Origin of the sequence: Pseudomonas caspiana (assembly GCF_040224095.2) — a bacterium.
GTDB lineage: Bacteria > Pseudomonadota > Gammaproteobacteria > Pseudomonadales > Pseudomonadaceae > Aquipseudomonas > Aquipseudomonas caspiana.
The window spans coordinates 3,563,512-3,790,837 of sequence record NZ_CP167995.1 but is presented as its reverse complement, the minus strand read 5'-3'; the positions used below and the strand labels follow the sequence as shown (position 1 = coordinate 3,790,837).

Here is a 227,326-nt window from a genome sequence, read left to right as displayed (position 1 = left end):
GAAACAGCCGGATGCACTCGTCTGCGGTGAATTGCGACGGCGTCCAGATGCGATCCGCGACTTTTAATGAGTGGGCAATGGACAGGCGATCGGTGATGCCGTAAATCCGCGCCTTGAGTTGCGAGCCGTGGCTGTTTTTCAGCGTCAGTTGAAACAGGTCCTGCAATTGCAACACGTAACGCATGCCCTCGGGTTTGCGGCCCAATGGCAGGCCCATGTTCATGTTGCAGATGTATACCTGTACTTCAGCGTCGCGCAGGGCTTTGGGCAAAAATAAACCTTCAAAACGCAAGCGTTCAGGCAGCCGATGGATGCCATTGAGGGGCGTAGACCAGCGCGGACAGTAGGCAAGGCGGCGGATCGGATGATCGAAAGGGGCCACGCTGAACAACTGCACCTGGGTGTTGGGGTTGGCGCGCGCAGCATCTTCGAGAGCAATGTTCTGTCGACCGATGCCGCTGTTGGGGTAGCCGGTCGCCGGACGGTAATCGAGTCCTATACGCATGGGCGCGGCTCCTGTTTGGCGTTTGCGGGTGTCAGTCGAGTGTAAATCCGCTCCAACTGAGCGGCAGAGACTGACCAGTCGTGATGGGTCTGCACGTACTTGCGTCCGGCTTCGCCGATTTGCGCCAGGCGTGCCGGCTGTTCAATGACTTCAGTGATGATCCGTGCCAGCTCCTGCGGGTCTTCGCTGCCCAGATAGTGCTCGCCGTTGACCACTGCAAGCCCCGAGCTGCCCTGTTCGGTGGTAACGACCGGCAAACCGGCGGCCATGGCTTCCAGTACTTTGAGCTTGGAACCGCCGCCCTGACGCAGCGGGGCGAAAAATATTGCGGTGTTGTTCTGCAATGCGCGCAGATCCGGGACGAAACCCTGAAACTCGATGCGTGGATCGGGCCAGCGTTCGCGCCACGAGGCGGGCAAGGCGAAACCGCAGATCACGAAGCGCAGGGTAGGCGCGTGTTGCCAGACTTTCGGCAAAATTTCGTTGAGTGCCCATTCGATCGCATCGACGTTGGGGCCGTATTCGTAGTTGCCGATGAACAGCAGACGGTTACTGTACGGATCAGGCTGAACCTGGGCGTAGTAGCCGCAATCGACGCTGTTGACGACCACGGCCGTAGCTTTGCCGCTGAGTCGGGAAATTTCCTTGGCATCGTCTTCCGTTACGGCGATCAACTGATCGGCCTGGCGGAACACCCGGCTTTCCCAATGACGATAGCGCCAGCGGTCGTAGCTCGCAAACAGGCCTGCCCAGCGTGGCAAACGGTCGTAGCTGGTGGCGCCCATCGCTGATTCAACGTTGTGTTCGGTCATCACAAACGGTTTGCCCGATTCCTTCAATGGCTTCTCGAACGGCTCAAAACCGTAGGTGTGCTGAAGCTGGATCACGTCCCATGTCTCTTCAAGCAGCCCCTCGAACACCTCGCTCAGGCGCGGCGCATAGCCGTTGATACAGGCCAGCATGGGCGCGGGAGCCACGGCGATAGCCATGAGCGTTTTGGCACTTTTGAGTGGGCGGCGCGGCAGCACGATCAAGCGTTCCAGCCAGGGTTCCAGCGCGTCCCGAGTGCTTTGATCCACGTCCGTTTTGGATTGCACCAGCAACGTGATCTGGTGGCCACGGGCGGCAAGGTTGCGCAACAGGTGGTATTCCCGGGTTTTGCCGCCACTGGTGGTGGGCCAGGGCAGGTAGGGTAGTGTCCAGAGAATTCGCATCGCTCAGGGTTTCCATTCCAGAATTTGCAGGGTCGGCTTGAGGGCCAGGCTGACGCCTTGGGCATTGCTCAGTTCAGTGCGGGTGCCGCTCAAGGGATCGTGAAGTACCGCTGATTTGATCGCGGGGAAATTCAGCGTAGTGCCCGTGGCACTCCAGAACATCAGCAAGCGTTTGCCGTCGCTGCGGGTCCAGGGCACGGCGAATAGATCGCTGGGTACCGCGCTGACGCCAGGCGGGTCCGCTGGTTCAAGGCGCGGACCGGTGATGCTCAGAAAGTTTTTCAGGGCGGTATAGACCGGCTTCGGATTACCCTGCAGATCAAGCAAGCCGTAAGCCTGATCGCGGGCACTGGCGCGCTCGTCGAGATCACTCAGGTTGAACAGAAAAATCCGTTGGTAATCCAGCGCACTCATCAGTGCCAGGCGGCGCAGGGTGTAATCGGCCTGACCTTGCTGGCCAATGATGGCTTGCATTTCTACCGGGCCGTTGTAGCTGGACCAGCCCCATTCAGTCGCCCAGACTTGCTTCACGCCGTTGCTGCGCAGCAGCTTATTCATGGCGTTGGCTTTGACCAGGAAATCCCGGTCTGGCGGTGAGTCGCCTTCCGGGTATTCGGAATACGGGTGATACGCGGCGACGATGTCGCGCGTGCCCAAACCGCGGTCCAGCAGGGTTTGCAGCATGTAACCGGGGGTGCTGTGCATCTGGCTGTAATAGGCCATGCCCGCAGTGACGATGGTCTTGTCTGGCTCGGCATCGCGGATCGCCTTGGCGGTGGTCGTCAACAGGGTGTCGTAAGCAGCCGGGTCTTCCTTGGGAAGCCAGACAATGTTCGGCTCGTTCCAGACTTGCCAGTTATTGACTTGTGGATAGCGCTTGGCGAGGGCGGCCATGCGTGCGGCAAAAACGTTGAAATCCCGGGGTGGGTACTGATCGCGGCTGGCTACGCCCTCCGGAGCGCTGCTGGCATAAGGTGCTGAACCGACCATATACGCAAGAATGTTGTAGTGGTGGGCGTTCATGGTCGCCATTGCGCCATCCAGATCAGCCAGGTCGAACTGGTTCTGCTCGGGCTCGATGATCGGCCAGTGAATGGTCAGGCGCACCCAATTCAGGCCCAGCGCGTCTAGCTGATCCATCTGCTGCTGGTACATGGCCGGTGAAAAATACTGGAACTGCGCGTTGACCCCCAGGAAGTCCTGCCAGACCACTGCACGCGGCGCGCGCAGGACGGTTGCAGCCTGTACCTCAGGGATCAGATCAGACACCAGCGCTGAACAGGCCAGAACTCCGGCCAACCACAAACCCGCTGCAGATTTCATCTCAGTTGGCCTCGCATGCCTGTTGGAAGAGCTGACGGAAGCGCTCGGCGGTCTGGCTCCAGACTCGCTGTTGGCCGAGCACACTGGCCTGCGCAGCCCATTGCTTAGCCCGTTCCGGCACCGCGCAGACTTCATTCAATGCGGTGCTCAGGGCCTCGACATTGCCCTGAGGAAAAATCATGCCGTTGCCGTGGGAAACCTCTTCCGCGAAAGAGCGCGCATCGGAAGTGATCACGCCACGCCCGCAGGCCACCGCCCAGGACAACGCACCGCTGGTGCCGCGCAACTTGCCGAGTAGTTTCAGCTTGCTGGACTCGCGGTAAGGCAGAACCATGACGTGATGGGCCTGAATGACTTCGGCAATCGCGTTGGCCGGCAGGTCCAGATCCCAATCGATCAGATCGGTCAGCCCGAGTTGCTGAATGCGCAGCCGCAGTTGGTCCAGATAACTGCCGGAAGGACCGAAGGCCATTTCCGGCTCACTGCCGCCCGCCAGCGTCAGGCGCACCCGTGAGCGCAGTTGCGGTTGACGGGTGAACAGGGCAGCCAGCGCATCCAGCAGGTCCTCAATACCTTTACCGCGATAAATAAAGCCGAAGTACAGTAAGCGCATCGGTTGCAATGGCGGTAGCGGCGCGGGCGGGATCGGCAGGTTGCCATGGGCAATCACCGCCATTTGCTCCTCACGCAAACCCATGCGCTGGCGCAAAGCAACGCCACCTGCCTGGGTCAGCGTTATCAACCGGGTCATGCTGCGTGCCAGTTGCCGCTCTTCGTACAGGCACAACGGGTCGGCAACCACGGTAGCGATTTCCGGCAGAGGCGAGGGCAGCGAACTGGCCATGGACAGCGGCCATGGCAGCCTGGCCCGTCGCCATACCAGACGCTCCGGATCATGCACTGTCGCCGTCAACGGTAACTGCGCGAAGCGCTGACGCAAGGCGCGCAGGGCATGAAACTCCGCGAGTCGTCCGCCACCGATTTCGGCGTGCACCAGGTCAATGCCTTGCCAATCGGTTTCAGCCACGCGCTGGACGGCGCGCACCTGGTCGTTGCCGACGCCCGCCAGCGGTGTGCTGACCTGTACGCCGAGCTGCTCCAGCGCCTGCTTGAGGTGCCCGGCGTAGTCGGCGATACCGTTCTGCTCGGGCGGGAGTGGCGCGAGTAGGGCAATGTGCATGTCAGCCTCGGTTCTGGAAGCGCTTGAGGTAATCCATCACGCGTTTCGGCACTTTGTAACGGCGACGGTTGATGATGATGCCGTCAACTTTCTTGAACGCGGTGTGTAGCGTTGCCAGCACGTTTTCCAGCATCGGCACTGTGGTTTCTTCGGCTTTGACGATCAGCAGGATCAGGTCGGAATCACGCAGTAAGGCAAACGCATCCTGGTTGCTGAAAATGCTTGAAGCATCAATCAGCACGATTTCACCCGGCGCTGCGGGACCGGGGCCAGCGGTGCGCACTGTGTAGCCGTGTTCTTTTAGCAGGCTGGCAAGGTGGCCAATGACAAAGCTGACACCTTCGCCTTCGTGAGATGAGGTGAAGCCCAGCGCCAGTCCTTTTTCTGCGACCTGACGCAATGGCAGTGTCCCGTACAACCTGTGCAGGCTGGCCGTGAACGCTGTATTGCGCGTGTCCTGGGCGTTGCCCAGCTCTTGAAGACTGGTCCAGACCGGCACCCCGAAACGGTTTTCGATCTTGTCGCCGTCGTGAATCCTTTGATCCAGCAGGTAGAAGAAGTACAGGGCAACCAGACCGACGCCGACACTGAGCGGAAACGCCAGAATCAGCATCAGCAAGCTTTTCGGAAAGACCCGGCTGGGGTTGTAAGTAGCCTGCTCAATGATGGCAATGTTGCTGATCTGACTGCGATCCAGTTCACGGTCGATACGGGCTTTTTCAAGGCTGCTGCTGTACAAGGCGAAGCTTTTCTCGGCGGCGTCCAGTTCACCTTGCAGGCGGGACATCTCCGGTTCCAGATTCAACGCCAGTTGGCGGCTTTTTTCCCACTGCGCCAATTGCAGGTTTTGTTGGGTCAGTTGCGATTGCAGACGCGCGTAGCTGGCTTGTTGGTCGGCCAGCACGTTTTGCATGCGGTTGTAGATCGGGTTGGGCGTGATGCTTTCTGAGCGTTGAATGGTTGCATCCTGCTGGTTCAGGATTTTTTTCAGGTTGTTTATTTCTTCATTGAGTGCACGAACCGGTGGTGCCGACTCCTTGAATGAGCGCAGCAGTTCCTGGCGCTCGACTTCCTTGCCGTTGATGCGGTTTTGCAAATCCTGGCGGTTGGGGTTGAGGCTCAGTTCGCGACCGGCACTGACCGTTTTCGATTGTTGCCTGAGCTGCTCCTGCAACTTGTCGAGACCGGCCTTGGTTGAGGCAATCGAACGCATGGTGTTATTGCGTTCGGTGGTCAGGTCATTAAGGCCTTGGGAGGTGTCTGCCAGGCGTTGGGCAATGCTCACTGCACCCAGCTGATTGAGGTAGGTCTGGATTTGCTTCTTGTAACTGAGAATCCGCGACTGTGTGTCTTTGACTTCGGTTTCGTAGAATTGATAAAGACTGACGCGGCCGAGTACACGGGTACGTTGCTGCTCGTATTCGGAAATCCAGGTTTCCAGGACTTCCTTGGCCACCTGCGGGTCATTCCAGGAAAAGGTCAGTTCCATCACTGCCGAGCCAGGGTCATGGCTGACTTTGAAGTTTTTCGACAAGTCTTCAGCCAGTCGCTCCTCCGGGGAGCGCTTCTCGACCAGCCCAATGAGTTGCAATGCACCACGAAACACGCCGATGACTGAATTCACGGTGTCTTTGAGCAGGTTTTTCACCGAGGCCAGAAAACCTTGCTCCTGCTCGGCTTTGGAGATCTCGGCCAGGTATTTTTCGGCAACCGTGCGCATGATGGGCCGCCCCGTGAGCATGCGTTCTTCATCGAGGATCGGGTCGCGCTGGGCACTGGGAATCACGATGGCCTGACGATCAGCAAACTCGATCGGCACGGTGCTGCTGTCGCGGCCAGGTTTGACCAGCAACAGGGCGGTGGATTCGTAGCGATTGGGCAGCAGAAAGGCACCGAGCACGATGATGATGAAAGTCACCATGACGGTCAGTCGAACTTCATGTTTGAAAATGAAGAACAGGCGCAACAAGTCGCGCAATGAACGAATATTGATCATGTCTTTTCCCTGACTTTAGTTTTCGCTGCGCAGGTTGTAATTCACGCCGAAACCCAGTGACTTGGCAAAAGGGATCAGTTGGTTGAAATACAGATTTACGCCGTCGGCCTTGTCACCCGCTGATGACTTGGGCACGAACACCACATCGCCGCGCTGTAACAGCACCGGGCCACGTGGCCCCGAACTGTCTGCCCAGAGCAGCTTGCTGAAGTCGAAAAAGTAGGTCTTGTAGAGGCCGTTGTCTTCCTGACGAAGCAGGGCGACCATCGTCGCGTCGCCGTCATTGGCAACGCCACCGGCACCGACAATCGCCTGAACCAGCGTGGTGGCGACTGTGGCGGGAAGGGCCGTCGAATTGCGTACCGCGCCGCCGACGAACACGGTGTTGCCCGGCGATTGGGAGATGTTGATGGTCATCGCGGTTTCACGATAGACGTCCTGCAGCTTGCCTTGCAGGTGTTCGGTCAACTGCGGCAATGTCATGCCGGCAGCCTTTACGGAGCCAATGTATGGATAACTGAACGTGCCGTCGTTGAGCACCTGAAACAGGGTCAGCTCGTAGATGGAGTTTGCTGTAAAAGCCGAAATGGACGGTGCTTCCCCGGTATTGCGCACGATGCGCAACGTATCACCAGGCCGCACACGTTGCGGTGGCAATGGTTGACCGGCAAGCGCGCGGCCGGCGGCCTTGCCGGCTTCGATCTGTGCTTCGTCGTCTGGCAGACCTACGCGTGCCGGGGTGCTGCAGGCGCTGACCACCAACAGGCTCAGCACCAGCAACGTGTTTCTGACCACCCCCAAACTCCTGTCTTGCATGAAGTACTACTCCCGTATCGGGTAAATCAATCATGTAGGCGGTTTACCGCTGTCATCCGTGTTGCAAAGTGCATACCGCACAAGCAGGTTTATCGTGGTCGCTGTTGTTCACTGCGAGTCAGGGTGTCGGGAGCGGTGCCGCGACCCGACCATAAACATCGGTGAAGCGCACGATGTCGTCTTCTCCCAGGTACTCGCCGCTCTGCACTTCAATCATCACCAGATCGATCACGCCAGGATTGACCAGCCGATGAGTGTGTCCCGGCTTGATGAACGTCGATTCGTTGGTGTCGAGCATGAATTCGCGTTCGCCATTGGTCACTCTGGCCATGCCGCTGACGACAATCCAGTGCTCGCTTCGGTGGTGGTGCATTTGCAGCGACAGCGAGGCTTGCGGGCGAACGACGATGCGTTTGATCTTGAAGCGCTTGCCTTCTTCAAGCACGGTGTAGGTGCCCCACGGACGGGTGACCGTACGGTGCAAGCGGTAGGCATCGTGACCTTGACGCTTGAGTTCTTGAGCGATGTATTTCACGTCCTGAGTGCGTTTGCCGTCTGCGATCAGCAGTGCGTCCGGGGTGTCGATGATGATCAGGTCATCCAGACCCACGCCACCGACCATTCGCTTGGAATCGATATAGCAGTTGCTCACGTCGTGCAGTACGGTCGGGCCGTTGCACTGGTTGCCGTGTGCATCGGCGGGGACCAGTTCGCGTACCGCCTGCCATGAACCGATATCGTTCCAGCCCAGTTCGCAAGGCACCACCGCGACCTTTTGCGAGCGCTCCATCAAAGCGTAGTCAACGGAAATATCCGGGGCTTTGGCGAATGACTCACTGTCCAGTTCAATCTGCAGCTCGTTATTGCCTTCCTTGCTGGCGCTCACCTCCAGGCAGGCCTTGACCGTTGCCAGAACCTGCGGTGCATGTTCGGCGAACTGTTTGATGAGGCTGTCGGCGCGCATGCAGAACATACCCGCGTTCCACAGGTGCAGACCGCCATCCAGGTAAGCCTGGGCAGTGGCGGCATCCGGTTTTTCGACAAAGCGTGCTACCTGATAGCCGTCGCTGTTGAGTGACGGACCTTTTTCGATATATCCGAAACCGGTTTCCGGCTTGCTCGGCAGAATGCCGAACGTCACCAGCCAGCCGTCATCGGCCAATATTCTGGCGGCCTGAACCGCCTGTGAGAAAGCGGCCACGTCAGCAATCAAATGATCGGCGGGCAGCACCAGTAACTGCGCATCTTCGCCATACAGCCGGGAGACATGCAGCGCGGCCGCCGCGAGCGCTGGCGCTGTATTGCGGCCGAAAGGTTCGAGTATGAAATCCAGTTTCACTTTGGTTTTGTTGAGCTGGCGATAGTCGTCCACCGTGCGGAAATACACTTCCCGGTTGGTGACCGTCAGCAGGCGTCCGACATCCGGCAGGCCAACAGCCCGGTTGAATGTTTTCTGCAGCAGGCTTTCGCCGTCACGAAGGCGCATGAAAGGCTTGGGCATGGCTTCGCGCGAGACCGGCCACAGCCGGGTGCCGGCACCGCCGGCGATAATGCAGGGGATGAGGATGCTCATCAATAAGCCTCACGAGTGAATAGCACTGCTGGAACAGTGCGAAGAAGGATGTAAATGTCGAACCAGACGGACCAGTTTTCGATGTACTCCAGATCGAATTCCACGCGTTTTTCGATCTTTTCCACGGTGTCTGTCTCACCACGATAGCCATTGATCTGCGCCAGACCGGTAATGCCCGGCTTGACCCGATGGCGTGACGTGTACTCCTTCACCGCTTGCTCGAAAAGAATCCCGGCCGCTTTGGTGGCCGTTGCATGGGGGCGCGGTCCTACCATGGACATGCTGCCTGCAATCACATTGAACAGCTGAGGCAATTCATCCAGGCTGGTCTTGCGGATGAAACGTCCGACCCGGGTAACTCTGGCATCCCCCCGGGTGGTTTGTTGCGCTGCGGTCGCGTCGCTCTGATGGTGATACATAGAGCGAAACTTGCAGACCTTGATCATGCGGTTGTTATAGCCATAGCGGTTTTGCCAGAAGAACACCGGGCCGCGGGAGTCCAGCTTGATGGCGATGGCGGTTGCCAGCATCACGGGTGACAACAGCACCAGGGCGAGGCTCGATAGCACCAGGTCCTCAACCCGCTTGAATAGCGGCGACCAGCCGGAAAGCGGCACGTCTGATGCGTTGAACATCGGCAAGTTGGCGACTTCTGTGATCCGGTTGTGGGCGTGACGGAAGGCGACCATATCCGGGACCAGCAGCACATTGACCGGCAGGCGACGCAGCTCGCGAATGATGTAATCCATGCGGTTTTCCGCTGACCAGGGCAGCGCCACCAGCACCTGTGTAACCTTTTCTTCGCGAATCAGCCGCTCCAGATCGTCACTGTTACCCAGCAGTGGCAGGCCGGCCATAGTCTTGGGCAGGCGCCCGATCCGGTCATCGATGAAGCCGCTGACGCCAGAGCGGATATCCTGATTTTCCAGCAGATACTCGGCCAGCCGCTGGCCGTTTTCAGTGGCCCCCAGGATGATCGCGTTTTGCAGGAACACACCCTTTTGCATCAGGTGCTTGAAGAGCATCAGTTTGCACAGCCGTTCAATGCAGAACAGCGCCAGGCTGGAGACGTACCAGATCACCAGATGATCATTGGTAATGTAGTCAAAGAACGCCAGAGTCTGATGCATGAACAGCAGCAGGCAGAACGCGGCCGACCACGCGACGATGATCAGCCGGAAGCGGAACGCGTTACTGAACATGGCTTCGGAGTAAATACCCAAGGCTTGAAAGATCAGGACGCTGAGCAGCCCGAAGAGCAGTTGCACGGCGAAATAGCTTTGCGGGACCTCGGAAAGGCCGTCTTTGGAAAAGATCAGAATCAACAGGCCTGGGAGGATGCAGGCGATCCCGTGGGCCAGGCGAATAGCGAAAAGAAAATACACAATCAAACTGTTTCTGGTTTGCAGGAGGCTGTTAACAGGCTGCAATCGCATAACACTTCCTCACTTCATCGGTCCGTGACTACTTATCCGCGATCCAGATACGAAGCGCTTTCAAGTGGAAGTCAATAAAATGTCCTTTTCTGACTTGCTAGGTGAATATAGCCATTTATTTGGCATTCGCACGTCAGGTACTGCTAATTCTCATCATTTCTTAAGAATGGAAACAGGCCTAATACTTTAGTGATGTAGGACTCATCGGTGCGTTAGGTAGGTTTTACCCTCAAATGAGTGCATAAACGGAGTAAAGCTCAAGACTTGCATAAAGCCATCGCATCGAATTGATTTCCTTTCAAAACTCCCTGAAATGGCACCTTTTCATGCCGCGTGTGATGAAGGGTGTCACCCGCGCGAGCCAATGTTTTCGGGGGGACAGCAGGACAGTCTCGGTGAGTTGAAAAATTATCTGATCAGAACGGGTTTTTTTCCGTCCGTTGAGGTCAACATCTTGCGCATCGACTCAGGGGAGCAAGTAGCAATGACACGGCGGGCATTTTTGATTTTGCATGGCAAACAGGCACTCAACGAAGAAGTTCGCGAGGCTGTTACCCGAAAGCGCAATGAAGGCTGGGACCTCGACGTTCGCCTGACGTGGGAGGGCGGTGATGCTCAGCGTCTGGTGAGTGAAGCGCTGGCGGCCGGGCATTCGCAAATCATTGCCGGGGGTGGTGACGGTACGTTGCGGGATATCGCTGAAGCCATCGCGAATGCCGATACCGACGCTGAACTGACCATCATGCCGTTGGGTACCGCCAATGATTTTGCCCGTGCTGCAGGCGTTCCGCTTGAACCGGATGCCGCGCTGGATTTGCTTGACGTGCCCGCCCGCCCTGTGGATTTGGGCGAGGTCAATGGCAAGGTATTCCTGAACATGGCAACGGGTGGCTTTGGCAGCCAGGTTACTGCCAATACCTCTGAGGACCTTAAAAAGGTGTTGGGGGGCGCAGCGTATCTCTTTACCGGCCTGACACGTTTCAGTGAGCTGAGCGCGGCCTACGGCGAATTGAGCGGACCTGACTTCCACTGGAGTGGGGACTTGCTGGCCCTGGGGATTGGTAATGGTCGTCAGGCCGGTGGCGGGCATGTGCTGTGCCCGTCAGCGTTGGTGGATGATGGCCTGCTGGATATCAGTATCCTGCCCGCACCTCAGGAAGTGGTCGGAACACTTAGAGGGTTACTGGAGGGCGGGCTGGGCATCGACAATATGTTCATTCGCGCACGGCTTCCGTGGGTAGAACTCAAGTCGGCGCAGGGGCTGGATATCAATCTGGATGGCGAGCCGCTGTCCGGGGAGAATCTGCGATTCTCGGCGCGTCATGCAGCCTTGAAGGTGCACTTGCCGGTGGGCTCTGAGTTGTTCGGGGAAACACCGCAGCTCAATCGTCCAGACTGATAATGCCTTCACGCACACAAAACAGGACCAGCCCGGCCACGTCATGAATTTGCAGGCGTTTCATGACCTGGGCGCGGTGGGTTTCCACGGTCTTGATGCTCAGGCCAAGGCCGCTGGCAATTTCCCGGGTGGATTTGCCGCGTACGATAAGCCGCAGGATCTCCAACTGGCGGGCCGTGAGGTTATGGTTCTGCGGTTTTTCGATTTTGCTGGCCTGAACGCTGATCAACGCCTGGCTGATGACCGTATGGGCGATTGCCGGGCTCAGGTAACGTTCGCCATTGCTCAAGGCTTGCAGCGCCTGTTCCAGTTCGGTGGCCGCGGCGTCTTTCAGCAAGTAACCGTGAGCGCCAGCCTCCAGAGCCTGCATGATCCGGGTCGGGTCGCTGTGCATCGAGAGGATCAACACTTTGCTATCGGGCAGGACGCTGTTCAGCTGTTTGAGTGCTTCCAGCCCGTCCACATCCTTCATCGAGATATCCAGCAGGATGATGTCGGGGTTCAACTCCGTGGCCAGAGCGCTCAGTTGCGAACCATCGCAGGCTTCGCCAATGACTGAATAGCCGGGAATGTCGCCCACCAGGGCGCGAACTCCGGCCCTGATCAGAGAGTGATCGTCAATCAACAGCAATGTGCAGGTCATCTAGCCTTCTTGTTCAGATTTGCTCGTTCATGAGTACGGGGTGTCCAGGGCAGCAGCACATCGATGCGCGTTCCAGCGCCGGGCTCACTGTTTATCGTCCACGTGCCGTTCAGGAGGGCTGCGCGTTCAGTCATGCCAGCCATGCCGCGCTGCCCCTCAAGGGCAGGGTCAACTGCAGGTGTAAACCCCAGGCCGTCGTCGCTGATATGCAGCTCCAGCCCCAGCGGCGAACGCCGTACGCGCACCAGCAGGTTTTTTGCCTGGGCGTGGCGCAGGACATTGGTGACGGCTTCCTGGGTAATGCGAAATGCCGCGACGCTCATTTCTTCCGGTATACCCGCCAATTGCTGCTTGCACTCCAGGCTCCAGCGCACCTGGCTGTCAGCCAGGGTTCGGAGCAGATGCCCGCGCAGGCTTGCTTCAAGTCCCAGGCTGGTGAGTTGGCGCGGATGGAGGATGGCGGAAACATCGCGGACCTTGGCCAGGGTTTCGTCGAGCGTCTCGTTGAGCTGTCTGCTGTGCTCCAGCAGCTCCGAAGGCAGGCGACGTCTTAGCCATTCGGATTGAAGCTTCGCTGCGGTGAGCATCTGGCCAATGTCGTCATGCAGTTCGCGGCTCAGGCGATGCCGTTCGGTTTCCTGAACCTGAAGCATGTGGTCAGCCAGTTCTTGAGGCTGGAAGCGAATCGACTGGCCATAGCGCAACTGCGCTTGCCAGACGCTGGCAAAGGTCGCGAGATTGAGCAGTAGCAGGGCAACGGGGAATTCGTCAGAAGTCAGGTACAGCGCAACATTGCCAACTGCTGCCCCAATGCATAGAACGGCATTCAGCCAGAGAGCGTTCCTGGTACTTAGCGGCCGAAATCTGAAAACATTGGTACGGGCATGCATAGCGATGGAGCCATCGGGTGGTCACTGCGAACAACCTGCCATCAGGATGCCAGGTCAATATCGGGCGAATCATTGAGACTGCGCGCCTTTACTTCTCTTACCGGTTTTTCGGGTATTTCATCAACCATTCTGCGCGATCATCAGCATGTCAATAATGCTGCGGGTCGTGATATTACATCAATGTTTAAAGATTGAACGAGTCGCCCTGGCTCGGCGCAGGCTTTTCGATAACTTCTGGCAGACAGTCAATGCGCCCAGTACCGCGAGGGTGGGGCAAAGCAGCCCCTGGCACGTTTGGTTTATAGAGGAGCCGCAGGGGCTGGTTTGGGATCTGTGTGCTGTTTTTTCGCTTTGTGCTGACGCCGTTATGGGCAGTCAGCGGTCTGCTAATCCGTGCTGCCCTTCGGATTGAAGCCGGGGTGGTTCCTGAGCGAACTCGGGCATTTCCAGGCCACAGGTGTAAGCGAGCTTGTCCAGCAGTTCTTTTTGCTCGGTGTCATCCAGTGGCAGTTGCCCCGTCTGTGGGTCAATCAGCTCAAGTTGCCATGCCAACAGGGTGACGCAGTGTTCCAGCGTCTGCAGCGCATCATCGCTGAGGCGGACACCAGGACACGCAGCATTCAGCATGCTCCGCAACTGGCGCGCGAAATCGGCAGTGGAGGGGATCAGAGCGTTGTCGGCGGCTTCCGATAATTTGAACAGGGTACCCAGCAGGCACTCGACGGCGTCCTGGTCATTACTGATCATTTCCAGGTGCGCGAGGCATTCCTGACAGGTGCTCAGCAGTAACTGTGACTCATCAAAAAAATCGGGGTGGATCTGCTGCCACTCTTTGTCGTTCAGCATGGGGTATCTCCATGGGTCATGGATCGCTCCAGTGTAGTACCCGGTGCGTATTGCAGAACGTTAATGTGGAAGTGAAACGGAAGTCTGTAGGGCGCTTCCGAATGTTTCGAAAAAGAAGGGCGTTTGATCAATGTTGCGACTGGACGCTGATGGCTTCGAACCGAGCTGAAATTCACAATTGCGGCGGGCACGAAAAAGCGTTCGCCGCTTGCGGCAAATCGAGACGGCAATATTGTTCGGGATGCCGACAACGCAAACACGACTTTGACTCCATTCAATAATGAGAATGGTGTCACAATAATGGCTAACGCTTGGCGCGAAAATCAGGTTAGCCCTGAGGCGGGTCTAGGGGTTGCCCTTAGGTATAGAACGCACGGCCCATGCAGGCTGTTATCGGCGGTGGTTACTGGTCGGAATGAGCACAGGTCATTCGCCTATGAGTAAATCATGATGTTAAAGTGATATCAACGTTTGTTTTTAAACGTTCATTACTATTAAGGTCCCGCTGTTTTCAGCCGATAACAACTTCGCAGACTCACTGTGACCCACGCTTCAGGAGCAATAAATGGCTGGCATTCTCGACTCGGTAGATCAACGCACACAACTGGTGGGCGAGAACCGCCTTGAAATCCTCATGTTTCGCCTGGCGGGCCGACAGCTGTTTGCAATCAACGTGTTCAAGGTTCAGGAAGTTCTGCAACTGCCTAAACTGACGCTGATGCCGCAGCGTCATTCGTTTGTGTGCGGTGTGGTGAACCTGCGTGGCCAGACCCTGCCGGTCATCGACTTGTCCCAGGCCATTGGGATGAAGCCGCTGGTACCGGGGCCGAACAGCACCATTATCGTCACCGAGTACAACCGCTCGGTACAGGCTTTCCTGGTGGGTGGCGTTGATCGCATCGTCAACATGAACTGGGATGCAATCATGCCTCCGCCAGCCAGCGCAGGCCGTCAGCATTATCTGACGGCAATCAGCAAGGTTGACGACCAGTTGGTTGAAGTCATCGACGTTGAAAAAGTCCTTGCCGAGATCGTGCCGTACAACGCCAAAGTGTCCAGCGAGAAGCTCGAGGATCCTGTACTCGCCGGTGCAGTGGGTCGTGAAATCCTGTTGGTGGATGACTCCAAAGTCGCCCTTAGCCAATTGCGCGATACGTTGTCTCAGTTGGGTCTGAAGCTGCACGTGGCCAGTGATGGTCTCAAAGCGCTGAACATGCTCAAGACCTGGGCTGACAGCGGTGAGGTCATGACCGAGAAGCTGTTGATGGTCTTTACCGACGCGGAAATGCCGGAGATGGACGGCTACCGTCTGACTACCGAAATCCGTAACGACCCACGTCTGCGTGAACTGTACGTGGTGCTGCATACCTCGCTGTCCGGCAGCTTCAACGAATCCATGGTGAAGAAAGTCGGCTGTGACAACTTCCTCTCCAAGTTCCAGCCGGACAAACTGGTCGACGTGGTCCGTGAACGTCTGATCATGGTTCAGGGCTGACCGAACCTCCAGGGCCGATGGGCCTGGGCAAGCGAGCCAGGCGCAGCGTTTGATCTGCGCCCTGGCTCGCATTGCCATGCCTGACACCGATCAAGTTCGTATAAGCTTGTGGCCTTCATGATTACGGCGATTCAAGCCGAACAAGGACCAGGCCATGATGCATCTCAGTGCGCTCTATCGTTTCCCCCTCAAATCCTGCAAGGCTGAAGTCTTGCAGCAGGCGTCGTTTGACGAGTTGGGGATGACCGGGGATCGACGCTGGATGTTGGTGGACGAGGCCAGTGGCCGGTTTCTCACTCAGCGTGCTTTGCCGCACATGTCGCAATTGTCAGTGCTGTTGAGCGCCGACGGTGGCGTGACCCTTCAGGCGCCAGGCTTCGCGGCGCTGGATATCCCTGTCCCGCAAAATATCGAACAGTCTCTGCGCGGCGTTACGGTGTGGCGTGACACGTTGCGTGTTCCGGATGCCGGTGACGAGGCCGCTCGTTGGGTCAGCGATTTTATTGGTAAACCGACCCGCATGGTGCATGTACCGGCTGACCGCGCGCGCATGTTGCCCGGCGGTCTTGGTGTGGACGATAAGCGGGTCGGGTTTGCCGACGGCTTCCCCTTGTTGCTGATCGGTCAGGCCTCTCTCGATGACCTTTCGGCGAAGATCGGCCGTCCTCAGGAGATGCTGCGTTTTCGGCCGAACCTGGTGGTGGAGGGGGCCGAAGCATTCGCCGAGGATGGCTGGAAGCGCATTCGTATCGGTGACATCGAGTTCCGTCTGCTCAAGGGATGCACGCGCTGCATCCTCACCACTATCGATCCCGCCACTGGCGAACGCAATGCGGACCGCGAACCGCTGACGACCTTGAAGACTTATCGTGAACGTGAGGGCGACGTCTGGTTCGGGCAGAACATGGTCAACGACGGGCCGGGCATCATCGAAGTCGGCATGCCGGTGACAGTGTTGGAGTGAAGCCTCGACTCAGGTACTGTCCCTTTTTTCATGGTTTGCGGAGCCCTGCATGACAACCACAGTTTTGGTGCTGGTCGAGAGCGTTAATGAATATCTGCCCATTCTTGAAGACAGCGGCTACCGACTGATACTGGCACCGACCCCCGCAGCGCGTGCTGAAGCCATCGCCACCCGCAGCGACGAAATTACTGCGGTTTTGACCCGCGGACCGCTCGGGTTGTATGCCGAGGAGATTGCGGCGCTGCCACATCTGCAGATCATTTGCGTGCTGGGCGCCGGGTATGAACACGTCGACCTCGCTGCCGCCCAGGCGCGGGGTATTACGGTCACTAACGGCGCAGGCGTGAACGCCCCCACAGTGGCCGATCATGCGATGTCGTTGTTGCTGTCTATCGTGCGTGATATTCCTCAGGCGGACGCTTCGGTGCGCCGCGGCGAGTGGCGCAAGGAGACGCGTCCTTCGTTAGAGGGCAAGCGTCTTGGTATTCTCGGGCTTGGCGCGGTCGGCCTGGCAATCGCACGGCGAGCGGCGGGCTTTGGCGTCGTGGTGAGCTATCACAATCGCAAGCCCCGTACCGATGTGGACTACGACTACCGCGCAACGCCTCTTGAGTTGGCCAGCGCTTCGGACTTTCTCGTCATCGCCACACCGGGTGGCGGCGGGACTCAACACCTTATCGACAGTCAGGTCCTTGATGCTCTGGGGCCGCAAGGGTTCGTGGTCAACATCGCACGGGCCAGTGTGATTGATACCGCTGCGCTGGTTGATGCCCTGCAGCAGCGGCGAATTGCCGGTGCGGCGCTGGATGTCTTTGACGATGAGCCGCGCGTTCCGGATGCACTAAAGGTCCTCGACAACGTGGTCCTGACCCCGCATGTAGGCGGCTTGTCGCCGGAAGCATCAGAAGCGACGGTGCAAATGGTGGCCGATAACTTGCTGGCGTTCTTTGCAGGCAAGCCGGTGTTGACGCCGGTGCATGGTTGATCGGGATGTAGCTGCGAGCGAGACCTCGGCGTCCTTATCGCGGGCGAGCCTCGCTCCCACAGGTTCCGCGCAAATCCGCAAGACCTACGGGAAACTTGCCCGCGACAGGGGTGCCACAAATGTCAGGCAGGAACGATGAGTTAAACGCGACAACACAGGAGGGATCAGAATGCTGAGTCGTCTGTTGGGGCGCGTGTTACGCGGGCGTGGTGCGACCGAGAACAAGCTGATCTGGAATCACAAAGCCGTGGCGTTTTCGCCGGTGGTCATTGACGTGCGCAGCCCGGCGTTCGCCTCCATGGCGCAGATTCCCCAGTCCCATGTCGGATCGGCCAAGGGCGGTAATCTCTCGCCGCCATTGGAGTGGCAGGGGCTGCCAACCGGCACAAAAGAGCTGGTACTGATCGTTGAAGACGCCGATGCGCCGATACCCTTTGCGTTTGTCCATGCAATTGCCGTCGGTATTTCGCCGCAGCTCAACGGGCTACCTGTCGGGGCGTTAAGCACTGCGTCACGCGGCTTGCTGACCTTGGGGCGCAACACATTTGGCGGCGCGACCTATATCGGGCCGCAGCCTCTGATTGGCCATGGTCCGCATCGATACAGCTTTCAGTTACTGGCGCTGGATCGACAGCTGGATTTCGACAGTCCTCCCAATCGCAATCAGTTGCTCAAAGCCATTGACGGCTCAGTCATCGGTCGTGGGCGGCTGGACGGGATTCATGAGCGCGCCTGATGCATTGCACGTGTCGGTCGTGGTTGTCGCTTCACACGGGGATGTGCCAGCCTTGGCCACTTGCCGTTCCTTGATTGACGTATTTGCGCAGGCACCTATATGAGCCAGAGTCCGACGCCAGTCGCTGTGTTGCAGATTCCCGACAGCTTGCGCATTGCCCCGCGAGTGCTGTGCCATGCAACCAGTCTGCGCAAGGCGACCCGGCGTATTTCGCAGTTGTACGACTCGGTTCTGGCACCCTGCGGTCTGCGTTCGACACAGCGTTCGATCCTGATTCAGGTAGCACGCAATCAGGCACCGGCAGTGACTGAGTTGGCGGCGATTCTGGTCATTGATCGCTCGGCGCTGGCACAAAACCTCAAACCACTGGAGCGTAAGGGGCTGATCTCGGTAGAGGTCGACCCGCAGGACAAGCGCAGCCGCCGAGTGCGATTGACGCAGGCCGGGCTCGACAAGCTGGTGGAGTCGCAGGCGCTGTGGGAACAGGCTCAACAATGCTTTGAAAAGTCGCTGGGTCAGCAGCAGGCCTGTGAACTGCGCGAGCTGCTGGCCAAAGTCGCCGCGCTGGATTATGGCGACGATTGTTCAGCCTGAGCCATGATGCGGCAAAAACAAGAACTGTAGGAGCTGCCGAAGGCTGCGATAGCGGTCTGTCAGGATGAGATGCTTCGCAGCCTTCGGCAGCTCCTACAGAAAAAGCTCTTCAATTGGAGGGGCACATTTTTAGTACTACGGGTGCATCGGCGGTATGTACGCCAGGGTCGAGCCCAGAATCCACAGCAGGAACAACACCAGCGGTGTATGAACCAGCAATTGCACGAACGAGAAGCCGATCAAGTCCCGGGCCTTCAGACCCAGCACGCCCAGCAGTGGCAACATGTAGAACGGGTTGATCAGGTTTGGCAGCGCTTCTGCAGCGTTGTAGATCTGTACGGCCCAGCCCAGGTGATATTCGAGGTCATTGGCGACCTGCATTACATACGGCGCTTCGATGATCCACTTGCCACCGCCCGACGGAATGAAGAAGCCCAGTACTGCCGAGTACACGCCCATCAGCAGCGCATAAGTATCATGGGAGGCGATGCTGGTGAAGAACGTCGAGATGTGATGCGCCAGGGTTTGCGCATCGGAGCCTTTGACGGTGGTCATCAGTGCCGCGATGGAGCCATACAGCGGGAACTGGATCAGCACGCCCGTGGTGGTCGGCACCGCTCGCGTCACTGCATCAAGAAAGCTGCGCGGACGCCAGTGCAGCAGCGCGCCGACCATGATGAACAGGAAGTTGTAAGTGTTCAGGCCGGAAATCGCGGTGATCGCAGGCTTTGTCGAAAACTCGTTGAAGATCCAGCCGGACGCCAACAGCACCATCAGAATGATCAGCAGCGGACTGTATTCCAGCCATTCGCCCGGGCGAGTACGCGCAGGCAGCTCAGGCATGCTGAACGACGGATCGACGCCGCAGGCCTGGGCATCCTTGGCGCTGTTCGGGCCCGGCGCTGTGGCGTAAGCGACCACCAGAGAAACCACCACTAAAGCGGCGAGTAATACGCCGGACTGCCAGAGGAAAATGGTTTCGGTGAACGGGATAACGCCAGTAATGGCGAGGATCGACGGCGGCAGGCTGCCGGGGTTGGCTTGCAACTGCGCGGCCGAGGATGAAAGCCCCAACGCCCACACGGCTCCCAGCCCCAGATAAGCTGCGGCACCTGCTGCACGATAGTCCATGCGCAGGTCGGTACGGCGGGCGAGGGCGCGGACCAGCAAACCACCGAATACCAGCGACAAGCCCCAGTTGAGCAGCGAGGCGACCATGGAAATCAGCGCAACCCACGCCACTGCCGAACGACCGTTTTTCGGGATGCGTGCCAGCCGGTCAATGAGCTTTACGGCCGGGGGCGAGCTGGCGACCACGTAACCGCCGATAACCACGAAGGCCATTTGCATGGTGAAGGGAATCAAGCTCCAGAACCCGTCACCGAAGGCTTTGGCGGCGTCGGCAGGCCTGGCGCCCATGGCCAGGGTCGCCACCGTGACGATAACCACTGCCAGTGCAGCGAACACCCATGAATCGGGAAACCAGCGTTCCGCCCATTTGGCGCAACGCAGGGCAAAGCGGGCTGAGCGGCTATCTTCGATATCGGCGGCCACAGGGGTTGTCCTCTTGTATTTATTATTGGGGGTTGAATCTTTATTGCCACACCCACCGTAGGAGCTGCCGAAGGCTGCGATGCGGTGTGTCAGTCACTCCGCGATCGCAGCCTTCGGCAGCTCCTGCAAGGGTCTATTGATGCCAATCAGAAACTCATCTCGACCACATCATCCGGCACGATCAGCTTACCGGCGGTCTTGGCGATGATCTCTTCAACGCTGACTCCAGGTGCACGCTCACGCAGGATGAAAGCGCCGTTTTCGATTTCCAGATACGCCAGGTCAGTCAGCACCTTGCGAATGCAGCCAGCGCCGGTCAGTGGCAGGCTGCAACGGGAGAGCAATTTGGATTCGCCGTCTTTGGAAGCATGGGTCATGGTGACGATGATGTTGTCGGCACCGGCCACCAGGTCCATGGCACCGCCCATGCCTTTGACCAGTTTGCCGGGGATCATCCATGACGCGATATTGCCTTCCACGTCGACTTCAAAAGCACCCAGCACGGTGAGGTCCACATGGCCGCCACGGATCATTGCAAAGGACTGCGAGGAGTCGAAAATCGATGCGCCGACGCGGGCGGTCACGGTTTGCTTGCCCGCGTTGATCATGTCGGCATCGATGGTTTCTTCGGTGGGAAATTCGCCCATGCCCAACAGGCCGTTTTCCGACTGGAGCATCACGTCGATGTCATTCGGGACATAGTTGGCCACCAGTGTCGGAATGCCGATCCCGAGGTTCACGTAGTAGCCATCTTTGAGTTCGCGTGCAACGCGTTGAGCCATTTGTTCGCGGGACAGTGCCATGGTCTGAAGTCTCTTTGTTGTTTTTGTGCCGCTTCCTGTTCAAGGAAGCACCCGGAAACCGAGATTCCCGTCAGGCTTTTTTGACGGTGCGCTGTTCGATACGCTTCTCGAAGGTGCCGAGGATGACTCGGTCAACATAGATGCCTGGCGTATGGATCTGCGAAGGCAACAACACGCCGGGTTCAACAATTTCTTCGACTTCGACCACCGTGATTTTGCCCGCCGTGGCCACCACCGGGTTGAAGTTCTGTGCGGTATGACGATAGATCACATTGCCGAAGTGGTCGGCTTTCCAGCCTTTAACGATGGCGAAGTCGCCAGTAATGGCTTCTTCGAGGATGACGTTGCGGCCATTGAACTGACGTGTTTCCTTGCCTTCGGCCACCGGCGTGCCGTAGCCGGTAGCGGTGTAGAAGGCTGGAATACCGGCACCGCCTGCGCGCATTTTTTCCGCGAGTGTGCCTTGGGGAGTGAGTTCGACTTCCAGTTCGCCGCTGAGCAACTGACGTTCAAACAGGACGTTCTCACCGACGTAGGAGGAGACCATCTTACGAATCTGGCGGTCTTCGAGCAGGATACCCAGACCAAAGCCATCGACGCCGCAGTTGTTGGAAACAACAGTCAGACCCTTGACGCCCATGCGTTTGATTTCAGCAATAAGGTTTTCGGGTATGCCACACAGGCCGAAGCCACCGCATAGCACCGTCATGTTGTCGGTCAGCCCGGCAAGGGCTTCCTGATAAGTCGCAACTCGCTTGTCGAGTCCAGCCATGATGATCCGCCTTTTATAGTTGTTACCAACAGTCGGCCTGTCGGAGGAGCGTTGCGCCATCTTCTCTCGGGCGCAGTGATTTGTTAATTTTGTTTTTCTGATGGATTAATAAAGAAAACAAATATATGAACGTGAAGCAGCTGCGGGCATTTCTAGCTGTAGCACAGCACTTGAGCTTTGCTCAGGCCGGTGAGCGCCTGCATTTGTCGCAGCCTGCGCTGAGCTTGACCATCAAGAGTCTGGAAGACGATCTGGGTGGCCAGTTGCTCAGTCGTACCACGCGCACCGTCAGCCTCACCCCCGAGGGCGAAACCCTGCTGCCGCTGGCCCGGCAACTGCTGGCTGACTGGGACAACGCTGAAGAACTGCTGCGCCAGCGCTTCACCTTGCAGTTGGGCAAAGTGTCGGTGGCTGCCATGCCGTCGTTTGCCGGAAACCTGTTGCCCGGCGCGCTCAAGGTATTCCGCAGTCGTTATCCACGAGTAAATGTCGCGGTTCACGACCTGATCAACGAAGAAGTGCTGGAGATGGTTCGCCATCGACGGGTTGAGCTGGGTATTGGTTTCGAACCGGAGTCCAGTAACTCACTGGTGTTTACGCCTTTCTATACCGATCGATTTGTGGCCGTGGTGCCGCTGGATTCGCCGTTGGCGCAACGTGATGAAGTGACGTGGCAAGAGTTGCTACAAGAGGATTTCATTGCTTTGCAGCGCCCATCGGCCGTGCGTTTACTGCTTGAGCATCATCTGCAAGCGCAGCATGGCAAGTTGTCTGTTGCGTTCGAAAGCCATCAGTTGTCGACCATTGGCCGCATGGTTGCCAGCGGTCTGGGCGTCAGTGCCGTGCCTTCGTTGTGTATTCAGCAGATGCATGAGCTAGGCGCGCATTGCATTGCGCTGGTGGGGCCGACGATTGAACGCCCGATTGGTCTGATGATGCTCGCCGATCACAAGTTATCGGCCGCTGCTCAGGCATTGCGCGAGGTGTTGATCGAGTATGCGCAATCTCAGGTGCCGGGGTTGCCGAGCGTCTAGATCAAGGGCTTGCCGCAAGAGGGGCGGCGAAACTGTCACAAACTTCACATTTGCGCGTCGGCTGTTCCGGTATCGTGTTGGGTAATTACAACTAAATGTTTCTGCTGGCTCGCGGCTGCAGAAACCAACGATAAGGAAGAGCGCCTTGGATGTATCTTCTGCTGCCTGGCTGGTGCACGACACTCGCCTGATTATCTGCTGCCTGATCGCGATTGCCACAATCATTGTCTTGATCAGCGCCACAAAACTTCCGCCTTTTCTCTCTATTCTGATCGGCACTTTCATCGCAGGAATCGGTGCTGGCCTGCCTGCCGAGGAGGTCGCCAAGGCTTTCAGCAAGGGCGCGGGCGGGATTCTGGGGGAGGCCGGGTTGATTATCGCCCTGGGTGCAATGCTTGGTGCTTTGATGGCCGAGTCAGGGGCCGCCGACCGAATCGCTACTACATTGCTGGGATTTGGCAAAGGCCGGTCATTGCCTTGGGTGATGGCGCTGGTGGCCATGGTCATCGGCCTGCCGCTGTTTTTCGAAGTCGGTCTGGTGCTGATGGTGCCAATCATCTTTGTCATGGCCCGGCGTTCCGACCAGCCTTTACTGAAAATCGCGATTCCGGCGCTCGCAGGCATGACCACTTTGCACGCGTTGATGCCGCCGCATCCGGGGCCATTGATTGCGGTGAGTGCACTGCATGCCGATCTTGGGCTGACCATGCTGCTGGGCTTGTGCATTGCCGTTCCGGCGGTAATTCTTGCCGGTCCGCTTTACGGCAACTGGTTGTCCAGGCGCATGGACATCAAGGAACCGGCTGAGCTGGGCGAGCTGTTTTCGGCCAAGCCTGACGTCACGCGCCAACCGGGATTTGGCATTTCGCTGCTGATTATTCTGCTGCCGGTGATCCTGATGCTGGGCAGCACGCTGGCCAAGGTCTTGATGGACCCGCATAGCTCGCTGGCGCTGACCCTGAAGTTCCTTGGCGAACCATTGGTGGCGTTGAGTATTGCGGTAATAGCAGCGGTCATTTGCCTGGGCTGGGCCAATGGGCTGACTCGCGAGCATGTGAACGGTACGCTGCGCAAAAGTCTGGCCCCGATTGCGGTCCTGCTGCTGACCATCGGCGCAGGCGGCGGTCTCAAGCAGACCTTGCTGGATGCCGGTGTGAGCCAGACCATCAGCAAGGTCGCAGAGGGCGCGCATATCCCGTATCTGCTACTGGCCTGGCTGATTGCCGTGGCCTTACGTCAGGCCACCGGTTCGGCGACTGTTGCGACGACGACTACGGCAGGGATTCTTGCGCCGATGATGGCGGGGCTGGCGGCTACGCAAAGTTCACTGGTTGCCTTGGCGATCGGTGCGGGTTCGGTATTCTTCTGCCACGTCAACGACGCGGGATTCTGGATGGTCCGCGAGTACTTCGGCCTTCAACTGAAACAGACGATCTGGGTCTGGTCAGTGCTGCAGACCATTGTGTCGGTGGTGGGGCTGGTGGGTACGCTGCTGTTGTGGTGGTGGCTGACTTAATTCATCTGCATCACATTCTCGTGTCGAACATCAACATCCTGCAGGTGCTGCCGAAGGCTGCGATTGGCGGTGTATCAGAACGAATGCTTTCGCAGCCTTCGGCAACTCCTGCAGGCATACACTCTGTTCAGGAATTCAATCGTTGCCAGAGGCTGAGGTAACCCCATGCCAGATCGCGAAATCATTGTTCCATCTTCCATGCGCAATATCGTTGAGCGTGCCGGATACGTTCCGGCGGTGAAGGTTCAAGGCACGCTTTACTGTGCGGGCCAGATTGGCCGCACGCCGGAACTTGAGGTCATTGACGACCCTGAGCAGCAGTTCATTGCCTGCTGGGAGAACCTGCGCACTGTGCTTGCCGAAGGCGGTTGCAGCTTTGAGGACGTCGTGGAGATGACCACTTATCACGTGTCGATGAGCGAGCATATGGCCGTTTTTCGTGACGTCAAAGAGCGTCTGTTTCCTCGCGGGTTATGTGCCTGGACGGCCATTGGCGTATCTGAACTGGCTGTTCCGGGGCTGCTGCTCGAGATCAAGTGCATCGCGGTTCAGCGCGGCTGAGCCCCATCAGCTCAGGACCAATCATCCAATAAACCGAACTCGTGAGAGGCTCTCGTTTCCAAATCGGGTCATTCATTAAAAGACCTTGCGAGGAACATCATGAGTACAAACCCTGTAGACAGCCAGGCCGCCCAGACTCCGGGACCCAATCCCAACCCGAGTGAGTCGGATGGCAGGTCCACTTCCGACAATGATGTGCGTGAGGCCGAGATCAATGAGGTCGAGCCCGATGATCCCGATGTAGCGGGGGATGACGCTTCTGATAAGCCAAGCTGACGCGTATCGTGGCGAGCAAAGTCATCACGGCCCATGACCTGGCGATCGACTTGAAGAGCGGTGGTGAAGTGGCCCTGTTCAAATGGTTTGTCGCCAGCTTCCTGATGGGCAAGCGCATTCAGGCTGATATCGCGGCGCAGGCTTATCGGGTGATTGTCGAGCAGCATGGTTGTGATTCGCCGCGCAAACTGGCCAATCAGTCCCATCGACAGTTGGTCGCGATGCTTGGTGAGGCGCACTACGTGCGTTATGACGAGACTACGGCGACACGTTTGACGGCACTGAGCAAAAAGCTTATCGGGGAATATGCCGGCAAGATGGGCCAGATCCATGCCCTCAGTGGCAGCCGCGCCGGATTCGAAAAACGCTTGGGTGAGTTCGACGGAGTAGGGCCAAAGACCGTCGAAATATTCATGCGCGAAGCGGGTGAGGTGTTGTATTGATTCAGGTCGGCTGCGCTGGCTGGAGCTTGCCTCGCGTGCACTGGTCCGAATTTGGCGCAGAGGGCACGCACTTGCAGCGCTACGCCACATCGCTCTCTGCGGTCGAGATCAACAGCTCTTTTTACCGTCCGCACCTGCCGAAAACCTGGCAGCGCTGGGGTGAAAGTGTGCCTGCTGACTTTCGGTTTTCAGTAAAAATGCCCAAATCCATTACCCACGAGCATCGTCTTCAGGGCTATGAGCATCTGCTTGATCAGTTCCTGACTCAGTGCCTGCATTTGAAAGAGAAACTGGGTTGTATCCTCGTGCAATTGCCGCCCTCGCTGACTTATGAGTCGACAACCGCAACGGCCTTCTTCGCGGCCTTACGTAAGGGGTATGAAGGCAGCCTTGTGATAGAGCCGCGCCATGCGAGTTGGCAGGATGCTGGATTGTTGCTTCGGGATTTTCATGTCGGGCAAGTCGCGGCAGACCCTTCACCCATTGCCGGTGCAGATGCACCGGGAGGCTGGCCGGGTGTTCAGTATTGGCGACTCCACGGTTCGCCACGTATTTATCACAGCGCCTATGAGCCGGCCTGTTTGCAGAAACTGGCGGTGAAATTAAAGACCGCTGCCGACGCTGGCATAGAAACCTGGTGCATTTTCGACAACACCGCCAGCGGGCACGCCGTTCACGATGCGTTACTGCTGCGCAAATTGCTGGCTTGAGCTGGCGGCTGTTCCTTCAACGTGGTGCTTTGCGGCGTTGCTGCATTCTCAGGGGCAATACTGGATTTGAGTAATGCCTGAATCGCCTGGCTGTATGCCTGTCGGCCTACCCGCATGCTGTTGTTATGCGTACCTCCTGGCACCAGCAATAGCTTTTTCGGTTCCTGCGCGGCGGCAAACAACTCCTCGCTGAAGCGAGGCGGTACATAGCGGTCGTCCATGCCGTGCACGATCAACACGGGCATGTGGATGTCGGCGATCTTGTCCACGGAGTCGAATTTCTGTGACAGCAACCAGCGCACGGGCAGTGAGGTGTAGTCAGTGGCTACTGCGGTAGCGACGTCGGCGAGGGTCGTGAAGGTCGATTCGATGATCAGCCCGCGCGCCTGCGCCGGTTGCGCGCCGTCCTGTGTATCGCGACCGAGTTCGGCAGCCAGATCCACCGCCACTGCGCCGCCTAGAGAATGGCCGTAAATCAGGCGACGACTGGCGTCCGGTTGCAGCAGCTTGAGGCGCTCCCAAGCGATGCGTGCATCTTCGTAGACGGTGCTTTCTGACGGCAGCGGCCCACGACTTTCGCCAAAACCACGGTAGTCGATGGCCAGCACCGAAAAACCAAGGGCGTGCAGCTCTTCTATGCGAAACAGTTGGCCGGTCAGGTTCCAGCGTGATCCGTGCAAATAAAGGACAGCAGGGGCATCCTTGCGATTGGCAGGCCACCACCAGCCGTGGATGCTCTGTGACAGGCCGAATTGCGGAGCTTTGAGTTCCAGCTCCTGCACATTGGCCGGTAGTCCGCTGTACCAGCTGGCGGTGCCGGGTTCAATGCGGAACACTAATTCGCGTTCGGTATGTTGCAGAACCGAGCAGCCCACAGGCAGACCAATGATGAACATCAGCATGCAGGTCCAGGTAAGCCAGCGCGCCCGGATACGAGCCAGAGAAAACATGGCCATGGATTACTTCCCCCGACTTTTCAAGCGAAAGGCTGACTGTAACGACGTTGTCATGATACCGATTGATTGATCGGTTACAGGATATTGCAGGTGTATCCGGTCAGATTTCATGGGCGAAAGTGATCAGCGATCAGGCCAATCATTATTTCGCAGGCATCGCTGGGGACTCCGGGGGCCTTGACCAGTTGCAGCTCATGGAGCGGAAGCGGCGGAACGCCGTCATCCAGACCGAGAACTCGCATCTGTGGACTGACTCGTCCGCGGTCAATAATGCCGATTGCCATCCCGGCACAAATAGTCGTCTCCAGAGCACTGGAGCTGGCCGACATCACCACCGTGCGCCAGGCTCTGCCGATTTCATTCAGGGCATCGACAGCGACGCTGCGGTACGGGCAGCCTTCGCCATGCAGGGCCAGCGGCACCGGTTTGTCAGGCGCCAGTTGATAGCCCGGCGAGGCCACCCAGACGGGTTCGGTGGTGCCAAAGGTGTGCAAGGGTCGATCAGCGCCAAGGGTATCGGCCGGCACCACCAGCAAAGCCAGATCCAGTTGGCCGCGCTGCAATTGCTCATTGAGCCGACCGCTGGAGGCGGTTTCGACTTCCAGTTCTATCTGTGGATAGCTGCTGGTCAATGGTCCTAGCGTGCTATGCAACAGAGTCGCTGCATATTCCTCGGAAATCCCCAGCCGCACCCGACCGCTGATGGTCGGCGTAGCGAAACCGGCCAGCAGCCGATCATGCACCTGCAGCAGCTCGGCGCTTTGCAAGGCGAAGCGACGGCCCAGAGAAGTCAGAGTAACGTTCTGGTTGTCCCGCTCGAGCAAACGGCCACCGGCAATTTCTTCCAGACGTCGAATATGCAGGCTCACCGCTGACGGGCTGCGATTGAGAAAAGTCGCAGCGGCGAGGAATTGCTCGAAGCGCACCACCGCTTGAAAGGTGCGCAGAAGATCAATATCCAGCGTGCTTTGCATGATTTATAAATCCTGCATCAGTGATGCCGATCATTTCGTTTGATTGAAGTACTCGCCCATTCTTAACATCAAGCTCATTCAATGCAATAGGGGATGCGCGATGAATGGGCAGACGGCCGAAACTGTTGATGCGACGAGCCCGTCACCAGCGCTGCCGGTTTCCGGCTCCGGATGGGTAAGCGGTGTGCTGTTGGGCGCTATGGTACTGAGCTGGAGTTCGGGCTTCATCGGCTATCGCTATGCCTCGGAGCACAGCGGGGTGATGTTGGTGACCTTCTGGCGCTTCGTGCTGGCGGCGCTGTTGCTGTTTCCGTGGGTGTCAGGCTCGCTGCGGCATCTGAGTTGGGGCATTGTCCGACAGCAGATGTTGGTAGGGCTTTTGGCAATTGCCGGTTTCATTGCTGCGATCGCCTTGTCTATCGAACTGGGCGTAGCGCCCGGCACCAGTTCGTTGATCGCCAACCTGTTGCCGTTAGGCATTGTGCTGTCTGCCGGTTTCATTCCCGGTCAGCGTACGCGCGGATGGCAGTGGTTTGGTGTGGCGCTGTGCATCGCGGGGATGCTGGTTGCCAGTGCTGCGAGCGTCGAGATTTCCGACGCGCCAATTTGGGCTTATGGGTTGCCCGCGCTGGCGGTCATTTCGCTGACCGCCGCGACGATATATCAGAAGAAGTCCGCACCCGTTAGCGTGCCAGCAATGACTTCGCTATTTATCCAGATTTGCGCTGCCTTGCCCGTATTCGCTGTGCTTTCGATGCTGGAAGGCAGCACTGCGCCGGTGTTGACCACTGGCTTTGGCGCCGCCGTCTTATGGCTGGTGGTCTGCTCAACGCTGGGTGGCTACGGCTTCTATTGGCTGTGCTTGCGACGGTTCAATGTGCAAAGCGTCAGCGGCGCGTTGTTTCTGACGCCTCCTGCGACGATGATCTGGGCCTATGTGCAATTTGGCGATCCATTGAGTGGCGGGGCGATGGTCGGAGTGGCCCTTACCTTGGTCGGGCTGCCATTTCTGCGCAAACGCTGAATGACGCGCAAAAAAAAGCCGCCTGCCCGTGAGGGGAGGCGGCCTGGACCCGATCCGTTACATCAGGATCGCAATCAGGATGATGACCGGGATTGGAACACCGAGTAACCACAGCAGGATGGAAGGCATAGTCGTTCTCCTTGGCTTAAAGAGCCGTTGTTGTAGTGGTGGTGTATGGACGTTCTTCGAGGTAAGTCACCGCATCGCGACGACGACCGCCATAAATGGCAGCGAAGCTGGCGAAGAAGGCACCACACAGCAGCGAGACGAAGGTCCACAGAGCAGTCATCGCGGCTACTTTCGCGGCGGTATCAGCAGCTTCTTTAGCTGCAACTTTGGCGTCTTCCAGTGCTTTGCGAGCCTGACCATAAACCTGATCAACGCGACGCTCGGCATCTGCCTGGCTGAGGTTCGTACGTTGGGCAATCATCTGCGCCAGGTAAGTACGATCCTCAGGGCTCATTTGGCCGTCGTTACTCAGCGTGCGGGTGAAGATGCGCAGTACGACGCCGTGGGCAGCGTCATCACTGACAGCAGCGGGACGATCATCACGGAACAGGCTATCGATGTAGTAGCCGTAGTCCTGGCTGCTGGCGTTGCTATTGCTCGCCGCGCTGCCTGCTACTTGAGTCACTGCACCTGCAGCACCGGAAGCTACACTCGCGCCAGCCTGAACGCCGCCGCCAACAATGCTGCTCACCGAACTGGCGATCAGTGTTGCAGCGACGAGCGTCGCGACAGCCCATGACAGGAAACCATGAGCAGTGTCTCGGAAATACACTTCATCGCCATGCAGGTTTGCCCACTTCACGCGAAGTCGACCAGCTATATAGCCACCCAGACCGGAAGCGATGATCTGGGTAAATGCCAGCCAGACAACCGTTGAGATGCCCAACCCTTTGGCGCTGATGCCTTCGTTGGCCCACGGCGACACCGCCGAGAAACCCAAGCCGAAGCCCAGCAGGATGAGAATGAGAGAAAGCGCAGCGGCACCGGCGGCACCAGCAAAGATTGCCCCCCAGGAAACACCTGAGTGGCTGGATGAATCTTGCGCGGCAGAGTGGAAAGCGTCAGGGGATGAAATCATTATTTTTCTGCTCCGTGAAGGATTTTGTTACAGCGTCCCTTAAAGTGTTGCAGTGGTTATGCCAATAAGCATTGTTAATTAAATTTCATATAATTCAAAGGGTTGAGTTATTTAAGGATTTTAGAATCATGCATTCTGCAAGGATGCGCTATTTATTACAGGCGTTCTGCATGAGTCGGCATTTGGAGGCACATCAAAGAGTTGCGTAACGTTTTTGAAGTACGGCAATCAGTGGCTGTTGCTGATTAATACTTTATATATAAAAGCTCTTCCTGGTCTCCTGTGATGTTCCGCAGCAAACCAATGGTCTGTAGGGCTGCCGGAGGCTGCGATGTCAGTGTGTCGGAGTAAATGCTTCGCAGCCTTCGGCAGCTGCTACGGAATATTCAAATGCACATCTTTTATTAGCCGGGCAACGGTTGGAAAGGTCAGGCCGGACCGAGCAGTGCCGGATTTTTGTCAGGGGCAGACGTGCACACCGCGATAGTTCGCATATAGTGTTCACACGCTTGTTATTTCCACTCTTCAAGAGGTCACCGCCCAATGTTCTTGAATCGCCCCCTGGAAGAAAAAGACATTCCCTTCGTGTGCGCTCTGCCACAAAATGTCGATGAGCTGTTTTACATGTTTCCCCGTGCTACCTGGCCGCTGACTCCGCCCCAATTGCTGGACGCCTTGCATAACCATTCTGACTCGACCGTAATCGAGATGAACGGTGAGGTTGTCGGCTATGCCAATTTCTCCCGCAGTGACTTTCGCGGACGTTGCTCACTGGGCAACGTGATTATTTCTCCGAAGGCCCGTTCTCGTGGGGTAGGGCGCTATCTGATCGGTTGCATGATGGATCTGGCTTTCGATAAGCATGAGGCTAGCGAAATGACAGCATCGTGCTACAACCATAATGTGCCTGGGTTGTTGTTTTATCCGAAGCTGGGATTTCGGCCCTATGCCATTGACGAGCGTCGGGATAAACAGGGCGGACGAGTGGCATTGATTCACTTTCGGTTGCCACGCAACGACGGGTGATGACTGACGCTGACCGTCGGTCATCACAGGCGACTGACGGTCGGTATTAGAGAGTTAGCAGTTTATTGATACATGTCATGTAAACAGATGTTCGATGTTGCTAAGTGAAACGTTTCTTCTGGTTGTTTATATAAACGAGTGTTTTTTCAAGCTTTAAACGGGCGCGGAAATCTTCATTGCTTCAATTCGGGGCGAGGCGTATAAAGAGATAGGCCCTCAATTAAATGACGGCATTTGTCTGGCGACAATGAAAACAAAACTGGCATCGTTATCGGTAAGTCCGTCGTGGCAGGATTTAGCCACGTACGAAGCGAATAAGGAGAAGGATATGATCGCGTACAGGCTTTCCACGCTCGAACTACGAAGTATCGTCGAGAGTGCTTTTTTACCCATGCGCTGCACCTGCAGCGTGTCACAGGATTCGTGCATGACGGTGCAGATAGTCGATCCTCATTCTGATCGCGTTGAGCTACTGGTTACGGGCATTTCACTCGACCGCCTGAATACCCCGCGGGAAATATCCGAGCTGGTAGCTGAGTTGCGCTACGACCTTGCGCATACTCGTCATCATCACGGCAAGGGTCGCATTGCCGTCTGAGCATGCTGAATACTGCACGCGGATGAGCCGCCTTTCATGACTTTTACTGAGGCATGGAGGGCGGCTTTCGTTTGAGCGGAGCAATGTGTTTCTGGTCTTGCTTGCGTAAGAAGTAAAAATTTACGCGACGTTGTTCCAGCCAATGTTTTTCAAGATGTTTACGAAGTTGCACTGATGGTTATATCGATATGCGTCCTGGCTACAAGCATGCCTGTCTTGAAGTTGTACGATAACTTAGTGGATGGAACGGCGATGTTCGTTTTCGAATAATAATTTGAAAGGTTCTTCGCTATCGCTATTCATATCGGTGTGGTCACGTATCGGGCCCGCTTCAATTCTCCCCTCAAGTGCGACTCGAATAGCTGTCGATTTGAGCAGATAGTCCGGCACCTCACCCAGAATCGTTAACTCTCTCAAGGTCTGGCCGTTCTGGTTGACGGTAGTCAATCTGACCCGACAGGTCGCTTGCATCGGAACAGGGCCAAACAAGGTGTCGCGGGAATAGTCGATCTCGGCAATGCCCGAGCGATTGTTTTTATCAACGTTCATGTCTACGACCTCAGCATCCATTGGCTTTTGCGTGTCTCTTAGCCCATTGATACCCGATCAGAAAGATTAGTTCGGCGCAGGGAGATAAACGGTTCTATCCGTTCATCGGGTATCGCTGATCTCTGGCCTCGCTTTGACCCGCTTGCAAACCCTGCCGTCGTCAAGATGACGGCGGTGGCCTTACGACCATTGCATTGGGGGCGATTGATATTTAGTTCAGAGTAATTACTCATCGCTTACCGCAAGACTGGCTGTTTAATGCCGTCAAAAAATAATTAGCTTATTAATCAGTGATTTATTTTTTCTCATGGTTATTCTGTAGATGTGTTCATAAAATTGACACTCAGTCTGATGTTTGAAACTATTCCTCCCACCTCTACGGCGCTCGTTCGAGCACTCATCTCACGTGTTGGTTTGCAGCTCACTGTCGCAAGTGACTCTCTGCGGTAGCGTTGCCTTTCATTGAATCACCTGTCTCGCCGCTCTCAGGCGCTGACCTGTTCCCACTAAAAAAACGACTGATCCTGGCTATTAGCCAAGGGCCTGCATTGTTGCGCCGCCAGGAATCGGCTCAGCGCGCATTGGCCGTGCCCGCCGCTTTCAACTGACTGCCCATGCCCATTTTTCATTTAGCGCGTTCACGCATCGATTCATTAAAGGAGCCTCATCATGCTTGGAGACCATCTGGAAACTACCTGCGGTTGCGTTGTAGCGGGGGCGGGCCCTGCCGGTATGGGGCTGTTGTTCAATGCTTTGAAGAGCGGCACGCTGCCGGATCTGGCGCGGGACGGGTTGATCGTTGTCGATTCCAGCGCCAACCCCGGCACCGGCAGCCTGGGTGACTACCGAATCACGGCCAATTCGGTGGGGGATGTGTTTCTCGATTGCCTGCGTGACCCCGCGTTGCGTGACGTATTTGCGCCGCTGGAGCATTCACCCACCTATTGGCGGATTCGACGCCAGGCTCATAACGCACCGCAGTTGTCAGACGTCGGCGAGCTGTTGGCAGAAGCCTCCCGCTTGATGCTGGATTTCATCGTCCAGCGTTATGGCGTCAGGCTCTGGCACAGCACCACGGTCACTGAAGTGGTCAAAGACGGCGATGAGTTTGTGGTCTGGGTCGAGCATCAAGGGCGTACGCGCCGTATCCGGAGCCGGACCCTCGTGTTGAATTTCGGTGGGCGCCAGAACCCCGATTACTTGCGCGAAGGGCTGGCTGAAGAGGGGCTATTGGTGCCTGGTTCTGCCACTATCATGAGTTCCGACCGATTACTGCGCATGAACGCGGTGCAATTGCGTGAAGTATTTGCCAAGGCGCTGGCCGGTTCACAAAGAATTACTGTGGTGGGTGGGTCTCACAGTGCGTTTTCCATGCTGGAAAATCTCGCCGATGCTCTTGAGTTCGCCGGTCTTAAAGAGGTCACGCTGATACATCGCTCTCCCATCCGGTTGTTCTTCGAAAGTGCCGAGCTTGCCTTGGCTGCCGGCTACGCTTTCCACCCGGTGCGTGATGTTTGTCCGGTATCAGGGCGTGTCAATCGCTCCAGCGGGTTGCGGTATCGGGCCCTCGATGTGGGGCGCGAGGTGCTGGCTCGCGGCTGGATAGGTAAAACCGGGGTTCGGGCCCGGGTCTTTCAGATTAAAGGAGCGACGCAGGGTGATCATGAGCAGGCGGCTCAGGCGCTGATGGAGTCGGGCATCGTGGTGCAGTGCACAGGGTACCAGCCACTCTTGCCGGCTCTCAGTTACCCGGACGGCACTGAAATCAACTTGCGTCAGGTAAAGGGCGGAATTGATTCGGACTTGTCAGGCTGTCCTCTGGATGCGTCTGGCCAGCGTCTTCACGGCCTGCATCTGTTCGGGATCGGCGCAGGGCTTGCCGCCGACGAGCGCCTGGGCAGCGAGCCTTCGTTTGACGGGCGGATTTATGGGGTCTGGCAGTTTCATAATGATGCTTCCCGGGCGGTAATCGAGGCGCTCATGGCCCGCCTTCAGGTCCCGACAGAATTGGCCGTCGACAACCGCAGCCTGACCCAGCGTCTGGGGCAGGGCATGCCGTTTCTGTTCCCCGGTCTGGTTGGCGTGGAAGGCTGAACACGCAGCGGTTACCTGTAAAAACCTACCACTTGTAACTCACCGAGCTGACCACACTGCGTTCGTCCCCGTAGCGGCACGAGTTGGCGCAGTAGATATAGCGCTCGTTACTGAGGTTCTGTGCCCGGACGCTAACTAGCCAGTTGGCGTCGACTTCGTAGCTGACCCTGGCGTCAAACAGGGTATAGGCCGGGATTTTTCGGTCGCTGACGCTGGGCGTGGTGTGCGTCGTGCCGTTGTAGCGGGCTCCGGAACCGACGCTGACTTTGGGCAGGCCGAGCGCGGCAAGCCGGTAGTCGAGCCAGAGTGCAGCGCTGTGATACGGCGTGCCTTCGATGCGCGAGCCTTCAAGACTTTTGTCGTTATCGGCGATGATGTGAGCGTCGGTGTAGGCATAGGATGCGTTCAGCGCCAGCATCGGGGTCAGTTGCGCCTTGGCTTCAAGCTCAAAGCCTTTGCTGCGTTCCTTGCCGGTTTGCTCGTCGAAGTCAGAGCCGGGAATAGAAGTGATGACGTTTTTTTGCGTCAACTGATAAACCGCTGCGCTGATCATCATTTCGCGTCCGGGCGGCTGGTAGCGAATGCCTATTTCATATTGCTCGCCTTCAGTGGGCAGGAAGGCCTTGCCGTCGCTGTCGGTTCCAGCCGAAGGTAAAAAGGACTGGCTGTAGCTGATGTAAGGTGCCAGCCCGTTATCGGCCAGGTAGACGAAGCCGATACGGCCTGTGGTTTTGTTGTCACGAACCTTGGCTCGGGAGTCGTCGCTGTAGTTGCGAGTATTGTTTTCGGCCCAATCCTGACGGAGTCCGAACAGCGCAACCCAATGCTCGTCGAACTTGGCCTGTTCTTGCAGGTAGATGCCGAATTGTTCGCTGTGCAGATCCGAACCTCGATCCGTAGCGGTGTTGACCTGTGGCAGGTTGCCGTAAACCGGATTGGCCAGATTCAACGCTGGTGCAGCACCACTGAAGCGATGGCTGTCGTAGGTTTTGCGGTATAAATCCACGCCGCCCAAAAGCGTGTGCTGCCAGCGACCGCTGTCGATATTCCACTGCACGCTGGTGTCACTGGTCCAGCCGGTGGATACGTCTTCGCGCGAGTTATAGGTGCGCGACAGGCTCGACAGATTCGGCCCGGTAATGCGGCTGCTGTTGAGGGTGATGTAGTCGTAATCGGCGCGGGATTCGTAATAGCGCAGGGCATGGCGCAATTGCAGGTCGTCGCTCAGCCGCCGCTCGAACAGATAGCCAAAGGTTTGCAAGGTGCCGTCGTAATCATCGTAGTCGGGCTCGCCCGGGAACAGGTCGTACGGCACCTTGTAGCCCGGCGTGGCGCTGAAGGTAGTCAGGTTGTACTGGATTGGCGGCGTTAGAGTCGTTTGCGTGCGCTGATGCGTGGCGAGCAGTGTCAGCCGAGTGTCGTCATCCAGTTGCCAGGTCAACGCCGGGGCGATGTATTGCTTGTCGTCGTCAATCTCGTCGAACTGGGTGCCGCTGTCTCGCCACAGTCCGGTCAGGCGGTAGCTGAAACGACCTTCGTCATCGAGCTTGCCGCTGTGATCGGTTGAGATCTGCTTGCGATTGTTGTTGCCATATTCGACGTTTATTTCGTGCAACGGCTCCAGCGTCGGTCGTTTGCTGGTGGTGTTCACCATGCCGCCAGGTGCCAGCTGGCCATACAGTACCGACGAGGCTCCCTTGAGGACTTCTACGCGCTCCAGCCCGTAAGGTTCCTGGCCGCCTTCGAACTGAGTGCTTTGCATCTTCATGCCATCGCGCAGCACGCCACCGGTGCGGGGACCAATGTCGAAGCCGCGCAAACGATAGTCATCGGCCACCCGGCTGTAGCCGTTGGGCTGGCTGACCAGACCTGCGGTGTAGTTGAGCACGTCGGCCAGACTGTCGTGCTGACGCGACGTCAGTTCTTCGCGCGTGATGACCGAGATGGATTGAGGCGTTTCTCGCAACGATGTGTCGGTCTTGCTCGCCGTGGCGCTGTGGGTTGCCACTTTGCTATGAGCCGGACCCCATGCGTCCTGGCCGTAACCCTGACCATTGATGTCGATGTCCGCCAGTTCCACTGCCTGACTGGCAACTACCGGCTCGATGCTGAAGGTGCCGCTGGCGGTGGTGTGCAGCCGCAATGGTAAACCTTGCAGGACCTGGCTCAGTGCTTGTTCAGCACTTAAGCGGCCGTTGAGTGCGGGTGCGCGCAGGTCGCGAGTCAGTTGGGCACTGAACGCGATGCCGCGCCCGCTCTGTCGGGCGATCGCCGTCAAACTGGCATCCAGCGGGCCAGCAGGCACGGCGAAATCAATCAGTTGCTGTTGTGCTGCCGGGTTTTGCGCAGGTGCAGCCACACTGTGCAAGGCTGTCAGGCTCAGGGCTAGCGTCAAAGGCGTCAGGGTCAAGCGAAGTGGGCGGTGCATGACAGCAATTTCCCTCAGGGATAGTCGATGTCAGCTATGTGACGCGAGCAGGGCCGATATTAAGGGGGCGCACAAAATATTTTTCAGCGCAGACTTAATTGCGTCCACCAGTTGAAGTGGGTCTCGACCTTGATCGGCAAGACTTCTTGCAGCGAGCGCAACGCCTGATCGGTGTCGTCCAGCGGGAACACACCGCTGACCCGCAATACACGAGCCTGAGGGCTGATGCGCAAAATGCCGCGACGGTAGGGGCGCAACGCTTCGACGATGTCGCCAAGGGACTGATCACGAACTTCCAGCAGTCCGTCTTCCCAGACGCCTTCGCCTGCCTGCCGAGGATCGAGCGGCCGTAGCCCTGACTCGCCAAGTTGCGCGCCCTGACCCGAGGTCAGCTCCAGGCGCGCACCTGCGGGGTCGGTGAGTTGTACGCGCGATTCCTGAACCCATACCTGCACGCCCTGTTCGCGAAGCGTGACCGTGAAGCGGGTACCCAGTGCCCGGATTTCTCCAAATCGGGTCTGTACTATCAGCGGGCGCAAAGGGTCGGCGGCCACCTGAATGCTCAATGCGCCTTCACGCAGGATCAGCCTGCGCTCGCGGACGCTCATGGCCAGGTCGACGCGGCTTTGAGCGTTAAGCACCACGCGGCTACCGTCCTCCAGCACGAACGGACGGCGCTCGGCAAAGCCGCTCTGCAGATCGCTGCTTATAGCGGGCAGCAGTCCGGCGCGTTGCAGCCACCAGCCACCCAGCCCTACACCTACTACACCCAGAGCGCCGCGTAACAAGTGTCGGCGACTGCTGCCAGCATTGCTCAGCACCTGATGGGATACTTGCGGCAGATCGTTGAGTAGTGAGCCCAATCGCTGCGCCAGCTTTTGCCAGGCGTCACGGTTTTCCTCACTGCTGCGTAACCATTCCTCAAAGTGTTGCTGATCTGCCGTGCTCATCTGTCCCGAGCGTTGCAGTGCGAGCCATTCAATGGCCTGTTTTACTGCGGGCGGCAAGTGGCTGCTGGTCATCGACTTTCCAGCGCCAGGTAACAGAGGCTCAGCGCTTTGACGATGTATTGATGAACCCGTGGTGCCGAAATACCCAGGCGCTGGCCGATTTCGGCGTAGGTCAGGTTGTCCAGCTGGCTATACAAAAAAGCGCTGCGCCCGATCGGCGACAGGCCATCCAGAATCCGGTCAAGTGCGCTGAGCGCTTGCAGCGCCTGAGCCTGTTCTTCGGCGGACGGCTCATGAGCCAATGGTTGCTGAGCCAGAACTTCCAGATAGGCGCGCTCCAGATCCCGGCGGCGCCAACTGGCAAAAATCAGCCGCTTGGCAATCGTCGTCAGAAGGGCCCGCGGCTCGTTGATGCCCGATGGGTTGGGGAGTGCCACAACCTGCGCGAAGGTTTCCGACGCCATATCATCCGCGTCATGGCGACAGCCCAGGCGTGCGTGCAAGCGGGTTAACAGCCAACTGTGATGATCACCGAACAATTGGCGCAGGACACGGTTGCGCGCGGTCAATTGCTGAGCATTAAGGGGAGTTGAAGACATGATCTGATAGTGCTAATGACAATTATTATCAAATAATGACGATTAGCTAATCCTAATGCAACCACGCGCGTTTCTCTGCATCCTGCTCAGCATGTTGAGGGTCGCCGTAACATCTTCTACGCTCACTGTTTAACCGCGCTTTGAGTGCGTTGGAACGGGCAGATTCTCTGCGTGCCATAGCGTCTCGGGAGGTCGATATCAATGCGTATCTTGATCGTTGGAGCGGGGGCCATCGGCGGGTATTTTGGTGGACGATTGCTGGAGGCGGGGCGCGATGTGTCCTTTTTGGTACGGCCAGCCCGGGCCGACGAACTGGAACGTGATGGCCTGATTATCCGCAGTCCTCAAGGCAACATCTTGTACCCGTCGCCGCCCTGCGTGCTGAGTAACATGCTCGACGGTCCCTATGATTTGATCATCCTGAGCTGTAAAGCCTATGACCTGGACTCGGCCATGGACGCGTTTGCGCCGGCGGTCGGCCCCGACACGGCCATTCTGCCGTTGCTTAACGGCATGGCCCATTTGGCGCGTCTTACGGAGCGGTTCGACAGCGTCAATGTGTTGGGCGGTCAGTGCCTGATTTCTGTGGATCGCAGTACCCTGGGCACTATCTTGCATCTCAATGACAGGCATCAGTTGTCGTTTGGCGAGCTTGATGGTGCATCGTCTCCGCGCATCCTGCGGGTTGCCGAGGCCCTGGCAGAGGCGGGCTTCGAGGCCAATCTCAGTCAGCACATTGTTCAGGACATGTGGGACAAGTGGTGTTTCATCGCGACCCTTGCCGGGATCACGGGGGCCATGCGCGCCAGCCTGGGGGATGTTCTGGAGGCGCAAGGCCTGCCACTGGTGGTGAAACTGTTCGCAGAGTGTTGCGCCATCGCTGACGCGCAGGGCCATCCGTTGCAGGAAACGGTTCGTCAGCGTTACCTGAGCATGCTGACGGCTTCAGGATCGAAGCTGAGCGCGTCGATGTTGCGCGACATGGAGCGCGGCGCATCGATAGAAGTGGAGCATGTTTTGGGTGATTTACTGGTACGTCGGGAGGCCCAAGGCCTGGAGCTGTCGTTATCTGTTCTGGGTTTTGCCTATACGCATTTGAAGGCTTACGAGGTACGCCGTCTGCGTGAGCAGGCATAGCGGTTGAACTGGAAGTGGCGAATCTTCGCCAATGAGTCTTTGCAGTCAGAGAGGTGTTCCATGCCGGTCAAGCACGATTTGTACGCAGATCTGAAGCTCACTCGGGAGCAAGTCGCCGAGCGCCGTAATACGGATAAAAAGCTCAATCACTTGCTCGACGATTACGCTCGGATTGATAGCGAGGTTCTGGACGCAGAATCTGGTCCAGCGGGGGGAATTGGTGATTATCAGTTAAAGAAACTGAAGGAGAAGAGGTTGCTGATCAAGGACAGCATTGTTCAGCGTGTAGAGTCCCCAGAGTGAGAACGAGTCGCCTGTATCGTCCGGATGTGGTCTGGGCCGCATCCGGACGGTACAGGCGATGCAAATCTCGACTAACCCAGCCCGGAAGACATGTCCACCGTTGAACCCTGCTGAGCTGTGCCGGCAGGCTGCGCCGACTTCACCTCATCGACTACGCCCTTCGCTTCTTGCGCTACTTTTTCATAACCTTCGCTCGCGGTCTGTTTGACTTTCTCGGTCAAGGTATCGCTGGCCTGGCCCATTATCTGGTTCTCCCGCTCGGTCGCTGGCAATGCCGCACCCAGGGCCGCGCCTAATGCAATGCCGATTGCCGCCAGTGCCAATGGCTGCTCGCGCAGCATATAGGTCAGGCTGGATTGCACGTTTCGGGTTTGCTCATGCAGAGAATCACCAGCGTCATGGCTGCCCTTGTTCAAGCGCTCTCCCGTGACCGAGAGTTTTTCACTGACCTCGTCTGACACCTTCCCGGCTTTTTCCTTCATGCGATGCGCAGTCTCTTCGATTCTGGATTTGGCACTGTCGAAGGTGTCCGTCACGCTGTGGGCCATGTCACCGATGCGCTCACCCAGATTGCCGAGGCTGGATGGCCCGTTGGGGGAGGCGCTGCGGTTCTGTCCCATCATCAGCCATAACAGCCCGACCGAAGTAAGCACTGTTGGCAGAGGATTGGTTTTAACCGTATTGCCTAGATTGCTGAAAAACTCGCCGCCGGTGCCTTTGCCATAGCTCAGTGCCTGGTCAAGCAACTGTCCTGGGGAAAACTTGCCTTCCAGTGCGTCAACGATATTACCGATGCTCGAACGTTGCGCGTCGATCTCCCGCTCAAGCGTTTCCGGGCTTTTGTGCGAATCACTGTCAAAGCTTTCCGGGGTGTCGAATGTGCTGTCGATACTCATGAGACTTTCCTCTGGATGGCGTCCTTGTCTTTTTGCAGGGAGCTGACGGTGCGCTCAGGTGTCAGATTTGACGCGTCGAATTGCTTCTTGCCGGACTGGATCATGATGAAGCCGATGGCCATGGCGACGACCCCGACGATCAACGCGGCAAGCCATGGCTGCATGAGGTTGGCCAAGGCGTAAACCGCCGCCAGCAGCACAATGACCAGCCCGGCCAGCATGACCACTGCGCCACCGCTGACGGCCGCAACGCCCGCTTTTGCGGCGTTGATCGACTCTCTGGCTTCCGCTTTGGCTAACGCCAGCTCTTTGCTGAGCAGGGCCGGAACTTCATGTGCCAACTGGCGGATCAAACCCAGCGCCGAGGTATCGCCTTCCGGCGGTGTATTGGGAGAAGTGGTCATTGCACACCTCCTCGTGACAGCCCTTCTTTATTCCGGGCAGCCTCGGTCAGATCGTCATCGGACATACCTCCATTCGGCCCGTCCGGAATGGCGGCCCCTGACGCAGCATCAGGCGTAGCGCTTCGGTCGACAACGCCGGGCCTGCCACTGTGATAAACATCGCCCATGTGGGCATGGGCAACGGGAGGCACATGATCTGCTTCGACAATCGGGCTCGACTCTGTCTGATAATCGCTGCCCAATTCATCGTTTGGCCTTACGGGCCTTGTGTCGGGCGGCTCTGTGGGGGACGCCTCGGTAGGGGACTGGCCCGAATTGGAAGCCTTGAGAAAGCGCGACAAACCAAAGCCTAATGCCACGCTGCCGGTGACAAACAGCGCCGGATTATCCCGAGCCAGTTTGCCTGCCTGTTGCAGCAGTTCATCGATGCTTTTACCGCGCAGATTACCGGCCAGCGTAGTCATGTTCTGAGCAAGGTCGGTCACGTAGTGAGAAAGCCCCAACGTGTCACCATCCTGCATCTGCTCGGCGGCAGACTGAGCGGAGTGGGCCAGGTTTTCGATCTGATCGACGGCCGTGTCGCGATATTGCTCAAACTGAGCTGAGCCATGCTCCTTGGCGCTGTTGATCGCTGTGACTGCGTCTTCTTGCAAATGGTGCAGGTGATCCTGCGGCGGGTCATTATTCTGGTTTGTGGTGCCGGTCGGGTTTTGCGACGTTGTGTCCATTGTTATTCACCGTTTTGCTGTTCATGAAAATGAAGAGCGTGCTTGGCTCACAACTGACTACGGGCTTTGCATCGATCCTTGTGTTCATGGGGTTGAGTGAGGATTTTCAGCAGGAGTTCTAGGTGGCGGACAAGTGGTCGTAAGCGGCGAATAGCCACATATTGAGCGCCGCGGAGGCTTGTGAGGACTGGAGGCTATAAACGTAGGGGAATAAAAAACGGCGTCCGAAGACGCCGTGGCCGACCTGCCTGATATGAAGCAACCCGGTTTGAATAGGGGGAACGATCAGGTCATTGTGGGTCTTGGTTCGGGGCAAGTTCTGCCTGGATGCGTTTGTAGATTTCTTCACGATGCACAGAAACATTTTTTGGTGCGTTGATGCCCAGGCGTACCTGAAGGCCCTGAACGCCCAGAATCGTGACGGTAATCTCGTCACCAATGTTTATGCTTTCGCCTACTTTGCGGGTGAGTATCAACATAATCGTTTCCTTGATGGCCTCTCAGCAGGAGGCTGGCGTTTGCCTTTGCGTGGTAATAGTTGCCGAGTACATCCAAATGCGTCCATCAATATGACGTTACAGGTGTGAATTTAATTCCCTCGGTACATTTTTCTGTCATCAAGGCCGGTTACCGACCCGATGAGCGCGCCAATTCTGCCTGTTTTTGTTAGCAAAAGCCCGTATTTAGCTGCGCGGCTGGACACCTTTCTGTTCAGAGCGTGAAGCGTGTACCTGAGCGGCAGCATTTTCCCGCAACACATCAAGGTATACGACTGCATATCTCCGATTGAATATCAGCGTAGGCGTAACTTCAGAGATACGCTGGAATCTTCGGAAAGTATTGATGGAAATCGCTACAGGGTGCGTAGGAATACGGTGTTGGTGGGGTCAGATAGGTATGAACTTGCGCGGAGATTTGCGTCGGGCGACACGGTTGAGCTTTACGAGAGTAAACGTGGGTCAAGCGGGGAAGGGGCGTTGCGGCAGTTCAAGAGGTTTGGCGTGTACGCCGTAGGACCGATTGTTGAAGGCCGGCGAAGTGAGCCGGCCCACAACAGAAGTGCTAGATCAAATCACCATCGACAACAACATGATGAAGATCAAACCGACCACTGACAGAATGGTTTCCATCACCGTCCAGGTCTTGAACGTCTCGGCCACAGTCATATTGAAATACTGCTTCACCAGCCAGAAACCGGCATCGTTCACGTGGGACAGAATCAACGACCCGGCACCCGTGGCCAACACCAGCAACTCACGGTTAACGCCCGGGATCAGACCAATCACTGGTGCCACAATGCCCGCACCGGTAATGGTAGCCACCGTCGCCGAGCCCGTCGCAATACGAATCACCGCAGCTACCAGCCAGGCCAGCATGATCGGGTTGATCTGCGCCTGCACCGCCATGTGGCCGATCAAGTCGCCCACACCGCTTGCGACCAGCATTTGCTTGAAGCCACCGCCTGCACCCACGATCAGTACGATAGCGGCCACTGGTGTCAGGCTCTGATCCAGCAATTTCATGATTTTCGTGCGATCAAAACCACGAGCGGTACCGAAGGTGTAAAACGCCAACAGCAAAGCCGCGAGCAGGGCAGTGATCGGGTGACCGATGAAGTCCATCCAGATGCGGAAAGTATTGCCTTCAGGCAGTACGACATCAGCGAAGGTCTTGAGCAGCATCAGGAACACCGGCAGCAGAATAGTCACCAGCGTGATGCCAAAACTTGGCAGGTTGGTCGCGGTCGACTCTTTGCCAATCTGCTCCATCAACTCTTGCGAAGGGGTGCCCGGTACGTATTTGGAAATCCATTTGCCGTAGATAGGGCCCGCAATAATTGCAGTAGGCAGCGCAACCAACAGACCGTAGAAAATAGTCTTGCCGATGTCAGCACCAAAGATCCCGATGGCCAGCAGTGGGCCCGGGTGTGGCGGGACCAGGCCGTGGACGGCGGACAGACCGGCCAGCAGCGGGATGCCGATCTTGACGATGGACACGCCGGTACGACGAGCAACGATGTAGACCAACGGAATCAGCAGCACGAAGCCGATTTCGAAGAACAATGGGATGCCTACCAGAAAGGCGGCAAACATCATTGCCCAATGCACACGCTGTTTGCCGAACGAGCGGATCAGCGTTTGTGCGATCTGATCGGCACCACCGGAGTCCGCCATCAGTTTGCCGAGCATGGTGCCCAGGCCGAGGATAATGCCGACGAAGCCCAGCACGCCGCCGAAGCCGTCCTGAAATGCTTTCATGACCTTGTCCACCGGCATGCCGGACGTCAGACCAAGGAAGCCTGCGGCAATCGTCAACGCGACGAAGGGGTGAACCTTGAATTTGGTGATCAGCAGGATCAGGCCGATGATCGTAACCACCGCGTCGACCAACAGGTACGTCTCGTGTGTCATACCGAACATGGATGTCTCTCCGGTTATCTTTATTGTTTATGGAGCTACGGCTAAACGCTGTCGTTCCACTATTTTCAGCACATTTCTATGCAAGACAGCGCTGTCTTTCGCGCTCACGCCTTTAGCTGGCTATGGACGCTTTCCACCAGTTCGCCGCTTGAGTGCTGATGTCGTCGACTGACTGGCCAGCATCAACCACAAGCGTTTTGTCCTCGCCATACGGCGGCTCGAGCGTTGCGAACTGACTGTCGACCAGACTGGCTGGCATGAAGTGACCCGGGCGGTGGGAGCAACGTTCTACTGCCATCTCCTTGGTCAACTCCAGAAATACAAAGCCTAGACCAGGCACAGCTTTACGCAGGCGTTCGCGATAAATGAGTTTGAGGGAGGAGCAGGTCAGGACCGGACGTTCGCCATTGCTCAGAGCTTTGGCCATCTCCTGGCCCAGCGTTTCCAGCCAGCCAGCACGGTCCTCGTCGTTGAGAGGGTGGCCGTCGCTCATCTTCTTGATGTTTGCGGGAGGGTGGAAGGCGTCGCCTTCGATCAAGCGGCCTCCGCTTTTGCCAGCGATTTCAGCACCTACGACACTTTTGCCGCAGCCCGAAACGCCCATGATCACCAAAGCGGAAATAGCAGAGTTCGCAGTTGTCACAGTAGGCCACCTTAGCTGGAGACAGCGCTGTCTTTGTCGGCTAGGACATAAAAACAGCAAGAGCTGGGTCCAGTTCTTGTCATTGTTTTGAATGCATCGGTCATCATCGGACGTTACTCCAAGTCAATAAAATGACTGAAAGCATTGGCAGGGTCGATGAGACAGCGCTACCTTAGAGCCCATTAGATGCCTTTGGCAACCCCTTGCAGAAAGCGTGATAACTACTGCGCTCGACAACCCAATGTTAAAAACAGTCGAAAAATGCTCATTTAGAACACCTGGACTCCGCTTTTTCGACTGTTATTGCCTTGTCTTGTCATCGCTCGCTACGTTCTCACGCGGTCTGCCTGCTCATCCTTATGTAGTTGGCAACGCATGACACGCATTGGTTCCCGCTCTACTGGCCGTCCAACCCTCAACGAAGTTGCACGCCAGGCTGGCGTTTCGCCCATTACCGCTTCCCGCGCGTTGCGCGGAGTCAGTACCGTTGCCCCCGAGTCCGTAGAAAGAGTTCGCGCCGCGGCGCTTGCACTGGGCTATGTCGCCAATCCGGCAGCGCGGGCTCTGGCGTCTTCGCAAAGCCAGACCGTCGTGGTGCTGGTGCCGTCGCTGTCGAATCAGTTGTTTATCGAAACGCTGGAAGCGATTCAGAACGTCCTGCGCCCACGAGGCCTGGACGTCGTGATCGGCAATTACCATTACTCTCCGGAAGAAGAAGAAAACCTGCTGCGCAACCACTTGGTAAACAGGCCGCGAGGGCTGCTGCTCACCGGCTTTGATCACACGCCGGCTTTGCGTCAGCTGCTGGTCGCGAGCGGTGTGCCCTGTGTGCACATGATGGAGCTGGATCCCCTGCGCGCGGCTTACTGTGTAGGTTTTTCGCAGGCCCTGGCGGGCGCGGAGGCGGCACGGCATCTGTTGGGGCGCGGCCGTAAACGACTGGCGTACATCGCAGCCCAACTCGACCCGCGTGTCATGCAGCGTGGCGAGGGGTTTCGTCAGGTCCTGGAGGAGCAAGGCCTCTACGATCCGACCTTGCAGGTAATGACGCCGCAGCCTTCGTCAATCGCGCTGGGTGCCGAGTTGTTCATGCAGTTGATGACGAAGCACCCGGATGTAGACGGGGTGTTTTTCTGCAACGATGACCTTGCGCAAGGCGCAGCGCTGGAGGCCTTGCGTCGCGGTATCAGTATTCCGCAGCAAGTGTCTCTGGTGGGTTTCAATGATCTGCCCGGATCGGCGCACATGGTGCCGCGTCTGACCTCTATCGCTACGCCGCGGCAGGAGGTCGGGCAGCGCGCCGCGCAACTGTTGTTGGGCCTGATCGATGGTGTCGCGCAGAAACCCCAGGTGGACCTGGGGTTTGAGCTGGTGGTGCGCGAAAGCTCTTGAGTAGGAGCTGTGTGGCTTATCAGTAGCCGTTGCGCTTGAGGATGTTTTCCATGCTTTCTTTGGCTGGGCGACCGTAGAACTTCAACAATTCCGAAGTGCGATTGGTGAAGAAACCATCGACGCCGTCCTGGCTGATTTGTTTGAAGTCAACTTCGTCATCTACGGTGTAGGGATGCACAACCATGCCTTTCTCATGAGTTACGTTGTTCATCCACGGCTTGACCAGGTCCATGTAGCTCTGATCGCCACCATTAGTGAGCTTCGCTGAAGGACCGGTACCGATTGCGCCGTGCGCCTTGGCCCAATCAACCCAGGCGACGAACTCTTCCTGGGTTTTCGGCTTCTGAGCGCCATAGTAAGTGGCTTTGTCTTTAGCGCCTGAGTCTGCGAAGGTGACATCGGATTCGGGTTCGATAGAGCCTTTGCCAATCCAAAGCAACAGCACCTTCGGCACCTGCGGCATTTCTTTCTGCAACAGCACCAGGCTTGGTTTCTCGAAGGTTTGCAGAACCACACGACCGGGCATTTGCGCAACGTTTACGTAACCTGGGGCAGCGGCGGGGCGGGTGTTGAGCCAGCCGCGTTTGGCGAGCACTTTTTTGAGGTCCGCTTCGATACCGGGAAACTGGCTCGGCGCTTTGGTTTCGATGTACAGGCCTGGCTTGTTCTTGCCGCCTTCAGCGATATCGATCACTTCTTCCAGCGTCAGAATCTGCAGGCCTGCGTAGGCTTCCCGCGCGCGGTCCGGGTGAGCCTTGTTGAACCAGCTGCCCGCATCCAGCTGCTTTACTTCATCCAGAGTGAAGGTGTTCAGCGGGTCTTTGACTCGCTTGGGAAAGACTTGCGCGATGTTGGTCGTGCGCTCCAGGGTGTCATCGTGCAGGGCGATCAATACACCATCCTTGGTGCGCTGAATATCCATTTCCAGATAGTCCGCGCCCAGGTCCCGAGCCACTGTGTACGCAGGGATGGTTTCTTCCGGGGCGTCATAGGAAGCGCCGCGATGGGCAATCACTGCGGGCCACGGCAAGCCGATTTTTGCGCTCAGCGCTTTGCCCGGCGCTTCGGCCGAGATTGCTGGTGCTGAGGCTATCATCAAGCCCGCCAGCATGCTGCCGGTCAGAAGGCTGCTCAAGGGCGTCTTGAGGAGCAGCGTTTTTGAAATTCCTTTCAGCATGGTCTCGATAATCCTTCTTTTTGTGATCATTGGTGATCCGGTCGATCATTGCCTGCAAAACCTGATACAGAGCTTTAACAGCCTCTGATTCACCCGGCAAGTGCGGCGTCGTTCTGTGACTGTTGATGTCGTTACCGGAAGGTAGCTGAATGCCGTTATTTCTGTAGGAGCTGACGAGCAACGCGAGGCCGCGAAAGCGTCCTGTCTGATCCACCGCCATCGCGGCCTCGCGCTGCTCGTCAGCTCCTACAGGTTCGGTGCGGGTTCTGGATATGCAGGAAGCTGGCGAGCCAGAAAACAATCCCCAGTTGATCAGCCTTTTGTTGCAGCGCAATGAAGTCCGGCGCTGCAAACAAAAATGCCAGTCAGGGTGAGCTGACTGGCATCGGGCATTGCGTCGGTTACTTACAAATCATCAAAGAACCGTTCATGCCAGTCCACCAGCGGCTGTGGCGAGTTGAGCTTCTGGCCGTAGATCACCGAGTAGGACAGGACGTTCTGCACGTACTGACGGGTTTCGTCGAACGGAATGCTTTCTACCCAAACGTCAAAGGCCAGGTGATTGGCACCTTTGAGCCACTGCCTGACGCGCCCGGGGCCTGCGTTATAAGCAGCGGAAGCGAGCACCCGATTGCCATTGAACTGGGCGTGGACCTGGCTCAGATAGGCTGCGCCAAGCTGGATATTCTTATCCGGGTCCAGCACTTGCTGCGGTGAAGCCAGCGGGATGCTGAACTTACGCGCAGTTTCCTTGGCGGTGGCAGGCATCAGTTGCATCAGGCCGCTGGCGCCGACACCCGAGCGGGCATCGTCCATGAAGGCACTTTCCTGCCGTGTGATCGCAAACACCCAGCTGGAGTGCAGGCCGCGAACCTTGGCTTCACGGACCAGCGTATCGCGGTGTGCCATTGGGAAGCGGATATCCAGATCGTCCCAGTACTGCGCCTGGCTGATGGTGCGGATGGCCGGGAAGTACCATTTCAAGTCGTAGGCCAGCTTGGCCTGGGCAACCATTTCATCACGATTGAAGTGGCGGCTGACGTGGTACCACTCGCGGCGGCCGTCGACGATCTGCCCGCGAGCATGGAACTCCAGCGCCCGACGTACACCCGGTGTGTTGCGAACCTTGTTGATCAGCGCCTGGCTGAGCACCAACGGTTTGTTGTTGATCTGATAAGAACTCTGCGTCCGGTCTGCTGCCAGGAAGCCATAGAAGTCACGCTCCTTGGCGACGTCCTTATAGAGGGCCGGGATCAGCGGGCTGTGCGGTTGGGCCAGCTCCAGCGAGCGGGCTTCCCAATAACGCCAGCGATTGGTGTCGGCCAGGTCTTTGGGCAGACGACGGCTGAGTTCATAGGCATCTTCCCAGCGACCGAGGCGCAGCAGCAGGCGCAGACGCCATTCGGTGACTGTGTTGTCTCGCAGGTCCGGGTCGTACTTGGTCATGACTTCAAGCGCGCGACCGTCGTAACGGCGTGCCAGAGTCAGGCCGATTTCCTTGGCGATCTGCACTTGCTCCTCATGGGAGAAGTGCATCTTTGCCGAATAACCGTCGAGCATTTCCATGGCTTTCTGCGGGTCTTGCTTGGCCAGACGGCGCAGGCCCAGCCCCACAACGTCGGACATCGCTTCGTCGACAGGGGAGAACTGCGCCGGATTGTTGAGCATCTCCGGTTTTTTGGCGATTTCCAGCAGCAACTTGCCCTGTGGTGCAAGGCTGTTGAGGCTGTTAACCAGCGTGGTCGCTAAAGGATAGTTGCCGGCCTGTGCGGCGAGCTTGGCTCGCTGCCAGCGTTTCTGTTCCGGGAGTTGCCCGTCAGTGGCCCATTGGGCAAAGAAACCGTCACACGCGGCAGGCAAGCTTTTGCCCGTCATCCAGAGCTTTTCAGCGCTGGCGTAACCTTCGGCTTTCTTGCCGTGGCCTAACAGATACTGGCCATACAGGCAGTCGAGCTCCACGAAGTTCATCTTAGGGTCGTAATACTTGACGAATGTTGCCCAGTCGCCCCGTTCAGCCAGCCAACGCAACCAGCGTAATTTCATCCAGTTGGCTTGTGGCAGGTCGCCGTGCTCGGCGAGGAATTTCTCGATCTCCGGATTACTCGCGGTCTTCAGGCGGGCCGTGAGCTCGTCGTAAGCCAGATAAGGCTCGAGAGGATAATCCGCGAGTGCCGCAGCATAGGCCCGATAGGGGCCGGTATCGCCTTTGGCCAAAGCGCTTTTGGCCACATCGTAATACTGACGCTGTTGGTTGAGATCTGCGGCGTAAACAGTTTGAGCCGCAGTAGCAGAGAGGAGCATGCAGGAAAAAAGGCTGAACAAGCGACTGCGCATGAGACTTCCGAGCAGATGAATCGTGAAAAGTGTCGCTAGCTTAGCCTTTTGCCAGCTCCGGTTGAAAGCGTTGCAGACCGAGGGTTTGCAACTGGAAACAAATGAAGACGACTAAAGGCGCGCGGTTGTGCATTTCAGACAGCGCGCCTGTCATTGAAACCCGACATATGGCTTCTATCTCAGGTAGAATGCGCCCCCGGTTTTTGGAGAAGCTCATGACCCTGCTCAAATTCAGCGATGTGTCCCTTGCGTTCGGCGCTATGCCGTTGTTGGACAAGGTATCCTGGCAGATCGCCCGTGGTGAGCGGGTGTGCATCATCGGTCGTAACGGTACTGGCAAGTCCAGCATGTTGAAGCTGGTCAAAGGCGTACAGAAGCCCGATGACGGTGCAGTCTGGCGTGCGCCAGGCCTGAAAATCGGCGAATTGCCCCAGGAATTGCCAGTAGCCGACGACCGGACAGTGTTCGACGTGGTGGCCGAAGGCCTGGACGGTGTGGGCGCCTTGCTGGCCGAGTATCACCATCTTGCGCAGAACTGCGTCACTGAAGAGGACCTGAACAAGCTGATGCACGTTCAGCAAGACCTCGAAGCCCGTGACGGCTGGCGCTTGCAGCAACTCGTTGACAGCACGCTGAGTCGCCTGCAATTGCCAGCCGACAAGACGCTCGCCGAGTTGTCCGGCGGATGGCGTCGTCGCGTGTTGCTGGCCCAGGCCCTGGTGTCCGAGCCGGATCTGCTGCTGCTCGACGAACCAACCAACCACCTGGACATCGGCGCGATTGCCTGGCTGGAAGACGCGCTCAAGGAGTTCCAGGGCGCCGTGCTGTTCATCACGCACGACCGTTCTTTCCTGCAAAACCTCGCGACCCGCATCCTTGAACTGGACCGTGGCGGTCTGATCGACTGGAACGGCGACTACGCCAGTTTCCTCGTTCACAAGGAAGCCGTGCTGGCTGCCGAAGAAACGGCCAACGCGTTGTTCGACAAGCGCCTGGCTCAGGAAGAAGTCTGGATCCGTCAGGGCATCAAGGCGCGTCGCACTCGTAACGAAGGCCGTGTGCGTGCCCTCAAGGCATTGCGCGTCGAGCGTGGCGAGCGACGTGAGCGCACCGGCAAGGCCAATATCCAGCTGGATACGGCCGACAAATCCGGCAAGCAGGTCATGGTTCTGGACAACGTCAGCTTCGCTCACCCGGGCGGCCCGATGCTGATCAAGGACTTCTCCATGGTCCTGCAGCGCGAAGACCGCATCGGTCTGCTGGGTGCCAACGGTACCGGCAAGACCACATTGCTCAAGCTGATGCTCGATAACCTGCAGCCAACCAATGGCTCGGTTGAAGTCGGTACACGTCTGGACGTTGCGTACTTCGACCAGTTGCGTCATCAACTGGATCTGGAAAAAACCGTTATCGATAACGTCGCCGAAGGTCGCGACTTCATCGACATCGATGGCCAGAGTCGTCACGTACTGAGCTACCTGGGTGATTTCCTGTTCAGCCCGCAACGTGCCCGTACACCGGTGAAAGCGTTGTCAGGTGGTGAGCGTGCACGTCTGTTGCTTGCCAAGCTGTTCAGCAAGCCAGCCAACCTGCTGGTCCTCGACGAACCGACCAACGATCTGGACGTGGAAACCCTCGAGCTGCTTGAAGAAGTGCTGTTAACCTTCAAGGGCACCGTACTGATGGTGAGTCACGACCGGGCATTCCTCGATAACGTCGTGACCAGCACCCTGGTATTCGAAGGCGAAGGCAAAGTCCGCGAGTACGTTGGCGGTTATCAGGACTGGCTGCGTCAGGGCGGTTCACCAAAACTGCTCGGTGTCACTGACTCCAAGTCTGGCAAGGCCGAACTGGCCACTGCCGTGGTTGAAGCTGTGCCGGTTGAAGCCAAGGAAATACCGGTGGCGAGTGCCAAGAAAAAACTCAGCTACAAATTGCAGCGTGAGCTTGAGGCGTTGCCAGAGCAGATCGACGAAACCGAAGCACAGATTGCGGCTCTGACTGCCGAAATGGCCGAACCTGGCTTCTACCAGCGTCCTGCCGAGCAAACGGCTGCGGTGCTGGCTCAACTGGAAAACCGTCAGGCTGAACTGGACGGTTTGCTGGAGCGCTGGGCCGAGCTGGACGCCTGATACTCAAGGCAAATAAAAAGCCCGGATCATTGCTCCGGGCTTTTTATTGTGTGGCGCAAGTGGCAAGGCGTTTGCCAAATAACATCCAAATTATTTGAGTTGCCCCCAATCCTGTAGGAGCTCACCGAGGTTACGAGGCCAGCGATGACGGAGTGCCAGACAAACCGCGATCGCTGGCCTCGTAACCTCGGTGAGCTCCTACAGTCCGATGTTCGTGGCGACACAGCGCTGTGCCACGGACAGAGGGTGCGCTCATTAGCCCTGCGGTTGGATCACTCTGCTTTTTTCAACCGCACTGCGAGTACATCACAAGGTGCGCCATGCAATACGTCATTGGCGGTTGAGCCGAGCAACAGGGCCAGACCATGGCGACCGTGGCTGCCAACAACGATCAAGTCGCATTTTTCCTTGATCGCCAACTCGTGAATTTCCTGGCGGGGTTGGCCATACACCAAATGAGCCTCACCAATATTAGTATCGGGATATTGAGCCTTCAGCGCGGCAAGCTTCTCTTTCGCCTGATCAAATTGCTGCTGTTGAAGTTGCGAGAGATCCATCGGCACGTCGCCGCCAAAGGCCATGGCCATCGGCTCGACGATATGAACCAGCGACAATTTGGCCCCGTTGCGCTCGGCAATTTCGCGACCGCGGGAAAGGACAGGGTTGCACTCGTCAGTCAGGTCAACGGCGACCAGAACGTGTTCATACTTCATGAGGAAGTCCTCCGTAAGGTTGCGATGCGTTCAGTATGGCTCTTTCAGCCCGATCTGGGCAGGCCATTATCTTCATCAATGGGTTAGCGGATAAAAGGCAGCAAGCAATATGACGTTCTGGATAATTCTGTCAATCGTTGGCGTGATGCTCAGCCCATTGGTCTGGCTGCGGCCGTCCCGTCAGCAGGGCGGCAGAATGGCTCTGCGGATGGAAGCCCGGCGGATGGGGCTGGCCATGCAGCTCTCCGCGCAGGACTGGCCGCACTGGCTCTCCAGGCAACCGCCAAGCCCGTGCGCGCAATACCACCGACCGCGACGCAGCAGCAAACCTTCCGTGTGGGCGTATTGGCAGACAGAGCCCGGTGTTTGGCTCAATCAGTGGCGCGAGCCCTGTGAAGATGCTGGTTTGCTCGTGCACTTCAATACCCTGCCAGCTGATGTGTACAAGGTCGAAGCGGATAAGCAAATGATCACTCTGTGTTGGGGGGAGCAGGGCGAAGCAGAGGTGTTACAGCGTATTGCTGTAGTGCTGAAAGCGTTGGCTTGATGCTCGTCAGCTCAAATCTCAGGCATTAAAAAGCCCGATAACAACATCGGGCTCGGGTTGGCCAGGCAGGCCGGTAATTCTGTAGCGCTTTGCGGTGCAATGCCCAAAGCGTGTGACTCATGCAGTCAGCGAACCCTGAAAGGCTAGCCTCGTGCGGTCGTGCGCTGAATGTAGACTCTTTGCTCTCATTTGTCGCGCTTTCTTGTATTTATTTTCATGCGTGACCCTCTTCGGTGCAAAACCTACATGGAGGTTTGTTCGCTTTCTGCCGATAAACACAGTGAATAGAGGCTGATCACGCTGGGCTTGAGTGCTCCTGGACGTGCGATGCTTTATGGGATGACCCGCATTTGTGGGTGATTCGTCGAATTGACAAACTGCTGGATTTGCATGATGGTAGGCGCACCCAAATCAAACGGGCGTATGAATTGAGCGTTTGGTAGTAAGACAGTTCTTACAGATCCCGGCTACCGCATCGACGGGTGTGCCTGAAGATTTGGCGTTTCACCGACGATAACGTCGTAGTCGCGCCAGATTTCAGCGTCCGGTGTGTATTGTTCAGCTTCCATATCGTGGAGATCAGTTGATGATTTACGAAGGTAAAGCCATCACGGTTAAGGCTCTTGAGAGCGGCATCGTCGAATTGAATTTCGATCTCAAGGGTGAGTCCGTCAACAAGTTCAACCGTCTCACCCTCAATGACCTTCGTCAGGCTGTGGACACCATCAAAGCCGATGGCTCCATCAAGGGCGTGATTGTCACCAGCGGCAAGGACGTGTTCATCGTCGGCGCCGACATCACTGAGTTTGTCGACAACTTCAAGTTGCCGGACGCAGAACTGCTGGCTGGCAATCTGGAAGCCAACCGGATTTTCAGTGATTTCGAAGACCTTGGTGTGCCGACAGTGGTGGCCATCAACGGTATCGCCTTGGGTGGCGGCCTGGAAATGTGCCTGGCCGCAGACTATCGCGTGATGTCCAGCAGCGCCAAAATCGGCCTGCCCGAAGTCAAGCTGGGTCTCTATCCCGGTTTTGGCGGTACGGTTCGTCTGCCGCGTATCGTTGGTGCCGACAACGCTATCGAGTGGATTGCCTCTGGCAAAGAAAACCGTGCTGAAGACGCCCTGAAAGTGGGTGCAGTCGATGCCGTGGTCGCTCCGGAAAAGCTTCAGGAAGCTGCGATTGACCTGATCAAGCGCGCGATTTCTGGCGAGTTCGACTACAAGGCCAAGCGTCAGCCGAAGCTGGAAAAACTCAAACTCAACGCTATCGAACAAATGATGGCATTCGAAACCGCCAAAGGTTTCGTTGCGGGGCAGGCTGGCCCGAATTATCCGGCGCCGGTCGAAGCGATCAAGACCATTCAGAAAGCTGCCAACTTTGGTCGTGACAAGGCGCTGGAAATCGAAGCCGCCGGGTTTGTCAAAATGGCCAAGACTTCTGCGGCGCAGAGTCTGATTGGCCTGTTCCTGAACGATCAGGAGCTGAAGCGCAAAGCCAAGGTCTACGACGAAGTCGCCAAAGACGTGAAGCAAGCCGCCGTGCTGGGCGCTGGCATCATGGGCGGTGGCATTGCCTATCAGTCTGCTTCCAAAGGCACGCCGATCCTGATGAAGGATATCCGCGAAGACGCCATTCAGTTGGGTCTGAACGAAGCCTCGAAGTTGCTGGGCAACCGTGTTGAAAAAGGCCGTCTGACCGCAGCCAAAATGGCTGAAGCGCTGAATGCGATCCGGCCGACGCTGTCTTACGGCGATTTTGGCAATGTCGATCTGGTGGTCGAAGCCGTTGTCGAGAATCCGAAGGTCAAGCAGGCGGTATTGGCAGAGGTCGAAGCTCAAGTGGGCGATGACACGATTCTGGCCTCCAACACCTCGACCATTTCCATCAGCTTGCTGGCCAAAGCCCTCAAGCGTCCGGAAAACTTTGTCGGCATGCACTTCTTCAACCCGGTGCACATGATGCCGCTGGTTGAAGTGATTCGCGGTGAGAAGTCCAGTGAGCTGGCAGTTGCCACCACCGTGGCCTATGCCAAGAAAATGGGCAAGAACCCGATCGTGGTCAACGATTGCCCAGGCTTCCTGGTCAACCGCGTGCTGTTCCCGTACTTCGGCGGTTTCGCCCGACTGATCAGTGCCGGTGTGGATTTTGTCCGCATCGACAAAGTCATGGAGAAATTCGGCTGGCCCATGGGCCCTGCGTATCTGATGGACGTTGTCGGTATCGACACCGGCCACCACGGTCGCGATGTCATGGCTGAAGGCTTCCCGGATCGCATGAAGGATGACCGTCGCTCTGCTATCGATGCTCTTTATGAAGCCAAGCGCCTGGGCCAGAAGAACGGCAAAGGTTTCTACGCTTACGAGACAGATAAGAAGGGCAAGCCGAAGAAAGTTACCGACTCTGCGGTGCTCGAAGTTCTCAAGCCGATTGTCTACGAACAGCGCGAAGTGTCCGACGAGGACATCATCAACTGGATGATGATCCCGTTGTGCCTGGAAACCGTGCGTTGCCTGGAAGACGGCATTGTCGAAACGGCCGCTGAAGCTGACATGGGCTTGATCTACGGCATCGGCTTCCCTCCGTTCCGTGGCGGTGCGTTGCGCTACATCGATTCCATTGGTGTCGCTGAATTCGTTGCCCTGGCCGATCAATATGCTGATTTGGGCGCTCTGTACCACCCGACTGCGAAGCTGCGTGAGATGGCCAAGAACGGCCAGAGCTTCTTCGGTTAAGCGCCTTTCAGGAGTGAATGTATGAGTTTGAATCCAAGAGATGTGGTGATTGTAGACTTCGGTCGCACACCCATGGGCCGCTCCAAGGGTGGCATGCACCGCAACACCCGCGCTGAAGACATGTCCGCGCACCTGATCAGCAAATTGCTGGAGCGCAACAACAAGGTTGATCCGGCCGAAGTTGAAGACGTGATCTGGGGCTGCGTCAACCAGACCCTGGAGCAGGGCTGGAACATTGCGCGTATGGCTTCGTTGCTGACGCAGATCCCGCACACCTCGGCAGCGCAGACGGTCAGCCGCCTGTGTGGCTCGTCGATGAGTGCTTTGCACACTGCCGCCCAGGCAATCATGACCGGTAACGGCGATGTATTTGTGGTCGGCGGCGTCGAGCACATGGGCCACGTCGGCATGATGCACGGCGTTGATCCAAATCCGCACATGTCGCTTTATGCCGCCAAGGCATCCGGCATGATGGGCCTGACCGCAGAAATGCTCGGCAAAATGCACGGCATCACCCGTGAGCAGCAGGATGCCTTTGGCGTGCGTTCCCACCGCCTGGCCCACAAGGCCACGCTGGAAGGCAAGTTCAAGGACGAGATTATCCCGATGCAGGGGTATGACGAGAACGGTTTCCTCAAGGTCTTCGACTACGACGAAACCATCCGTCCCGAGACCACGCTGGAAAGCCTCGCGGCCTTGAAACCAGCCTTCAACCCGAAAGGCGGTACTGTGACGGCGGGCACATCTTCGCAAATCACCGACGGTGCTTCGTGCATGATTGTGATGTCCGCCCAGCGTGCCCAGGACCTCGGTATTCAACCGTTGGCGGTGATTCGCTCGATGGCTGTGGCAGGTGTGGATCCGGCAATTATGGGTTATGGTCCGGTTCCGGCGACCCAGAAAGCCTTGAAACGTGCCGGTCTGAGCATTGCTGATATCGACGTCTTCGAGCTCAACGAAGCTTTCGCCGCACAGGCCTTGCCAGTGCTGAAAGATTTGAAAGTGCTCGACAAGATGGATGAGAAGGTTAACCTGCACGGCGGTGCCATCGCCCTGGGTCACCCGTTTGGTTGCTCCGGCGCTCGTATCTCCGGCACTTTGCTTAATGTCATGAAGCAAAATGGCGCCAATCTGGGTGTTGCAACAATGTGCATCGGTTTGGGGCAGGGTATTGCTACCGTCTTCGAACGCGTCTGACGCGTCTGTTTGATGCGAGCCGGGGCCAGGTGCCCCGGCTTTTGTATTTTTGTAAAAGCCATTCCAGAAAAGTTTTTCAGTTTTTTTTTGCGAGGACAGCAACATGAATTTACAGCCAGGGCTCTATCGCCATTACAAAGGCCCCGAGTACCGCGTATTCAGTGTTGCCAGGCACTCCGAAACCGAAGAAGAAGTGGTGTTTTACCAAGCGCTGTACGGCGATTTCGGGATGTGGGTGCGGCCCTTGAGCATGTTCCAGGAGTCCGTCGAGGTTGACGGCGAGCAGGTCCCGCGCTTTGCTTTGGTTCAAGCCGAACCGAGCCTCTTTTCCAGGCCGTGAGGCGAGTTCGATCACTATCCCGTGCTTGACCTCCTCTTGTAGCCACTATATATAGCGGGGCCTTGACAGGTTCCAACCGTCTTTCATTTTCAGTATTCAGGAATTTTCTGATCCATGGGCAAATCGCTGGTCATCGTGGAATCCCCGGCTAAGGCCAAGACCATCAACAAGTATTTGGGCAACCAGTACGTGGTGAAGTCGAGTATCGGCCATATCCGAGACCTGCCCACCAGCGGTTCGGCTAGCGCCAGTAAAGAACCCGTCAAACGTGGCAAGGCCGCGGCTGGCGAAGGCCCGGTGCTCACGCCTAAAGAGAAGGCGAAGAAGCAACTGGTAGCCCGTATGGGCGTCGATCCGGATCATGGCTGGAAGGCAAAATACGAAATCCTTCCCGGCAAAGAGAAGGTGATCGAAGAGCTGCGTCGGCTCGCCAAGGATGCTGACACCATCTATCTCGCAACGGACTTGGACCGCGAGGGGGAAGCCATTGCCTGGCACCTGCGCGAAGCCATTGGTGGGGATGACAGCCGCTACAAGCGCGTGGTGTTCAACGAAATCACCAAGAAAGCCATTCAGGAAGCCTTCTCCAAACCGGGCGAGCTGGACATCGACCGCGTCAACGCTCAACAGGCGCGTCGTTTCCTCGACCGGGTTGTGGGTTATATGGTTTCGCCACTGCTGTGGCAGAAGATCGCTCGTGGCTTGTCCGCCGGGCGCGTGCAGTCGGTTGCTGTGAAGCTGGTGGTGGAGCGTGAGCGGGAAATCCGTGCGTTCAACCCTGAAGAGTACTGGGAAGTACACGCTGACCTAGGCACCGCCAAGGGCGCCAATGTGCGCTTCGAAGTTGCTCGGGAAAACGGTGAAGCGTTCAAGCCGCTGAACGAAGCTCAGGCCATGGCGGCACTGGAGAAGCTCAAGGCTTCCAGCTACAGCATCGCCAAGCGTGAAGACAAGCCGACCAGCAGCAAGCCTTCGGCACCTTTCATCACCTCGACCCTGCAGCAGGCTGCGAGTAACCGCCTGGGCTTCGGCGTGAAGAAAACCATGATGATGGCCCAGCGTCTGTACGAAGCGGGTTACATCACTTACATGCGTACTGACTCGACCAACTTGTCCGCTGATGCGGTGAGCATGGCGCGCGCATACATCGAAGCCGAGTTCGGCAAGAAGTACCTGCCGGAATCGCCAAACGTTTATAGCAGCAAGGAAGGCGCACAGGAGGCTCACGAAGCGATTCGTCCTTCCGACGTCAATACGCATCCGAGCAAACTGAGCGGCATGGAGCGCGATGCCGAGCGCCTGTACGAGCTGATCTGGCGTCAATTCGTGGCGTGCCAGATGCCTCCGGCGCAATACCTGTCTACCACCGTCAGTGTGGCGGCTGGCACCTTCGAGCTGCGCGCCAAGGGCCGTATCCTGAAGTTTGACGGTTACACCCGCGCCTTGCCGCAGATGACCAAGCCGGGCGATGACGACGTACTGCCGGACATGGCCCAGGGCGAAACCCTGAAGCTGGTCAAGCTTGACCCGAGCCAGCACTTCACCAAGCCGCCTGCGCGTTATTCGGAAGCGAGCCTGGTAAAAGAGATGGAGAAACGTGGCATCGGTCGTCCTTCGACCTACGCGGCGATCATCTCGACCATTCAGGACCGTGGCTACGTTGCATTGCACAATCGCCGTTTCTACTCCGAGAAAATGGGCGACATCGTGACCGAGCGTCTGTCCGAAAGCTTTTCCAATCTGATGGACTACGGCTTCACAGCCGGCATGGAAGAGAATCTCGATGACGTAGCCCAGGGTGAGCGTGACTGGAAAAACGTTCTCGATGAGTTCTACGGTGACTTCCGCAAAAAGCTGGAAGTGGCGGAGGCGCCTGACAGCGGTATGCGTGCCAACGAGCCGGTGATGACCGACATCCCGTGCAAGGTGTGTGGTCGACCGATGCAGATCCGTACGGCGTCGACTGGTGTATTCCTCGGCTGCTCAGGTTACAGCCTGCCGCCGAAAGAGCGTTGCAAGGCCACCGTCAACCTGACACCGGGCGATGAAATTGCCGAAGACGATGAAGGTGAATCCGAATCCCGGGTACTGCTCGGCAAACACCGTTGCCATATTTGCAGCACGGCAATGGACGCTTACCTGCTGGATGAGAAGCACAAGTTGCACATCTGCGGTAACAACCCGGATTGCGTCGGTTTTGAAGTCGAAGAGGGCAATTACCGGATCAAGGGTTACGAAGGTCCGAGCCTGGAATGCGACAAGTGTGGCAGCGAGATGCAGCTCAAGACCGGTCGCTTTGGCAAGTTCTTTGGCTGCACCAATCCTGATTGCAAGAACACCCGCAAGTTGCTCAAGAGTGGTGATGCAGCTCCGCCGAAGATGGATCCGGTGAAGATGCCAGAACTCAAGTGTGACAAGGTCGACGACACGTACATTCTGCGTGACGGCGCATCCGGGTTGTTCCTGGCGGCCAGTCAGTTCCCGAAAAACCGTGAAACACGCGCACCGCTGGTTCTGGAAATTGCCCCGCACAAGGACGAGATCGATCCGAAGTACCACTTCCTGTGCGAAGCGCCGAAGAAGGATCCTGATGGTCGTCCTGCTGTGATCCGTTACAGCCGCAAGACCAAAGAGCAGTACGTTCAGACTGAAGTTGAAGGCAAGCCTACTGGCTGGAAAGCTTTCTACGACGGCAAGGCCTGGAAGGTCGAAGACAAGCGTTGATTCTGTCTGAACGGACCTGATGCGTGAATGCTAAGCCCTCGGTATGCTGGTCGTGCCGAGGGCTTTGTTTTTTGGTTGGGATGCAACAAACATTGGACCTGTAGGCGCTCACCGAGGTTACGAGGCCAGCGATCACGGCTTGTCTGACACACCGCCATCGCTGGCCTCGTAATCTCGTGAGCCCCTAAAGGATTGGGGTTAATTCGGAAGGTTGCACCGCACTCATGTTGGTGCAGGCTTTATTTCATCGCTACGGAGGTTGCCGCCATGGCCCATGAACTCTACACCCGTACCAATCAAAAGATTTACTTCGCCGGGCTCGCCCTGGAGTCCATGGGCAAGGCGCAGGAAGGCCGTGCAATGAACGCGCAGGCGCTGTTGCAGGCGGAGCGTGAGTCCGCGTTGTTCCATTTGTATGGTGCTTTGCTGGGGTTGTGTCATGAGATCGCCGGTTACTACCGCTTGCCGGAGGCCAATGCGCCGCGCGCAGAACTGCTCCTGAATCAGAAGGTGCTGGATGCACTGGCGATCCCGGAAATGGCTGAGCTGGTCGAGTTGGCTCAAAACAGGGAAACCTGGCTGGCTCAGCTGATTGCGGCTTATAACGCCTTGTTTGAACCGCCGCGTGCGCCCAAAAAAGTAAAAGGCGATGTGACGCAGCCACTGATCGTGGCGGTGAATCTTGATGAAGAGTCTGAGCCTGAATTGACCCGCGAGGAGCTTGAAAGCTGGCGTCAGCAGCTTAAAGGGCTGGCGATTCGCTTCCGTGAAGGCCTGAGCGAGTGCTGAAATGCACTGAATCACGGACCAGACCCTTCTGGTTATGACTACTGCGACAAAAAGGCCGGGCAACGCGGCTCGTCATAAAACGGGAACAGGCCCTAGGGACTGAGTCGACAGGCTGCTACAATGTCGGCCTTTCGTGGAGTACTGCCCTGATGCCAACATCGTTTCTTGAAATTGTGGAACTACCTGACGGTCGGATCGAGCTGCGTCGTGCCGATGACGAAGGGTCGTTGGTGACGCTGGATTTCTCGGCTGACGCCAAAGAGTTTCTGCAAGGGCAACACGTAGAAATCGCCAAGGCAATGCTGAGCGTAGGTGTACAGATGGCGGGTCGTCTGGCCGAAGGCGAGCTGGAAAAAGATACCGGCCCGCGAGTTCTTCACTAAAGCTTGTTTCAGCCCAGACGAATGTTCAGGCTCTGCGCGTCACCCAGCTTTGCCGCGCTGATCAGTTGTTGACGCAATCCTGTACTGATCGGATTGATCCAGCTGACAACCGTGTGGCTGCGCCCAAGGCGAAGCGCCTCACGGGTCAGTTCAAATGCGCTCTGAGTTCCGCGTGGTTGCAGCAACAGAATCCGTTCGCGATTCAGCCCGGCGTCACGCAGCCAGCGTTGTGTAAGGCTGGATGGTGGTGCGATCAGGGTCAGCCAGCGAGCGTCAGATTCTTCGCTCAGTTCACGCAGGATTGGCGCCAGCAGGCTCAAGCAGTTCCCGGCCGCACCACGCAATGACAGCTCACTGAACACCTCAGGTTCGTTGTTCCATGACGTTGCCGCTGCCTCTTTGAGCATGGGCGCAATAGGTTGCGCGAGAAATGCTTCAAACAGCGGAAGTTGTGATTGCGGGGCCTGGACGAACTGCATGATGTCTCCTTAGCGACGGATAACGCCGACGCTCAAACCTTCGATAACCAGTTCCTGATCCTTGAGATTCACTTCGATGGGCGCGAAGTCCGGGTTTTCGGCAATCAGCCAGACTTTGCTGCCTTCACGCTTGAATCGCTTGACCGTCACTTCATCGCCAATGCGTGCTACCACGATCTGGCCATTGCGGGCCTCACGGGTGGTGTGCACAGCGAGTAGATCGCCATCAAAAATGCCGACATCTTTCATGCTCATGCCTTGCACCCTTAGCAGGTAATCGGCACTTGGATGAAAAAACGCAGGGTTGATGTTGCAAGATTCTTCGATATGTTGCTGAGCCAGAATCGGTGCGCCTGCCGCAACCCGGCCGATGATCGGCAAGCCGCTTTCTTCGGTCTTGGCTTCAAAGCCTGGAATGCGGATGCCTCGGGAAGCACCTGGAGTCATTTCGATCGCGCCTTTACGGGCGAGGGCTTTAAGGTGCTCTTCTGCTGCGTTGGGCGATTTGAAGCCCAGCTCCTGAGCGATTTCCGCACGGGTAGGCGGGTAGCCGTTGTCTTCAAGGCAGCGCTTGATGAATTCCAGAATTTCAGCTTGGCGTGGCGTCAGTTTAATCATGTTGATCGCTCTGTCTTTTTATACAGTGACTGGGATTATATACAGTGCGAGCGAGTTGGCAATCGTCCTTTTCTCTCAGTTATTTCCAAGGTCATCGGGCAGAAGGGCAGGGAAGGCTATGTGGATGGCTACAGCCCACGGTTTATATGGTTAAATACGCCCCTGTCGGGCTATGGCGAATCACGGGCTTGACAGGTACATAGTCTGAAACGTATGTTTCAAACAAGTGTTTGTCAGGCAGAGAACCATGGCCCAGTCGGAAACAGTTGAACGCATTCTTGATGCTGCCGAGCAGTTGTTCGCGGAAAAAGGCTTCGCGGAGACCTCGCTACGGCTGATTACCAGCAAGGCGTCGGTCAATCTGGCGGCGGTCAATTACCACTTCGGTTCCAAGAAGGCGCTGATCCAGGCTGTTTTCTCACGCTTCCTCGGGCCTTTCTGTATCAGCCTTGATCGTGAGCTGGAGCGTCGTCAGGCCAAGCCTGATCAAAAACCTACGCTGGAAGAGCTGCTGGAGATGCTTGTCGAGCAAGCACTCGTGGTCCAGCCGCGCAGCAATAACGATCTGTCGATTTTCATGCGTCTGCTCGGTCTGGCGTTCAGCCAGAGCCAAGGCCATTTGCGTCGCTATCTCGAAGACATGTACGGCAAGGTGTTCCGCCGTTACATGGTACTGGTCAATGAGGCGGCACCGCGCATTCCTCCCATCGAACTGTTCTGGCGTGTGCACTTCATGCTCGGTGCTGCAGCGTTCAGCATGTCCGGCATCAAGGCATTGCGAGCGATCGCTGAAACCGATTTTGGCGTTAACACCTCCATCGAGCAGGTCATGCGCCTGATGGTGCCGTTTCTGGCCGCTGGCATGCGGGCCGAAACCGGTGTCACCGACACCGCAATGATTGCTGCGCAGCTCAAGCCGCGCACCAAAAGCACCTCAAGTATCCCCGGCACTGCCAAGGCCTGACTGTTCGCGCATTGCGCCAGGCTCGATGATCAAGCACCATTGCCCGGATTGGATATCGGCAATGGTGTTTTTTTATGAGTTCTGGCCTGCAAGGCTCTTTGATGGTGGATGTCGCGGGCACCTGGTTGACCGCCGAGGATCGCCAGTTTCTGCGTCAGCCCGAAGTGGGCGGCCTGATCATTTTTGCCCGCAATATTGAACATCCCCGACAGGTACGTGAGTTAAGCGCGGCGATTCGTGCGGTACGGCCTGATTTGCTGTTGGCAGTGGACCAGGAGGGCGGTCGCGTCCAGCGCTTGCGCCAAGGGTTTGTGCGATTGCCTGCCATGCGTTCTATTGCCCATCAGCCAAATGCCGAGGTGCTGGCCGAGCATTGCGGCTGGCTGATGGCGACTGAAGTGCTGGCGGTGGGCCTGGACCTGAGTTTTGCGCCCGTGCTTGATCTCGACTATCAGCGCAGCGCTGTTGTCGGTACGCGCTCTTTTGAGGGTGATCCCGAGCGTGCGGCGTTGCTGGCGGGTGCATTTATTCGTGGCATGAACGCCGCTGGCATGGCCGCGACCGGTAAGCATTTTCCCGGGCACGGCTGGGCAGAGGCTGACTCCCATGTGGCGATACCCAATGACGAACGCAGCCTGGAGCAGATCCGCGCCAACGATCTGGTCCCGTTTGCCCGGCTGAGCCAGCAACTGGCTGCGGTGATGCCCGCGCATGTCATTTATCCGCAGGTCGATCCTCAGCCCGCCGGTTTCTCCCGGCGCTGGTTGCAGGATATTTTGCGCGGCGAGTTGAAGTTCGACGGCGTGATTTTCAGTGATGACCTGTCCATGGCCGGCGCCCATGTGGTCGGTGATGCTGCCAGTCGTATCGAGGCGGCCTTGACCGCCGGCTGTGACATGGGGCTGGTTTGCAACGATCGGGCGGCTGCGGAGCTGGCACTGAGTGCAGCGCAACGGCTCAAGGTCAAGCCTTCGGCACGTATTGCCAAAATGCGCGGTCAGGCTTTTGCCAGCACCGAGTATCGTCAACATCCGCGCTGGCTTGCCGCGCTTGAAGCGTTGCGCGCTGCGCAATTGATCGACTAAGGATTTTTCATGACTGTTTACGCAATTATCGGTGGCACGGGGCTGACTCAGCTTGAAGGCTTGAACATTCGTCAGTCTTTGCCGGTGAGTACGCCTTACGGTGCGCCTTCGGGTGAGATTCAGATCGGTGACTACGCCGGTCGCGAAGTAATGTTTCTGGCCCGTCACGGTCATCCGCATCGCTTTCCGCCACATCAGGTTAATTATCGGGCCAACATCTGGGCGCTCAAGCAGGCTGGCGCTGAGGCCATTCTGGCGGTCAACGCAGTGGGTGGGATTCATCCGGCCATGGGCACTGGACATTTTTGTGTGCCCCACGACCTGATCGATTACACCAGCGGCCGTCAGCACACGTTCTTCGCCGATGACCTGGAGCAAGTAACCCATATCGACTTCAGCTATCCCTACAGCGAAGCGCTGCGCGGGCGTCTGATTGCGGCGTTGGCGGCAGAGGGTTGTGAGTTCAGCGAGCGCGGCGTTTATGCCTGCACTCAAGGGCCGCGTCTTGAGACTGTGGCCGAGATCATTCGCCTTGAGCGTGACGGCTGCGACATTGTGGGCATGACCGGTATGCCGGAAGCTGCTCTTGCTCGCGAGCTGGAACTGGAATATGCCTGTCTGGCGCTAGTGGTCAACCCGGCAGCAGGCAAATCGTCAGCGGTTATTACCATGGCCGAAATTGAACAGGCCTTGCACGACGGGATGGGCAAAGTGAAAGCGACGCTGGCGCGGGTGCTGGGCGCGGTTTGACAATGTTTACTGTGTAGGAGCCGAGCTAGCTCGCGATGAACGATGACTCTATATTCACGATAAACCGCAGTGTCTGAATCGCGGGCGAGCCCGGCTCCCACAGATCGGCGATCCCTGTAAGAGCTGCCGAAGGCTGCGAAGGCGGTGTGACAGACAAGACCTTCTTCGCAGTTTTCGGCAACTCCTACAGGGGCGTGATGTGATGTCCTTACTTCTTGCCCTTCTTTGTCTGCGCCGGCAACGGCGCAAACAATGCGGCGATGTCTTCGCTCTGCAGTTTCCAGTCACCCGTTACCCGGCCATCCAGCACTCCGGCCGCCAATGCTGACTTCTCTTGCTGCAAGCGCTGGATCTTCTCCTCCACGGTGCCTCGGGCAATCATCTTGTAGACGAATACCGGTTTGTCCTGACCGATGCGATAAGCGCGGTCGGTGGCCTGGTTTTCGGCTGCCGGGTTCCACCACGGGTCGTAATGGATCACGGTGTCGGCAGCGGTCAGGTTCAGACCGGTGCCACCCGCTTTCAGGCTGATCAGGAAGATTGGCAGCTTGCCCGCCTGGAATGCCTGCACCGGCGTGCGCCGGTCTCTGGTAGAGCCGGTCAGCAGGGCGTATTCGATACCGCGTTGTTTCAGTTCGGCTTCGATCAGGGTCAGCATCGAGGTGAACTGCGAGAACAGCAGAATCTTCCTGCCCTCGGCCAGCAGTTCTTCGAACATCTCCATCAGGCTTTGTAACTTGGCGGAGTGACCCTGGCGCGGGTTGGCCGGAGCGCTGTTGACCAGACGCAAGTCGCAGCAGACCTGACGCAGCTTGAGCAGCGCTTCAAGGATGATGATCTGGCTGCGCGCCACGCCTTTGCGAGTGATCTCGTCGCGGACTTTCTTGTCCATGGCCAGGCGCACAGTTTCGTACACATCCCGCTGGGCTTCGTTAAGTTCGACCCAGTGAATGATTTCAGTCTTGGGTGGCAGCTCGGTGGCGACCTGTTCCTTGGTGCGACGCAGCAGGAACGGTTTGATCCGCGCGTTCAGATGCTGCAGGCGCTCCATGTTGCCGTGCTTCTCAATGGGGTTACGGTAGTTGCTGTTGAATTCCTTGCTGCTGCCTAGCCAGCCCGGCATCAGGAAGTGAAACAGTGACCATAACTCGCCTAGATGGTTTTCCAGCGGCGTACCACTCAGGCACAGGCGCTGGCGGGCATTGAGGCTGCGCGCGGCCTGAGCGGCTTTGCTGTTGGGGTTCTTGATGTACTGCGCTTCATCGAGGATCAGGGTGTGAAACGACAGCTTGGCCAGTACTTCCTCGTCCCGCGGCAGCAGGGCATAGGTGGTAAGAATCAGGTCGTACTGACTCAGGTTGTCGAAATCAGCGTGGCGATTGGCGCCATACAAAGCGAGCACCCGTAGTTGCGGGGTGAAGTTTTCGGCTTCGTCCAGCCAGTTGGGGATCAGGCTGGTGGGCATCACGGCCAGCGCCGGGCGATCCAGACGTCCGGCCTGTTTCTCCATGAGCAGGTGCGCCAGGGTCTGCAGGGTTTTACCCAGACCCATGTCATCGGCCAGCACGCCACCGACTTCCAGTTCGCGCAGCGACTGCATCCAGCTCAGGCCTTCGTGCTGGTAGGGTCGCAAAGTGGCGTTGAGCCCCTCTGGCACCGCCACCGGCGCGTCCTTGATATTGGCCAGCCGGTCCGCGAATTGGCGAAGACGGTCGCCGCCTTGCCAGCTCAGGGGTAAATCATCGAGCTGGCCCAGGCGTGTGGCGTCGGCGGTGTTCAGGCGCAGTGAGTTACTGCCTTCTTCGCGCCAATAGAAATCGCCAAGGGTGGCCAATACCGGTTTCAGGCGCCCATAGGGCAGGGCGATCTGCACCGGCCCGCCGCCATTTTGCGTGAAGTGATTGAGTTGCACGAGCAGTTGCTCGTCATCGCCACGCTTGGCAATCCCGGCAGCGCTCATCAATTCCGGGTGACTGCGCAGCAGGTTGATAAGGATTGGCAGCAAGCTCAGGCGTTCGCCGTTGACGATGATGCCCAGCTCCAGATCGAACCAGTCGCGTTCCGCCTCTTCGTCGATGACTGCATACCAGTCGTCCACGGGGGTCACGTCGAAAGCGAAATCCTCGGTGATGACGATTTCCCAGCCTTGTTCTTCAAGGCGCGGCAAGTCGTTGAGGACGAAGTGCAGCCACGCCTTGTCGTTGGGCAGGTCAAACATGTCACCGGCGGTGTCTGGCAGCGCTTTGCTTTGCCGGGTTGCGACTCTGAAACCCATGTCCTGCAGCACCTGACGTTGCTGGCGCTCCAGCTCGCCCTGGCGGCGAATACGCAGGGTTTCGGTTTCCCGGTGTTCGATGATGTCGCTTTTCTGGTTAACCAGATCGCTTCCGAGCGAGCTGACCAGGATGCTCACATTGGCCGTGCCGATTGCGTAGTGCTTGTCGTAGCCAAAAGCAAGGGCTGCGCGATGCTGGATGTGGCGCTGCATGCGCCCGTTGCGTGGCTCGTAAGCACTGAACTCGACACTGGCCAGCATCAGGCGTGGCTGTGGCTTGATGTCGTCGACCAGTCGCTCCGGCAGGGCGGGCGCTTTCTCGATGCGCGGCGGCTGCACAGAGGGGGCCGTATCCAGCGCAGCCTGCAAGGCGTTGCGGTTCTGTGGCGCCTGCAGATAGAACAGCGCGGCTGCACAGTGCTTGCAGTTCTCTCTTACCGGGCACGTGCATTTACAAACCAGAGCATTTTTGAATCGCTCGGGATCTCTGAATTTCAGCGTCTGGGTATAGACCTCAGAACCTGAACCTCTGCACAGCGTGCGAGCCGAGTCAGGGTTGAGTTCTTCAAGCTGGATACGGTCTTCGTGGGCGTAGTCAAACCCCCGCTCAACGGTTTTGCTGGTAAATGCATGTGTCCAGGGCGAAGCGAGGACTTTTTCGAGAATGGACGACACAGTTCAGGACAGCCCTACGCCGTAGCGATGCTCAAATGGGAAAAGAAGCACGTGTTGCGCTACTTGAATAGTTACAGGGGCGATACTTTCACCAGCATGGCCAGACTTCCGTGGTCCATGTAAATCAGCTCGCCGTTCTTGACCCGGGTGGTCTGTTTCAGGCGCTCACTGCTGGTCAGCACACCGTGGGCATCAAGCTGGTTGACCCAGAAGTCTGCCGCGATATCGGTAAAGCGTGCAATGCCTATGCTCAAGGTGCCTTCAATAGGGAAGTGCGCCCACTGTTCTTCGCCGCTGGTGACGGCAACTTTGCTTGGCTCTGCGCTCAGATTCTGTTGCCAGGCACGGTGCAGCAACACTTGGTAGGTGCCGCTGGCGTTCAGCTTGTCGGCCAGATCCTTCAACGCAATCCCACGCTCACTCTGCGCGTCAATCTTCTGGGCGTTGGCCGCCCAGTGCTCAGGCGCGATCTGGCGCGTTGCAGCAGGTTCGCCTTGCTGGCGGAACAGGATCATTTCGACCTGAAAATTGCCATCGGCAAATGCTGCTGGCGCGATCAGCGTCAGCAGCAGGATGAGTGAGTGGAGCACACGCATGAATGAATCCTTCAAGCAGTTTTCGGGGTCAGGCGCTCAAAGAGCGCCTCGATGGTGTTGAAGCGCTCTTCCGGTCGCTCCATGGGCACCATGAATTTGAACAGCGTGGCACCTTCGAATTTATAGCGGTTGGGCTGGCCCTGAATCAACTTGATCAGGGTCAGCGGATCAACGGGGGTCTCAGCAGCAAATTCAATGCGGCCGCCTTGCGGTCCTGCATCGACCTTCTTGATGCCCAGTTGCTCCGCCTGCAGTTTGAGCAGGGTGATGCGCACCAGATTCTTGGTTGGTTCAGGTAGCAGGCCGAAGCGATCAATCATCTCGACTTGCAAATCCTTGAGGCTGTCTTCGTCTGTGGCATTGGCGATGCGCTTGTAGAGAATCAGGCGCGTATGCACATCGGGCAAATAGGCTTCCGGAATCAGGGCCGGTACGCGCAGGTTGATTTCCGGCCCGCCGCCCAGAGGCTGGTCGAGGTTCGGTTGTTCACCCTTGCGGATCGACTTCACCGCTCGCTCAAGCATTTCCATGTACAGCGTGAAGCCCACGGCCTGAATCTGTCCGCTTTGACCGTCGCCCAGCAATTCGCCTGCGCCACGGATTTCCAGGTCGTTGGTGGCCAGCACAAAGCCGGCCCCCAAGTCCTGAGTATTGGCGATGGCCTCCAGACGCTTTTCTGCATCCGGAGTGATCTGCTTGCGTGGCGGTGTCAGCAGGTAAGCATAGGCCTGGTGGTGACTGCGGCCGACCCGGCCGCGCAACTGGTGCAATTGCGCCAGACCGAATTTGTCGGCGCGCTCGATGATGATGGTGTTGGCACTCGGTACGTCGATACCGGTCTCGATAATGGTCGAGGCGATCAGCACGTTGAAACGCTTGTGATAGAAGTCGCTCATCACCTGTTCGAGTTCGCGTTCACGCATCTGCCCATGACCGATGCCGATCCGCGCTTCCGGCACGAGTTCGGCCAGATCCGCGGCGCATTTTTCGATGGTTTTTACGTCGTTGTGCAGGTAGTACACCTGACCACCGCGCAACAGCTCACGCAGCAGCGCCTCTTTGACCGTCGGCTTGTTCTGCTCCATGACGAAGGTCCGTACGGACAGACGTCGAGCGGGCGGCGTGGCGATGATCGACAGATCGCGCATGCCGGATACGGCCATGTTCAGCGTGCGCGGGATTGGCGTCGCGGTGAGGGTCAGAATGTCGACTTCGCTGCGCAGCGCTTTCAGCTGTTCTTTCTGACGCACACCGAAGCGGTGTTCTTCGTCGATGATGACAAGGCCCAGATTCTTGATCTTCACGTCGTCCTGCAGCAGCTTGTGCGTGCCGATGACGATATCGATCTTGCCCTCGGCCAGATCAGCGACGGCGGCGTTGACTTCCTTGGCGGACTTGAAGCGACTCATCACTTCAACGCTCACCGGCCAGTCAGCAAAGCGGTCGCGGAAACTGTTGTAGTGCTGCTGGGCGAGCAGGGTGGTCGGCACCAGAATCGCCACCTGACGGCCGCCATGTACGGCGATGAACGCTGCGCGCATGGCCACTTCCGTCTTGCCGAAGCCCACGTCGCCGCAGACCAGCCGGTCCATGGGCTTTGGTGCGAGCATATCGGCGCGTACGGCATCGATAGTGGTCTGCTGGTCAGGCGTTTCTTCGAACGGGAAGCCCGCGCTGAACGTGGCGTAATCGGCTTTCGGGTCGGCAAACGCGTAGCCTTCGCGTGCGGCACGGCGAGCATAAATGTCCAATAGCTCGGCGGCGACGTCGCGTACTTGTTCCGCCGCCTTGCGCTTGGCTTTCTGCCAGGTTTCCGAACCCAGCCGGTGCAGCGGGGCCAGAGCGTCATCGCTGCCGGTGTAACGGGCGATGAGATGCAGGTTGGCCACCGGGACATACAGCTTGGCGTCTTCGGCGTAAGCCAGCATCAGGAATTCGGCGACCTGATTTTCAACTTCCAGTGTCGCCAGTCCCAGGTAGCGACCGACACCGTGGTCGATGTGCACCACCGGCGCGCCTTCACGCAACTCGGTCAGGTTTTTGATGACGGCATCGTTATTGCCGCCGTCGGTGCGTTTCTCGCGACGCCGACGCTGCATCACACGCTGCCCGAACAACGGACTTTCAGCGATCAGGGCAATGGCGGGTTGTTCGAGCAGCAGGCCGTCATCCAGCGGAGCGATGGTGATCGACAGCCGATCTTTACCCTCGACGAAGTCATTCCAGCCGTCGACGGTTTTAGGTCGCAGCTTCAGACGTTCGAGCAGCTCCAGCAGCACCTCGCGGCGACCCGCTGATTCAGCGGTAAACAGGATGCGGCCGTCGAATTCTTCAATGAACTTCGACAAGGCAGCCAGCGGCTGATTGGCCTTGGCTTCGATGGCCAGCTCCGGCAGCAACTGCGCCGGGAAGCGCTCGCGGCCCACGCCTGTTTCGACGTCCTGTTGGCTAGCAACCACTCTGGGCCAGCTTTTAAGGCGTGCAAAGCAGTCTTCCACCGGCAAGAACAATTCAGCGGGAGGTAACAGAGGCCGCTCGGGGTCTACGCGACGCTCCTCATAACGGTTGCGCACGTCATTCCAGAAGTTTTCTGCGGCCTGTTCAATACCTGGCAGGGAAAACACCTGAGTGTCCTGAGGCAGATAGTCGAACAGGGTCGAGGTTTCTTCGAAGAACAGCGGCAGGTAATACTCGATACCGGCCGGTGTGATGCCGCTGCTCAGGTCTTGAAAGATCGGGCTGCGGCGGAAATCCACATCAAAGCGTTCGCGAAAACGTGCCTTGAAGCGTGTGACTTCTTCCTTTTGCAGAGGGAATTCACGTGCAGGCAACAGGCGCACCGAGTCGACTTTATCGATGGAGCGCTGGTTCTCTGGATCAAAGGTGCGCAGTGTTTCGATTTCGTCATCGAACAGGTCGATCCGGTACGGCAGTTTGCTGCCCATCGGAAACAGATCGACCAGGTTGCCGCGTACCGTGAACTCGCCGTGCTCATAAACCGTATCGACGTAGCGATACCCGCTCGCCTCCAGCCGCGTGCGCATGGCCTCGATGTCGAGTTTCTGACCTATATCCAGTACCAGACTGCTGCCCAGCAGGAATTTGGTCGGCGCCAATCGGTGTAGGGCAGTAGTGATAGGCACTACCAGAACACCATGAACCAGCTCTGGCAGGCGATAGAGGCTCGCAATCCGCTGGGAAATGATGTCCTGGTGCGGCGAGAACAAATCGTAGGGCAGGGTTTCCCAGTCCGGGAAATGCAACACCGGCAAGGTGGGTGCAAAGAACTTCAGCTCTTGCTCAAGCCGCTCGGCACTCTGGCTGTCGGCGGTCAAAAGCAGGGTGAAGCGCTTGGCCGCACTGGCCGCTTCGGCAATCGCCAGGCTCAGCGCTGCACCGGGAAGGTTGCCCCAGTGTTGTTTGCCTGCAGCGGCAGGGAGTAGCGGTAGACGCAGAACAGGCACGGAAGATTGAGCTCCAAGCGTTGCGACGAGGGCCGCGATTGTACCGGGGGAAGGGTGCAAATGTCAGGTCTAAGACTACGCTGTGATTCAGAAGTGCACGCCCGGGCATTTTCTGAAGTGCAGCGGAACAAAATGTAGTGCTCGCTGATCTGACTACCGCGCATTGCCCTTAAACAAAGGCGGCGGCATAATGTAGCCCCTTTTTTCAGCCCCTACATGTGGAAGGTTCCCGTGACTCAGAAGCCCGACCAGTGTCTTGGTGAATGGATTGATCGTGAAGCTCTCGCCGAGACGATGATCCCGCTTATCGGTCAGCTCTACCGCAATAATAATGTGGTGAGTTCGATCTATGGCCGCAGCCTGATCAACCGATCGGTTATCGCGATTCTCAAAGCCCACCGCTTTGCGCGTCACCGCCAGTCCGATGCAAGCGAGTTGTCCGTACACGAGACTTTCCCGCTCGTTAAGGCCATGAGCGAGCTCAAACTGGGCTCAGCCTCGGTGGACCTCGGCAAACTGGCCGTCAAGTTCAAGACTGAAGGCAACGGCCGCACCGCCGAGCAGTTCGTTCGTGAAGAACTGGCCGAGCTGGTAGGTCAGCAGAATGCTTCTCCACGTAAGGGTACTGATGTTGTGCTGTACGGTTTCGGCCGGATCGGTCGCCTGCTGGCGCGCATCCTGATCGAAAAAACCGGCGGCGGTGATGGCCTGCGTCTGCGTGCAATCGTCGTCCGCAAAGGCGCCGAAAACGATCTGGTCAAGCGCGCCAGCCTGCTGCGTCGAGACTCGGTGCATGGTTCTTTCGATGGCACCATCACTATTGATGAAGCCAACAGCACCATCACTGCTAACGGCAACCTGATTCAGGTCATCTACGCCAAGAACCCTACCGAGGTGGATTACACCCAGTACGGTATCAAGGACGCACTGCTGGTGGATAACACTGGTGTATGGCGTGATGCCGACGGTCTGGGTCAGCACCTTGCGTGTCCAGGCATCGACCGCGTAGTGCTGACTGCTCCAGGCAAAGGCAAGCTGAAAAACATCGTGCACGGCATCAACCACGGTGAAATCACTGCTGACGACAAGATCGTTTCGGCAGCTTCCTGCACCACCAACGCCATCGTGCCGGTGCTCAAGGCAGTCAACGACAAGTTCGGTATCGTCAACGGTCACGTTGAAACGGTTCACTCGTACACCAACGACCAGAACCTGATCGACAACTTCCACAAGGGCGATCGCCGTGGCCGTAGCGCCGCGCTGAACATGGTTATCACCGAAACCGGTGCTGCCACTGCGGCTGCCAAAGCGCTGCCTGAACTGGCTGGCAAGCTGACCGGCAACGCGATTCGCGTACCAACGCCGAACGTGTCGATGGCTATTCTCAACCTGAACCTTGAGAAGGCGACTACTCGCGAAGAAATGAACGAGTACCTGCGCTACATGGCGCTGCACTCGGACCTGCACAAGCAGATCGACTTCGTGAACTCCCAAGAAGTGGTTTCCACTGACTTCGTAGGTTCGCGTCATGCTGGTGTAGTCGACGCTGAAGCGACCATTGCCAACGATAACCGCGTTGTTCTGTACGTCTGGTACGACAACGAGTTCGGTTACAGCCATCAGGTGGTCCGCGTGATGGAAGACATGGCGGGCGTTAACCCTCCAGCGTTCCCACGCTAAGCTGCGAATAGCAGAATGAAAAACGCCCCGACCGGGTAACTGGTCGGGGCGTTTTTTTTGTGGTCCGGTACCTGTAGGAGCTGCCGAAGGCTGCGAAGGCTATGTATCTGACACTCCGCTGTTCGCAGCCTTCGGCAGCTCCTACAAGAATCTACTCAGCCAGCGGTCATGGCCTCAGGCGCTTGCAGTTTTTGCCCGCCCTTACGGAACAGAACCAGCGTGGCCACCAGGCCCAACACTGCTGCACCCGTGAGCCAGATGCCCGGCGCTGCTTTGTTGTCCAGCGCGTGAATCAGGTAGGTGCACGCTGCCGGGGTAAAGCCGCCAAAGGTCGCGGTTGCCAGGCTGTAGGCCAGCGAGAAGCCTGTGGTGCGCACCTCCACCGGCATGATCTCGGTCAGGGCAACCACCATCGCACCGTTGTACGACCCGTAGAGGAACGATAGCCAAAGCTCGACCATCAACAAGTTGCCGAAACTCGGATTGGCCACCAGCCAGGACAGAGCAGGGTAGGCCGTCGCAATGGCCAGAACGGTTGCAGCAACGAGCAAAGGCTTGCGGCCAATGCGGTCAGACAGCGCGCCCATCACCGGCAGCCAGATGAAGTTCGAGATCCCGACGAAAACCGTGACGATCAAGCTGTCGAGGTCAGACAGGTGCAGCTCGTTTTTACCGAACGTCGGCGTGTAGGCGGTAATCAGGTAGAACGACACGGTGGTCATGATCACCAACGCCATGCCGCCAATCACCAGGCCGAAGTTTTGGCTAATCGAGCGCACGACTTCTTTAAGCGTCGGGCGATGAGTGCGAGCTTCGAATTCCGGGGTTTCTTCCATCGAGCGACGAATCACGAAAATCACCGGCACGATCAGGCAGCCGATCAGGAACGGCACGCGCCAGCCCCATTCACCCATTTCTTCCGGGCTCAGCCAGTGATTCAGCGCAACACCCAGCAAACCTGCGAAGACCACGGCGGCTTGTTGACTGGCGGACTGCCAACTGACGAAGAAACCTTTACGGCCGGGAGTAGAGATTTCTGCCAGATAAACCGAGACACCGCCCAGTTCCACGCCTGCAGAAAAGCCTTGCAACAAGCGTCCCAGCAAAACCAGCAGCGGAGCGGCGACGCCAAGCGTTGCATAGCCGGGTACGCAGGCAATCAGCACTGTGCCCATGGCCATCATCGCCAGAGTCACTACCAGACCTTTTTTGCGACCGTGACGGTCGATATAAGCGCCGAGGAAGATCGCGCCTAGAGGTCGCATCAGAAATCCTGCGCCGAACGTTGCCAGGGAAAGCATCAGTGAAGCGAATGCGCTGTCGGCAGGGAAGAAGGTTTTGGCGATGGCAGTGGCGTAGAAGCCGTAGACCATGAAGTCAAACATTTCAAGGAAGTTGCCGCTGACAACGCGAAATATCGCCTTGCCTTTGCCGGTGTTCGAGGTCATTGAAAATTACTCGCTTGGGCTATCTGGTCAGAGGCTTGTGCAGCTTCAATTACCGTCAGATGGCTCTGGCTCAGGCGTATTGAAGGTGACAGGGGCCTCAAAGGATCCGTTGTATTTTTATGTCCTGCTGCATCGGTCAAGGCTCCTGCCTGCACGCGACGCACAATTGTAACCATATGTGTAAAAGGTGCTAAAGACAACTCTGGATACTTAACGCGAGGGCATGCCGGGCTCGAATTGGCTTGTACACGCAGTGATCAGCTGTCTGTGAGCGATACGTCAAACGAGAGATGGCGAAGATTGGATCAATCTTTTGTTTTTGAGGTGAATCGTCACGCCAAGGGCTTTATCATGCGCAGCCGTGGGCGATGGACGCGTCATTCGGTCGCAGACAAAAGTGGCCTATGGCGCTACCAACGGTTAATGTTCCACGCTTGGGTGGCGGTTTAAACTGCGCGCCAGGTTCTGATCCTTCATGTCGCCGGCCGCGATGTGATTTAGCCAGAGATGCCAGAGTGGCACCTCGGCCTGTTCTAAGGAGTACGCATGGCTGTCTACAACTACGACGTAGTAGTACTGGGTTCCGGCCCTGCCGGAGAAGGCGCGGCAATGAACGCCGCCAAGGCAGGGCGTAAAGTAGCGATGGTCGACAGCCGTCGGCAGGTCGGCGGCAACTGCACACACTTGGGCACTATCCCGTCCAAGGCATTGCGTCACTCGGTCAAGCAAATCATCCACTTCAACACCAACCCTATGTTCCGGGCCATTGGCGAGCCACGCTGGTTTTCGTTCCCGGACGTGTTGAAGAACGCTGAAATCGTTATTTCGAAACAGGTGTCCTCACGTACCGGCTATTACGCCCGCAACCGTGTCGATGTGTTTTTCGGCACCGGCAGCTTTGCTGATGAGCGCAGCATTGATGTGGTGTGTGGCAACGGTGTCGTGGAGAAGCTGGTCGCCAACCAGATCATTATTGCGACCGGTTCGCGTCCTTACCGTCCTGCGGATATCGACTTCTCCCACAAGCGCATCTACGACAGCGACACGATCCTCAGCCTCGGCCACACCCCGCGCAAACTGATCATTTATGGCGCTGGCGTGATCGGCTGTGAATACGCTTCGATCTTCAGTGGTCTGGGGGTCATGGTTGAACTGGTGGATAACCGCGATCAGTTGCTGAGCTTCCTGGATTCGGAAATCTCTCAGGCGTTGAGTTATCACTTCAGTAACAACAACGTGATGGTTCGCCATAACGAAGAGTACGAAAAGGTTGAAGGGCTGGATAATGGAGTGATCCTGCACCTCAAGTCTGGCAAGAAGATTAAGGCAGATGCCTTGCTCTGGTGTAACGGCCGTACCGGCAACACCGACAAGCTGGGTCTGGAAAACGTCGGTATCAAGGCTAACGGCCGCGGCCAGATTGAAGTCGACGAAAGCTATCGCACCAACGTGCCGAATATTTACGGCGCGGGTGACGTGATCGGCTGGCCGAGTCTGGCCAGTGCTGCTTACGATCAGGGCCGTTCAGCAGCGGGTGTAGTGGTCGACAACGGCAGCTGGCGTTACGTCAACGACGTGCCGACCGGTATCTATACGATTCCGGAAATCAGCTCGATCGGCAAAAACGAACATGAACTGACGCAAGCGAAAGTGCCGTACGAAGTGGGCAAGGCGTTCTTCAAGGGGATGGCCCGAGCGCAAATCTCAGGCGAGCGCGTGGGCATGCTGAAGATTCTGTTCCATCGTGAAACGCTGGAAGTGCTGGGCGTGCATTGCTTCGGCGACCAGGCGTCAGAGATTGTGCACATCGGGCAGGCGATCATGAATCAGCCGGGTGAAGCCAATACCCTGAAGTATTTCGTCAACACCACGTTCAACTACCCGACCATGGCCGAAGCCTATCGGGTAGCTGCTTACGATGGCCTGAACCGGCTTTTTTAAGCGACTCCGGCCGGTGGCCTGAGCCGGCCGGGGAGACCGATTTCAGCGATTCTCGAGGGTGGCGCTGGCCAAACCGGGAAAGTCTGTAATCAGGCTGTCCACGCCGAAGTCGGCGAGCCTGCGCATCAGTGCGGGTTCGTTGACCGTCCACACCGACACATGCAAACCCTGACGCTGAGCTTTTTGCTGGCGCTCAGGGGTGCAGAGTGTCCAGTTCAATGCCAGGTACTCACAGCCGTAGCTTTGCGCGACCTTCAGCGGGTCGAGCCATGCGTATTCGGCCACCAGACCGCGTGAAATGTCCGGCGTCAGTTCCAGTGCCGCTTTGAGCACTTCCCGAGAGCTTGAAGTGATGGTGATCTTGTCCAGCAAGCCGTGGCGCTGAGCCATTTCACGAATGGCCAGTACGGTCGACGCGGCGCGGGTGCGCGAAGCGCTTTTGACTTCCAGCTGCCAGTGCTCGAAGTCGCACTTTTCGAACAGTTCTTCCAGGCGGGGAATCGGGCAGGGGTTAATCCAGCCCGGGCCGCCCTTACGTGCATCGTAGGTCACCAGATCGTCGGCGCTGTGCTCGATCACTTTGCCTCGTCGGTCGGTGGTGCGTTTCAGAGTCGGGTCGTGAATCACCATCAGTTCCCCGTCACGGGATAAATGCAGATCCAGCTCGCAGCGACGTACGCCGTGTTTCAGGCATTCCTGAAAACTGGTCAGGGTGTTTTCCGGTGCTTCGCCTTTGGCGCCGCGATGGCCATAAATAAGGGTCACGTTTACTCCTGGTGGCCTTCAAGGCGTCGGTCTTGGTTGGATAGTCAGTTCTTTACTGTTATCGAAATGCACCCTCTGGATGGAATACATTCCCTGTAGGAGCTGCCGGAGGCTGCGAAGCATTTAGTCTGACGCACTGCCATCGCAGCCTTCGGCAGCTCCTACAGGTGCAGCGTCTGCTTGGCCCGCTTTCGTTTATTCAGGCTTTTCCTGCTCAAGCGCCTGGCGCCTAAGCGCAGCTTGTCGTTGCAAAATGTATCGGGCTAGCAGTTGGCGTTGGGAGTCCGGCAGGTCGATGAACTCGGTGCCGATCTCGAATTGGCCATCCAGCAGAATGTCGCAATGCGTCACTTTGGCGTGCAGCATCAACGCCGAAGCCTGTGGCATCAGGACCATTTTGATCGACAGTTGGGCGTCTACCGCATAGCTGGTATCGCTGTGAAACTGCACGCCACCTTCGGAAATAGTCACGGGCTGCGGGGCGCCCAGCTTGCCCAGCGTGGTTTGTGCTACCACACGGCCAAGTAGCTCGATGCGTTTTCCGAACGATTGCAGCAGGCTGCTCACTACCCGGTCACGCTCGTCGAGTTGGCGCAAAAGGTGCTGGGATTCGAACTCGTTGATGTGCAATTCGCTGAGCAGTTCAAAGAGAGCCGAGGTCTCGCGCATGGCCTGATGCCCGCTCTGGTCGGTACTGGAAAGCAGGTTAATTTCCAGTGCGACACTGTCCTCGATACGGTAGTATTCGCGGCGTTCTTCTTCATCTAATGTCGACATGGCGAACCCATGGTAGCGGCGATGGTCATAGTGGTTGCTCGCAGTGCTTAGAATGTTTTCGAGTGTAAAGCTGCATGCTTAGGCCCGCCACAAGGACGTTCCCATTCCTCCGAACAAGTCCCTAAATGTTCAGACCTCTTTTTGTATTCATAGGCACGCGTTATACCCGTGCCAAACGCCGCAATCATTTTGTCTCCTTCATTTCCCTGACTTCCATGATCGGTCTCGCCCTGGGCGTAGTGGTGATGATAGTCGTGTTATCGGTCATGAATGGTTTCGATCATGAAATGCGTACTCGTGTACTCGGCATGGTTCCTCACGCCACCATTGAAGCCGGTGAGCCGATTGGCAACTGGCAGTCCCTGGCTGACAAAGTCAGGCAGAACCCGCAGGTGCTGGCCGTCGCGCCATTCACTCAGATGCAGGGGCTGTTGACCAACAATGGCAACGTGCAGAAAGTCCTGCTTAATGGCATCGACCCGGCGCAAGAGCGCAAAGTTTCGATCATCGACAATTTCATGAGGCAGGGGAAGCTGGATGATCTGGCTGCCGGTGACTTCGGCATCGTGATCGGTGACAAGGCTGCTACCAAACTCGGTGTCGGCATCGGCGACAAGGTGACTTTCGTCGCGCCTGAAGTCACGGTCACACCTGCCGGGATGTTTCCGCGCATGAAGCGCTTTACCGTGACGGGTATTTTCCATGTGGGCGCTGGTGAACTGGACGGCTACCTTGGGCTGACCAATATCGACGATCTGGGTCGCCTGCATCGCTGGAAAGCCAATGACGTTCAGGGGTTGCGCCTGAAGTTCGAAGACCTGTTCGAGGCGCCTCGTACTTCCTATCAAATCGCCCAGACCCTGGGCGAGCACAATTATTACTCCCGTGACTGGACCCGCACCCACGGTAACCTGTATCAGGCGATCCGTATGGAAAAAGCCATGATCGGGCTGCTGCTGTTGCTGATTGTGGCTGTTGCGGCGTTCAACATCATTTCCACGCTGGTGATGGTGGTCAACGACAAGAAGGGCGACATCGCGATCCTGCGCACGCTGGGCTCGACGCCCGGGCAGATCATGGCGATTTTCATGGTCCAGGGCACAGTGATCGGGGTCGTCGGCACTTTCATCGGTGCTGTAGTGGGTATCATCGCCGCGCTTAACGTCAGCGCTGCGATCTCCCTGCTGGAAGGCCTTATCGGCCACAAGTTTCTCAATGCCGATGTGTATTTCATCGACTACTTGCCGTCGCAACTGATGGCCGAGGACGTGTTGATGGTCTGCAGCGCGGCATTGATCCTGAGTTTCCTCGCCACCTTGTATCCGGCCTGGCGCGCAGCGCGCACCCAACCGGCGGAGGCGTTACGTTATGAGTGAGTCGGGCATGAGTGATAAAGCAGTATTGAGTTGCCGCAACCTGGGCAAATCCTACGAGGAAGGCCCTGAGTCGGTAGTGGTTCTGTCCGGACTGCAACTGGAGTTGTTCCCAGGCGAGCGCGTGGCGATTGTCGGCAGTTCGGGTTCTGGTAAAAGTACCTTGCTCAACCTCTTGGGCGGTCTGGACACACCTTCGGAGGGCAGCGTCTGGCTGGCTGGCGAAGAGCTCTCCGCGTTGGGTGAAAAAGCCCGCGGTCTGCTGCGCAACCGGGCCTTGGGCTTCGTCTACCAGTTTCACCATTTGTTGCCGGAGTTCACTGCGCTGGAAAACGTCTGCATGCCGCTGTTGATCGGCAAGACGGCGATTCCCGAAGCTCGTCAGCGTGCCACCGCGCTACTTGAGCGGGTAGGGCTGGGGCATCGTCTGGCGCACAAACCTTCCGAGTTGTCCGGTGGTGAACGTCAGCGCGTGGCGATCGCAAGGGCGCTGGTCAATCAGCCGGGGCTGGTGATGCTCGACGAGCCGACGGGTAACCTCGATCACCATACTGCGCAAGGTATTCAGGACTTGATGCTGGAACTGAGCACTTCGTCGCGTACGGCGTTCCTTGTGGTGACCCACGACATGAACCTTGCCAGACAAATGGATCGTGTGTGGCGCCTGGAAGGCGGTCGTCTGGTAGAAGCCTGACCTCTCCAGCCCGGCGCAATTGATCGCGTCGGGGGTTTATTTTTGCGGCAATTCTTTCCACGGTGCTATGCGAATGTTCCGACCGTTATCAATATTTATTGGCGCGCGCTATACCCGCGCCAAGCGCCGCAACCATTTCATCTCGTTCATTTCCATGACCTCGATGATTGGTCTGGCGCTGGGCGTGCTGGCGATGATCGTGGTGCTGTCCGTGATGAATGGTTTTCAGCGGGAAATGAGTTCACGCATTCTCGGCATGGTGCCCCATGCGGTGATCGCGGGCGTCAAGCCGCTGGATAACTGGAAGCCGGTGGCCGACGCTTCGCTGAAAAATCCGCAAGTCACGGCCGCTGTGCCGTTCACCGAGATGGACGGCATGCTCTCTTACAAGGGCGCGATGCAACCGATTCAAATCAGTGGCGTGGATCCAGCGCTTGAGCACGAGGTGTCTATCGTCACCCGGCACATCGTGCAGGGCAAACTTGAAGACCTCAAAGCGGGCGAGTTTGGTGTCGTACTGGGCGAGTTGAGCGCCCGTCGTTTCCGTCTGAATGTCGGCGACAAACTGACATTGATCGTGCCGGAAGTCAGCAGTGCGCCAGGCGGCATCACGCCGCGTCTGCAACGTCTGACGGTGGTCGGTATCTTCAAGGTCGGCGCTGAACTGGATGGGTCCATGGCGTTGATCAACGTCGCCGATGCTGCGCAGATACAGCGTTGGCAGCCCGATCAGGTACAGGGCGTGCGTCTGGCCCTCAAGGATCTGTACAAAGCGCCTGAAGTATCGAAAACGATTGCCGCAGGTCTGGGCGCAGATTATCGCGCCGATGACTGGACCCATACTCAGGGCAGCCTGTTCAGCGCCATGAAAATGGAAAAGACCATGATCGGCCTGTTGTTGCTGATGATCGTCGCCGTTGCTGCGTTCAACATCATTGCTACGCTGATCATGGTGGTCAACGACAAGGGCGCCGACATTGCGATCCTGCGTACCATCGGCGCGACTCCGAGACAGATCATGACGATCTTCATGGTGCAGGGCACGGTCATCGGTATCGTCGGTACCATCATCGGTGGCGTACTGGGGATCATTGCTGCGATCAACGTCAGCAGTCTTGTGGGCTGGGTGGAGCGGGTCAGTGGCCAGCATATCTTCAGCTCCGACGTGTACTTCATCAGCAATCTGCCCTCCGAGCTGCAAGCGGGCGATGTGGTGCTGATCTGTAGCGCTGGCTTTATTCTCAGCTTCCTGGCCACGCTTTACCCGGCGTGGCGTGCAGCGCAGATTCAGCCCGCGCATGCATTGCGGTATGAGTGATTGATGGTCCGGGCCTGACTTGATTCCAGTCGTCAGGCCCGGTCACTTGCTTGATTAACTTCAGCCTTTGTTCGTCGCCACCCTGGAGAACACCATGCCCTCTATTGCCCGGTTCACATTGGTTGCCGCGCTACTGACACTCAGCCAGCCGTTGTTGGCATCGCCAGCTCCCGCGCTTGTCTTCGGGCATGCTGCGCCAGCCGCTCAGGCTTCGCGTACTGTCGAGCTGGTATTGGGGGATATGTATTTCGACCCTAAAGCAGTGGAGGTCAAGGCAGGTGAGACGGTGCGCTTCGTGCTGATCAACAAGGGCCAGTTGCTGCATGAGTTCAACCTGGGTGATGCGGCGATGCACGCCAGCCATCAACAGGAAATGATCAAGATGCAGCAAAGCGGCATGCTGACGCCGACCGGCATGGTGCATCACGACATGGGCCATGGCTCCATGGAAATGAAGCACGATGATCCAAACAGTGTGCTGGTTGAGCCGGGCAAAACCACCGAACTGACGTGGACCTTTGCCAAGGCCAGCAATCTGGAATTCGCCTGCAACCTGCCAGGGCATTATCAGGCCGGTATGGTCGGCAAACTGACAATTACCGACTAGTCGCTGAAAGGGCGACGTAAACCCTATAAACTTGGCGCTTAATTCGTCAGTTATATGTGACTCAGGTACTTTTCATGCACCCCGCAGCCGAACACTCGCCGCTAGGCAAGTCCAGTGAATACATCGCTACTTACACGCCGTCCCTGCTGTTCCCGATCCCGCGTGCCGCCAAATGGGCCGAGCTGGGTCTGACCGCCGAGACGTTACCGTATCAGGGCGTCGACTTCTGGAATTGCTACGAGCTGTCCTGGCTGCTGCCTTCCGGCAAGCCGGTGGTGGCCATTGCTGAATTCAGCATTGCGGCTGACTCGCCGAATATCATCGAATCCAAGTCGTTCAAGTTGTACCTCAACTCGCTCAACCAGACGGTATTTGCTGATCGGGCCGAGCTGACCGCGACGTTGGTCAAAGACCTGTCGGCAGCGGCGGGTAAGCCAGTAGGTGTGCGTATCCGCACTCTGGCGGACATCGAAGGCGAAGGCGTGGCGAGCATGCCGGGCCTGTGCATTGATGATCTGGATGTGAGCATCGATAGCTATGACCGACCGCAGCCGGAGCTGCTACGTTGCGACGACTCCCGGATTGTCGAGCAAAGCCTGCACAGCCATTTGCTCAAGTCCAATTGCCCGGTGACCAGTCAGCCGGATTGGGGCAGTGTTGCGGTCGAGTACCGCGGTGCTGAGCTGGACGCTGCCAGCTTGTTGGCTTACATCGTCAGCTTCCGTCAGCATTCGGATTTCCATGAGCAATGTGTCGAGCGTATTTTTCTCGACCTGCAGCGTCTGCTCAAGCCTGAGAAGCTGACTGTCTATGCGCGCTATGTACGACGCGGCGGGCTGGATATCAACCCTTATCGCAGCACTGAATCGATCAGCCCTGACAATCGTCGACTGGCTCGTCAGTAAGCATAAAAAACCCGTCGTTGACGGGTTTTTTATGTGTCATGCCAAGGCGCGGGCAATAAAAAAGCCGATCCGGGTAACCGGATCGGCTTCGCAACAATAATCCCGAGGGGATTATTACTTGCGGCTAGCCTTGTCCAACATACGCAGAGCGCGCTCGTTGGCTTCGTCAGCAGTTTGCTGAGCTTTTTGAGCAGCAGCCAGAGCTTCGTCAGCTTTGCGGTACGCTTCATCAGCACGAGCTTGCGAACGAGCAGCTGCGTCTTCAGTAGCTGTCAGGCGAGCTTCGGTTTCTTTGGATACGCTGCTGCAACCGGTAGCCAGAACTGCTGCCAGAGCCAGAGCAGAGAATTTCAGAGCGTTGTTCATTGTGTTCCCCTTCAAGGACTTTTTTCAAATTAGTCATCTCTCGAAAATGAGAAAATGACCGGCGTACATAGTACCCACTGTTTGTAGTAAGTAAACTGACGAAGCGCAAGAAGCCGCACATTTTCTGCGCTTTGAAAGTGTTCCGCTTTACTGTTCATGTGTTTTGTATGAAAAGTATCCAGCCGCCGCAGTATCTGCCTGCGCAGCCCATGTAGCAGAGGCTGGCCGACAGTAGTCGGAGAGTTGCAACGAGAGGATTATCCACCTCCTCAGCCGAAGTCCATTGGCTGCTGGTATATGCCGAACATACTCATGTTTAGCTCACGTCGAGGTGACTTTCAATTTGCCTCGGCGTCTCAATCGACAAGCTCCGGCGATGTTCAGTTCAACCATCCGATCAATAAGATGTCCGGTCGCGGCTTTTTGCGGTCGATACGCTTGAGCATATTCCCAAATGACGCCTACTATTTGCAGGTGCTCTTTTGTTGGGATCAGCAAAGCTCTTCTCGGTGTCCAAAACAGGCACAGGGTGGCGTAGATGTTCCTTCGCCGGAAAAACATCGGTAAGGTAGGGGTCAAATTCCAAGACCCGCGAGGAGTAGTGATGAGCGAGGCGCTGTCCATCCACCATGATGAGACCGGTCACCAGTTTGAAATCAACATTGACGGTCACCGTGCCTACCTGACCTATATGGACCTGGGTAAGCAGACTCTGGATATTTACCGGACTTTTGTCCCCAATGCGCTGCGCGGCAGGGGCATTGCTGCCGCATTGACCGAGCAGGCGCTCGATTACGCCGACAGCATCGGGTACACGGTCATTCCGTCGTGCTCCTATGTGGAGCGGTACATGGAGCGGAACCAGCGTCAGGCCGCCAAGATCTGAATCTGGTTTCAGTGAGCACCATGAAAAACGCCGAGCATATGCTCGGCGTTTTCGTGAGTGCTGCTGATCAGCCGCGTTGGCGTTTCGGCAGTACGTCCTTGAGCTTGGCGTGCATGCTGCGCAAGGTTTTTTCGGTGCTTTCCCAATCGATGCAGGCATCGGTCACGGACACGCCGTACTGTAGCTCGGCCAAATCCTTCGGAATGGCCTGGCAACCCCAGTTCAGATGGCTTTCGACCATCAGGCCGATAATCGACTGGTTGCCTTCCAGAATCTGGTTAGCGACGTTTTCCATGACCAGCGGCTGCAGGGCAGGGTCTTTGTTGGAGTTGGCGTGGCTGCAATCAACCATGATGTTTGGTTTAATCTTCGCCTTGTTCAGCGCTTGCTCGCATAGCGCGACGCTGACTGAATCATAGTTGGGCTTGCCGTTGCCGCCGCGCAATACCACGTGGCCATAGGCGTTGCCTTTGGTGGTCACGATGGACACGCCACCTTCTTGGTTGATACCCAGGAAACGGTGCGGGCTGGAGACCGATTGCAGGGCGTTGATAGCGACTGTCAGGCCGCCATCGGTGCCATTCTTGAAGCCCACGGCCGAGGACAGGCCTGAGGCCATTTCCCGGTGGGTCTGGGATTCGGTGGTCCGCGCGCCGATAGCCGACCAACTGATCAGGTCCTGCAGATACTGCGGGGAGATCGGGTCGAGCGCTTCAGTGGCTGTCGGCAGGCCCATTTCAGCCAGGTCCAGCAGCAATTGGCGGCCGATATGCAAGCCATCCTGAATCTTGAATGAGTCGTCCAGATACGGATCGTTGATCAGACCTTTCCAGCCCACGGTGGTACGCGGCTTCTCGAAGTAGACGCGCATCACCAGATACAGCGTGTCGGAAACCTCGGCGGCCAGCGCCTTGAGGCGTTCGGCGTATTCGTGTGCGGCCTTGATGTCATGGATCGAGCACGGCCCGATCACGATGAACAGGCGGTGATCCTTGCCATCGAGAATATCGCGGACCACTTCACGGCCCTTGCTCACTGTTTTCAGTGCGGCGGCGGTGAGCGGGATTTCGCGCTTGAGCTGATCGGGTGTGATCAGTGTCTCGTTGGAGGAAACGTTGAGGTCGTCAATCGGTAAATCAGCCATCGTGCTACTCATCAGGTCGCGTATGCCGGCCGCCAACGAACCCCGTGGGGCGAAGCCAGGCATGATTGAGCGAAACGGGGGACCGAACCTTAGCGCGTTAGGCCGTGCCGATACAATGGGCAAACGCCGCTTTATCGAGCGTTATGCGCGCGGCAGGCTGATTTGCAAGCACCTGCAGGGGCAGGGATAGTGAGTGACAGATTGTGGGAGGCAGTAATTGAACCAGCTTGAATTGACCGACTTTGATATTGATCATCAGTTATTGGCACTTCCCGGCACTTCGCTTCTGATATTCACCAGCGTCGGCTGCAGCAGTTGTCGATACGCCCGAGAACTGCTTCCGACACTTGATCTGGGGCTGGACCGTATCTGCTGGATCGATGCCGAGGAAAACGGCGGGGCGGTTGCGCGGTATGAGGTATTTCATCTTCCGGCATTGTTTGCGGTTCAGGATGGGCTGTTTTATGGCGGGCTGCGTTCGCCCTTGACCCTGACCGGGATTCGGCAGTCTCTGGCGCAGGCTTTGGGTGCGCAGTCAGATGAATTACCTTGAGTGTTCATCTGCGCTTCACTTGTATCAGCAACGAGTAGAAAGCTGCCACCTCAAGGGCTCGCAGGTAATTGCCGTCACACTCCTGAGGGCGCTGCTAAGCTGATTCCATCTCCGCCATTCTGGCTGTCCGGGAGGTCGTACATGATTCGCTCGATGCTCTATGCCACAGACCTCGGTCTGTACGCGCCCTATGTTATGCAGCACGCGCTGGCACTGGCTCGAACATTCAATGCCGAGCTCTACGTGGTGCATGTGGTGGAGCCTATCGGGTCGTTTGCCGAGTCGGTACTGCAGAGTTATCTGGATGAGGACGCGTTGAAGGATCTGCGCAGTCAGGGGTTGAGTTCAGTCATGGAGGGTATCGAGCAGAGAGTGCTGGATGGGTTTCGTGAAGAGTTGGGCGAGGATCATCAGGATCTGGCGCTGATCAGCACCGTGCGGGTGGTTCAGGGCGATCCGTGCGATGTGATTCTGGGGCAGGCTGACGAGCTCAAGGTCGATCTGGTTATTGTCGGCAGTCATAGCCGTAACGCGGAAACCACCACGCCTATAGGTCGAACCGCCGCGCGGGTTCTGCAGCTTTCGCAGGTGCCGGTGTACATGGTGCCGGGGTATGCCAAAAGCGTGAGCCGGTCCAGCGGACCAATCGATTGAAATCGAGCGTGCCTTTATCGCTTAAAGATGATAAAAAGTTCTAGCTTTGTCGCTCTTACCATTAATCCAGTTATATACCGTCGCTGATGCCCTTGGCGTCTTCCTGCTTTGAGGGATTCATATGAAGCTTCAACAACTGCGCTACATCTGGGAAGTGGCGCACCACGACCTCAACGTTTCCGCGACGGCTCAGAGCCTTTATACCTCTCAGCCAGGCATCAGCAAGCAGATCCGCTTGCTCGAGGATGAGTTGGGAGTGGAAGTATTCGCGCGCAGTGGCAAGCACCTTACCCGTGTTACCCCGGCAGGCGAGCGCATCATTACTACCGCAGGCGAAATCCTGCGCAAGGTCGAAAGCATCAAGCAGATTGCTCAGGAATTCTCCAATGAGAAGAAAGGCACGCTGTCTATTGCAACGACTCACACGCAGGCGCGTTACGCGCTGCCGCCAGTGATCAGCAACTTCATCAAACAATATCCGGACGTGTCGTTGCACATGCACCAGGGTTCGCCGATGCAAATCGCGGAAATGGCCGCTGACGGCACGGTAGATTTCGCCATCGCTACTGAAGCACTGGAGTTGTTCGGTGATCTGGTGATGATGCCGTGCTACCGCTGGAACCGTTGCGTTGTGGTGCCTCATGGTCACCCGCTGACCAAGGTGCCAAAGTTGACTCTGGAAGTGCTGGCTGAATACCCGATCGTGACTTACGTGTTCGGCTTCACCGGTCGCTCCAAGCTGGATGAAGCGTTCAGTCATCGCGGCCTGACGCCAAAAGTCGTGTTCACTGCCGCCGACGCCGACGTCATCAAGACTTACGTCCGTCTGGGGCTGGGTGTTGGCATCGTTGCGAAAATGGCGGTCGACACCAAGCTGGATAGCGATCTGGTCATGCTTGATGCCAGCGATCTTTTCGAATCAAGCGTGACCAAGATCGGCTTCCGCCGTGGCACTTTCCTGCGCGGTTTCATGTGCGACTTCATCGAGAAGTTCGCACCGCACCTGACCCGCGAAGTCATGGCCAAGGCGATCCAGTGCCATAACAAGCAGGAGCTGGAAGAGCTGTTTGACGGGGTTGAACTGCCGGTGCATTGATCGGCGTTTGGGCACATTTATCTTTAGGAGCTCATGAGCACAGTGAGGCGGCGAAGGCATCCTGTCTGACACACCGCTATCGCGGCCTCGCGTTGCTCGTGCGCTCCTACAGATCTATGTTCATTGGCGATAGCGCGCGTAACAGGTTGGCATTACACCTTCGCGATCAGATTTCCGGAATGCAGTCCGCACTCCTTCTGCGTAGCTTCTTCCCACCACCAGCGGCCTTCGCGTTCATGCTGGTTCGGCAGTACCGGACGCGTGCAGGGCTCGCAGCCAATACTGATGAACCCGCGCTCGTGCAGGCTGTTGTATGGCAGCTCCAGCATGCGGATGTAACCCCAGATTTCCTCGCTGCTCATCTGCGCCAACGGGTTGAACTTGTACAGGGTGCGCTCCGGAGTGGAGAACGCGCTGTCAATTTCCAAGGCTGCAACCTGGCTGCGAGTGCCGGGGCTCTGGTCGCGACGCTGGCCGGTGGCCCAGGCTTTCACACCCGACAGCTTGCGGCGCAGCGGTTCGATTTTGCGCACGCCACAGCATTCGCCGTGACCGTCCCGATAAAAGCTGAACAAACCCTTCTCTTTGACGAAAGGTTCGAGCTTTTGCTGATCCGGGGTCATGATTTCGATATCGATCTTGTAGTGCTCACGCACCTGTTCGATAAAACGATAGGTTTCCGGATGCAGGCGACCTGTATCCAGACTGAAAACTTTGACGTTCTTGTTCAGTTTCCAGGCCATGTCCACCAGCACCACGTCTTCGGCGCCGCTGAATGAAATCCACAGTTCGTCACCGAAATGCTGGAAGGCCAGTTTGAGAATGTCTTGTGCCGACTTGTTGGCGTAAGTCGCGGCAAGCTCGGCGACATCGAAGGGTGTGCTCATCAGGCGGTTTCCTAAATATGGCGCTTAGGCGCTCGTAATGAGGCGAATGTTAACAAAATCTTTCGACGGATTGGCCGGATTACCGCGCCGGAGCAAGTGTGCGGCTTTTTGAGGGGAGGCGAGGGGAGCATGCGATGGAAATAGACTGTCTCGACCGTGAAGAATTTATCTCTGACGTCAAATCGCGATTGGCGCGTCTAGATGCATTTTTGTAGGCGCTGCCGAAGGCTGCGAAGCATTCATCCTGACGTATTGCCATCGCAGCCTTCGGCAGATCCTGGAGGATCAGCGAGGCATCATTTTTTCCAGCGTATCCAGCAAAACCCGCACTTTGGTAAACGACTCCTGATACTCGGCTTCACAGTCGGAATCTGCAACGATCCCGCCGCCTGCCCAGCAGGAGATCTTGCCGTCTTTGGCGAGCAAGCTGCGGATCGCGATGGAGCTGTCCATCTCGCCGCGCACATCGAGGTACAGCAGCGAGCCGCAGTACAGGCCGCGGCGGGTCGGCTCCAGTTCGTCGATAATTTGCATGGCGCGGATTTTGGGGGCACCGGTAATGGAGCCGCCCGGAAAACTGCCTGCGATTAAATCCAGAGGGTCGTGATCATCCGCCAGCTCACCCACCACGCTACTGACCAGATGGTGCACGTTTGGATAGCTTTCCAGGCTGAACAGCTCTGGCACTTTCACTGAGCCAATCCTGCAGCTACGGCCCAGATCGTTGCGCAACAGATCGACAATCATCAGGTTTTCCGCGCGGTCTTTGATGCTGGACAGCAGTTCCTGCGCATAGGACTGGTCTTCGGCGGCGTGTTTGCCTCGCGGCCGGGTGCCTTTGATGGGCCGGGTTTCGACGTGGCCCTGGCTGACCTTGACGAAGCGTTCTGGCGACAGGCTCAGTATCGCATCGCCATCCGGCAGGGCCTGATAGCCGGAAAACGGGGTAGGGCAGGCTTTGCGCAACGCGCAATAAGCCGCCCATGGGTCGCCTTCGTAACGGGTCTGGAAGCGCTGAGTCAGATTGACCTGATAGCAGTCACCCGCATGGATATAGGCCTGGATGCGGTCAAAGGCCTCCCGGTAAGCGGCGGCACTGATCGACGGCGCAAACTGGCCGTCGAGGGCGAAAACGCACGGCTCAGGTATTTGCCTATTGCTGAACAGCTCAATCAGCCGCTGGCGTTCGGTTTCGGCCAGCGAGGGGTGAAACACGAGTTGGCTGGTTTGCTGCTGATGATCGCTGATCAGTGCCCAGGCGTAGAGTCCCAAGCGCGCATCGGGAAGTTGCAAGTCGTCTAGCGCAGCGCCGGATTGTGTTTCGAGGCGGCGACCGAAGTCGTAACTGAGGTAGCCGATCAAGCCGCCTGCAAAGGGCAGCTCGCAACCTGCTGGCAATTGCGCGTGGCCGAGGGTGTTCAAGCCATCGCGCAGACGCTGGAAAAATCCGCTGCCGGTTTCTGCGCTGTCGGGCAGAAATGTTTGCACGGGCCAGGCGCTGAGCAGGTCGTAGCGGCCGCGCTCGGCAGCCGGTCGGCCGCTGTCCAGCAGGATGGCCTGCGGAGCGTGGCGAATACATTGGAAATAATCCGCTGGATCGGTGCGATAAGGCAGCGAATAAAGAAAACAGTCAGGCATTCGAGGGTGTCAGTTCGGAGCGCGGGACGGGGATTGTAGTCCTCCGTCGGGATCGCTCCTAGTAGCGTGTCGGAATTGGATGGTTATCCGGCACAGTGGTCGTGTGCTCAGGAGGTCTGGACGTGACCGAAAAGCTCCTGAACAAACTGCAGTCGTTGCTCAGGTGTTTCCTGCTCGCCATTGAGCGCCAATTGCTCAAGTCGCGCTTCAACCGCCTGGGTCCGGTGAGTCAGGCCGCAGTCGTTGGCGATCTGGATGTTCAGGCCGGGGCGGGCATTGAGTTCAAGGATCAGCGGCCCTTGTTCCTGGTCGAGCACCATGTCGACGCCGATGTAACCCAGGCCACACAGCTCATAGCACTCGGCGGCAAGTTTCATGAAACCGTCCCAATTGGGCAGTTGAACGCCGTCCACCGCGTTGGTGGTATCCGGGTGTTTGGTGATGATGTTGTTCAGCCAGGTTCCGCGCAAGGTAATGCCGGTGGCCAGATCGACACCGACGCCAATCGCGCCCTGGTGCAGGTTGGCCTTGCCGCCGGATTGCCGGGTGGGCAGGCGCAGCATCGCCATCACCGGATAGCCCATCAGAACGATGATGCGAATATCCGGCACGCCCTCGTAGCTGATGCTTTTGAAAATCTGATCCGGGGTCACCCGGTATTCGATCAGCGCTCGATCCCGGTGGCCGCCCAGCGAATAAAGCCCGGTGAGGATGCTCGAGACCTGATGCTCAATCTCGGAGTGGCTGACGATGCGCCCGGAAACGGTCCGGTAGCGACCCTCGAAACGGTCCGCGATCACCAGGATGCCGTCACCACCTGCGCCCTGAGCAGGCTTGATCACGAAATCGCTGCGGCCGCCAATGATCTCGTCCAGCTTGTCGATTTCCTTCTCGGTGGAAATTACCCCGTACATCTCTGGCACATTGATGCCAGCTGCGATGGCTCGTTCCTTGGTGATGATCTTGTCATCGACAATCGGATACAGGCTGCGCTTGTTGTACTTGAGCACGTAATCCGCATTACGCCGGTTGATGCCCATGATGCCGCGGGCTTCCAGCGCCTTCCAGGTCTTCCACCAACCGATCATTTGGCTTCTTCTTGCTTGGATTCTTCCTTGAGGAAGGCCTTGAAACGGACCAGTTCAGTCAGGCGATAACCGCGATAGCGACCCATGGCCAACATGAAGCCCACCAGAATCAGCAAGACTGCCGGGAAGGTGAAAACGAAGTAGATCAGCGCTGGCACGCTCATGATGATGTGCGCCAGGGAGGCCGCGAACAAAGTGCCAATGGCCACTTTCATGGCATGACCGCCGCCGCGCTCTTCCCAGGTGATCGAGAGGCGTTCGATGGTCATGGTCAGGATCACCATCGGGAACAGCGCTACCGACAGGCCGCGCTCCAGACCCAGTTTGTGGCTGAGCACGCTGATGGCTGCGATCAGGACGACCACGAACGTCAGCACCACCGACAGGCGGGGCAGCATTTGCAGTTTCAAATGTTCCAGATAAGAGCGTAACGACAGGCCGAGCGCGGTAATCACCGTGAACAGGATGATGCCGAAGCCAAGCTGGGTTTCCCTGAATGCCAGAGCGATCAGTACCGGGGTGAACGTACCGAGGGTCTGCAGTCCAATCAGGTTGCGCAAGACCAGAATGACCAGTACGCCAATCGGGATCATCACCATGATCATGAAGGTCTGCTGGGTTTCCAGCGGCAGGCCGTACAGCGAATATTCGAGGAAGTCCGCGTCAGTGCTGGCATCGGTCAACTGTGCCAGACGAATTGCATTCATCTCGCTGTTGTTAAGGCTGAAGGTGACCAGGGCTTTTTTGCCGCCTTCGACGGTGATCAGGTTCTCGTCGCCTGTCCACCACAGCAGACGGTCATCAGGCAGGCCCTTTTCGCCGGTATCCGGATTGAAATACAGCCAGTCCTTGCCATTGAAGCTGCGTAGCCAGAGTTCCGGGCTTTGTGGCTGGTCTGCGACGAGGCGAATCGTGTGGACCTTTTCCATCGGTACGTGGGCAATGGACAGCAGCAACTCGGTAATGCGTGCCTTGTTGGAACTGGATGCATCACCTGCCAGCAGCAGCTTTACGTTGTCATCCTTGAGGTTGTTGACCCGCTTGATGGCTTCCGTGATGAAAGTCTCAACGTCCGCCGAGTGTTGGCGGATGGGCGCGAGCAGCGCTTCGGCAGCAACTTTCTCGGGGCCCTCGACAGCAATACTGTCGCGGAAGATCGGGCCTTTGGTTTTGAGCCTTTCGCCGCTGTAACGCTTGGTCAGCACCAAACGGTAATAGAGGGTCTGATTGCCGGTAGCGCGGCGTGCCGACCAGGTCACTTTGCGATTGCCGTCGACCCGATTGACGCTGACGCCGTAGTTATTGGAAATGAAGCTTTCATTGAGGCTGATGAAATCCCGCGCCAGTGGTGGCACGAACATCTGGACCTTCACCGAATCCTTATTGTTGTTGGCAACAAACTCGACCTTGGCGTCGATATTCCAGAGGTCGTCGGTTTCATCCTCGGTCACCGGGATGCCGAGCGCCAGTATCTGATAGGCCGTGATCGCGATTCCCAGGGTCACCAGGACGCCAATCAGGATTTTCAGATGCAGAGTCAGAGAGCGCATTGGTTTACTCGGTGGTTTGAGCAGTAATTTCACAGCCAGGCTTGCCCGCTGCGTACTTAAGACTTGGATCGACCAGCGCATCAAAGCGTTTTAGCGCCTCGGAGCCGATCAAAAGCGGGTATTGGAAAGCACTTCGGTCCGTCAAGTTCACTTCTATGGTGCGTAAAGTTGCACCCATGCAGACATCAAGGCTGATAACCGGGCGCGCGGTGTACTTTTTTTCGTCATCGGCGTCGTAATCATCGGCCCGCCGTTTGATTTTGCTGACCCTTGCCAGCGGGCGCTCGATGGGGTGCGCATGCGCGTCATCGATCGCCAGATAAAAGCGTACCCACGTCTCGCCATTGCGTTTGAAATGTTTAATGTCCCGAGCGCTCAGTGAAGCAGTCTTGGCACCGGTGTCGAGTTTGGCGGCCACTTGCAGGTCGATATCGTTGAGCTGGGCGTATTCGTTCAGACCATAGACGGTCTTGTCGGCTGCCATGCCGTTGAGTGATAGCAGAAGAAGGCAGAGCAGGGCGGGAAGGGCTTTTAGTGTCATAAATCCTGGCACGTTGAGGGCGGTCATCCGGACATCGCCCTTAAGTCATATAGTGGCTGGCGCAGTGCTATTACTGACGTTCAGCTGGGGCGGCATTCTAGCATGAAGGTGCGTCTCGCTCACTGCGATGATCCTGTGGGAGCCGGGCTTGCCCGCGATAAGGCTACATGCGATTACTTTAGATAGCGTCCAGTCTTATCGCGAGCAAGCTCAGCTCTCACATAAGATCGTAAATCGGGCTATTGTCGACAGTACCGATTAATTCTTTGACTAAAATGTATTTGAAAGCTAGTTTTAGCCAAAATAACCCTAATGGTGTCGACAATGTTGGATTCCGCCGAAAGCGCTGCTCCAGTGGCAGACGATTCGGAAACGCTATCCGAAAACGTCTTTCGTCGTATTCAGTCCGCCATCATCAAAGGCGAGATCGCCCCCGGCAGCAAGATTTCCGAGCCTGAGCTGGCGCGCACTTACGGCATCAGTCGCGGCCCGTTGCGTGAGGCGATCCACCGTCTTGAAGGGCAGCGTTTGCTGGTTCGTGTGCCGCATGTAGGCGCCCGTGTCGTTTCCCTCAGCCATGCCGAATTGATCGAGCTCTACGAGATTCGCGAATCCCTCGAAGGCATGGCCTGCCGTCTCGCTGCCGAGCGCATGACCACTGAGGAGATCGAAGAACTGCGCCGCGTGCTTGAAACCCACGAGCGTGATGCCGCGTTTCAGGCCGGAGTCGGTTATTACCAGCAGGAAGGGGATTTCGATTTCCACTACCGGATCATTCAGGGCAGCGGCAATAAAACCCTGACGCAAATGCTCTGCGGCGATCTGTATCAACTGGTGCGTATGTACCGCATCCAGTTCTCCGCGACACCCAACCGTCCCCGTCAGGCATTTGCCGAACACCATCGCATTCTCGACGCCATCGCCGACCGTGACGGTGAGCTGGCCGAACTGTTGATGCGTCGCCACATCGGCGCCTCCAAACGCAATATCGAGCGGCATTATCTAGAGCAGCTCGCCCAACCCGAGGTGAATAATGAATTCCAATAAAACCACTCCTGGCCAACGTTTTCGTGATGCCGTTGCCAGCGAGCATCCGCTGCAAGTGGTCGGCGCGATCAATGCCAATCATGCGTTGCTTGCAAAGCGCGCCGGGTTCAAGGCGATCTACCTGTCGGGTGGCGGAGTGGCGGCGGGTTCACTGGGCATTCCTGATCTGGGCATTACCGGCCTGGATGACGTACTGACCGACGTACGCCGCATCACCGACGTCTGCGATTTACCGCTGTTGGTTGATGTCGATACGGGTTTTGGTTCTTCGGCCTTCAACGTGGCGCGTACTGTGCGCTCGATGATCAAGTTCGGCGCGGCGGCGATCCACATCGAAGATCAGGTGGGTGCCAAGCGCTGCGGTCATCGTCCTAATAAAGAGATCGTTACCCAGCAGGAAATGGTCGACCGTATCAAAGCGGCGGTGGATGCCCGCACCGATGACAGCTTCGTGATCATGGCACGCACTGACGCGCTGGCAGTGGAAGGTTTGGAATCGGCCCTGGAGCGTGCGGCTGCGTGCATCGAAGCCGGCGCCGACATGGTTTTCCCTGAAGCCATCACCGAGCTGGACATGTACAAGCTGTTTGCCTCGCGGGTCAAAGCGCCGATTCTGGCCAACATCACCGAGTTTGGCGCCACGCCGCTGTTCACAGTGGACGAGCTGCGCAGCGCTGATGTTTCCCTGGTGCTCTATCCTTTATCGGCATTCCGCGCCATGAACAAAGCGGCGGAAAACGTCTACGGCGCGATTCGTCGTGATGGCAGCCAGAAGAATGTGGTCGACACCATGCAGACCCGCATGGAGTTGTACGACGCGATTGATTACCACACCTTTGAGCAGAAGCTGGATGCGCTGTTTGCGCAGAAGAAGGTTTAGTTTTCTGTAGGAGTTGCCGAAGGCTGCGATGGCGGTGCGCCAGAAAAAAGCTTCGCAGCCTGCGGCATCTCCTACAGACCGATGATGATCTGAATTGCCAAATCCCTAAAAAATCCAAAATTGGAGAGAGCAATGGCTGAAGCAAAAGTATTAAGCGGCGCAGGCCTGCGTGGTCAGGTTGCCGGGCAGACGGCCTTGTCTACCGTAGGTCAGACCGGTGCTGGCCTGACCTACCGTGGCTATGACGTAAAAGAATTGGCCGCTGAGGCGCGTTTCGAAGAAGTCGCCTACCTGCTGCTTTATGGCGAGCTGCCAACCCAGGCGCAACTGGATGGCTATCTCGCGAAGCTGAAAAAACTCCGCGACCTGCCGCAAGCCTTGAAAGAAGTTCTCGAACGGATCCCGGCTGACACCCACCCGATGGACGTGATGCGTACCGGTGCGTCGATGCTCGGCACGCTGGAGCCTGAAACCAGCTTCGAGCAGCAGCGCGACTCCACCGACCGCTTGCTCGCGGCCTTCCCGGCGATCATGTGTTATTGGTATCGCTTCAGTCATGACGGCAAGCGCATTGACTGTGTGACTGACGAAGACTCCGTCGGCGCGCATTTCCTGCATCTGCTGCTGGACAAGAAACCCAGCGAGCTGCACCGCAAGGTCATGGACGTTTCGCTGATCCTCTACGCAGAGCATGAATTCAATGCGTCGACCTTTACCGCTCGGGTCTGTGCATCGACCCTGTCCGATCTGTTCTCGTGCATCACGGCAGCAATTGGCACCTTGCGCGGTCCGCTGCACGGCGGCGCCAATGAAGCGGCCATGGAAATGATTCAGCGTTTTGATTCTGCCGAAGACGCCATCAAAGGCACCCTGGGCATGCTGGAGCGCAAAGACAAGATCATGGGCTTTGGCCACGCGATCTACAAAGAGTCGGACCCGCGCAACGAAGTCATCAAGGGCTGGGCGAAAAAGCTCGCCGATGAAGCGGGCGATACCGTGTTGTACCCGGTGTCCGAAGCCATCGACAAAACCATGTGGGAGCAGAAAAAACTGTTCCCGAATGCTGACTTCTACCATGCCTCGGCGTATCACTTCATGGGCATCCCGACCAAGCTGTTCACACCGATCTTTGTGTGCTCTCGCCTGACAGGCTGGGCTGCGCATGTGTTCGAACAACGTGCCAACAACCGCATCATTCGACCCAGCGCCGAGTATGTCGGTGTTGAACAGCGCAGTTTTGTGAGCATTGATAAGCGCTGATGACAACCCTTTGTTAACGACACAACATCGACCCTGTAGGAGTGACCGGGGTGGCGCTCCACCTTGCTCGCGATTCGGTTTCTTAGTCGACGAATTTTTCGCCTGATCTGACGCTATCGCGAGCAAGCTCACTCCTACAGTAAAAAAGCGTTCCAAGTCAGGTCGTATTAGTTTGATAAAGGCTCTTACAGAGCGGGATGTATTGCTGCCACCTACAAAGCTACCCGCCATTTTCCTGAATTTTCCGTGATTGAGGCCCCGTGCCATGAACTCAGAACACCGCAAACCCTTGCCCGGTACTTCACTGGACTATTTCGATGCCCGTGAGGCGGTCGATGCCATCAAGCCCGGCGCTTACGACGGCCTCCCGTATACCTCCCGAGTACTGGCGGAAAATCTGGTGCGGCGTTGTGATCCGGCAACCCTGAACGCCTCGCTGGCGCAGTTGATCGAGCGCAAGCGCGACTTGGACTTCCCATGGTTTCCGGCGCGGGTGGTGTGTCACGACATCCTTGGCCAGACTGCACTGGTTGACCTGGCTGGCCTGCGTGACGCCATTGCTTTGCAAGGGGGCGACCCTGCGTTGGTGAATCCTGTGGTGCCGACCCAGTTGATCGTCGATCATTCTCTGGCCGTCGAGCATAGCGGTTTCGAGCCTGACGCTTTCGAGCGCAACCGGGCCATTGAAGATCGCCGCAACGAAGACCGCTTTCACTTCATCAACTGGACCAAGAAAGCCTTCAAGAATGTCGACGTGATCCCGCCGGGGAACGGCATCATGCACCAGATCAATCTGGAGCGAATGTCGCCAGTGGTGCATGCGCTGGAAGGCGTGGCATTCCCTGACACACTGGTCGGCACCGACAGCCACACGCCGCACGTGGATGCACTGGGGGTGATCGCCATTGGCGTTGGCGGGCTGGAAGCCGAGAGCGTGATGCTCGGCCGGGCGTCGTGGATGCGCCTGCCGGACATCATCGGCGTAGAACTGGTGGGCAAACGTCAGCCGGGCATCACCGCAACTGACATCGTGCTGGCTGTTACCGAGTTTCTGCGCGCCGAGAAAGTCGTGTCGTCGTATCTGGAGTTTTTCGGCGAGGGCGCTAATGCGCTGACCTTGGGCGACCGCGCGACCATCTCCAACATGACGCCTGAGTTCGGCGCAACGGCGGCGATGTTCTACATCGACCAGCAGACGCTGGATTACCTGACCCTGACCGGGCGCGATCCCGAGCAAGTCAGGCTGGTTGAAACCTACGCCAGGCAGACGGGCCTGTGGGCCGACAGCCTGAAAACCGCCGAGTACGAGCGGGTGCTGAAATTCGATCTGTCCAGCGTGGTCCGCAACATCGCGGGTCCATCCAACCCGCATCGCCGGGTAGCAACTTCTGACCTGGCTACGCTGGGGATATCCGGCGTCGTGGAAGACGAACCGGGCCTGATGCCCGATGGCGCGGTGATCATTGCGGCAATCACCAGTTGTACCAATACCAGCAACCCGCGCAATGTTATTGCTGCGGGTTTGTTGGCGCGTAATGCCAACGCTGCTGGCCTGACCCGCAAACCCTGGGTCAAATCATCCTTGGCGCCTGGCTCCAAGGCGGTGCAGCTGTATCTGGAAGAAGCCAATCTGCTGCCGGAACTGGAGGCTTTGGGCTTCGGCATCGTCGGTTTTGCTTGCACCACCTGCAACGGCATGAGCGGTGCGCTGGATCCGGTCATTCAGCAGGAAGTTATTGATCGCGATCTGTATGCCACGGCTGTGCTGTCCGGCAATCGCAACTTCGATGGGCGTATTCATCCTTATGCCAAGCAGGCCTTCCTGGCGTCGCCGCCTTTGGTAGTGGCCTATGCGATTGCGGGCACCATCCGTTTCGATATCGAGAAGGACGTCCTGGGCATCGACAAGGCGGGCAATCCGGTCACGCTGAAAGACATCTGGCCGAGCGACGAGGAAATCGACGCGGTGGTCAAAGCCAGCGTCAAGCCTGATCAGTTTCGTCAGGTATACATCCCTATGTTCGAGATCAAGGCCGACGACGGTGAACAGGTCAAACCGCTTTATGACTGGCGTGCGCCGAGCACTTACATTCGACGTCCGCCATACTGGGAGGGCGCGCTGGCGGGGGCTCGGCCCTTGAAAGGCATGCGGCCGCTGGCCGTGCTGGGCGACAACATCACCACCGATCACCTGTCACCTTCAAACGCCATCATGCTCGACAGCGCGGCCGGGGAATATCTGGCGAAAATGGGCCTGCCGGAAGAAGATTTCAATTCTTACGCGACTCACAGGGGCGACCATTTGACGGCCCAGCGCGCGACTTTTGCCAACCCCAAACTGATCAACGAAATGGTGCGCATTGACGGCAAGGTCAAGCAGGGCTCGCTGGCGCGTATTGAGCCGGAAGGTCAGGTCACGCGCATGTGGGAGGCGATTGAAACCTACATGGAGCGCAAGCAGCCTCTGATCATTATTGCGGGTGCGGACTATGGTCAGGGCTCATCCCGCGACTGGGCGGCCAAAGGCGTGCGGCTGGCGGGTGTCGAGGCCATCGCTGCCGAAGGTTTCGAGCGAATTCACCGGACCAACCTGGTCGGCATGGGCGTATTGCCGCTTGAGTTCAAGTCGGGTGTTGATCGTCATACCTTGGGTATTGATGGCAGTGAAACCTTCGACGTGGTCGGCGAACGTATTCCCCGCAGCACCCTGACATTGGTTATCCATCGCAAGAATGGCGAGCGAATGGAGGTGCCGGTGACCTGTCGCCTTGATACGGCTGAAGAGGTTTCGATCTACGAGGCGGGTGGGGTTTTGCAGCGCTTTGCGCAAGATTTTCTAGAGGCGGCAACAGTCTGATACGCAATTTGATCATGACTTGAAATGAGATCAAATGTGGGAGCGGTGCTTGCCCGCGATAAGGCCAATGCGGTCTAAAGTGAATCGCGTTCAGCCTTATCGCGGGCAAGCACCGCTCCCACAGGGACCGCTTTTCTTCATTTGGAACTGGCGTTGACCTATTTTTGAGAGGGTCGCTACATGTCTCACCTGCCACAAATAAAAATCCCCGCCACCTACATGCGTGGCGGTACCAGTAAAGGCGTTTTCTTCAATCTCATTGACCTGCCCGAAGCAGCACAGGTGCCGGGTGAGGCTCGGGATGCTTTGCTGCTGCGGGTTATCGGCAGCCCGGACCCCTACGAAAAGCAGATCGACGGCATGGGCGGGGCGACCTCCAGTACCAGCAAGACGGTGATTGTGTCGCGCAGCAGTCGGGCGGATCACGACGTGGATTACCTGTTCGGGCAGGTTTCCATCGACAAGCCGTTCGTGGACTGGAGTGGTAACTGCGGGAATCTCTCGGCAGCCGTCGGTCCATTCGCAATCAGCAGCGGCTTGCTTGACGCCTCACGCGTTCCTCAAAACGGCGTTGCTGTGGTGCGGATCTGGCAGGCGAATATCGGCAAGACGATTATTGCGCATGTGCCCATTACTGAAGGAGCAGTGCAGGAAACCGGCGATTTCGAGCTGGATGGCGTGACGTTTCCGGCAGCCGAGGTGCAACTGGAATTTCTCGACCCAGCGGCTGACGAGGAGGGCGCAGGCGGTTCGATGTTCCCTACCGGCAATCTGGTGGATGAGCTGGAGGTGCCCGGGGTTGGCACGTTCAAGGCCACGCTGATCAATGCCGGTATCCCGACCATTTTTGTTAACGCCCGAGACATTGGCTACAGCGGCCTGGAATTGCAGGGCGATATCAATGGCGACCCCAAAGCGCTGGCGATGTTTGAAGCGATCCGCGCCCACGGCGCGCTGCGCATGGGCCTGATCAAGCATCTGGAAGAAGCTGCTACCCGCCAGCACACGCCGAAAGTAGCGTTCGTGACAGAACCTGCCGACTACATCGCGTCCAGCGGCAAGCCGGTAGCTGCCAGCAATGTCGATCTGCTGGTACGCGCCATGTCCATGGGCAAGCTGCATCACGCCATGATGGGCACCGCGGCGGTAGCCATCGGCACTGCGGCCGCCATTCCCGGTACGTTGGTCAATCTGGCGGCGGGTGGCATCGAGCGCGAAGCGGTGCGCTTCGGGCATCCCTCTGGCACTTTGCGGGTCGGGGCGCAGGCGCTGCAGAGCAATGGCGAATGGAAAGTCACCAAAGCCATCATGAGTCGCAGCGCGAGGGTGTTGATGGAGGGCTGGGTGCGGGTTCCGAGTTGATCTGATCAGAAGACTTGAAATGCTTTTTTATGTGGGAGCGTTGCTTGCCCGAGATAAACGATAACGCAGTATGTCTTCAAGCTGCGTCTCATGCATCGCGGGCAAGCACCGCTCCCACAAAAAGCAAACCGCATTCCAGGTATCACTTAAACCGTCGCTCAACCCCTTTCTCAACCAGCACCTTGGCGGAGATTTCTTCGACCGAGAAATGGGTGGAGTTGATGTTCGGAATGTTTTCCCTGCGGAACAGGCTTTCCACTTCACGAACCTCAAACTCGCACTGGGCATAGCTGGAATAACGGCTATTGGGCTTGCGCTCGTGGCGAATCGCGGTGAGGCGATCTGGATCAATGGTCAGGCCGAATAATTTGCTACGGTGCTCCTTTAGCGCATTTGGCAGCTGCAGGCGCTCCATATCGTCTTCCGTGAGCGGGTAATTGGCGGCACGGATGCCGAATTGCATGGCCATGTACAGGCAAGTCGGGGTTTTACCGCATCTGGAAACCCCCACAAGAATGATGTCTGCCTTGTCGTAATAGTGCGTGCGTGCACCGTCGTCGTTGTCCAGCGCGAAGTTCACCGCCTCGATCCGCTCCATGTAATTGGAGTTGTGCCCGATGGAGTGCGATTTGCCCACCGAGTAGGACGAGTGTGAACTAAGCTCTTGCTCCAGCGGTGCCAGGAAGGTCGAAAAAATGTCGATCATGAAGCCGTTGGATGTCGCCAGGATCTCGCGAATATCCTGATTGACGATGGTGTCGAAGATGATCGGCCGGACATCGTCCTTATCGGCGGCATTGTTGATTTGTTGTACCATCGCCCGCGCTTTTTCGACGCTGTCGATGTAGGGCCTCGTGAACTTGTTGAACGTAATATTCTCAAATTGCGCTAACAGGCTTTGGCCAAGGGTTTCAGCGGTAATCCCGGTGCCGTCGGAGATAAAAAAAGCAGATCGTTTCATTTGCGCCTTTGGCCTTAAGCTGGTGACGATTGTTGGATATCATAGGCGCGCTTGCGGGCCTGGGTGGCTGGCATTAGCAACTTTTTTCAAGGTTCGGCTTGAAGTCAGGCCAAACAAACGTTCGGATTCGTGCCTGGCGCGACCGTGCGACTGAGCTTTTCCCAACAACAAACATAGTTAGTGGAGAGATCACCTTGGTAGAGTACGTAGTTTCCCTCGATAAGCTCGGCGTCCATGATGTGGAGCATGTGGGAGGCAAGAACGCATCCCTCGGCGAAATGATCAGCAACCTTGCCGGTGCTGGCGTTTCGGTACCTGGTGGTTTCGCCACCACGGCCCAGGCCTACCGTGATTTCCTTGAGCTGAGCGGTCTGAACGATCAGATCCACGCAGCTCTGGACGCTCTGGATGTCGACGATGTCAACGCGCTGGCCAAAACCGGCGCGCAGATTCGTCAGTGGATCATGGAAGCCGAGTTCCCCGAGAAGCTCAACGCCGAGATTCGCACCGCCTTTGCCGAACTGTCGGCAGGTAATCCGAATCTTGCCGTCGCCGTGCGTTCTTCCGCCACAGCAGAAGACCTTCCTGACGCCTCTTTTGCCGGTCAGCAGGAGACCTTCCTCAATATCCGCGGCGTCGAAAATGTCATCCGTGCGGCCAAGGAAGTGTTTGCCTCGCTGTTCAACGACCGGGCCATTTCCTACCGTGTTCACCAAGGCTTTGATCACAAGCTGGTGGCATTGTCTGCCGGTGTGCAGCGCATGGTGCGCTCCGAAACCGGTACGGCAGGTGTGATGTTTACCCTGGATACTGAATCCGGCTTCCGCGACGTGGTATTCATCACCGGCGCTTATGGCCTGGGTGAAACGGTAGTGCAGGGCGCGGTCAACCCTGACGAGTTCTATGTACACAAGGGCACCCTCGCAGCAGGTCGCCCGGCCATTCTGCGCCGCAATCTGGGCAGCAAGGCCATCAAGATGATCTACGGCGAAGAAGCCAAGGCTGGTCGTTCGGTGAAAACCGTGGACGTCGAGCCTGCTGATCGCGCGCGTTTCTGCTTGACTGACGAGGAAGTCGCAGAGCTGGCCAAGCAGGCAATGATCATCGAGAAGCACTACAAGGCGCCGATGGATATCGAGTGGGCCAAAGACGGTGATGACGGCAAGCTGTACATCGTCCAGGCGCGTCCGGAAACCGTGAAAAGTCGCGCCCAGGCCAACGTCATGGAGCGTTATCTGCTCAAGGAAACCGGCAATGTGCTGGTTGAAGGTCGTGCCATTGGTCAGCGCATCGGCGCAGGCAAGGTGCGAATCATCAGAGACGTTTCCGAAATGGACAAGGTCCAGCCCGGCGACGTGCTGGTTTCCGACATGACCGACCCGGACTGGGAACCGGTCATGAAGCGTGCCAGCGCCATCGTCACCAACCGCGGCGGCCGTACCTGTCATGCGGCGATCATTGCCCGTGAGCTGGGCATTCCGGCGGTTGTGGGCTGCGGTAACGCAACCCAGTTACTGCAGGACGGTCAGGGCGTGACGGTTTCCTGCGCAGAGGGCGATACCGGTTACATCTTCGAAGGCGAGCTGGGCTTCGACATCAAGACCAACTCGGTCGATGCCATGCCTGAGCTGCCGTTCAAAATCATGATGAACGTCGGCAACCCGGATCGAGCATTCGACTTTGCCCAATTGCCCAACGCGGGTGTGGGTCTGGCGCGTCTCGAGTTCATCATCAACCGCATGATCGGCGTGCACCCCAAGGCGCTGCTCAACTACGACAGTCTGCCTCAAGACATTAAAGACAGTGTCGACAAGCGCATTGCCGGCTACGACGATCCTGTGGGCTTTTATGTCGAGAAACTGGTCGAAGGGATCAGCACTCTGGCCGCTGCATTCACCCCGAAAAAGGTCATCGTGCGTCTCTCGGACTTCAAGTCCAATGAGTACGCCAACCTGATCGGCGGCAAGATGTACGAGCCGGAAGAAGAAAACCCGATGCTGGGCTTCCGTGGTGCTTCTCGCTACATCAGCGAAAATTTCCGCGACTGTTTCGAGTTGGAGTGCCGTGCCCTCAAGCGTGTGCGTGAGGAAATGGGCCTGACTAACGTCGAAATCATGGTGCCGTTCGTGCGCACGCTGGGTGAGGCCAGCCAGGTGATTGACCTGTTGGCGGAGAACGGTCTGAAGCGCGGCGAAAATGGCCTGCGTGTGATCATGATGTGCGAGCTGCCTTCCAACGCGATTCTGGCCGAGGAGTTCCTCGAGTACTTCGACGGCTTCTCTATCGGGTCCAACGATTTGACCCAGCTGACTTTGGGTCTGGACCGTGACTCCGGCGTCATCGCTCATCTGTTTGACGAGCGTAACCCGGCAGTGAAGAAGCTGCTGTCCAACGCCATTCAAGCCTGTAACAAGGCTGGCAAGTACATCGGCATCTGCGGTCAGGGTCCATCGGACCACCCGGACCTTGCACGCTGGTTGATGGATCAGGGCATTGAAAGCGTTTCGTTGAACCCGGATTCCGTGCTGGAAACCTGGTTCTTCCTGGCTGAGGCTCAGGCCCCGGTCTGATGTGATTGAGTGAAGCCCCGGTTCATCTTCATGAGCCGGGGCTTTTTTACGTTTACCATGGACGGTTTCCACGCCGACCTTTGATTGTTTGAGCAATATGCAAAGCAGCAGCACTCTTTTTCCTGTGGCTTTGATCAGCGCCGAGCGTTGTGGTGATCTGATTGAAGACGTTTACCGCCTCAAGCCTGCCAATAGTCCTGATTACAGTGTCGAAATTGCTGTAACCCGACTGGGTCTGGTGTCGCAGCCTGACGTGCGTGGCGTGCCGGTCATCCTGCTGCATGGCAGTTTTTCCAACCGACGTTTCTGGTATTCCCCCAAAGGGGTCGGTTTGGGTGCGTACCTCGCGCGAGCCGGGTTTGACGTGTGGATCCCGGAAATGCGCGGGCACGGGCTGTCGGCGCGTAACGAAGCCTACCGTTACAACCGGGTCGCCGATTACGCGCGTTACGACGTCCCAGCCATCGCGGCATTCGTTCGTGAGCAGAGTGGGCAGGTTCCGCACTGGATCGGCCACTCGCTAGGCGGCACGACTCTGGCAGCCGCGCTGGGCGGGCAGTATCTGGGTTCTCCCGGTGCAGCCTCAGTCGCTCTGTTTGGCAGCCAGGTCAGTCGTGATTACTGGCCGCTGAAGATTCCTCCGGTTCAGTGGGCAGGGCGCCTGTTGCTGAAGCCGTTCGATCACATTTCCGGCCCGCGTTTCAAGCGTGGCCCGGAGGATGAACCGATCGGGCTGGTACTGGAAAGTATGCGCTGGCATGGTCTGTTTGGTCGTTTCGGTGATCGCGACACCGACTGGTGGGCTGGCCTTTCGGGAGTCGACGTCCCTGTGCTGGCTGTGGCAGCAATGGGGGATTATCAGGACCCGGTCTGGGCCTGTCGCAAGCTCTTTGATCAGATGGGTTCGCCACAGCGCAAATTCCTCTGTCTGGGGCGTGAACAGGGTTTCTCGGAAAATTTTGATCACGTAAAGATGCTGGTCAGCAAAAGCGCCCAGCGAGAAGTGTGGCCGCTGGTTACGCAGTGGTTGAACGAAGGCTGCGTGCCTGTACAGGAGCTGTCGCAAATGCCGATGGCCGTCGGCGACTGATTTCAAGGTATTACACTGGCCGCAGCTTGCGATTAAGCTGCGACAAGAAATGTTAGGGTCATGATTCTGGTTGGGTTTCGATCTTATGAGCTACGGTTCATAAGCAGAGACAGACCTTTCACTAACAGGAGTACCACCATGCATTACCTCACTCCCGACCTGTGCGATGCTTATCCGGATCTGGTTCAGGTTCTTGAACCGATGTTCAGCAATTTCGGTGGCCGTGATTCATTTGGCGGCGAAATCGTGACCGTCAAATGCTTTGAGGACAACTCGCTGGTCAAAGAGCAGGCCGAGTTGGACGGGAAGGGCAAGGTGCTGGTGGTCGATGGCGGCGGATCGCTGCGTTGCGCGTTACTGGGTGACATGATTGCCGAGAAAGCCGCACGCAATGGTTGGCAAGGCATGGTGATCTACGGCTGTATTCGTGATGTGGATGTGTTGGCGCAGACGGATCTGGGTGTCCAGGCGCTGGCCAGCCATCCGCTGAAGACCAATAAGCGTGGTATTGGTGACTTGAACGTGGTGGTGACCTTTGCCGGTGTTACCTTCCGCCCGGGTGAATACGTGTATGCCGATAACAATGGCGTGATCGTTTCACCCTCGGCTCTTACGATGCCCGAATAAGCGAAGTATTAATGTTCGATGAGACAAACGCGCAGTGGGGGCTGGTTCATGCTCTCGTTTTGGACGGTAAAGGCGGGGCACGCTTCATCGCTCGAACCGAACTGGATTGCCTGCAGCTGCAGCCGCACGAGAGTGTCTGGCTGCATTGGGATCGCGGTCATCCGCAGACTCACACGTGGTTGCGCACAGCCAGCGGCTTGAGTGAATTCGCCTGTGACCTGCTATTGGAGGAAAACACCCGACCGCGTCTGTTGCCACTGCCTGATGAAAAGCTGCTGCTGTTTTTGCGCGGCGTCAATCTCAATCCTGGGGCCGAGCCGGAGGATATGGTCTCGGTGCGAATCTTCGCCGCAGCCCAGCAGGTCATCTCCCTGCGCTTGCGTCCGCTGCGAGCCACGGATGAGTTGATTGAGCAATTGAACGAGGGTAATGGCCCCAAAACCGCGTCCGAACTTATCCTCTATCTCGCCCAGTACCTGACTGACAAGGTCCAGGCGCTGGTGGGTGACCTCACCGAATCGGTCGATGAAGAAGAGGAAAAGATAGATGCCGATGAACGGTACACGCCTGAGCACGGCGACATGCTTCATATTCGACGCCGAGCCGCAGGGCTCAGACGTTTTCTCTCGCCGCAGCGGGAAATTTACGGGCAACTCAGTCGCAGCAAGCTACCGTGGTTCGTCGACGATGATGCTGACTACTGGAACGAGCTGAATAACAGCCTTACGCGATACCTTGAAGAACTGGAGTTGACCCGCGAGCGAGTGGGGTTGGTGCTTGAGTCCGAAGACAGGCGACTGCGCGAGCGCATGAACCACACCATGTACCGCTTTGGCATCATCACCGGAATCTTCCTGCCCATGAGCTTTCTGACCGGCTTGCTGGGGATAAACGTCGGGGGTATCCCCGGCTCCGATAGCCCTTATGGCTTCCTGGTGGCTTGCGCGCTGATTGTCGCGCTGGCGTTAGGGCAGTGGTGGTTGTTCAGGCGCTTGCGCTGGGTCTGACTGTTACACTTTTTAACGTTCGTTCGAGGGGGCATTTGTGACTCGCCCGGATTGGTTCGCGTCTCCACAGGACGTTACGAGAGGTGCCTATGCACGATCCGTTTGAAGAATCATTGCGCGACATGCTCAAGTCGTCCTCCTCCAGCCGGGATGACGATGCCTGCCTTGGTCGCGTATTGAAGACCGCCAATCGCCAGGTCGGCGCGGGCGTGTTATTCAGTCTGCTAGGCCGCTGGTCCGAAGCGATGATGATCGCCTTGAACAATGGCTCAGCCCACGTTGCACCGGTTTCACGTAAGAAGAATTCTACCGCTCGTCCTGTCGATAAGGCTGATTGAACATGGAATTGGATCTCTGGACTCAGAGTCTGGTTGCCGCAATGACTGCATTGTGGACCAAAGTTGCAAATTTCATCCCGAATCTGTTCGGTGCTCTGGTGGTTGTGCTGCTGGGCTTTGTGGTCGCCAAACTACTCGACACCCTGCTGTCGAAGCTGCTTGCCAAGCTCGGTCTGGATCGTTTGATGGCGGGCACCGGCCTGACCAAGCTGATCAGCCGGGCGGGTGTTCAGGTTCCGATCTCGACCCTCATCGGCAAGATTGTTTACTGGTTCGTGCTGCTGATCTTCCTAGTATCTGCTGCCGAGTCGCTGGGTCTGGAGCGGGTTTCAGCTACGCTGGACATGCTGGCGCTGTATTTACCCAAAGTCTTTGGTGCTGCACTGGTGCTGCTGGTCGGCGTGTTGCTGGCGCAACTGGTCAACGGGCTGGTTCGCGGTGCGGCTGAGGGTGTCGGGCTGGACTACTCGGCAGGCCTGGGGCGAATTGCCCAGGGTCTGGTCATTATTATCAGTATTTCGGTGGCGATCAGTCAGTTGGAGGTCAAAACTGACCTGCTTAACCACGTGATTGTGATCGGTTTGATTACCGTTGGTCTGGCAATTGCGTTGGCCATGGGGCTGGGAAGTCGTGAACTTGCTGGCCAAATACTGGCAGGGATTTATGTGCGGGAGTTGTATCAGGTAGGGCAAGAGGTGCGTGTTGGCGATGTCGAAGGGCAGATCGAAGAGATTGGTACGGTGAAAACCACGCTGCTGACCGATGACGGGGAGTTGGTTTCATTGTCCAACCGCGTACTTCTGGAACAGCGAGTGAGCAGCCGTTAAGCGGCTAACCTGCTACTCTATGCCGCCACAAATTGCCGTTTCAAGGGCAGTGGCGGCCATTGACCTGACTGTCGGCACGATTTGTTTTGAATAACACTCAACCGCTATCGATGCGTTACGACCCCCGAGAGCTCTCTGACGAGGAGCTGGTTGCGCGCGCCCACGTCGAACTTTTCCATGTGACGCGGGCGTATGAAGAATTGATGCGTCGCTATCAACGTACACTTTTTAACGTCTGTGCACGTTATTTAGGGAACGATCGCGATGCTGATGATGTCTGTCAGGAAGTGATGCTTAAGGTGTTGTATGGCTTGAAGAATTTTGAGGGTAAATCGAAATTCAAAACATGGCTGTACAGCATCACTTACAACGAATGCATCACTCAGTACAGGAAGGAACGGCGTAAGCGTCGCTTGATGGACGCTTTGAGTCTGGATCCACTTGAGGAAGCGTCGGAAGAAAAGGCGCCTAAACCTGAAGAACGGGGCGGACTTGATCGCTGGCTTGTGTATGTGAACCCGATCGATCGGGAGATTCTGGTGCTGCGTTTTGTCGCAGAACTTGAATTCCAGGAGATTGCAGACATTATGCACATGGGCTTGAGCGCAACGAAAATGCGCTACAAGCGGGCTTTAGATAAATTACGTGAGAAATTTGCAGGCATTACCGAAACTTAAGTCGGTGCAAATATCTCTAACGAGCAGGCAAGTTCTGATAGACTTGCCGATGAGTTGTCCCCAGCGATGTGGGACTGCTTTACAATCACCAGATGGGGATTTAACGGATGAAACTGAAAAACACCTTGGGCTTGGCCATTGGTACTATTGTTGCCGCGGCATCTTTCGGCGCTCTGGCACAAGGCCAAGGCGCAGTCGAAATCGAAGGCTTCGCCAAGAAAGAGTACTACGACAGCGCCCGTAACTTTAAAAACGACGGCAACCTGTTCGGCGGCTCGATTGGTTACTTCCTGACCGACGACGTAGAAGTACGTCTGGGTTACGACGAAGTTCACAACGTTCGCAGCGACAGCGGCAAGAACATCAAAGGCTCCAACACTGCCCTTGACGCTCTGTACCACTTCAACAACCCGGGCGACATGCTGCGTCCATACGTTTCGGCTGGTTTCTCTGATCAAAGCATCGGTCAAGACGCTCGTGGCGGCCGTAACGGCTCCACTTTCGCCAACATTGGTGGCGGTGCCAAGCTTTACTTCACTGACAACTTCTATGCCCGTGCAGGCGTTGAAGCTCAGTACAACATCGACCAAGGTGACACCGAGTGGGCTCCTAGCGTCGGTATCGGCGTAAACTTCGGTGGCGGCTCCAAGAAAGTTGAAGCAGCACCAGCTCCAGTAGCTGAAGTGTGCTCCGACAGCGACAACGACGGCGTGTGCGACAACGTCGACAAGTGCCCGGACACCCCAGCCAACGTTACCGTTGACGCTGATGGCTGCCCAGCAGTTGCCGAAGTGGTTCGTGTTGAGCTGGACGTGAAGTTCGATTTCGACAAATCCGTAGTCAAGCCTAACAGCTACGGCGACATCAAGAACCTCGCTGACTTCATGCAACAATACCCACAAACCACCACCACTGTTGAAGGTCACACTGACTCCGTCGGTCCTGACGCTTACAACCAAAAACTGTCCGAGCGTCGTGCAAACGCCGTTAAACAGGTTCTGGTTAACCAGTACGGTGTTGGCGCTAACCGCGTAAACTCGGTTGGTTATGGCGAATCCCGTCCAGTTGCTGATAACGCAACTGACGCTGGCCGCGCTGTTAACCGTCGCGTAGAAGCTGAAGTTGAAGCACAAGCTAAGTAATTAGCCTGCTTTACTCGCTTCAATAGAAAAGCCCGGCCTAGGCCGGGCTTTTCTTTGCCTGCGATTTGAGGAAAAGCTCAGGCCGTTTTACTTTCTGCCAGTTGCAGCAAATCTATCTCTGTGACTGCTGCCACTTCGCCAATCACCAGGATGGCCGGACTCTTCAGTTCGAACAGTGCTGCATCCCGTTGCATGTCGGCGAGTGAGCTACGGCATTCGCGTTGCTGAGGCAGCGAAGCGTTTTCGATCATTGCCACTGGCATAGTCAGCGCCATGCCGCCGCTGATCAGGCTGTTACGTATTTCCGCCAGTTTTGCCACACCCATGTAGACCACCAACGTTGTTCCCCCTTGCGCCAGCGCTTGCCAGTTCAACGTGCTGTCGTCCTGTGTATGGGCGGTGACCAACGTCACGCCGCGACTAATGCCGCGCAATGTTAGCGATATACCGCACTGCGTCGCGCCAGCCAGGCCGGCGGTGATGCCGTTGACCAGTTCCACATCAACCCCATGAACTCGCAGCCAATCGGCTTCTTCGCCGCCGCGGCCAAATATGCATGGGTCTCCACCCTTGAGGCGAACCACGCATTTGCCCTGGCGCACGTAGCGCAGCATCAGGCGATGGATGAAAGCTTGCGGTGTCGAGCGGCAGCCACCCCGTTTGCCTACTGGAATGACGCGAGCGGTCGGGCAATGCTCCAGCACGGCGCTGTTGACCAGATCATCGATCAGGACCACGTCTGCTTCGCGCAGGGCACGCACGGCTTTGAGGGTCAGTAGCTCGGGATCTCCGGGACCTGCGCCGACCAGCCAGACTTTTGCACTCATGCTGTACACCTCATTAGTTGATCGCGACGACTGTCAGCAGTCGTTTGATTTCCGGCACGCACGAGCCGCACATGGTGCCGCAGCCCAGTTGTGCCTTCAGTTGACCCAGATCCAGACCTTTGCCGATGGCGTCGCATACAGTGTTTTCACTGACGTTCATGCAATTGCATAACGTTTTGCTGCCGGTTGCCTTGCTTGCGCCCGAACCAGGAGCACTGCTGATCGGAGCCAGCAGCCAGTTGCGTAGGTTGTCATCGATTTGCTGACCATCCAGCCATAGGCTCTGTAGCCAGTTCTTGGCGAGAGTTTCCCCGCCGAGGCGGATAGCAGTGATCCGACCTTGTTCCAGACGAATGCGTTTGCTGATGCCCCGACGAGGATCGTCATAAGCCAGCACCGGGCCGTGATCCAGTTCCAGCAACTGATCAATTCGATCAAGCAGTTCTTGAGCGGGCGCTTCGCTGCTGGCCGCTCGCAAAGTCAGGGCAGGGCGCTCGCGTCCGGCAAGACTCAAGCTGGTGTAGGGGAATTCATCGCACAGTGAGCGCAAGGCATCCAGTCGGCGTTGCACGTCACCCTCTATCAACACAAATAGCCGCCATGGCAGGTCGACCTTGTCGACGCGCACGCCAGAGTGCTTCAGCTCGGGTTGCCTGGAGATCGGGTCGAACGCTGGCTGTGTAAGGATATTCACGCCGCCTTTGAGAAAACGATCACCCCAGTGCATCGGCATGAACCCGTGGCCAGCCCGCAAGCCGTCATCGCTGTCTACCGGCACGATCACGCTGCCGCGTCGGCTTTTCAGGGTGACCAGATCACCCGATTGCAGTCGATAGCGATGCAAATCTTCCGGGTGCAGGCTCAACACCGCTTCACTGACATGACCGAACAGGCGCGCAGCGGTGCCGGTGCGGCTCATGCCATGCCATTGATCACGCAGGCGGCCGGTGTTCAGGGTGAGCGGGAAGCGACTGTCGCGCAGCTCTTTGGCAGCGCTGTACGGCTCGCTGATGAATCTGGCCTTGCCTGATGGCGTTGGAAACTGGCCATCCAGATACAGGCGTGCCGTGCCGCCGGTGGCGCCTGCGGGGAATGGCCATTGTTGCGGGCCATGCTGGTCGATGATGCCGTAGCTGATACCAGACAAGTCCAGATCGCGGCCTTGAGTCAGAAGCTTGTACTCATCAAACAGCGCCTGAGGCGTCTGGAAATCAAAAAGCGCCTTTGCTTCAGGCTTTAGCCGGGTCTGGAGGCGTTGGGCGAAATCAACTGTAATTGCCCAGTCCGGGCGCGCGTCGCCAGGAGCAGCAATCGCTTTGCGCACATGGGATATACGTCTTTCGGAGTTGGTGACCGAGCCTTCTTTTTCTCCCCAACTGGCGGCGGGCAGCAGCAGGTCGGCAAAGCGTGCGGTTTCGGTGGTGCGAAAGGCTTCTTGCAGAACCACGAACGGGCATGCGTTCAGGGCTTCGCGAACCCGGGTCTGATCAGGCAGTGATTGAGCCGGGTTGGTGCAGGCGATCCACACAGCTTTGATTTTGCCGCTCTGCATCTGCTCGAACAGTTCGATGGCGGATAAGCCCGGTGTTTCCGGTAGCTTGTCGATCCCCCAGTACTGCGCCACTTCATCGCGATGTTCGGGATTGCCAGCTTCACGGTGGCCGGGGAGCAGATTGGACAGGCTGCCGGTTTCGCGGCCGCCCATGGCATTGGGCTGGCCGGTCAGGGAGAAAGGACCCGCGCCAGGGCGGCCGATTTGTCCGGTGGCCAGATGAAGGTTGATCAACGCACTGTTTTTGGCGCTCCCCGCGGTGGACTGATTCAAGCCCATGCACCACAGCGATAGAAAGCTCGGTGCCTGACCGACCCACTGGGCGCATTCGTGCAGTTGCTGAAGCGAGATGCCGCAGGTCTGCGCGACCATTTGCGGCGTGTAGTGATGCACCAGGCTTTTCAGTTCGGCATAGCCTTCGGTGTGCTGGTCGATGAAATCCTGATCGACCAGGCCTTCCCAGAGCAGCAGGTGCAGAATGCCGTGGAACAGCGCCACGTCAGTGCCGGGGTTGATCGCCAGATGCATGTCCGCCAGATCGCACGTATCGGTACGGCGTGGATCAATGACGATGACTTTCATGTCCGGGCGTTGGCTTTTTGCTTCTTCCAGGCGACGAAACAGAATCGGATGAGCGTAAGCCATATTGCTGCCCACGATCATCACGCAATCACTGAGCTCGATGTCTTCATAGCTGCAGGGCGGAGCATCTGCACCCAGGCTGCGCTTGTAGCCAACCACCGCAGAAGACATGCACAGGCGAGAGTTGCTGTCGATATTGTTGGTGCCGACCAGCGCCCGGGCGAGCTTGTTGAATGCGTAGTAATCCTCGGTCAGCAGTTGCCCCGAGATATAGAACGCAACGCTGTCAGGCCCATGTTCGCGAATGGTCTGGGCGAACACATTAGCGGCGTGATCCAGTGCGGTTTCCCAGTCCGTGACGCCTCGTGCCAGGCTTTTTCCCAAGCGTAGTTCCGGATACAGCGCCCGTGCGCTGATGTCGCCCGTCAGGTGCAGGGTCGATCCTTTGCTGCAGAGCTTGCCGAAGTTGGCCGGGTGCGCGGGATCACCACTGACCCCGATGATGTTGCGCCCGTCATGTTCGATGAGTACGCCGCACCCGACCCCGCAATAGCAGCAAGTGGATGCGATGGTTTGCGTCGCAGGCACCGCAATGCTGGTCAGGCGCATAGCGGAATGTCCGTTTGAGGTGTAGTGGTTTCTCCGAACATCAGCTGGTCACGCAGAGTACTGATCGATTGCCCGCTGCGGATCAGGCGCATGTACCAGCCGCCGTCAGAGGTATCGCCGTACAGGCAGGCGCCCACCAGCATGTCGTTTTTAATCACCAGTTTTTTATAACGCCCGCTGATGGGGTCCTGCAGCGTAATGGTTTCAGTGCCTTCGCCACCCATGAAGTCTCCGGCAGAAAACAGGTCGATGCCGGTCACTTTCAATTTTGTCGAGGTGACAGAACCTTTGTAGCGGGCGAAGCCCAATTGTGCGAGATGGTTGGCGCAGACTTTGGCTTGCTCGAACAGCGGTGCTACCAGACCGTAGGCTGTACCGCGGTGGCTGGCGCATTCGCCGATGGCATAAATGCGCGGGTCGTAGGTTTGCAGGGTGTCGTTGACCAGAATCCCGCGATTGCACGGCAGGCCGGCCAGTTCTGCCAATTCGGTCGCCGGGCGAATGCCCGCTGCCATGACCACAAGATCGGCAGGGATCACGTCACCGTTCTTGAATTGCACGGCTTTGACCGCGCCTTTGCCGTCGTTCAGTAATGCTTCGGTTTGCTCGTTCAGGCGAAAGTGCAAGCCGCGAGCTTCCAGAGCGGTTTGCAGCAGTTGTCCGGCGGTTTTATCCAGTTGACGTTCCAGCAACCACTTGCCGATGTGGACGACGGTCACGTCCATGCCGCGCATCTTCAGGCCGTTCGCTGCTTCCAGACCGAGCAGACCGCCACCGATCACCACGGCATGCTTCCGGACTTTGGCGGTGTGGATCATGATTCGTGTGTCAGCGATATCGCGATAGCCGATCACACCGCTGAGGGCGCTGCCAGGCATGGGTGGCATGAATGGCGTCGAGCCGGTGGCAATCAGCAGGCGATCGTAATGTGCAACGGTGCCGTCATCGGCAATCACCTGGCGCTTCGCCCGGTCGATTTTCACGACTCTGCGATTGAGCAGCAGTTGAATGTTGTTGCTTAAATACCATTCCAGATCGTTGAGCACGATGTCTTCGAATTTCTGCTCCCCGGCCAGCACCGGCGACAGCATGATGCGGTTGTAATTGGGATGCGGCTCGGCACCGAACACGGTGATGTCGTAGAGATCGTCGCTGAGCTTGAGTAGCTCTTCGAGCGTGCGAACCCCGGCCATGCCATTGCCAATCATCACCAGTTTGAGTTTTCTCATCTTGCCTCCGAGAAGCCCGCGAGAGGGTGCTCGACAAATTCTGCACAAACAAAAAAGGCGTCCCGCTAGATAACTAGCGAGGACGCCTTTGTCCGGTCCCGTTCTCTCGGGAAGCTCAGCCTTCGTCTTTGAAAGCTGTAGCGATGTGAGTAGCTTGAGGAGAGACATGCAGGGGTTGTGCCAGGTAGAGGGTGATGGGGTGGTGAATCTTTGGGAGCATGGCTTGCCAGCGATAAGGCTGGACTCGGTTTGCTCTAGATCGCGGCGACCTTATCGCTGGCAAGCCATGCTCCCACAAGATTGCATTCAGCTAATGAGTGCCGCTTTGGTGCGAGTCGCACCGTTGCAGGGCGAATCTGCTCAATGACGCATCAACCAGACAATCACGACCAGATTAACCAGCAACGAAACCAGCGCGACCGTTCGCCAGACCTTCAGCGGTTCGCGCTCCAGTAGGGGCTGTGCGCGTTTGACCAACGGACGGTGTTCGGCCTGCTCCAGCTCCAGCAACCACTGCTCGGCAGTCTCATAGCGCAGTTGTGGATCAGCTTGCAGTGCCTTGCTCAGATTGTGATCGAGCCAGTCGGGCAGATCCGGGCGATAGCGGCTGGCTGGCGTAGGCGTACCGAAACGGCGGTGCTGGAATGCTTCGATCTCGCCATACGGGTAATGCCCGGTCAGCAGGTAATAGAGGGTGACGCCCACCGCGTAAAGATCCTGGCGGGGAGTGGGCTCGTCGCCATGGAACGCCTCGGGTGCGATGAAGCTTGGCGTGCCTGGTAAATCGCCCGGCGTCAGCGTGGAGAGGCCTGGGCAGTAGGCAAGGCCGAAATCCAGCAGGCGTAACTCGCCGTTGTCTTCGAGCAGCAGGTTTTCCGGTTTGATATCGCGGTGGATGATGTTGCGCCGATGCAGTAAGCCCACGGCACGCAGCAGTTGCGTGGCATGGCCTAGCCATTGCGCTACGGATACCGGGCCGTGCTCGGTGAATGATTGGGCCAGACTAAGGCCCGGATGCTCACGCATCACGTAATACAGGTGTTGGCGATCCGGCGCGGAGTGAGTTTCAGGGAAGAAGCGCCCCGCGACGCGGCGCAAAAACCATTCTTCCAGCAGTAATCCCTGGCCCGCGCCGGGCTCGCCATGGCGATTGCCAGGAAGCGTTTTCAACAGCCAGCGCTGATTATGCGGATCGCTGACCCGATACAGCAATGACTGGCGAGACTCAGCCAGCAGACTGTTAATCTGCCAGCCTTCGAAATGTTGTCCGGGCTTTAATAATGGTGGTAGCGGCCATTGCTGAAGCTGGATAAGTGCGTCGCCCAGGTCATCCTGGCCCAGCGCATCGACGCGAATCAACACGGCGCTGGCGTTGTCCTGACTGCCAGCCAGATGAGCAGCGCTGACCAGCGTTTGCACAGCACGATCCAGATCCTCCTGTTCGGCGAGAATCGAGCGAATGCTGGCGTCACCCAGTGTTGCCCAGACACCATCGCTGAGCAACAGCAGGCGTTCGCCTTCACGCAGTTCGCCGTCCAGATAATCCATGACCACGTATTGATCCAGCCCCAGCGCGCGTTTCAGCACGTGTTGCATATCGGGCTGTTCCCAGACGTGGTCCTCACTGATGCGTTGCAGCTCCCCGGCGTGCCAGCGATAGGCGCGACAGTCGCCAACGTGAGCCAGGGTAAAACGCCTGCCGCGTAGCACCAATGCGCTGAGCGTGGTCAGCAAGCCGTTGGCCTGCAGCCAGCGATTTTGCGCGAGCAGCAGGCGGTCGAGGGATTGGGCGACGCCCCAGGTTTCAGGCGTCGAGTAGTAATCCAGCGCCAGCGCCTGCAAGGTTGATTGCGCCGCGAGGGCGCCATCGACGCATTGGCTGACACCGTCCGCCAAGGCAAACAAATAGCCCTTGCTGGCGGCAAGCCCCGGGGCCGGAGTCACCAGGCGCATGGCGTCCTGATTCTCCGCCCGCGGGCCGCTGGCGCTGAATTGAGCAAGGCTCAACTGCAAGCTCATGGATTGCCTCAGACGCGAGCAGCGGTTACAGCTGCCGAACCCCAGGTGGTTCTCCAGCGGCGCTTGACGTTGAGCAGGCCGAACCACGCCAATACGCCGAGAAATGCAAACAACCACAGGCCCATCTGATAGTCACCGGTGTGTTGCTTGATCGAGCCCAGACCTGCGGCAAGCAGGAAGCCACCAATGCCGCCGGCCATGCCGATCAGGCCGGTCATGACGCCAATTTCCTTGCGGAAACGTTGTGGCACCAGTTGGAACACTGCGCCATTGCCTGCACCCAGACCGAGCATGGCCGCAACAAACAAGGCCAGTGCCGCCCAAGAGCTGGGCAGGTTGAAGCCAACGGCCGCGATGCAGATAGCCGCCACCGCGTACATGCCCGCCAGGGTTCGAATACCGCCGAAACGGTCAGCCAGAGCGCCGCCCAGCGGGCGCATCAGGCTACCGCCGAACACGCAGGCTGCGGTGTAGTAGCCGGCAGTCACCGGACTCAGGCCGTATTGGTCATTGAAGTAACCGGGCAGGGCGCTGGCCAGGCCGATGAAGCCGCCGAAGGTAACGCTATAGAAAAACATGAACCACCAGCTGTCACGATCACCCAGCGCCTTGAGGTAGTCGCCCATGGACTTGGGTTTGGCGCGCTCTGGCGCATTACGCGCCATCAGCGAAAAAGCGATCAGGGTCAGGACCAGCGGGATGACCGCGAAGCCGAAAACGTTGCTCCAGCCAAACGCAGCAGCCAGCACCGGAGCAATCAACGCGGCCAGCACCGTGCCGGAGTTGCCTGCACCGGCAATGCCCATCGCCTTGCCCTGATGCTCTGGCGGATACCACTGGGACGCCAGCGGCAACGCGACCGCGAACGACGCACCGGCGACACCGAGGAACACGCCCAGCAAGAGCGCCTGCTCATAGGTGTGAATACCCAGATTCCAGGCGCTGAACAGCGCGACGATGACGATGACCTGGCCGATGATCCCGGCGGTTTTCGGCGACAGTTGATCCGCCACAATCCCCATCACGAAGCGCAGCAGGGCGCCCGCCAGAATCGGCGTTGCTACCATCAGGCCGCGTTGTTGGGTGGTCAGCTGCAGGTCTGTCGCAATTTGCACAGCCATCGGGCCGAGCAGGTACCAGACCATGAAGCTCAGATCGAAATACAGAAAGGCGGCGAACAGGGTCGGTTTGTGGCCGGCCTTCCAGAAGCTTGTATTCATTGAACACCTCATCTGCAAAAAGGAAGATCTGTTGTTTCGGGCACGGACCCGAACCGTAAGGGCTTGACGCTGTAGAGACCTGCAGGTGGGGCGTCCATAACCTCGGCAGCACCACCGACCCCGATCACTGGGGCCAAAACGCAAAAAACGCCGCAACCCGATTCGCGTTGGCGAAAGAGGTGTGCGACGTCTTTGTCGTAGAGTGGGGCAACCGCCGTTGGTTACCTGTGTTGATTAACTAGCAAAAGCTGGGCCAGATGGAGAATCGTCCCCTTCACCTCATTTTGGAATGCAATCCTGTGGGAGCAGAGCTGGGTCTGGGCGGCATTCCGACGATGAGGCTGGACGCGATCTAAAGTGAACCGCGTCCAGCTTCATCGTCGGAATGCCGCCCAGACCAAGCTCTGCTCCCACATGGTTGTATTTCAAATCCGGAGGGGGGCAGCCTCACCCCAGCAACTCACTCATCGCGATAATCTGCTCCGCCACCTGAATCAGCTTCTGCTGTTTGCTCATGGCCTGACGGCGCATCAAGGTGTAGGCCTCTTCTTCCTTGCACTCCTTCATTTTCATGAGCAAGCCCTTGGCCAGTTCGATGCGTTTGCGTTCGGCCAATTGCTGATCCCGTGCCTGAAGCTGGGCACGCAAGGCCTGATCGCTCTCAAAACGTGCCATGGCCACATCGAGAATTGGCTGTAGACGCTGGGCATGAATGCCCTCGACGATGTACGCGCTGACCCCCGACTTGATTGCCTGACGCATCACCCCCGGATCATGCTCGTCGGTGAACATCACGATGGGGCGTGGTTGGTCGCGACTGACCATCACGACCTGTTCCATGACATCGCGGCCCGGGGATTCAGTGTCGATCAGGATCACATCGGGGCGAAGCGCTTCAACCCGTGCGGGCAAGTCGATGATCAGTCCGGACTCATCAATCACTTCAAAGCCCGCTTCGCTGAGCGCGGCTTTCAGGCGCCCGACTTTTTTTGCCGTGTCATTGATCAAGAGGATACGCAGCATAATCGTCAGCTCCTCATTGAGTCAGGGCGGCGGCCGCGTTGGCCATGGCGTGAAGCTTGAAGCTGCGGGCATAGCCGGCCGGGTCAGAGCCGTCCCAGACCTTGCCATCGATCAACTGGCTGCTGCGCACCGTTGCAGTCGGAACCGGTATATCCAGCGCTTCGGCGGCCTGACGATAAAGCGCCAGTTGGTGCACGCCTTTGGCAACATTGAGATAGTCCGGATCTTCACGCAGCAATCCCCAGCGGCGAAACTGCGTCATGAACCACATGCCGTCGGACAGGTACGGCAGGTTGACGTCACCATTGCCGTGAAAGCGCAAAGCGTGATGATCGTGCCATTGGTTACCCAGCCCGTCGCGGTAATCACCCAGCAAGCGCGGCTCGATGCAACTGGCAGGCGCGTCGAGATAATCCACGCCGCTGAGCAATTGCGCGGTGCTGCGTCGGTTCTCGTCACTGGACTCGATGAAGCGACTGGCTTCCAGTACGGCCATGACCAGCGCCCGTGCGGTGTTAGGATTCTGCTCGACAAACTCCCGGGTGCAGCCCAGTACTTTTTCCGGGTGGTTGGGCCAGATCGCCTGAGTGGTGGCGAAGGTAAAGCCCAGTTGCTGATCTACTGCGCTGGCACCCCAAGGCTCACCCACGCAGAAACCATCGATGCGACCGGCTTGCAGATGCTCAACCATGCGCGGCGGCGGCACCACTACACTGGTCACGTCCTGCAGAGGATGAATACCCTGGCTCGCCAGCCAGTAATAAAGCCACATAGCGTGGTTGCCGGTGGGGAAGGTTTGCGCGAAGGTCAGCTTTGTGCCGCTTTGGTGCACCTGGTGGTCCAGCGCCTCAGGAGTGATCACGCCCGCGTCCTGCAGCGGACGCGACAAGTTGATGCTCTGACCGTTCTGGTTCAGCCCCATCAATACGGCCATGTCGGTGGCCGCGCTACCGCCAATGCCCAGCTGTACGGCATAGATCAATCCGTAGAGACTGTGGGCCGCGTGCAATTCGCCGCTGACCAGTTTGTCGCGCAGACTTGCCCACGACGGCTGACGTTTGAGGTTCAGGCTCAGGCCGTAGGGCTGGGCGAAGCCTTGTGTTGCGGCAACTACTATTGAGGCGCTGTCGGACAGCGGCATGAAGCCAATGTCGAGGCAGTTGATCTCTGGTGCATCGCTGCCAGCTACCCAAGCCAATGGGTTTCTTGTGGGCTCATTCATAAGTGTCATCTGTCCTCTGCCATGACAACTGCGTGTGGGGCGGGCATGTCCGCGCCAGGCTGGCAGGAATCTTTCATAAAAAAAGCGTCGTTCAATCCTTCGCAAAAAGCAAAGACGGAACGACGCCATTGTCGGTGCATCGGGCCCTCGTTGGCACGCTGCTATTAGTCTAAGTCAAGCAAGCGATATGCCAGTGCCGTTCTCACCTTGTCGTGGCATAGGTACGCACACAGGTTTCATGTCGTGTACATATCCATTTTTGCGGTAGTGGATAGGCGCTCAATATAGAAGTTGTGTTGATACCTATACTGCAAAAGCCCGCAGGCATGCCTCGCACGCAATCGCTCAGACGTTTATAATCGCCGCCCTGAATTCAGCTTCTTACGAGCCGCGCCCGCCCATGTATAACCTGGCCCGCCAGTTACTGTTCAAACTTTCCCCGGAAACCTCCCACGACCTGTCGCTGGATCTGATTGGCGCTGGTGGCCGATTGGGTATCAATGGCCTGTTGAGCAAGGCACCGGCGCGTCTGCCGGTGAACGTCATGGGCCTGGAATTTCCCAATCCGGTCGGCCTGGCTGCCGGTCTGGACAAGAATGGCGCGGCCATCGACGGCTTTGCCCAGTTGGGTTTCGGTTTCGTTGAAATTGGTACCGTGACGCCGCGTCCTCAGCCGGGCAACCCCAAGCCGCGGATTTTCCGTTTGCCGCAGGCTGAAGCAATCATCAACCGCATGGGTTTCAATAATCTGGGTGTCGATAACCTGGTGGCTCGGGTCCAGGCCGCCAGCTACAAAGGCATTCTGGGTATCAACATCGGCAAGAACTTCGACACGCCAGTCGAGCGAGCGGTGGACGACTATCTGATCTGTCTGGACAAGGTTTACGCCCATGCCAGCTATGTAACGGTCAATGTCAGTTCGCCCAATACCCCGGGCCTGCGCAGCCTGCAGTTCGGCGACTCGCTCAAGCAGTTGCTTGAAGCGTTGCGTGTTCGTCAGGAAGCACTGACCCAGTTGCATGGCAAGCGTGTGCCGCTGGCCATCAAGATTGCGCCCGACATGACCGACGAAGAAACCGTGCTGGTTGCCGCAGCCTTGATCGAGTCGGGTATGGATGCGGTGATCGCTACCAACACCACCCTGAGCCGCGTCGGCGTCGAAGGCTTGCCGCATGGTGACGAGGCGGGCGGTTTGTCCGGTGCTCCAGTGCGCGAGAAGAGCACCCATACGGTCAAGGTTCTGGCTGGTGAACTGGCTGGGCGGATGCCGATCATTGCCGCGGGCGGCATCACCGAAGGCAAGCACGCGGCTGAGAAAATCGCTGCAGGTGCGAGCCTGGTGCAGATCTATTCCGGCTTTATCTATAAAGGCCCGGCATTGATTCGTGAGTCGGTGGATGCGATTGCTGCGATGGGCAAAAGCCGAGGCTAAAAAAGGGGCTCCTTGAAGGAGCCCCTTGGGCTTGCGCCCAGCGCCCGGATGGGACGCTTCTGGTTTTGAATCGGTTCAGAGATTTGATGGACTGATCGGAAGTTACCTGATTATCCGACCGCGTGAAGTTCGTTGAGTCTGTGGATTCCCGCAGTGCCGGTCATACCGTCCCAGTTGTCGCCGCGTCCTTCTCGCCAGCCATTGATCCAGGCTTGGCGCACCGACGGTAGAGTAAAAGGGCAAAGCTCACGGGATTTACCATGAACGCCGTACTGATATCCGCGTAAAAATGCTCTTTCCAACGGATCACGCTTAAGTCTTCTCATAGGGTGTTGCCCTCGTTTGTTGACTGTTATGTCCCTGAGACCTCATGTCGAGGTCGGGCAGAATGCTTCTGCCGTTGGTGCCCGCTGCCGGCGTCGCGGGCGTGGTGTCGTTACCGTTGCGGTGACAACCTGTGGTGATTTCTAACCAATGGTTAGGGTGCTGTGAATGATCGTTTTGTCATAAGCACGTCATATTTGTAATAACTGGAACATAAGCAGTCAGGTGTTTCAAAGTTGATTATTTCGCCAGCCCTGAGTGGGCAAGGCCTGCGAGGAGTGTTGCGACTGCTTCGCAAGCGCAGATGATGGCCGGTTGCAAGCAGCCTTAAATCGACGAAGGGTCGCGATGTGACTTTTTATTACGGCTGTTGTCGTGCTGAATAGTGGTTTTTAAATGTCCCTTGGCCATGATGGTCTGGGGATGACTGCCTTGATGACCAGATCGGTTCAAGGTGGTCTGGCACAAATTGTGTGCCACGCAGGCGTTCTCCAAGAAAGACGCCTGTTAAATCTGGTCGGGCAATGCGTTGCCCGCCGCTTATGGCTCAGGCCCTGGAATACTCATGTCGGACCGTTACGAACTTTTCCTCACTTGCCCTAAAGGCCTGGAAGGGCTGCTTGCCGAGGAAGCCACAGCGCTTGGCCTCGAGGAAACCCGCGAACATACCTCAGCCATTCGTGGCAGTGCCGACATGGAGACCGCCTACCGGCTTTGCCTCTGGTCGCGTCTGGCCAACCGTGTTTTGCTGGTCCTCAAGCGCTTCCCGATGAAGGATGCCGAAGACCTTTACAACGGCGTGTTGCACGTCGACTGGCACGATCACCTTGAACCGGACGGCTCGCTGGCGGTTGAGTTCAGTGGTCACGGTTCGGGCATCGACAACACTCATTTCGGCGCCTTGAAGGTCAAGGACGCCATCGTCGACAAACTGCGCATGCCAGACGGTTCGCGTCCGTCCGTGGACAAGCTGAACCCGGATCTGCGCGTGCATCTGCGTCTGGACCGTGGCGAAGCGATTCTGTCTCTGGACCTGTCCGGCCACAGCCTGCATCAGCGGGGCTATCGTTTGCAGCAGGGCGCTGCGCCGCTGAAAGAAAACCTGGCGGCCGCCATTCTGATTCGTGCGGGCTGGCCGCGTATTGCTGCTGAAGGCGGCGCGCTGGCGGACCCGATGTGCGGCGTGGGTACCTTCCTCGTTGAAGCGGCGATGATCGCTGCCGACATCGCACCAAACCTCAAGCGCGAGCGTTGGGGATTCTCCGCATGGCTCGGCCACGTGCCAGCCCTGTGGCGCAAGCTGCACGATGAAGCGCTTGAGCGCGCTGAAGCGGGTCTGGCCAAGCCGCCGCTGTGGATTCGCGGCTACGAAGCGGATCCGCGCCTGATTCAACCGGGTCGCAACAACGTGGAGCGTGCAGGTCTCAGCGAATGGATCAAGATTTACCAGGGCGAAGTGGCAACATTTGAACCGCGCCCTGACCAGAATCAGAAAGGTCTGGTGATCTGTAACCCTCCCTATGGCGAGCGACTGGGTGACGAAGCAAGCTTGCTTTATCTCTACCAGAATCTCGGTGAGCGTCTACGTCAGGCCTGCCTGAACTGGGAGGCTGCGGTATTCACTGGCGCTCCGGATCTGGGCAAGCGCATGGGCATTCGCAGCCACAAGCAATACGCTTTCTGGAACGGTGCCTTGCCGTGCAAGCTGCTGCTGATCAAAGTGCTGCCGGACCAGTTCGTGACCGGCGAACGCCGCACCGCTGAACAGCGTCAGGTCGAGCGCGATCACGTCGAGCCGGAAGACACCAGCCCGCTGGTGACGCCAGGCAAATACGAGAAGTACAACAAAAACGGCAACCCGATCAAGCCGGCGCCAGTGGTGGTCGAGCAGCCGCGCTTGAGCGAAGGCGGGCAGATGTTTGCCAACCGTTTGCAGAAAAACCTCAAGCTGCTGGGTAAGTGGGTACGTCGCGAAGGCATCGATTGCTACCGCGTGTATGACGCTGACATGCCTGAATACTCGCTGGCGATCGACCTGTATCAGGATTGGGTTCACGTTCAGGAGTACGCCGCGCCCAAGTCCATTGATCCGGAAAAAGCCTCGGCCCGTCTGTTCGATGCGTTGGCGGCTATCCCTCAGGCGCTCAATGTCGACAAGAGCCGAGTTGTTATCAAGCGTCGCGAGCGCCAGAGCGGTACAAAGCAGTATGAGCGTCAAAGTGCTCAAGGGCAGTTTGTCGAGGTCAATGAAGGCGGCGTCAAGCTGCTGGTCAACCTGACGGATTATCTGGACACCGGCCTGTTCCTGGATCACCGCGCCATGCGCATGCGTATTCAGCGCGAGGCTCAGGGCAAACGCTTCCTCAACCTGTTCTCATACACCGCAACGGCCAGCGTTCACGCTGCTAAAGGCGGCGCGCGCAGCACCACCAGTGTCGACCTGTCCAAAACTTACCTGGATTGGGCGCGGCGCAACCTGTCGCTGAACGGTTTCTCCGACAAGAACCGTCTGGAGCAGGGCGACGTGATGGCGTGGCTGGATGCCTGTCGTGAAGAGTACGACCTGATCTTCATCGATCCGCCGACTTTCTCCAACTCCAAGCGCATGGAAGGGATTTTCGACGTGCAGCGCGATCAGGTGCAGTTGCTTGATCTGGCCATGGCGCGTCTGGCGCCGGGCGGCGTGCTGTATTTCTCGAATAACTTCCGCAAGTTTGTCCTCGATGAAAATCTTGCACAGCGTTATGCCGTGGAAGAAATCACCGCCCAAACCATCGACCCTGACTTTGCCCGCAACAGCAAAATCCATAGAGCGTGGAAGATCACAGCCAGATAATGGGGCCTGCGCGCATCGATCCGTTCGCATTTGCGGCGGATCGATGTGCAAATGCTGCTGACACGGACTAGGCAAAATACTGGCTAATCGCTATAAGTGAGCTACAGCCAGCGTGACGCGTCTTTATGCTGTGGCGTCGCGAGTGTCGATTTATGCCTACGAGTCAGATTCGTCCCAAGATTCTCGGCTTTATCAATGAGCAGGCCTCGGCGTGGGTCGTAGCGACATTCGCCTTTCTGATGGGCGCTGTTCTCACCGCTTTATTGGCATTCGCCAATTTCGGGCTCTATGAACGTCAGTTGCGCCAGCGTTTCGATCTGTTGGCCAATGAGCGCTTCAGTCGGATTCAGGAACGGCTCGATGGTCAGGTTTATCGACTGGACAGCCTGCGTCGTTTCTTCACTTTCTCCGATACCGTCACCCGAGCTGAATTCAACGGTTTTGCTGATCCTTTGTTGATTGGCACTCAGGCTTATGCGTGGGCGCCAAAAGTGAGGAATGCCCAGCGCCAACAGTTTGAGCAGCAGGCTATCGCCGAGGGCGTGTCGGACTTTTCAATACGCGAGTTCAGCCCAGGCGGGGCCCTTGAGACTGCGGGCAGTCGGCCCGATTATTTTCCGGTGTTGTTTACCCGTTCGCGCAGTAGCATGCCTTTGCCAACAGGGTTTGATCTCGGGTCGGAAAGCGTGCGTCACAATGCCATCGAACTCGCTGGAAAACTGGGCACTATGGTCGCAACCCCACGGATAGAGCTTGTAGGCCTTGAGCCGATCAACTCCAGTGGTGTGTTGCTGTTGGCACCGGTGATGTCTCCTCGGGGCGACTCCGCCCGTGAGGTCGACGAAGCCACGGGTTATGTCATGGCAGTCATTAGCCTCAGCAAACTGATGACCGAGAGACTGCCGTCTCAGGACAACCTGACTCTGACCATGCGGGATCTCACCGCGCCGCCCGAAGCGCAATTGCTCTATCAATCAGTCCTTCCTGCGGTATCGGATGATATTCGGGTCAGCACTTTGTTACGCATGGCCAATCGTGACTACCTGCTGGATATCCGGCCTACCGCGATGTTCATGCAAAGTAATCAGTCACTGGCGGGCAGTGTGGTGCTAATGGGCGGCTTGTTAAGTCTGCTGCTCAGCGTGCTGCTGTATAACCTGGTCAGCCAACGTCATCGCGCCTTGCGTCTGGTGGACGAGCGCACCGCTGAGCTACGCCTGCGTGAGCAGCAATTGCGCGGCGCCCACGGACAACTGAGTAGCGTACTCAACGCGGCCACTGACGTCGCAATCATTGCCACCGACCTGAACGGAGTCATCAATACGTTCAACGTTGGAGCCCAGAAGATGCTGGGTTATCGGGAAGATGAGGTGTTGGGCCAGTTCCAGCTCAAGGACCTGCAACTGCCTTCCGAACTTGAGGAACACGCCCGGCACTTGAGTCAGGTTTATGGTTATCGAGTTACCGCTGCGCAGGCCATTTTTGTCGAGGCCGATGAATCTGCTACCCACAAATCCCACGAGTGGACGTTCATTCGTCATGACGGCAGTTCGCTGGTGGTGAATATGCTGGTGACCGCAGTGCGCAATGAACATGAGCAGTGGGTGGGATATCTGGCTGTCTGTATTGATATTACGGAGCGCAAACTCGTCTATGAAGCGCTGGCTGCGCGTGACCTTCTTCTGAAAAAAATCAGCGCCCATGTACCGGGGGGTATCTATCAGTTTCAGATTGATGCCAGCGGCGAGTCACACTTCAATTACATCAACGATGGCATGTGTGAGTTACATGGGATGAGCCAGGAGCAGATGCTTCTTGATTTCAAATCGGTATTTGCCCGTGTTGATCCGCTGGATGCACAGCGAGTGAAAGAGTCGATGCGTGTATCGGCGCAAAACCTGACCCCTTGGCAGGATGAGTATCGACTCAACATTCCGGGGCATGGCCTGCGCTGGGTACATAGCCATGCTACTCCCGAAGCTCAACCTGGCGGGGCTGTGGTCTGGCATGGCTTTCTTTCCGAGATTACTGACATGAAGCGCGTGGAGGAGGAGTTGCGCGCCATGTCCGTGACGGACGTGCTGACCGGTGCCTACAACCGACGTTATTTCCAGGAGCGCTTGAATGCTGAATTGGCGAGGGTCAATCGTCATGGCGGGGCGCTGTCGCTGATCATGCTGGACATTGACCACTTCAAACGCGTCAACGACGAATATGGCCATGCGGTTGGCGATACGGTGTTGCAGGCTATCTGCCAACGGATATCCACTCGCCTGCGTCGTAGCGATGTGTTTTGTCGGCTGGGAGGCGAGGAGTTTATGGTGCTTTGTCCGGGGAGCACCGCCGCTCAGGCCTATGAGTTGGCGATTCAGCTTTGGAATGTCTTGCGCAGCCAGCCTGTGGATGGCGTGGGTCTGGTTACCGCAAGCTTCGGCGTCGCGAGTTGGCGACAAGGGGAGGGAGCTGATGCGCTGTTGCTACGTGCCGACTCCGGCGTTTATGCCGCCAAACAGGCTGGTCGCGATCGAGTAGAGCTTGAGAAGCTGGGGGCGGCGAGTGTGTGAGTGGCGGTGGCGGGCTTACAGATGCCAGCACATCGATATCTGAGCTGAAATGCATTTCCCTGTAGGAGCTCACGAGCACCGCGAGGCAGCGATAGCGATCTGCCTGATACACCGCCATCGCGGCCTCGCGGTGCTCGTTCGCTCCTACAAAGTCATTTACTGAAATCCATCACTGCTGTCGTATGGACACGGTGTTATCACCCAGCTTCGGCTGGCGATACAACTCAACCAAAACCTCATCGAGCACTGACGAGGCACCCCATGGACGTGGGTCGTTGAGGATGGCGACTACCGCCCAGGTGTTGCCGTTGCTGTCCCGGCTGAAGCCAGCAATAGCGCGGACGTTGTTCAGAGTGCCGGTCTTGATGTGCGCTTCACCCAGCAGTGGCGTGCGCTTGAGACGCTTGCGCATGGTGCCGTCCATCCCAGCCAGTGGCATTGAACTCATGAACTCTGCAGCGTAGGGGCTTTTCCAGGCCGCTTGCAGAATAAGGGCCATTTCACGTGCGCTGACGCGCTCATCCCTGGAAAGTCCGGAGCCGTTCTCCATGACCAGGTGGGGCGCTGTAATGCCTTTCTTCGCAAGCCACTGACGAACAACACGCTGCGCGGCTTTGGCATCGTCGCCATCCGCGTCGTTGCGGTACTCCGAACCCAGGCTCAGGAACAACTGTTGGGCCATGGTGTTGTTGCTGAACTTGTTAATATCGCGAATGACTTCAACCAGGTCCGGCGAAAAGGCTTTGGCCAGCAACTTGGCGCTGCCAGGTACGACGTCTACACGGTCCTTGCCCAGAATAGTCCCGCCCAGCTCTTGCCAGATTGCGCGCACGGCGCCTGCGGCGTAAGTGGGGTGGTCAAGCAGCGACAGATAGGTCTGCGAGTTGCAGCCATCACCGAGCTGGCCGGTGACGGCCACATTGACGGTGCCATCTGGCTGTGTGACCGGGTTATAACGAACATCACCACACTGTTTTGATGCGATGGCCTTGACCTGATTATCAACACGAATGGTCGCAATCGGCGGTTCCACCGAAACCATCACCTTGCCGCCATCGTTACGCGTGATGAAGCGCAGCGCCTTGAGGTTGACCATCAACGAGTCGGGTTTGACCAGGAATGGCTTGTTCTTGTCGTTACCGTCATCATCGAACACCGGCAACTGCGGTTGTACGAAGTGGCTGCGATCCAGCACCAGATCACCGGTCACTTGCTGGACGCCATTTGCGCGCAGGTCGCGCATCAGCAGCCAGAGTTTCTCCATGTTCAGCTTGGGATCGCCGCCACCCTTGAGGTACAGGTTGCCGCGCAGTACGCCGTTGTTAAGCGTACCGTCGGTGAAGAATTCGGTTTTCCACTGGTGGGTTGGGCCCAGTATTTCCAGCGCTGCATAGGTGGTGACCAGTTTCATGGTCGATGCCGGGTTGACGGAGACGTCGGCATTGAACACGGTCGGGGTGCCTTGACCATTGAGCGGCAGCATCACCAGCGACAACGCATCGTTGCCCAGTTTGCTGGCTTTGAGTGCCTGCTGAACTTTGGGGGGGAGTGAAGTATTGATTGGCGCGGCGTGAGCGGGCAATGCCAGGGGCAGAAGAAGGGAGGCGAAAAACAACGGACGCAATGATTTGATCATTCAATAACCCCTACAACAAGACGGGACACGAGAGGGCATGGATGGATTCCCTCAATAAAAAATAACAGTGACTCAAAGACCGGTGGCTCAAACAGTTTCGTTAACAATATGTAATACGTCTGAATGAGCGGCATTATGCCCCAACCTTGGGCGACTTGTGTCCCGCTCAGGCGTCTGGATCAAGTATTTTTGTCATCGCAATGCGTAATCAGCCAGCTATTGATAAGGCAGGCATATCAGGCTGTGCCGGTTTTATGGGCATTTGCCTTTCCAAACTGATAAAGTGCGCCCCGATATTACTCAAGAGGATTGTTCCAATGGCCACTAATCGTTCCCGTCGTCTGCGCAAAAAACTCTGCGTGGATGAGTTCCAGGAGCTGGGTTTCGAGCTGAACCTGGACTTCAAGGAAGATCTGGATGACCAGGCGATCGACGCATTCCTCGACGCTTTTCTGACTGAAGCCATGGACGCCAATGGTCTGGACTATGTTGGCGGTGATGACTTCGGTCTGGTTTGCCTCGCTAAACGTGGTTCCGTCACCGAAGAGCAGCGCGCAATCGTTGAAGCATGGCTCAAGGGCCGCAGCGAACTGACCAAAGTTGAAGTCAGCCCGCTGATGGACGCCTGGCACCCGGAAACACCTATCAACCCGGTAGCCTGATGTTTCGAGCGGCGGGCTTCACGCCCGCCGTTTCACCCCCTTCCTCCTTGCCTCACGCTGCGCTGTTCAATACCTCTCGCAACGCCTGCTCCAGATCGAGCATCGCAATTTCCAACGCTTGTTGACGCTCGTTGATAGCTTCTGCGGTGGTTGCTTGCTGGCAGCTATCCTCCAACGCTTCGCATGTCTCAATTACCCGGGTTGCACGAATGATTCGCGCAGCGCCTTTGATTCTGTGTGCCAGTTGGGATAACTCATGTCGATCGTCGCTCGACAGCAGCGCCGTCAGCTGATGCCGATCTTGCTCGCTGCTTTGCAGGAGTTGGTCAAGCAAGCGCCGAATCATCTCCGGGCGTTCACCGGTCAGGGCGCTGACGCTGCCCATGTTGAATGCGGGCTGTGATTTGCCAGACGAAACTTTCAGGATTTCGCGGCCCGCGTCATCTCTCGGGTGAACACTGCCAAGACGCTCGTTCAGCGATGTCAGGCTGATAGGTTTGAACAGGCAATCGTCCATGCCTGCTTCACGGCAACGCTGTTTCTCCTCTGGCTGTGCATTGGCGGTGAAACCCCATACGGTGCAACGCTGTTGTCCGGATGTTTGCTCTTGAGCACGAATTGCCCGGCTCAAATCATAGCCATTCATTATCGGCATGTTGCAGTCGGTCACGACCAGGTCGAAATGTCCTGCCAGCCAGAACTCAATACCTTGTGCGCCTTGTTCTGCGACTGCACAGCGATGTCCGAGAAACTCCAGTTGCTGGCAGAGCAGCAGGGAGTTGGCTGGATGGTCATCGACCACCAGAATATTCAGTATGGCATTTGCCAGTTCGGGTTTTTCAGGAGGCTCGGCGACGATCGCAACAGGTTCAAGCGTGGTCAGGTTGAAGGTCATAAGAACCTGCGTGCCCTGGCCCCGCTCGCTGCTCAGCTCAAGCGTCCCGCCCATCATCTCGCACAGGCTACGGCAGATCACCAGCCCCAGACCGGCACCGGTGCGCGCTTGCTGGCCATTATCGTCGGCCTGGGCAAAGGGTTCGAACAAACGCAGCAGGTCCTCGTTGCTGATGCCAATGCCAGTGTCCTGAATACGTACATGGAATGGCAATTGTCGCGGGTCGGGACCGTCTTCGGTTTGCACAGTGATCCTGATCTGCCCCTTTTCAGTGAACTTGATCGCGTTGCTGATCAGATTGGAAAGAATCTGTTTGAAGCGCAAGGGGTCGACCAAAACATCGGTATTGACGCCGCTGTCCAGATCAAGCAATAAGCTCAGGCTTTTTTGTCGGGCAAGACCATCGAACACCCGCACCACGGATTCGACCAGTTGGCGCAAGTTGGCGCGTTCCGGGCTCAGGGTCAGGCGACCCGATTCGATGCGTGCGATGTCGAGGATGTCGCCAATCAGTTCGAGCAGATCCTTGGCTGAGCTGTAGGCAACTTCGACGGCCGGGCGGTCCAGTTGGCCTTGGTCGGCGCGCTTGAGCGCCAGTTCAAGCATGCCGATCACGGCATTCATTGGCGTGCGTATTTCGTGGCTCATGGTTGCCAGGAACGTGCTTTTCGCGCGGTTGGCGTTATCTGCCTGATCTTTGGCCGCGCGCAGCTCTTCAATAAGCTGTCGTCGTTCACTGATATCGATCCAGCCGCCAATGATGCCTTTCACTTCGCCCAGTGAGTCCCGGAAGGGTAGGATCCAGTGGTAGATCGTCAGTTGCCGCTCTCCGATCTGCAGCGTGCGGTCGAGGATCATTGGGCTATTCGTCGCCATGACTTGCTGGTAGTCGCTGGCGTATTCCTTGGCCTCGAAAACATTGCTCAGCACCCCCTCGGTAACGCTTTTGTCGAGGATGTCTTCACGTTGTGCGTCAAACGCCTTCAGGTAGCTGTCATTGCACATGCGCAGCAGGCCTTCACGGTCGCGCACGTAGATGGGATGTGGGCTGCCATTGACCAGCGCTCTCATGAATTCGAACTGATCGCTCAAGGCTCGCTCGGCCTGTTCGCGCTGTTTGATCTGGCGCCGCATGTAGGCGTTCCAGGCGAGAGAGCCCAGCAGTAGCAGGCCTGCACCCAGGACAATCTGGTAGATCTGGCGCTGGTAATCCTGCCAGTTGCCGCCCGCCGGGGTGAAGGAGCGCCAGCGGTTGTTGATCGAGGCTAGCTCCTGAGGCGCAATGCTCGACAGCGCTTTGTCGAGAATACTGATCAGCTCCGTCGCTTTTCGGGAGGTAGCCATTGCGATCAGCGCCGGTTTGTCGCCAACGGTAGTCGTTATCTGTAATCGGTTTTCAAACACCCCGGAGGCGAGGAAATAGTTGGCACTCACCAGCGAAGTGATCGCTGCTTCGACCCTGCCTTGAGCCAGCATTTCCAGTGTCTGGAAGGGATTGTCGACTTCGATGGGGACAACCGCCGGAAATTCACGGCGTAGAAACGGCAGAATCGGGCTACCCAAAGGGACGGCTACACGCTTGCCGTTCAACTGATCCAGATTGATCGAGTTTTCTGGCCATTTACGCGTGACCAGCACAAACGAATTATCCAGGTAGGGCCGACTGAAACTGAACTGGTCCTCCCGTTCTTCGCTGGATATGAGTGCGCTGATCAGATCTGCCTGGCCATTGCCGACCTGATTCATCATGTCAGCCATGCTGGGCGCGCGGGTGATCTCGAAACGCAGGCCGGTACGCAGGCGCACCAGTTCAAGCAAGTCGGCGGTTATGCCTCGGAAGTTGCCACTGGCATCAAAAAACGTCAGGGGCGCGTATGACTCGTTGATCACGACCCTGACGGTCGGGTGCTGTTCGATCCAGCGCTCTTCGCGCTGGGTCAGTTGAAGCTTCTGATCAGTCAACATCAGATCGCTGGCACCCCAGCGTTTGGAAATGGCGATGCGCTCTTCGACCGGAATGGCCTTGAGCGTGCGATCAAGGATCTCCAGCAACTGGGTATTTTTAGCATCGACCGCGAAGCTGAAGCCATCTGGCTCGTGCTTGCTGAAATTGGCCATCTGGATGTTATTGAGGTAACCCTTGTTGATCATGTATTGGGTGGAAATGGTGTCCCCGAGAAAAACGTCTGCCTGATTGAACGCAACGGCATTGATCGCGCTTTGAAACGACGGATAGGTTTTCAGCGCCGCATTCGGGTAAAGCTTTTGAATTTCATTGGGCGGGAGATAGTGGTAAACCATGCTCAGGCGCATTTCCGCCAGGCCGTCGCTGAGCGCGCGCGTCTCTCCTATGCGAGTGACCAGCACTGGCTGATCTACTGCATAGGGGGTTGATAACCTGATTTTCTGGTCTCTCGCTTCGAACCCGTTGGCGCTGCCCAGCATGTCGATCTGGCCCGTACCCAGAGCGGCAATCGCAGCCTGTCTGGACTCGAAGCGCAGTACCTTGACGGGCAGGTCCAGCGCTCTGGAAATAATGTTCGTGTAGTCGGCGGTGAAGCCTTCGTAGTCACGTCCGGTAAGCGTCATGTCAAACGGCGGGTAGTCAGGAGCGGACGTTCCCAGCACCAGCTCTCGTTTGTTTCTTATCCATTGCCATTGCGCCTTGTCCAGCTGCAGTTCCATGTGCCCGATGCTGGACCGGCCCAGCAATGTATAGAGCTCCGCCGCGGCGACAGATGCCTGTAACCCCAGGCCCAGAGAAATGCTTGTGGTCAGGATCAAATAATATTTAAAGCGCCTGGACATCCTGTTCCTCACACTAGCGCGTTGCGTTTTGCCATCTCGATTAGTTCTACCAGGGTTTTGACCCTGAGTTTTTGCATCAGACGTGTTTTATAAGTACTGACTGTCTTGTTGCTGAGAAACATACCCTTGGCAATTTCCTTGTTCGTTCGACCCTGCGCAAATAATTGCAGCACCATCAATTCACGATCATTGACCAGTTTGAAGAGCTCTATTTCGCTGGGTTGGCCATTTTCTCCGGTGGGTGGGGTCAACGCCTGGCTGGGAAAGTAATTGTAGCCGGATAATACTGCTTTTACCGAACTGAGCAGTTCGCTCAGATCTTCTTGTTTGCATACATAACCGGCGGCGCCTGACTGCATGCAGCGAATTGCAAAAAGGCTCGGAGTTTGTGAAGTCAAAACCAGTATTTTCGAGTCAAGGCCCATGGAATTGAAGCGTGCCAGTACTTCAAGGCCGTCCAGCTTGGGGATGCTGATGTCGAGAATGATCAGGTCCGGCATGCACTCGCGGACCATTTGCATTGCATCCACCCCGTTATCGGTTTCGCCCACCACCTCATAATTTTCGTTTTCCAGAAGCATTCTTACAGCCAGACGAATAACCGGATGGTCATCGATGATAAAAACTGAGTTCATAGTTCGATCCATACAAGATGCGAGGAAAGCGCGCACCTTAGCTCAGATGTTCAGGGAGGCACATGAATAGACCCTGCTGTTAGTGATATATAGGAAAGTTCCTACAGTAATTAGAGTATTGGAGCACGTAGAAGCCTGTTTTTGTGATGCGTAATGTTTACAGTGCAGGGGAAAACACGCTGCAAGCGCGAGGTGCATGATTAGGATGTTTATTGCGAACGGGAATTAACCTACACGTTGTTTATACGCTTTCAGTAGTTGCATTAGCGTAGTTCACTACGGCCTGGGAGGATACGTCGATTAAGACTGTTAAAGCTGTAGTGAACGTGTATTGCGCAAAGGCCAGGCAGGTCAGCTATCTGGAAAGCATGCGTCCAGCAGGCGGGAAAGGTCAGGGCCGTGCAATGGCTTGGTCAAGCAGCCAAGCAAAGGCAGGCCGCGCTTGATGGCTAGCTGTTCGATGGCCTGTAGCTGAGCCGTGTCCAGACCGCTGAGGACGATCGCAGACCGGGCCATGCCTGCGTCGAAGGCTTGCTCAATGACGTCGAAACCCTCGCCATCGGGCAGGCACTGATCGCACAGAAGCAGGTCGTAGGGCTCGGCAGTACGCTTTATCGCTTGCATTGCCTCGGCAGCAGTGAGGGCGGGGGTAAGCAGGAAATACCCCTGATTGTTGAGGAGTATCTGTGTGGCAATCAATTGGAAGGGATGATCTTCCACCAGCAAAATGCGTAGGTTGTGTTTAAACATCAGGGAGTCCGGCAGGAACTGGCGTAGCTCGGACGCTGATCGGCAGCAAGCTGCAGGCGTCGGGCAGCATCAAAACGGCCAATGGGCGGGTAAGTGGCGGCCAGTAACGGCTACTAAAGTGGCGGGAGTATTAGGCAGGCAGGAAGGGCTTGCGATAAGACGATTCCTAAAAGGATGTAGGAACCGTCTGAAGTTTTGAGGTGTATCGGGTAAGTCCACTGTAGTTAATCTGCACCCGTCGACGCTGGTGCAGACATGGGGCGTTGGGAAGATTACTGCCGTCGGCTCTTTGCTGGAGCAAGGCGGCAGCGCTTCACCTTTACATCGGGCTGGAGCGTCCGGTCATCTCTCGCGCCATTTCGCTGGCGTAGCTGTCGGTCATACCGGCAATGAAGTCGATCATTCGCAGGAAAGACGCGTGCAGAGGGGCTTTAGGGTCAGGCGCGCTGTTGCCAAGCAAGTCCAGGATACGACGATGCTTGAAGGACGGAGTGCGCCCACCGAACTGTTCCAGTGCTGCGCCACAGAACGCGTTGAGGAGTATTTCCAGGGTGGTGTAGGCGCCGATCTCATGCAGGGTTTTGCGCTTGTCCTGGAATATCTTCTTGCGTGCCATGTCTTTGGCGCTCAACACGCAACGTTTGGCAGGGCCGTGCATATGCTCGACGAGATCACCACTGAGTGTGCCAGCCAGCAATGCGTCTTGCTGTTCGACGAAGGCACGTGCTGCAGCGTTGGTCAGATGTTCAATGGCTTTTCCGCGCAAAATTGCCAGTTTGCGCCGGCGCGAATCATCGGGGCCCAGTTGGCGGTAGGTGTCAGGCAAATCATCGCCGACCAGCCCGAGCAGCAGTGATTCAACCTCCGCGTACTCCAGCAGTTCCATTTCCAGGCCGTCTTCCAGGTCAATCAGCGCATAGCAGATGTCATCTGCGGCCTCCATCAGATACACCAATGGATGGCGCGCCCAGCGTTGGTCTTCAAGCTGCGGCAAGCCAAGCTTCTGGGTGATCTGTTCCAGAATCGGCAACTCGCTCTGATAGCAACCAAACTTGTGTTTCTTGTAGCCCAGAGAGTCGGCGTGGCGCGCCGACCACGGATACTTCAGATAAGTGCCAAGGGTTGCATAGGTCAGCCGCGTGCCACCGTCAAACTGGTGATACTCCAGCTGGGTGAGGACACGAAAGCCCTGAGCGTTGCCTTCAAAATTGAGGAAGTCATTGCGTTCAACGTCGCTCATTGCGTCCAGCCAGCCACGGCCAGCCGCCTGGTTGAACCAGTTGCGAATCGCATCTTCGCCGGAATGGCCGAAGGGCGGATTACCGATGTCATGGGCCAGACAGGCTGATTGCACGACCATGCCCAGATCACTCGGATCGCACCAGTCGGGCAGGGCACTGCGCAAGGTTTCACCGACCCGCATGCCCAATGAACGGCCTACGCAGCTGACCTCCAGTGAGTGGGTCAGGCGCGTATGAATGTGATCATTGCTCGACACGGGGTGTACCTGCGTCTTGCGCCCGAGGCGGCGAAACGCGCCGGAGAAGATTATCCGGTCGTGATCTTTATGGAACGGGCTGCGCCCCAGTTCTTCCGGGCTATGCAGGGTTTTGCCAAGTCGTTCGCGGTTGAGCAGGGTTTGCCAATCCAAGGCGTTCACTCCGTCGGTAAAGATTGCCTAGCTTCCGGGTTCGACGACCCGGCTGCAAGAGGTTAAAAGCCCGCCGCGTCGACATCGATCAAGAGTATGCGTTGGTCGTCGTCGAAGAACTGGCCCGCAGTCAGGCAGTACTGGTTGCTGGTGGCGTCGCGGTAGGTGTTGGACAGGATCAGGCGGCGTTCATGCCAGCCTTCGGCAAGCAAATGGTAAAAATAGGGACGCCATGACCAGTTGTGGCCAATGTAGGTCGCATCGGAATGCCATTCGCCGTTGCGCCATTCCAGATTGGGCGTGAGCTGAGTGCCATGCCGGTCGCATTGGTAGAACCGCAGTAACCATGGGTAATCGAGCAATTGCGGCAGTTGGTCGAGTGAACGCTGATCCCAGCGTTGCAGAATCGTCATCAGCGACGCCAACTGCTGGCGCAGGTCCATGACGCGCGCGCGCTCCGCCAGTTTTTTCTGCACATAGCAGTCGCGCAGTTGGGCGAATTGTTCGACAAACGCATCCGGAGCAAAGAATGCCTGTACGCCTTGAGCGAACAGAAAGCCCTGAACGTAACGTGCACCGCACTCAAGGGCAAAATGCAGTTCGGCTTCGGTTTCCACCCCTTCGGCAATAATCCAGCAGCCGGTTTTTTCTGCCATTTGGGCCAGCGCTTTTACGATATCGCTACTGGGCCCGCCTTTTGCGGCGGCTTGAAAAAGGCGCATGTCCAGCTTGAGGATATCGGGCTGCAATGCAAGCACACGATCAAGTTGGGAGTAGCCTGCGCCGAAGTCATCAATGGCAATCCGGGCGCCAGCTTCGCGATAGCGGCTCACGACTTCAGCAAGGCGCTGGCTGTTGCCGTCCAGCTCAGTGATCTCAAACACCACGCGTGCGGGCTCGACGCCATTTCGCTGCAGTTGTTTAAGGCTGGGCAGCGGTTGACCGGGGCGCAAGCGAGAAATCCACCGCGGTGAGATATTCAGGCTCAAGAACCAGTCTTCAGGCGCTTGATGGATTTTGCTCAGGGCGTCGTCGCGGATAACACGATCCAGTCGACGCAGCGCGGCAGCGGGCACTCTCGGGTCGGCGAACAGTGGACCAACGGATTTTAGCTGGCCGTCGTCCTGGCGAACGCGTCCCAATGCTTCAACACCAGCAATACGGCCAGTAGCGGTATCAATGAACGGCTGAAAGCAGGCAATGGGTTGCCCATTGATCACATGGCCTCCTCAATAAACTCGACAGTTAAAAACGGCACTTTGAAAGAGTGTGCCCATAACAAAATCGACGGCTTCAGTAAGACCTGAAGCCGTCGATTAATCCTGCTGGAGGAGTGCTGCTTGCAAGAACGCAGCCAATTGCCACTAACGTTTTCGGGAGGAACCCAGAGCCAGACGGATAATCGGCAGCAGGCTTACACCCAGCTTGACGATTCGCGTCAGACCACCAGGACGAGACCCTTTTGCGCCTTTGCCGCCCAGAAATCCGAGCAGCGAGACAACACCCACACCCCATAACGGCGCATGTTTGATACCCAGCGCGCCTTGCCAGTCGGTGGTCATCCCACGAACCCTGCGCAGTGGTTGCATAAGGTTCGTCGACTCTTGACGGATTTCCTGGCGGTGCATTTCCATGCGCAGGCGAACCAGCGCCTTGCGCAATTCCCGACGGGAGTGTTTCTGGTGGGATTCAGGCAGGCTCATCGCATCAATCGCTCACGGTCATTGGCCAGCTCTTCGAGGGTCGCATTGAACGGCGACGACTCGTCGAAAATGGCAGCTTTGAGGCGCAGGGCGCAGAACAGCGCGCACAGCGTATAGAACACGCACAAGCCAATAATGCCGACGAGGCGATAACTGTCCCACAGCACGATCAGGAGTAAAGCCGAAAGACCTGTCAGTAAAAGCAAAGCAAACACCAGAGCCAGGCCTGCGAACAACAGGACACTCAAGGTACGGGCTTTTTGCTCCTGCAGTTCGATACCGAACAGTTCCACATGGCTGTGCAGCAGTCCAAGAACCGCAGCACCCAATCGCCGTGGCGATGATGAGGTCTGGTCTGATGCCGGACCGGATTCAGTTCCCAGAGCCATATTCGTTAGCGCCTTGTAGCCAGTAGACCGATCAGGAAACCAACGCCGGCTGCGATGCCAACTGATTGCCATGGGTTTGTTTGTACGTAATCTTCAGTTGCAACCACAGCTGCTTTACCGCGCTCACGCAGAGACTCTTCAGTGAGTTTCAGGGTTTCACGGGCGCGCAAAAGGCTTTCATTGATCTGGCTACGCAACTCATCAGCCTGCTCACCCGCCAGCGAAGCGGTGTGTTCCAAAAGCTTTTCCGTATCGGCAACCAGAACCTGGAAGTCAGCCATCAGGATTTCCTGGGCGGTCTGTGCTGTTTGACGTGCCATTTTTCTCTCCATTAAGTGCGTATGGGCTTTCGAGTCCGGGGCGTTGCTGAAGGTTCACTCCAATCCCGCATGAAATCTCAGGGTGGGCCAATGCAGGTTGTGCAGTGAGATGGTGCGTTGCTTTTTTTTCATGCGCTTATCGGGAGCGCAGGGCGCAAGTAATGCCTTGCTTTTGCCGCTACAGCGCCGTGTCCGGAGTTTCCACGATTTTCCCCGCGCTGTCGCGATGCGTGTCCTGACAGGCGCTTTGAGTGCGCTTGTGTAACAGCCGTCATGCAACGGGTCCCATTGGCTGCGGACTTGGCTATGCTGTAGACCGGTGCTGAAACGCAGGCGACTGTCTCGGCGGCATTTACCGGGCTACAGGTGACAAAACAGGTACTCGCTCAGGGGCTTGAGTGCATTGGTAAATCATGGAAGTACTGACGCTGATCCTGGCGTTCGGGCATGTGCTGGAGAGTGACATGGAGCGGCTGTATTCCCTTCAGGGGTTGAGGGGCCTGGCGGTGCTGGGCGTGGTGCTTTTCCATATGACGTCTGTTGAACTGAAGTACTCAGGGGGCGACAGGCTGCTACCTGGCTGGCTGGATTTCTTTCAGTTAGGGGTGGATCTGTTTTTCGTCATCAGTGGCTTCGTGATGGTGATAGTCAGCCGCGGACGCTTCCAGAACAGCGTTGAGAACTGGCGTTTTTTGTTCAATCGCGTGTCGCGGATCTATCCGACGTATTGGCTGTATTTTTTCATCACGCTGGCGATTTATCTGGTTCAGCCGGGCATGGTCAACAGTGGTCATGGCACATCAAACCTTTGGCTGTCGTTTTTTTTGCTGCCCAGTGACAAGGTGCTGCTGGTCATGGTGGCGTGGTCGCTGGTGTTCGAGTTGTGGTTCTACCTTGTATTCAGCGTCCTGCTGTTTTTCAAAGAGCGTTATTTGCCGTGGCTACTGGTGGCCTGGGCATTGGTTTTGCTGGTGTTCAACACGCTCCAGGATTGGCAGACGTACCCTCCAGTGTTAGCGGTGGTTTTGCATCCTTATGCCCTGGAATTCATCGCCGGGGCTTTATTGGCCCTTTTGTTTTACAGCCGACATAACGTTCGCGTTGCCGATTCCGCTGTCTGGGGACTGCTGGTTGGAGCGTTGGTATTAGGCGTTCCGGTGATTGGTCTGTATGGATTATTTGAAAGTCATGGTTTGGCGCGGATGCTGGTGGTCGGCCTGGTGTTTGGCTTGCTGGTGTTCGCGCTGGCATTGCTGGAGCGTCGTAAGCACGTATCGATGCCCGGAGGTCTGGTCCTGATTGGCGACATGTCCTACACCGTCTACTTGTCTCATCTGCTGGTGCTGGGCGTTATCGGGCGTATCTGGCAGTTACTGGGCGGTTGGCCCGAGACGCTGCTGGATAATATTTTCTTCGCCGTGCTGATGATGGCTGCGGTGCTATGTTACGGCTGGGTCGGCTATCGTTGTTTCGAAAAACCGGTACTGGATCGGGCCAATATTTTTGCCCGTAAACACTTTCGAGCGCGCTCACCTGGCCTGGAGCGTGCGCAGTAAGATTTGGCGGCGCGCTACGTGTTGGAGTCATCGTTGGATATACAGCTCGCTTCACTCACCCAGTATGGCGGCATCACCGTCATGCTGCCTGCCGCAATTGTCATTATTGGCTGGCTCTGGATGACCCGTTCCCGTCGTTCTGCGCTGCTGTGGGTCGCCACTGTTTTCGCGGTTTACACCATCGTTGCGGTCAGCAAGATCCTCTTCAAGGGCTGGGGCGTTGCGTTTGAGAGCCTTGGCATTTATGTCCTGAGCGGTCATGCGATGAATACGTGTCTGGTACTGACGGTGGGGCTGAGTCTAATCGCCCGGCAGTTGCATCCTGCATTGAGTTGGCCCGCAGCGGCGTTGGGTCTGGCAGTGGGCTGGCTGTTCAGCATCTACTGCGTTGCGCCGTTCATTCATCCTTTGCCTGAAGCAATTGCCGGTGCTTTGCTGGGCTCGCTGGCCGCCTGCCTTTTTCTTCTGGGGCTGGAAAATATCCAGCCGGGCCGGATCCCTTCGGCAGCGCTGGTGGTAGGCCTGTTGTTTATCGCCTTCAACGCAACGACTCCCAAGTACACTGCGGAGTCGATTCTGGATCGTATCTCGATGCGGATTTCCGGTGCCGGGCAAGTCTATAGAGCACCGGAGTGGCGGGTTCCGCAGGAGCCGCTTTAATCTGATTTCATGTGCCTGACTCATCCTCGACGACTGTCATGCGCAGGCCTAAAATGACCGCTCGTTTTCTGCATGGAGGGTCATCCATATGCCTCCTGAATGTCAGTTGTTTGGCACCTTGGGGTGTCATCTGTGTGAAGTCGCCGAAGCCGAATTAATGCCGTTGGTAGAGCATGGCTTATTGGTGGAACTGGTGGATATCGGCGACAGCGAGCGCCTGTTCGAAAGCTACGCGTTGCGTATTCCGGTGCTGCGTCGCGTGGATACCGGTGCTGAGCTGGACTGGCCGTTCAGCGTGGAGCGGGTGGTCAGTTTTCTGTTGTAGGTTTTGAGATCGCGGGTAAGCCGGATCGTTGAACGCAACTCACCTGTGGAGATTCTAGGGTTGCCCACGTCATTGGCAACATTTGGATAACACGCCTTTGAGCAAGGCCTGCCCGAGATAAGGGCAGGCAAGAAAACACTCACACACATATTCCGCGGAACTAATTCGCCGTTCAGCTGGTACAAGACTAGGTACGACCTTCATCCCGGCAGGCTTTTTGGCTGCCTTGCACTTTTTCTCAGCAAATGGACGAATGATGAAACCTTATCTCTGGCTTGGCCTGGTTGGCGCTTTTTCTCTGAACACGGCATTCGCCGAATCGGTGTCGGTACCGATGAATCTGGTGAGTGCGACGGAGGCAGCGAAGCCGATTGGCGAAGTCATCATCACCGAAACTGAATACGGCCTGTTATTCACACCTAGTCTGACCTCGCTGCCTGCCGGTGTTCATGGCTTCCATATCCACGAAAACCCGAGCTGTGAAACAGCCGAGAAAGACGGTGTGAAAGTTGCCGCTCAAGCCGCTGGTGGCCACTGGGATCCGAAAAAGACCGGTAAGCACCTGGGCCCATACGCCAATGGGCATCTGGGCGACCTCCCAGCCATTTATGTCACCGATGACGGCATGGCTAATTACCCGGTTCTGGCGCCACGCTTGAAAAAGCTTAAGGATGTCAAAGGCCATGCGTTGATGGTTCACGCGGGTGCCGATAATCATTCCGACATGCCCAAGCCTTTGGGCGGTGGTGGTGACCGGGCTGCCTGCGGCGTGATCTGACACCTTCAAGCGATTCGCCGTGACAAAGCTCTTGGGTGATAATGCGGCGCTATTTCACCCAAGAGTCACCCACGAGCCCACGTATGTCCGATTCTGCATTTTCTGCTGCCAACAGCCAGGCCAGTACTCTCTATTTGCCGCCAGGAAAGTGGGTCACTGTGCTCGATTGTCTGTGCGCGCATTTCAGCGCCATCAGTCGCGAGCAGTGGCTTGACCGGATTGCCCGCGGTCGGGTGCTGGATGCCAATGGCAAACCTGTTGGTGTGGATCTGGCCTACCGGGAAGGGCTGCGGATTCACTATTTTCGCGAAGTGCCCAACGAAACGCCGATCCCGGTGCAAGAGTCGATTCTTTATGCCGACGACCATCTGGTCGTTGCCGACAAACCGCACTTTCTGCCGGTGACGCCTGCGGGTGAATACGTCGAACAAACCTTGCTGCGCCGTTTGATCCGTCGCCTGGATAATCCTGATCTGGTGCCATTGCACCGTATCGATCGGCATACCGCAGGGCTGGTGTTGTTTTCTGCCAACAAACAGACGCGCTCGGCGTATCAGTCACTGTTCCCGACCCGCCAGATTGACAAGCGCTATGAAGCCATCGCACCCGCGCTGCCGGGTATGGAGTTTCCACGGGTGCATAAAAGCCGTTTGATCGACGGCGAGCCTTTTTTCCGCATGCAGGAAGGCGCTGGCGTCAGCAATACCGAAACCGCCATGGAGGTTTGTGAGCGTAACGGTGATCTGTGGCGTTATGCGCTGTATCCGGTGACGGGCAAGAAACACCAGCTGCGTGTGCACATGGCCGCTATTGGGGCCGGTATTTGCAACGATCCGTTTTACCCGCTGGTGATCAAGGACGCCGTGGACGACTACACCAAGCCCTTGAAGTTGCTTGCGCAAAGCTTGCGGTTTATCGATCCGGTCACCGGACAACAACGGGAATTCCAAAGCGAAATTCATCTGGAATGGTAGCTGCAGCAGCCGCTCGGCATTTTCTGTCGCCCATAAAAAAACCCGCACTTGGCGGGTTTTTTACGTCTACTGCGTCGGGTTCTGAATTACAGATCCTTGACGGTACGTACTTGATCCTTGTTGACACGGGTTTGCTTGCCATCGAGTTGTTCGAACTCGTAGAAGCCTGAATCGTCATCATACTTGGGCGTATCGACGGCCTGTATTTCCCGGCCATCGGTCAAAGTGATCACAGTCGGCGATGCACAGCCAGCGAGGGATGCAAGGCCCAGTGCGAGCAAAAAGGCAGCGGGAAGGGTCCGTTGGTTCATTACGGTGTCTCCTGATCGATTCTTGGTTAACTGACGTGTAAGACGTATCTGCGCTCAGCAAGTTCAATCAATAGTAGTTGCTGTGCAACGCCTGAATCACCCGGTCGTCAGGGCGAGCAAGTCCGGAGTATTGAGGTTGGCGAGCCGCGGATCGTCCGCGACACATTGCACGGCTACGGCATCGAGCTGCTCCATGACCCTGCGCGGGCTGCGTTCACCCTGTTGCCAGGCCGCTTCAAAAGCTTCTGCGTGGCAGGTCGGGATTACGCAAAGCAAGGGTTGCCAGTGCTCGCCACTGCGCACCATGACCGGTTGCCGAGGATGTTTGAATGCCGTTTCCCGAAGTTCTCGCAGCAGTGAGAGATCGATCAATGGCACGTCGCAAGGCAGCACCAGCAAATGTGCGTGATGCACCAGAGGCAGGGCTGCGCGGATGCCGGCGAACGGCCCGTGAAACTCATCATTGCCGTCCTGCACCAGTTGGTCGGCGTAAGCTGCGTATTGTTCCAGGTTTCGATTGCAGGAAATCAGCAAGTCATCGGTCAAGGGGCGGGTCAGGCGATGCAGGTGCTGGATCAGCGGCTCGCCTTTCCACAGGATCAGCCCCTTGTCCCGGCCGCCCATACGCTGACCCTGGCCTCCGGCCAACAGCAGGATCGAACAGGCGGGAAGGGTGGTGACATCAGGCATGAGTGAGTTGACCGAAGCAGTGAAATGGGGTGCTGTGATATAACACCGGCCTGTTTTCTCTTCAACTGGATAGAGCCATGAAAGCCAAGGCCGATACCCCCTTTGTACCGCTGAATATTGCTGTTTTGACGGTCAGTGACACACGCACCCGCGAAACTGATACTTCTGGCCAGATGTTTGTCGATCGTCTCACTGAAGCCGGGCATAGCCTGATCGAGCGGGTTCTCCTCAAGGATGATCTGTACAAGATCCGTGCGAAGGTCGCGGGCTGGATCGCGGACGATGAAGTCCAGGTGGTGCTGATTACCGGCGGCACTGGCTTCACCGGGCGTGATAGCACGCCGGAAGCGGTCGCCTGCCTGCTGGATAAGCAAGTGGATGGTTTCGGCGAGCTGTTCCGTCAGATATCGGTGCCCGACATCGGCACCTCGACCATTCAGTCCCGCGCTTTGGCCGGGCTGGCCAACGGCACACTGGTTTGCTGCCTTCCGGGCTCGACTAACGCAGTACGCACGGGGTGGGACGGGATTCTCGCCCAGCAATTGGACAACCGGTTTCGCCCCTGCAACTTCGTGCCGCACTTGAAGCAAGCCGAGCCTTGCGCAACCCGTGGATAAGACACCGATGAACAAGCCCTTGATGCCGGTAGAGCAGGCCTTGGCACGTTTGCTGGAAATGGCTGAAGCGGCGCCCGTGACTCAGTCCGAAACAGTGCCATTGGCGCAGGCACAAGGCCGAGTGCTGGCGCAGGACATGATTGCAACGCTGGACCTGCCGCCCTGGCCGAACAGTGCCATGGATGGCTATGCCCTGCGTCTGGCGGACTGGAGCGGCGAGCCTTTAGTGGTCAGCCAGCGTATTTTTGCCGGACAGGCACCGCAGCCATTGACGCCCGGTACCTGCGCACGAATTTTCACCGGTGCGCCGGTTCCGGACGGCGCTGACTGTGTCGAGATGCAGGAAAACGCTGAGGTCTTCCCGGATCAGCGTGTCGGGTTTACCGAGCCTCTACAGATCGGCCAGAACATTCGCCCACAAGGTCAGGAAACCCGGACGGGTGACAAAGTCCTTGCCGCCGGTACGCGCCTTGGGCCTATCGAGCTGGGGCTGGCCGCTTCATTGGGGCTGGACAGGCTGCAAGTGGTCAGGCGCTTGCGGGTTGCTGTGCTTTCGACCGGCGATGAGCTGATCGAGCCGGGCTTGCCGCTGGGGCCGGGGCAGATTTACAACAGCAACCGCGTCTTGTTGTGCAGTTGGCTGAAAAGGCTGGAGTGCGACGTGGTGGATGCCGGGATTCTGCCCGATGATCTGGAGAAGACTCGTACGGCCTTGGGGGCACTCAGCGACGTGGATCTGATCCTGTCCACCGGTGGCGTTTCTGTGGGCGAGGCCGACTTTCTGGGCCATGCATTGCGTGAAGAGGGCGAGTTGTCGCTGTGGAAACTGGCTATCAAACCTGGTAAACCGCTGACCTTCGGGCATTTTCGCGGTGTTCCAGTGATCGGTTTGCCTGGCAACCCTGCGTCGACCCTGGTGACCTTCGCTCTGTTAGCCCGTCCTTATTTGCTGCGACGCCAAGGGGTAGCCGATGTCGAACCTCTGCAGTTTCCCGTACCTGCGGGCTTCGCCTGGACTAAACCCGGTAACCGCCGTGAGTACCTGCGCGGAAGGCTGGAACAGGGGCGTGCAGTGTTTTACAAGAACCAGAGTTCCGGGGTTCTACGCAGCGCTGCCTGGGCTGACGGCCTGATAGAGGTTCGTGAAGGCAGCACAGTCGCCGAGGGAGGCTGGGTCAACTTCATCCCCTTGAGTGAAGTGCTCGGTTGATGGGGTTCTATCCATCCGATTGGTCTATCCACGAGGCATGAGCTACCCTCAAAAACGCTGACAAGTTGGGCATTCGATTTTCGCCCTGGAGTTTTGTTATGCCGTCTTTGAGAGTGGCTTGTGTCATCCCGACTTATAACGGGCGAAAGGATTTGGAGCGGTTGCTGGATTCTCTGGCAACCCAGACTGCTGTTTTTGACACCTTGATTGTCGACTCAAGTTCCAGTGATGGAACCCTTGAGCTGGCAAGGTCGCGCTGCGCCAACGTGATTCGGATCGACAGCAAAGACTTCAACCACGGCGGCACGCGGCAAATGATGGTCGAGTTCAATCCCGACTATGACGTCTACGTCTATATGACTCAGGACGCGTACGTCGAGGATACTCAGGCCATTGCCAATATATTGCTGCCCTTTGCCGACCCGAAAGTCGGTGCTGTGTGCGGTCGGCAGTTACCCCATAAAGACGCGAGCCTGTTGGCTCAGCACGCCCGCTTGTTCAACTATCCGCCGGTGTCACAGATCAAGACTCTGGACGATGCGCCACTGTTAGGCATCAAGACCCCGTTCATGTCTAACTCGTTTGCGGCTTATCGTCGTGAAGCCCTGCTGGATATCGGTGGTTTTCCCCGGCACGTGATCCTTTCCGAAGACATGTACGTCACCGCAAAGATGCTTTTGGCAGGGTGGAAAGTGGCGTACGAAGGCTCTGCGGTGTGTCGCCATTCCCATAACTACACGATTTGGGAAGAGTTTCGGCGCTACTTTGATATCGGTGTGTTCCAGTCTCGTGAAGCGTGGATCTACGCCACCTTTGGAGGCGTAGGCGGGGAAGGGATGCGTTACGTCAAATCAGAGCTCAAATACCTCGGTCCCAAGCGTTTCCTGCTCTGGCCGCTGTCGTTCATTCGCAACGCAGCAAAGCTGGTGGCTTACAAGCTCAGCAAGCAGGAAAAACACCTGCCGAAACGCCTGAAGAAAAAGCTGGGCATGCATGGGCGGTATTGGGACGGGCCGTATGGGTAGAGGGGAATGCAGCGCATTAAATCGTCCGGGCAAGCGCGCCTACCGTTTGATCGCATTCCAACGGTAGGCGCGCGCTTGCCCGTACCCCTTCAATCCTTCCCGGCTTCCTCTTCCTGACGATCTGCCTCAAACAACTGAGCCAGTTCTTTCCTGGCCTCACGAGCGGTTTGCAGGACCTTCGCCGCATCGTCATAAACCAGATGCTGCGCCGCCAGAACCTGTTCATCGTGGCGTTTGAAGCGACTGATGCGCGCATCGGCCTGAGTCTGGGTCAGACCGAGGCCAATAAGTGTCTGCCGGCTCATTTCCAGGCTGGAATAGAACGTTTCCCGTACGGCCTGCGCGCCCACATCCAGCAGACGATGCACATGTTGCCGGTTACGCGCGCGAGCGATGATCTTGATGTTCGGGTATAGCTTGTTGACCAGTTCGGCTGTCTTGATATTGATGTCCGGATCATCAGTGGCAATGATGAAGAACTCAGCCTGTTCAACCTTTGCTGCGCGTAATATTTCCGGTCGCAACGGGTCGCCGTAAAACACCGGCACGTTACCGAAGCTGCGGGAAAACTCGATGGATTCCACTGCGGTATCCAGGGCGACAAAAGGGATGTTCTGGGCGCGTAAAATCCGGGCAACGATCTGGCCCATACGGCCCATGCCTGCGATGACCACGCGGGGCGAATCGGTATTGATGTCCCGATACTCGTCCGGTATTTCAACCGTGACCGGCTTGGGTTTGAGCCAATGGCCAATGCCCAGCAGCAATAGCGGGGTCAGGGCCATCGACAAAGTGATGGTCAATATCAGCGTGTCGTACAACTGGGCATCAAACAGGCCCTGATCACTGCCGATCTTGAACACTACAAACGCGAACTCACCGCCAGCAGCGAGCACGATGCCTAATCGTAAAGCGCTTTGTTTGCCTAATCCTCCAGCAAGACGCCCGACAATAAACAACAGCGGCAATTTGATGAAGATCAGTAGCAGCGTCAGTCCCAGCACGATCAAGGGTTCGCTAAGCAGAAGGCTCAGATTGGCGCTCATGCCCACGCTCATGAAGAACAGCCCAAGCAACAGCCCCTTGAACGGTTCAATCTGCGATTCCAGTTCGTGGCGGTACTCCGAGTCGGCGAGCAGCAGCCCGGCGAGGAATGCTCCCAGTGCCATGGACACACCCACCAGATCCATCAGCCATGCCGTGCCGATAACCACCAGCAAAGCGGTCGCCGTGGACACTTCCTGGATTTTCGTCTTGGCCACGATACGGAACACCGGACGCAGCAGGTAACGACCACCTACCACCACAATCGCAATGACGCCCAGTACTTCCAGGCCGTGAGTCAGGCCATCGCTGGCGCTGAGTTTGTCGTCCGTACCCGCGAGCAGCGGCACCATGGCAATCAGCGGGATGGCGGCGATGTCCTGGAAGAGCAGAATGGCGAACGCCAGTCTGCCGTGAGGACTGTTCAGTTCCTTGCGCTCGGCGAGACTTTGCAGGCCGAAGGCGGTTGATGACAGAGCGAGCCCCAGACCCAGCACGACAGCAGTGTTCAATGGCTGGCCAAAGGCGAGCAGGGCAACGACGCCGATTACCAGACCTGTCAACAATACTTGGGCCATGCCGACGCCAAACACTGCTTTACGCATTACCCATAAACGCTTGGGCGAAAGTTCGAGGCCAATGATAAACAGCAGCAACACGACGCCCAGCTCAGAGATGTGGCTGACGCTTTCGGGATTACCGATCAGTCCCAATACTGACGGGCCGATGATCACACCCGCGATCAGATAGCCGATCACCGCCCCGAGCTGCAGCCGCTTGGCCAATGGAACGGTCAAAACCGCGGCGAACAGAAACACGACTGCGGCCTGTAACAGGCTGCCTTCAGGGGGCATGGTTGACTCCTTGCTAACGACGAGAGGGCCGAACGGGCGGCTTTGAATGGGCGCTATTAAACCATGTGAATTGTAACCGGCGTTGTCCGGATGTGCTCTGGGGTAGACATTGAGCAATTGGGGCTGGCAAAAAGCGCTAAGGGGGAGGGTGTGCAGTATGCCGGTGCCATGCGTGGCACATCAGCGTAAGATGGGCCCGCATTTGTGCGCAACGAATGCCGACCATGAAGATTTCAGGAACCTGCAATGACCAATAAACAACGTTTGATTTATTCGCTGCTGATTGCACTGGTGGTACTGGCCGTCATGCTGGGCCTTTCCCGCTTGCAGGCTGATGGTGTCATCAGCGAGAAGACTTTTCAGTACATCGCCATCGCCGTTGCCGTGCTGGTTGTGGTCATCAACGGTGTGATCCGCCGCAAGGTCAAGCGCTGACAGCTTGCGGTCCAGTTCCAGACCGGGCGGTCATTGACCCGATTTGCCCGGTTCATTGAGTTGTTCAATAGCCTGGGGGTGCAGGCTATAACTCTTGTCAGGGTTGAGAGAAATAACGCCTTCATCGCACAGGCGCTTGAGCACTTCCCGCACGCTCAGAAACGACAGCGGGATATCCAGCTTCAGCAGTTGGCTGTGTACGCCGCGAACGCCCAGCGGCTGCCCTTCGCTGGTCGCATGCAGCAGCGCGTCGAGGACCTTCAGACGGACCAGGCTGGTCCGCAAGCCGAAGCTTTTCAGCAACTTCCTGATCGGTTCGTTGCCTGGGCGTTCGGTATCAACGGCAGGCGCTTGTGCCTGCGCGGCAATGGCTGACTGGCGCAGCATCGTTCGGGTGGTGGTGGCTTGACGATTCAACATGCGCAAATTCCTTTTCAGGCTCTAAAAATACTTGCCTCACTTAGTAAGACGTATGAGCGCTGAAAATCCTCAACACTTACCGAAAAAAAGTTTAACAGTCACCGTTCAAGCCCCCGCCCGACAGGCCGCTGGTCACTAAATTTCCCCGCCGTTCTTCGTCTTAAGGTGAGCGCCGGCCCCTCAAGGCTGTGCCTGTCTGCAAGTCAGCCATCAGGAGTCAGAGTGATCATTATCAAGCGCATGCCAACGTTGTGTATTACCGGATTGATCCTTGGCTTGAGTGTGAGTGCTCATGCGCAGCTGCCTGCCGGGCAGGCGGGCGCAGAGATCCGTCGGACGACCTTTGGGGTGCCGCACATTCGCGCGCAGAACGAACGCGGTCTGGGCTACGGCATCGGCTATGCCTATGCGCAGGACAATCTCTGCCTATTGGCCAATGAAGTCGTCACCGTCAACGGCGAGCGCTCACGTTATTTCGGCCCAGAGCAACAGACCGCCGAACAACGCAACAACATGGCCAGTGATGTATTTTTCAACTGGTTGAATACGCCAGAGGCCGTTGCCGGATTCTGGAAGGCCCAGACGCCCCAGGTCCGCCAATTGGTCGAAGGGTATGTGGCGGGTTACAACCGGTTCCTTGCTGAAACACGAGAGGCCGGCGCCCAGGGTGAGTGCTTGCAGACGCAATGGCTACGCCCGATCACCACCGAAGATCAGGTCAAGCTTACCCGCCGCCTGCTGGTAGAGGGTGGCGTCGGACGTTTCGCAGAAGCGCTCGCAGCCGCTACACCACCTGCCGCCGCTGTCACCAGCCGATCGGTGGATTCGATGTCATTCGCCAGTGCCGCTGCCCACGATCAGGACTTTGCGCTCGAGCGCGGCAGTAACGCGGTAGCGATTGGACGTGACCGTTCGGATAACGGGCGGGGCATGCTGCTGGCCAACCCGCATTTCCCGTGGGTCGGCGGCATGCGTTTTTATCAGATGCACCTGACGATCCCCGGCAAGCTGGACGTGATGGGCGCTGCCCTGCCGGGTTTGCCGCTGATCAATATCGGTTTCAGCCAGCACCTGGCGTGGACCCATACGGTCGACACGTCCAAACACTTTACGTTGTATCGGCTCAAGCTTGATCCAAAGGACGCCACGCGTTACGTCGTGGATGGTGAATCCCGTCCGCTGAAAAAGACCACCGTCAGCGTTACGCTGGCTGACAAGGACGGCAAGCCGCAAAAGCAAACCCGTGAAATCTATCAGTCCGAGTTCGGCCCGGTGGTGCAGTGGCCTGGCAAGCTGGACTGGAATCGAGAGTACGCTTACAGCCTGCGTGACGCGAACCTGGGCAATGACCGCGTCATGCAGCAGTGGTACGCGATGAACCGCGCCAGCAGCCTCGCGGATCTCAAAGGTGCGCTGCAGAAAATTCAGGGCATCCCTTGGGTCAACACCCTTGCGGTAGATGACCAGGGGCAGACGCTTTATACCAACTATTCAGTTGTGCCGAATGTCAGTCAGCAGAAGCTGGCGCAGTGCAGTGATCCCGCTGCCGGGCTGGAAATGATTGTGCTCGACGGTTCACGTAGCACTTGCACGTGGGATAACGATCCTTCTGCGGCACAAGCGGGCATCTTCCCGAGTTCAGCGTTGCCGGCCTTGAGCCGTAGCGACTACGTGCAGAACTCCAATGATTCAGCCTGGATGACCAACCCGGCGCAGCCGTTGACGGGGTTCTCGCCGCTGATCAGTCGTGACGCCCAGCCACTGGGCCCGCGCACGCGTTTTGCCGTGGATCGACTGGCAAGCCTGCAACAGGCAGGCAAAGTCAGCCTTGCCGACTTGCAGGCGATGGTTATGGATAACCGGGTGTACCTGGCTGAGGCGGGCGGGTTAATGGATGACCTGTTGCAGTACTGCGCCGGGTATTCGGGTGCCGATGTTGCTGCGATCAAAAGTGTTTGCACTAGCATGAGTCAGTGGGATCGCAGTGCCAATCTGGATGCTGGCTTGGGCTTCGTGCATTTTCAGAACGTCGCGAAGGCGCTGCAGAGTGTGCCGAATGCCTGGCGTATTGCGTTTGATCCGGCGAACCCGCTTTACACCCCTCGAGGCCTGGATTTGCAGCAGGCTGGTGTAACCGAAGCACTGCATGCTGCATTGCAGGCATCCGCAGCGCAGTTGAGCAAAGCGGGCCTGCCCCCGGAAACTCGTTGGGGGGATATTCAGGTTTCGACTGTGGGCACACAACAGACGCCGATTCACGGCGGTCCAGGTGTTTTGGGTGTGTACAACGCGATGCAAACTGTCCCCCGTAGCGATGGCAAGCGTGAAGTGGTCAGTGGCAGCAGCTATCTGCAAGTCGTGAGTTTCGATGAGCGCGGCCCTCACGCTCAGGGCTTGCTTGCACCGTCGGAATCAACCAATCCCGAATCGCCTCACCGCCGGGATCAGACCGAGGCGTTCTCCAAAAAACAATGGGCTGTGTTGCCTTTCACCGAGCAGCAGATCACCGCGGATCCGGCTTACCGGTTGCTGGTGATCAAGGAAGGGCGGAAGTAGGCGGGTGAGGTCCCCCCGCCAGGTGCGGACAACTCATTTGAATTGAAAAAATGAGGCTCTCTTTGGGGGCCTCATTCCAATTCAACATCGCGTCAGGCTAGCCTTTCGGCGCCACACTTGGCTTTCTGTTGATGACCTGACTGCCTTCGCTGTTGCGGGTCAACGTCACTGGCAAAACTTTGGGCAGAGAGGTCACCAGGCTAGCCATCTCCCGGGTGTTATAGCTGCCGCCAATGCGGATTGCACCGGTGGCGTTATCGGCCAGCAAGATCGGTTGTGGCAGGTAACGATTGATCAATGGGAGCGCTTGGCTCAATGGCAGGTTATTGATCACGAGTTTGCCATTGCGCCAGGCAAGGCTGCTGTCGTTGGCATAGGTTTCGCTGATTTGCGGCTCGAAATCGCCGCTCTTGTAGCTGGCCTGCATTCCCGGCTCAAGGCGGTATCCGCTACCGGGTTGGGAGTTGTCACTGACAACTTGTACAGACCCTTCAAGCAGCATTACCCGGACCTGATCCTGATACATCCATACGTTGAACCTGGTTCCGGTAACCCTCACGCTGCCTTGGCCAGCGTTCACCACAAAGGGATGTTGGGCGTCGTGGCTGACCTCAAAGAACGCTTCGCCCTTGTCGAGCACCACGCTACGGCGATCCTTGTAGTTGGCGAAGGTCAGTCGGGTGCCTAGATTCAGTTCCACGCGACTGCCGTCAGCCATGGTGACCAGACGGGTGTTGCCATCGGCTTCATACGTGTCATAAGCATTTGGCAGCCAGCCTTGATTCCAGCCGATATATCCCGCTACCGGCAAGGCGAGGGCGACGATTGCAGCGGCTGCGGCATAGCTGCGCCAGTTTCTGCCCGAGTTTTCCGGCGCTGGGCGGCTGGCCATTGTCACGACGTTGCCGGTAGGCAATGGATTGACCGGTGCAACTTGCTCGGAGAGCGCCCAGATTTCCAGCATCGCCTGATATTCGACGGCATGCAGTGGATGGGCATCAAGCCAGAGCTCGAACGCCTCACGCTCTTCTGCAGTGCAATCGCTTGCGTGCATGCGCATGCACCAATGTGCTGCGGCATCGGTGACGGCGTCGTATTCGGCTTCGCTGAGAATTGGGTCGCTCATTGGTACTCCGGCTGTAGGAGCATTCTACATCTGCGTAGGAGTGGGGGAGAACAGCTATGGCTATTGAATATCAACGGATATAGCCATTTTTTGGGTAATAGCGGTCAATTCGCGTTAACGCATTCTTCCAGCGTCCTTTTTTGCACCGCGCAGCATTAGACTGCCGCTCTTCATACGCAAAAACGCGGAGCCATGGATGAACGTGCGAATCGAACAAACGTCTTGCCCCACCGAAGAGGAAGTCTCGGCAATCCTTACGCCATTGCGTGCCTATAACGTTGCCCAGGCGGGAGCATCGGGAGCGGAGAAGTTTGCGCTCCTTGTCAGAGACGAGCAGAGCAATGAAGTGTTGGGTGGACTGAATGGCAGGATCTTTTATCGCTGGATGTTCATCGAGTTGTTAGTAGTGCCGGAGCAGGCCCGTGGCCAGAAGCTAGGCTCGCGTTTGATGGCGATGGCGGAAGATTTGGCACGGGATAAAGACTGCGTCGGTATCTGGCTCGATACATTCGATTTTCAGGCACCGGATTTTTACCGCAGCCTGGGTTACAGCGAATTCGGTCAGATCAACGATTATCCGCCGGGCCATCGTCGTTACTTTTTTCAGAAACGCCTGGATCAGCTTGATGCCGTCGATTTACCTGCCTGACGATGGGCAGTAATCTCGGCAGATTCTGATGCAACGCTGTGAAGTTGGATCACTTGTTTAAAGCTGACTGGCGGAGTTTTAAATGTCTGCACCCCGTGATATCGAGACACACACCGTTAGCTTCGTTGAATTGGCTGACTTACTGCGGCGCATATTTCTACGGCACGGCACTTCAGAGGATGTTGCTCAGGTCTTGTCGCAAAACTGCGCGAGCGCGCAGCGCGATGGGTCCCACAGCCATGGGATTTTTCGCATTCCCGGTTATTTGTCATCGCTGGCCAGTGGCTGGGTCGATGGCAAAGCTGTGCCGGTCATAGAGGATGCAGGTGCTGCGTTTATTCGAGTGGATGCGGCCAACGGCTTTGCGCAGCCCGCTTTGGCGGCAGCTACGCCGTTGCTGATCGAAAAGGTGAAGAGCGCCGGTATCGCGGTTCTGGCGATCCGCAGTTCCCACCACTTCGCGGCGTTATGGCCAGACGTCGAACCCTTCGCCGCGCAAGGACTGGTGGCGTTGAGCGTGGTTAACAGCATGACCTGCGTGGTGCCTCATGGTGCACAAAGGCCGTTATTTGGCACCAACCCTATAGCGTTCGCGGCGCCTCGTGCGGGTGGTGATCCCATCGTTTTCGATCTGGCGACCAGCGCCATTGCCAATGGGGATGTGCAGATTGCCGCCCGAGCCGGACGTACCCTGCCTGCCGGCATGGGGGTCGACCGTGCGGGTGAGCCAACGCAGGACCCAAAGGCCATTCTTGACGGTGGAGCGCTTCTGCCATTTGGTGGCTACAAAGGGTCCGCGTTATCTATGATGGTCGAGCTACTTGCAGCGGGCCTTACCGGTGGCAACTTTTCGTTTGAGTTCGATTGGTCCGGGCATCCCGGAGCCCAGACACCCTGGACCGGGCAGTTGTTGATTGTTATTGATCCGGACAAGGGCAGCGGCCAGCACTTCGCCGAGCGTAGTGAGGAGCTGGTCAGGCAGATGCATGGCGTGGGGCAGGAGCGTATGCCTGGCGACCGTCGATATAAGGAGCGCGCAAAGTCACTGGCGCAAGGCATCGAAATTTCACAGGCAGAGTGGGCAAATCTGCAGGCGCTCGTGAGGTGATGGCAGCATGATGTGCCAGGACGACTGAGGGTTGAGTGAGCCGTTCGTCGTCCTCTGACTTGCGTAAATCCCTTTATCCAAATACTGTATGTTTGAACAGTAATTTGAAAGAGGCGGTTGCCATGTCCCTTAAACACGTTGCAAACACTACGACTGATCGCGCATCCATCATCGCTGGCATGAATGAAATGCAGCGTGAGGATTTTCTGGCTCTGGCTGCAGCGCTTCGCCAGTTCAATGCTTACGAACCGCTGGTGTCGATGGCTGTGGTCAACGCCCGGCACGCGGTTGAACATCACGGTCGGCTGACGGCTGACTGATTTCACCGGCTACCGGCGCATCCTGCCCGGTATCGGCCGTTTCAGGCGAGCGTTCACCCCGGCTCTTGCCATTACGTATCAGGCGCAGCGCTAATAGTGTGCCAAACAGTGAAACCACGCACCAGCCCAGTAGAAAGTTCGTCACGCGTGATTCTCCAGACAGCGTCTCATGCCAGGCATGGACGTGGATGACTCAGCATCTTCCAAAGCAAACAGTACAGTCGTTGAGCGTTATACCACTCAGCAGGCTGCTGATTCGAGTTCGCTGAGCAGCCTCGGTAAACTGCCGACTTGCCTCGCTATATATGAAACATATATGATTCGTATATTCCATTCGAGGTGAATCATGGGTCTGGTCAAGATTTCGGAACATATGCACGTCAATATTCGCGCAGCCAGTGCGGCGCTTAGTCGCTCTATAAATGCTCAGGCCGAGCACTGGATGCGGGTCGGCATGCTCAGTGAGTTGCACCCGGCGCTGAATTACAGCGAGATTTGCCAAATGCTGATCCGTACGGAGAACGCTGACGGCATCGTTCTGAGTGCGCAGACCTATGATATTTCGCCTGCTCAGTCGCAACCGAAGGTGGCCTCTCGATGAGCGGTCCTGTCAGCATTAAAAGTGAAGCGGATCTGGTTCAATTGCGGATCGCCGGCAGATTGGCTGCCGATGTTCTGGCCATGATCACTCCCCATGTAAAGGCAGGCATCAGTACTGAGGCGCTGGACGATATCTGCAATGAGTACATCGTCAAAGAACTGAAAGTGATTCCGGCGAACGTTGGCTATCACGGCTTTACCAAGACCACCTGCATTTCACCCAATGCAGTGGTGTGCCACGGCATACCGTCTTCTTCGGACATCCTCAAGGATGGCGATATCATCAACATCGATGTGGCTGTTATCAAAGACGGTTGGTACGGCGATACCAGCCGTATGTACTTTGTGGGTGAGGTCAGTCCTTTGGCGAAACGCCTGGTGCATACCACCTATGAGGCTACTCGCGCCGGTATTCACGCCGTGCGTCCGGGTGCAACGCTGGGCGACATCGGTCATGCCATCCAGACAGTCGCGCACCGTGAAGGCTTCAGTGTCGTTCGTGAATATTGTGGGCATGGGATTGGACGCAATTATCACGAAGACCCTCAAGTCCTGCATTACGGTGCGCAGGGTAAAGGTATGCGCTTGAAGGCAGGCATGGTGTTCACTATTGAGCCCATGGTCAATGCGGGCAAGCCGGGCACCAAGGTCTTGCCTGATGGCTGGACAGTGCTGACTAGAGACTTGTCTTTGTCGGCCCAGTGGGAGCATATGGTTGCTGTAACAGAGACGGGGTTCGAGTTGCTCACCCCTTGGCCCGAGGGCACCGGCGAATACCCGGCGATCTGATGCAAAAAGCCCGGCCTGAAGCAGGCCGGGCTTTTACGCTGCAACCCTAAGGTTCGTATGCTTTGGCAGCTACAACACCAGCAGAGCTGAGTTTGATCGGGTAGTTGAGCGTACGACCTGCCTTGCTCGTCGAGTCGACGCTACCGTGATGAATCAGACCGCCTTGCTGCAAGTACTCCAGGGTGTCCGCGACTGCGTTCTCCCCCCGATAGTTGTCGAGTACTTCTTTACCCAATCCCGCTGGATGAGCTTTCAGGAGACGGGTCAGAACTTCTTTCTCAAGGTCTTTATCGATAGTCATGCTTACCTCGCGTTGCTGGTTTGATGAGCGCTGCTTGATAAGTCGGACCGCCTCGAAACTGTTTTGTTTAGACTTTCTCCTCCCTGTGGGTCTTTTTCCAGTGCACCTGGGTGACACCCAGTCCCTCTGCCTGAAGAATCGCCAGTCTTATCGGTCCTGTCGCAACATTGTCGCCGACCTGCCAAACGCCCGCGTGTAGCGTTGCAATGTGCAGCGCATAGCTTTCGCACAGATGGAATGCCTGATGGCAGAAGTGTCTGGGTTCGCCGCGAAACTGATAATGAATTTCAAAGTCCGTCTGATCGTTCATCATTGCCCCTGCCTGTGGGATGTCGGGATACATCTCTGAAAATGTGTACTTCCTTGGGTACCTGGAAGCGTGAGCCTGATGAGGCTCAACAGCGTGCTGCCAGTTCATTTAGAGATCGATACAGGCTTGCAAAGACTTCAAGCGGCCGTGGATCGTACTACTGCTCCGGATGTCCTTTTGTCTGAAAAAGGAAAGGGAGATTTACACTGATTTAGACATATTTGTACACATCTCCGATGAGTGGTGAGATGTTTTTTTAGGGTGGCAAATCGCGGATGGATTAAAGCCATTGCGGTCGCGGCCCGCTTGACGGGCCGCTTGCTTTGAGGATGTCTTCGAGGCTTCAGGCAGGTGCTTTTAACCGCAGCTTTTCAGGTCTACCGGGCCAACGAACTCGTTACCACGGCCCATCACGCACGCGACCTTCTGGTTGCGCTGACGCTCCCAGCTTTCCACCGGGTAGGTCTTGTTCCAGGCCTGATAGAGCTGCTGATCCTGACGTGACAGGCGCAAGTTGTACTGCTTGCTCATATAGAAGTAGGTGCGTGCAATCATTCCGCGAATGGAAGGCCGCGGCATGACTTTTTTAGCCTTGAAATCAACCTGAGTCAGGCAGGAGCCGTACTGGCCGGTCTGGGCTGGGAGCCAGCCAAAACTAAAGTTGTTACGGTCCCCGTTAACCTCGCCAATGCTCGGCACCAGATTGTGCAGGTCGGCTTCGGCTTGCTGGAAAATCTTGTCATTTTTCGTGCAGTTCTTGCGACCACCGTTCTGCCAACACTGGCGCAAGTGACCGATTTGCCAGGCAGGAACGATGTGCTCCCATTCAATGCGCTTGGCACGCGTGGCGTTTTTGCGTGGGACGTAGCCGCAGCCAGCGATATCGACTTTGTTGCCGTTGTACTTACAGCCGCAATAGAACTCAGTCGACTGGGCTGAGTAGAGGCCCCAGGCAACTTTTTTCGCCTGACTGAATGTATGCGGTGCTTCGGCATTGACTGTGATTGGAGCGGTGAGGAGCAGTGTCGTACAGAGCAGGGTAAGGGTTCGCACCATCATGCCGTCAATCTTCCTTCGGCACTGTCCAGAAAATCTGTACGCCGCCATCATCTCGATAGGCGAGAGTCACGTTGTCGTTTTCCGCGATCTCTTCGAGCAACTGATTCCATTCATCCTCGATTTCGTCTGGCAGGCGAAATATCAGCGCCGCTTTGGCTTTTTGCGCGGTTGGCGAGTTGATGATCTTTTGTACTCGCACGCCTAAACGTTCGTAAGAGCTGGGAAGGGACTGAGTTGCTGTGCCTGGATTTGCCACGGAAAGGGTTCCTTGGGTTGCTGTACGGGCATACAGTATTTCACTGTGGGCCGTTTCGCAACTCTGCTGTAGGAACAAACGCAAAGGTCTGTGCGATTGCACAAGTATTGTCTGCAGGTAGCGGCCATGCCGTTGAGCATCCAGTGCTCAAGAAAAAACTCAAGGTGCCGATTGCTGGGGCAGGACTTCATTACGGAGGATGGCGGTAATGAGCATTTCCACGGTGGGCTTTCCAGCACCTGTCTTCAGCGTAAATGCAGGCTCCGCCGCCAGTGCAGAAGCGGTAGCGGACGAGGAGAGCAAGCTTGAGACCGTTTCAGAAGAGCAAAAAGTCAGCGGCGATATTTCTGAGCATCTGAGCGTTTCAGCCAAACAGTTGCTCAAGCGTTTAGCCGAATTGCAGGCTCAGTTGCGTGACTTGCGAAGCAAGATGCACGCCGCAGAAAACGCGTCTTACTCAAATCTCGCTGCCCGAAACGCCGTAGTGGCCAGCTTTCAAAATCAGATATCGGCCATCACCGGGACCATATTGCTGATGTCCGCCTCGTTGTTCAAAGAGCTGGACAGGAGTGGTGGTCTGAACATCACGGTGTAAATTCCTGCTGGAATTTTGGTGCTGGCGGACGTTGACAATCTCCGCGACGTTTCTCATAGTTCATTCCTCGCAAACGTTTGCGCCATGATCATCGATTCTGGTCGTTACGTGTTGCCCGACACAATAATCATAAGATCGGAGTGTACCTATGAAGCTGCCGTTTGCTGGACGCGTTCTTGCCGTTGCTATGCTCGCTGCTGTTGCCGCAACAACCTCTCTCCCTGCGTTATCCGCTGAATCCTCTGAAAAACCAAAAGTCGCGCTGGTGATGAAATCTCTCGCAAACGAGTTCTTCCGGACGATGGAAGACGGTGCGAAGGCTTATCAGAAAGAAAACGCTGACAAGTTCGATCTGATCTCCAACGGCATCAAAGACGAGTCGGACACCTCCAACCAGATCCGCATCGTTGAGCAAATGATCGTTTCCAAAGTCAACGCACTGGTCATTGCCCCGGCAGACTCCAAGGCGCTGGTGCCGGTCATCAAGAAGGCTGTAGATGCCGGGATCACGGTGGTGAACATCGACAATCAACTCGATCCTGAGGTGCTGAAAAGCAAAGGCATCAGTGTACCGTTTGTCGGTCCTGACAATCGCAAAGGCGCCAGACTGGTGGGTGAATACCTGGCACGTGACCTGAATCCGGGTGATGAGGTCGGGATCATCGAAGGCGTTTCCACCACCACCAATGCTCAGCAGCGCACAGCGGGATTCAAGGACGCTATGGAAGCCAGGCAGATGAAGATCGTGTCTGTGCAGTCCGGCAGCTGGGAAATCGACAAAGGTAATACCATTGCTTCGCAGATGCTCAACGCTCACCCGAACCTGAAAGCGTTGCTGGCCGGTAATGACAGCATGGCGCTGGGTGCTGTGTCTGCTGTGCGCGCTGCCGGGAAAGCGGGGCAGGTCAAAGTAGTAGGCTATGACAACATCAAGGCTATTCAGCCAATGATCGCGGATGGTCGAGTACTGGCCACTGCTGATCAGTTCGCCGCCAGGCAAGCCATGTTCGGTATCGACGCGGCCTTGAAGATTCTCAAGGGTGAAAAAGTCGAGACCGTTAATGGCGTCATCGAAACGCCGGTCACTCTGATCACCCATTCCAAGCTGTAACCCCCTTCGCCGAATGAATGCATCTGCCCGGTCCGGGCAGGTGCACGGAGAGTTTTATGTCGGCTTCTACTCAAACCGCTGTGCTATCTGTCAGCGGTATAGGTAAGACCTACGCGCAACCGGTACTCGGCGGCATCGACCTGACGTTGATGCGCGGCGAAGTACTGGCCCTCACAGGGGAGAACGGCGCGGGGAAAAGTACCCTTTCGAAAATCATCGGCGGCCTGGAAACGCCCACCACTGGGCAGATGCAATTTCAGGGCGAGCGTTATCAGCCGGCCAATCGGACCCAGGCAGAAAAGCTGGGTGTACGCATGGTGATGCAGGAGCTCAACCTTCTGCCAACGCTCTCTGTCGCCGAAAACCTGTTTCTTGACAACCTGCCGCGCCGTGCGGGCTGGATCAATCGCAAACGTCTGCGCGAAGATGCGATTCAGGCCATGGCTCAAGTGGGGCTGGACGCTATCGACCCGGATACGCTGGTCAGCGAGCTGGGCATCGGTCATCAGCAAATGGTCGAGATCGCCCGCAACCTGATCGGTGATTGTCGGGTGCTGATTCTCGACGAGCCGACCGCGATGCTGACCGCTCGGGAGGTCGAGATGTTGTTTGAGCAGATCACCCGCCTGCAGGCGCGCGGTGTATCCATCATCTACATCTCTCACCGTCTTGAAGAACTGCAGCGTGTTGCGCAACGCATTGCTGTACTGCGCGACGGCAAGCTGGTGTGCGTCGATTCCATCGCCAATTACAGCAGCGAGCAGTTGGTGACATTGATGGTCGGGCGCGAGCTGGGTGACAAGATCGATCTGGGCGAGCGCCAGATCGGTGAGGTAGCGCTGAGCCTCAAAGGCCTGAGCCGTGGCGAGAAAGTCCGGGATGTTTCTTTTCAGGTGCGCAAGGGCGAGATTTTCGGTATTTCCGGATTGATCGGTGCCGGGCGCACCGAGCTTCTGCGCCTTATCTATGGTGCCGATCTTGCCGACAGCGGCAGCATCGAGCTGGGGTCACCCCTTCGCAGCGCTTCCATTCGCTCGCCTGCCGACGCTGTTCGTCAGGGTATCGCGTTAATAACTGAAGACCGCAAGGGCGAGGGGCTTTTGCTGACCCAGTCCATCGGCGCCAATATCGCCTTGGGCAATATGGACGCAGTCTCAGCAGGCGGGCTGGTCAAAACCCAGGATGAGATGAGCCTTGCGCAACGGCAGATTGACGCCATGCACATCCGCAGTTCCGGCCCGGCGCAACTGGTGTCGGAGTTGTCTGGTGGCAATCAGCAGAAGGTAGTAATTGGTCGATGGCTCGAGCGTGACTGCCCGATCATGCTGTTCGATGAGCCAACCCGCGGCATCGATGTCGGGGCCAAATTTGATATCTACGGGTTGTTCGGTGAGCTGACCCGTCAGGGCCGGGCGCTGGTCGTGGTCTCCAGTGATTTGCGCGAGCTGATGCTGATCTGTGACCGCATAGGCGTGCTGTCTGCCGGGCGCCTGATCGAAACCTTCGAGCGCGACAGCTGGACCCAGGACGAATTGCTTGCTGCCGCATTTGCCGGCTACCAAAAACGCGACGCGCTGCTCAGTGAAGCTGCGCCGAGGACTGCTTGATGAAAACCTCAACCCCTTCAACGGCTTTGCCTTCAACCGCCAAGCGTGGCGGCACCTATTTTGGCCTGGGGACTTATCTAGGCCTGGCAGGTGCTTTGCTGGCGATGATCGTGTTGTTCTCGCTGCTCAGTGACCACTTTCTCTCGTATGGCACCTTTAGCACCATTGCCAACCAGATCCCAGACTTGATGGTGTTGGCGGTGGGCATGACCTTTGTGCTGATAATCGGCGGTATTGATCTGTCGGTAGGCTCGGTGCTGGCGCTTGCAGCTTCAGCGGTCAGCGTGGCCATTCTCGGCTGGGGCTGGAGCATTTTTCCGGCGGCACTGTTTGGCATGGCGTGCGCCACCCTGGCGGGCACCATCACCGGGTCGATTACTGTTGCCTGGCGCATTCCTTCATTCATCGTGTCATTGGGCGTGCTGGAAATGGCTCGTGGCGTGGCGTACCAGATGACCGACTCGCGCACGGCATACATTGGCGACTCCTATGCCTGGTTATCGAATCCTTTTGCGTTCGGCATCTCTCCATCGTTTGTGATCGCCTTGCTGGTGATTTTCGCCGCTCAGGCGCTGCTCACCCGCACGGTATTCGGGCGTTACCTGATCGGCATTGGCACCAACGAGGAGGCCGTGCGGCTGGCAGGGATCAATCCCAAGCCTTACAAGATTCTGGTGTTTTCGTTGATGGGGCTATTGGCGGGCGTGGCTGCGCTGTTCCAGATTTCCCGTCTGGAGGCGGCTGACCCCAACGCTGGCTCAGGCCTTGAGCTGCAAGTTATCGCCGCAGTGGTCATTGGCGGTACAAGCCTGATGGGCGGGCGCGGTTCCATCATCAGTACCTTTTTTGGCGTACTGATCATTTCCGTGCTGGCGGCCGGACTGGCGCAGATGGGGGCTACAGAGCCGACCAAGCGGATCATTACCGGCGCGGTGATTGTCATTGCGGTGGTGCTCGACACTTATCGCAGTCACCGCGCCAAGCGCCAGGTCTGACATGGCGACGATCAAGGATGTGGCGGCGCTGGCTGGTATTTCCTACACCACGGTTTCTCATGTCCTGAACAAATCCAGGCCCGTGAGCGACGAGGTCAGGATCAAGGTCGAGGCTGCCATTCAGCAACTGGATTATGTGCCTAGCGCTGTCGCTCGCTCCCTCAAGGCCAAGTCGACATCGACCATTGGGCTGCTGATTCCTAATGGCGTGAATCCCTATTTTGCCGAGTTGGCACGAGGCATTGAAGACTACTGCGAGCGCAATGGTTTCTGCGTCATCCTGTGTAACTGCGACGACAACGCGGATAAGCAACGGGGCTATTTGCGGGTACTGCTGGAGAAGCGTGTCGATGGCCTGATCGTGTCTTCAGTGGGCGGTGACCCCGGTCTGGATGGCGGCCTTGCAGGTGTCCGTACGCCCATGGTGGTGGTTGACCGGGAACTCGAAGGCATTGACGCCGATCTGGTGCGCATTGATCACGAGCTGGGTGGCTACCTGGCGACCCGGCATTTGCTGGGGTTGGGTCATAGGCATATCGCCTGCATTCGAGGCCCGTCGCAAACCAGCGTGGCGCGGTTGCGGTTCCGTGGCTATGAGCTGGCCATGGCGCAAGCCGACATTCACGTAGAGCCCCACTGGATAATCGAAAGCGACTACACCAGTCCGGGGGGCTATCAGGCGGCAGTCGGCCTGTTATCGGGCACCCCCCCGACCGCCATCTTCGCTGGCAATGACATGATCGGGATCGGGGTGCTGCGTGCTGCGGCCGAGCGCGGTATTCAGGTGCCAAGGGATCTGTCAGTGGTGGGGTTCGATGACATCGAAATGAGTCGCTATGTGTATCCGGCCCTGACCACGGTGGGGCAGTCAATTGTCGAGTTGGGTGAGAGTGCCGCGCAGATGTTGTTGCGGCGCATATCAGGGGCGTTTGAAGGCGCTACCGAGCAGCGTGTTGTGACGCCGAGCATTGTGTTGCGCGAGTCAACCGCGCCGCCTATTTCATGAATTACGTTGAGTAACCGCGATGAGCACAAACAAGAATGCGCACCTGTCGCACGCCCAGGTTGTTGTGGTCGGCAGTTTGAATATGGATCTGGTCACGCGTGCGCAACGCTTGCCGGGTCCGGGGGAAACCTTGAGCGGGGATTCGTTTGCCACTGTGTCCGGCGGCAAGGGTGCCAATCAGGCGGTCGCAGCGGCTCGGCTGGGTGCAAGGGTGGCAATGATCGGTTGCGTGGGTGATGACGCCTATGGCGAGCAGTTGCGCGCTGCACTGGCGGCTGAGCAGATTGATTGTCAGGGGCTGACCACCGTGCCGGGCGTGTCCACCGGCATTGCTTCGATTGTGGTGGATGCCAATGGTCAGAACGCGATCATCATCGTCGCAGGGGGCAACGGCCAGCTGACTCCAGATGTGATTGACCGTTTCGACGCGTTGCTTGGTGCTTCTCAGGTGGTGATTTGTCAGCTGGAAGTGCCGGTGCCCACCGTTGCGCATGTGTTGCGTCGTGCGCGTGAACTGGGCAAGACCGTTATTCTCAATCCGGCTCCGGCATCTGCTGCGCTGCCCGAACAGTGGTATTCGTTGATTGATTACCTGATTCCCAATGAGACTGAGGCAGCAATACTGAGCGGGATCGTGGTGGACTCTGCGGTGTCCGCAGAGCGTGCGGCTCAATCCCTGCTGGCTGCGGGCGCAGGCAAGGTGATCATTACGTTGGGTGAGCAGGGCGCGTTGCTGGCGTCCGCGCAGGGCATCGAACAGTTTTCTGCGCCGCGTGTCACTGCGGTCGACAGCACCGCTGCGGGTGATACATTTGTCGGTGGTTTCGCTGCGGCGCTGGCTCAAGGTCGTACTGAGGCTGAGGCGATTCGTTTCGCACAAAAGGCTGCGGCATTGTCGGTAACCCGAGCGGGTGCGCAGCCTTCCATCCCTGATAGCGCTGAAGTAGAAAGGTTTGACCTCACATGAAAAAAACACCCTTGCTCAACATCGCTCTGTCTCGCGTGATCGCTTCCCTGGGGCACGGCGATATCGTGATGATCGTTGACGCTGGCATGCCTATCCCGGCGGGCGTGGAATTGATTGATCTGGCAGTGACCCGTGGGATGGCCGATTTCGCCAGTGTGCTGGATACCGTATTGAGCGAAATGCAGGTCGAAAGCCATGTGCTGGCCGAAGAGATCATGTTCAAGAAACCGCCCGCTCTGAGTGTTATCGAAGGGCTGAATCTGGACGGTGATCTGGGGGAACAGCGGCTGCTCAGCCATGAGGCCCTCAAGACCCTGAGCAAAAGTGCCAAAGCAATTGTACGTACTGGCGAGTGCGAGCCATATAGCAATATTGCATTGGTCGCCGGTGTGGTTTTCTGACTGTCCGTAATGAACGTTTAATCTGAACAGGGAGTTCGCTATGCAAGCGTTGTGTCTCGGTAAACACTTTCTTCTCAAACAGTTTCTTCGGAGCCTGCTGCTTTTGTCCATTCTCAGTGCAAGCGTTACCTACGCCGCGCAAAAGCGCGATTTGATCATCGACACCGATCCGGGGGCTGATGACGTGGTGGCTTTGTTGCTTGCACTGGCATCGCCCGAGGAGTTGAACGTTCTGGCGATTACTACCGTGGCCGGCAATGTGCGTCTGGACAAAACTTCGCGTAATGCCCGTCTGGCTCGCGAGTGGGCAGGGCGCGAAGACGTGCCGGTGTATGCCGGTGCGTCAAAGCCCTTGGTGCGTACACCGATCTACGCAGAAAATGTTCACGGCCAGGAAGGTTTGCCCGGTGTCCCCGTGCATGAACCCAAGCAAGGGCTGGCTCAGGGCAGTGCGGTGCAATACCTGATCGACACCTTGCGCAAGGCCGAACCGCACAGCATTACCATTGCCATGCTCGGGCCGCAAACCAACCTGGCGCTTGCATTGGTTCAGGACCCTGAGATCACGCAGGGCATCAAGGAAGTTGTGGTGATGGGCGGGGCGCACTTCAATGGCGGTAATATCACGCCGGTTGCCGAATTCAACTTGTTCGCTGACCCACATGCGGCTCAAGTGGTTTTGGCCAGTGGCGTGAAGTTGACCTATCTGCCGCTGGATGTGACCCACAAAATTCTCACCAGTGAGCAGCGTCTGAAACAGATTGCAGCGTTGAATAATCAGGCAGGCAAACTGGTAGGCAACATTCTCAATGAGTACGTGAAGCTTGATATGGAGCACTACGGTCTGCCCGGTGGTCCAGTGCATGACGCCAGCGTCATCGCCTGGCTGCTTAAGCCTGAGCTGTTCAGCGGAAGGCAGATCAACGTGGCTATCGATAGTCGCGAAGGCGTAGGCTTTGGTCAGACTGTTGCTGACTGGTACGACACGCTCGGTCGGGACAAAAATGTGTTCTGGGTTGAAAGTGGCGACGCACAGGGCTTCTTCGATCTGTTGACCAGTCGACTCTCACGCCTTAAATAACCGTCCCTTCAGCAGACTGGCTCGTGCGCTTTTTACGCTGTGCCGGTTTCGCTCGGGTAGCGGGCGAGCACTTGCGTGATAAATGCCAGGGCGCCTTCGCTACCTAACTCCTTCACCAGCAAGTCCACGGCAATGATCGCCAGCTCCTCGGGGTTTCCCGGGCTATGTGATGAGTGTCCTTGCGGCCATTTCGCCTTGATGTCTGCATCGATGGATACGACTGCCATTGCTGCCTCGTCTCGTCGTCTTTAGGAAGAGCCTGTGCGCGGATTAGCCTGAGCGGCCGACGCTGAACCCAGTAAAGCATTTCAGGTGCTGTTTGACACTGCGACCTAAGGCTGTACGACCGGGGCAATCAGTGGGCGGGTGCGTAAACTCATGTTTTGTGACGATTTGCTTTCACGTGGGGCAATCAGCTCGGGCAGACTGCGCAGCGGTCTGTAGTGATGGCCTTGAACTGGCCATGTGTTGCAACGAATGAGGTGTGGCGCTGTCGCAAGAGTTCAGCTTTTGTTTATCGGTCAAGGAGTCTGTATGCCGTGGAAAATCTCTTCAGTCGGGTTGGTTGTTGCTTTGTCGTTAATGGCAGGGTGCAGCAGTACGTCTGAACCAGCCGCTCAAGAACCGAGTACGCCAACTGCTGGAGGGCGCTGTGACGCCGCAGGTGCCCAGTTTGCGGTAGGTCAGCAGGCATCAGCTGCCTTGCTGGCTCAAGCGCGAGCGAAGGCGGGTGCGCAAGATGCACGGTTCATTGGGGCCAATGACATGGTCACGCTGGAATATCGCTCCAACCGAGTCAACCTCAACACCGATGCCAATGGCAAGGTTGTGCGGGTCAACTGCGGTTGATTCGAGCTTTTTTGTATCCATAAAAAAACCCCGTCAGTGACGGGGTTTTTTTAGATCGCTCGGATTACTCCGGACGAACCTGAGCAGCTTGCATGCCCTTTTGGCCTTTCTCAGCCACGAAGGAAACGGTTTGGCCTTCTTTCAGGCTTTTGAAACCGTCGCTTTCGATAGCTTTGAAGTGTACGAACAGGTCGTCACCGCCACCCTGTGGGGTGATAAAGCCGAAGCCTTTTTCGTCGTTGAACCATTTTACGGTGCCGGTTTGGCGATTAGACATGGTGAATCTCCAAGAACATAATTTTTTCAGTGTACGTGTTGCTCAGGCCAACTGGGCACACCGGCCTATCATAGTCGAAATGTGGGAATGTAGAACTTTTTCAGTAAGAACTTTGAGCGGTTGTCGTAAGTAAGCTGGGAATAAGTCCGGCGAGCACAGCAGAATTCGGGATGGCGTTGACAAGTGCTGAATCAGTTGGCGGGGCTGAAAGGCACGTATTTCAAGGCTTCCAGATTTTTCGTGAAGTGTTGTTGCAACACGCCCCGCGACGCTCTACGGAATCATATAAATGAATTATTTTTTTATTTAGTGCAGTTTTTGGAAACTAAATCCTTCATTTTTGCAGCCTGTGCAGGGGTTGGTGGCAGATTGTCATTGCTCATTTTTTCAATTTCAGCGCTGCTGAAGTTCTTGCTCACTTGGTCCGCTCCGCACTCGCAATGAGCCTTGGCTGATTTTTCATCCAGCTTCTTACCCGCGGTGGCTACGCAATCATTAATGAATTTTGCTTTAGTTGGGGCGCTCATGGCTGCCTGAGCGCTGAGTGGCACTGCCAGTGCGACAGGGGCGAGCAGGGCTAATAGACGTAGAAGCTTCATGGCGTTTTCCTTTTATGGGGCATAACGAGTTTGCGATGGATTGCACAACCATCTGACGGCCATAACGCGCACCAGTTCAGCGCTTATTCGAACGGAGCGGATATCTGAAGTGCGATTGATTGATCCGGTGTGCGTGTGATCGTGCTGAGCTGTGCTAGGATGCGCGTCCTTTATATCTGCTAGCGCTTGGCTGTTGCTCATTTCGCCGTTGCTACGCAGTTTTTTGTTTAATCCAGTCATCTGGTTCGGTTCAAGGTTGGCCGCAAGGCTCCTGCCACTGTGAGGCAGGCACACCACCGGATCACGTACTGGCTCATCCCAACCCACGTGACCTTTGGTAGGGGTCACCACTAGGAGAGGAGGCGCCATGCCCACCATTACTCTTCCCGACGGCAGTCAACGTTCATTCGATCACCCGGTTTCCGTAGCCGAGGTCGCGCTTTCCATTGGTGCCGGTTTGGCCAAGGCCACCGTTGCAGGAAAAGTCGACGGTCAACTGGTCGATGCCAGCGATCTGATCGAAAAAGATGCCAGCCTGCAAATCATTACCCCCAAGGACCAGGAAGGGCTGGAGATCATCCGCCACTCGTGCGCCCACTTGGTAGGTCATGCGGTCAAGCAGCTGTACCCGACTGCAAAAATGGTTATCGGGCCAGTCATTGATGACGGCTTTTATTACGATATCGCTTACGAGCGCCCGTTCACGCCTGATGACATGGCGGCGATCGAGCAGCGCATGCAGCAACTGATCGAAAAAGATTACGACGTCATCAAGAAGGTGACGCCGCGCGCCGAGGTGATCGACGTTTTCACCGCGCGTCACGAAGATTACAAGCTGCGTCTGGTAGAAGACATGCCAGAGCAGCAGACCATGGGTCTGTACTACCACGAAGAATATGTCGACATGTGCCGCGGTCCGCACGTGCCGAACACTCGCTTCCTCAAATCGTTCAAACTGACCAAGCTGTCCGGTGCTTACTGGCGCGGCGACGCGAAGAACGAGCAGTTGCAACGTGTCTATGGCACCGCCTGGGCCGACAAGAAGCAACTGGCGGCTTACATCCAGCGCATCGAAGAAGCTGAAAAACGCGATCACCGTAAGATCGGCAAGCGTCTCGGCCTGTTTCACACCCAGGAAGAAGCGCCGGGCATGGTGTTTTGGCATCCACAGGGTTGGGCCCTGTATCAGGTGCTTGAGCAGTACATGCGTAAAGTGCAGCGCGAGAATGGTTATCTGGAGATCAAAACTCCGCAGGTGGTGGATCGCTCCCTGTGGGAAAAGTCCGGTCACTGGGCGAACTACGCCGATAACATGTTCACCACTGAGTCCGAGAGCCGCGATTACGCAATCAAACCGATGAACTGCCCATGCCACGTGCAGGTGTTCAATCAGGGCCTGAAAAGCTATCGCGAGCTGCCTATGCGTCTGGCCGAGTTCGGTGCCTGCCACCGTAACGAGCCGTCCGGTGCCCTGCACGGGATCATGCGTGTCCGTGGTTTCACTCAGGACGATGCACACATCTTCTGTACTGAAGACCAGATGCAGGCTGAGTCCGCAGCATTCATCAAGCTGACTCTGGATGTCTATGCCGACTTCGGCTTCAAGGACATCGAACTGAAGCTTTCAACCCGTCCTGAAAAGCGTGTGGGTTCCGATGAGCTGTGGGATCGCGCTGAAAGCGCACTGGCATCGGCACTGGATAGCGCGGGTCTGCCTTATGATCTGCAGCCGGGCGAAGGTGCATTCTACGGTCCGAAGATCGAGTTTTCGTTGAAAGACTGCCTGGGTCGTGTCTGGCAGTGTGGTACTCTGCAGCTCGATTTTAACCTGCCGATTCGTTTGAGTGCCGAATACGTCTCCGAAGACAACAGTCGTAAGCATCCGGTGATGTTGCACCGCGCGATTCTTGGTTCCTTCGAGCGTTTCATCGGGATTCTGATCGAGCACTATGAAGGTGCGTTCCCAGCCTGGCTGGCGCCCACTCAGGCAGTGATCATGAATATCACTGATAAACAGGCAGATTTTGCCCTTGAAGTGGAAAAAATTCTTGCCGAAAGCGGGTTTCGTGCCAAGTCCGACTTGAGAAATGAAAAGATCGGCTTTAAAATCCGTGAGCATACTTTGCTCAAGGTCCCTTATCTCCTCGTGATTGGAGATCGGGAAGTTGAAATGCAAACTGTCGCTGTGCGTACACGCGAAGGTGCAGACCTCGGCTCGATGCCGGTCGCCCAGTTCGCTGAATTCCTCGCACAAGCGGTTTCCCGGCGTGGTCGCCAAGATTCGGAGTAATTACTATTAAGCGTGAAATGAGACAAGATAAACGAGCTGCACCGAAAGCCCCGATCAACGAGAATATCTCGGCACGCGAGGTTCGGTTAATTGGAGCTGAAGGCGAGCAGCTTGGGATTGTGTCAATTGAAGACGCGCTTCTTAAGGCTGAAGAGGCCAAACTGGATCTGGTGGAGATTTCCGCCGATGCAGTACCCCCTGTTTGCAAGCTGATGGACTACGGCAAATCGATCTTCGAAAAGAAGAAGCAGATTGCTGCCGCGAAGAAAAACCAGAAGCAGATTCAGGTTAAAGAAATCAAGTTTCGTCCAGGGACGGAGGAAGGGGATTACCAGGTAAAACTACGCAACCTGGTACGTTTCCTGAGTGACGGGGACAGGGCCAAGGTATCGTTAAGATTCCGCGGTCGTGAGATGGCCCACCAGGAGCTGGGCATGGAACTGTTGAAGCGGGTTGAAGGTGACCTTCTTGAATACGGTTCCGTTGAGCAGCATCCTAAGATGGAAGGACGCCAGCTGATTATGGTCATCGCCCCGAAAAAGAAGAAATAACCACCAGGGCACGGCAGGCCTTGCGGTTATGTTTATCAACTGAATGCGGAGTATCCGAACATGCCAAAGATGAAGACTAAAAGTGGTGCAGCTAAGCGGTTTTTGAAAACTGCTAACGGCATCAAGCACAAACACGCTTTCAAGAGCCACATCCTGACCAAAATGTCGACCAAGCGTAAGCGTCAACTGCGCGGTAGCAGCTTGCTGCATCCGTCTGACGTGGCAAAAGTCGAGCGCATGCTGCGCCTTCGTTAATTTTGATCAAGAATAGAGGAAGTAACTCATGGCTCGTGTAAAGCGTGGCGTCATTGCCCGTAAGCGTCACAAAAAAATTCTGAAACTTGCTAAAGGCTACTACGGCGCGCGTTCACGCGTATTCCGTGTTGCCAAGCAAGCGGTAATCAAGGCAGGCCAATACGCCTACCGTGACCGTCGTCAGAAAAAACGTCAGTTCCGCGCTCTGTGGATCGCTCGTATCAACGCTGGTGCTCGTATCAACGGTCTGTCCTACAGCCGTTTCATCGCCGGCCTGAAAAAAGCGTCCATCGAGATCGACCGTAAGGTTCTGGCTGATCTGGCAGTGAACGAAAAAGCGGCGTTTGCTGCGATTGTCGAGAAAGCTAAAGCCACTTTGGCCTAAGTCCCCGACAATCACCGGGCTCCAGTTTCTGGGGTTCGGTGTTAAACGTCATAAATAGGGGAAGAGCCTTAAAAGCTCTTCCCCTATTTCGTATCTGGAGTCTGTACATGGAAAACCTGGACGCGCTGGTCTCGCAAGCTCTTGAGGCTGTGCAGAGCGCTGAAGATATCAATGCCCTGGAGCAAATCCGGGTTCAATACCTTGGCAAGAAAGGTGAGTTGACTCAGGTGATGAAGACCCTGGGGAATTTGCCTGCAGAAGAGCGTCCGCAAGTTGGCGCCCTGATCAACGTCGCCAAGGAGCGTGTCACAGAGGTTCTCAATACTCGCAAGGCGCAGTTCGAGGAGGCGGATCTTGCCGCCAAACTTGCCGCCGAGTCCATTGACGTGACCCTGCCTGGCCGCGGCCAGACCTCAGGCGGTCTGCATCCTGTTACCCGTACTCTGGAACGCATCGAACAATTCTTCACCCACATTGGCTACGGCATTGCCGAAGGTCCTGAGGTGGAAGACGATTACCACAACTTCGAAGCGCTCAACATCCCAGGCCACCACCCGGCCCGGTCGATGCACGATACCTTCTACTTCAATGCGAACATGCTGCTGCGCACCCATACCTCCCCGGTACAGGTCCGCACTATGGAATCACAGCGTCCGCCGATCCGCATTGTCTGCCCGGGTCGCGTGTACCGCAGCGATTCCGATATTACTCACTCGCCGATGTTCCATCAGGTCGAAGGCCTGCTGGTTGATCGCGACATCAACTTCGCCGACCTCAAAGGCACTATCGAAGAGTTTCTGCGCGTGTTCTTCGAAAAAGAACTGGCCGTGCGTTTCCGTCCGTCCTACTTCCCGTTCACCGAGCCTTCCGCTGAAGTCGACATGGAATGTGTGATGTGCAGCGGCAAAGGCTGCCGTGTCTGCAAGCAGACTGGCTGGCTGGAAGTGATGGGCTGCGGCATGGTTCACCCGAACGTGCTGCGTATGTCTGGCATTGACCCTGAAGAGTTCTCGGGCTTTGCCTTCGGCATGGGCGTGGAGCGTCTGGCCATGCTGCGTTACGGCGTCAACGACTTGCGTCTGTTCTTCGACAACGACTTGCGGTTCCTCGCGCAATTTCGCTGAGGCGCTTCGCCACAGCCTGCCACTGGCCGCTGTCGCAGAGCACCGGAGTCGCCCGTAACGCATTTTTTTGGAGAGCAGGATGAAATTCAGTGAACAATGGTTGCGCGGCTGGGTAAGCCCGCAAGTATCCCGCGACGAGCTGGTTGCTCGTTTATCGATGGCCGGCCTTGAAGTCGACAGCGTCACTCCGGCTGCTGGTGTATTCAGCGGCGTAATCGTCGGCGAAGTGCTGAGCACCGAGCAACACCCCGATGCCGACAAGCTGCGCGTATGTCAGGTCAGCAACGGTTCGGAAACCTTTCAGGTCGTCTGCGGCGCGCCCAACGTGCGTCCGGGTCTGAAGATTCCATTCGCCATGATCGGTGCCGAGTTGCCGGGCGATTTCAAGATTAAGAAAGCCAAGCTGCGTGGCGTCGAATCCAACGGCATGCTGTGCTCCCAATCCGAGCTGCAAGTGGGTGAGGGCAATGACGGTTTGATGGAGCTGCCAGCCGATGCGCCGGTGGGTGAAGACTTCCGTGTGTACCTTGAGCTGGATGATGCCAGCATCGAAGTCGACCTGACGCCAAACCGTGGCGACTGCCTGTCGCTGGCGGGTCTGGCTCGTGAAGTCGGTGCGCTCTACGCGGCTCCGGTGACTGTCCCGGCTGTTGCCGCTGTTCCTGTGACACACGATGAAGTGCGTCCGGTCGAAGTCTTGGCCACTAACGCCTGCCCGCGTTACCTCGGTCGTGTGATTCGCAATGTAGACCTGTCGCTTCCTACCCCGTTGTGGATGGTTGAGCGTCTGCGTCGTTCCGATATTCGCAGCATCGATGCCGTGGTCGACATCACCAACTATGTGATGATCGAACTGGGTCAGCCGCTGCACGCGTTTGATCTGGCCGAAATCCACGGTGGCATTCGTGTGCGCATGGCAGAAGAGGGCGAGAAGCTCGTTCTGCTGGACGGTCAGGAAGTCAGCCTGCGTGCAGATACGCTGGTTATCGCTGACCACCAGCGTGCTCTGGCCATCGCCGGTGTGATGGGCGGGGAGCACAGCGGTGTTTCCAGCACGACTCGTGACGTATTCCTCGAAAGCGCGTTCTTCGACCAGATCGCCGTCGCGGGCAAGGCCCGTTCGTATGGCCTGCACACCGATGCTTCGCATCGCTACGAGCGCGGTGTTGACTGGCAACTGGCGCGCAAAGCCATGGAGCGGGCCACTGGCCTGCTGCTGGAAATCACTGGTGGCGAGGCTGGACCGGTCATTGAGGCTGTCAGCGAAAAAGATCTGCCGTCGATCGCGCCTGTGACGCTGCGTGCCGAGCGTATCGAGCAGATGTTGGGCCTGAAAATGGACCCTGCTGAAGTTGAAGGTCTGTTGACCGGCCTGGGCTTGACCGTTTCCTCTGAAGCGGCAGGACAGTGGCGCGTTGAAGTCCCAAGTCATCGCTTCGATATCAGCCTTGAAGTCGACCTGATCGAAGAGTTGGCCCGTTTGTACGGTTACAACCGCCTGCCGGTTCGTTATCCGCAGGCGCGTCTGGCACCGCAAGCCAAAGCTGAGGCTCGTAGCAATCTGCCTGAGCTGCGTCGCCTGTTGGTCGCTCGCGGCTATCAGGAAGCGATCACTTATAGCTTCATCGATCCCAAGCAGTTCGAGCTGTTCAGCCCTGGCGCTGAGCCGTTGCTGCTGGCAAACGCGATCTCCAATGACATGGCTGCGATGCGCGCCTCGTTGTGGCCGGGTCTGGTCAAGTCTTTGCAACACAACCTCAACCGTCAGCAGGATCGTGTCCGTCTGTTCGAAAGCGGCCTGCGCTTTGTCGGTCAACTGGACGGTTTGAAGCAGGAGCCGATGCTGGCCGGTGTTGTGTGTGGCAGTCGTATGCCCGAAGGATGGGCGCAGGGCCGTGATGTAGTCGACTTCTTCGACGTCAAGGCGGATGTTGAAGCCATTCTGGGCTTCGCGGGTGCGCTCAATGCATTCACTTTTGTGCCGGGCAAGCATCCTGCGTTGCACCCTGGCCAGACTGCTCGCATTGAGCGCGACGGTCGTGAAGTAGGGTACGTCGGCGCTATTCACCCTGAGTTGTCGAAAACGTTGGGTCTGGATCGTCCAGTCTTCGTATTCGAGCTGATTCTGGCTGAAGTGGCACTGGGTAAAATGCCTGAATTCCAGGAGTTATCGCGCTTTCCTGAAGTTCGGCGTGACCTGGCGTTGCTGGCTGATGAGGGTGTTCCAGCCACCGCAGTTCTTGACGTTATTCGAGAAAATGCAGGCGAATGGCTCACAGACCTCAGGCTATTTGACGTTTATCAGGGTAAAGGCATTGATCCGCATAGAAAAAGCCTTGCAGTTGGCTTGACCTGGCAGCATCCATCGCGCACTCTTAACGACGATGAGGTCAATGCGGCAACGCATAAAATCCTCACCTCACTCGAGGAAAGGTTAAACGCCACGTTAAGGAAGTAGCGTATGGGGGCTCTGACGAAAGCTGAGATGGCCGAACGTCTGTACGAAGAGCTGGGCCTGAATAAACGAGAAGCCAAGGAATTGGTGGAGCTGTTCTTCGAGGAAATCAGGCACGCTCTGGAAGATAACGAACAGGTCAAATTGTCCGGTTTCGGCAATTTTGACCTGCGAGATAAACGCCAGCGGCCTGGTAGAAATCCGAAGACCGGGGAAGAAATTCCTATCACGGCTCGCCGTGTTGTCACGTTCCGTCCAGGGCAGAAGTTGAAGGCCCGAGTTGAGGCTTATGCTGGAACCAAGTCATAACGACGAGTTACCGCCGATCCCAGGCAAACGCTACTTCACCATTGGCGAGGTAAGCGAACTCTGCGCGGTGAAACCGCACGTTTTGCGCTATTGGGAACAGGAATTTCCTCAACTCAACCCCGTTAAACGACGCGGTAACCGCCGGTATTATCAACGCGAAGACGTGTTGATGATCCGGCAGATCCGCGGCTTGCTCTACGAGCAAGGCTTCACCATTGGTGGTGCGCGGTTGCGCATGACTAGCGGCGAACCCAAGGATGACGCCCAGGAATACAAGCAATTGATCCAGCAAATGATCGTAGAGCTGGAAGACGTTCTGGTGGTACTGGGCAAGTAGAAATCGCCCGGATACTTCCATAATTCAAAAGCTTAGGTTATATTCCTCGAAGTTTTCGCATCATGCGAAATCTGATACACGCCTAGTCGGGGCGTAGCGCAGCCCGGTAGCGCACTTGCATGGGGTGCAAGGGGTCGAGTGTTCGAATCACTCCGTCCCGACCATTTAATTCAATGACTTAGCCACCTTCGGGTGGCTTTTTCATTTCTGTCCATAGAGAGTTTTGCGGGGCTACCCGATTTTTCACGCCTGCCTCCTCTTCAGAATTGTCAGCACGGGACCACGCGAATCCGTTGCCGAAACTATGTTCTCAGCTTCAATCAAATGCCCGCGCTCAACGCTGGAGCAATCGCTGGCGATGCTGCCGTTCCTATGTCCGGGCAACGCTTTCCGCTCTTCCTCGGTCACGCCAGCGGCGCGCAGTGTTCCTCCGAAAGAGCCCCCATTTTATGCGAGGCTTCCTGCGCACTGGTGATGCCGTTGCGCTTCCTGGCAGTTCCATTTCTTGGAATCCAGGCGGTATCTCATTACAACCCCGCTTTTGCTCAAAGGATGGATATGTTCCCTAAGCATTTGCGCTGGTTGTTCATGATCTGTGCGGTTGGAAACTTGTTCGTCATGCTGTTCACCGGATTGCAGGTCTACAGTGGTACAGCGTCACCCTCTCAACTGATCGTGCCCATTGTAATGATTGTGCTGTTTGGCTGGATGTTCACGCAGTCGACGAAGACGAAGTAGGGCTTTCGATCACGTTTTCATCGTCCTGGTCTGAATTGCTCAGAATGTTCCGCACTCCGTGCTCGTAAATCTCCCGCGCCACGCCGAAAACAAATTTGCTGCCTGGCCTCGTTCGGAGAGCGTCAGCGTTGCGTGTTACCTTATTGAGATCAATAACCGAGCATGGACTCAGGAATGCCAGCGCTAGCTAGAAACCTCGTATTTATCTTATTTCCCCTGTCCCTGGCCGCATTGGGCTACTCCGTTGAAGGATTCCGAGATAATCCTGCGGATGCTTCAGGTGCTTACGGGCTTCCGCCTGTTGTGATGTATTTCGTATCACTGATGGCGGTTGGAACCCTTTCACTATGTTTGGCTGGTCTCGGCAAGCTGTTGGAGCGTCAGTTGGCACTCAGTAGTGGTAAGAAAGTAGTGCTGCGGGTGCTGTGCTATTTGCCGTTGTTGTTGTCAGCATGTCTGACCGCTTTGGTCAGTGCGACATACGCACTGAACTCTACGGCCGGCTTTGTTGCGCTCATTCTTTCGCTGATTTCAGCGGCCAGCGTTTTGTACTGGCTATCACGTGGGCCAGCCGCGAATCGGAGGTAGCAGATTGGCGATTGTTTTGTAATAAGCCCGGCCGAAGCACTGGGCTTTTGTGTTTCCAATCTCCGCCCGTCGGACGCTCGGCACTTGGTCGCCGGTAAGGCTCTCCCAATCATATGCGCAGACATCCTGCGCCCTGACGGGAGAATCATGATGGAGATAGAAAACAACGGGCCAGAAGCCGCTTATCCAGGTCCAGACCAGAAAGGTGTTGATACCGGTGCCGACCACGACTCTGGCCTGAATCAAGCGGCCTCCGAGCCGAAGCAGGGTACAGGCGAAAAGCCAGAAGACTGGAATCCTCCAGCGGGTAATCCCGGGTCGGATCAGGATGCTCAGACAGGTCGCGACAACGGCGGCGCCTAACGCGGCCAAGATATTCGAGTAACCTTACTCAAGCCCAGGCACTGATCTGGGCTTTTTCGTTTCTGGTTCATTCACACCCATTGCTCCGAGCTGCGAGTGCTGCAGTATCTGATGCAAATTCCCTCGGAACCTCTGATCGTCAAGTTCAGGGAGGGCTCATTCGTTCCTACCGTTTGGCTAAAGTCTCGAACGATTAATCACAGGCTACTTCCAGTAAACATACCCAACACCGTGTTGGGCATTGGAGGTGATCATGAACACTGACACAACGCTTCAAGGTGGCATGGGCGGAGTCGACCCGATGCCTACTTCTCCAGCTCCTCTGAGTCCGGGCCGCACTGACGTGAACCCTAGCGACCAGCCTGGGGTTGATGAACTCCCGGGCAACGAAGGGGAGATTCCGCTGGATACAAATGACGACGCACCGGTTCAGGAAGAAATGACAGATATGGACGTCGACAATGCTGAGATGAATGACGAACCAAATCCTCGTTAAATCTCAAAAAAGCCCGGTCCTTCGCCGGGCTTCTGCTATTTCCAAGGCTATTAAGCCAAGGACCATTCGACGTGAGTTATACCTAAACGCTTTGGTTAGGGCTGGCTGATCTCCGGTACTTTGTCGTTGCGATACCTAGGGGATTAACCAAAACCTGCGTCAACAGCACACCAGTGTCATGCATCGGCGATATCCATTCTCGACACGGTTAGAGAGAACGTTTTGTTCGGCCCGTTTACCCTACTGACCTGGGCCCAGTCACTACCTGGCTGGGCGGTATTGGCTACCTCATCCCCTCTGTTGTATGCCCGAAATTCTGCGTTGAACCTTTAAGGAGCTCGGCCTGTTTGGATGGTGAGTAATAAGGGAGAAGGTTTTTGACCAGCCTGGTCCGGGATCATATGGCATCTGTGGTGCGAGGAAAACGGGCCCTTATGAGCGGCAACCCGCTGTTCGGGCTTGATTGTTCTCCGCTACCCGGTTGTTCAATCCCACCCAAGGCATCGCCCTGCAAGGACCACATCACAGCTGATGTCCTCGGCCAGCGGCGTATGTTTCTGCGGGCTTACTTACGGACAAGGCGGGATGAAAATTCTTACACTAATCCATGCCAAACGGACCACGGAGTGACGCTTTCCAGAACAAAAACTCTTCAAAAAAGACTCAGCGGCGTGTCTGCCGTCGGGTCCGGCTAGCAACTATGCTGAAGATGGTGTTTCATGCGGTCGAATTTTCAGGATTGTCGGACAATGAGACTGGACGAGCAGTATTTCGAGGATTTTCGGTGCGTTGCCTGCAACTGCAATCCTTTTGACCCAAGCGATGGGACTACCAGCGGCCTGTTTGGAATTGAGGATCTGGTTGGCGAACAATGTGCAGGGTGCGGCCATTCAATGAGCCTTGATGACCTTGAGGCGATGACTCATGCGGCAGAACTTCACATGATCAGATCGCTGTTCTCTCCGGGCTGAAGGCTGCTTCATACGCCGCAGACTTGGAGATGACCCGCATTTTTGCTCAATCTTGATCGGCATAGCCTGAGTCAGGCTATGCCGATCAAGATTGAAGGTTGTATTTTAAGACTTGTCTTAAATCCACAACATCCTCTCCTTATTAAGATGTAAGCGTTCCCCCGGCGGCCAGGGCAACTCAACTCAATCCGTAAAGCAGTCTGGGTCGTCGGGGGAGCATCGATTTTTGGTTTTGTAAGTCTTAGGATGCGCTACAACGCTAATTCATCCTGAGGATACGCAAACCCCCATGCACGCATCCAGACCCTTACCCTCCAGTCAAACCACACTCCGTAACAGACTTCAAAGCGGCGTCATCGAATTGCCGGTGCATTACATGCGCGGTGGTACGTCGACGGGTGTTGTGATCTGGGAGCCGTTGTTGCCCAGTGACGAAGGGTTGCGTGCGGAGTTGCTGCGTCACCTGATGGGTGTCCCCCAATCTGGAAATCAACCGGGTAATCGCCAGATCACCGGCTTGGGGCGAGGGCCTGCCACCAGTAATAAAGTATTCCTGGCAAGGATAGAAGAAACACCTACAGGTCCTCGGATTGTGAGCACGCTGGCGCAGTTGGCCAGCGATCACAGCGCCATCGACTGGAGTGTGAACTGCGGCAACATGTCGTCTGCTTTGCCGCTCTGGGCCATTGATAGCGGGCTGATAGAAGCACCCGCCAGCGGCGTGTTTGAGGTTGAAATCAAAAACACCAATACCGGCGTCGTGACGTTTGCGCGGATGTATCGCGACGACCAGGGGCGTTTCATAAATGCTGAAATTCCGGGCGTCCAGGGCGCATTCCCCAGTGTGGACCTGTTTCTCCAGTCTCCCGTAGGCAACAAGACCGGTGCGTTTTTACCGACGGGCAATGTGCTGGACACGATCAGTGGACACGACGTTTCCTGTGTCGATGTTGCGGTGCCAATGGTGATTGCCGACGCGGCCAGTTTCGGCAAGACCGGCCATGAACCCATCTCGGAGCTTGAAGCTGACCCGACCTTCATGGCGCAGCTAAGGCAAGTCTGGATTGAGGCGGGTCTCAAAATGAAACTTCGCCGTCGCGACGGTGAGCTCATGAGCCTCACAGACCTCGAGCGAAGCGAGACCGTACCCAAGGTGTGTATCGTTGGAGCTCCGCGTCACGGCGGCAACATCGCCGTTCGTTACTTCACGCCTCAGACCGGCCATGCGTCGATGGCCGTTTCCGGCGGCTGCTGTCTGGCCGCGGCTTGCCTGCTTCCGGGGACAGTTGCCTATAAAGTCGCAGTGGGCATTGCTCAGCCTGGCGCTGAGTTTTCAGACATCGAAGTGAGCATCGAGAATCCGGCTGGCAAACTGGATACAACGGTCAGCGCCAGAACCGAAGGCAGTCGCATCGACGTCAAAGCCGCTGCGTATCGCCGAAGCGCTCAAATACTGATGCGCGGATATGCACCGTTGTACAGAGCTTCTGCCGGGTTGATCGAAGCAATGGGGGAGAGGGCTCAGGACTAGAAGCAGCAAATTACAGGCAAAAGAAAAGCCCGCGATGGGGATCAACGGGCTTAAAGTCATGAAGGAGCTGGGTTAAACATACGGGGCAGGGCGTGAAAAAGTCGTGAATATTTTGTGCAGTGTTTTTCACATAACTTGCTTTGCCTTCGTGCGTCACCGACCCTCGCCATATATCCCGTTCAGGATCACAAGCTCAAACACTGCCACGATAATGCACAGGGTCACGAACCCTGCGCTGAAAACAAATTTTCGGTTCGATGAGTAATCGCCGGTCCACGATCCCTCTATGAAAAAGCTGACTATCAATAGACAGGCCAACAGTGCCCGGCCCTCGGTCTTTTCCGTGAATCCTCTGCGTTCCCATTGGGCCATCTGACCAATCCGTACCTGTTTTAGCCTGGCGCAGATTCTACACCGTCAATACCGCGGTATGGATTAGCTATTACGCACCATGCGATAGTTAAAATATTGTCATCGTGAGAAAGTTCAATCGGTTAGCATCGCGACGACCAAACAGTGTGCTTCCCACATTGAGAAAGGACTATCAGATGTTCACCAGAGCCCTCGTTCCGCTGATGTTGGTTGCATCGATAAGCCAGGCGGCGCCAACTGTGAAAATTTTCAACTGGACGGATTATTTCGCGCCGGACACGCTGAAGAACTTCCAGAAAGAAACCGGTATTGCCTCCACTTATGACACTTACTCGCGTAACGAGGCGCTCGACGAAGTGCTCAAAGCCCGAAACTCCGGTTACGACATTGTGGTGCCGTCGAGTCATTTTCTGGCCAGGCAGATCCAGCGCGGGGACCTGCAGAAACTGGATAAAAGCCAACTGCCTAACTGGAAGAACCTGAATCCGGTTCTACTTCAGGCGTTGGCAGGGGTTGATCCAGGTAACGCCTATGCGTTCCCGTATCTGTGGGGCACGACGGGGATCGGTTACAACGCTGATAAGGTCCAGGCTGTGCTTGGTAAAGATGCACCGTTTACCTCTTGGGATGTGATCTTCAAGCCCGAAAACATCAAGAAGCTGTCCCAATGCGGGATCGCCATGGTCGACAGTGCCGCCAGTGTGGTGCCCATTGCACTTAACTATTTGAACCTGTCGCCAGACAGCAAAAATGCGGCTGATTATCCTGAGGCCAAAGCGGCTTTGCTCGCCATTCGCCCCTATGTACGCTATTTCAACTCAACGGATTACATCGCGGATCTGGCCAGCGGCAAGATTTGTGTCGCGGTCGGTTATTCAGGGGACGTCATGTTGGCGCAGCATCAGGCGCAGGATGCAGGCAAAGGGGTGGATATCCGCTACGCATTGCCCAAGGAGGGCTCGCCGATGTGGTTTGACATGATGGCCATGCCCGCAGATGCACCCGATAAAAAAGCCGCTTACGCCTTCATGAACTACATGCTCGATCCGAAGGTGATCAGTAGCGTTTCCAACTACCTGCATTATCCGAACGGCAATGATAAGTCCGAAGCATTGGTTGAGCCCTCTGTGCACAACAACATTGCCATCTATCCAGATGCGGATACGCTCAGCAGCTTGTTCGCTCTGCAGGCAATACCTCCAGATATTGAGACGCTAAGGGCGCGAGTCTGGGCTGAAGCCAAAGCCGGTCAGTGATCTTTGTGATCACTGGCGATTTTGCCGCGCCTGCTGCATCAACCAGTCGCGAAAAAGCAATGCGTGCTGTTGTCGGGATTTACGCTCTGGGCTGACCACCCAATATGATTCCCCCGAGCGTACCGGATTGCCAAATGGCATGTGAAGTTCGCCCCGTTGCAGTTCCCGTTCGACGTAATGGATGGGCACCACCGCAAGCCCCAGGCCGCTGACGGCGGCACTGATGAGCATCTCGCTCTGGGAAAATCGCACGCCCTGAATCAGCCCCGTACCGACGCACCCCGAAGCGCGCAGCCACTGCAGCCACAGGCTGGGTCTGCTTGCGTTTTGCAGCGTGGGTATTTTGGAGAAGTCCAGCTGGTCCCGGGTTTCGCCCAGAGGAATCAATCTGGGTGATGCCACTACGACTAATTCCTCAGCAAACAACTCCTGTGCTCTGGCCTCGCTCCATGCGCCTGTGCCGCGCATGATGGTGATATCGAAGCGGCAGGTCTTGAAGTCAATATCGGCCTCGATCGGATTGACCTCAACGGGTATTTCCGGTGCTTGCCGAACGAAGTTTTCCAGCCGTGGCGCGAGCCAGCGGGACACGAAGGTCGGATTGGCGCCGATCATCAACGAAGCATCCGCTTTGCGGCCGCGCACCAGATCAATGGAGACTTCTTCGAGCCGGTTAAGCATTGGCACCACATCCTGAACATACTTGCTGCCTGCATCGGTGAGGATCAGACGGGAACCCGAGCGCTCGAACAGGCGCATGCCCAGGAACTGTTCGAGATTGGTGATCTGGCGACTGACACCGCTTTGCGTCACAGCCAGATCCTCCGCCGCCCGGGTGAAGTTCAAATGCCGTGCCGATGCTTCAAAAGCCTGCAACGCAGAGAGCGAGGGTAAAAATCGGCGCATGGCATTGATCCTGAGTGAGGGCACCATGATTTTTAGTCATGACGAAACCATTTTTCAAGGCTTCAGTTGTAAAAAGCTTTGTGTCATCAATAGGTCATGCAAATCTGTGCCCGGTCTGAAGGCTCGGTCATACGCGACACCCGGCGCATCCACGCATCGCAGACAGCCTGCGCCTGGATACAGATTGATTACGCAGCACTGAGCAGAAGTCATCTGCCAACAATAAGTCGAACAGCGCAGCGACACTGTCGAATGCGCCGTCCAATCGACAATTGCGTCACCTGTCTTTTTTCGACTGCCAGTCAGATTTTCGCGAGATGATGAGTTCAAAACATCACAAATGGCCCAGAAAAAGGAACGCTTTGCATGATTACGCGCAGAAGATTCACCAAGCTTTTTGGGGCTACCGTTATCAGCGCGTCGACGGGGCTTGTTTCACTGAGTGCCAAAGCAGACAGCTCACTTGAGCGCGTGAAATCCTCAGGCGTCTTGCGTATCGGCTCCATCGCCGATGGCGCGCCTTATTATCAGAAGAGCCTGACCGGCGGCCCATGGCGCGGCTTCTACATCGACATCTGTCAAAAGCTTGCCGATGATCTGGGCGTGAAGCTCTCGATTCTGGAAACCACCTGGGGTAACTCGGTGCTGGATTTGCAGGCCGGCAAGATCGACGTGTTCTTCGGGCTGAACCCTACGCCAGAGCGACAGAAAGTCATCGACTTCTCCGGTCCTGTATTCAAGAACTCGTTCACGTTCATTGCCAAAAAATCGGTCACGGCAAAGACCTGGGATGAATTCAACACTGCCGATATGCGCATCAGCGTCGATGCAGGCTCCTCTCACGACAGTGCAGTGACCCGACTTGCGCCAAACGCTACGGTCTCACGCCTTAAAACCGCCAGTGACGCCACGGCAGCGCTGCAATCCGGCCGTGTTGATGCGCAATGCCTGGTGATGGTTCTGGCGCTTGCCCTGCGAGCGAAGAATCCGGCGATCGGTCAACTGATTGTGCCAACGCCCATTAACTCCACCACCTCCAACGCCGGCTTCCGTCGCGAAGAAGATACTTCCTGGCGCGAATTTGTTGATGCATGGATCACCGAGCATCGTGCCAACGGCTTCATCAAGGACGCGATCATGCGCAACATGGAACTGGTCAAAGTCACCGTGAAAGACTTCCCGGAAGGCTTTGAAATCTGAACCCCCTTTCTTGTTGATCGGGCAGCTTTCAAACCTGTGTATTTGATGTGTTAGGTGACGTGGGGTTTTGACATGTACGAGTGGGATTTTTCCGCACTCTGGGAATATCGCTGGCTACTGCTTGAAGGCCTTGGTCTGACAGTGTCTTTTACCGCTGCCATCGTGGTGGGCGGGTTGGTCATTGGATTGTTGGCGGCAATGGGGCTGCTGTCTCGTTTTGCGCTGGTGCGGACTTTCGCACTGATGTTCACAGAGGTCTTTCGCTGCACACCCGTGTTGGTGCAGCTGATCTGGTTCTACTACGCGCTGCCGATTCTGGCGGGTGTCGAGATGACGCCGATTACCGCCTCGCTACTGGCCTTGTCCTGTTATGGCGGTGCGTTCTACGCCGAGATCATTCGCGGTGGCATTGTCTCCATCGAGGCAGGGCAGCGCGAGGCGGGCGGGGCGTTGGGCATGACGCCGATGCTGACCATGCGGCGGATCATTCTGCCCCAGGCGATCAGGCGCATGATTCCTGCGCTGATGAACCAGTCGATCATGCAATTCAAAAATACCTCGCTGGTGTCGGTGTTGGCCGTGCCCGACCTGGTGTACCAGGGGCAGATGATTGCCCACGACAGCTTTCGTCCGCTTGAGACGTATTCGGCGGTGGCCGTCGCTTACTTTCTGATCCTGTTTCCGCTCACCCTGATCGTGCGCTATCGCGAGAAGAAACACGGAGCCATCCAATAATGTCCGCGAAACCAAAGATCGAAATCACCGAGCTGCGCAAAAGTTTCGGTGCGCTGGAGGTGTTGAAGAACATCAATTTCAAGGTCGAGGAGGGCGGTGTTGTTTCTTTGATAGGCCCTTCCGGATCGGGCAAATCGACGCTCCTTCGCTCCATCAATTTGCTGGTTGAACCCGATGCGGGCGAAATCCGCGTGGGGGACACCACTTTTCTTTTCGGTCAGGGGCATCGGCCGCCGGGCACTAAAGAGCTTGCGGCTTTCAGGGCAAGAACCGGGATGGTCTTCCAGAACTTCAACCTTTTTCCGCACATGAGTGTGCTGGAAAATGTCATGGAAGCGCCGGTTCATGTGCGTCGCCTGAGCAAGGGCGTGGCACGCGATCTGGCCATGGCGCAGCTGGAAAAAGTCGGCCTGGCTGACCGTGCACAGCAAATGCCCAAGACTCTGTCTGGTGGCCAGATGCAGCGCGTGGCCATTGCCCGGGCGCTGGCGATGGAACCTGAAGTGATGCTGTTCGATGAGGCCACTTCAGCGCTGGACCCTGAATTGGTGGGCGAGGTGCTGGCCACGATGCAAAGGCTGGCGGCCGATGGCATGACCATGGTCATCGTCACTCACGAAATCGCTTTTGCTCGTGAGGTGGCTGACCGAGTGGTGTTCATGCGTGACGGCTACGTGGTCGAGGAAGGACCAGCGCGCGAGACCATCGACAACCCGCGTGAAGACGCGACGCGTAATTTCCTCAACCATTTTCATAAAGGTAGCGGCGCCCGTTGATCAGGGCCTGACCGATTTAAACAGACATTAATCGTGCCCAGTCTCTGATTTTTCAGGCTGCGCTGCGGGCGGAGGAGTCATGACCATGACAAACGAAAGCATTCAAAGGCTGCGGGTCTTTTTGATTGAAAGCCCGATCAAAATGGCGCGGCTTCAGGGCGTGGGTAACGTCAAAGGCAGCGTGAAACGTGTGCTGGTGGAACTGACCTCGACCTCCGGCATTGTCGGCTGGGGAGAGGCTGCGCCCTGGGAAGTTTTCACCGGTACGGCCGAGGGGGCGTTTGCCGCCATCGACACTTATTTGCGCCCACTGGTAATAGGGGCAAACATCCGCTCGATCCGCGCCACAACATTGGCCATGGACACTGCGCTGGTCGGTCACGGTGAAGCCAAACTCGCCATTGAGACAGCGATGTTCGACATCCTCGGCAAATCCTGCGGGCTGTCGGTTGCCGACCTATTGGGCGGCAGAGTACGCAACAGCATTCCCCTTTCGTTCTCGATTGCCGACCCCGATTTTGACGCTGACATGGACCGCATGCGGGCGATGGTTCCTGCGGGTAACCGCATATTCAAGGTCAAGACCGGGGTCAAATCCCACGCTGAAGACATGGCCCACCTGGACGCCATGCGCAGCGAGTTCGGCAACTCGATAGATCTGCGCCTTGACTATAACCAGGCGCTGGCGCCCTTTGGTGCGATCAGTATCCTGCGTGACGTCGACCAGTTTCGTCCAACCTTCATTGAGCAGCCTGTCCCTCGCAGTTGCCTGGCGGCCATGGCGTCTTTTGCCGACGCGCTGGATACGCCGATTCTCGCTGACGAGAGCTGCTTTGATGCGCGCGATCTGATGGAGATCATCCGTCTTGGCGCGGCGGATGCGATTTCGGTGAAACTGATGAAGGCTGGGGGAATACTCAAAGCACAAGGGATCATGGCCATTGCCGACACCGTGCATATTCCGGCTTATGGCGGCACCTTGTGGGAGGGTGGTATCGCGCTGGCCGCAGGCACTCAGTTCATCGCCGCGACGCCGGGTATGTCGCTGGGCTGCGAGTTCTACATGCCTCACCACGTACTGACCGAGGATGTACTGGAGGAGCGCATTCCCAACCGTGACGGTGCCGTGATCGTTCCGACTGGGCCCGGCCTTGGCATTTCGGTCTCAGAGTCATCACTGCGCGGCAATGCGCGCATCCTGGCTGAACGATGAGCAGCGCATCCGTCATGAATAAGAACGCGGCAGAACCAGCCCGGCATATCGTGGTTATTGGCGGCGGTATCGTCGGTGCGTGCACGGCCCTGGCGTTGCTGAAGGATAGCCACCGGGTGACGCTCCTGGAGCCCGCAGAGCTTGGCGGTGAGCAAGCCGCGAGTTACGGCAATGGCGCGTTCCTGAGCCCGGCATCGATTATTCCGATGTCAATGCCCGGGCTCTGGAAAAAGGTCCCCGGTTTCCTGCTTGATCCTCAGGGGCCGTTCACGATTCGCTGGGAGTACCTGTTGAAACTCGCACCGTGGCTGATCCGCTTCGTCAAGGCGGGCGCAACACCCGCCAAGGCTGCCCGAACAGCCGGTATCCTTTCTACGTTGTTGTCTGATGCGCCCGCTCGACATCTGGCGCTTGCCACTGCATGCGACGTGCCGGAACTCATTCGTCAGGATGGCTTGCTCTACGTCTATCCGGACCGTGACGCTTTTGCCCAGGAGGCTTTTTCATGGCAACTAAGGCGCGACAATGGCATTCAGTGGTGGGAACTGGACGCCGATGCCCTGCATGAATTCGAGCCTGCCCTGAGTCATCGGTATACCTTCGGCGTGTTGCTCGAAAGTGGCGGTCACTGTCTCGATCCGGGGGCATATGTGCGCGGTCTGGTTAACAGCTTCACCGCGCTGGGCGGCGAGCTGATTCAGGCGCGGGCCGAGGGGTTCAACATCAGCAACGCTCGCCTGCAAAGCGTGCGTACTGACAAAGGCGCCGTCGTCTGCGATGGCGCTGTTATCAGCGCAGGTATTCACTCCAAAGTGCTCGCGAAAAGCGTAGGCGACAGGGTTTCTCTGGAAAGCGAGCGCGGTTACCACGTGCAGATCGCTCAGCCTGCCAGTGGCCCGCGCATCCCGGTAATGCCCTCTGACGGCAAGATGGCCAATACCATGACGCGCAGCGGTTTGCGTGCTTCCGGTCAGGTGGAGTTGGCCGGTGTCGATTACCCGCCGGACTGGAAGCGTGCAGACATCTTGTTGCATCACTTGCTGAAGACCTATCCCGGACTGGGCGATGATCCCACTCAATTGAACATATCCCGCTGGCAGGGCAATCGTCCTTCAACACCGGATGGGCTGCCAGTTATTGCCAAGGCAAAAGCGACGCCTGACGTCGTGCATGCCTTCGGCCATGGCCATGTCGGCCTTGCTTCGGCGCCCATGACGGCTGAAATTGTCGCGAGTCTGTTTGCCGGAGAATCGCCGCCGATCGATATCACGCCTTTCGCGGCATCGCGTTTCTGATTCAAGGAGTTCGCAACGTCGGCGGACGTAAACTGCATAAGCTTATGTTTATACGTTTCTTCAATAGTTTTCGTAAATTATTATAATTAAATGGAATTTAAAAAAGCATCGCTCATGGTTTGCAGAATGAGCGGCGCATCCTCGAAAGGCGAAGGATTCCATGACCCTACGAAAACTCATTCTTGCGGCAGGTTTGATGCTTGCGGCGGTAACGGCGCAAGCCGAACAGACCATCAATATCGGCTATCAGCGCTCGTCCACGCTGTGGATCCTGCTCAAGGAAAACGGCCAGTTGGAGGAACGCCTCAAGCCTCTGGGTTTCAACGTCAACTGGCATGAATTCAGCAGCGGCCTGCTCAGTGCATTGAACGCTGGCGCAGTGGATTTGCACGCCGATGTCGCCGACGCTTTTGCCCTGTTTACTCAGGCCGCCGATGCTCCGTTGACTTACTACGCACGTGAAGCGGCGTCACCCAGCGCTCAGGCAATCATCGTCGCGAAGGATTCACCGATCAAAAGCGTGGCGGAGCTCAAGGGTAAAACCGTGGCGGTGTCCAAGGGCTCGGGGAGTCACTTTCTGCTGATTTCCGCGCTGAAGCAGGCCGGGCTGACCCTCAATGATATTACGCCGCGCTATCTGGAAGCTCCGGACGGCGTGGCTGCTTTTGCCAGTGGCAAGGTCGATGCCTGGGCAATCTGGGATCCGTTCCTGGCGACTCAGCAGCGTGAACATCAGGTACGCATCATTACCGACGGAAGCCAGGGGTTAGCCAACTACAACCGTTTCTATCTCGCCAATACCAGCTTTGCCAAGGCTCACCCAGAAGTCCTGCAAGTGGTGATCGACACCCTGCGTGATTCCGGCAAGTGGGTTAAATCGCATCCGCAGGAGGCGGCGAAAATCCTCGCGCCGGTGTGGGGCAACATACCTGTCGAAACCGTGGAACTGGCTAACAGCCGTCGCAGCTACGACATCATCCCCGTCAAGCTGGATGAGCTAGCCGAGCAACAGCGCATCGCCGACACCTATTACGGCGCAAAGCTGATTCCCAAGCCGCTGAAGATTTCCGGCATCACTGTCTGGGCGCCTGAAAGTAAATAACGTCAGGCTTACCACTTCGACTGGAGCTGCACATGAGCCGTCAAATTCATCTGTCCGCGTTTCTGCTGACCGGTCCGGTCATTCACAGTCACGCGGTCTGGCGCCATCCCGAGACCATTGGCAATTACCTCGACCCCGAGTATTACGCACGCACGGCGCGAGTCGTGGAGGAGGGGCTGTTCGATTTTCTGTTCTTCGCTGACCGCCTCGCGGTCGGCGATCAAATGGGTGGTTCGCGGGATGTGGCGTTGCGTTACGGTGCACAGGACGCCACGCGTCTGGACCCGCTGCCGATCCTCTCGTACCTGGTTGGTCAGACTCGCAAACTTGGGCTGGGCGCAACACGTTCGACCACCTATTACGAGCCCGCTCATATCGCCCGAGAGTTCGCGACGCTTGATCATCTGTCCAAAGGTCGCGCCGCCTGGAATATCGTGACTTCGATGAACGACAGTGAAGGGCGTTTGTTCGGCAAGGACAAACACCTGGAGCACGACCTGCGTTACGACCGCGCCGATGAGTTTGTCGAAGTGGCGCTCAAACTCTGGCGCAGTTGGGAGCGGGATGCGCTGAAGCTGGACCGTGAAACCGGCGTGCTGGCTGACCCAGAGAAGATTCATCCGGTGCAGCATCACGGCGATTGGTTCAAGGTCGAGGGCCCGCTAAACATTCCCCGTACCCCTCAGGGCAGACCGGTGCTGATTCAGGCCGGCTCTTCAGGACGGGGCCGTCGTTTTGGCGCTCGGTGGGCGGAGGCAATTTTTACTATCCATCCGCATCTCAAGGCGATGCAGGCGTTTCGCGAAGACGTTCGGGGGCAGGTGGTGCAGCAGGGGCGCACGGCAGACAGCTGCAAGGTGCTGACGGCGGTAATGCCGTTCATTGGCGGCAGCGAAGCCGAGGCGAGAGCCAAGCGCGACAAACACAATGCGTTGGCGCGTCCTGAACTGGGCCTGGTGACGCTGGCCTCGCAACTGAATGTGGACCTGTCGCCATTCCCGCTGTCAGCGACGCTGGCAGACATTGCCCGGTCGCCGCTGATTCATCCGGCGGCTGCCGAGAAACTGCTGATGCAGGGCGCGGACACCACGCTGGAAGAGCTGGGACGGATCTTTGCCAGCAGCGTTCGCGTACCGCAATTAGTGGGTACCGGTGCGCAGATAGCGGATCAACTGGCGGATATTTTTCTGGCGGGTGGTAGCGACGGGTTTGTCATTTCCCCTGCTTATCTACCGGGCTCGTTCAGTGAGTTCGTCGAAAGCGTCATTCCGCACCTGCAGCGCAAGGGATTGTTTCGCAAGGCTTACGAAGGTTCGACGTTACGTGAGCATCTAGGGCTTGGGGACTTGCGAGACCGTTAAGGGGCTGTCGTTATATACCTGACGTCATGCGCGTTGCACGCAGAGCGGGTTGAACCCGGCAAGCCTTGAATTGCGCCTTTACTGGAGTAGGGCGCGACTTACGCACCCCGTTGCTTGTACGCCAGCCGCAGACGTTCGCGAATATTATTCAGGTGGCGGCGCATGGCCGCCTTGGCGCCGTCTGAATCGCGATTGGCGATGGTTGCGTAGATGTCATGATGTTCCTGGCGCAGCCGGGCGCTGTAATCCTCGATGGCGGTATTGGCCAGCGCCGCCGAGTTGAGGCGGTTGCGGGGAATCAAGGTCAATCCCAGATGTTCGGTGATATCAGCGAAGTAGCGATTGTCGGTTGCCAGGGCTATTTGCTGATGAAAATCAAAATCTGCGGCTGCCGCTTCGGCTCGACTCACCGTTGGATCTTCAATGATTTTCAGCGCCTGTAGCATGCGCGCCAACTGGTCCTCGGTTCTGCGCAGAGCGGCAAGGCCAGCGGAGTCAACTTCGATACCAATGCGTAGCTCAATAACCGCCATCACATCGTTAAGGGTGCGATCTGCTTGTGGGTCGATCTGATCGACGCGCTGCCTGACTACAAACGTCCCGATACCGTGCCGGGTTTCAACCAGACCGTGGGATTGCAGATGCGAAATAGCTTCACGCACCACGGTACGACTCACACCGTGCTCCTGGGTGATGTGTTTTTCCGGCGGGAGCTTGTCACCGATCTTCAACTGGCCGTCTTCAATCATGCTGGTCAGGATGTTGGCCAGTGCCAGTGTCAGATTACGCGGACGTCTTATGGACGAGTCGTTCTCTGCAGGTTCGGAAAGCGGGGTGGGATTCATGGTGTTCCACCTGATGAAGGTACGTGCTTTGGAGAGCGCCACCGCTCTTTGCATAAAGAAACGGCGCGGCTTTGGGGCCGCGCCATTTCTTGTGGAGAGAATCGACCGAGGTCAGTCTCAAGCGATTGGCTGATCGCTCCACTCGCTGTTCACCAGGCGCTTGAGGCCCAGCGGGTTAGCGTTTTGCAGTGCTTCTGGCAGCAGGCTGTCAGGGTAGTTCTGATAGCAGACCGGACGCAGGAAGCGATCGATCGCCAACGTGCCCACCGAAGTACCGCGAGCATCGGAAGTGGCCGGGTACGGACCACCGTGAACCATGGCTTCGCAGACTTCAACACCGGTCGGGTAGCCGTTGACCAGGATGCGGCCGACTTTCTCTTCCAGCACCGGCACCAGCCATTGGTACTTCTGCAGATCGCTCTGTTCGCCGATCAGGGTGGCGGTCAGTTGACCGCGCAGGCCCAGCAGGGCACTTTTCAGTTGCGCGTCATCAGCAACTTCGATAACCAGCGTGGTCGGGCCGAACACTTCTTCCTGCAACAGCGGGTCGCCATTGAGCAGCAGGCTGACGTCAGCTTTGAACAACTGGGCCTGAGCCTGTTTGCCTTCTTGCGGCTTGCCTGCCAGATGGGTCACACCCGGATGCGACAGCAAGTGCTCTACACCTTTGCTGTAGCTGCGCAGGCCACCAGCATTGAGCATGGTTTGTGGAGCCTGGCCGCCCATGTGTTCCTGAAGTTGCTCAAGGAACTTGGTGAACGCTGGCGAGCTGATACCGATGACGACGCCCGGGTTGGTGCAGAACTGGCCTGCGCCCATGACCACCGAAGCCGCCAGATCCTTGGCCACGGAATCGCCACGCGCTGCCAAGGCTTCAGGCAGCAATACGACCGGGTTGATGCTCGACATTTCTGCGAACACCGGAATTGGCTCAGGACGTTCGGCAGCCATTTTGCACAGTGCGTCGCCACCGCTCAGGGAGCCCGTGAAGCCAACGGCTTTGATGGCCGGATGCTTGACCAGACCTTCACCAACACCGCTACCGAAAATCATGTTGAACACGCCTTTAGGCATGTTGGTTTTTTCTGCGGCGCGGATGATCGCGGAGCCGACCAGATCGGCAGTCGCCATGTGGCCGCTGTGCGCTTTGAACACGACCGGGCAACCGGCAGCCAGTGCAGCGGCGGTATCGCCACCCGCAGTGGAGAACGCCAGTGGGAAGTTGCTTGCACCGAACACAGCAACCGGGCCTACACCGATACGGTATTGGCGCAGGTCAACGCGTGGCAATGGCTTGCGATCCGGCAGGGCCAGGTCGATGCGGGCACCTAGATAGTCACCGCGACGCAGGACTTTGGCGAACAGACGCATCTGGCCGCTGGTACGTCCGCGCTCGCCTTGGATACGGGCGGTTGGCAGGGCTGTTTCCTGGCAAACGATAGCGACGAAATCATCGCCGAGCTGATCCAGCTCGTCGGCAATTGCATCAAGGAATTCTGCACGGCGAGCCGGGCTCAGCTGGCGGTATTCAACAAAGGCACCTTTGGCTGCCAGGGCTGCTGCGTCAATTTCCGCATCAGTGGCCTGGTAGAAGCTGTAGGGCAGGGCTTCACCGGTAGTGGCATCGAGACTTTTGTGTTGCGGCTCGCCAAGTGCGCTACGTGCGCCTGCGATGAAGTTGTGGCCGAGAACATTAGGCATCTGTGTCTCCTGTTTTTATTTGCGGGTTTTAATCAGGCTGGTGCCTGTCTTAGAGATCTGCCGACCGTTCGGTGACGGTGAAGGGAGCTTGCCATTTATCAGCGGCGCTCACAATATGTTGACAGTCATCGTACAACTAAGGGTAAGAGTGCGCAACCACGGAGATTCTATGTGGGGCTGCGATGGTGCTCGTGTGCCCTTGAGCCGTATGGCTGGCTTTAGCCGGGAGGCTCCGGTGCATCCGCTGACATCCTTCGCTTGAAATACCGTCCTCCCGGCTAAAGCCGGTCCTACAGGATCAGGATCAAGCTCGCAGGCGAACATAGAATTTTCCACAGGGCCGAATTTCAAGTCGATATTTCCCGGACGCCGAGGTTCTTGACCTCTAACTCCCGCAACGCATCAACGACCTCACGTAACGCCCGGTTGACCGGCTTGTCCTGGCGCAGTACCAGGCTCAGGCTGCGACTCAAGGGCGGTGTCAGGCTGCGGATTTGCAGATTGCGCTGATGATGGGCGGTGGCTACCGCAATGCGTGGCACGATGCTGTAGCCCAGCCCCGCAGAGACCATTTCCTTGATGGCTTCGATGCTGCCCAGCTCCATCACCGGTTTGGGCCGAACGCCTGCGTGCTGGAACCACTGGTTGATTAGCAATCGCGTACTGCTGCCCGCTTCGAATACCACCAGAGGCAGGCTGCTCAGCGTCTCGGCGTTGATGGATGCTTTCAGGTCTGGCTGGTCAGGGGCAAAGATCGCGACCATTTCGTCCTCCAGCAACGGCGTGACATGCAGGCTCCGGCCGGCCGCAGGCAAGGTCACCAGTGCCAGGTCAATACGATTCTCTTCGACGGCTTTGAGGATGGTCTCGGTATTGCCGGTGCAAACCCGTACGTCCAGTTTCGGGAAGGTCGTGCGCAGGTTTTTCAGGATGGGCGGTAATAGATGTATGCACGCTGTCGCACCGGTGCCAATCACCACTTGGCCTGCGACGCCTTGGGCGTGACTGGCCAGATCCTGCAGCGCATCCTCGATGACTGAGTCAATGCGACCGATGTGGGCGAGCAGTGTGCGCCCGGCAGTCGTCGGTTTAAGGCGTTTACCCACGCGTTCGATCAGACGCAGGTTCAGGCGTTTTTCCAGCAGACGGATGTGCAGGCTGACTGCGGGTTGGGTCAGATTCAACGCTGTAGCAGCAGCCGAAAAGCTGCCTTGGCTTATGACCTGGGAGAAACTGTTCAGGTGATTCAGGTTCAACGGCTGCATGGCAAAGTTTTACTTATGCTGAGGATGATTAATCATAGCTTTATTAAGGTTGGCAGGGGCGGCATGATTGCCGCACTTGCAATCGTTACCGAGAACGAAGATGAACCACGACCTGATCCTGCGCACCGCTCGTGAGGATGACATGCCCGCTGTACAGGCGATTTACGCTCACCATGTGCTGACCGGCATCGCCAGCTTCGAACTGCAGCCGCCGTCAGTGGAGCAGATGCTGCAACGTCGTGCCGAGGTCCTTTCGCGCAAGTTGCCGTACTTGGTCGCTGAACTGGCTGGAGCCGTCGTTGGCTATGGTTATGCCACGCTGTATCGACCAAGACCCGGCTACCGTTTTACTGCGGAAGACTCGGTGTATATGGCTGAAGGCATGGGCGGCAAAGGGATTGGTCAGTCGCTTCTCGGTGCGGTCATCGACCACTGCGTACAAGGTGGCTGGCGGCAAATGGTGGCGGTGATCGGTAACAGTGAAAACCATGCCTCGTTACGGCTTCATGAAAAAATGGGTTTTCGCCGGGTCGGGGTTTTCGAGTCGGTAGGCTTCAAACACGGGCGCTGGGTTGACACCGTGTTGATGCAGCGAGCATTGGGCGATGGCAGCGGCAGCCTGCCGGATGATCAGTAAGGTAGGAATTGGTCGATAGACTATTTGCATATTAGTTTAGAATTTAAATGCATTTTCGGAATAAATAAGCCGGTGATATGGTTTTAACCAGTCACTGGAAACCTTGAGAATAGTTATAAAAAAGGATTTCGGGTGACGACCTGACCTCACTTTTTTCTCAAGGAATATCTGCATGGCAGCATTTGATCATCTCACCCGCCGTCGTCTGTTGGGCCTGACCGGCGTCGCGCTGGCAAGCCCGATACTGGCCTCTGTTCCCGGTTTCGCCTGGGCGGCCGATGAGCATGCTGGCCACCACGCCGGTGGTGACGCAGAGCCAGCAGGCACCGGGGAATTCATCAAACTTGCCGAAACACGCAAACTCAAGCTGGCGGTCAATCTCAACGCGGTGTGCCTGGCGCCCGTGGTGATTGCCCATGGGCAGGGCTTTTTCACCAAACACAATCTGGACGTCGAGCTGGTCAACTTCGGCAACTCTACAGAAGTGCTGCTGGAAGCCATTGCCACTGGTAAGGCCGATGCGGGTGTCGGCATGGCGTTGCGCTGGCTCAAAGCGCTGGAGCAGGGGTTCGACGTCAAACTCACCGCGGGCACCCACGGCGGTTGCTTGCGATTGCTCAGCGCCGTCGACAGCCCGGTGCAGAAACTCGAAGACCTCAAGGGCAAGGCCATCGGCGTCACCGACATGGCCAGCCCGGACCGTAACTTCTTTTCCATTTTGCTCAAGAAACACGGCGTCGACCCGGTGCGCGATGTGGAATGGCGGTTGTATCCGGCCGACTTGCTGGGCACAGCGCTGGAGCGCGGTGAGGTGCAGGCAGTGAGCGGCAGTGACCCGTTCATGTATCGCCTGATCAAAGGCGGCAAGGCTCGCGAGCTTTCCAACAACCTCGTCGAGGAGTACGCCAACCTAAGCTGCTGCGTGGTCGGCGTGACCGGCAAGCTGGTACGTGAAGAGAAGCGCGTCGCTGCGGCATTGACTCAAGCGATTCTCGAAGCTCACGACTATTCCGTGAAACACCCTGAAGTCGTCGCTAAAGGATTCCAGGCTCACGCGCTCAATACCTCGGTCGAAGAAGTGCAGGCGATTCTTCACGACCACACCCACGGTCACCATGCGGTTGGTGCAGCCCTGACCAAGGAAATCGTCACTTATGTGACCGATTTGCAGACGGTTGAAGTGATTCGTAAGAGCACCGACGCCGTGGCCTTCTCCAAGGAGATTACCGCCGATGTCTTCAATTGACGCTGCACCGCAGATCGCTGCACTTGAGCGTACTCCAGCCAGGTTCTGGCGGCAGGGTGCGGTGGCCGTTGTCGCCTGGGTGGGCGTGGCGCTGCTGATCGCTTACTTCCCCAATGCCACCCGTAACTGGCCGATGACTCAGGGCCTGGCCAATTTGTGCCTCGCGGTCGCGGCACTGATTGGACTGGCAGGCATTTTGGGGCGTTGGTTCCCGGCCGTGCAGCGTCGAGCCCGCCCTGCGGGAGCCTGGCTGATTGCCTTGCCGCTGCTGCTGGGGATCTGGGAGCTGCTCACTGCCAAACTGGCGTTGTTGCCAGTACCGTTTTTTGCGCCGCCACAGGCATTGCTGGATGTATACGTTGAAGACTGGCCACGGCTGGCGGACAGCTTGCTGAACTCGGCATTGCTGTTGGGCACGGGTGTGGCCTTGGGTGCAGTGACCGGTTTTGTCGCGGGTGTCGCGATTGGCTGGTCGACCAGCATTGGCTACTGGCTGCATCCGGTCTTGCGTATTCTGGGACCGGTGCCGTCAACAGCGTTGCTGCCGTTGTGCTTCTTTCTGTTTCCCAGCAGTTGGAGTGCCAGTGTGTTTCTCATCGCATTGGCCACCTGGTTCCCGGTCACAGTGCTGACCTGGTCGGGGGTTGCCAGTGTCGACAAAGCCTATTACGACGTAGCTCGCACCCTAGGCGCGAAGCCGGGCTTTCTGATTTTCAACGTGGCGATTCCAGCTGCGTTGCCTCATGTGTTTGTCGGCCTGTTCATGGGGCTGGGAGCATCGTTCTCGACCCTGGTCGTTGCCGAAATGATGGGGGTGAAATCGGGTATTGGCTGGTACTTGCAGTGGGCTCAAGGCTGGGCCGCCTACGCCAATATGTACGCCGCTTTGTTAATCATGGCGCTGGCCTGTTCCGGATTGATATCCGGGCTGTTTTTGATTCGTGATCGCCTGCTGGCCTGGCAACAAGGAGCCATGAAATGGTAGCCACCGCATCTGCATCAACGGTTTCGTCGTCTGCGGGGCTGGCGCTGCGCATCGAAAACCTGAGTCACGGTTTTGCTCTGGACGGGCAACGCCTGTCTGTTCTGGAAAACGTTTCGCTGGACGTGGCTCCTGGCGAGTTCGTCGCTTTGTTGGGGCCGTCGGGTTGCGGCAAATCCACATTGTTGCGACTGGTTGCCGGGCTGGAGCCCGCAGACAGTGGCGCGCTGCTCGCTGACGGCTTGTCGATTGCAGGCCCCGATCCGAGTCGCGTCGTGGTCTTTCAAGACCCGACGCTGTATCCGTGGAGGCGAGTCTGGGACAACGTCGCGTTAGGGCTGCAAGCTCAGGGTCTGCTGAAGGCCCACGCAGGTAAAGTCGATGCGGCACTGGCCACAGTGGGCCTCAGCAGTTTTGCTCGCGCTTACCCGCGACAGTTATCGGGCGGCATGGCCCAGCGTGTGGCGCTGGCAAGAGCGCTGGTCAACGAACCCCGGCTGCTGATCCTCGACGAACCACTGGGTAAACTCGATTCGCTGACCCGCATCACCATGCAGAAGGAATTGATCGACCTGTGGCAACGCCAGGGTTATACGGCGCTACTGGTGACGCATGACGTAGAAGAAGCCTTGCTGCTGGCCAATCGCGTGATCGTCTTCAGCGACCGCCCGGCCAGCATCAAGGCGCAGTTGACCATCGAGCGGCCTTATCCGCGCCATCGTGACGATCCGTATCTGGTCGACCTGCGCAAGCAGATTCTGGGGCTGCTCGGGTTAGGGGAGAGCTGGTAGTGCTATAGGCCGGGTTTAGAACCGGGCTTGGGCCGAATACTCCGGGCCGTCATTGAAGCAGGCCAGGTCAACCAACAGGGTTTCCCACTCCACACCATCGGCAAACTGTTCCAGATGCGCCTGACCCGCTTCGGCGTCCGACGCGGTGAAGGTATTCATTGTCTCCGGCTGGAGGGCGGGGGCCTCAGGGGCTGGAGCTACTTTGATTGCAAGGCGAGACAACAGCGATTCTTTGAGCATCAATAGATAGGACATGGACGGGTTCCTTTCTGGTGGCGTGAGTATCGACTGCGCTGCACTGTTATTGAACGAAACGCCGGTGCAAGACTTCGAATTGGTGCGTCTTGTGCGGAGATTGGTCCGGCAATGCGGCAGATAGTGGCCTGACACCTTGTCATTGAAAATAACGTGCCAACCTGGAACGTCCGTTCAGTTTTGTGACGGGTGTCAATGATTGCGGCAGGTTGTCTTTGCCGGTAGGGTGACTGGCTGTCTGGCAAGGAGCTTGAAATGACTCAGTTAACCCCGCCCGGAGTGGCGGATGCAGCACCCGATCGACCTAAGCAGCGTCGCGCGCCGAAAGGTGAAAAACGCCGTGAAGAACTGCTGGATGCGGCCTTGCAGGTGTTTTCTCTGGAGGGTTACAGCGGAGCCTCGGTGGCCCAGGTGGCTGCAATCGTGGGGATCTCGGTCGCCGGTCTGTTGCACCACTTCCCCAGCAAGATTTCGCTGTTGATGGGCGTGCTGGATCGGCGGGACAAGGCCAACAGCCGTATCGCCGAGGAGGTTCGTACAGACAAGAGCCTGTCCGGTTTGCTGGGAAGCCTGCGTGCGATCAATCGCTCAAATGCCACAGCGCCCGGAGTGGTGCGTGCATTTACCATTCTCAACGCGGAAAGTCTGGTGGAAGGGCATCCTGCCTGGGACTGGTTCCAGGAGCGCTATCAGATCATTCACGAGCGTCTGATCGGGCAGTTCACGGATCTTGTCGAAGCGGGAGAGGTGCGGGCCGATGTCGACCTGCCGGGCCTGGTCCAGGAAATCCTGGCGATGATGGATGGCTTGCAGATTCAGTGGCTGCGCTTTCCGGAGAAAGTTGATCTTGTCGAGCGTTTCGACAGCTACATCGCACGGGTCGATGAAGCGATAAGGGTTCGTCCCTGAACCAGTCCGGACCTCGTTAAAGGTCCGGCTCTATCCCTGAATCAGCGTCTTAGTTACCGCTTGCGCTGCCTTGAGTGGTGGTGTCATCGGTGGTGTCGTAGCCATCACCTTCGCTGGTGTCGCTATCGCCGGTGCCTTGATCAAGCACACCGCCGGTTTTGACTGCCGAATCACGCAGCGTCGAGTTCAGCGCCGAGCGTGGCAGCGGGTTGCTGGTGGTGGTCGACAGTTCCTGACGGAACGGGTTGACCAGCTTGGCGTTCAGGCGGATATCCTGAGACGACGCGCCCACCGACAGGTTGAAGCTGTCTGCGTCCACGACCCATTGCTTGCTGTCCACATCGTAGTAAGCCAGCGAGCGATCGTTGAGCTCGATGGTGACACGCTTGCTTTCGCCCGGCTTCAAGAACACTTTCTTGTAGCCTTTCAGCTCCTTGATAGCGCGCTCGACTTTCGGGTTCTGCTGGCCAACATACAGCTCGGCCACTTCGGAGCCACCTACCTTGCCGGTGTTGGTCAGGTCGAACGACACCTTGATTGGCGTGTTGCCTACCGCGACACCTGGAGTAACGGTGATGTTGCTGTAGCCGAAGGTGGTGTACGACAGGCCGTAACCGAACGGATAGAGCGGCTTGATGCCTTTCTTCTCGTAACCGCGATAGCCAAGGAGCAGGTCGTCCTTGTAGCTCATCGTCTTCAACGTTTCTTCGTTGTCGAATTTCGGGAACGTCGCGTAGATCGGGTTATCTTCGATGTTGCGTTCGATACTGATCGGCAGCTTGCCCGACGGGTTGACCTTGCCGAACAGGATTTCAGCCAGAGCCTGACCGCCGTTCTGACCCGGGTAGAACGCGTGCAGCGCAGCCGGAACCTGATCGATCCAGTCGCTCATCTTCAGACCGGTACCGCCATGCATGGTCACCACGGTGTTCGGGTTGACCTTGGCGATGTTCTGAATCAGCTCGTTCTGGAATTCAGGCAAATCGAAGCTGTGGTCGAAACCTTCACCTTCGTATTCGTTGCTGTTACCCACTGCAACCAGCACTGCGTCGTACTGAGACAGATCCTGCGGAGCAGTCAGCGAAGCCCAGCTCATTTGCACGCCAACCAGGCCGCCCATTGTGGAGAGGTAGCCGTTGCGACGCGAGTATTCCAGCTTAATGTCGTAAGCCTTGCCTGCTTCCAGGTTGACCTTGGCGAACACCGGAATGGTCGGCGGGATGCTGTTGTTCGGCAGTGGCTTGCCTTCACCGTTGTCGAGGATCTTCTTGCCGTTCACGTACAGACGTACTGCGCCGTCGGCACGGACCTTGAACACTTGCTCGCCGCTGGTGGTCGGTGTGATCTGACCGGTGTAGCGGATCGAAGTGTTCGACGTGTCACCGTTGACCGGCAGAGAGTCGGTGGACCAGTCCAGATCAACGTGCTTGTCGGTACGGGTCGCGGCAGCATCACCGGACCAGTTGGCATTGTTGAAGAACTCGGTTTTCAGGCCGTTGACGCTTTTGCCATCGCTGTCTGCGTGGCTCCAGGTCGTGGTGCTTGGATCCAGCGACAAGCCGTCGATGAACTCGACCTTGGCGTTAGGTGCCAGTTGCTGCAGACCGCTCAGCTCGCTGATGTAATGAGCAGCCATGACGTTGGCGCTACCGAAACCGGTAGGCGGCGCGTACTTGGCCAGGGTGCCGACCACAGCGATTTTCTTGACCGTCTGCTTGTTCAGCGGCAGCAGGTTGTTGTCGTTTTTCAGCAGTACGATGCCTTCACGCGCAGCGTTCAGGGCAACCTTGTTGCTGGTGGCGCTGTTCATGTTGTGCGCGGTCAGCGGTGCTTTGCTGTCGAACTTGTACAGGTAGATCTGCTTGAGAATGCGGCGGACCTTGTCATCGATGGTCGCTACGTCCAGCTCACCGCTGTCCAGGTAAGGCTTGAGGATGGTGCTATTCATCTGATAGCCCATCATGTCCAGGTCGGTGCCTGCCTGAGCGGCGTTCAGACCGTGGACTACAGCGTTGTAGTCGCTCTGTACGAAACCTGGATAGCCCCATTCTGTTTTCAGAATGTCGCGCATCAGGTGTTCGTTTTCGCAAGCGAACTCACCGTTCACTTTCTGGAAGGCGCACATCATCATCGCGACCTTGCTGTTCTTCGAAGCGGATTCGAAGGCAGGCAGGGTCATTTCGCGCAATACGCGCTCGCTGATGGTTTCGTCCAGGTTGAAGCGGTTGCTTTCCTGATCGTTGGCCGCGTAGTGCTTGGCGTTCGCCCATACACCGCGGGATTGAATACCGTTGATTACAGCCGGGCTGAGGCTTGCACCCAGGAACGGATCTTCACCGGAGAGGTACTCGAATGCACGACCGCTGTAAGGCATGCGGTACAGGTTGACACCAGGGCCAGTCACGAACTGGTAGCCGCCGGTGGCAGTGTCATAACCCAGTGCACGACCCAGGTCGATAGCGCGACGCGGGTTCCAGGTAGCCGCCAGGTTAGGGCCGGACGGGTAAACGACACCCTGTGCGTTGCCTTCGCTGGTGTAACGCACGCCGACACCGCCGTCAGCACCGTGAATCTGCGGAATGCCGTATTGGGTCAGAGGCTTGACATCCCAGCCACCGGTGCCGCCGATGTAGGCCAGCTTCTCTTCCATGGTCATTTTGGCCAGGGTTTTTTCTGCGGCCTTCTCGGCACGGCTTACCTTGCCTTCATCCAGCGCCGGGCTGGTGGCAGGACTGGTCGCTGCATTGACCTGTGATACTGCCAGCGCCAGCAAAGCGAGTGCAGACTTCGCACCGATCATTTTCCGTTTGTTCATGTATTTCTCCGACTACCGATTTTCAAGTTCTGTGCTTTTTGAAGCTGATCAAGTCTGATTGCTCGCGAATTTTATTCGGGCAATAGTTCACCTTCTTCGCAACTTTCAGAGTGTTAATCTCAGCGCAATAGTTAGTGTTTTAAACGTGTATTTATATTGTAAGAATTATGTGTTGCATGTTTTTACTTGATATCTAAATGCCATCACAAGATGGCACTTTGATTCGCGTTGGCGGCATAATTAAGGCAATTCTTGCTAGGAAAAGTCAAACAAAAGCTGGTTTTCAGTGAATTTTGTTTTTTTTGCTTACAAATTTGAACCTCTGCTAAACCTACTGGTCGATTGGTTTAAGAATTTTCGGCGTGCGAGCTAATCTTGGTTGCTGGCACAACGCCGAGGTTCTCCTTAGTTGCGATCTCACTGGCCTTTGTTGATGGGGGATAGTGCGCGGCTGGTTATTATTATTTGCTGGGAGATAGTTTATGAAGTTGCCTCTGATTGGTGCAGGTGTCGTTCTGGGTTTTGCACTTAGTGGTGCTGCAATTGCTGCCGAAGCTACCGATGCCGATGCGAAATCGGGTGCTACCGATTCCACGGTGCTGACCCAGACTCAAGACGCCAAAGCGTTGAAAAAACAGCAAGCCCAGACCACCAAAGGTGGTCGTCCGCTCGACAGCACAAAAAACAATTCGCAAAAAACCTCGAATTGATGGTCTAACCGTTTTTCTGCCTGCCTCCTGATCCGATCCCGATTTGGTCAAGAGGCTGGTAACCTTGCCCCTTCGATCTGTACAGATGCCCGCACCTATGTTGTCCGCCCCCGTCGATACCTCCCGATTAGTGATCCCCGATGCCGAGCAGGTCTGCGCCTGGCTGATGGAAAATGCCGGTCTGAAGACCGTTGATCTGGAACGTGCCCGGCGTTTGGCTCAGGAGTCGGCGCAAGAGTCTGAAGCTGCTGAGCTGTTGGGCCTGCTGACCCGGTTGGGTCTGGTCTCCGAATTTGAATTGGCCCGTGCCTGGGCGGCCTTGCTCGATGCGCCGCTGGTGCTGGCAGAGTCCGCGCCACCGATACTGGACCCGTTGCCGCCACTGACTGAACGCTTCATGCGTCACTATCAGATTGTGCCACTGGGCTGGAGTGATGGCGGCTTGCGCGTACTGGCGGCCAATCCACACTTGCTATACCCGTTTCAGGCCGTGGCCTACGCTTGCGATGTGCCGGTCTGGCTGTCGGTCGGCCCGCGCAACGAAGTCGAAACCCTTATCGAGCGTTATTACGGCCAGGGTCGCTCAGCCATGGGCACCCTGATCGAGAACCTCGACGAAGAGGGCGGCTCGCTGGAAGACATCGAACACCTGAAAGACATGGCGTCCGAAGCGCCGGTGATTCGTCTGGTCAACCTGATCCTGCAACGCGCTGTCGAGCATCGAGCCTCCGACATCCATATCGAACCGTTTGAAAGCCAGCTCAAAGTCCGCTATCGCATTGATGGTGTCCTGCACGAGGCCGAAGCGCCGCCGTCCAGTTCATCGGCGGCGGTGATCTCCCGGGTGAAGATCATGGCCCGGCTTGATATTGCCGAGCGTCGTCTGCCTCAGGACGGGCGGATCATGCTGCGTATTCAAGGTAAAGAGCTGGATTTGCGGGTCTCTACCGTTCCTACCAGTTTTGGTGAGTCGGTGGTCATGCGTTTGCTGGATCGGCAGACCATCAACTTCGACTTCCCGAGCCTGGGTTTCGATGGCGAGCGTCTCGACGAATTTCTTGAAGTGCTCGAACGCCCTCACGGCATCTTGTTGGTGACCGGTCCGACCGGCTCCGGTAAAACCACCACGCTCTATACCGCGCTGTCCCGGCTCAATACCGCCGAGCGCAAGATCATCACCGTTGAAGACCCGGTGGAATACCAGCTCGAAGGCATTAACCAGATTCAGGTCAAACCGGCTATCGGTCTGGACTTCGCCGGGGCGCTGCGCTCTATCGTGCGTCAAGACCCGGACGTGATCATGATCGGTGAGATGCGTGACCTGGAAACCTGCCGCATCGCGATTCAATCCTCGCTCACCGGTCACCTGGTGCTCTCGACCCTGCACACCAACAGTGCAGCGGCGAGTATCACTCGTCTACTGGACATGGGCGTCGAGAGTTATCTGATTGCGTCCACCGTGAACGGCATCCTGGCCCAGCGTCTGGTGCGTCGTCTCGATCCTGCGACCCGCGAAGCGTTCGAAGCGCCTCCTGAGTTAATAGAAGAGCACGGACTTGATCGTTTTACTGACGAACGTCCGATCATGCTGTACCGTCCACGCCCCGATGCGCCGGGCGGCGGTTATCGCGGACGAAGCGCGATTACCGAATTGCTGGTCATGAATGAAGAACTGCGAAGCCTGCTGATGCGTCACGCGGACGCGTCAACCCTTGAACAGGCCGCACGCCGTGGCGGTTTGCGTACCTTGCATGAAGAAGGTCTGCGTCAGGCAGTCGCCGGTGTCACCTCTCTTGAAGAAGTGCTGCGTGTGACTCGCGGTGACGGCAATTGAGTCTGTTCAAGTTCCGCGCTCTCGACAGCCAGGGCGTTGCCCAGAACGGCACCCTGGACGCCAAGGATCAGGACGCAGCAGTTGCTGTTCTGCAAAAGCGCGGTTTGCTGGTGCTGCAAATCGACCCGGCGGGTATGGGCGGCCTGCGTAATGCCTTGGGGCGCGGCATGCTCAATGGCGCGGCGCTGGTCAGCTTTACCCAGCAATTGGCGACATTGCTCGGTGCCGGTCAGCCTCTGGAACGATCATTGGGAATCCTGCTCAAACAGCCCGGCCAGCCGCAGACCCGGGCGTTGATTGAGCGCATTCGTGAACAGGTCAAGGCGGGTAAGCCGCTGTCGGCAGCGCTGGAAGAAGAGGGCACGCAGTTTTCTTCTCTTTATATAAGCATGGTCCGTGCAGGCGAGGCGGGCGGTGCGCTGGAAAGTACCCTGCGTCAGCTCAGCGATTATCTGGAACGCAGTCAGTTGCTGCGCGGTGAAGTGATCAACGCGCTGATTTACCCGGCATTTCTGGTGGTGGGTGTTTTAGGTTCCCTGGCTTTGCTGCTGGCTTATGTGGTGCCGCAGTTCGTGCCGATCTTCAAGGACCTGGGTGTACCGATCCCGATGATCACTGAAGTGATTCTTGGGCTGGGCGAGTTTTTAAGCGCGTATGGGCTGGCGGTGTTGGCCGGGCTGATCGCGTTGATCTGGGTGTTGGTGTTGCGTCGCAAGGACCCTGCGCGCCGTGAGCGTCACGACCGGCGTCTGCTGGGGATTCGCATTATCGGCCCGCTGTTGCAACGGATCGAAGCAGCGCGTCTGGCTCGGACCTTGGGCACGCTTCTTAATAACGGCGTTGCTTTGTTGCAAGCCTTGGTCATCGCCCGTCAGGTCTGCACCAACCGCGCGCTGCAGGCGCAGGTTGCGCAAGCCGCCGAGTCGGTAAAGGGCGGCGGTACGCTGGCCAGTGCCTTTGGCGCCGAGCCGCTGTTGCCCGACCTTGCGTTACAAATGATTGAAGTCGGCGAACAAGCCGGCGAACTGGACAGCATGCTGCTCAAGGTCGCCGATGTGTTCGACGTCGAGGCCAAACGCGGTATCGACCGCATGCTCGCCGCGCTGGTACCTGCGCTGACCGTGGTCATGGCCGGGATGGTGGCGGTGATCATGCTGGCGATCATGCTGCCGCTGATGAGCCTGACCAGCAATATCTGAATGTTCGAAAGAGGAAACGATTGTGATGAGTTTCAGCCGTAAACGCTTCAAACCAGGCCGCAGACAAAACGGCTTCACCTTGCTGGAAATGCTCGCGGTTATCGTGCTGCTGGGCATCGTGGCGACCATTGTTGTGCGTCAGGTCGGCGGTAACGTCGACAAGGGCAAATACGGCGCGGGCAAGGCGCAACTGGCCAGCCTGTCGATGAAGATCGAAAGCTATGCACTGGACGTCGGTTCGCCGCCTAAAACCCTGCAGCAACTGGTGGAGAAATCCGGCAATGCTTCCGGCTGGGCGGGCCCATACGCCAAACCTTCGGACCTCAAAGACCCGTTTGGTCACGCGTTCGGTTATCGCTTCCCGGGTCAGCACGGCACGTTTGACCTGATCTTTTTCGGCCAGGACGGCCAGGCGGGCGGCGAAGGTTACAGCGCTGACCTGGGCAACTGGGAATAATCACCGATCATGAACAGTCGTGCTGCAAGCCGTGGTTTTACCCTGATGGAAATGCTGGTGGTCATCGTCTTGATGAGCATCGCCATTGGCCTCGTAGGGTTCGGTTTACAGCAGGGCCTGAGCGCGGCGAAAGAGCGCCAGACCGTGGGGCAGATGGTCAACGCGTTACGCGCGACCCGGGTCAAGGCGATCGTCACCGGGCAACCGGCGCGGACTGTTTTTGACCTCCGGTCGAAAGCCTTCCAGGCCCCGGACCAGCGTATTCACCACTGGCCGCCGGGATTGCAGGTCACCCTGCAGACGGCTGCGGAGATGGGCTCGACGGTCGAGTTCTACCCGGACGGAGGCTCGACCGGTGGCAACGTGACGCTGGTCAATGGTGACCGTCGCTGGCGCATCGATATCGGCTGGCTGACTGGCAGTGTGCAATCCAAGGCGTTGCCATGAGCGGCGGCAGCCAAAGTGGTTTTACCTTGCTGGAAATGCTTGCAGCACTGACCGTGATGGCGGTGTGCAGCAGCGTGCTGTTGGTGGCCTTTGGGCAAAGTGCGCGTTCTTTGCAACAGGTTTCGCACAGCGACCGGCTGACACATGCCGCGCGTACGATTCTGGATCAGGAAGCTGCGGGGCCGTTGGAAAGCGGCACCCGGCAAGGTGTTCTGGCGGGCGATATCAGTTGGCAGCTGGATATTCAGCAGATGCCCGGGCGCAATGGTCAGGCGAGGATGTTTCGCCTGGACCTTAGCGTCAGTGAACATCAGCGCCGGGCGCAGTTCAGCACGCTCAGGTTACGTGGCGCAGTCACCGGAGCCGGATCTTGAGACCGGCCCAGCGTGGTTTCACGCTGCTGGAAATCATGTTGGTGCTGAGCCTGCTGGGTGTATTACTCGTGCTGGTCGGTGGAGCGATGCTCGGCGCCAACCGCGCCGTGCTCAAAGCGCAGCGTTACACCACCAGCCTGGACGAGATGCGTGCGGCGCAGAATTTTTTGCGGGATTCCATCGGGCAGGCTTTACCGCTGGACAGTTCGGAAGACGACAGCGAAAGTAGCGGCTTTTTTGTCGGTTCCAGCCAGCGGTTGCAGTTTGTTGCCACCTTGCCGGGGGAGTTGGGCGGCGGGATTCAGTTGCACACCCTTGAGGTAAAGGATCGGGAGTTGCAGGTCGCCTTCGCGCAGATTCTGAGCACCGCCGATGGCACGACTTCCAGACCGTGGGGCGACCCGCAGGTGCTGGCGCGCAACGTCGAGTCGCTGAGTTTGAGTTACCGAGGGGTCACACCCAAAGGTGAGCCGACTGGCTGGCTGGCCGACTGGCCCTGGCCAACGCGCTTGCCGCGAGCGGTGCGTATCGACGCGAAGCTCAACGGTCCGGTGCCATGGCTGACTGAAGTGGTCGCGCTGCGGCTGGATCTGTCGGGTGGGGCGGGCGGCCAATGAGGCCTTCATCCAACAGGCAGCGCGGTGTCGCATTGCTGCTGGTGCTATGGGCTTTGGCACTGCTTAGCCTGTTGCTTGGCAGTTTGGCCAGTTGGGTTCAACTGGAAAGTCGCCAGGCGTTGTGGGCGCGGCAACATACTCAGGCGCAGTTGGCCGCGGAGGCAGGTCTGGCGATGGCCGTTCAGGGGTTGAGTGATCCACAGCAGCGTAAACGCTGGATCGCAGATGGTCGGGAAGTTGCATTGCGCTTTGATGACGCGCAACTGCGGGTCCGCGTACGCAGCGAGCGCGGCAAGCTGGATTTGAACAGCGCCGTGGCGGGCGACATTGCCCGTCTGGCCCAGGCCTGCGGTGCCGGGAAAGATCAGGCTGCGGCCATGGCCCAGGAAATTGAAAGTCGTCGCGGCTCGGGCTCACCGCCGCTGCGAGTGATTGAAGAGGTCAGGCAGTTACCGGGCATGACCCAGGCGTTGTATAGCCGGATGCTCCCGGAAGCGACCTTATGGAGCGGGCTGGATCGACCGGAACCTGCATTTGCCTCGCCTTTGTTGCGCCGGGCCTTGAACCTGCCAAACCAGAGTGCAGTGGGCAGTGATCCGGGTGAAGTATTGATGATTGAAAGTTACGCGCAACGCCCCGGCGGTTTTTATGCCGAGCTGCAAACCACTGTTTTGTTGAGCCCATCGGAGGGAAGCGCACAGCCTTATCGGGTCCTGCGTTGGCAAGAATGAATCGACTATTTTCAGCGCGGCAGATGACATTGCCTGCGCCCTTACTGGCTCTGGCCGAGCGCATCGCCCAGCAGTGGCGCGGCAGCATGCTGCAACGCGGCTGGCAACTGTGGCTGGTGGAACTGCGGGCCTGCATGCCCGAGAAACTGCAGCGGCTGTTGATTCACGACACGCCGGAGCACCTGCATGCCTGGCCATTGGTGGAGTCCTTGCCGGTTCTGCCTGCCAACGTACAACAGATTTTGTTGCTGCCGCCCTCGATGGTATTGGTGCAGACCCTGCAACTGCCCCTTGCGGCGGCTCGTGACTTGAACACCGTGGTCGGTTACGAGCTGGATCGTTTTACCCCGTACGATGCCTCACAGCTGTATTTTGTCGCCCGACAGGACAAGCGCAGCGGGGCGTTTATTCACGTCACTCTTGTGGCGATTTTGCGTGAGCGCCTGGATGCGATTCTCACTGAATGTGCGACCCTCGGTCTGCAGCCACACGCCGTGGATGTTGGCAGTGATCAAGCGTCACGACTGGGTGTTGATCTGCTGCCCGTCCCGTTGCGTCCGCGACAGAAAAGCAACGGCCTTGGCTTGCAACGCAAACTCCTCTGGCTATGCGGCGGTCTGTTGATCGTCGCCATGTTCCTCTGGCTCGACAGTCGCCAGCAGCTATTGGAAGAAATGCAAAGTACCGTTCAGGCGCAAAGAGCCCAGGTCGCGCAGATCCAGAAAATCCGCCAGCAACTGACCAATACTCGCGGCGCTGCGAGCTACCTGATCCAGCGCAAAGCCGCGCAACCAACGTTCGCCTCGCTGCTCAACGAACTGACGGCTTGTCTGCCGCGCGACACCTGGATCGACCAACTGGAAATCAATGACAGTGCCGAGGTTTCGTTTTCCGGGCAAAGCGCCAAGGCCAGCGCCCTGATCGCCCGGGTGAAAGATTGCCATAGTCTGGACAACGCTCAATTCCAGGGTGTCATCCAGCCGGACCCACAAACCGGCAAGGATCGCTTCTCGCTGCGCGCCCATTTGCATCAGGAGGCCGCCAATGCGCCGACCACTGACCAGCCGTGAACGTCGCGGTGCCGCGCTGATCGTACTGGCGCTGGTGCTGTGCTTCGCTTATTGGCTGCTGATCGACAGCTGGTTCGCCGGGCCGCTGCGTGACATCGATGCTCAGGCCGACCAGCTACGTGAACAGCAACAGCGCTACGCGGGCTTGCTGAGCCAGGGCAACACGCTGAAAAAACAGCTGGAACAGGCTCGCAATGATCCTGCCAGCAGCACCAGCCTGTTGCCCGGCGATGATCCCAGCGCCGTGGCTGCCGATTTGATGCAGCGCATCGCCGATTTGATCAACAGTCACGCGACTACCGGTGGCGGCTGTGCCTTGACCCAGCGCATGCCGATCACGCCGGAGCAGGACAGCGCCGAGCCGTACCGCCAGGTCAAAGTCAGCCTGACGCTGGAATGCGCCATCGAGCCGCTGACTGCGATCCTGCATGAGCTGGAATATCAGCGGCCGTTTCTGTTTGTCGATGAAATGAGCGTGCGCCGTGGTGCCGATGCGCCGAGCAAGGGCGGGGCTGGCAAGCTGGTCGCGCATTTGCTGGTCCGTGGTTATCTGCAACCGGCAGGCGTTGAAGACACGCCTGAAGCTGAAGAGCCGCCCGAAGCTCAAGAAGCGCCTGAAACTGAAGAGAATGCCCAATGATCGGTTCATTGCGCTCCACCGAATGGGGCTTGCTCGGGCTGGCGGCCGTTCTCGGTCTGGTCATCACCGCCATTGTCAGCGGCGCAGCCAATTCACCAGACTGGTTGCCCGCGCAAGCTCCGCGCTCGCAAAATGACAAAGCCGGAAAAGCCCTCGTCGCCCCGAGTGCGACGCTGCAAAGCCTCGCGCAAACCTGGCAAGCCCCGCTGTTCAGTACCGACCGCACGCCGGATCGCTCGGTTGGCAAAGCCCAGGCGTCCAGCCTCGCAGGACTGACGTTGACCGGTATCATGATCGACGGCGAACTGCGCGTGGCCTTGATCAAGCGCGCTGACGGACCGCCGCTGAAAGTGCACCAGGGCGAGTCACTGCCCAACGGCTGGAAGCTGGAAAAGCTGACCCCCATGCAAGCCGATTTTTCTTCCGACGGTCGCACTCAAAGCCTGGCGCTGCGTGCGCTGCGTTTGCCGCCGCCGTCCAAAACACCACCGATTTCTCTTCCTCGCGAGTCCACCCAGTAAATGGCTACTTCTTCAGGCGTTCGTCAATTCCCTCGCTTGCGCACTCCCATGTTGTGCCTGGCCACAGCTGTCGCCCTCGGCGGTTGTGCCTCCACGCCCAACAATTACGATCAAGACAGCGACATGCTGCGCGAGGCCCTGAACGGCACCGGTTCGCAACGTCCGCCGGTTGATCCGCGCAGTGAGCAGGCGACCCTCGACACTCAACAAGGCCAAGCGTCACAGCCTCAACCCGCCACAGCGCCCACCAGGCAGTTGATCCGTGGCAACCAGCAATTTGTGCGCAAGCCGGCGCCCGCTTCATCATCTTCAGCACCTGCCGGTCGTGATTCCGAAGTCGGTGATATCGTTTTCAACTTCACCAACCAGCCTATCGAAGCCGTGATCAACAGCATCATGGGCGACTTGCTGCACGAGAACTACAGCATTGCCCAAGGCGTTAAAGGCGATGTGAGTTTCTCGACCTCCAAGCCGGTCAACAAAAGGCAAGCGCTGTCGATCCTCGAGACGCTGCTTTCCTGGACTGACAACGCGATGATCAAGCAGGGCGATCGCTACGTGATCCTGCCTGCCAATCAGGCGGTGGCGGGCAAGCTGGTGCCTGAGATGACCGTCTCGCAACCGGCGGCGGGTATGTCCGCACGTCTGTTCCCGCTGCGTTACATCTCCGCTACCGAAATGCAGAAACTGCTCAAACCGTTCGCCCGGGAAAACGCGTTCCTGCTGGTTGATCCGGCGCGCAACGTGCTGAGCATGTCGGGTACGCCGGATGAACTGGCCAACTACCAGGACACCATCGACACCTTCGACGTCGATTGGCTGAAGGGCATGTCGGTCGGCGTGTTTGGCTTGCAGCGCGCCTCGGTCGGCGAGCTGATGCCTGAACTGCAAAAAATGTTCGGCCCTGACAGCGGCATGCCGTTGGCGGGCATGGTGCGTTTCCTGCCGATTGAGCGAACCAACTCGGTGGTGGCGATTTCTTCGCAGCCGGAATACCTGCGTGAAGTCGGTGACTGGATTCGCACCATCGACGAAGGTGGCGGCAACGAGCCGCAGATGTACGTCTACGACGTGCGCAACATGAAAGCCACCGACCTCGCCAAATACCTGCGCCAGATCTACGGCAACGGCGCGATCAAGGACGACTCGGCGGCCAAGGTTGCACCGGGCCTGCGTACCCGCACACTCTCTTCGTTGAGCTCAGGCGGTACCTCCAATGGCATGAATAACAGCAGCGGCGGTTTCGGCGGCATGGGCGGTACCAGCAGCGGCATGGGCATGGGGATGAGCAATAATCAGAACCAGAGCATGGGCAGCGGCGACGAAGAGCAGGACAGCGAGGGCAGCGAAGAAAACCTCGACAGCGAATCCGACACCAGCGCGGAGCAGGGCGGCGGTACCGGCAACACGCCCAAGGGCATCGACGCCAGCACCCGCATCACCGCGCAGAAGAGCAGCAACCAGTTGCTGGTGCGTACCCGCCCGGCGCAGTGGAAGGAAATCGAAGCGGCCATCAAGCGCCTCGACAACGCTCCGTTGCAAGTGCAGATCGAGACGCGAATTCTCGAAGTCAATCTGACCGGCGAACTCGACCTCGGCGTGCAGTGGTATCTGGGCCGTCTGGCGGGTAACACTGGCACCACCAACATCAATAATGCTTCTGGCAGTCAGGGCGCACTGGGCGGCGGAGGCCTGGGGGTTCAGAATTCCTCGCTGTTCTACTCGTTCGTCAGCAGTAACTTGCAGGTCGCCTTGCGTGCGCTGGAAACCAACGGCCGCACTCAGGTGCTGTCGGCACCGTCCCTGGTAGTGATGAACAACCAGCAGGCGCAGATTCAGGTCGGTGACAACATCCCGATCAGCCAGACCACGGTCAACACCAACAACTCCGATACCACCCTGAGCAGCGTCGAGTACGTGCAGACCGGTGTGATTCTGGATGTCGTGCCACGGATCAATCCGGGCGGTCTGGTGTACATGGACATCCAGCAGCAAGTCAGCAATGCGGATACGTCGTCGATTTCCGAGACGCAGACCAACCCGAGCATCTCGACCCGTTCGGTGTCGACTCAAGTTGCGGTACAAAGCGGCCAGACAGTGCTGCTGGGCGGTCTGATCAATCAGAACAATGCCGAGTCCTCCAGCTCGATACCGTATCTGGGCAAGATTCCCGGCCTGCGCTGGTTGTTCGGCACCACCAGCAAATCCAAGGCGCGCACCGAGCTGATCGTGCTGATCACGCCACGGGTGATCACCAGCAGTAGCCAGTCGCGTCAGGTGACCGATGACTATCGCCAGCAAATGCAGCTGCTGCGTCCCGAAAAGGTCAGCCGTACAGGTGTGAGCGACTGACGCGCGTAATCCACTCAGCGTTGACCTGAAGAGGGGCGGCGCTCATTCGAGGTGATGAACCATGCTCAAAGTGTTTGCCTTCTTGTTGTTCGCCGTGTGCGGGCTGGCTCAAGCCGAACAGCCGCTGTTGCGCGATCTGCCACTGGCTTACGTGGCGCAGGCCAGCACCGAAGTAAAAGGCAAGCCGCTAGTCATCTTTCTGCATGGCTATGGCGGCGACGAAACCAACCTGCTCAGCTTCACGTCGCTGATGCCGGATGACTACAACTACGTGGCGGTGCGTGCCCCCATGAACGCCAGGCAAGAAGGTTATCAATGGTTCACGCCACGTCGGGACTCGGCCTATTACGACGGTGTAACCTCGGACCTGAAAAGCAGCGGGCAATTGCTGGAGCAGTTCATCGAGCAGGCGACACGTAAATACCAGACTCAGCCGTCGAAGGTGTTCCTGGTGGGCTTCAGCCAAGGCGCGATGATGAGCTACGAAGTGGCATTACGTCATCCGCAACTGGTGGGCGGATTCGCTGCATTGAGCGGCCACATGCTGTCGGTGCTCAAAGCCGAGCTGAAGCCTGACCCGGCGCGGCAGAAACTGGCGATCTTCATCGGCCACGGCACAGCCGACTCACTGATCCCGGTCCAGGGCGCGAGCGACGCCGAGGCCTACCTGAAAGCTCAGGGGCTCAAGCCGCAATACCACGCCTATGCCGGGTTGCCTCATGGTGTGAATGAGACTGAGGTCAAGGATCTGGCGGGTTGGCTGGAGAGGGTCGCTCAGTAGGAGATCTTCGTCATATAAGGGCGGTGCATTTTTGCTGACATTTCCGGGATAATGGCGGAACACCACTATTGGTGCTCGCCATTCAGTTCGAATAATCCTTTTCAGGATGTCGATCAGTGTTCTCAGAAAATCGTACAAGGCAAAGTAGCAATGGATGCAGCAACACCTCCTCGCAGCAAACCCTCAATTCTTTTTACCAAAATAGGCGCAGGTATCAGCAGCCTGCTGGGGACTCTATGGGGGCTATTTACTTACGTTTTCCCCGATCCTAGTGTTTTTGGATTCAGCCTCGAGTTTCTAAATTGGCAAACCATGATTTCGGTGGTTTGCGTTGCGACCTTCCTTATAGCTTTCTGGATTGCTTTTCTCGCCGACAAATTACCGCGCGCCCTTAAATACACGGTTTGGCTGCTGCTCAGCCTCATGCTGTGTGGTGTCTTTTTCAAGTTGGGCGGCGAGTATGCCAAGCCTTCTTTTGAGTTCGCTCGCAATCAGAAACTCATGCAGGTAAATGACAACGCCAATGTCTTTGGCAAAAGGGTTGAAACCGTGGACAACGTTCGCATCGAGTTGCTGGAATGTGAACAGAATGGGCAAGCGCCTGCCTGTACTCTGATGCTGACCAACAACAACTCGGACCGTAATTTCAGGCTGGTATCGCCCAGCAGTCTGTTTGAAGAAGCCGGCGGGGCTTTGAATCTGGCGCAGTTGCGTGTAGGCGATGCCAAGTTTGACCGGTGGGACTCGTTCCAGTTGATCAGAAACGTACCGACTCGTCTGACGTTGATTTTCGAAGCAACCAGAGCTCAAGTAAAACTCTCCCCGGCACTGAAGCTGACTTTCCGCAATAGGGACAGCAACGAAAGTGTTTTGAAGTTCAGTGATGTGAAGGTCAACTGACATCCGAGCATGCTGCTGCGCATTCCGGGAATGCTATGTGCCATCCGGTTCCCCATTTTATTTGGTAACGGGGGCCTTCATCGATGATTCAAGCCTGGCAATGGGTGGCATACTTCGCCTTTCATTCAATCTGGATCAGGCCCTTCAGGGATTACATGGAAATCAAAAGCTTCAGGCTCATTAATGTGGGGCGTTTTGTCGACCTTGAGGTCCCTTTGGCGCCTACCCAGCAGCATGAGTCCAATATAACGGTATTGGTTGGGAACAACGGTGCGGGTAAGACCACACTGCTCAAGTCGCTGGCTACTTCACTGAGTTGGTTGGTGGCGCGGATTCGTACGGAGAAAGGCAATGGTAACCGTATCGATGAGTCGGCGATTCGCAACGATGCGTCTTCAGCCTCGATACTCGTTGAGGTAAATGATGCTTTTAGTTTTGATCCTCTTGTCCACTGCTCTTCTTGTCATTGGACGATAACAACTGCGAAAAAGGGTCGTAAAGCGGCTTCAGTGTCGATATTGAGTGATCTGAATCTTTTGGCTGACAGCTATCGCTCGCTGTTGACGGAGAGCGAGCGCGCGTCATTGCCGATGGTGGCTTATTACCCAGTTGAGCGTTCTGTCCTTGAAATTCCTCTGAAAGTTCATTCTAAACATACGTTTGACCAACTCGATGGGTATGACAACGCGCTCGCGAGAGGCGTAGATTTTCGCCGATTTTTTGAGTGGTTCAGAGAACGTGAGGACAATGAAAACGAAATGGGGATCTCTGCAGATTTGTTGCATGGGCTCGCTCAGAAATTCCCACAAGACAGCGCGATGTGGAAACTGCTGTCGCAAGTGCATGCTTCATCACGTGATCGCCAACTGACAGCCGTGAGAGTTGCAGTAGAAGCCTTTATGCCCGGATTCAATAATCTGCGTGTTAAGCGAAAGCCACGTTTGCATATGGCCATTGATAAAGAGGGGCGCACTCTAAATGTGTCTCAGCTCTCGCAAGGGGAAAAATCGATGATGGCATTGGTAGGGGATATTGCCAGACGCCTCGCGATGATGAACCCGGCGCTGGAAAACCCTTTGCACGGTAACGGAATCGTCTTGATCGACGAAGTAGAGCTTCATCTGCACCCGAAATGGCAGCGTAAACTGATTGAGCAGCTCACCATGACCTTTCCGAACTGTCAGTTCCTGTTGACCACCCACTCCCCCTTGGTCATCAGCGATTCCAAAGATGTATTGGTATATGTGATGAGCGATGGTGAGTTACATGAGCAGGACAGTCTCTATGGTTTGGATGCCAACCAAGTGTTGTTGAGTGTTATGGATACCGATATCCGTAACACCACAGTTCAAGCTAGCCTTGATGAGTTGCAATATTTTCTTGTGAGGGGTCAACTGGATGAGGCTCGCACAGTTTATCGAATCTTGGCTGGCGAGCTACCGGCAGACCATATTGAATTGGCCAAAGCCGCGTTGTTGATCCGAAAGCAGGAAGTGCGTCATGCGAAAAATTGAAAAGGGAGGTTTAGCGGTCCTTGAAACATGGATGCGAAGGAATCCAGGCGCCCGTTATCAGGATTTGGTTGGTCACGGTGAGATTAAAGATGCCATCCGAGAGGCGTGTGTCGTCGAGCAGAATGGTTTGTGCGCTTATTGCTGCCGTGGAATATCTGCCGAGAAAAAGAGTTCTCATAATGAGCATGTCGAAGCTCAGGATTTGGCGCCTAACAGGACTCTGGATTTTCAAAATATCGTCGCTAGTTGCAACAAGTCCGGACGATGTGGCGAAGCCCATCGTAGTCAACCGTTGCCGCTAACACCGCTGATGGATGAGTGTGAAACAGAGTTGCAGTTCGAGTTATCTGGTGCAGTAGAAGGTTTAACTGAGAGGGCGCACGCCAGCATTAGGGTTCTGAACCTCAATAATCGTGGCTTGAGGGACGAGCGAAGGGCAATGGTCGATACTTTGCTCTATAGCAACGGAGGTTTGGGGGCTGCCGAGCTCAGGCTCACCCCTGACGATTTGCTCGATCTGCTCTTAGACGATCTTCGCCAGGTTGACTGTGAACAAAAGCTCCAGGCCTTTTCGCCTGTTTTGGTCAATGTCATTCAAAGTCTCCGGGCTTAGCAGCTCACCCCACCTCAATATCCAGCCGCTTCAACCGTGAAGCCAATGTCGTCGGTTTCAAACCCAGCAACTCTGCTGCACCTCCCTTGCCGAACAACTTGCCATTACAGGCCTTGAGTGCCGCCTGCATGTTGCTTCGTTCCAGTTCTCTCATTTGAGCGTCGGTCATGATGCTCGTGGCGGAAAGCAGAGCAGGGGCGGCTTCGATTTTGTTGGGCTCATCCGGCAAGTCCATATTCAAATCAGCACCGTGAGAGGTAATGAGCGCGCGTTCGATCACGTTCTGCAGCTCACGAATATTGCCCGGCCATGAATAGCGCTGCAGGCGCTCGATGTCGCTGTTGCGCAGTCGACGCCCTGGCATGTTCAGGCGCTTGGCGGTCTGCTTGAGGAAGTGTGCAGCCAGCGGCGCGATATCCATCGGCCGCTCGCGCAAAGCCGGGGACTGGATCGGAAAAACGTTCAGACGGAAATACAAATCCTCGCGGAAATGCTTGGCGGTCACCTCCTGACGCAAATCGCGATTGGTGGCCGCGATGATCCGCACGTCGACCTTGCGGGTACGTTCTTCACCCACGCGTTCGAACTGACCTTCCTGTAAAACCCGCAACAGCTTGCTCTGTAGCTCCAGCGGGATCTCGCCGATTTCGTCAAGGAACAGCGTGCCGCCATCCGCCAGTTCGAAGCGCCCGACGCGGTCGCGAATCGCTCCGGTAAACGCGCCGCGGATATGGCCAAAAAACTCGCTTTCAAACAACTCAGTGGGAATCGCTGCGCAGTTGACCCTGATCAACGGGTTGGCGCTGCGTCGACTGGCCTGATGGATCGCCCGGGCAATCAACTCTTTGCCAGTCCCGGACTCTCCATTGATCAGCACGCTGGCGTCGGTCGGCGCGACGACGTCGATCTGTTTGATGATTTTCAGGATTGGCTCACTCTGGCCGACGATTTCCCGAAAATTGTGTTCGATGTGAATCTCTTCCTGCAGATATGCGTTTTGCTCTTCAAGGCGCTGCTTGAGCACCTTGAGCTCTTCGAGCGCGTTGTGCAGCTGGTTCTCCGTGGTCCGCCGCTCGGTGATGTCGCGGAATACCACCACCGCACCGGCAATTCGCCCATCGGCAATCACCGGCGTGCTGGTGAACTCAACCGGGAACGAGCTGCCATCCCGACGCCAGAAGACCTCCTGCCGACCCTCATGAACCACACCATCGCGTACCGCTTTATAAATCGGACAGTCTTCCACCGGGTAATGGCTGCCGTCGGCGTGGGTGTGATGGTGAATGCGGTGGATGTTCTTGCCGATCATGTCTGCCGGTTCCCAGCCCAACATGCGCGCGCCGGCCGGGTTGACGAAAGTCGCCAGGCCGTCGGTATTGATGCTGTAAATACCGTCACCCACGGCGCTGAGCAGCAATTGATTGTCGCGCTCGGTTTCCTGAAACAGGTTGAGAATATTGCGCCATTCCAGCAGCCCGCCGCGCATGGTGCGCTCGGTGTGGGCCTGATCACGCTGATACTTTTCATGGCTAGCTTCGCGCATTACCAGAATCAGCTGCGGGTTGCCTTTGACCTGCAGGATGGTCGCCGATAACTCCAGCTCGATACGCTCGCCGGTCTTGCAATTGCAGCTCAGGTCCTCGGTCCAGCCGCGGCCTTTATTCATGACTGCTTGAGTAAAGACGATCAGATCGGCCAGTTGATGACCGAACAACTTGCTGACCGGCAGCTCCAGCAGTTCCTGACGTGGATAGCCGAGCAACTTGCAGGCCGCCACATTCAGGTCGCCGAAGCGATCTGCTACAGGGTCGAGGAGGGCGATGGCCTCGGCGCAGTGTTCGAACACCATGTGCCGCGAGGAATAGGCCAAATCGGCCCAGCCGGTCAGAGAATCTGGCTCGCTCATTACGAAATCTCGTGATTCAGCGCTACGAAGATTCGTATTTCTACGGGAATGCGTGATCCAGCGATAGGCTCAGATAGCTCCATAAAAACCGGATCAGATTTGAATCTTGAAGATAATCAGTGAGTTAGCCTGCATACGCACAACAATTTTATTTTTGGCACGGCGTTCGCTCTCTCCCTCTTGTCACCCCGGCGGTTGCAAGCCGCTGATAAAAACATGACTTACTGGAGAACGACGATATGCCAAGCGTGGACATTGCTCACTATCAAGACGGCGACTTCCTGGTCAATTACGAAGAAAAAGTCTTCGAGGACGTCAAAGCCGAACCCGGCGAAAAAGCCCTGCTCACGTTTCACACCATCGCTTTCGAAGGTTCCATCGGGCTGGTCAACATGCTCCAGGCCAAGCGCCTGCTGCGCAAAGGCTTCGAGACCAAAATCCTGTTGTACGGGCCAGGCGTGCAACTGGGTGTGCAGCGCGGTTTCCCGACGCTAGGCGCGGAAGCCTTCCCCGGCCATCTGGCAGTAAACAACCAGATCAAGGCGTTCATGGCCGAAGGCGGCGAAGTCTACGCCTGCCGTTTCGCCTTGCAGGCTCTGTACGGCCAGACCGAAAAAGCCCTGATCGAAGGTATTCGGCCTATCAACCCGCTGGACGTTATGGACCTGCGCCTGCTCATGCGCCGCGAGGGCGCGATGATTATCGATACCTGGACGGCGTAACAGAATACGCGGTGCCTGCATGGAATGCACCTGTGGGAGCTGGGCTTGCCCGCGATAAACGATAACGCGGTGTATCTTCAAGACGCGTCTCATGCATCGCGGGCAAGCCCGGCTCCCACAGTTGGATCTCATTTCAAATCAGTTTCATGAAAGCCGCCCAAATTTTCAGGACCTCTACCATGACCACCATCCGCGCCGCCGCCGTTCAGTTCAGCCCGGTGCTGTATTCCCGGGACGCCACTGTCACCAAGCTCTGTACCACCTTGCTGGCGCTGGGGCGCGAGGGCGTGCAGTTCGCGGTTTTTCCGGAAACCGTGGTGCCGTATTACCCCTATTTCTCCTTTGTCCAACCGCCTTTCGCCATGGGCAAGGAACACCTGAAACTGCTCGATCAATCCGTCACGGTGCCTTCCGAGGTGACCCGACAGATCGGTGAGGCCTGTCGCGAAGCGGGGATTGTCGCTTCCATCGGTGTTAACGAACGCGATGGCGGCACGATCTACAACGCGCAACTGCTGTTTGATGCCGACGGCACGCTGATTCAGCACCGCCGCAAAATCACCCCGACGTACCACGAGCGCATGGTCTGGGGGCAGGGCGATGGTTCCGGGTTGCGCGCCGTGGACAGCGCCGTCGGACGCATTGGCTCGCTGGCCTGCTGGGAGCATTACAACCCGCTGGCCCGCTACGCGCTGATGGCCGATGGCGAGCAGATTCATGTGGCGATGTTTCCCGGTTCGTTGGTCGGGGACATTTTTGCCGAACAGATCGAAGTCACCATCCGCCATCACGCCCTTGAGTCCGGCTGCTTCGTGGTCAACGCCACGGCTTGGCTGGACGCTGATCAGCAAGGGCAGATCATGCAGGACACCGGCTGCAGCCTGGCTCCAATTTCCGGCGGTTGCTTCACGGCAATTGTCTCTCCAGAAGGCAAGTTGCTCGGCGAGCCACTGCGTTCCGGTGAAGGCTGGGTGATTGCTGATCTGGATCTGGCATTGATCGACAAGCGTAAACGCATGATGGATTCGGTGGGGCACTACAGTCGTCCGGAACTGCTCAGCCTGCTGATTGATCGCACCCCCACTGCCCATGTGCACGAACGCGCAGCGCAGTTGAAAACCGAGGAGCTTGCCCATGCAGACCAATGAATTGCTGGCCGAGCTGCAATGTCACGGGGTGCGCTGGCCTGCGGCGCACAATGGTTTGTCGCGGCAGGGTGGCGCCGGTCCATCGGACCACAAGGCGCTCAGTTTCGGCAGTCGGACCATGATGGTGCCGATCCTCAATCAGGCTTCTCAGGATTCTCCGTATCAGGCGCAGCCCAGCGAAGACGGCAGCCAGGCGTTGATCTTTCGTCAGGGTTTACAGGTCGGCGAAGTGAAAATGCCCGGCGTGCCGAAGTTTTACGGGTTGAGCACCGATGACGGCATTCCGTACTGGAAAATCGCCACATTGCACAGTAGCGATGTACTCGCAACGACCGTGCTGCAGCATTGCATCCGTTTCAATGATCGCGGCACTTCTTGCCAGTTCTGCGCCATCGGCCAATCCTTGGCAGCGGGTAAAACCATTGCCCGCAAACGTCCGCAGCAACTGGCTGAAGTGGCAAAAGCGGCGGTTGAGCTCGATGGCGTCAAACACATGGTGATGACCACCGGCACGCCACAAACACCTGATCGCGGTGCAGCCATTCTGTGTGAGTCCGCAGCCGCGGTGACGGCCGCAGTAGATCTGCCGATTCAGGCGCAATGCGAGCCGCCGGATGACGACGCCTGGTTCACCCGTCTGCGCGATAGCGGAGTGGTGTCACTGGGTATGCACCTGGAGGCGGTTACGGACGCGGTTCGTCAGCGGATCATGCCGGGCAAGGCCGAAGTGCCCCTGTCGCGTTATTTCGATGCGTTCAGTGCGGCGGTCGACGTGTTCGGTCGCGGTCAGGTCAGCACTTATATCCTCGCTGGACTCGGCGACAGCGAAGCGGCGATCACCGAAATGAGTGAGCGTTTGTGCGAATTGGGCGTTTACCCGTTCGTGGTGCCTTTTGTACCCATCGACGGCACTCCACTGGCCCGTCATCCCAAACCCGACAGCGCCATGATGGCGCGCTTGTACCCGCAGATCGGCGCAAGCCTGCGTCGCCACGGTTTGCATTCCGAGCAGATCAACGCCGGTTGCGCCAAGTGCGGCGCGTGCTCGGCATTGAAGAACTACGAGTAAGCCGGTTTATCCAGGGAGAAACGCTATGTCCAGCCTTGCCTTTGCGCTTGTCGACAGCACGTTCGAGCCGTTTCGTGCCGGTGAACTGCTGGTTAAACCGGCCACCGAATATTGGGAGAAACAGGCTTATTATGCGCTACGCCGTGCGGTGTTCTCCGATGAGCAACAACTGTTGGCGCAAGACAAGGACGGTCACGACTTTCAGGCGATTGCGATTGTTGCGTTGGCCGGTAATTGCGGCATGGCTGATCAGGTGGTCGGCGCGGTACGGATTTACCAGCCCGAACCTGGCCTGTGGTTTGGCGGACGCTTGTGCGTTGCGCCGGCCTATCGACGCCACAGCATGATTGGCAAGGCGCTGGTTAACGAAGCGGTATCGCGGGCCAAGGATCTGGGCTGCGAGGTCTTTCACGCCACCGTGCAAACAGCGAACGAGCTGTATTTTCAGGCGCTGCATTGGCAGACCCTGAATCACCTTGAATTGCTCGGCCAACCTCACTGCCTGATGCAGGCCGATCTGACGCGCTATCCCTTCATGCCGCGTCAGGTGTCCCTGCGCACGTTGAAGGCGGCTCGCCATGCGTGAGATCAACGATCTGCAAGCACTGCTCGACCTGTTGCGCAACACCCCGGCGATGCTCTCCAAGCAGGCTATTCAGCAGTCTGCCTCATTGATCGGTGTGATGGACAAAACGCTCACCCGTGCCAAGTTGTACGCCTTGCCCGGCGATGACACCGCCGCCATTGCCTGCGGCGAGCATTATCAGCTGTTGGCGATTGAAGGCATGTTGCCGGGATTCGTCAGCGCTGCGCCGTGGTTCGCTGGCTGGTCAGCGGTGATGGCAAATGTCAGCGATATCACTGCCATGGGCGGTAGGGCCACCGCCGTGGTCAATGCGTATTGGCACCATGATCAAGACGCCGCGCAGCAGGTACTGGCAGGGATTCGCGCCGCCTGTGAAGCCTACGGGTTGATGCTGGCGGGCGGGCATACCAGCCTGGCCAACGGTAACCCGACGGCATTGGCCGTGGCGATTACCGGTATCGCCAGCAAATTGTTGTCCAGCCTGCATGTCGCGCCGGGGCAAGTGATTGCCATGGCGGTTGACCTCGAAGGCGAGTGGCACGCGGACACACCCTATTGGAAGGCGTTCGAAGGTGTCCCGGCTTCACGGCTGCGCAGCAAGCTGGAAGTGTTGCCACGTCTGGCCGAAGCGCAGTTGCTGCATGCCGCCAAGGACATCAGCAACGCGGGAGTATTGGGCAGCCTGCTGATGCTGCTGGAGGCCACCGGTTGTGGCGGGCATGTGGATTTGAGCGCACTGCCATGCCCGCCGGATGCAGATCCGCAGCGCTGGCTGCAAGTCTTCCCCAGCTACGGCTTCCTCATGACCCTTGACGAAAAAGACTGGCCCAACGTGCAGGCCGCCTTCGCCTTTGAAGGGCTGTGCTGCGAACGCATCGGTCAGGTCAACGCCAGCGCTGCGCTGACTGTGCAGACGGGTTTGCAACACGCGTCATTCTGGAATCTCGCCGAACAGGCCTTCACCGGCTTCAGTTACGGCCACCTTGATCTGTCCTCATTGAATACCCAACAGGAGCACTGACATGCCCGCTGTCAATTTCACCATTCGCTGGCCCAACGGCAAAGAAGCATCCGGCTATTCACCTTCGACGGTGATCTACGACCACTTGCAGGAAGGCGCCAGTTATCCGCTGGCGGACTTTCTGGCTCGCATCGAGGGCGGCCTAAACAACGCTTCGGAGCGGGTCAAGCAGGTCAAAGGCTTCTACTGCAGTTCGGCGATGGACACCCTTAACTCCCTGAAGGGCCAGGCCATGCGTCAGGAAGAGGGCGCGGTGCAGGTCATCAGCATGCGCACTGAAGGTGGCGGGCGCGTGCCGAGTTCGGGATGGAGTTCTTTTTAGGCTAGTACGTCGCGGTCCTGTGGGAGCCGGGCTTGCCCGCGATAAGGCTGGACGCGGTTTGACATCGAATCGTGTCCTTTCTTATCGCGGGCAAACCCGGCTCCCACAACGGACTCATTTCAATTAAATATCCCGGAGCCCCCATGACCAGCCCTCTCACGTCAATCAAACCACCCCATCACAGCGTGATCATCGTCGGCGGCGGGCAGGCCGGGTTGTCTGCCAGCCATTATTTACAGGCCCACGGCATTGATCACCTGGTACTGGAAAAGCACAGCCTGACCCACACATGGCGTACCCAGCGCTGGGATGCTTTCAGCCTGGTCACCCCCAATTGGCAGTGCGCGCTGCCGGGTTATCGCTACAGCGTGGAGTATCAAGGTAAAGACCCTCATGGCTTCATGACCAAGGATCAAATCAACGAGTATCTGGCGGGCTTTGTCGCGTCAGTGAGTGCGCCTGCGCTTGAGGGCGTGGTGGTCCAGCGTGTGTTGCCAAGAGCCGTTGGCGGCTTTGAGGTGCATACCTCCAGAGGCGAGTTCACTGCTGATCAGGTAATCGTCGCCTCGGGCGGTTATCACACGCCGATCATTCCGCGTCTGGCCGAGCGTGTATCAACGCAGATTACCCAGATTCACTCGGAGCAATACCGCAACGCTGAGTCGCTGCCTGAAGGCAATGTCTTGGTGGTGGGCTCCGGGCAAAGCGGTGCGCAGATTGCCGAAGATCTGCACCTGGCCGGACGCAAGGTGTATCTGGCGGTCGGCGACGCACCCCGTTGCGCACGCTTTTATCGTGGCAAGGACGTAGTCGACTGGCTGGCCGAAATGGGCTACTACGACATCGGTGTCGACACGCATCCACTACGGGAAGGCGTGCGCGACAACACCAACCATTACGTCACCGGGCGTGATGGCGGTCGCGACATCGACCTGCGCCGCTTTGCCACTGAAGGCATGGAGTTGTTCGGCCGTCTGCAAAGCTTGCAGGACAGCACGCTGACATTTGCCAGCAACCTCAGGCAAAGCCTCGACAGCGCTGACGCGGTCTATAACCGGATCAATGCTTCCATCGACAAATACATTCTGGAGCACGGTATCGATGCTCAGGCCGGTGAGGTTTATTCACCGCAATGGACGCCTGAGCAAGAGCGTACCGAGCTGGATCTGAACGCGGCGGGCATCACCAGTATCGTCTGGTGCATCGGGTTTACGCCTGATTTCTCGTGGGTCGAAGCGCCCGTGTTCAACGGTCGCGGCCATCCCGGCCACAAACGGGGTATCACCGCCCAGCCGGGCTTGTACTTCCTTGGCTTGCCGTGGCTGTACAGCTGGGGTTCGGGCAGGTTTTCCGGTGTGGCGCGCGATGCTGAGTATCTGGTGGCGCACATCGCTGAAGCGTTGGCGCCAATGCGGCGGGTAGGTGCGGGGTAGGCTTACTGACCGGCAGGAGTGCACGAGCACCGCGAGGCCGCGATAGCGGTGCATCAGACAAGACGCCATCGCTGCCTCGCGGTGCCCGTGAGCTACAGAAAAGCATTCCAGATCTGGTAGCTGCATTTTTGTTTGAAAGGAGCGCAATCCCCTAAGAATGGCTTTGGCCGCTAGAAGGTCATTGGACAAGCGATACTACGGCGCTTTGGAAACCAACAACTCCGCACTGCCCAGCGGATGGCTCTTCGCATCGAAAAAGCTCAATTCGGTACCCAGATCACCCAGCAACTCAATGTAATGCCGCTTCTGAAACTCGATGAACGCAGCGCTGCGCGGCAGGACCGAGATCGCGATTCGCTTAGGCCGAGCCTGGCGGATAGCGGCGACGATATGCGCGTCCTGCTTGCCCAGTGCATGACCGAAAATGCACAGCGCGTCAGCATGTTGCGCCAGTTGCCCATGACAGAACGACAGGTAATCCGAAGTCCGGACTAGCTTCATCTTTTCGGCGCTGGTGCCTTCGCTGATAAACAGCGGCACATCGTCCAGTGCATTGATAGCGAAGCTGCCCAGCAGCGAGCTTTCCGATGACAACAGCTTGCGTACCGTGCCATCGAGGTTTTTCACCAGATGCATGCCGCCGTGCAGATACAGCACACGGGTTGCGTTGGTCTTGACAGAATGCAGATTGAACGTCGCCTCATCGTTGAACAAATCGTCAAAGTGCTCCGGCGCGTGCATGACAGCCCAATAAGCGAGCAGGTCGTAGTTGCTTGAGTAGACGCTGGTGTAAAGCTGAAGCTCCGAGTTCAGCCGGGCGAGGGTATTGGCCTCGATCAGCTTCCACGGAATATGCACCGAACGGATCGCGTGGATCAGCGCTTCCTTGATCGCGAAGTAACGGTTGCGTGGCGACGAAGAGCTGATGGTCAACGCAGCATTGACCCGCAT

General features: G+C 57.1%; 216 protein-coding genes, 1 tRNA gene and 2 pseudogenes (2 of these 219 running past the window's edge). 132 read left to right on the top strand and 87 right to left on the bottom strand.

Annotated elements, in window-relative coordinates:
• From ABRP31_RS17370 to ABRP31_RS17335, 8 genes are all read right to left on the bottom strand, one after another.
• A protein-coding gene (locus ABRP31_RS17370; protein WP_087265148.1) for a glycosyltransferase family 1 protein crosses the window boundary here: on the bottom strand, positions 1-505 show its start. Its footprint begins 596 nt before the window's first position; the window shows 505 of its 1,101 coding nt (coding positions 1-505); the start codon lies at positions 503-505; its stop codon lies off the left edge, out of view.
• Positions 496-1,719, bottom strand: coding sequence for a glycosyltransferase family 4 protein (locus ABRP31_RS17365; protein ID WP_087265147.1), 1,224 nt, complete (start codon positions 1,717-1,719; stop codon positions 496-498). The genes ABRP31_RS17370 and ABRP31_RS17365 overlap by 10 nt, the downstream gene beginning before the upstream one ends.
• A 3-nt stretch (positions 1,720-1,722) precedes the next feature.
• Positions 1,723-3,042 carry a cellulase family glycosylhydrolase gene (locus ABRP31_RS17360; RefSeq protein WP_349969473.1) on the bottom strand — a complete coding sequence of 440 codons (1,320 nt, stop codon included), beginning with the start codon at positions 3,040-3,042 and terminating at the stop codon, positions 1,723-1,725.
• A 1-nt stretch (position 3,043) separates the two neighbouring features.
• Entirely contained in the window at positions 3,044-4,222 is a 1,179-nt protein-coding gene (locus ABRP31_RS17355) for a glycosyltransferase (protein ID WP_087265145.1), read from the bottom strand.
• Position 4,223: 1 nt separating this feature from the next.
• Positions 4,224-6,218 carry an exopolysaccharide transport family protein gene (locus ABRP31_RS17350; protein WP_087265144.1) on the bottom strand — a complete coding sequence of 665 codons (1,995 nt, stop codon included), beginning with the start codon at positions 6,216-6,218 and terminating at the stop codon, positions 4,224-4,226.
• 15 nt (positions 6,219-6,233) lie between these two features.
• Positions 6,234-7,034 carry a polysaccharide biosynthesis/export family protein gene (locus ABRP31_RS17345; protein WP_349969472.1) on the bottom strand — a complete coding sequence of 267 codons (801 nt, stop codon included), beginning with the start codon at positions 7,032-7,034 and terminating at the stop codon, positions 6,234-6,236.
• Positions 7,035-7,152: 118 nt separating this feature from the next.
• Positions 7,153-8,607: a mannose-1-phosphate guanylyltransferase/mannose-6-phosphate isomerase gene (locus tag ABRP31_RS17340; RefSeq protein WP_349969471.1), complete on the bottom strand. Its 1,455-nt coding sequence runs from the start codon at positions 8,605-8,607 to the stop codon at positions 7,153-7,155.
• On the bottom strand, positions 8,607-10,043 hold the full coding sequence (locus ABRP31_RS17335) for an undecaprenyl-phosphate glucose phosphotransferase (protein WP_349969470.1): 1,437 nt from the start codon (positions 10,041-10,043) through the stop codon (positions 8,607-8,609). The genes ABRP31_RS17340 and ABRP31_RS17335 overlap by 1 nt, the downstream gene beginning before the upstream one ends.
• 484 nt (positions 10,044-10,527) lie before the next feature.
• Between ABRP31_RS17335 and yegS the strand changes: the two genes are divergently transcribed.
• Positions 10,528-11,442, top strand: coding sequence for a lipid kinase YegS (gene yegS, locus ABRP31_RS17330; RefSeq protein ID WP_087265285.1), 915 nt, complete (start codon positions 10,528-10,530; stop codon positions 11,440-11,442).
• On the opposite strand, the gene ABRP31_RS17325 is transcribed toward yegS, so the two are convergent.
• The 3 genes from ABRP31_RS17325 to ABRP31_RS17315 form a co-directional block, all read right to left on the bottom strand.
• Positions 11,426-12,085 carry a response regulator transcription factor gene (locus ABRP31_RS17325; RefSeq protein WP_087265140.1) on the bottom strand — a complete coding sequence of 220 codons (660 nt, stop codon included), beginning with the start codon at positions 12,083-12,085 and terminating at the stop codon, positions 11,426-11,428. The genes yegS and ABRP31_RS17325 overlap by 17 nt on opposite strands.
• Entirely contained in the window at positions 12,082-12,975 is an 894-nt protein-coding gene (locus tag ABRP31_RS17320) for a sensor histidine kinase (RefSeq protein WP_087265139.1), read from the bottom strand. Before ABRP31_RS17320 ends, ABRP31_RS17325 begins: the two co-directional genes overlap by 4 nt.
• A 375-nt stretch (positions 12,976-13,350) precedes the next feature.
• On the bottom strand, positions 13,351-13,821 hold the full coding sequence (locus tag ABRP31_RS17315; RefSeq protein ID WP_349969468.1) for a hypothetical protein: 471 nt from the start codon (positions 13,819-13,821) through the stop codon (positions 13,351-13,353).
• A 565-nt stretch (positions 13,822-14,386) separates the two neighbouring features.
• Here ABRP31_RS17315 and ABRP31_RS17310 point away from each other — a divergent pair.
• The 5 genes from ABRP31_RS17310 to ABRP31_RS17290 all read left to right on the top strand — a co-directional run bounded on the left by ABRP31_RS17310 (position 14,387) and on the right by ABRP31_RS17290 (position 18,595).
• A complete protein-coding gene (locus ABRP31_RS17310; protein ID WP_087265138.1) occupies positions 14,387-15,316 on the top strand; it encodes a chemotaxis protein CheV in 930 nt (309 codons plus the stop codon).
• Between the two features lie 154 nt (positions 15,317-15,470).
• Positions 15,471-16,280, top strand: a complete 810-nt coding sequence (locus tag ABRP31_RS17305; RefSeq protein WP_087265137.1) for an MOSC domain-containing protein — start codon at positions 15,471-15,473, stop codon at positions 16,278-16,280.
• Between the two features lie 49 nt (positions 16,281-16,329).
• Positions 16,330-17,265, top strand: coding sequence for a 2-hydroxyacid dehydrogenase (locus ABRP31_RS17300; RefSeq protein ID WP_349969467.1), 936 nt, complete (start codon positions 16,330-16,332; stop codon positions 17,263-17,265).
• A 169-nt stretch (positions 17,266-17,434) separates the two neighbouring features.
• Complete coding sequence (locus tag ABRP31_RS17295) at positions 17,435-18,001, top strand: YbhB/YbcL family Raf kinase inhibitor-like protein (RefSeq protein ID WP_349969466.1); 567 nt, start codon at positions 17,435-17,437, stop codon at positions 17,999-18,001.
• Between the two features lie 99 nt (positions 18,002-18,100).
• Positions 18,101-18,595: a MarR family winged helix-turn-helix transcriptional regulator gene (locus tag ABRP31_RS17290; protein WP_349969465.1), complete on the top strand. Its 495-nt coding sequence runs from the start codon at positions 18,101-18,103 to the stop codon at positions 18,593-18,595.
• 135 nt (positions 18,596-18,730) lie between these two features.
• Here ABRP31_RS17290 and ABRP31_RS17285 read toward each other — a convergent pair whose 3' ends face one another.
• The 3 genes from ABRP31_RS17285 to ABRP31_RS17275 all read right to left on the bottom strand — a co-directional run bounded on the left by ABRP31_RS17285 (position 18,731) and on the right by ABRP31_RS17275 (position 21,724).
• Positions 18,731-20,149: a TIGR00366 family protein gene (locus ABRP31_RS17285; RefSeq protein ID WP_349969464.1), complete on the bottom strand. Its 1,419-nt coding sequence runs from the start codon at positions 20,147-20,149 to the stop codon at positions 18,731-18,733.
• A gap of 146 nt (positions 20,150-20,295) precedes the next feature.
• On the bottom strand, positions 20,296-20,952 hold the full coding sequence (locus ABRP31_RS17280; protein WP_349969463.1) for a CoA transferase subunit B: 657 nt from the start codon (positions 20,950-20,952) through the stop codon (positions 20,296-20,298).
• A 70-nt stretch (positions 20,953-21,022) separates the two neighbouring features.
• Complete coding sequence (locus ABRP31_RS17275; protein WP_087265130.1) at positions 21,023-21,724, bottom strand: CoA transferase subunit A; 702 nt, start codon at positions 21,722-21,724, stop codon at positions 21,023-21,025.
• Between the two features lie 125 nt (positions 21,725-21,849).
• Between ABRP31_RS17275 and ABRP31_RS17270 the strand changes: the two genes are divergently transcribed.
• From ABRP31_RS17270 to ABRP31_RS17245, 6 genes are all read left to right on the top strand, one after another.
• Positions 21,850-22,758: a LysR family transcriptional regulator gene (locus tag ABRP31_RS17270; RefSeq protein WP_349969461.1), complete on the top strand. Its 909-nt coding sequence runs from the start codon at positions 21,850-21,852 to the stop codon at positions 22,756-22,758.
• 145 nt (positions 22,759-22,903) lie between these two features.
• Positions 22,904-24,274: a gluconate:H+ symporter gene (locus ABRP31_RS17265; RefSeq protein WP_349969460.1), complete on the top strand. Its 1,371-nt coding sequence runs from the start codon at positions 22,904-22,906 to the stop codon at positions 24,272-24,274.
• Between the two features lie 165 nt (positions 24,275-24,439).
• Positions 24,440-24,835: a RidA family protein gene (locus ABRP31_RS17260; protein WP_349969458.1), complete on the top strand. Its 396-nt coding sequence runs from the start codon at positions 24,440-24,442 to the stop codon at positions 24,833-24,835.
• A gap of 99 nt (positions 24,836-24,934) precedes the next feature.
• Positions 24,935-25,111 (top strand): hypothetical protein, encoded by a 177-nt coding sequence (locus ABRP31_RS17255; RefSeq protein WP_349969457.1) that lies wholly within the window; start codon positions 24,935-24,937, stop codon positions 25,109-25,111.
• Positions 25,112-25,119: 8 nt separating this feature from the next.
• Complete coding sequence (locus tag ABRP31_RS17250) at positions 25,120-25,554, top strand: DNA methylase (RefSeq protein ID WP_372488854.1); 435 nt, start codon at positions 25,120-25,122, stop codon at positions 25,552-25,554.
• 26 nt (positions 25,555-25,580) lie between these two features.
• Complete coding sequence (locus ABRP31_RS17245; RefSeq protein WP_372489446.1) at positions 25,581-26,264, top strand: DUF72 domain-containing protein; 684 nt, start codon at positions 25,581-25,583, stop codon at positions 26,262-26,264.
• Here the strand turns inward: ABRP31_RS17245 and ABRP31_RS17240 are convergent.
• Both ABRP31_RS17240 and ABRP31_RS17235 read right to left on the bottom strand, forming a co-directional pair.
• Positions 26,228-27,220 carry an alpha/beta hydrolase gene (locus tag ABRP31_RS17240; protein WP_349969455.1) on the bottom strand — a complete coding sequence of 331 codons (993 nt, stop codon included), beginning with the start codon at positions 27,218-27,220 and terminating at the stop codon, positions 26,228-26,230. The genes ABRP31_RS17245 and ABRP31_RS17240 overlap by 37 nt on opposite strands.
• Before the next feature lie 107 nt (positions 27,221-27,327).
• On the bottom strand, positions 27,328-28,194 hold the full coding sequence (locus tag ABRP31_RS17235; protein ID WP_349969454.1) for a LysR substrate-binding domain-containing protein: 867 nt from the start codon (positions 28,192-28,194) through the stop codon (positions 27,328-27,330).
• Between the two features lie 100 nt (positions 28,195-28,294).
• Between ABRP31_RS17235 and ABRP31_RS17230 the strand changes: the two genes are divergently transcribed.
• Positions 28,295-29,218, top strand: a complete 924-nt coding sequence (locus ABRP31_RS17230; RefSeq protein WP_349969453.1) for a DMT family transporter — start codon at positions 28,295-28,297, stop codon at positions 29,216-29,218.
• Between the two features lie 145 nt (positions 29,219-29,363).
• On the opposite strand, the gene ABRP31_RS17225 is transcribed toward ABRP31_RS17230, so the two are convergent.
• The gene (locus tag ABRP31_RS17225) at positions 29,364-30,305 is read right to left on the bottom strand and encodes a hypothetical protein (RefSeq protein WP_349969452.1); all 942 of its coding nucleotides are present in this window, start codon (positions 30,303-30,305) and stop codon (positions 29,364-29,366) included.
• Between the two features lie 543 nt (positions 30,306-30,848).
• On the opposite strand from ABRP31_RS17225, the gene ABRP31_RS17220 reads away from it, so the two are divergent.
• Both ABRP31_RS17220 and ABRP31_RS17215 read left to right on the top strand, forming a co-directional pair.
• Entirely contained in the window at positions 30,849-31,331 is a 483-nt protein-coding gene (locus ABRP31_RS17220) for a GNAT family N-acetyltransferase (protein ID WP_087265123.1), read from the top strand.
• 328 nt (positions 31,332-31,659) lie between these two features.
• The gene (locus ABRP31_RS17215; RefSeq protein WP_087265122.1) at positions 31,660-31,929 is read left to right on the top strand and encodes a DUF1652 domain-containing protein; all 270 of its coding nucleotides are present in this window, start codon (positions 31,660-31,662) and stop codon (positions 31,927-31,929) included.
• 234 nt (positions 31,930-32,163) lie between these two features.
• Here ABRP31_RS17215 and ABRP31_RS17210 read toward each other — a convergent pair whose 3' ends face one another.
• Positions 32,164-32,478 (bottom strand): hypothetical protein, encoded by a 315-nt coding sequence (locus tag ABRP31_RS17210; protein WP_144443231.1) that lies wholly within the window; start codon positions 32,476-32,478, stop codon positions 32,164-32,166.
• 669 nt (positions 32,479-33,147) lie between these two features.
• Here ABRP31_RS17210 and ABRP31_RS17205 point away from each other — a divergent pair.
• Entirely contained in the window at positions 33,148-34,572 is a 1,425-nt protein-coding gene (locus ABRP31_RS17205; protein WP_349969451.1) for a pyridine nucleotide-disulfide oxidoreductase, read from the top strand.
• Positions 34,573-34,597: 25 nt separating this feature from the next.
• Here the strand turns inward: ABRP31_RS17205 and ABRP31_RS17200 are convergent, their stop codons facing one another.
• From ABRP31_RS17200 to ABRP31_RS17190, 3 genes are all read right to left on the bottom strand, one after another.
• On the bottom strand, positions 34,598-37,000 hold the full coding sequence (locus ABRP31_RS17200; RefSeq protein ID WP_349969450.1) for a TonB-dependent siderophore receptor: 2,403 nt from the start codon (positions 36,998-37,000) through the stop codon (positions 34,598-34,600).
• Between the two features lie 83 nt (positions 37,001-37,083).
• A complete protein-coding gene (locus ABRP31_RS17195; RefSeq protein WP_349969449.1) occupies positions 37,084-38,022 on the bottom strand; it encodes a FecR domain-containing protein in 939 nt (312 codons plus the stop codon).
• The gene (locus tag ABRP31_RS17190) at positions 38,019-38,549 is read right to left on the bottom strand and encodes a sigma-70 family RNA polymerase sigma factor (RefSeq protein ID WP_349969448.1); all 531 of its coding nucleotides are present in this window, start codon (positions 38,547-38,549) and stop codon (positions 38,019-38,021) included. Before ABRP31_RS17190 ends, ABRP31_RS17195 begins: the two co-directional genes overlap by 4 nt.
• 201 nt (positions 38,550-38,750) lie before the next feature.
• Here ABRP31_RS17190 and panE point away from each other — a divergent pair, with 201 nt between their 5' ends.
• Together panE and ABRP31_RS17180 are read left to right on the top strand one after the other, a co-directional pair.
• Positions 38,751-39,686, top strand: coding sequence for a 2-dehydropantoate 2-reductase (gene panE, locus ABRP31_RS17185; RefSeq protein ID WP_349969446.1), 936 nt, complete (start codon positions 38,751-38,753; stop codon positions 39,684-39,686).
• Positions 39,687-39,746: 60 nt separating this feature from the next.
• On the top strand, positions 39,747-39,989 hold the full coding sequence (locus tag ABRP31_RS17180) for a DUF465 domain-containing protein (protein ID WP_349969445.1): 243 nt from the start codon (positions 39,747-39,749) through the stop codon (positions 39,987-39,989).
• 71 nt (positions 39,990-40,060) lie between these two features.
• On the opposite strand, the gene ABRP31_RS17175 is transcribed toward ABRP31_RS17180, so the two are convergent.
• The 6 genes from ABRP31_RS17175 to ABRP31_RS17150 form a co-directional block, all read right to left on the bottom strand.
• On the bottom strand, positions 40,061-40,885 hold the full coding sequence (locus ABRP31_RS17175; protein WP_349969444.1) for a DUF3618 domain-containing protein: 825 nt from the start codon (positions 40,883-40,885) through the stop codon (positions 40,061-40,063).
• The gene (locus tag ABRP31_RS17170) at positions 40,882-41,289 is read right to left on the bottom strand and encodes a phage holin family protein (protein ID WP_349969443.1); all 408 of its coding nucleotides are present in this window, start codon (positions 41,287-41,289) and stop codon (positions 40,882-40,884) included. The genes ABRP31_RS17175 and ABRP31_RS17170 overlap by 4 nt, the downstream gene beginning before the upstream one ends.
• Positions 41,286-42,017 (bottom strand): hypothetical protein, encoded by a 732-nt coding sequence (locus ABRP31_RS17165; protein WP_349969442.1) that lies wholly within the window; start codon positions 42,015-42,017, stop codon positions 41,286-41,288. Before ABRP31_RS17165 ends, ABRP31_RS17170 begins: the two co-directional genes overlap by 4 nt.
• A 290-nt stretch (positions 42,018-42,307) precedes the next feature.
• Complete coding sequence (gene csrA, locus ABRP31_RS17160) at positions 42,308-42,496, bottom strand: carbon storage regulator CsrA (RefSeq protein ID WP_002554157.1); 189 nt, start codon at positions 42,494-42,496, stop codon at positions 42,308-42,310.
• Between the two features lie 588 nt (positions 42,497-43,084).
• Entirely contained in the window at positions 43,085-44,437 is a 1,353-nt protein-coding gene (locus tag ABRP31_RS17155) for a GntP family permease (RefSeq protein WP_349969441.1), read from the bottom strand.
• A 112-nt stretch (positions 44,438-44,549) separates the two neighbouring features.
• Complete coding sequence (locus tag ABRP31_RS17150) at positions 44,550-45,041, bottom strand: gluconokinase (RefSeq protein ID WP_087265282.1); 492 nt, start codon at positions 45,039-45,041, stop codon at positions 44,550-44,552.
• A 414-nt stretch (positions 45,042-45,455) separates the two neighbouring features.
• Here ABRP31_RS17150 and ABRP31_RS17145 point away from each other — a divergent pair, with 414 nt between their 5' ends.
• On the top strand, positions 45,456-46,472 hold the full coding sequence (locus ABRP31_RS17145) for a LacI family DNA-binding transcriptional regulator (RefSeq protein WP_349969440.1): 1,017 nt from the start codon (positions 45,456-45,458) through the stop codon (positions 46,470-46,472).
• Between the two features lie 19 nt (positions 46,473-46,491).
• Here the strand turns inward: ABRP31_RS17145 and ABRP31_RS17140 are convergent, their stop codons facing one another.
• From ABRP31_RS17140 to ABRP31_RS17125, 4 genes are read right to left on the bottom strand one after another with little or no spacing between them, the layout of a single operon-like run.
• On the bottom strand, positions 46,492-47,568 hold the full coding sequence (locus ABRP31_RS17140) for a glycerophosphodiester phosphodiesterase (protein ID WP_349969439.1): 1,077 nt from the start codon (positions 47,566-47,568) through the stop codon (positions 46,492-46,494).
• Positions 47,459-48,001: a hypothetical protein gene (locus tag ABRP31_RS17135; RefSeq protein ID WP_349969438.1), complete on the bottom strand. Its 543-nt coding sequence runs from the start codon at positions 47,999-48,001 to the stop codon at positions 47,459-47,461. The genes ABRP31_RS17140 and ABRP31_RS17135 overlap by 110 nt, the downstream gene beginning before the upstream one ends.
• 53 nt (positions 48,002-48,054) lie before the next feature.
• Entirely contained in the window at positions 48,055-49,983 is a 1,929-nt protein-coding gene (locus ABRP31_RS17130; RefSeq protein WP_087265108.1) for a transglycosylase SLT domain-containing protein, read from the bottom strand.
• Between the two features lie 40 nt (positions 49,984-50,023).
• Positions 50,024-50,200, bottom strand: a complete 177-nt coding sequence (locus tag ABRP31_RS17125) for a hypothetical protein (RefSeq protein WP_349969437.1) — start codon at positions 50,198-50,200, stop codon at positions 50,024-50,026.
• On the opposite strand from ABRP31_RS17125, the gene ABRP31_RS17120 reads away from it, so the two are divergent.
• On the top strand, positions 50,199-52,115 hold the full coding sequence (locus ABRP31_RS17120; RefSeq protein ID WP_087265107.1) for an ATP-binding cassette domain-containing protein: 1,917 nt from the start codon (positions 50,199-50,201) through the stop codon (positions 52,113-52,115). The two genes, ABRP31_RS17125 and ABRP31_RS17120, sit on opposite strands and share 2 nt — an antisense overlap.
• Before the next feature lie 272 nt (positions 52,116-52,387).
• On the opposite strand, the gene ABRP31_RS17115 is transcribed toward ABRP31_RS17120, so the two are convergent.
• Positions 52,388-52,828, bottom strand: a complete 441-nt coding sequence (locus ABRP31_RS17115; protein ID WP_087265106.1) for a universal stress protein — start codon at positions 52,826-52,828, stop codon at positions 52,388-52,390.
• A gap of 109 nt (positions 52,829-52,937) precedes the next feature.
• Between ABRP31_RS17115 and ABRP31_RS17110 the strand changes: the two genes are divergently transcribed.
• The 7 genes from ABRP31_RS17110 (at position 52,938) to ABRP31_RS17080 (ending at position 61,542) form a co-directional block, all read left to right on the top strand.
• On the top strand, positions 52,938-53,375 hold the full coding sequence (locus tag ABRP31_RS17110; protein WP_349969435.1) for a hypothetical protein: 438 nt from the start codon (positions 52,938-52,940) through the stop codon (positions 53,373-53,375).
• A gap of 586 nt (positions 53,376-53,961) precedes the next feature.
• Positions 53,962-56,109, top strand: coding sequence for a fatty acid oxidation complex subunit alpha FadB (gene fadB, locus ABRP31_RS17105; protein ID WP_349969434.1), 2,148 nt, complete (start codon positions 53,962-53,964; stop codon positions 56,107-56,109).
• 21 nt (positions 56,110-56,130) lie between these two features.
• Positions 56,131-57,306: an acetyl-CoA C-acyltransferase FadA gene (gene fadA, locus ABRP31_RS17100; RefSeq protein WP_087265103.1), complete on the top strand. Its 1,176-nt coding sequence runs from the start codon at positions 56,131-56,133 to the stop codon at positions 57,304-57,306.
• A 103-nt stretch (positions 57,307-57,409) separates the two neighbouring features.
• On the top strand, positions 57,410-57,646 hold the full coding sequence (locus ABRP31_RS17095) for a DUF1653 domain-containing protein (protein ID WP_087265102.1): 237 nt from the start codon (positions 57,410-57,412) through the stop codon (positions 57,644-57,646).
• A gap of 114 nt (positions 57,647-57,760) precedes the next feature.
• On the top strand, positions 57,761-60,370 hold the full coding sequence (gene topA, locus ABRP31_RS17090; RefSeq protein WP_349969433.1) for a type I DNA topoisomerase: 2,610 nt from the start codon (positions 57,761-57,763) through the stop codon (positions 60,368-60,370).
• A 267-nt stretch (positions 60,371-60,637) separates the two neighbouring features.
• Positions 60,638-61,159, top strand: coding sequence for a DUF6586 family protein (locus ABRP31_RS17085; protein ID WP_349969432.1), 522 nt, complete (start codon positions 60,638-60,640; stop codon positions 61,157-61,159).
• A 149-nt stretch (positions 61,160-61,308) separates the two neighbouring features.
• Positions 61,309-61,542, top strand: coding sequence for a hypothetical protein (locus ABRP31_RS17080; RefSeq protein WP_027900631.1), 234 nt, complete (start codon positions 61,309-61,311; stop codon positions 61,540-61,542).
• Between the two features lie 8 nt (positions 61,543-61,550).
• Here ABRP31_RS17080 and sulA read toward each other — a convergent pair whose 3' ends face one another.
• Positions 61,551-62,021: an SOS-induced cell division inhibitor SulA gene (sulA, locus tag ABRP31_RS17075; RefSeq protein ID WP_349969430.1), complete on the bottom strand. Its 471-nt coding sequence runs from the start codon at positions 62,019-62,021 to the stop codon at positions 61,551-61,553.
• Between the two features lie 9 nt (positions 62,022-62,030).
• Positions 62,031-62,639, bottom strand: coding sequence for a transcriptional repressor LexA (gene lexA / locus ABRP31_RS17070; RefSeq protein WP_087265098.1), 609 nt, complete (start codon positions 62,637-62,639; stop codon positions 62,031-62,033).
• A gap of 247 nt (positions 62,640-62,886) precedes the next feature.
• On the opposite strand from lexA, the gene ABRP31_RS17065 reads away from it, so the two are divergent.
• From ABRP31_RS17065 to ABRP31_RS17055, 3 genes are all read left to right on the top strand, one after another.
• Positions 62,887-63,603: a TetR/AcrR family transcriptional regulator gene (locus ABRP31_RS17065; protein ID WP_087265097.1), complete on the top strand. Its 717-nt coding sequence runs from the start codon at positions 62,887-62,889 to the stop codon at positions 63,601-63,603.
• 86 nt (positions 63,604-63,689) lie between these two features.
• Positions 63,690-64,688, top strand: a complete 999-nt coding sequence (gene nagZ, locus ABRP31_RS17060) for a beta-N-acetylhexosaminidase (RefSeq protein WP_193441845.1) — start codon at positions 63,690-63,692, stop codon at positions 64,686-64,688.
• A 9-nt stretch (positions 64,689-64,697) separates the two neighbouring features.
• Entirely contained in the window at positions 64,698-65,438 is a 741-nt protein-coding gene (locus ABRP31_RS17055) for an S-methyl-5'-thioinosine phosphorylase (RefSeq protein WP_349969428.1), read from the top strand.
• Between the two features lie 208 nt (positions 65,439-65,646).
• On the opposite strand, the gene ABRP31_RS17050 is transcribed toward ABRP31_RS17055, so the two are convergent.
• From ABRP31_RS17050 to mfd, 3 genes are all read right to left on the bottom strand, one after another.
• A complete protein-coding gene (locus ABRP31_RS17050) occupies positions 65,647-68,388 on the bottom strand; it encodes a DEAD/DEAH box helicase (protein ID WP_349969426.1) in 2,742 nt (913 codons plus the stop codon).
• 71 nt (positions 68,389-68,459) lie between these two features.
• Entirely contained in the window at positions 68,460-68,984 is a 525-nt protein-coding gene (locus ABRP31_RS17045) for a CsiV family protein (RefSeq protein ID WP_349969425.1), read from the bottom strand.
• Between the two features lie 11 nt (positions 68,985-68,995).
• Positions 68,996-72,448 carry a transcription-repair coupling factor gene (gene mfd, locus ABRP31_RS17040; RefSeq protein WP_349969424.1) on the bottom strand — a complete coding sequence of 1,151 codons (3,453 nt, stop codon included), beginning with the start codon at positions 72,446-72,448 and terminating at the stop codon, positions 68,996-68,998.
• Positions 72,449-72,664: 216 nt separating this feature from the next.
• Between mfd and ABRP31_RS17035 the strand changes: the two genes are divergently transcribed.
• The gene (locus ABRP31_RS17035; RefSeq protein WP_087265091.1) at positions 72,665-74,128 is read left to right on the top strand and encodes a glyceraldehyde-3-phosphate dehydrogenase; all 1,464 of its coding nucleotides are present in this window, start codon (positions 72,665-72,667) and stop codon (positions 74,126-74,128) included.
• Positions 74,129-74,283: 155 nt separating this feature from the next.
• Here the strand turns inward: ABRP31_RS17035 and ABRP31_RS17030 are convergent, their stop codons facing one another.
• Positions 74,284-75,576, bottom strand: coding sequence for an MFS transporter (locus ABRP31_RS17030; RefSeq protein WP_349969423.1), 1,293 nt, complete (start codon positions 75,574-75,576; stop codon positions 74,284-74,286).
• A 546-nt stretch (positions 75,577-76,122) separates the two neighbouring features.
• Here ABRP31_RS17030 and sthA point away from each other — a divergent pair.
• Positions 76,123-77,517, top strand: coding sequence for a Si-specific NAD(P)(+) transhydrogenase (gene sthA, locus ABRP31_RS17025; RefSeq protein ID WP_087265089.1), 1,395 nt, complete (start codon positions 76,123-76,125; stop codon positions 77,515-77,517).
• 42 nt (positions 77,518-77,559) lie between these two features.
• On the opposite strand, the gene ABRP31_RS17020 is transcribed toward sthA, so the two are convergent.
• Both ABRP31_RS17020 and ABRP31_RS17015 read right to left on the bottom strand, forming a co-directional pair.
• Positions 77,560-78,282 (bottom strand): glycerophosphodiester phosphodiesterase, encoded by a 723-nt coding sequence (locus ABRP31_RS17020; RefSeq protein WP_087265088.1) that lies wholly within the window; start codon positions 78,280-78,282, stop codon positions 77,560-77,562.
• 195 nt (positions 78,283-78,477) lie between these two features.
• A complete protein-coding gene (locus ABRP31_RS17015) occupies positions 78,478-79,059 on the bottom strand; it encodes a PilZ domain-containing protein (protein WP_349969422.1) in 582 nt (193 codons plus the stop codon).
• Positions 79,060-79,184: 125 nt separating this feature from the next.
• Here ABRP31_RS17015 and ABRP31_RS17010 point away from each other — a divergent pair, with 125 nt between their 5' ends.
• From ABRP31_RS17010 to queF, 5 genes are all read left to right on the top strand, one after another.
• Positions 79,185-80,435, top strand: coding sequence for a lipoprotein-releasing ABC transporter permease subunit (locus ABRP31_RS17010; RefSeq protein ID WP_349969421.1), 1,251 nt, complete (start codon positions 79,185-79,187; stop codon positions 80,433-80,435).
• A gap of 7 nt (positions 80,436-80,442) precedes the next feature.
• The gene (gene lolD, locus ABRP31_RS17005) at positions 80,443-81,126 is read left to right on the top strand and encodes a lipoprotein-releasing ABC transporter ATP-binding protein LolD (RefSeq protein WP_176469878.1); all 684 of its coding nucleotides are present in this window, start codon (positions 80,443-80,445) and stop codon (positions 81,124-81,126) included.
• A gap of 73 nt (positions 81,127-81,199) precedes the next feature.
• Positions 81,200-82,444 carry a lipoprotein-releasing ABC transporter permease subunit gene (locus tag ABRP31_RS17000; protein WP_349969419.1) on the top strand — a complete coding sequence of 415 codons (1,245 nt, stop codon included), beginning with the start codon at positions 81,200-81,202 and terminating at the stop codon, positions 82,442-82,444.
• Positions 82,445-82,538: 94 nt separating this feature from the next.
• Complete coding sequence (locus ABRP31_RS16995; RefSeq protein WP_349969418.1) at positions 82,539-83,051, top strand: cupredoxin family protein; 513 nt, start codon at positions 82,539-82,541, stop codon at positions 83,049-83,051.
• Positions 83,052-83,125: 74 nt separating this feature from the next.
• Entirely contained in the window at positions 83,126-83,956 is an 831-nt protein-coding gene (queF, locus tag ABRP31_RS16990; protein ID WP_349969417.1) for an NADPH-dependent 7-cyano-7-deazaguanine reductase QueF, read from the top strand.
• A gap of 114 nt (positions 83,957-84,070) precedes the next feature.
• Here the strand turns inward: queF and ABRP31_RS16985 are convergent, their stop codons facing one another.
• Positions 84,071-84,322: an Lpp/OprI family alanine-zipper lipoprotein gene (locus ABRP31_RS16985; RefSeq protein ID WP_027902232.1), complete on the bottom strand. Its 252-nt coding sequence runs from the start codon at positions 84,320-84,322 to the stop codon at positions 84,071-84,073.
• 604 nt (positions 84,323-84,926) lie between these two features.
• Between ABRP31_RS16985 and ABRP31_RS16980 the strand changes: the two genes are divergently transcribed.
• Positions 84,927-85,208, top strand: a complete 282-nt coding sequence (locus tag ABRP31_RS16980) for a GNAT family N-acetyltransferase (RefSeq protein ID WP_027902233.1) — start codon at positions 84,927-84,929, stop codon at positions 85,206-85,208.
• A 67-nt stretch (positions 85,209-85,275) separates the two neighbouring features.
• Here the strand turns inward: ABRP31_RS16980 and ABRP31_RS16975 are convergent, their stop codons facing one another.
• The gene (locus ABRP31_RS16975; RefSeq protein ID WP_167384315.1) at positions 85,276-86,352 is read right to left on the bottom strand and encodes a 3-deoxy-7-phosphoheptulonate synthase; all 1,077 of its coding nucleotides are present in this window, start codon (positions 86,350-86,352) and stop codon (positions 85,276-85,278) included.
• A gap of 217 nt (positions 86,353-86,569) precedes the next feature.
• Here ABRP31_RS16975 and ABRP31_RS16970 point away from each other — a divergent pair, with 217 nt between their 5' ends.
• The 3 genes from ABRP31_RS16970 to cysB all read left to right on the top strand — a co-directional run bounded on the left by ABRP31_RS16970 (position 86,570) and on the right by cysB (position 88,655).
• Positions 86,570-86,905: a thioredoxin gene (locus ABRP31_RS16970; protein WP_349969416.1), complete on the top strand. Its 336-nt coding sequence runs from the start codon at positions 86,570-86,572 to the stop codon at positions 86,903-86,905.
• 141 nt (positions 86,906-87,046) lie between these two features.
• Positions 87,047-87,559: a universal stress protein gene (locus ABRP31_RS16965; RefSeq protein ID WP_087265081.1), complete on the top strand. Its 513-nt coding sequence runs from the start codon at positions 87,047-87,049 to the stop codon at positions 87,557-87,559.
• Positions 87,560-87,680: 121 nt separating this feature from the next.
• The gene (cysB, locus tag ABRP31_RS16960) at positions 87,681-88,655 is read left to right on the top strand and encodes an HTH-type transcriptional regulator CysB (RefSeq protein ID WP_087265080.1); all 975 of its coding nucleotides are present in this window, start codon (positions 87,681-87,683) and stop codon (positions 88,653-88,655) included.
• Between the two features lie 152 nt (positions 88,656-88,807).
• Here the strand turns inward: cysB and ABRP31_RS16955 are convergent, their stop codons facing one another.
• From ABRP31_RS16955 to ABRP31_RS16935, 5 genes are all read right to left on the bottom strand, one after another.
• Positions 88,808-89,542, bottom strand: coding sequence for a phosphoadenylyl-sulfate reductase (locus tag ABRP31_RS16955; protein ID WP_027902239.1), 735 nt, complete (start codon positions 89,540-89,542; stop codon positions 88,808-88,810).
• Positions 89,543-89,827: 285 nt separating this feature from the next.
• A complete protein-coding gene (gene pabB / locus ABRP31_RS16950) occupies positions 89,828-91,180 on the bottom strand; it encodes an aminodeoxychorismate synthase component I (protein ID WP_349969415.1) in 1,353 nt (450 codons plus the stop codon).
• Positions 91,181-91,287: 107 nt separating this feature from the next.
• On the bottom strand, positions 91,288-92,265 hold the full coding sequence (locus ABRP31_RS16945; RefSeq protein ID WP_349969584.1) for an alpha-L-glutamate ligase-like protein: 978 nt from the start codon (positions 92,263-92,265) through the stop codon (positions 91,288-91,290).
• The gene (locus ABRP31_RS16940; RefSeq protein WP_087265076.1) at positions 92,265-93,818 is read right to left on the bottom strand and encodes an inactive transglutaminase family protein; all 1,554 of its coding nucleotides are present in this window, start codon (positions 93,816-93,818) and stop codon (positions 92,265-92,267) included. The genes ABRP31_RS16945 and ABRP31_RS16940 overlap by 1 nt, the downstream gene beginning before the upstream one ends.
• A 4-nt stretch (positions 93,819-93,822) precedes the next feature.
• Positions 93,823-94,359 (bottom strand): ATP-dependent zinc protease, encoded by a 537-nt coding sequence (locus ABRP31_RS16935; RefSeq protein ID WP_087265075.1) that lies wholly within the window; start codon positions 94,357-94,359, stop codon positions 93,823-93,825.
• 324 nt (positions 94,360-94,683) lie between these two features.
• On the opposite strand from ABRP31_RS16935, the gene ABRP31_RS16930 reads away from it, so the two are divergent.
• From ABRP31_RS16930 to prpF, 5 genes are all read left to right on the top strand, one after another.
• Complete coding sequence (locus ABRP31_RS16930) at positions 94,684-95,406, top strand: GntR family transcriptional regulator (protein WP_349969414.1); 723 nt, start codon at positions 94,684-94,686, stop codon at positions 95,404-95,406.
• Complete coding sequence (gene prpB / locus ABRP31_RS16925; RefSeq protein ID WP_087265073.1) at positions 95,393-96,286, top strand: methylisocitrate lyase; 894 nt, start codon at positions 95,393-95,395, stop codon at positions 96,284-96,286. Before ABRP31_RS16930 ends, prpB begins: the two co-directional genes overlap by 14 nt.
• A gap of 132 nt (positions 96,287-96,418) precedes the next feature.
• The gene (gene prpC, locus ABRP31_RS16920) at positions 96,419-97,546 is read left to right on the top strand and encodes a 2-methylcitrate synthase (protein WP_349969413.1); all 1,128 of its coding nucleotides are present in this window, start codon (positions 96,419-96,421) and stop codon (positions 97,544-97,546) included.
• A 265-nt stretch (positions 97,547-97,811) separates the two neighbouring features.
• On the top strand, positions 97,812-100,403 hold the full coding sequence (acnD, locus tag ABRP31_RS16915; RefSeq protein WP_349969412.1) for a Fe/S-dependent 2-methylisocitrate dehydratase AcnD: 2,592 nt from the start codon (positions 97,812-97,814) through the stop codon (positions 100,401-100,403).
• Positions 100,404-100,583: 180 nt separating this feature from the next.
• Positions 100,584-101,765, top strand: coding sequence for a 2-methylaconitate cis-trans isomerase PrpF (prpF, locus tag ABRP31_RS16910; RefSeq protein ID WP_349969411.1), 1,182 nt, complete (start codon positions 100,584-100,586; stop codon positions 101,763-101,765).
• Between the two features lie 142 nt (positions 101,766-101,907).
• On the opposite strand, the gene ABRP31_RS16905 is transcribed toward prpF, so the two are convergent.
• A complete protein-coding gene (locus ABRP31_RS16905; RefSeq protein ID WP_087265069.1) occupies positions 101,908-102,726 on the bottom strand; it encodes a pyruvate, water dikinase regulatory protein in 819 nt (272 codons plus the stop codon).
• A 194-nt stretch (positions 102,727-102,920) separates the two neighbouring features.
• Between ABRP31_RS16905 and ppsA the strand changes: the two genes are divergently transcribed.
• The 8 genes from ppsA (at position 102,921) to ABRP31_RS16865 (ending at position 111,004) form a co-directional block, all read left to right on the top strand.
• Positions 102,921-105,296, top strand: coding sequence for a phosphoenolpyruvate synthase (gene ppsA / locus ABRP31_RS16900; RefSeq protein WP_087265068.1), 2,376 nt, complete (start codon positions 102,921-102,923; stop codon positions 105,294-105,296).
• A 97-nt stretch (positions 105,297-105,393) separates the two neighbouring features.
• Entirely contained in the window at positions 105,394-106,386 is a 993-nt protein-coding gene (locus ABRP31_RS16895; protein ID WP_349969410.1) for an alpha/beta fold hydrolase, read from the top strand.
• 138 nt (positions 106,387-106,524) lie between these two features.
• Complete coding sequence (gene rraA, locus ABRP31_RS16890; protein WP_087265066.1) at positions 106,525-107,013, top strand: ribonuclease E activity regulator RraA; 489 nt, start codon at positions 106,525-106,527, stop codon at positions 107,011-107,013.
• 11 nt (positions 107,014-107,024) lie between these two features.
• Positions 107,025-108,020, top strand: coding sequence for a zinc transporter ZntB (locus ABRP31_RS16885; protein ID WP_349969408.1), 996 nt, complete (start codon positions 107,025-107,027; stop codon positions 108,018-108,020).
• Between the two features lie 89 nt (positions 108,021-108,109).
• Complete coding sequence (locus ABRP31_RS16880; protein ID WP_087265064.1) at positions 108,110-108,358, top strand: CrfX protein; 249 nt, start codon at positions 108,110-108,112, stop codon at positions 108,356-108,358.
• A 2-nt stretch (positions 108,359-108,360) separates the two neighbouring features.
• Positions 108,361-109,185, top strand: a complete 825-nt coding sequence (locus ABRP31_RS16875; RefSeq protein WP_087265063.1) for a mechanosensitive ion channel domain-containing protein — start codon at positions 108,361-108,363, stop codon at positions 109,183-109,185.
• A gap of 86 nt (positions 109,186-109,271) precedes the next feature.
• On the top strand, positions 109,272-109,862 hold the full coding sequence (sigX, locus tag ABRP31_RS16870) for an RNA polymerase sigma factor SigX (protein ID WP_087265062.1): 591 nt from the start codon (positions 109,272-109,274) through the stop codon (positions 109,860-109,862).
• A 107-nt stretch (positions 109,863-109,969) separates the two neighbouring features.
• Positions 109,970-111,004 (top strand): OmpA family protein, encoded by a 1,035-nt coding sequence (locus ABRP31_RS16865; protein WP_087265061.1) that lies wholly within the window; start codon positions 109,970-109,972, stop codon positions 111,002-111,004.
• 77 nt (positions 111,005-111,081) lie between these two features.
• Here the strand turns inward: ABRP31_RS16865 and cobA are convergent, their stop codons facing one another.
• From cobA to ABRP31_RS16830, 7 genes and pseudogenes are all read right to left on the bottom strand, one after another.
• The gene (cobA, locus tag ABRP31_RS16860; RefSeq protein ID WP_349969406.1) at positions 111,082-111,831 is read right to left on the bottom strand and encodes a uroporphyrinogen-III C-methyltransferase; all 750 of its coding nucleotides are present in this window, start codon (positions 111,829-111,831) and stop codon (positions 111,082-111,084) included.
• Between the two features lie 13 nt (positions 111,832-111,844).
• Positions 111,845-114,574 carry a molybdopterin-dependent oxidoreductase gene (locus ABRP31_RS16855; protein WP_349969405.1) on the bottom strand — a complete coding sequence of 910 codons (2,730 nt, stop codon included), beginning with the start codon at positions 114,572-114,574 and terminating at the stop codon, positions 111,845-111,847.
• 29 nt (positions 114,575-114,603) lie between these two features.
• Positions 114,604-115,803, bottom strand: a pseudogene (locus ABRP31_RS16850) (NAD(P)/FAD-dependent oxidoreductase); the annotation flags it as partial.
• Between the two features lie 360 nt (positions 115,804-116,163).
• Entirely contained in the window at positions 116,164-117,822 is a 1,659-nt protein-coding gene (locus tag ABRP31_RS16845) for a bifunctional protein-serine/threonine kinase/phosphatase (RefSeq protein WP_349969403.1), read from the bottom strand.
• Between the two features lie 8 nt (positions 117,823-117,830).
• Positions 117,831-119,042: a NarK/NasA family nitrate transporter gene (locus ABRP31_RS16840; RefSeq protein WP_087265056.1), complete on the bottom strand. Its 1,212-nt coding sequence runs from the start codon at positions 119,040-119,042 to the stop codon at positions 117,831-117,833.
• A 447-nt stretch (positions 119,043-119,489) separates the two neighbouring features.
• Positions 119,490-120,065 (bottom strand): ANTAR domain-containing response regulator, encoded by a 576-nt coding sequence (locus ABRP31_RS16835; RefSeq protein WP_027902728.1) that lies wholly within the window; start codon positions 120,063-120,065, stop codon positions 119,490-119,492.
• 13 nt (positions 120,066-120,078) lie between these two features.
• Positions 120,079-121,287, bottom strand: coding sequence for a CmpA/NrtA family ABC transporter substrate-binding protein (locus tag ABRP31_RS16830; RefSeq protein ID WP_349969402.1), 1,209 nt, complete (start codon positions 121,285-121,287; stop codon positions 120,079-120,081).
• A gap of 400 nt (positions 121,288-121,687) precedes the next feature.
• Here ABRP31_RS16830 and ABRP31_RS16825 point away from each other — a divergent pair, with 400 nt between their 5' ends.
• Complete coding sequence (locus ABRP31_RS16825; protein ID WP_349969401.1) at positions 121,688-122,719, top strand: quinone-dependent dihydroorotate dehydrogenase; 1,032 nt, start codon at positions 121,688-121,690, stop codon at positions 122,717-122,719.
• 110 nt (positions 122,720-122,829) lie between these two features.
• Here ABRP31_RS16825 and rmf read toward each other — a convergent pair whose 3' ends face one another.
• Positions 122,830-123,045, bottom strand: coding sequence for a ribosome modulation factor (rmf, locus tag ABRP31_RS16820; RefSeq protein WP_002553055.1), 216 nt, complete (start codon positions 123,043-123,045; stop codon positions 122,830-122,832).
• A 563-nt stretch (positions 123,046-123,608) separates the two neighbouring features.
• Between rmf and rlmKL the strand changes: the two genes are divergently transcribed.
• Positions 123,609-125,879, top strand: a complete 2,271-nt coding sequence (gene rlmKL, locus ABRP31_RS16815) for a bifunctional 23S rRNA (guanine(2069)-N(7))-methyltransferase RlmK/23S rRNA (guanine(2445)-N(2))-methyltransferase RlmL (protein ID WP_087265053.1) — start codon at positions 123,609-123,611, stop codon at positions 125,877-125,879.
• Positions 125,880-126,031: 152 nt separating this feature from the next.
• On the top strand, positions 126,032-128,443 hold the full coding sequence (locus ABRP31_RS16810) for a diguanylate cyclase (RefSeq protein ID WP_349969400.1): 2,412 nt from the start codon (positions 126,032-126,034) through the stop codon (positions 128,441-128,443).
• Positions 128,444-128,612: 169 nt separating this feature from the next.
• On the opposite strand, the gene dacB is transcribed toward ABRP31_RS16810, so the two are convergent.
• Entirely contained in the window at positions 128,613-130,079 is a 1,467-nt protein-coding gene (gene dacB, locus ABRP31_RS16805; RefSeq protein WP_087265051.1) for a D-alanyl-D-alanine carboxypeptidase/D-alanyl-D-alanine-endopeptidase, read from the bottom strand.
• A 317-nt stretch (positions 130,080-130,396) separates the two neighbouring features.
• Here dacB and ABRP31_RS16800 point away from each other — a divergent pair, with 317 nt between their 5' ends.
• Positions 130,397-130,741 carry a YggL family protein gene (locus ABRP31_RS16800; RefSeq protein WP_087265050.1) on the top strand — a complete coding sequence of 115 codons (345 nt, stop codon included), beginning with the start codon at positions 130,397-130,399 and terminating at the stop codon, positions 130,739-130,741.
• Between the two features lie 52 nt (positions 130,742-130,793).
• Here ABRP31_RS16800 and ABRP31_RS16795 read toward each other — a convergent pair whose 3' ends face one another.
• The 8 genes from ABRP31_RS16795 to ABRP31_RS16760 form a co-directional block, all read right to left on the bottom strand.
• Positions 130,794-134,444 carry a transporter substrate-binding domain-containing protein gene (locus ABRP31_RS16795; protein WP_349969399.1) on the bottom strand — a complete coding sequence of 1,217 codons (3,651 nt, stop codon included), beginning with the start codon at positions 134,442-134,444 and terminating at the stop codon, positions 130,794-130,796.
• Between the two features lie 8 nt (positions 134,445-134,452).
• Positions 134,453-135,079 carry a response regulator transcription factor gene (locus ABRP31_RS16790; protein ID WP_349969397.1) on the bottom strand — a complete coding sequence of 209 codons (627 nt, stop codon included), beginning with the start codon at positions 135,077-135,079 and terminating at the stop codon, positions 134,453-134,455.
• A 351-nt stretch (positions 135,080-135,430) separates the two neighbouring features.
• Positions 135,431-135,829 carry a response regulator gene (locus ABRP31_RS16785; RefSeq protein WP_349969396.1) on the bottom strand — a complete coding sequence of 133 codons (399 nt, stop codon included), beginning with the start codon at positions 135,827-135,829 and terminating at the stop codon, positions 135,431-135,433.
• Between the two features lie 319 nt (positions 135,830-136,148).
• Positions 136,149-137,480: a deoxyguanosinetriphosphate triphosphohydrolase gene (locus ABRP31_RS16780; protein WP_349969395.1), complete on the bottom strand. Its 1,332-nt coding sequence runs from the start codon at positions 137,478-137,480 to the stop codon at positions 136,149-136,151.
• A gap of 62 nt (positions 137,481-137,542) precedes the next feature.
• Positions 137,543-138,700 (bottom strand): EAL domain-containing protein, encoded by a 1,158-nt coding sequence (locus ABRP31_RS16775; RefSeq protein WP_087265046.1) that lies wholly within the window; start codon positions 138,698-138,700, stop codon positions 137,543-137,545.
• 144 nt (positions 138,701-138,844) lie between these two features.
• Positions 138,845-139,183: a hypothetical protein gene (locus tag ABRP31_RS16770; protein WP_349969394.1), complete on the bottom strand. Its 339-nt coding sequence runs from the start codon at positions 139,181-139,183 to the stop codon at positions 138,845-138,847.
• Positions 139,180-139,572, bottom strand: coding sequence for a phage holin family protein (locus ABRP31_RS16765; protein ID WP_087265044.1), 393 nt, complete (start codon positions 139,570-139,572; stop codon positions 139,180-139,182). Before ABRP31_RS16765 ends, ABRP31_RS16770 begins: the two co-directional genes overlap by 4 nt.
• Positions 139,573-139,577: 5 nt before the next feature.
• Entirely contained in the window at positions 139,578-139,892 is a 315-nt protein-coding gene (locus ABRP31_RS16760; RefSeq protein ID WP_087265043.1) for a YqjD family protein, read from the bottom strand.
• 464 nt (positions 139,893-140,356) lie between these two features.
• Here ABRP31_RS16760 and ABRP31_RS16755 point away from each other — a divergent pair, with 464 nt between their 5' ends.
• From ABRP31_RS16755 to ABRP31_RS16735, 5 genes are all read left to right on the top strand, one after another.
• Positions 140,357-141,448, top strand: a complete 1,092-nt coding sequence (locus tag ABRP31_RS16755; RefSeq protein ID WP_349969583.1) for an acyltransferase — start codon at positions 140,357-140,359, stop codon at positions 141,446-141,448.
• A gap of 33 nt (positions 141,449-141,481) precedes the next feature.
• Positions 141,482-142,108 carry a hypothetical protein gene (locus ABRP31_RS16750; protein ID WP_349969393.1) on the top strand — a complete coding sequence of 209 codons (627 nt, stop codon included), beginning with the start codon at positions 141,482-141,484 and terminating at the stop codon, positions 142,106-142,108.
• An 88-nt stretch (positions 142,109-142,196) separates the two neighbouring features.
• Positions 142,197-142,433 carry a glutaredoxin family protein gene (locus ABRP31_RS16745; protein ID WP_087265042.1) on the top strand — a complete coding sequence of 79 codons (237 nt, stop codon included), beginning with the start codon at positions 142,197-142,199 and terminating at the stop codon, positions 142,431-142,433.
• A gap of 256 nt (positions 142,434-142,689) precedes the next feature.
• Positions 142,690-143,211 carry a superoxide dismutase [Cu-Zn] SodC gene (sodC, locus tag ABRP31_RS16740; RefSeq protein ID WP_349969582.1) on the top strand — a complete coding sequence of 174 codons (522 nt, stop codon included), beginning with the start codon at positions 142,690-142,692 and terminating at the stop codon, positions 143,209-143,211.
• Between the two features lie 83 nt (positions 143,212-143,294).
• A complete protein-coding gene (locus tag ABRP31_RS16735; RefSeq protein WP_349969392.1) occupies positions 143,295-144,185 on the top strand; it encodes a pseudouridine synthase in 891 nt (296 codons plus the stop codon).
• A gap of 86 nt (positions 144,186-144,271) precedes the next feature.
• Here ABRP31_RS16735 and ABRP31_RS16730 read toward each other — a convergent pair whose 3' ends face one another.
• A complete protein-coding gene (locus tag ABRP31_RS16730) occupies positions 144,272-144,496 on the bottom strand; it encodes a YgdI/YgdR family lipoprotein (protein WP_087265039.1) in 225 nt (74 codons plus the stop codon).
• Positions 144,497-144,592: 96 nt separating this feature from the next.
• Positions 144,593-145,186, bottom strand: coding sequence for a molybdenum cofactor guanylyltransferase MobA (gene mobA, locus ABRP31_RS16725; RefSeq protein ID WP_349969391.1), 594 nt, complete (start codon positions 145,184-145,186; stop codon positions 144,593-144,595).
• 77 nt (positions 145,187-145,263) lie between these two features.
• On the opposite strand from mobA, the gene moaB reads away from it, so the two are divergent.
• The 3 genes from moaB to ABRP31_RS16710 all read left to right on the top strand — a co-directional run bounded on the left by moaB (position 145,264) and on the right by ABRP31_RS16710 (position 148,038).
• Complete coding sequence (gene moaB, locus ABRP31_RS16720; RefSeq protein ID WP_027898187.1) at positions 145,264-145,803, top strand: molybdenum cofactor biosynthesis protein B; 540 nt, start codon at positions 145,264-145,266, stop codon at positions 145,801-145,803.
• A 7-nt stretch (positions 145,804-145,810) separates the two neighbouring features.
• Entirely contained in the window at positions 145,811-147,013 is a 1,203-nt protein-coding gene (gene glp / locus ABRP31_RS16715; RefSeq protein WP_349969390.1) for a gephyrin-like molybdotransferase Glp, read from the top strand.
• A gap of 98 nt (positions 147,014-147,111) precedes the next feature.
• The gene (locus ABRP31_RS16710; RefSeq protein ID WP_349969389.1) at positions 147,112-148,038 is read left to right on the top strand and encodes a glycosyltransferase family 2 protein; all 927 of its coding nucleotides are present in this window, start codon (positions 147,112-147,114) and stop codon (positions 148,036-148,038) included.
• An 89-nt stretch (positions 148,039-148,127) separates the two neighbouring features.
• Here ABRP31_RS16710 and ABRP31_RS16705 read toward each other — a convergent pair whose 3' ends face one another.
• Positions 148,128-149,936, bottom strand: a complete 1,809-nt coding sequence (locus ABRP31_RS16705) for a monovalent cation:proton antiporter-2 (CPA2) family protein (protein ID WP_349969388.1) — start codon at positions 149,934-149,936, stop codon at positions 148,128-148,130.
• Between the two features lie 246 nt (positions 149,937-150,182).
• Between ABRP31_RS16705 and ABRP31_RS16700 the strand changes: the two genes are divergently transcribed.
• Positions 150,183-150,371 carry a hypothetical protein gene (locus ABRP31_RS16700; RefSeq protein WP_087265034.1) on the top strand — a complete coding sequence of 63 codons (189 nt, stop codon included), beginning with the start codon at positions 150,183-150,185 and terminating at the stop codon, positions 150,369-150,371.
• Positions 150,372-150,401: 30 nt separating this feature from the next.
• On the opposite strand, the gene ABRP31_RS16695 is transcribed toward ABRP31_RS16700, so the two are convergent.
• Positions 150,402-150,791 carry a Fe2+/Zn2+ uptake regulation protein gene (locus ABRP31_RS16695; protein WP_087265033.1) on the bottom strand — a complete coding sequence of 130 codons (390 nt, stop codon included), beginning with the start codon at positions 150,789-150,791 and terminating at the stop codon, positions 150,402-150,404.
• A 222-nt stretch (positions 150,792-151,013) separates the two neighbouring features.
• Between ABRP31_RS16695 and ABRP31_RS16690 the strand changes: the two genes are divergently transcribed.
• On the top strand, positions 151,014-153,347 hold the full coding sequence (locus ABRP31_RS16690) for an acylase (RefSeq protein WP_349969386.1): 2,334 nt from the start codon (positions 151,014-151,016) through the stop codon (positions 153,345-153,347).
• Between the two features lie 97 nt (positions 153,348-153,444).
• Here the strand turns inward: ABRP31_RS16690 and ABRP31_RS16685 are convergent, their stop codons facing one another.
• Positions 153,445-154,473 (bottom strand): FecR family protein, encoded by a 1,029-nt coding sequence (locus tag ABRP31_RS16685; protein ID WP_349969384.1) that lies wholly within the window; start codon positions 154,471-154,473, stop codon positions 153,445-153,447.
• 196 nt (positions 154,474-154,669) lie between these two features.
• Here ABRP31_RS16685 and ABRP31_RS16680 point away from each other — a divergent pair, with 196 nt between their 5' ends.
• The 3 genes from ABRP31_RS16680 to ABRP31_RS16670 all read left to right on the top strand — a co-directional run bounded on the left by ABRP31_RS16680 (position 154,670) and on the right by ABRP31_RS16670 (position 156,550).
• Positions 154,670-155,122 (top strand): GNAT family N-acetyltransferase, encoded by a 453-nt coding sequence (locus ABRP31_RS16680; protein WP_349969383.1) that lies wholly within the window; start codon positions 154,670-154,672, stop codon positions 155,120-155,122.
• A gap of 82 nt (positions 155,123-155,204) precedes the next feature.
• Positions 155,205-156,230, top strand: a complete 1,026-nt coding sequence (locus tag ABRP31_RS16675; protein ID WP_087265029.1) for an Ldh family oxidoreductase — start codon at positions 155,205-155,207, stop codon at positions 156,228-156,230.
• Between the two features lie 122 nt (positions 156,231-156,352).
• Positions 156,353-156,550 (top strand): hypothetical protein, encoded by a 198-nt coding sequence (locus ABRP31_RS16670; RefSeq protein WP_087265028.1) that lies wholly within the window; start codon positions 156,353-156,355, stop codon positions 156,548-156,550.
• On the opposite strand, the gene ABRP31_RS16665 is transcribed toward ABRP31_RS16670, so the two are convergent.
• Positions 156,501-156,695 carry a hypothetical protein gene (locus ABRP31_RS16665; protein WP_144443230.1) on the bottom strand — a complete coding sequence of 65 codons (195 nt, stop codon included), beginning with the start codon at positions 156,693-156,695 and terminating at the stop codon, positions 156,501-156,503. The genes ABRP31_RS16670 and ABRP31_RS16665 overlap by 50 nt on opposite strands.
• A gap of 201 nt (positions 156,696-156,896) precedes the next feature.
• On the opposite strand from ABRP31_RS16665, the gene ABRP31_RS16660 reads away from it, so the two are divergent.
• Together ABRP31_RS16660 and map are read left to right on the top strand one after the other, a co-directional pair.
• On the top strand, positions 156,897-157,151 hold the full coding sequence (locus ABRP31_RS16660) for a ParD-like family protein (protein WP_349969382.1): 255 nt from the start codon (positions 156,897-156,899) through the stop codon (positions 157,149-157,151).
• Positions 157,148-157,939: a type I methionyl aminopeptidase gene (map, locus tag ABRP31_RS16655; protein ID WP_349969381.1), complete on the top strand. Its 792-nt coding sequence runs from the start codon at positions 157,148-157,150 to the stop codon at positions 157,937-157,939. The genes ABRP31_RS16660 and map overlap by 4 nt, the downstream gene beginning before the upstream one ends.
• 46 nt (positions 157,940-157,985) lie before the next feature.
• Here map and ABRP31_RS16650 read toward each other — a convergent pair whose 3' ends face one another.
• The 4 genes from ABRP31_RS16650 to ABRP31_RS16635 form a co-directional block, all read right to left on the bottom strand.
• A complete protein-coding gene (locus ABRP31_RS16650; protein ID WP_349969380.1) occupies positions 157,986-158,240 on the bottom strand; it encodes a hypothetical protein in 255 nt (84 codons plus the stop codon).
• A 67-nt stretch (positions 158,241-158,307) separates the two neighbouring features.
• Positions 158,308-158,550 carry a DUF6555 family protein gene (locus ABRP31_RS16645; RefSeq protein WP_087265277.1) on the bottom strand — a complete coding sequence of 81 codons (243 nt, stop codon included), beginning with the start codon at positions 158,548-158,550 and terminating at the stop codon, positions 158,308-158,310.
• 357 nt (positions 158,551-158,907) lie between these two features.
• Complete coding sequence (locus ABRP31_RS16640; protein ID WP_349969379.1) at positions 158,908-159,609, bottom strand: endonuclease I family protein; 702 nt, start codon at positions 159,607-159,609, stop codon at positions 158,908-158,910.
• A 4-nt stretch (positions 159,610-159,613) separates the two neighbouring features.
• Positions 159,614-159,865, bottom strand: coding sequence for a DUF1654 domain-containing protein (locus tag ABRP31_RS16635; protein ID WP_238599524.1), 252 nt, complete (start codon positions 159,863-159,865; stop codon positions 159,614-159,616).
• A gap of 208 nt (positions 159,866-160,073) precedes the next feature.
• On the opposite strand from ABRP31_RS16635, the gene ABRP31_RS16630 reads away from it, so the two are divergent.
• From ABRP31_RS16630 to ABRP31_RS16595, 8 genes are all read left to right on the top strand, one after another.
• Positions 160,074-160,460, top strand: coding sequence for a hypothetical protein (locus ABRP31_RS16630; RefSeq protein WP_349969377.1), 387 nt, complete (start codon positions 160,074-160,076; stop codon positions 160,458-160,460).
• 148 nt (positions 160,461-160,608) lie between these two features.
• Positions 160,609-161,571: a sugar ABC transporter substrate-binding protein gene (locus ABRP31_RS16625; protein ID WP_087265021.1), complete on the top strand. Its 963-nt coding sequence runs from the start codon at positions 160,609-160,611 to the stop codon at positions 161,569-161,571.
• Positions 161,572-161,627: 56 nt separating this feature from the next.
• Positions 161,628-163,178, top strand: a complete 1,551-nt coding sequence (locus tag ABRP31_RS16620; protein WP_087265020.1) for a sugar ABC transporter ATP-binding protein — start codon at positions 161,628-161,630, stop codon at positions 163,176-163,178.
• Positions 163,178-164,173, top strand: a complete 996-nt coding sequence (locus tag ABRP31_RS16615) for an ABC transporter permease (RefSeq protein WP_349969376.1) — start codon at positions 163,178-163,180, stop codon at positions 164,171-164,173. The genes ABRP31_RS16620 and ABRP31_RS16615 overlap by 1 nt, the downstream gene beginning before the upstream one ends.
• Position 164,174: 1 nt before the next feature.
• Entirely contained in the window at positions 164,175-165,179 is a 1,005-nt protein-coding gene (locus tag ABRP31_RS16610; RefSeq protein WP_349969375.1) for a LacI family DNA-binding transcriptional regulator, read from the top strand.
• A 19-nt stretch (positions 165,180-165,198) separates the two neighbouring features.
• Positions 165,199-166,146: a ribokinase gene (gene rbsK / locus ABRP31_RS16605; protein WP_349969374.1), complete on the top strand. Its 948-nt coding sequence runs from the start codon at positions 165,199-165,201 to the stop codon at positions 166,144-166,146.
• Complete coding sequence (gene rbsD / locus ABRP31_RS16600; protein ID WP_087265016.1) at positions 166,143-166,547, top strand: D-ribose pyranase; 405 nt, start codon at positions 166,143-166,145, stop codon at positions 166,545-166,547. Before rbsK ends, rbsD begins: the two co-directional genes overlap by 4 nt.
• A 40-nt stretch (positions 166,548-166,587) precedes the next feature.
• A complete protein-coding gene (locus ABRP31_RS16595; RefSeq protein ID WP_349969373.1) occupies positions 166,588-167,628 on the top strand; it encodes a nucleoside hydrolase in 1,041 nt (346 codons plus the stop codon).
• Positions 167,629-167,660: 32 nt separating this feature from the next.
• Here ABRP31_RS16595 and ABRP31_RS16590 read toward each other — a convergent pair whose 3' ends face one another.
• A complete protein-coding gene (locus ABRP31_RS16590) occupies positions 167,661-167,855 on the bottom strand; it encodes a hypothetical protein (protein ID WP_087265014.1) in 195 nt (64 codons plus the stop codon).
• Positions 167,856-168,162: 307 nt separating this feature from the next.
• On the opposite strand from ABRP31_RS16590, the gene ABRP31_RS16585 reads away from it, so the two are divergent.
• Positions 168,163-168,477 carry an I78 family peptidase inhibitor gene (locus ABRP31_RS16585; RefSeq protein WP_087265013.1) on the top strand — a complete coding sequence of 105 codons (315 nt, stop codon included), beginning with the start codon at positions 168,163-168,165 and terminating at the stop codon, positions 168,475-168,477.
• 64 nt (positions 168,478-168,541) lie between these two features.
• Here the strand turns inward: ABRP31_RS16585 and ABRP31_RS16580 are convergent, their stop codons facing one another.
• The gene (locus ABRP31_RS16580) at positions 168,542-168,754 is read right to left on the bottom strand and encodes a cold-shock protein (RefSeq protein ID WP_003179963.1); all 213 of its coding nucleotides are present in this window, start codon (positions 168,752-168,754) and stop codon (positions 168,542-168,544) included.
• Between the two features lie 302 nt (positions 168,755-169,056).
• Positions 169,057-169,353: a hypothetical protein gene (locus ABRP31_RS16575; RefSeq protein ID WP_349969370.1), complete on the bottom strand. Its 297-nt coding sequence runs from the start codon at positions 169,351-169,353 to the stop codon at positions 169,057-169,059.
• Between the two features lie 367 nt (positions 169,354-169,720).
• On the opposite strand from ABRP31_RS16575, the gene thrS reads away from it, so the two are divergent.
• The 9 genes from thrS (at position 169,721) to ABRP31_RS16530 (ending at position 177,223) form a co-directional block, all read left to right on the top strand.
• Positions 169,721-171,643 (top strand): threonine--tRNA ligase, encoded by a 1,923-nt coding sequence (gene thrS / locus ABRP31_RS16570; RefSeq protein WP_087265011.1) that lies wholly within the window; start codon positions 169,721-169,723, stop codon positions 171,641-171,643.
• A complete protein-coding gene (gene infC / locus ABRP31_RS16565) occupies positions 171,643-172,194 on the top strand; it encodes a translation initiation factor IF-3 (protein ID WP_169857083.1) in 552 nt (183 codons plus the stop codon). Before thrS ends, infC begins: the two co-directional genes overlap by 1 nt.
• A gap of 60 nt (positions 172,195-172,254) precedes the next feature.
• Positions 172,255-172,449: a 50S ribosomal protein L35 gene (gene rpmI, locus ABRP31_RS16560; protein ID WP_002553160.1), complete on the top strand. Its 195-nt coding sequence runs from the start codon at positions 172,255-172,257 to the stop codon at positions 172,447-172,449.
• 28 nt (positions 172,450-172,477) lie between these two features.
• Positions 172,478-172,834 carry a 50S ribosomal protein L20 gene (gene rplT / locus ABRP31_RS16555; RefSeq protein ID WP_007905879.1) on the top strand — a complete coding sequence of 119 codons (357 nt, stop codon included), beginning with the start codon at positions 172,478-172,480 and terminating at the stop codon, positions 172,832-172,834.
• 107 nt (positions 172,835-172,941) lie between these two features.
• Positions 172,942-173,958, top strand: coding sequence for a phenylalanine--tRNA ligase subunit alpha (pheS, locus tag ABRP31_RS16550; RefSeq protein ID WP_087265010.1), 1,017 nt, complete (start codon positions 172,942-172,944; stop codon positions 173,956-173,958).
• Between the two features lie 79 nt (positions 173,959-174,037).
• On the top strand, positions 174,038-176,416 hold the full coding sequence (pheT, locus tag ABRP31_RS16545) for a phenylalanine--tRNA ligase subunit beta (RefSeq protein WP_349969368.1): 2,379 nt from the start codon (positions 174,038-174,040) through the stop codon (positions 176,414-176,416).
• Positions 176,417-176,419: 3 nt separating this feature from the next.
• On the top strand, positions 176,420-176,722 hold the full coding sequence (gene ihfA / locus ABRP31_RS16540; protein ID WP_002553164.1) for an integration host factor subunit alpha: 303 nt from the start codon (positions 176,420-176,422) through the stop codon (positions 176,720-176,722).
• Positions 176,703-177,059, top strand: coding sequence for a MerR family transcriptional regulator (locus ABRP31_RS16535; RefSeq protein ID WP_087265008.1), 357 nt, complete (start codon positions 176,703-176,705; stop codon positions 177,057-177,059). Before ihfA ends, ABRP31_RS16535 begins: the two co-directional genes overlap by 20 nt.
• 87 nt (positions 177,060-177,146) lie before the next feature.
• Positions 177,147-177,223 (top strand) — tRNA-Pro (locus ABRP31_RS16530).
• A gap of 79 nt (positions 177,224-177,302) precedes the next feature.
• Here ABRP31_RS16530 and ABRP31_RS16525 read toward each other — a convergent pair.
• Positions 177,303-177,497: pseudogene (locus tag ABRP31_RS16525) on the bottom strand (site-specific integrase); the annotation flags it as partial.
• 474 nt (positions 177,498-177,971) lie between these two features.
• Between ABRP31_RS16525 and ABRP31_RS16520 the strand changes: the two are divergent.
• The 6 genes from ABRP31_RS16520 to ABRP31_RS16495 all read left to right on the top strand — a co-directional run bounded on the left by ABRP31_RS16520 (position 177,972) and on the right by ABRP31_RS16495 (position 183,374).
• Positions 177,972-178,385 carry a hypothetical protein gene (locus ABRP31_RS16520; protein WP_349969367.1) on the top strand — a complete coding sequence of 138 codons (414 nt, stop codon included), beginning with the start codon at positions 177,972-177,974 and terminating at the stop codon, positions 178,383-178,385.
• A gap of 147 nt (positions 178,386-178,532) precedes the next feature.
• Entirely contained in the window at positions 178,533-178,748 is a 216-nt protein-coding gene (locus ABRP31_RS16515) for a hypothetical protein (RefSeq protein ID WP_349969365.1), read from the top strand.
• A 253-nt stretch (positions 178,749-179,001) separates the two neighbouring features.
• Entirely contained in the window at positions 179,002-179,244 is a 243-nt protein-coding gene (locus ABRP31_RS16510) for a hypothetical protein (protein ID WP_349969364.1), read from the top strand.
• 749 nt (positions 179,245-179,993) lie between these two features.
• Positions 179,994-180,215 carry a hypothetical protein gene (locus tag ABRP31_RS16505; protein WP_087265003.1) on the top strand — a complete coding sequence of 74 codons (222 nt, stop codon included), beginning with the start codon at positions 179,994-179,996 and terminating at the stop codon, positions 180,213-180,215.
• 289 nt (positions 180,216-180,504) lie between these two features.
• Positions 180,505-181,746 (top strand): PrpF domain-containing protein, encoded by a 1,242-nt coding sequence (locus tag ABRP31_RS16500; protein ID WP_349969363.1) that lies wholly within the window; start codon positions 180,505-180,507, stop codon positions 181,744-181,746.
• A gap of 548 nt (positions 181,747-182,294) precedes the next feature.
• On the top strand, positions 182,295-183,374 hold the full coding sequence (locus ABRP31_RS16495) for a polyamine ABC transporter substrate-binding protein (protein ID WP_349969362.1): 1,080 nt from the start codon (positions 182,295-182,297) through the stop codon (positions 183,372-183,374).
• Positions 183,375-183,383: 9 nt separating this feature from the next.
• Here ABRP31_RS16495 and ABRP31_RS16490 read toward each other — a convergent pair whose 3' ends face one another.
• On the bottom strand, positions 183,384-184,280 hold the full coding sequence (locus ABRP31_RS16490) for a LysR substrate-binding domain-containing protein (protein ID WP_349969361.1): 897 nt from the start codon (positions 184,278-184,280) through the stop codon (positions 183,384-183,386).
• 366 nt (positions 184,281-184,646) lie between these two features.
• On the opposite strand from ABRP31_RS16490, the gene ABRP31_RS16485 reads away from it, so the two are divergent.
• The 7 genes from ABRP31_RS16485 to ABRP31_RS16455 all read left to right on the top strand — a co-directional run bounded on the left by ABRP31_RS16485 (position 184,647) and on the right by ABRP31_RS16455 (position 191,962).
• Complete coding sequence (locus ABRP31_RS16485) at positions 184,647-185,480, top strand: transporter substrate-binding domain-containing protein (protein ID WP_349969360.1); 834 nt, start codon at positions 184,647-184,649, stop codon at positions 185,478-185,480.
• 72 nt (positions 185,481-185,552) lie between these two features.
• On the top strand, positions 185,553-186,215 hold the full coding sequence (locus tag ABRP31_RS16480) for an amino acid ABC transporter permease (protein ID WP_349969359.1): 663 nt from the start codon (positions 185,553-185,555) through the stop codon (positions 186,213-186,215).
• On the top strand, positions 186,215-186,991 hold the full coding sequence (locus tag ABRP31_RS16475; RefSeq protein WP_349969358.1) for an amino acid ABC transporter ATP-binding protein: 777 nt from the start codon (positions 186,215-186,217) through the stop codon (positions 186,989-186,991). The genes ABRP31_RS16480 and ABRP31_RS16475 overlap by 1 nt, the downstream gene beginning before the upstream one ends.
• A 79-nt stretch (positions 186,992-187,070) precedes the next feature.
• On the top strand, positions 187,071-188,204 hold the full coding sequence (locus ABRP31_RS16470) for an enolase C-terminal domain-like protein (protein ID WP_349969357.1): 1,134 nt from the start codon (positions 187,071-187,073) through the stop codon (positions 188,202-188,204).
• A 14-nt stretch (positions 188,205-188,218) separates the two neighbouring features.
• Positions 188,219-189,499: an FAD-dependent oxidoreductase gene (locus ABRP31_RS16465; RefSeq protein ID WP_349969355.1), complete on the top strand. Its 1,281-nt coding sequence runs from the start codon at positions 188,219-188,221 to the stop codon at positions 189,497-189,499.
• Between the two features lie 160 nt (positions 189,500-189,659).
• Positions 189,660-190,601 (top strand): aliphatic sulfonate ABC transporter substrate-binding protein, encoded by a 942-nt coding sequence (locus ABRP31_RS16460; protein ID WP_349969354.1) that lies wholly within the window; start codon positions 189,660-189,662, stop codon positions 190,599-190,601.
• Positions 190,602-190,633: 32 nt separating this feature from the next.
• Complete coding sequence (locus ABRP31_RS16455) at positions 190,634-191,962, top strand: LLM class flavin-dependent oxidoreductase (RefSeq protein WP_349969353.1); 1,329 nt, start codon at positions 190,634-190,636, stop codon at positions 191,960-191,962.
• Positions 191,963-192,060: 98 nt separating this feature from the next.
• Here ABRP31_RS16455 and ABRP31_RS16450 read toward each other — a convergent pair whose 3' ends face one another.
• From ABRP31_RS16450 to ABRP31_RS16440, 3 genes are all read right to left on the bottom strand, one after another.
• Positions 192,061-192,807, bottom strand: a complete 747-nt coding sequence (locus tag ABRP31_RS16450; RefSeq protein WP_349969352.1) for a FadR/GntR family transcriptional regulator — start codon at positions 192,805-192,807, stop codon at positions 192,061-192,063.
• A gap of 117 nt (positions 192,808-192,924) precedes the next feature.
• Positions 192,925-194,508: an aldehyde dehydrogenase (NADP(+)) gene (locus tag ABRP31_RS16445; RefSeq protein WP_349969351.1), complete on the bottom strand. Its 1,584-nt coding sequence runs from the start codon at positions 194,506-194,508 to the stop codon at positions 192,925-192,927.
• 347 nt (positions 194,509-194,855) lie between these two features.
• Positions 194,856-195,773, bottom strand: a complete 918-nt coding sequence (locus tag ABRP31_RS16440; RefSeq protein WP_349969350.1) for a LysR family transcriptional regulator — start codon at positions 195,771-195,773, stop codon at positions 194,856-194,858.
• Positions 195,774-195,873: 100 nt separating this feature from the next.
• On the opposite strand from ABRP31_RS16440, the gene ABRP31_RS16435 reads away from it, so the two are divergent.
• The 4 genes from ABRP31_RS16435 (at position 195,874) to ABRP31_RS16420 (ending at position 199,429) form a co-directional block, all read left to right on the top strand.
• Positions 195,874-196,410: an N-acetyltransferase family protein gene (locus tag ABRP31_RS16435; protein ID WP_349969349.1), complete on the top strand. Its 537-nt coding sequence runs from the start codon at positions 195,874-195,876 to the stop codon at positions 196,408-196,410.
• Positions 196,411-196,582: 172 nt separating this feature from the next.
• Positions 196,583-197,656 (top strand): ABC transporter substrate-binding protein, encoded by a 1,074-nt coding sequence (locus tag ABRP31_RS16430; protein ID WP_349969348.1) that lies wholly within the window; start codon positions 196,583-196,585, stop codon positions 197,654-197,656.
• Positions 197,643-198,641, top strand: a complete 999-nt coding sequence (locus ABRP31_RS16425) for an ABC transporter permease (RefSeq protein ID WP_087264987.1) — start codon at positions 197,643-197,645, stop codon at positions 198,639-198,641. Before ABRP31_RS16430 ends, ABRP31_RS16425 begins: the two co-directional genes overlap by 14 nt.
• Positions 198,635-199,429: an ABC transporter ATP-binding protein gene (locus tag ABRP31_RS16420; protein WP_349969347.1), complete on the top strand. Its 795-nt coding sequence runs from the start codon at positions 198,635-198,637 to the stop codon at positions 199,427-199,429. The genes ABRP31_RS16425 and ABRP31_RS16420 overlap by 7 nt, the downstream gene beginning before the upstream one ends.
• Positions 199,430-199,444: 15 nt before the next feature.
• On the opposite strand, the gene ABRP31_RS16415 is transcribed toward ABRP31_RS16420, so the two are convergent.
• Positions 199,445-199,684: a hypothetical protein gene (locus tag ABRP31_RS16415; RefSeq protein WP_349969346.1), complete on the bottom strand. Its 240-nt coding sequence runs from the start codon at positions 199,682-199,684 to the stop codon at positions 199,445-199,447.
• 255 nt (positions 199,685-199,939) lie between these two features.
• On the opposite strand from ABRP31_RS16415, the gene ABRP31_RS16410 reads away from it, so the two are divergent.
• A complete protein-coding gene (locus tag ABRP31_RS16410) occupies positions 199,940-200,593 on the top strand; it encodes a TetR/AcrR family transcriptional regulator (protein ID WP_087264977.1) in 654 nt (217 codons plus the stop codon).
• A 49-nt stretch (positions 200,594-200,642) separates the two neighbouring features.
• On the opposite strand, the gene ABRP31_RS16405 is transcribed toward ABRP31_RS16410, so the two are convergent.
• Positions 200,643-203,408 (bottom strand): glycoside hydrolase family 3 C-terminal domain-containing protein, encoded by a 2,766-nt coding sequence (locus ABRP31_RS16405; protein WP_349969345.1) that lies wholly within the window; start codon positions 203,406-203,408, stop codon positions 200,643-200,645.
• 482 nt (positions 203,409-203,890) lie between these two features.
• On the opposite strand from ABRP31_RS16405, the gene ABRP31_RS16400 reads away from it, so the two are divergent.
• The 16 genes from ABRP31_RS16400 to ABRP31_RS16325 all read left to right on the top strand — a co-directional run bounded on the left by ABRP31_RS16400 (position 203,891) and on the right by ABRP31_RS16325 (position 218,168).
• Positions 203,891-204,118, top strand: a complete 228-nt coding sequence (locus tag ABRP31_RS16400) for a hypothetical protein (RefSeq protein ID WP_087264975.1) — start codon at positions 203,891-203,893, stop codon at positions 204,116-204,118.
• A 97-nt stretch (positions 204,119-204,215) separates the two neighbouring features.
• Entirely contained in the window at positions 204,216-205,952 is a 1,737-nt protein-coding gene (gene gspE, locus ABRP31_RS16395) for a type II secretion system ATPase GspE (RefSeq protein ID WP_167384319.1), read from the top strand.
• Complete coding sequence (gspF, locus tag ABRP31_RS16390) at positions 205,949-207,151, top strand: type II secretion system inner membrane protein GspF (RefSeq protein ID WP_349969344.1); 1,203 nt, start codon at positions 205,949-205,951, stop codon at positions 207,149-207,151. Before gspE ends, gspF begins: the two co-directional genes overlap by 4 nt.
• Before the next feature lie 25 nt (positions 207,152-207,176).
• Positions 207,177-207,608 carry a type II secretion system major pseudopilin GspG gene (gspG, locus tag ABRP31_RS16385; protein ID WP_027900819.1) on the top strand — a complete coding sequence of 144 codons (432 nt, stop codon included), beginning with the start codon at positions 207,177-207,179 and terminating at the stop codon, positions 207,606-207,608.
• Positions 207,609-207,617: 9 nt separating this feature from the next.
• On the top strand, positions 207,618-208,055 hold the full coding sequence (locus ABRP31_RS16380) for a GspH/FimT family pseudopilin (RefSeq protein ID WP_349969343.1): 438 nt from the start codon (positions 207,618-207,620) through the stop codon (positions 208,053-208,055).
• Positions 208,052-208,429 carry a prepilin-type N-terminal cleavage/methylation domain-containing protein gene (locus tag ABRP31_RS16375; protein WP_349969342.1) on the top strand — a complete coding sequence of 126 codons (378 nt, stop codon included), beginning with the start codon at positions 208,052-208,054 and terminating at the stop codon, positions 208,427-208,429. Before ABRP31_RS16380 ends, ABRP31_RS16375 begins: the two co-directional genes overlap by 4 nt.
• Positions 208,426-209,046 carry a prepilin-type N-terminal cleavage/methylation domain-containing protein gene (locus ABRP31_RS16370; RefSeq protein WP_087264971.1) on the top strand — a complete coding sequence of 207 codons (621 nt, stop codon included), beginning with the start codon at positions 208,426-208,428 and terminating at the stop codon, positions 209,044-209,046. Before ABRP31_RS16375 ends, ABRP31_RS16370 begins: the two co-directional genes overlap by 4 nt.
• Complete coding sequence (locus tag ABRP31_RS16365) at positions 209,043-209,777, top strand: type II secretion system minor pseudopilin GspK (protein WP_349969341.1); 735 nt, start codon at positions 209,043-209,045, stop codon at positions 209,775-209,777. Before ABRP31_RS16370 ends, ABRP31_RS16365 begins: the two co-directional genes overlap by 4 nt.
• Entirely contained in the window at positions 209,774-210,847 is a 1,074-nt protein-coding gene (locus tag ABRP31_RS16360; protein WP_349969340.1) for a PilN domain-containing protein, read from the top strand. The genes ABRP31_RS16365 and ABRP31_RS16360 overlap by 4 nt, the downstream gene beginning before the upstream one ends.
• Complete coding sequence (gene gspM / locus ABRP31_RS16355; RefSeq protein ID WP_349969339.1) at positions 210,822-211,487, top strand: type II secretion system protein GspM; 666 nt, start codon at positions 210,822-210,824, stop codon at positions 211,485-211,487. Before ABRP31_RS16360 ends, gspM begins: the two co-directional genes overlap by 26 nt.
• Positions 211,484-212,008, top strand: coding sequence for a hypothetical protein (locus ABRP31_RS16350; protein WP_349969338.1), 525 nt, complete (start codon positions 211,484-211,486; stop codon positions 212,006-212,008). Before gspM ends, ABRP31_RS16350 begins: the two co-directional genes overlap by 4 nt.
• The gene (gene gspD, locus ABRP31_RS16345) at positions 212,009-214,360 is read left to right on the top strand and encodes a type II secretion system secretin GspD (RefSeq protein WP_349969337.1); all 2,352 of its coding nucleotides are present in this window, start codon (positions 212,009-212,011) and stop codon (positions 214,358-214,360) included.
• A gap of 61 nt (positions 214,361-214,421) precedes the next feature.
• Positions 214,422-215,141: an alpha/beta fold hydrolase gene (locus ABRP31_RS16340; protein WP_349969335.1), complete on the top strand. Its 720-nt coding sequence runs from the start codon at positions 214,422-214,424 to the stop codon at positions 215,139-215,141.
• A 150-nt stretch (positions 215,142-215,291) separates the two neighbouring features.
• Positions 215,292-216,041 (top strand): hypothetical protein, encoded by a 750-nt coding sequence (locus tag ABRP31_RS16335; RefSeq protein ID WP_349969334.1) that lies wholly within the window; start codon positions 215,292-215,294, stop codon positions 216,039-216,041.
• 155 nt (positions 216,042-216,196) lie between these two features.
• The gene (locus ABRP31_RS16330) at positions 216,197-217,555 is read left to right on the top strand and encodes an AAA family ATPase (RefSeq protein WP_349969580.1); all 1,359 of its coding nucleotides are present in this window, start codon (positions 216,197-216,199) and stop codon (positions 217,553-217,555) included.
• Complete coding sequence (locus ABRP31_RS16325; protein WP_349969333.1) at positions 217,542-218,168, top strand: retron system putative HNH endonuclease; 627 nt, start codon at positions 217,542-217,544, stop codon at positions 218,166-218,168. Before ABRP31_RS16330 ends, ABRP31_RS16325 begins: the two co-directional genes overlap by 14 nt.
• A 4-nt stretch (positions 218,169-218,172) precedes the next feature.
• Here ABRP31_RS16325 and ABRP31_RS16320 read toward each other — a convergent pair whose 3' ends face one another.
• A complete protein-coding gene (locus tag ABRP31_RS16320; protein WP_349969332.1) occupies positions 218,173-220,074 on the bottom strand; it encodes a sigma 54-interacting transcriptional regulator in 1,902 nt (633 codons plus the stop codon).
• A gap of 239 nt (positions 220,075-220,313) precedes the next feature.
• On the opposite strand from ABRP31_RS16320, the gene ABRP31_RS16315 reads away from it, so the two are divergent.
• From ABRP31_RS16315 to ABRP31_RS16285, 7 genes are all read left to right on the top strand, one after another.
• Entirely contained in the window at positions 220,314-220,796 is a 483-nt protein-coding gene (locus ABRP31_RS16315; protein WP_087263801.1) for an MSMEG_0572/Sll0783 family nitrogen starvation response protein, read from the top strand.
• 179 nt (positions 220,797-220,975) lie between these two features.
• On the top strand, positions 220,976-221,944 hold the full coding sequence (locus tag ABRP31_RS16310) for a Nit6803 family nitrilase (RefSeq protein ID WP_349969331.1): 969 nt from the start codon (positions 220,976-220,978) through the stop codon (positions 221,942-221,944).
• Positions 221,931-223,013: an MSMEG_0568 family radical SAM protein gene (locus tag ABRP31_RS16305; RefSeq protein ID WP_349969330.1), complete on the top strand. Its 1,083-nt coding sequence runs from the start codon at positions 221,931-221,933 to the stop codon at positions 223,011-223,013. The genes ABRP31_RS16310 and ABRP31_RS16305 overlap by 14 nt, the downstream gene beginning before the upstream one ends.
• A 25-nt stretch (positions 223,014-223,038) precedes the next feature.
• The gene (locus ABRP31_RS16300; protein WP_349969329.1) at positions 223,039-223,599 is read left to right on the top strand and encodes an MSMEG_0567/Sll0786 family nitrogen starvation N-acetyltransferase; all 561 of its coding nucleotides are present in this window, start codon (positions 223,039-223,041) and stop codon (positions 223,597-223,599) included.
• Positions 223,592-224,620, top strand: coding sequence for a sll0787 family AIR synthase-like protein (locus ABRP31_RS16295; RefSeq protein ID WP_349969328.1), 1,029 nt, complete (start codon positions 223,592-223,594; stop codon positions 224,618-224,620). Before ABRP31_RS16300 ends, ABRP31_RS16295 begins: the two co-directional genes overlap by 8 nt.
• Before the next feature lies 1 nt (position 224,621).
• Positions 224,622-224,942 (top strand): MSMEG_0570 family nitrogen starvation response protein, encoded by a 321-nt coding sequence (locus tag ABRP31_RS16290; protein WP_349969327.1) that lies wholly within the window; start codon positions 224,622-224,624, stop codon positions 224,940-224,942.
• A 143-nt stretch (positions 224,943-225,085) separates the two neighbouring features.
• A complete protein-coding gene (locus ABRP31_RS16285; RefSeq protein ID WP_349969326.1) occupies positions 225,086-226,375 on the top strand; it encodes an MSMEG_0569 family flavin-dependent oxidoreductase in 1,290 nt (429 codons plus the stop codon).
• 195 nt (positions 226,376-226,570) lie between these two features.
• Here ABRP31_RS16285 and ABRP31_RS16280 read toward each other — a convergent pair whose 3' ends face one another.
• Positions 226,571-227,326, bottom strand: the 3' portion of a protein-coding gene (locus tag ABRP31_RS16280; RefSeq protein ID WP_372488814.1) for a DUF4917 family protein. The gene runs 252 nt beyond the window's last position; 756 of the gene's 1,008 nt are visible here — the last part of the coding sequence; its start codon lies off the right edge, out of view; the stop codon is at positions 226,571-226,573.

Coding starts and splice junctions, on each gene's coding strand:
- ABRP31_RS17365 (WP_087265147.1), bottom strand. CDS start 1,719: ATGCGAATTCTCTGGACACTACCCTACCTGCCCTGGCCCACCACCAGT.
- ABRP31_RS17360 (WP_349969473.1), bottom strand. CDS start 3,042: ATGAAATCTGCAGCGGGTTTGTGGTTGGCCGGAGTTCTGGCCTGTTCA.
- ABRP31_RS17355 (WP_087265145.1), bottom strand. CDS start 4,222: ATGCACATTGCCCTACTCGCGCCACTCCCGCCCGAGCAGAACGGTATC.
- ABRP31_RS17350 (WP_087265144.1), bottom strand. CDS start 6,218: ATGATCAATATTCGTTCATTGCGCGACTTGTTGCGCCTGTTCTTCATT.
- ABRP31_RS17345 (WP_349969472.1), bottom strand. CDS start 7,034: ATGCAAGACAGGAGTTTGGGGGTGGTCAGAAACACGTTGCTGGTGCTG.
- ABRP31_RS17340 (WP_349969471.1), bottom strand. CDS start 8,607: ATGAGCATCCTCATCCCCTGCATTATCGCCGGCGGTGCCGGCACCCGG.
- ABRP31_RS17335 (WP_349969470.1), bottom strand. CDS start 10,043: ATGCGATTGCAGCCTGTTAACAGCCTCCTGCAAACCAGAAACAGTTTG.
- yegS (WP_087265285.1), top strand. CDS start 10,528: ATGACACGGCGGGCATTTTTGATTTTGCATGGCAAACAGGCACTCAAC.
- ABRP31_RS17325 (WP_087265140.1), bottom strand. CDS start 12,085: ATGACCTGCACATTGCTGTTGATTGACGATCACTCTCTGATCAGGGCC.
- ABRP31_RS17320 (WP_087265139.1), bottom strand. CDS start 12,975: ATGCATGCCCGTACCAATGTTTTCAGATTTCGGCCGCTAAGTACCAGG.
- ABRP31_RS17315 (WP_349969468.1), bottom strand. CDS start 13,821: ATGCTGAACGACAAAGAGTGGCAGCAGATCCACCCCGATTTTTTTGAT.
- ABRP31_RS17310 (WP_087265138.1), top strand. CDS start 14,387: ATGGCTGGCATTCTCGACTCGGTAGATCAACGCACACAACTGGTGGGC.
- ABRP31_RS17305 (WP_087265137.1), top strand. CDS start 15,471: ATGATGCATCTCAGTGCGCTCTATCGTTTCCCCCTCAAATCCTGCAAG.
- ABRP31_RS17300 (WP_349969467.1), top strand. CDS start 16,330: ATGACAACCACAGTTTTGGTGCTGGTCGAGAGCGTTAATGAATATCTG.
- ABRP31_RS17295 (WP_349969466.1), top strand. CDS start 17,435: ATGCTGAGTCGTCTGTTGGGGCGCGTGTTACGCGGGCGTGGTGCGACC.
- ABRP31_RS17290 (WP_349969465.1), top strand. CDS start 18,101: ATGAGCCAGAGTCCGACGCCAGTCGCTGTGTTGCAGATTCCCGACAGC.
- ABRP31_RS17280 (WP_349969463.1), bottom strand. CDS start 20,952: ATGGCACTGTCCCGCGAACAAATGGCTCAACGCGTTGCACGCGAACTC.
- ABRP31_RS17275 (WP_087265130.1), bottom strand. CDS start 21,724: ATGGCTGGACTCGACAAGCGAGTTGCGACTTATCAGGAAGCCCTTGCC.
- ABRP31_RS17270 (WP_349969461.1), top strand. CDS start 21,850: ATGAACGTGAAGCAGCTGCGGGCATTTCTAGCTGTAGCACAGCACTTG.
- ABRP31_RS17260 (WP_349969458.1), top strand. CDS start 24,440: ATGCCAGATCGCGAAATCATTGTTCCATCTTCCATGCGCAATATCGTT.
- ABRP31_RS17255 (WP_349969457.1), top strand. CDS start 24,935: ATGAGTACAAACCCTGTAGACAGCCAGGCCGCCCAGACTCCGGGACCC.
- ABRP31_RS17240 (WP_349969455.1), bottom strand. CDS start 27,220: ATGGCCATGTTTTCTCTGGCTCGTATCCGGGCGCGCTGGCTTACCTGG.
- ABRP31_RS17235 (WP_349969454.1), bottom strand. CDS start 28,194: ATGCAAAGCACGCTGGATATTGATCTTCTGCGCACCTTTCAAGCGGTG.
- ABRP31_RS17230 (WP_349969453.1), top strand. CDS start 28,295: ATGAATGGGCAGACGGCCGAAACTGTTGATGCGACGAGCCCGTCACCA.
- ABRP31_RS17225 (WP_349969452.1), bottom strand. CDS start 30,305: ATGATTTCATCCCCTGACGCTTTCCACTCTGCCGCGCAAGATTCATCC.
- ABRP31_RS17220 (WP_087265123.1), top strand. CDS start 30,849: ATGTTCTTGAATCGCCCCCTGGAAGAAAAAGACATTCCCTTCGTGTGC.
- ABRP31_RS17215 (WP_087265122.1), top strand. CDS start 31,660: ATGATCGCGTACAGGCTTTCCACGCTCGAACTACGAAGTATCGTCGAG.
- ABRP31_RS17210 (WP_144443231.1), bottom strand. CDS start 32,478: ATGAACGTTGATAAAAACAATCGCTCGGGCATTGCCGAGATCGACTAT.
- ABRP31_RS17205 (WP_349969451.1), top strand. CDS start 33,148: ATGCTTGGAGACCATCTGGAAACTACCTGCGGTTGCGTTGTAGCGGGG.
- ABRP31_RS17200 (WP_349969450.1), bottom strand. CDS start 37,000: ATGCACCGCCCACTTCGCTTGACCCTGACGCCTTTGACGCTAGCCCTG.
- ABRP31_RS17195 (WP_349969449.1), bottom strand. CDS start 38,022: ATGACCAGCAGCCACTTGCCGCCCGCAGTAAAACAGGCCATTGAATGG.
- ABRP31_RS17190 (WP_349969448.1), bottom strand. CDS start 38,549: ATGTCTTCAACTCCCCTTAATGCTCAGCAATTGACCGCGCGCAACCGT.
- panE (WP_349969446.1), top strand. CDS start 38,751: ATGCGTATCTTGATCGTTGGAGCGGGGGCCATCGGCGGGTATTTTGGT.
- ABRP31_RS17180 (WP_349969445.1), top strand. CDS start 39,747: ATGCCGGTCAAGCACGATTTGTACGCAGATCTGAAGCTCACTCGGGAG.
- ABRP31_RS17175 (WP_349969444.1), bottom strand. CDS start 40,885: ATGAGTATCGACAGCACATTCGACACCCCGGAAAGCTTTGACAGTGAT.
- ABRP31_RS17170 (WP_349969443.1), bottom strand. CDS start 41,289: ATGACCACTTCTCCCAATACACCGCCGGAAGGCGATACCTCGGCGCTG.
- ABRP31_RS17165 (WP_349969442.1), bottom strand. CDS start 42,017: ATGGACACAACGTCGCAAAACCCGACCGGCACCACAAACCAGAATAAT.
- csrA (WP_002554157.1), bottom strand. CDS start 42,496: ATGTTGATACTCACCCGCAAAGTAGGCGAAAGCATAAACATTGGTGAC.
- ABRP31_RS17155 (WP_349969441.1), bottom strand. CDS start 44,437: ATGTTCGGTATGACACACGAGACGTACCTGTTGGTCGACGCGGTGGTT.
- ABRP31_RS17150 (WP_087265282.1), bottom strand. CDS start 45,041: ATGGGCGTTTCGGGCTGCGGCAAAAGTGTCGTAGGTGCTGAAATCGCT.
- ABRP31_RS17145 (WP_349969440.1), top strand. CDS start 45,456: ATGACACGCATTGGTTCCCGCTCTACTGGCCGTCCAACCCTCAACGAA.
- ABRP31_RS17140 (WP_349969439.1), bottom strand. CDS start 47,568: ATGATAGCCTCAGCACCAGCAATCTCGGCCGAAGCGCCGGGCAAAGCG.
- ABRP31_RS17130 (WP_087265108.1), bottom strand. CDS start 49,983: ATGCGCAGTCGCTTGTTCAGCCTTTTTTCCTGCATGCTCCTCTCTGCT.
- ABRP31_RS17120 (WP_087265107.1), top strand. CDS start 50,199: ATGACCCTGCTCAAATTCAGCGATGTGTCCCTTGCGTTCGGCGCTATG.
- ABRP31_RS17125 (WP_349969437.1), bottom strand. CDS start 50,200: ATGAGCTTCTCCAAAAACCGGGGGCGCATTCTACCTGAGATAGAAGCC.
- ABRP31_RS17115 (WP_087265106.1), bottom strand. CDS start 52,828: ATGAAGTATGAACACGTTCTGGTCGCCGTTGACCTGACTGACGAGTGC.
- ABRP31_RS17110 (WP_349969435.1), top strand. CDS start 52,938: ATGACGTTCTGGATAATTCTGTCAATCGTTGGCGTGATGCTCAGCCCA.
- fadB (WP_349969434.1), top strand. CDS start 53,962: ATGATTTACGAAGGTAAAGCCATCACGGTTAAGGCTCTTGAGAGCGGC.
- fadA (WP_087265103.1), top strand. CDS start 56,131: ATGAGTTTGAATCCAAGAGATGTGGTGATTGTAGACTTCGGTCGCACA.
- ABRP31_RS17095 (WP_087265102.1), top strand. CDS start 57,410: ATGAATTTACAGCCAGGGCTCTATCGCCATTACAAAGGCCCCGAGTAC.
- topA (WP_349969433.1), top strand. CDS start 57,761: ATGGGCAAATCGCTGGTCATCGTGGAATCCCCGGCTAAGGCCAAGACC.
- ABRP31_RS17085 (WP_349969432.1), top strand. CDS start 60,638: ATGGCCCATGAACTCTACACCCGTACCAATCAAAAGATTTACTTCGCC.
- ABRP31_RS17080 (WP_027900631.1), top strand. CDS start 61,309: ATGCCAACATCGTTTCTTGAAATTGTGGAACTACCTGACGGTCGGATC.
- sulA (WP_349969430.1), bottom strand. CDS start 62,021: ATGCAGTTCGTCCAGGCCCCGCAATCACAACTTCCGCTGTTTGAAGCA.
- lexA (WP_087265098.1), bottom strand. CDS start 62,639: ATGATTAAACTGACGCCACGCCAAGCTGAAATTCTGGAATTCATCAAG.
- ABRP31_RS17065 (WP_087265097.1), top strand. CDS start 62,887: ATGGCCCAGTCGGAAACAGTTGAACGCATTCTTGATGCTGCCGAGCAG.
- ABRP31_RS17055 (WP_349969428.1), top strand. CDS start 64,698: ATGACTGTTTACGCAATTATCGGTGGCACGGGGCTGACTCAGCTTGAA.
- ABRP31_RS17045 (WP_349969425.1), bottom strand. CDS start 68,984: ATGCGTGTGCTCCACTCACTCATCCTGCTGCTGACGCTGATCGCGCCA.
- ABRP31_RS17035 (WP_087265091.1), top strand. CDS start 72,665: ATGTGGAAGGTTCCCGTGACTCAGAAGCCCGACCAGTGTCTTGGTGAA.
- ABRP31_RS17030 (WP_349969423.1), bottom strand. CDS start 75,576: ATGACCTCGAACACCGGCAAAGGCAAGGCGATATTTCGCGTTGTCAGC.
- sthA (WP_087265089.1), top strand. CDS start 76,123: ATGGCTGTCTACAACTACGACGTAGTAGTACTGGGTTCCGGCCCTGCC.
- ABRP31_RS17015 (WP_349969422.1), bottom strand. CDS start 79,059: ATGTCGACATTAGATGAAGAAGAACGCCGCGAATACTACCGTATCGAG.
- ABRP31_RS17010 (WP_349969421.1), top strand. CDS start 79,185: ATGTTCAGACCTCTTTTTGTATTCATAGGCACGCGTTATACCCGTGCC.
- lolD (WP_176469878.1), top strand. CDS start 80,443: ATGAGTGATAAAGCAGTATTGAGTTGCCGCAACCTGGGCAAATCCTAC.
- ABRP31_RS17000 (WP_349969419.1), top strand. CDS start 81,200: ATGTTCCGACCGTTATCAATATTTATTGGCGCGCGCTATACCCGCGCC.
- ABRP31_RS16995 (WP_349969418.1), top strand. CDS start 82,539: ATGCCCTCTATTGCCCGGTTCACATTGGTTGCCGCGCTACTGACACTC.
- queF (WP_349969417.1), top strand. CDS start 83,126: ATGCACCCCGCAGCCGAACACTCGCCGCTAGGCAAGTCCAGTGAATAC.
- ABRP31_RS16985 (WP_027902232.1), bottom strand. CDS start 84,322: ATGAACAACGCTCTGAAATTCTCTGCTCTGGCTCTGGCAGCAGTTCTG.
- ABRP31_RS16980 (WP_027902233.1), top strand. CDS start 84,927: ATGAGCGAGGCGCTGTCCATCCACCATGATGAGACCGGTCACCAGTTT.
- ABRP31_RS16975 (WP_167384315.1), bottom strand. CDS start 86,352: ATGGCTGATTTACCGATTGACGACCTCAACGTTTCCTCCAACGAGACA.
- ABRP31_RS16965 (WP_087265081.1), top strand. CDS start 87,047: ATGATTCGCTCGATGCTCTATGCCACAGACCTCGGTCTGTACGCGCCC.
- cysB (WP_087265080.1), top strand. CDS start 87,681: ATGAAGCTTCAACAACTGCGCTACATCTGGGAAGTGGCGCACCACGAC.
- ABRP31_RS16955 (WP_027902239.1), bottom strand. CDS start 89,542: ATGAGCACACCCTTCGATGTCGCCGAGCTTGCCGCGACTTACGCCAAC.
- pabB (WP_349969415.1), bottom strand. CDS start 91,180: ATGCCTGACTGTTTTCTTTATTCGCTGCCTTATCGCACCGATCCAGCG.
- ABRP31_RS16940 (WP_087265076.1), bottom strand. CDS start 93,818: ATGCGCTCTCTGACTCTGCATCTGAAAATCCTGATTGGCGTCCTGGTG.
- ABRP31_RS16935 (WP_087265075.1), bottom strand. CDS start 94,359: ATGACACTAAAAGCCCTTCCCGCCCTGCTCTGCCTTCTTCTGCTATCA.
- ABRP31_RS16930 (WP_349969414.1), top strand. CDS start 94,684: ATGTTGGATTCCGCCGAAAGCGCTGCTCCAGTGGCAGACGATTCGGAA.
- prpB (WP_087265073.1), top strand. CDS start 95,393: ATGAATTCCAATAAAACCACTCCTGGCCAACGTTTTCGTGATGCCGTT.
- prpC (WP_349969413.1), top strand. CDS start 96,419: ATGGCTGAAGCAAAAGTATTAAGCGGCGCAGGCCTGCGTGGTCAGGTT.
- acnD (WP_349969412.1), top strand. CDS start 97,812: ATGAACTCAGAACACCGCAAACCCTTGCCCGGTACTTCACTGGACTAT.
- prpF (WP_349969411.1), top strand. CDS start 100,584: ATGTCTCACCTGCCACAAATAAAAATCCCCGCCACCTACATGCGTGGC.
- ABRP31_RS16905 (WP_087265069.1), bottom strand. CDS start 102,726: ATGAAACGATCTGCTTTTTTTATCTCCGACGGCACCGGGATTACCGCT.
- ABRP31_RS16895 (WP_349969410.1), top strand. CDS start 105,394: ATGCAAAGCAGCAGCACTCTTTTTCCTGTGGCTTTGATCAGCGCCGAG.
- rraA (WP_087265066.1), top strand. CDS start 106,525: ATGCATTACCTCACTCCCGACCTGTGCGATGCTTATCCGGATCTGGTT.
- ABRP31_RS16885 (WP_349969408.1), top strand. CDS start 107,025: ATGTTCGATGAGACAAACGCGCAGTGGGGGCTGGTTCATGCTCTCGTT.
- ABRP31_RS16880 (WP_087265064.1), top strand. CDS start 108,110: ATGCACGATCCGTTTGAAGAATCATTGCGCGACATGCTCAAGTCGTCC.
- ABRP31_RS16875 (WP_087265063.1), top strand. CDS start 108,361: ATGGAATTGGATCTCTGGACTCAGAGTCTGGTTGCCGCAATGACTGCA.
- ABRP31_RS16865 (WP_087265061.1), top strand. CDS start 109,970: ATGAAACTGAAAAACACCTTGGGCTTGGCCATTGGTACTATTGTTGCC.
- cobA (WP_349969406.1), bottom strand. CDS start 111,831: ATGAGTGCAAAAGTCTGGCTGGTCGGCGCAGGTCCCGGAGATCCCGAG.
- ABRP31_RS16855 (WP_349969405.1), bottom strand. CDS start 114,574: ATGCGCCTGACCAGCATTGCGGTGCCTGCGACGCAAACCATCGCATCC.
- ABRP31_RS16845 (WP_349969403.1), bottom strand. CDS start 117,822: ATGAGCTTGCAGTTGAGCCTTGCTCAATTCAGCGCCAGCGGCCCGCGG.
- ABRP31_RS16840 (WP_087265056.1), bottom strand. CDS start 119,042: ATGAATACAAGCTTCTGGAAGGCCGGCCACAAACCGACCCTGTTCGCC.
- ABRP31_RS16835 (WP_027902728.1), bottom strand. CDS start 120,065: ATGCTGCGTATCCTCTTGATCAATGACACGGCAAAAAAAGTCGGGCGC.
- ABRP31_RS16830 (WP_349969402.1), bottom strand. CDS start 121,287: ATGAATGAGCCCACAAGAAACCCATTGGCTTGGGTAGCTGGCAGCGAT.
- ABRP31_RS16825 (WP_349969401.1), top strand. CDS start 121,688: ATGTATAACCTGGCCCGCCAGTTACTGTTCAAACTTTCCCCGGAAACC.
- rmf (WP_002553055.1), bottom strand. CDS start 123,045: ATGAGAAGACTTAAGCGTGATCCGTTGGAAAGAGCATTTTTACGCGGA.
- rlmKL (WP_087265053.1), top strand. CDS start 123,609: ATGTCGGACCGTTACGAACTTTTCCTCACTTGCCCTAAAGGCCTGGAA.
- ABRP31_RS16810 (WP_349969400.1), top strand. CDS start 126,032: ATGCCTACGAGTCAGATTCGTCCCAAGATTCTCGGCTTTATCAATGAG.
- dacB (WP_087265051.1), bottom strand. CDS start 130,079: ATGATCAAATCATTGCGTCCGTTGTTTTTCGCCTCCCTTCTTCTGCCC.
- ABRP31_RS16800 (WP_087265050.1), top strand. CDS start 130,397: ATGGCCACTAATCGTTCCCGTCGTCTGCGCAAAAAACTCTGCGTGGAT.
- ABRP31_RS16795 (WP_349969399.1), bottom strand. CDS start 134,444: ATGTCCAGGCGCTTTAAATATTATTTGATCCTGACCACAAGCATTTCT.
- ABRP31_RS16790 (WP_349969397.1), bottom strand. CDS start 135,079: ATGAACTCAGTTTTTATCATCGATGACCATCCGGTTATTCGTCTGGCT.
- ABRP31_RS16785 (WP_349969396.1), bottom strand. CDS start 135,829: ATGTTTAAACACAACCTACGCATTTTGCTGGTGGAAGATCATCCCTTC.
- ABRP31_RS16770 (WP_349969394.1), bottom strand. CDS start 139,183: ATGAGCCTGCCTGAATCCCACCAGAAACACTCCCGTCGGGAATTGCGC.
- ABRP31_RS16765 (WP_087265044.1), bottom strand. CDS start 139,572: ATGGCTCTGGGAACTGAATCCGGTCCGGCATCAGACCAGACCTCATCA.
- ABRP31_RS16760 (WP_087265043.1), bottom strand. CDS start 139,892: ATGGCACGTCAAACAGCACAGACCGCCCAGGAAATCCTGATGGCTGAC.
- ABRP31_RS16755 (WP_349969583.1), top strand. CDS start 140,357: ATGGAGCGGCTGTATTCCCTTCAGGGGTTGAGGGGCCTGGCGGTGCTG.
- ABRP31_RS16745 (WP_087265042.1), top strand. CDS start 142,197: ATGCCTCCTGAATGTCAGTTGTTTGGCACCTTGGGGTGTCATCTGTGT.
- sodC (WP_349969582.1), top strand. CDS start 142,690: ATGAAACCTTATCTCTGGCTTGGCCTGGTTGGCGCTTTTTCTCTGAAC.
- ABRP31_RS16735 (WP_349969392.1), top strand. CDS start 143,295: ATGTCCGATTCTGCATTTTCTGCTGCCAACAGCCAGGCCAGTACTCTC.
- ABRP31_RS16730 (WP_087265039.1), bottom strand. CDS start 144,496: ATGAACCAACGGACCCTTCCCGCTGCCTTTTTGCTCGCACTGGGCCTT.
- mobA (WP_349969391.1), bottom strand. CDS start 145,186: ATGCCTGATGTCACCACCCTTCCCGCCTGTTCGATCCTGCTGTTGGCC.
- moaB (WP_027898187.1), top strand. CDS start 145,264: ATGAAAGCCAAGGCCGATACCCCCTTTGTACCGCTGAATATTGCTGTT.
- glp (WP_349969390.1), top strand. CDS start 145,811: ATGAACAAGCCCTTGATGCCGGTAGAGCAGGCCTTGGCACGTTTGCTG.
- ABRP31_RS16710 (WP_349969389.1), top strand. CDS start 147,112: ATGCCGTCTTTGAGAGTGGCTTGTGTCATCCCGACTTATAACGGGCGA.
- ABRP31_RS16705 (WP_349969388.1), bottom strand. CDS start 149,936: ATGCCCCCTGAAGGCAGCCTGTTACAGGCCGCAGTCGTGTTTCTGTTC.
- ABRP31_RS16700 (WP_087265034.1), top strand. CDS start 150,183: ATGACCAATAAACAACGTTTGATTTATTCGCTGCTGATTGCACTGGTG.
- ABRP31_RS16695 (WP_087265033.1), bottom strand. CDS start 150,791: ATGTTGAATCGTCAAGCCACCACCACCCGAACGATGCTGCGCCAGTCA.
- ABRP31_RS16685 (WP_349969384.1), bottom strand. CDS start 154,473: ATGAGCGACCCAATTCTCAGCGAAGCCGAATACGACGCCGTCACCGAT.
- ABRP31_RS16680 (WP_349969383.1), top strand. CDS start 154,670: ATGAACGTGCGAATCGAACAAACGTCTTGCCCCACCGAAGAGGAAGTC.
- ABRP31_RS16675 (WP_087265029.1), top strand. CDS start 155,205: ATGTCTGCACCCCGTGATATCGAGACACACACCGTTAGCTTCGTTGAA.
- ABRP31_RS16670 (WP_087265028.1), top strand. CDS start 156,353: ATGTCCCTTAAACACGTTGCAAACACTACGACTGATCGCGCATCCATC.
- ABRP31_RS16660 (WP_349969382.1), top strand. CDS start 156,897: ATGGGTCTGGTCAAGATTTCGGAACATATGCACGTCAATATTCGCGCA.
- map (WP_349969381.1), top strand. CDS start 157,148: ATGAGCGGTCCTGTCAGCATTAAAAGTGAAGCGGATCTGGTTCAATTG.
- ABRP31_RS16650 (WP_349969380.1), bottom strand. CDS start 158,240: ATGACTATCGATAAAGACCTTGAGAAAGAAGTTCTGACCCGTCTCCTG.
- ABRP31_RS16645 (WP_087265277.1), bottom strand. CDS start 158,550: ATGAACGATCAGACGGACTTTGAAATTCATTATCAGTTTCGCGGCGAA.
- ABRP31_RS16640 (WP_349969379.1), bottom strand. CDS start 159,609: ATGATGGTGCGAACCCTTACCCTGCTCTGTACGACACTGCTCCTCACC.
- ABRP31_RS16630 (WP_349969377.1), top strand. CDS start 160,074: ATGAGCATTTCCACGGTGGGCTTTCCAGCACCTGTCTTCAGCGTAAAT.
- ABRP31_RS16625 (WP_087265021.1), top strand. CDS start 160,609: ATGAAGCTGCCGTTTGCTGGACGCGTTCTTGCCGTTGCTATGCTCGCT.
- ABRP31_RS16620 (WP_087265020.1), top strand. CDS start 161,628: ATGTCGGCTTCTACTCAAACCGCTGTGCTATCTGTCAGCGGTATAGGT.
- ABRP31_RS16615 (WP_349969376.1), top strand. CDS start 163,178: ATGAAAACCTCAACCCCTTCAACGGCTTTGCCTTCAACCGCCAAGCGT.
- ABRP31_RS16610 (WP_349969375.1), top strand. CDS start 164,175: ATGGCGACGATCAAGGATGTGGCGGCGCTGGCTGGTATTTCCTACACC.
- rbsK (WP_349969374.1), top strand. CDS start 165,199: ATGAGCACAAACAAGAATGCGCACCTGTCGCACGCCCAGGTTGTTGTG.
- rbsD (WP_087265016.1), top strand. CDS start 166,143: ATGAAAAAAACACCCTTGCTCAACATCGCTCTGTCTCGCGTGATCGCT.
- ABRP31_RS16595 (WP_349969373.1), top strand. CDS start 166,588: ATGCAAGCGTTGTGTCTCGGTAAACACTTTCTTCTCAAACAGTTTCTT.
- ABRP31_RS16590 (WP_087265014.1), bottom strand. CDS start 167,855: ATGGCAGTCGTATCCATCGATGCAGACATCAAGGCGAAATGGCCGCAA.
- ABRP31_RS16585 (WP_087265013.1), top strand. CDS start 168,163: ATGCCGTGGAAAATCTCTTCAGTCGGGTTGGTTGTTGCTTTGTCGTTA.
- ABRP31_RS16580 (WP_003179963.1), bottom strand. CDS start 168,754: ATGTCTAATCGCCAAACCGGCACCGTAAAATGGTTCAACGACGAAAAA.
- ABRP31_RS16575 (WP_349969370.1), bottom strand. CDS start 169,353: ATGAAGCTTCTACGTCTATTAGCCCTGCTCGCCCCTGTCGCACTGGCA.
- thrS (WP_087265011.1), top strand. CDS start 169,721: ATGCCCACCATTACTCTTCCCGACGGCAGTCAACGTTCATTCGATCAC.
- rpmI (WP_002553160.1), top strand. CDS start 172,255: ATGCCAAAGATGAAGACTAAAAGTGGTGCAGCTAAGCGGTTTTTGAAA.
- rplT (WP_007905879.1), top strand. CDS start 172,478: ATGGCTCGTGTAAAGCGTGGCGTCATTGCCCGTAAGCGTCACAAAAAA.
- pheS (WP_087265010.1), top strand. CDS start 172,942: ATGGAAAACCTGGACGCGCTGGTCTCGCAAGCTCTTGAGGCTGTGCAG.
- pheT (WP_349969368.1), top strand. CDS start 174,038: ATGAAATTCAGTGAACAATGGTTGCGCGGCTGGGTAAGCCCGCAAGTA.
- ihfA (WP_002553164.1), top strand. CDS start 176,420: ATGGGGGCTCTGACGAAAGCTGAGATGGCCGAACGTCTGTACGAAGAG.
- ABRP31_RS16535 (WP_087265008.1), top strand. CDS start 176,703: ATGCTGGAACCAAGTCATAACGACGAGTTACCGCCGATCCCAGGCAAA.
- ABRP31_RS16520 (WP_349969367.1), top strand. CDS start 177,972: ATGCCAGCGCTAGCTAGAAACCTCGTATTTATCTTATTTCCCCTGTCC.
- ABRP31_RS16515 (WP_349969365.1), top strand. CDS start 178,533: ATGATGGAGATAGAAAACAACGGGCCAGAAGCCGCTTATCCAGGTCCA.
- ABRP31_RS16510 (WP_349969364.1), top strand. CDS start 179,002: ATGAACACTGACACAACGCTTCAAGGTGGCATGGGCGGAGTCGACCCG.
- ABRP31_RS16505 (WP_087265003.1), top strand. CDS start 179,994: ATGAGACTGGACGAGCAGTATTTCGAGGATTTTCGGTGCGTTGCCTGC.
- ABRP31_RS16500 (WP_349969363.1), top strand. CDS start 180,505: ATGCACGCATCCAGACCCTTACCCTCCAGTCAAACCACACTCCGTAAC.
- ABRP31_RS16495 (WP_349969362.1), top strand. CDS start 182,295: ATGTTCACCAGAGCCCTCGTTCCGCTGATGTTGGTTGCATCGATAAGC.
- ABRP31_RS16490 (WP_349969361.1), bottom strand. CDS start 184,280: ATGCGCCGATTTTTACCCTCGCTCTCTGCGTTGCAGGCTTTTGAAGCA.
- ABRP31_RS16485 (WP_349969360.1), top strand. CDS start 184,647: ATGATTACGCGCAGAAGATTCACCAAGCTTTTTGGGGCTACCGTTATC.
- ABRP31_RS16480 (WP_349969359.1), top strand. CDS start 185,553: ATGTACGAGTGGGATTTTTCCGCACTCTGGGAATATCGCTGGCTACTG.
- ABRP31_RS16475 (WP_349969358.1), top strand. CDS start 186,215: ATGTCCGCGAAACCAAAGATCGAAATCACCGAGCTGCGCAAAAGTTTC.
- ABRP31_RS16470 (WP_349969357.1), top strand. CDS start 187,071: ATGACCATGACAAACGAAAGCATTCAAAGGCTGCGGGTCTTTTTGATT.
- ABRP31_RS16465 (WP_349969355.1), top strand. CDS start 188,219: ATGAATAAGAACGCGGCAGAACCAGCCCGGCATATCGTGGTTATTGGC.
- ABRP31_RS16460 (WP_349969354.1), top strand. CDS start 189,660: ATGACCCTACGAAAACTCATTCTTGCGGCAGGTTTGATGCTTGCGGCG.
- ABRP31_RS16455 (WP_349969353.1), top strand. CDS start 190,634: ATGAGCCGTCAAATTCATCTGTCCGCGTTTCTGCTGACCGGTCCGGTC.
- ABRP31_RS16450 (WP_349969352.1), bottom strand. CDS start 192,807: ATGAATCCCACCCCGCTTTCCGAACCTGCAGAGAACGACTCGTCCATA.
- ABRP31_RS16445 (WP_349969351.1), bottom strand. CDS start 194,508: ATGCCTAATGTTCTCGGCCACAACTTCATCGCAGGCGCACGTAGCGCA.
- ABRP31_RS16440 (WP_349969350.1), bottom strand. CDS start 195,773: ATGCAGCCGTTGAACCTGAATCACCTGAACAGTTTCTCCCAGGTCATA.
- ABRP31_RS16435 (WP_349969349.1), top strand. CDS start 195,874: ATGAACCACGACCTGATCCTGCGCACCGCTCGTGAGGATGACATGCCC.
- ABRP31_RS16430 (WP_349969348.1), top strand. CDS start 196,583: ATGGCAGCATTTGATCATCTCACCCGCCGTCGTCTGTTGGGCCTGACC.
- ABRP31_RS16425 (WP_087264987.1), top strand. CDS start 197,643: ATGTCTTCAATTGACGCTGCACCGCAGATCGCTGCACTTGAGCGTACT.
- ABRP31_RS16420 (WP_349969347.1), top strand. CDS start 198,635: ATGGTAGCCACCGCATCTGCATCAACGGTTTCGTCGTCTGCGGGGCTG.
- ABRP31_RS16415 (WP_349969346.1), bottom strand. CDS start 199,684: ATGTCCTATCTATTGATGCTCAAAGAATCGCTGTTGTCTCGCCTTGCA.
- ABRP31_RS16410 (WP_087264977.1), top strand. CDS start 199,940: ATGACTCAGTTAACCCCGCCCGGAGTGGCGGATGCAGCACCCGATCGA.
- ABRP31_RS16405 (WP_349969345.1), bottom strand. CDS start 203,408: ATGAACAAACGGAAAATGATCGGTGCGAAGTCTGCACTCGCTTTGCTG.
- ABRP31_RS16400 (WP_087264975.1), top strand. CDS start 203,891: ATGAAGTTGCCTCTGATTGGTGCAGGTGTCGTTCTGGGTTTTGCACTT.
- gspE (WP_167384319.1), top strand. CDS start 204,216: ATGTTGTCCGCCCCCGTCGATACCTCCCGATTAGTGATCCCCGATGCC.
- gspG (WP_027900819.1), top strand. CDS start 207,177: ATGAGTTTCAGCCGTAAACGCTTCAAACCAGGCCGCAGACAAAACGGC.
- ABRP31_RS16380 (WP_349969343.1), top strand. CDS start 207,618: ATGAACAGTCGTGCTGCAAGCCGTGGTTTTACCCTGATGGAAATGCTG.
- ABRP31_RS16375 (WP_349969342.1), top strand. CDS start 208,052: ATGAGCGGCGGCAGCCAAAGTGGTTTTACCTTGCTGGAAATGCTTGCA.
- ABRP31_RS16365 (WP_349969341.1), top strand. CDS start 209,043: ATGAGGCCTTCATCCAACAGGCAGCGCGGTGTCGCATTGCTGCTGGTG.
- ABRP31_RS16360 (WP_349969340.1), top strand. CDS start 209,774: ATGAATCGACTATTTTCAGCGCGGCAGATGACATTGCCTGCGCCCTTA.
- gspM (WP_349969339.1), top strand. CDS start 210,822: ATGCGCCGACCACTGACCAGCCGTGAACGTCGCGGTGCCGCGCTGATC.
- ABRP31_RS16350 (WP_349969338.1), top strand. CDS start 211,484: ATGATCGGTTCATTGCGCTCCACCGAATGGGGCTTGCTCGGGCTGGCG.
- gspD (WP_349969337.1), top strand. CDS start 212,009: ATGGCTACTTCTTCAGGCGTTCGTCAATTCCCTCGCTTGCGCACTCCC.
- ABRP31_RS16340 (WP_349969335.1), top strand. CDS start 214,422: ATGCTCAAAGTGTTTGCCTTCTTGTTGTTCGCCGTGTGCGGGCTGGCT.
- ABRP31_RS16335 (WP_349969334.1), top strand. CDS start 215,292: ATGGATGCAGCAACACCTCCTCGCAGCAAACCCTCAATTCTTTTTACC.
- ABRP31_RS16330 (WP_349969580.1), top strand. CDS start 216,197: ATGGAAATCAAAAGCTTCAGGCTCATTAATGTGGGGCGTTTTGTCGAC.
- ABRP31_RS16325 (WP_349969333.1), top strand. CDS start 217,542: ATGCGAAAAATTGAAAAGGGAGGTTTAGCGGTCCTTGAAACATGGATG.
- ABRP31_RS16320 (WP_349969332.1), bottom strand. CDS start 220,074: ATGAGCGAGCCAGATTCTCTGACCGGCTGGGCCGATTTGGCCTATTCC.
- ABRP31_RS16315 (WP_087263801.1), top strand. CDS start 220,314: ATGCCAAGCGTGGACATTGCTCACTATCAAGACGGCGACTTCCTGGTC.
- ABRP31_RS16310 (WP_349969331.1), top strand. CDS start 220,976: ATGACCACCATCCGCGCCGCCGCCGTTCAGTTCAGCCCGGTGCTGTAT.
- ABRP31_RS16305 (WP_349969330.1), top strand. CDS start 221,931: ATGCAGACCAATGAATTGCTGGCCGAGCTGCAATGTCACGGGGTGCGC.
- ABRP31_RS16300 (WP_349969329.1), top strand. CDS start 223,039: ATGTCCAGCCTTGCCTTTGCGCTTGTCGACAGCACGTTCGAGCCGTTT.
- ABRP31_RS16295 (WP_349969328.1), top strand. CDS start 223,592: ATGCGTGAGATCAACGATCTGCAAGCACTGCTCGACCTGTTGCGCAAC.
- ABRP31_RS16290 (WP_349969327.1), top strand. CDS start 224,622: ATGCCCGCTGTCAATTTCACCATTCGCTGGCCCAACGGCAAAGAAGCA.
- ABRP31_RS16285 (WP_349969326.1), top strand. CDS start 225,086: ATGACCAGCCCTCTCACGTCAATCAAACCACCCCATCACAGCGTGATC.